The sequence below is a fragment of the Variovorax sp. 05T418 genome (assembly GCF_056396385.1).
This window is the reverse complement of record NZ_JBFTLJ010000003.1, coordinates 55,278-278,062: the sequence shown is the minus strand read 5'-3', so window position 1 is coordinate 278,062 and position 222,785 is coordinate 55,278. Positions and strand designations below refer to the sequence as shown.

213 protein-coding genes, 1 pseudogene and 1 riboswitch (2 of these 215 cut by a window edge) are annotated in these 222,785 nt (G+C 68.2%); of the genes and pseudogenes, 134 read left to right on the top strand and 80 right to left on the bottom strand.

Annotation, left to right across the window (positions count from 1 at the left end):
- The 3 genes in view from ttcA to AC1DMS_RS07295 are tightly spaced (at most 57 nt apart) and all read right to left on the bottom strand, a layout consistent with a single transcriptional unit that may run on beyond the window.
- On the bottom strand, positions 1-865 hold the 5' portion of the coding sequence (gene ttcA / locus AC1DMS_RS07305) for a tRNA 2-thiocytidine(32) synthetase TtcA (protein ID WP_018903621.1). 65 nt of this gene lie to the left of the window's left edge; 865 of the gene's 930 nt are visible here — the first part of the coding sequence; its start codon is at positions 863-865; its stop codon lies off the left edge, out of view.
- Positions 866-922: 57 nt separating this feature from the next.
- Positions 923-1,297 carry a dihydroneopterin aldolase gene (locus AC1DMS_RS07300; RefSeq protein WP_012746124.1) on the bottom strand — a complete coding sequence of 125 codons (375 nt, stop codon included), beginning with the start codon at positions 1,295-1,297 and terminating at the stop codon, positions 923-925.
- Positions 1,298-1,305: 8 nt separating this feature from the next.
- The gene (locus AC1DMS_RS07295; RefSeq protein WP_436299558.1) at positions 1,306-2,094 is read right to left on the bottom strand and encodes an SDR family oxidoreductase; all 789 of its coding nucleotides are present in this window, start codon (positions 2,092-2,094) and stop codon (positions 1,306-1,308) included.
- Positions 2,095-2,153: 59 nt separating this feature from the next.
- Here AC1DMS_RS07295 and AC1DMS_RS07290 point away from each other — a divergent pair, with 59 nt between their 5' ends.
- A complete protein-coding gene (locus AC1DMS_RS07290) occupies positions 2,154-3,236 on the top strand; it encodes a class I SAM-dependent methyltransferase (RefSeq protein ID WP_018903618.1) in 1,083 nt (360 codons plus the stop codon).
- A gap of 59 nt (positions 3,237-3,295) precedes the next feature.
- Positions 3,296-4,159: a TauD/TfdA dioxygenase family protein gene (locus AC1DMS_RS07285; RefSeq protein WP_062363122.1), complete on the top strand. Its 864-nt coding sequence runs from the start codon at positions 3,296-3,298 to the stop codon at positions 4,157-4,159.
- A 30-nt stretch (positions 4,160-4,189) separates the two neighbouring features.
- Here AC1DMS_RS07285 and AC1DMS_RS07280 read toward each other — a convergent pair whose 3' ends face one another.
- Entirely contained in the window at positions 4,190-4,591 is a 402-nt protein-coding gene (locus AC1DMS_RS07280; protein ID WP_278877404.1) for a DUF5329 family protein, read from the bottom strand.
- A 105-nt stretch (positions 4,592-4,696) separates the two neighbouring features.
- Here AC1DMS_RS07280 and hisN point away from each other — a divergent pair, with 105 nt between their 5' ends.
- Genes hisN through AC1DMS_RS07265 form a run of 3 tightly spaced genes read left to right on the top strand, consistent with a single transcriptional unit; the run spans position 4,697 to position 6,653 of the window.
- Positions 4,697-5,473, top strand: coding sequence for a histidinol-phosphatase (gene hisN / locus AC1DMS_RS07275; RefSeq protein ID WP_436299559.1), 777 nt, complete (start codon positions 4,697-4,699; stop codon positions 5,471-5,473).
- A gap of 9 nt (positions 5,474-5,482) precedes the next feature.
- Complete coding sequence (locus tag AC1DMS_RS07270) at positions 5,483-5,677, top strand: DUF2905 domain-containing protein (RefSeq protein ID WP_281147626.1); 195 nt, start codon at positions 5,483-5,485, stop codon at positions 5,675-5,677.
- A gap of 49 nt (positions 5,678-5,726) precedes the next feature.
- Positions 5,727-6,653, top strand: a complete 927-nt coding sequence (locus AC1DMS_RS07265; RefSeq protein ID WP_012746131.1) for an ROK family protein — start codon at positions 5,727-5,729, stop codon at positions 6,651-6,653.
- On the opposite strand, the gene AC1DMS_RS07260 is transcribed toward AC1DMS_RS07265, so the two are convergent.
- A complete protein-coding gene (locus AC1DMS_RS07260) occupies positions 6,626-8,179 on the bottom strand; it encodes an aminotransferase-like domain-containing protein (protein ID WP_436299560.1) in 1,554 nt (517 codons plus the stop codon). The genes AC1DMS_RS07265 and AC1DMS_RS07260 overlap by 28 nt on opposite strands.
- 173 nt (positions 8,180-8,352) lie before the next feature.
- On the opposite strand from AC1DMS_RS07260, the gene AC1DMS_RS07255 reads away from it, so the two are divergent.
- A complete protein-coding gene (locus tag AC1DMS_RS07255; protein ID WP_436299561.1) occupies positions 8,353-8,694 on the top strand; it encodes a hypothetical protein in 342 nt (113 codons plus the stop codon).
- A 12-nt stretch (positions 8,695-8,706) separates the two neighbouring features.
- Here the strand turns inward: AC1DMS_RS07255 and otsA are convergent, their stop codons facing one another.
- The 4 genes from otsA to AC1DMS_RS07235 form a co-directional block, all read right to left on the bottom strand.
- Complete coding sequence (otsA, locus tag AC1DMS_RS07250) at positions 8,707-10,092, bottom strand: alpha,alpha-trehalose-phosphate synthase (UDP-forming) (RefSeq protein ID WP_018903612.1); 1,386 nt, start codon at positions 10,090-10,092, stop codon at positions 8,707-8,709.
- Between the two features lie 73 nt (positions 10,093-10,165).
- Complete coding sequence (locus AC1DMS_RS07245) at positions 10,166-12,088, bottom strand: glycoside hydrolase family 15 protein (RefSeq protein WP_012746135.1); 1,923 nt, start codon at positions 12,086-12,088, stop codon at positions 10,166-10,168.
- Complete coding sequence (gene otsB, locus AC1DMS_RS07240) at positions 12,085-12,867, bottom strand: trehalose-phosphatase (protein ID WP_230537738.1); 783 nt, start codon at positions 12,865-12,867, stop codon at positions 12,085-12,087. The genes AC1DMS_RS07245 and otsB overlap by 4 nt, the downstream gene beginning before the upstream one ends.
- Positions 12,868-12,938: 71 nt before the next feature.
- Positions 12,939-14,198 carry a multifunctional CCA addition/repair protein gene (locus tag AC1DMS_RS07235; protein ID WP_278880901.1) on the bottom strand — a complete coding sequence of 420 codons (1,260 nt, stop codon included), beginning with the start codon at positions 14,196-14,198 and terminating at the stop codon, positions 12,939-12,941.
- A gap of 161 nt (positions 14,199-14,359) precedes the next feature.
- Between AC1DMS_RS07235 and AC1DMS_RS07230 the strand changes: the two genes are divergently transcribed.
- The gene (locus AC1DMS_RS07230; RefSeq protein ID WP_012746138.1) at positions 14,360-15,085 is read left to right on the top strand and encodes an OmpW/AlkL family protein; all 726 of its coding nucleotides are present in this window, start codon (positions 14,360-14,362) and stop codon (positions 15,083-15,085) included.
- Positions 15,086-15,109: 24 nt separating this feature from the next.
- Here the strand turns inward: AC1DMS_RS07230 and AC1DMS_RS07225 are convergent, their stop codons facing one another.
- From AC1DMS_RS07225 to AC1DMS_RS07215, 3 genes are all read right to left on the bottom strand, one after another.
- Entirely contained in the window at positions 15,110-15,793 is a 684-nt protein-coding gene (locus tag AC1DMS_RS07225; RefSeq protein WP_478180837.1) for a glutathione S-transferase family protein, read from the bottom strand.
- 95 nt (positions 15,794-15,888) lie between these two features.
- A complete protein-coding gene (locus AC1DMS_RS07220) occupies positions 15,889-16,458 on the bottom strand; it encodes an MgtC/SapB family protein (protein WP_012746140.1) in 570 nt (189 codons plus the stop codon).
- A 1-nt stretch (position 16,459) separates the two neighbouring features.
- A complete protein-coding gene (locus AC1DMS_RS07215) occupies positions 16,460-18,463 on the bottom strand; it encodes a lytic transglycosylase domain-containing protein (RefSeq protein WP_167313221.1) in 2,004 nt (667 codons plus the stop codon).
- A 36-nt stretch (positions 18,464-18,499) separates the two neighbouring features.
- Here AC1DMS_RS07215 and AC1DMS_RS07210 point away from each other — a divergent pair, with 36 nt between their 5' ends.
- Positions 18,500-19,117 (top strand): 5-formyltetrahydrofolate cyclo-ligase, encoded by a 618-nt coding sequence (locus AC1DMS_RS07210; RefSeq protein WP_012746142.1) that lies wholly within the window; start codon positions 18,500-18,502, stop codon positions 19,115-19,117.
- Positions 19,118-19,123: 6 nt separating this feature from the next.
- On the opposite strand, the gene AC1DMS_RS07205 is transcribed toward AC1DMS_RS07210, so the two are convergent.
- Complete coding sequence (locus AC1DMS_RS07205; protein ID WP_012746143.1) at positions 19,124-20,107, bottom strand: LysR substrate-binding domain-containing protein; 984 nt, start codon at positions 20,105-20,107, stop codon at positions 19,124-19,126.
- Between the two features lie 165 nt (positions 20,108-20,272).
- On the opposite strand from AC1DMS_RS07205, the gene AC1DMS_RS07200 reads away from it, so the two are divergent.
- A complete protein-coding gene (locus AC1DMS_RS07200; protein WP_012746144.1) occupies positions 20,273-20,593 on the top strand; it encodes a DUF2917 domain-containing protein in 321 nt (106 codons plus the stop codon).
- Positions 20,594-20,649: 56 nt separating this feature from the next.
- Here AC1DMS_RS07200 and AC1DMS_RS07195 read toward each other — a convergent pair whose 3' ends face one another.
- Positions 20,650-21,054: a BLUF domain-containing protein gene (locus AC1DMS_RS07195; RefSeq protein WP_012746145.1), complete on the bottom strand. Its 405-nt coding sequence runs from the start codon at positions 21,052-21,054 to the stop codon at positions 20,650-20,652.
- A gap of 168 nt (positions 21,055-21,222) precedes the next feature.
- Between AC1DMS_RS07195 and AC1DMS_RS07190 the strand changes: the two genes are divergently transcribed.
- Positions 21,223-21,915, top strand: coding sequence for a Crp/Fnr family transcriptional regulator (locus AC1DMS_RS07190; protein WP_012746146.1), 693 nt, complete (start codon positions 21,223-21,225; stop codon positions 21,913-21,915).
- 19 nt (positions 21,916-21,934) lie between these two features.
- On the opposite strand, the gene AC1DMS_RS07185 is transcribed toward AC1DMS_RS07190, so the two are convergent.
- Complete coding sequence (locus AC1DMS_RS07185) at positions 21,935-22,789, bottom strand: DUF6279 family lipoprotein (protein ID WP_230537737.1); 855 nt, start codon at positions 22,787-22,789, stop codon at positions 21,935-21,937.
- A 31-nt stretch (positions 22,790-22,820) separates the two neighbouring features.
- Here AC1DMS_RS07185 and glmU point away from each other — a divergent pair, with 31 nt between their 5' ends.
- Positions 22,821-24,251: a bifunctional UDP-N-acetylglucosamine diphosphorylase/glucosamine-1-phosphate N-acetyltransferase GlmU gene (gene glmU, locus AC1DMS_RS07180; protein ID WP_418146806.1), complete on the top strand. Its 1,431-nt coding sequence runs from the start codon at positions 22,821-22,823 to the stop codon at positions 24,249-24,251.
- Positions 24,252-24,275: 24 nt separating this feature from the next.
- Here glmU and AC1DMS_RS07175 read toward each other — a convergent pair whose 3' ends face one another.
- Positions 24,276-24,761 carry an Lrp/AsnC family transcriptional regulator gene (locus tag AC1DMS_RS07175; protein ID WP_012746149.1) on the bottom strand — a complete coding sequence of 162 codons (486 nt, stop codon included), beginning with the start codon at positions 24,759-24,761 and terminating at the stop codon, positions 24,276-24,278.
- Between the two features lie 139 nt (positions 24,762-24,900).
- Here AC1DMS_RS07175 and glmS point away from each other — a divergent pair, with 139 nt between their 5' ends.
- The 7 genes from glmS (at position 24,901) to AC1DMS_RS07140 (ending at position 30,964) form a co-directional block, all read left to right on the top strand.
- Positions 24,901-26,781, top strand: a complete 1,881-nt coding sequence (gene glmS / locus AC1DMS_RS07170; RefSeq protein ID WP_018903607.1) for a glutamine--fructose-6-phosphate transaminase (isomerizing) — start codon at positions 24,901-24,903, stop codon at positions 26,779-26,781.
- Between the two features lie 115 nt (positions 26,782-26,896).
- Entirely contained in the window at positions 26,897-28,492 is a 1,596-nt protein-coding gene (locus AC1DMS_RS07165; RefSeq protein WP_062363116.1) for a Fic family protein, read from the top strand.
- Positions 28,493-28,548: 56 nt separating this feature from the next.
- Positions 28,549-29,673, top strand: a complete 1,125-nt coding sequence (locus AC1DMS_RS07160; RefSeq protein WP_012746152.1) for a 3-deoxy-7-phosphoheptulonate synthase — start codon at positions 28,549-28,551, stop codon at positions 29,671-29,673.
- An 8-nt stretch (positions 29,674-29,681) separates the two neighbouring features.
- Positions 29,682-30,038 carry a DUF2200 domain-containing protein gene (locus tag AC1DMS_RS07155; RefSeq protein WP_062363113.1) on the top strand — a complete coding sequence of 119 codons (357 nt, stop codon included), beginning with the start codon at positions 29,682-29,684 and terminating at the stop codon, positions 30,036-30,038.
- 126 nt (positions 30,039-30,164) lie between these two features.
- Positions 30,165-30,413 (top strand): GFA family protein, encoded by a 249-nt coding sequence (locus AC1DMS_RS07150; protein ID WP_478180845.1) that lies wholly within the window; start codon positions 30,165-30,167, stop codon positions 30,411-30,413.
- A gap of 10 nt (positions 30,414-30,423) precedes the next feature.
- Positions 30,424-30,585 (top strand): hypothetical protein, encoded by a 162-nt coding sequence (locus tag AC1DMS_RS07145; protein ID WP_478180836.1) that lies wholly within the window; start codon positions 30,424-30,426, stop codon positions 30,583-30,585.
- A gap of 58 nt (positions 30,586-30,643) precedes the next feature.
- Entirely contained in the window at positions 30,644-30,964 is a 321-nt protein-coding gene (locus AC1DMS_RS07140; protein ID WP_012746155.1) for a DUF2845 domain-containing protein, read from the top strand.
- 47 nt (positions 30,965-31,011) lie between these two features.
- Here AC1DMS_RS07140 and AC1DMS_RS07135 read toward each other — a convergent pair whose 3' ends face one another.
- Positions 31,012-31,302, bottom strand: a complete 291-nt coding sequence (locus tag AC1DMS_RS07135; RefSeq protein ID WP_012746156.1) for a DUF1330 domain-containing protein — start codon at positions 31,300-31,302, stop codon at positions 31,012-31,014.
- Between the two features lie 56 nt (positions 31,303-31,358).
- A complete protein-coding gene (locus AC1DMS_RS07130) occupies positions 31,359-31,670 on the bottom strand; it encodes a hypothetical protein (RefSeq protein ID WP_012746157.1) in 312 nt (103 codons plus the stop codon).
- Between the two features lie 156 nt (positions 31,671-31,826).
- Here AC1DMS_RS07130 and AC1DMS_RS07125 point away from each other — a divergent pair, with 156 nt between their 5' ends.
- The 4 genes from AC1DMS_RS07125 to AC1DMS_RS07110 all read left to right on the top strand — a co-directional run bounded on the left by AC1DMS_RS07125 (position 31,827) and on the right by AC1DMS_RS07110 (position 35,705).
- Positions 31,827-32,105 (top strand): GIY-YIG nuclease family protein, encoded by a 279-nt coding sequence (locus tag AC1DMS_RS07125; RefSeq protein ID WP_012746158.1) that lies wholly within the window; start codon positions 31,827-31,829, stop codon positions 32,103-32,105.
- A gap of 101 nt (positions 32,106-32,206) precedes the next feature.
- Positions 32,207-33,448, top strand: a complete 1,242-nt coding sequence (locus tag AC1DMS_RS07120; RefSeq protein ID WP_012746159.1) for a 3-methyl-2-oxobutanoate dehydrogenase (2-methylpropanoyl-transferring) subunit alpha — start codon at positions 32,207-32,209, stop codon at positions 33,446-33,448.
- 4 nt (positions 33,449-33,452) lie between these two features.
- Complete coding sequence (locus tag AC1DMS_RS07115; RefSeq protein WP_012746160.1) at positions 33,453-34,466, top strand: alpha-ketoacid dehydrogenase subunit beta; 1,014 nt, start codon at positions 33,453-33,455, stop codon at positions 34,464-34,466.
- Positions 34,467-35,705 carry a dihydrolipoamide acetyltransferase family protein gene (locus AC1DMS_RS07110; RefSeq protein ID WP_436299678.1) on the top strand — a complete coding sequence of 413 codons (1,239 nt, stop codon included), beginning with the start codon at positions 34,467-34,469 and terminating at the stop codon, positions 35,703-35,705.
- Positions 35,706-35,726: 21 nt separating this feature from the next.
- On the opposite strand, the gene AC1DMS_RS07105 is transcribed toward AC1DMS_RS07110, so the two are convergent.
- The 15 genes from AC1DMS_RS07105 to AC1DMS_RS07035 form a co-directional block, all read right to left on the bottom strand.
- On the bottom strand, positions 35,727-36,083 hold the full coding sequence (locus tag AC1DMS_RS07105; protein ID WP_018903602.1) for a (2Fe-2S) ferredoxin domain-containing protein: 357 nt from the start codon (positions 36,081-36,083) through the stop codon (positions 35,727-35,729).
- Positions 36,080-37,063, bottom strand: a complete 984-nt coding sequence (gene cobJ, locus AC1DMS_RS07100; protein WP_012746163.1) for a precorrin-3B C(17)-methyltransferase — start codon at positions 37,061-37,063, stop codon at positions 36,080-36,082. The genes AC1DMS_RS07105 and cobJ overlap by 4 nt, the downstream gene beginning before the upstream one ends.
- Complete coding sequence (locus AC1DMS_RS07095) at positions 37,060-37,851, bottom strand: CbtA family protein (RefSeq protein WP_012746164.1); 792 nt, start codon at positions 37,849-37,851, stop codon at positions 37,060-37,062. Before AC1DMS_RS07095 ends, cobJ begins: the two co-directional genes overlap by 4 nt.
- Positions 37,852-37,865: 14 nt before the next feature.
- On the bottom strand, positions 37,866-38,066 hold the full coding sequence (locus tag AC1DMS_RS07090) for a CbtB domain-containing protein (RefSeq protein ID WP_012746165.1): 201 nt from the start codon (positions 38,064-38,066) through the stop codon (positions 37,866-37,868).
- Between the two features lie 37 nt (positions 38,067-38,103).
- Positions 38,104-38,508, bottom strand: coding sequence for a cobalamin biosynthesis protein (locus AC1DMS_RS07085; protein WP_012746166.1), 405 nt, complete (start codon positions 38,506-38,508; stop codon positions 38,104-38,106).
- Positions 38,505-39,242: a cobalamin biosynthesis central domain-containing protein gene (locus tag AC1DMS_RS07080; protein WP_436299679.1), complete on the bottom strand. Its 738-nt coding sequence runs from the start codon at positions 39,240-39,242 to the stop codon at positions 38,505-38,507. The genes AC1DMS_RS07085 and AC1DMS_RS07080 overlap by 4 nt, the downstream gene beginning before the upstream one ends.
- Positions 39,232-40,029, bottom strand: coding sequence for a precorrin-2 C(20)-methyltransferase (gene cobI / locus AC1DMS_RS07075; protein WP_012746168.1), 798 nt, complete (start codon positions 40,027-40,029; stop codon positions 39,232-39,234). The genes AC1DMS_RS07080 and cobI overlap by 11 nt, the downstream gene beginning before the upstream one ends.
- Positions 40,026-41,312, bottom strand: coding sequence for a precorrin-6y C5,15-methyltransferase (decarboxylating) subunit CbiE (cbiE, locus tag AC1DMS_RS07070; RefSeq protein ID WP_196230432.1), 1,287 nt, complete (start codon positions 41,310-41,312; stop codon positions 40,026-40,028). Before cbiE ends, cobI begins: the two co-directional genes overlap by 4 nt.
- A 20-nt stretch (positions 41,313-41,332) precedes the next feature.
- On the bottom strand, positions 41,333-42,430 hold the full coding sequence (locus AC1DMS_RS07065) for a cobalt-precorrin-5B (C(1))-methyltransferase (RefSeq protein ID WP_012746170.1): 1,098 nt from the start codon (positions 42,428-42,430) through the stop codon (positions 41,333-41,335).
- Entirely contained in the window at positions 42,427-43,116 is a 690-nt protein-coding gene (locus tag AC1DMS_RS07060; RefSeq protein ID WP_012746171.1) for a precorrin-8X methylmutase, read from the bottom strand. Before AC1DMS_RS07060 ends, AC1DMS_RS07065 begins: the two co-directional genes overlap by 4 nt.
- Positions 43,113-44,054: a sirohydrochlorin chelatase gene (locus AC1DMS_RS07055; protein ID WP_028254132.1), complete on the bottom strand. Its 942-nt coding sequence runs from the start codon at positions 44,052-44,054 to the stop codon at positions 43,113-43,115. Before AC1DMS_RS07055 ends, AC1DMS_RS07060 begins: the two co-directional genes overlap by 4 nt.
- Complete coding sequence (cobM, locus tag AC1DMS_RS07050) at positions 44,051-44,896, bottom strand: precorrin-4 C(11)-methyltransferase (RefSeq protein WP_012746173.1); 846 nt, start codon at positions 44,894-44,896, stop codon at positions 44,051-44,053. The genes AC1DMS_RS07055 and cobM overlap by 4 nt, the downstream gene beginning before the upstream one ends.
- A 159-nt stretch (positions 44,897-45,055) precedes the next feature.
- Positions 45,056-45,319, bottom strand: a riboswitch (cobalamin riboswitch).
- Positions 45,320-45,478: 159 nt separating this feature from the next.
- On the bottom strand, positions 45,479-45,778 hold the full coding sequence (locus AC1DMS_RS07045) for a hypothetical protein (RefSeq protein ID WP_278877626.1): 300 nt from the start codon (positions 45,776-45,778) through the stop codon (positions 45,479-45,481).
- 96 nt (positions 45,779-45,874) lie between these two features.
- Entirely contained in the window at positions 45,875-46,876 is a 1,002-nt protein-coding gene (locus AC1DMS_RS07040) for a tripartite tricarboxylate transporter substrate binding protein (protein ID WP_012746175.1), read from the bottom strand.
- Positions 46,877-46,921: 45 nt separating this feature from the next.
- Complete coding sequence (locus tag AC1DMS_RS07035) at positions 46,922-47,986, bottom strand: tartrate dehydrogenase (RefSeq protein ID WP_436288910.1); 1,065 nt, start codon at positions 47,984-47,986, stop codon at positions 46,922-46,924.
- A 111-nt stretch (positions 47,987-48,097) separates the two neighbouring features.
- Between AC1DMS_RS07035 and AC1DMS_RS07030 the strand changes: the two genes are divergently transcribed.
- On the top strand, positions 48,098-49,027 hold the full coding sequence (locus AC1DMS_RS07030; RefSeq protein ID WP_012746177.1) for a LysR substrate-binding domain-containing protein: 930 nt from the start codon (positions 48,098-48,100) through the stop codon (positions 49,025-49,027).
- A 29-nt stretch (positions 49,028-49,056) separates the two neighbouring features.
- Here AC1DMS_RS07030 and AC1DMS_RS07025 read toward each other — a convergent pair whose 3' ends face one another.
- Entirely contained in the window at positions 49,057-49,386 is a 330-nt protein-coding gene (locus tag AC1DMS_RS07025) for a four-helix bundle copper-binding protein (RefSeq protein ID WP_436288911.1), read from the bottom strand.
- A 146-nt stretch (positions 49,387-49,532) separates the two neighbouring features.
- Here AC1DMS_RS07025 and AC1DMS_RS07020 point away from each other — a divergent pair, with 146 nt between their 5' ends.
- From AC1DMS_RS07020 to AC1DMS_RS07000, 5 genes are all read left to right on the top strand, one after another.
- Positions 49,533-50,849 (top strand): lytic murein transglycosylase, encoded by a 1,317-nt coding sequence (locus tag AC1DMS_RS07020; protein ID WP_012746179.1) that lies wholly within the window; start codon positions 49,533-49,535, stop codon positions 50,847-50,849.
- A 115-nt stretch (positions 50,850-50,964) separates the two neighbouring features.
- Positions 50,965-52,224, top strand: a complete 1,260-nt coding sequence (locus AC1DMS_RS07015) for a putative Na+/H+ antiporter (RefSeq protein WP_436288913.1) — start codon at positions 50,965-50,967, stop codon at positions 52,222-52,224.
- A 42-nt stretch (positions 52,225-52,266) separates the two neighbouring features.
- On the top strand, positions 52,267-53,940 hold the full coding sequence (locus tag AC1DMS_RS07010) for an alpha/beta fold hydrolase (protein WP_012746181.1): 1,674 nt from the start codon (positions 52,267-52,269) through the stop codon (positions 53,938-53,940).
- 46 nt (positions 53,941-53,986) lie between these two features.
- Positions 53,987-54,574, top strand: coding sequence for a helix-turn-helix domain-containing protein (locus AC1DMS_RS07005; RefSeq protein ID WP_278877636.1), 588 nt, complete (start codon positions 53,987-53,989; stop codon positions 54,572-54,574).
- A 1-nt stretch (position 54,575) separates the two neighbouring features.
- The gene (locus AC1DMS_RS07000; RefSeq protein ID WP_012746183.1) at positions 54,576-55,127 is read left to right on the top strand and encodes a GNAT family N-acetyltransferase; all 552 of its coding nucleotides are present in this window, start codon (positions 54,576-54,578) and stop codon (positions 55,125-55,127) included.
- Here AC1DMS_RS07000 and AC1DMS_RS06995 read toward each other — a convergent pair.
- Positions 55,097-56,080 (bottom strand): DMT family transporter, encoded by a 984-nt coding sequence (locus AC1DMS_RS06995; protein WP_012746184.1) that lies wholly within the window; start codon positions 56,078-56,080, stop codon positions 55,097-55,099. The genes AC1DMS_RS07000 and AC1DMS_RS06995 overlap by 31 nt on opposite strands.
- 138 nt (positions 56,081-56,218) lie before the next feature.
- Here AC1DMS_RS06995 and AC1DMS_RS06990 point away from each other — a divergent pair, with 138 nt between their 5' ends.
- The 4 genes from AC1DMS_RS06990 (at position 56,219) to AC1DMS_RS06975 (ending at position 63,961) form a co-directional block, all read left to right on the top strand.
- Positions 56,219-57,094 carry a LysR family transcriptional regulator gene (locus tag AC1DMS_RS06990; protein WP_012746185.1) on the top strand — a complete coding sequence of 292 codons (876 nt, stop codon included), beginning with the start codon at positions 56,219-56,221 and terminating at the stop codon, positions 57,092-57,094.
- A gap of 89 nt (positions 57,095-57,183) precedes the next feature.
- Positions 57,184-61,938, top strand: a complete 4,755-nt coding sequence (locus tag AC1DMS_RS06985) for a CapA family protein (RefSeq protein ID WP_436288915.1) — start codon at positions 57,184-57,186, stop codon at positions 61,936-61,938.
- A 5-nt stretch (positions 61,939-61,943) separates the two neighbouring features.
- Entirely contained in the window at positions 61,944-62,891 is a 948-nt protein-coding gene (locus tag AC1DMS_RS06980; protein ID WP_012746187.1) for an alpha/beta hydrolase family protein, read from the top strand.
- Entirely contained in the window at positions 62,888-63,961 is a 1,074-nt protein-coding gene (locus AC1DMS_RS06975) for an aldose epimerase family protein (protein WP_018903596.1), read from the top strand. Before AC1DMS_RS06980 ends, AC1DMS_RS06975 begins: the two co-directional genes overlap by 4 nt.
- On the opposite strand, the gene AC1DMS_RS06970 is transcribed toward AC1DMS_RS06975, so the two are convergent.
- Positions 63,958-64,896, bottom strand: coding sequence for an SMP-30/gluconolactonase/LRE family protein (locus AC1DMS_RS06970; RefSeq protein WP_012746189.1), 939 nt, complete (start codon positions 64,894-64,896; stop codon positions 63,958-63,960). The genes AC1DMS_RS06975 and AC1DMS_RS06970 overlap by 4 nt on opposite strands.
- A gap of 137 nt (positions 64,897-65,033) precedes the next feature.
- On the opposite strand from AC1DMS_RS06970, the gene AC1DMS_RS06965 reads away from it, so the two are divergent.
- A complete protein-coding gene (locus tag AC1DMS_RS06965; protein WP_018903595.1) occupies positions 65,034-65,810 on the top strand; it encodes an SDR family NAD(P)-dependent oxidoreductase in 777 nt (258 codons plus the stop codon).
- On the opposite strand, the gene AC1DMS_RS06960 is transcribed toward AC1DMS_RS06965, so the two are convergent.
- Positions 65,811-66,770 (bottom strand): LysR family transcriptional regulator, encoded by a 960-nt coding sequence (locus tag AC1DMS_RS06960; RefSeq protein WP_012746191.1) that lies wholly within the window; start codon positions 66,768-66,770, stop codon positions 65,811-65,813.
- A gap of 156 nt (positions 66,771-66,926) precedes the next feature.
- Here AC1DMS_RS06960 and AC1DMS_RS06955 point away from each other — a divergent pair, with 156 nt between their 5' ends.
- The 10 genes from AC1DMS_RS06955 to AC1DMS_RS06910 all read left to right on the top strand — a co-directional run bounded on the left by AC1DMS_RS06955 (position 66,927) and on the right by AC1DMS_RS06910 (position 79,707).
- The gene (locus AC1DMS_RS06955; protein ID WP_012746192.1) at positions 66,927-68,378 is read left to right on the top strand and encodes an aldehyde dehydrogenase family protein; all 1,452 of its coding nucleotides are present in this window, start codon (positions 66,927-66,929) and stop codon (positions 68,376-68,378) included.
- 61 nt (positions 68,379-68,439) lie between these two features.
- Positions 68,440-69,405 (top strand): ABC transporter substrate-binding protein, encoded by a 966-nt coding sequence (locus AC1DMS_RS06950; RefSeq protein WP_028254012.1) that lies wholly within the window; start codon positions 68,440-68,442, stop codon positions 69,403-69,405.
- 10 nt (positions 69,406-69,415) lie between these two features.
- Complete coding sequence (gene chvE / locus AC1DMS_RS06945) at positions 69,416-70,486, top strand: multiple monosaccharide ABC transporter substrate-binding protein (protein ID WP_436288916.1); 1,071 nt, start codon at positions 69,416-69,418, stop codon at positions 70,484-70,486.
- Positions 70,487-70,494: 8 nt separating this feature from the next.
- Positions 70,495-72,060 (top strand): multiple monosaccharide ABC transporter ATP-binding protein, encoded by a 1,566-nt coding sequence (mmsA, locus tag AC1DMS_RS06940; protein WP_278877651.1) that lies wholly within the window; start codon positions 70,495-70,497, stop codon positions 72,058-72,060.
- On the top strand, positions 72,047-73,261 hold the full coding sequence (mmsB, locus tag AC1DMS_RS06935; RefSeq protein ID WP_018903592.1) for a multiple monosaccharide ABC transporter permease: 1,215 nt from the start codon (positions 72,047-72,049) through the stop codon (positions 73,259-73,261). The genes mmsA and mmsB overlap by 14 nt, the downstream gene beginning before the upstream one ends.
- Before the next feature lie 4 nt (positions 73,262-73,265).
- Positions 73,266-74,786, top strand: coding sequence for a sugar ABC transporter ATP-binding protein (locus tag AC1DMS_RS06930; RefSeq protein ID WP_278877654.1), 1,521 nt, complete (start codon positions 73,266-73,268; stop codon positions 74,784-74,786).
- A 145-nt stretch (positions 74,787-74,931) separates the two neighbouring features.
- On the top strand, positions 74,932-75,966 hold the full coding sequence (locus AC1DMS_RS06925) for an ABC transporter permease (RefSeq protein ID WP_436288917.1): 1,035 nt from the start codon (positions 74,932-74,934) through the stop codon (positions 75,964-75,966).
- Complete coding sequence (gene yjfF, locus AC1DMS_RS06920; protein WP_436288918.1) at positions 75,963-76,991, top strand: galactofuranose ABC transporter, permease protein YjfF; 1,029 nt, start codon at positions 75,963-75,965, stop codon at positions 76,989-76,991. The genes AC1DMS_RS06925 and yjfF overlap by 4 nt, the downstream gene beginning before the upstream one ends.
- Before the next feature lie 40 nt (positions 76,992-77,031).
- Positions 77,032-78,783 (top strand): IlvD/Edd family dehydratase, encoded by a 1,752-nt coding sequence (locus AC1DMS_RS06915; protein WP_436288919.1) that lies wholly within the window; start codon positions 77,032-77,034, stop codon positions 78,781-78,783.
- A gap of 6 nt (positions 78,784-78,789) precedes the next feature.
- Positions 78,790-79,707 carry a dihydrodipicolinate synthase family protein gene (locus tag AC1DMS_RS06910; RefSeq protein ID WP_436288920.1) on the top strand — a complete coding sequence of 306 codons (918 nt, stop codon included), beginning with the start codon at positions 78,790-78,792 and terminating at the stop codon, positions 79,705-79,707.
- A gap of 52 nt (positions 79,708-79,759) precedes the next feature.
- Here the strand turns inward: AC1DMS_RS06910 and AC1DMS_RS06905 are convergent.
- Positions 79,760-80,626, bottom strand: a pseudogene (locus tag AC1DMS_RS06905) (LysR family transcriptional regulator); the annotation flags it as partial.
- 120 nt (positions 80,627-80,746) lie between these two features.
- Between AC1DMS_RS06905 and AC1DMS_RS06900 the strand changes: the two are divergent.
- Entirely contained in the window at positions 80,747-81,526 is a 780-nt protein-coding gene (locus AC1DMS_RS06900; protein WP_436288921.1) for an SDR family NAD(P)-dependent oxidoreductase, read from the top strand.
- A gap of 25 nt (positions 81,527-81,551) precedes the next feature.
- Here AC1DMS_RS06900 and AC1DMS_RS06895 read toward each other — a convergent pair whose 3' ends face one another.
- From AC1DMS_RS06895 to AC1DMS_RS06875, 5 genes are all read right to left on the bottom strand, one after another.
- On the bottom strand, positions 81,552-81,806 hold the full coding sequence (locus AC1DMS_RS06895; RefSeq protein WP_018903584.1) for a hypothetical protein: 255 nt from the start codon (positions 81,804-81,806) through the stop codon (positions 81,552-81,554).
- Between the two features lie 172 nt (positions 81,807-81,978).
- Positions 81,979-82,509, bottom strand: a complete 531-nt coding sequence (locus AC1DMS_RS06890) for a hypothetical protein (RefSeq protein WP_012746205.1) — start codon at positions 82,507-82,509, stop codon at positions 81,979-81,981.
- Positions 82,510-82,589: 80 nt separating this feature from the next.
- Positions 82,590-83,012, bottom strand: a complete 423-nt coding sequence (locus tag AC1DMS_RS06885; RefSeq protein ID WP_307593728.1) for a hypothetical protein — start codon at positions 83,010-83,012, stop codon at positions 82,590-82,592.
- A gap of 170 nt (positions 83,013-83,182) precedes the next feature.
- Positions 83,183-85,750, bottom strand: coding sequence for a cyanophycin synthetase (gene cphA, locus AC1DMS_RS06880; protein WP_012746207.1), 2,568 nt, complete (start codon positions 85,748-85,750; stop codon positions 83,183-83,185).
- A 16-nt stretch (positions 85,751-85,766) separates the two neighbouring features.
- On the bottom strand, positions 85,767-88,013 hold the full coding sequence (locus AC1DMS_RS06875) for a cyanophycin synthetase (RefSeq protein WP_478180835.1): 2,247 nt from the start codon (positions 88,011-88,013) through the stop codon (positions 85,767-85,769).
- Positions 88,014-88,152: 139 nt separating this feature from the next.
- Between AC1DMS_RS06875 and AC1DMS_RS06870 the strand changes: the two genes are divergently transcribed.
- Positions 88,153-90,435 (top strand): cyanophycin metabolism-associated ABC transporter, encoded by a 2,283-nt coding sequence (locus AC1DMS_RS06870; RefSeq protein ID WP_018903579.1) that lies wholly within the window; start codon positions 88,153-88,155, stop codon positions 90,433-90,435.
- The gene (locus AC1DMS_RS06865; protein WP_018903578.1) at positions 90,435-90,911 is read left to right on the top strand and encodes a cyanophycin metabolism-associated DUF1854 family protein; all 477 of its coding nucleotides are present in this window, start codon (positions 90,435-90,437) and stop codon (positions 90,909-90,911) included. The genes AC1DMS_RS06870 and AC1DMS_RS06865 overlap by 1 nt, the downstream gene beginning before the upstream one ends.
- A 12-nt stretch (positions 90,912-90,923) precedes the next feature.
- Here AC1DMS_RS06865 and AC1DMS_RS06860 read toward each other — a convergent pair whose 3' ends face one another.
- Entirely contained in the window at positions 90,924-92,030 is a 1,107-nt protein-coding gene (locus AC1DMS_RS06860; RefSeq protein ID WP_018903577.1) for an acyltransferase family protein, read from the bottom strand.
- A 150-nt stretch (positions 92,031-92,180) separates the two neighbouring features.
- Here AC1DMS_RS06860 and queC point away from each other — a divergent pair, with 150 nt between their 5' ends.
- Positions 92,181-92,894 (top strand): 7-cyano-7-deazaguanine synthase QueC, encoded by a 714-nt coding sequence (gene queC / locus AC1DMS_RS06855; RefSeq protein WP_018903576.1) that lies wholly within the window; start codon positions 92,181-92,183, stop codon positions 92,892-92,894.
- On the opposite strand, the gene AC1DMS_RS06850 is transcribed toward queC, so the two are convergent.
- Positions 92,891-94,672 (bottom strand): ABC transporter ATP-binding protein/permease, encoded by a 1,782-nt coding sequence (locus AC1DMS_RS06850; RefSeq protein WP_018903575.1) that lies wholly within the window; start codon positions 94,670-94,672, stop codon positions 92,891-92,893. The genes queC and AC1DMS_RS06850 overlap by 4 nt on opposite strands.
- A 105-nt stretch (positions 94,673-94,777) precedes the next feature.
- Positions 94,778-95,338: a phosphonate degradation HD-domain oxygenase gene (locus AC1DMS_RS06845; RefSeq protein WP_018903574.1), complete on the bottom strand. Its 561-nt coding sequence runs from the start codon at positions 95,336-95,338 to the stop codon at positions 94,778-94,780.
- 158 nt (positions 95,339-95,496) lie between these two features.
- On the opposite strand from AC1DMS_RS06845, the gene AC1DMS_RS06840 reads away from it, so the two are divergent.
- Both AC1DMS_RS06840 and AC1DMS_RS06835 read left to right on the top strand, forming a co-directional pair.
- The gene (locus AC1DMS_RS06840; protein WP_012746215.1) at positions 95,497-95,631 is read left to right on the top strand and encodes a hypothetical protein; all 135 of its coding nucleotides are present in this window, start codon (positions 95,497-95,499) and stop codon (positions 95,629-95,631) included.
- A 104-nt stretch (positions 95,632-95,735) separates the two neighbouring features.
- Complete coding sequence (locus AC1DMS_RS06835; RefSeq protein ID WP_012746216.1) at positions 95,736-96,989, top strand: MFS transporter; 1,254 nt, start codon at positions 95,736-95,738, stop codon at positions 96,987-96,989.
- Positions 96,990-97,002: 13 nt separating this feature from the next.
- Here AC1DMS_RS06835 and AC1DMS_RS06830 read toward each other — a convergent pair whose 3' ends face one another.
- The 14 genes from AC1DMS_RS06830 to gspG form a co-directional block, all read right to left on the bottom strand.
- Positions 97,003-99,207, bottom strand: a complete 2,205-nt coding sequence (locus AC1DMS_RS06830) for a phosphocholine-specific phospholipase C (protein WP_018903573.1) — start codon at positions 99,205-99,207, stop codon at positions 97,003-97,005.
- Positions 99,208-99,233: 26 nt separating this feature from the next.
- Positions 99,234-99,431 carry a hypothetical protein gene (locus AC1DMS_RS06825; protein WP_012746218.1) on the bottom strand — a complete coding sequence of 66 codons (198 nt, stop codon included), beginning with the start codon at positions 99,429-99,431 and terminating at the stop codon, positions 99,234-99,236.
- A gap of 202 nt (positions 99,432-99,633) precedes the next feature.
- Positions 99,634-100,533: a 5'-nucleotidase gene (locus AC1DMS_RS06820; RefSeq protein ID WP_412510431.1), complete on the bottom strand. Its 900-nt coding sequence runs from the start codon at positions 100,531-100,533 to the stop codon at positions 99,634-99,636.
- 24 nt (positions 100,534-100,557) lie between these two features.
- Positions 100,558-101,793 carry a type II secretion system inner membrane protein GspF gene (gene gspF / locus AC1DMS_RS06815; RefSeq protein ID WP_369664233.1) on the bottom strand — a complete coding sequence of 412 codons (1,236 nt, stop codon included), beginning with the start codon at positions 101,791-101,793 and terminating at the stop codon, positions 100,558-100,560.
- 16 nt (positions 101,794-101,809) lie between these two features.
- Positions 101,810-103,201, bottom strand: coding sequence for a GspE/PulE family protein (locus tag AC1DMS_RS06810; RefSeq protein WP_319429979.1), 1,392 nt, complete (start codon positions 103,199-103,201; stop codon positions 101,810-101,812).
- A gap of 5 nt (positions 103,202-103,206) precedes the next feature.
- Entirely contained in the window at positions 103,207-105,534 is a 2,328-nt protein-coding gene (gene gspD, locus AC1DMS_RS06805; protein ID WP_369664234.1) for a type II secretion system secretin GspD, read from the bottom strand.
- Between the two features lie 2 nt (positions 105,535-105,536).
- A complete protein-coding gene (gspN, locus tag AC1DMS_RS06800) occupies positions 105,537-106,337 on the bottom strand; it encodes a type II secretion system protein N (RefSeq protein WP_369664235.1) in 801 nt (266 codons plus the stop codon).
- Between the two features lie 10 nt (positions 106,338-106,347).
- Positions 106,348-106,881, bottom strand: coding sequence for a type II secretion system protein GspM (gspM, locus tag AC1DMS_RS06795; RefSeq protein ID WP_412510433.1), 534 nt, complete (start codon positions 106,879-106,881; stop codon positions 106,348-106,350).
- Complete coding sequence (gene gspL / locus AC1DMS_RS06790; RefSeq protein ID WP_478180834.1) at positions 106,878-108,089, bottom strand: type II secretion system protein GspL; 1,212 nt, start codon at positions 108,087-108,089, stop codon at positions 106,878-106,880. Before gspL ends, gspM begins: the two co-directional genes overlap by 4 nt.
- A gap of 136 nt (positions 108,090-108,225) precedes the next feature.
- Positions 108,226-109,230, bottom strand: a complete 1,005-nt coding sequence (gspK, locus tag AC1DMS_RS06785) for a type II secretion system minor pseudopilin GspK (RefSeq protein WP_478180833.1) — start codon at positions 109,228-109,230, stop codon at positions 108,226-108,228.
- A complete protein-coding gene (locus tag AC1DMS_RS06780) occupies positions 109,227-109,910 on the bottom strand; it encodes a PulJ/GspJ family protein (RefSeq protein ID WP_412510436.1) in 684 nt (227 codons plus the stop codon). Before AC1DMS_RS06780 ends, gspK begins: the two co-directional genes overlap by 4 nt.
- A complete protein-coding gene (gene gspI / locus AC1DMS_RS06775; protein ID WP_412510437.1) occupies positions 109,910-110,287 on the bottom strand; it encodes a type II secretion system minor pseudopilin GspI in 378 nt (125 codons plus the stop codon). Before gspI ends, AC1DMS_RS06780 begins: the two co-directional genes overlap by 1 nt.
- Positions 110,284-110,748, bottom strand: coding sequence for a GspH/FimT family pseudopilin (locus tag AC1DMS_RS06770; RefSeq protein WP_412510438.1), 465 nt, complete (start codon positions 110,746-110,748; stop codon positions 110,284-110,286). Before AC1DMS_RS06770 ends, gspI begins: the two co-directional genes overlap by 4 nt.
- Positions 110,723-111,163, bottom strand: coding sequence for a type II secretion system major pseudopilin GspG (gspG, locus tag AC1DMS_RS06765; RefSeq protein WP_412510439.1), 441 nt, complete (start codon positions 111,161-111,163; stop codon positions 110,723-110,725). Before gspG ends, AC1DMS_RS06770 begins: the two co-directional genes overlap by 26 nt.
- 49 nt (positions 111,164-111,212) lie before the next feature.
- Here gspG and AC1DMS_RS06760 point away from each other — a divergent pair, with 49 nt between their 5' ends.
- Entirely contained in the window at positions 111,213-111,857 is a 645-nt protein-coding gene (locus AC1DMS_RS06760; protein ID WP_412510440.1) for a type II secretion system protein N, read from the top strand.
- Positions 111,858-111,872: 15 nt separating this feature from the next.
- On the opposite strand, the gene ilvA is transcribed toward AC1DMS_RS06760, so the two are convergent.
- Entirely contained in the window at positions 111,873-113,486 is a 1,614-nt protein-coding gene (gene ilvA / locus AC1DMS_RS06755) for a threonine ammonia-lyase, biosynthetic (RefSeq protein WP_412510441.1), read from the bottom strand.
- 50 nt (positions 113,487-113,536) lie between these two features.
- Here ilvA and AC1DMS_RS06750 point away from each other — a divergent pair, with 50 nt between their 5' ends.
- The gene (locus tag AC1DMS_RS06750) at positions 113,537-114,667 is read left to right on the top strand and encodes a hypothetical protein (RefSeq protein WP_412510442.1); all 1,131 of its coding nucleotides are present in this window, start codon (positions 113,537-113,539) and stop codon (positions 114,665-114,667) included.
- A 92-nt stretch (positions 114,668-114,759) separates the two neighbouring features.
- On the opposite strand, the gene AC1DMS_RS06745 is transcribed toward AC1DMS_RS06750, so the two are convergent.
- Positions 114,760-115,965, bottom strand: a complete 1,206-nt coding sequence (locus AC1DMS_RS06745; RefSeq protein WP_412512121.1) for a porin — start codon at positions 115,963-115,965, stop codon at positions 114,760-114,762.
- Between the two features lie 262 nt (positions 115,966-116,227).
- On the opposite strand from AC1DMS_RS06745, the gene AC1DMS_RS06740 reads away from it, so the two are divergent.
- Entirely contained in the window at positions 116,228-116,677 is a 450-nt protein-coding gene (locus tag AC1DMS_RS06740; RefSeq protein WP_012746235.1) for an OsmC family protein, read from the top strand.
- A 12-nt stretch (positions 116,678-116,689) separates the two neighbouring features.
- Here the strand turns inward: AC1DMS_RS06740 and coq7 are convergent, their stop codons facing one another.
- Positions 116,690-117,319 (bottom strand): 2-polyprenyl-3-methyl-6-methoxy-1,4-benzoquinone monooxygenase, encoded by a 630-nt coding sequence (gene coq7 / locus AC1DMS_RS06735; protein WP_412510443.1) that lies wholly within the window; start codon positions 117,317-117,319, stop codon positions 116,690-116,692.
- A gap of 282 nt (positions 117,320-117,601) precedes the next feature.
- On the opposite strand from coq7, the gene AC1DMS_RS06730 reads away from it, so the two are divergent.
- The 8 genes from AC1DMS_RS06730 (at position 117,602) to ygiD (ending at position 126,995) form a co-directional block, all read left to right on the top strand.
- Entirely contained in the window at positions 117,602-118,846 is a 1,245-nt protein-coding gene (locus AC1DMS_RS06730; RefSeq protein WP_012746237.1) for a porin, read from the top strand.
- A 198-nt stretch (positions 118,847-119,044) separates the two neighbouring features.
- The gene (locus tag AC1DMS_RS06725; protein WP_012746238.1) at positions 119,045-120,025 is read left to right on the top strand and encodes an ABC transporter permease; all 981 of its coding nucleotides are present in this window, start codon (positions 119,045-119,047) and stop codon (positions 120,023-120,025) included.
- A gap of 1 nt (position 120,026) precedes the next feature.
- On the top strand, positions 120,027-121,301 hold the full coding sequence (locus tag AC1DMS_RS06720; protein WP_278874701.1) for a M20 aminoacylase family protein: 1,275 nt from the start codon (positions 120,027-120,029) through the stop codon (positions 121,299-121,301).
- Between the two features lie 33 nt (positions 121,302-121,334).
- A complete protein-coding gene (locus AC1DMS_RS06715) occupies positions 121,335-122,921 on the top strand; it encodes an ABC transporter substrate-binding protein (RefSeq protein WP_012746240.1) in 1,587 nt (528 codons plus the stop codon).
- Between the two features lie 83 nt (positions 122,922-123,004).
- Positions 123,005-123,916: an ABC transporter permease gene (locus AC1DMS_RS06710; RefSeq protein WP_012746241.1), complete on the top strand. Its 912-nt coding sequence runs from the start codon at positions 123,005-123,007 to the stop codon at positions 123,914-123,916.
- A gap of 24 nt (positions 123,917-123,940) precedes the next feature.
- Entirely contained in the window at positions 123,941-125,011 is a 1,071-nt protein-coding gene (locus AC1DMS_RS06705; RefSeq protein ID WP_369664239.1) for an ABC transporter ATP-binding protein, read from the top strand.
- Positions 125,008-126,006, top strand: a complete 999-nt coding sequence (locus AC1DMS_RS06700) for an ABC transporter ATP-binding protein (protein ID WP_369664240.1) — start codon at positions 125,008-125,010, stop codon at positions 126,004-126,006. Before AC1DMS_RS06705 ends, AC1DMS_RS06700 begins: the two co-directional genes overlap by 4 nt.
- Before the next feature lie 8 nt (positions 126,007-126,014).
- The gene (gene ygiD / locus AC1DMS_RS06695) at positions 126,015-126,995 is read left to right on the top strand and encodes a 4,5-DOPA-extradiol-dioxygenase (protein ID WP_478180832.1); all 981 of its coding nucleotides are present in this window, start codon (positions 126,015-126,017) and stop codon (positions 126,993-126,995) included.
- Positions 126,996-127,005: 10 nt separating this feature from the next.
- Here ygiD and zwf read toward each other — a convergent pair whose 3' ends face one another.
- Complete coding sequence (zwf, locus tag AC1DMS_RS06690) at positions 127,006-128,472, bottom strand: glucose-6-phosphate dehydrogenase (protein WP_012746245.1); 1,467 nt, start codon at positions 128,470-128,472, stop codon at positions 127,006-127,008.
- Positions 128,473-128,616: 144 nt separating this feature from the next.
- On the opposite strand from zwf, the gene AC1DMS_RS06685 reads away from it, so the two are divergent.
- From AC1DMS_RS06685 to AC1DMS_RS06670, 4 genes are read left to right on the top strand one after another with little or no spacing between them, the layout of a single operon-like run.
- Positions 128,617-129,630, top strand: a complete 1,014-nt coding sequence (locus AC1DMS_RS06685) for an ABC transporter substrate-binding protein (RefSeq protein WP_012746246.1) — start codon at positions 128,617-128,619, stop codon at positions 129,628-129,630.
- Positions 129,631-131,907 (top strand): ABC transporter permease, encoded by a 2,277-nt coding sequence (locus AC1DMS_RS06680; protein WP_436301370.1) that lies wholly within the window; start codon positions 129,631-129,633, stop codon positions 131,905-131,907.
- Entirely contained in the window at positions 131,904-132,953 is a 1,050-nt protein-coding gene (locus tag AC1DMS_RS06675) for an ABC transporter ATP-binding protein (RefSeq protein WP_478180831.1), read from the top strand. Before AC1DMS_RS06680 ends, AC1DMS_RS06675 begins: the two co-directional genes overlap by 4 nt.
- A gap of 12 nt (positions 132,954-132,965) precedes the next feature.
- Positions 132,966-133,616, top strand: coding sequence for an HAD family hydrolase (locus AC1DMS_RS06670; protein ID WP_436301372.1), 651 nt, complete (start codon positions 132,966-132,968; stop codon positions 133,614-133,616).
- Here AC1DMS_RS06670 and AC1DMS_RS06665 read toward each other — a convergent pair.
- Positions 133,603-134,283, bottom strand: a complete 681-nt coding sequence (locus AC1DMS_RS06665; protein ID WP_012746250.1) for a lipocalin family protein — start codon at positions 134,281-134,283, stop codon at positions 133,603-133,605. The genes AC1DMS_RS06670 and AC1DMS_RS06665 overlap by 14 nt on opposite strands.
- A 250-nt stretch (positions 134,284-134,533) precedes the next feature.
- On the opposite strand from AC1DMS_RS06665, the gene tal reads away from it, so the two are divergent.
- The 3 genes from tal to AC1DMS_RS06650 all read left to right on the top strand — a co-directional run bounded on the left by tal (position 134,534) and on the right by AC1DMS_RS06650 (position 137,543).
- On the top strand, positions 134,534-135,490 hold the full coding sequence (tal, locus tag AC1DMS_RS06660) for a transaldolase (protein ID WP_018903545.1): 957 nt from the start codon (positions 134,534-134,536) through the stop codon (positions 135,488-135,490).
- Positions 135,491-135,492: 2 nt separating this feature from the next.
- Positions 135,493-137,055, top strand: a complete 1,563-nt coding sequence (pgi, locus tag AC1DMS_RS06655; protein WP_478180830.1) for a glucose-6-phosphate isomerase — start codon at positions 135,493-135,495, stop codon at positions 137,053-137,055.
- 158 nt (positions 137,056-137,213) lie between these two features.
- Positions 137,214-137,543 carry a DUF805 domain-containing protein gene (locus AC1DMS_RS06650; protein WP_012746253.1) on the top strand — a complete coding sequence of 110 codons (330 nt, stop codon included), beginning with the start codon at positions 137,214-137,216 and terminating at the stop codon, positions 137,541-137,543.
- An 8-nt stretch (positions 137,544-137,551) separates the two neighbouring features.
- Here the strand turns inward: AC1DMS_RS06650 and AC1DMS_RS06645 are convergent, their stop codons facing one another.
- Complete coding sequence (locus tag AC1DMS_RS06645; RefSeq protein ID WP_436042630.1) at positions 137,552-138,616, bottom strand: 4-hydroxythreonine-4-phosphate dehydrogenase PdxA; 1,065 nt, start codon at positions 138,614-138,616, stop codon at positions 137,552-137,554.
- A 40-nt stretch (positions 138,617-138,656) separates the two neighbouring features.
- Complete coding sequence (locus AC1DMS_RS06640) at positions 138,657-139,637, bottom strand: Bug family tripartite tricarboxylate transporter substrate binding protein (protein ID WP_012746255.1); 981 nt, start codon at positions 139,635-139,637, stop codon at positions 138,657-138,659.
- A 90-nt stretch (positions 139,638-139,727) separates the two neighbouring features.
- On the opposite strand from AC1DMS_RS06640, the gene AC1DMS_RS06635 reads away from it, so the two are divergent.
- From AC1DMS_RS06635 to xylB, 11 genes are all read left to right on the top strand, one after another.
- On the top strand, positions 139,728-140,663 hold the full coding sequence (locus tag AC1DMS_RS06635; RefSeq protein WP_230537734.1) for a LysR family transcriptional regulator: 936 nt from the start codon (positions 139,728-139,730) through the stop codon (positions 140,661-140,663).
- A 177-nt stretch (positions 140,664-140,840) separates the two neighbouring features.
- Complete coding sequence (locus tag AC1DMS_RS06630) at positions 140,841-142,151, top strand: ABC transporter substrate-binding protein (RefSeq protein ID WP_012746257.1); 1,311 nt, start codon at positions 140,841-140,843, stop codon at positions 142,149-142,151.
- Between the two features lie 154 nt (positions 142,152-142,305).
- Positions 142,306-143,163, top strand: a complete 858-nt coding sequence (locus AC1DMS_RS06625; RefSeq protein ID WP_012746258.1) for a carbohydrate ABC transporter permease — start codon at positions 142,306-142,308, stop codon at positions 143,161-143,163.
- A gap of 10 nt (positions 143,164-143,173) precedes the next feature.
- Entirely contained in the window at positions 143,174-143,998 is an 825-nt protein-coding gene (locus AC1DMS_RS06620; protein ID WP_012746259.1) for a carbohydrate ABC transporter permease, read from the top strand.
- Positions 143,999-144,015: 17 nt separating this feature from the next.
- Positions 144,016-145,053: an ABC transporter ATP-binding protein gene (locus AC1DMS_RS06615; protein WP_012746260.1), complete on the top strand. Its 1,038-nt coding sequence runs from the start codon at positions 144,016-144,018 to the stop codon at positions 145,051-145,053.
- Between the two features lie 82 nt (positions 145,054-145,135).
- Positions 145,136-146,527 carry a D-arabinitol 4-dehydrogenase gene (gene dalD, locus AC1DMS_RS06610; RefSeq protein WP_478180829.1) on the top strand — a complete coding sequence of 464 codons (1,392 nt, stop codon included), beginning with the start codon at positions 145,136-145,138 and terminating at the stop codon, positions 146,525-146,527.
- Positions 146,524-147,312 (top strand): L-iditol 2-dehydrogenase, encoded by a 789-nt coding sequence (locus AC1DMS_RS06605; protein WP_018903539.1) that lies wholly within the window; start codon positions 146,524-146,526, stop codon positions 147,310-147,312. The genes dalD and AC1DMS_RS06605 overlap by 4 nt, the downstream gene beginning before the upstream one ends.
- A 333-nt stretch (positions 147,313-147,645) precedes the next feature.
- Positions 147,646-148,317 carry a transaldolase family protein gene (locus tag AC1DMS_RS06600; RefSeq protein ID WP_436042632.1) on the top strand — a complete coding sequence of 224 codons (672 nt, stop codon included), beginning with the start codon at positions 147,646-147,648 and terminating at the stop codon, positions 148,315-148,317.
- 20 nt (positions 148,318-148,337) lie between these two features.
- Positions 148,338-149,306, top strand: coding sequence for a carbohydrate kinase family protein (locus AC1DMS_RS06595; protein ID WP_436042633.1), 969 nt, complete (start codon positions 148,338-148,340; stop codon positions 149,304-149,306).
- Positions 149,307-149,319: 13 nt separating this feature from the next.
- Complete coding sequence (locus AC1DMS_RS06590; RefSeq protein WP_026284346.1) at positions 149,320-150,258, top strand: AraC family transcriptional regulator; 939 nt, start codon at positions 149,320-149,322, stop codon at positions 150,256-150,258.
- Between the two features lie 45 nt (positions 150,259-150,303).
- A complete protein-coding gene (xylB, locus tag AC1DMS_RS06585) occupies positions 150,304-151,779 on the top strand; it encodes a xylulokinase (protein WP_478180828.1) in 1,476 nt (491 codons plus the stop codon).
- A gap of 74 nt (positions 151,780-151,853) precedes the next feature.
- Here xylB and groL read toward each other — a convergent pair whose 3' ends face one another.
- From groL to AC1DMS_RS06565, 4 genes are all read right to left on the bottom strand, one after another.
- On the bottom strand, positions 151,854-153,506 hold the full coding sequence (groL, locus tag AC1DMS_RS06580; RefSeq protein WP_012746267.1) for a chaperonin GroEL: 1,653 nt from the start codon (positions 153,504-153,506) through the stop codon (positions 151,854-151,856).
- 30 nt (positions 153,507-153,536) lie between these two features.
- A complete protein-coding gene (locus AC1DMS_RS06575; RefSeq protein WP_012746268.1) occupies positions 153,537-153,827 on the bottom strand; it encodes a co-chaperone GroES in 291 nt (96 codons plus the stop codon).
- A gap of 191 nt (positions 153,828-154,018) precedes the next feature.
- On the bottom strand, positions 154,019-156,124 hold the full coding sequence (locus AC1DMS_RS06570; RefSeq protein WP_012746269.1) for a TonB-dependent siderophore receptor: 2,106 nt from the start codon (positions 156,122-156,124) through the stop codon (positions 154,019-154,021).
- Between the two features lie 66 nt (positions 156,125-156,190).
- A complete protein-coding gene (locus AC1DMS_RS06565) occupies positions 156,191-157,798 on the bottom strand; it encodes a phospholipase D family protein (RefSeq protein ID WP_012746270.1) in 1,608 nt (535 codons plus the stop codon).
- Between the two features lie 181 nt (positions 157,799-157,979).
- On the opposite strand from AC1DMS_RS06565, the gene AC1DMS_RS06560 reads away from it, so the two are divergent.
- From AC1DMS_RS06560 to AC1DMS_RS06545, 4 genes are all read left to right on the top strand, one after another.
- Positions 157,980-160,085: a TonB-dependent siderophore receptor gene (locus tag AC1DMS_RS06560; protein WP_012746271.1), complete on the top strand. Its 2,106-nt coding sequence runs from the start codon at positions 157,980-157,982 to the stop codon at positions 160,083-160,085.
- A 30-nt stretch (positions 160,086-160,115) separates the two neighbouring features.
- Positions 160,116-161,306 (top strand): PepSY-associated TM helix domain-containing protein, encoded by a 1,191-nt coding sequence (locus AC1DMS_RS06555; protein ID WP_062363070.1) that lies wholly within the window; start codon positions 160,116-160,118, stop codon positions 161,304-161,306.
- Positions 161,303-161,485 (top strand): hypothetical protein, encoded by a 183-nt coding sequence (locus AC1DMS_RS06550; protein ID WP_028254298.1) that lies wholly within the window; start codon positions 161,303-161,305, stop codon positions 161,483-161,485. The genes AC1DMS_RS06555 and AC1DMS_RS06550 overlap by 4 nt, the downstream gene beginning before the upstream one ends.
- A 63-nt stretch (positions 161,486-161,548) precedes the next feature.
- A complete protein-coding gene (locus tag AC1DMS_RS06545; protein WP_028254299.1) occupies positions 161,549-163,678 on the top strand; it encodes a TonB-dependent receptor in 2,130 nt (709 codons plus the stop codon).
- Between the two features lie 29 nt (positions 163,679-163,707).
- On the opposite strand, the gene metK is transcribed toward AC1DMS_RS06545, so the two are convergent.
- Positions 163,708-164,889: a methionine adenosyltransferase gene (gene metK / locus AC1DMS_RS06540; protein WP_012746275.1), complete on the bottom strand. Its 1,182-nt coding sequence runs from the start codon at positions 164,887-164,889 to the stop codon at positions 163,708-163,710.
- A gap of 216 nt (positions 164,890-165,105) precedes the next feature.
- Between metK and AC1DMS_RS06535 the strand changes: the two genes are divergently transcribed.
- Together AC1DMS_RS06535 and AC1DMS_RS06530 are read left to right on the top strand one after the other, a co-directional pair.
- Positions 165,106-166,002, top strand: a complete 897-nt coding sequence (locus AC1DMS_RS06535; protein WP_012746276.1) for a lysophospholipid acyltransferase family protein — start codon at positions 165,106-165,108, stop codon at positions 166,000-166,002.
- Positions 165,999-166,883, top strand: coding sequence for an LpxL/LpxP family acyltransferase (locus AC1DMS_RS06530; protein ID WP_028254300.1), 885 nt, complete (start codon positions 165,999-166,001; stop codon positions 166,881-166,883). Before AC1DMS_RS06535 ends, AC1DMS_RS06530 begins: the two co-directional genes overlap by 4 nt.
- A gap of 21 nt (positions 166,884-166,904) precedes the next feature.
- Here AC1DMS_RS06530 and AC1DMS_RS06525 read toward each other — a convergent pair whose 3' ends face one another.
- On the bottom strand, positions 166,905-167,816 hold the full coding sequence (locus AC1DMS_RS06525; RefSeq protein WP_478180827.1) for an alpha/beta fold hydrolase: 912 nt from the start codon (positions 167,814-167,816) through the stop codon (positions 166,905-166,907).
- A 78-nt stretch (positions 167,817-167,894) separates the two neighbouring features.
- Positions 167,895-168,629 carry a ribosome biogenesis GTP-binding protein YihA/YsxC gene (gene yihA / locus AC1DMS_RS06520; RefSeq protein WP_027730058.1) on the bottom strand — a complete coding sequence of 245 codons (735 nt, stop codon included), beginning with the start codon at positions 168,627-168,629 and terminating at the stop codon, positions 167,895-167,897.
- A 70-nt stretch (positions 168,630-168,699) separates the two neighbouring features.
- Between yihA and AC1DMS_RS06515 the strand changes: the two genes are divergently transcribed.
- The 5 genes from AC1DMS_RS06515 to AC1DMS_RS06495 all read left to right on the top strand — a co-directional run bounded on the left by AC1DMS_RS06515 (position 168,700) and on the right by AC1DMS_RS06495 (position 174,789).
- Positions 168,700-169,368: a c-type cytochrome gene (locus tag AC1DMS_RS06515; protein WP_012746280.1), complete on the top strand. Its 669-nt coding sequence runs from the start codon at positions 168,700-168,702 to the stop codon at positions 169,366-169,368.
- Between the two features lie 116 nt (positions 169,369-169,484).
- Positions 169,485-171,653 carry a cytochrome c biogenesis protein ResB gene (locus AC1DMS_RS06510; RefSeq protein ID WP_027730059.1) on the top strand — a complete coding sequence of 723 codons (2,169 nt, stop codon included), beginning with the start codon at positions 169,485-169,487 and terminating at the stop codon, positions 171,651-171,653.
- On the top strand, positions 171,650-172,966 hold the full coding sequence (gene ccsB, locus AC1DMS_RS06505) for a c-type cytochrome biogenesis protein CcsB (protein ID WP_018907492.1): 1,317 nt from the start codon (positions 171,650-171,652) through the stop codon (positions 172,964-172,966). The genes AC1DMS_RS06510 and ccsB overlap by 4 nt, the downstream gene beginning before the upstream one ends.
- A 115-nt stretch (positions 172,967-173,081) precedes the next feature.
- Complete coding sequence (msrP, locus tag AC1DMS_RS06500) at positions 173,082-174,092, top strand: protein-methionine-sulfoxide reductase catalytic subunit MsrP (RefSeq protein ID WP_018907493.1); 1,011 nt, start codon at positions 173,082-173,084, stop codon at positions 174,090-174,092.
- A 28-nt stretch (positions 174,093-174,120) separates the two neighbouring features.
- Positions 174,121-174,789: a protein-methionine-sulfoxide reductase heme-binding subunit MsrQ gene (locus AC1DMS_RS06495; protein ID WP_478180826.1), complete on the top strand. Its 669-nt coding sequence runs from the start codon at positions 174,121-174,123 to the stop codon at positions 174,787-174,789.
- 30 nt (positions 174,790-174,819) lie between these two features.
- Here AC1DMS_RS06495 and lysA read toward each other — a convergent pair whose 3' ends face one another.
- Positions 174,820-176,103, bottom strand: a complete 1,284-nt coding sequence (lysA, locus tag AC1DMS_RS06490; RefSeq protein ID WP_478180825.1) for a diaminopimelate decarboxylase — start codon at positions 176,101-176,103, stop codon at positions 174,820-174,822.
- Entirely contained in the window at positions 176,100-176,321 is a 222-nt protein-coding gene (gene lptM, locus AC1DMS_RS06485; RefSeq protein WP_155736560.1) for an LPS translocon maturation chaperone LptM, read from the bottom strand. The genes lysA and lptM overlap by 4 nt, the downstream gene beginning before the upstream one ends.
- 63 nt (positions 176,322-176,384) lie before the next feature.
- Between lptM and cyaY the strand changes: the two genes are divergently transcribed.
- Positions 176,385-176,717, top strand: coding sequence for an iron donor protein CyaY (cyaY, locus tag AC1DMS_RS06480; RefSeq protein WP_012746287.1), 333 nt, complete (start codon positions 176,385-176,387; stop codon positions 176,715-176,717).
- A gap of 19 nt (positions 176,718-176,736) precedes the next feature.
- Here the strand turns inward: cyaY and AC1DMS_RS06475 are convergent, their stop codons facing one another.
- Positions 176,737-179,145 (bottom strand): penicillin-binding protein 1A, encoded by a 2,409-nt coding sequence (locus tag AC1DMS_RS06475; RefSeq protein ID WP_026284348.1) that lies wholly within the window; start codon positions 179,143-179,145, stop codon positions 176,737-176,739.
- A 238-nt stretch (positions 179,146-179,383) separates the two neighbouring features.
- On the opposite strand from AC1DMS_RS06475, the gene AC1DMS_RS06470 reads away from it, so the two are divergent.
- The 32 genes from AC1DMS_RS06470 to AC1DMS_RS06315 all read left to right on the top strand — a co-directional run bounded on the left by AC1DMS_RS06470 (position 179,384) and on the right by AC1DMS_RS06315 (position 211,694).
- Complete coding sequence (locus AC1DMS_RS06470) at positions 179,384-180,463, top strand: pilus assembly protein PilM (protein ID WP_012746289.1); 1,080 nt, start codon at positions 179,384-179,386, stop codon at positions 180,461-180,463.
- Positions 180,460-181,080 carry a PilN domain-containing protein gene (locus AC1DMS_RS06465; protein ID WP_012746290.1) on the top strand — a complete coding sequence of 207 codons (621 nt, stop codon included), beginning with the start codon at positions 180,460-180,462 and terminating at the stop codon, positions 181,078-181,080. The genes AC1DMS_RS06470 and AC1DMS_RS06465 overlap by 4 nt, the downstream gene beginning before the upstream one ends.
- Positions 181,081-181,087: 7 nt before the next feature.
- Positions 181,088-181,771 carry a type IV pilus inner membrane component PilO gene (locus tag AC1DMS_RS06460; RefSeq protein WP_012746291.1) on the top strand — a complete coding sequence of 228 codons (684 nt, stop codon included), beginning with the start codon at positions 181,088-181,090 and terminating at the stop codon, positions 181,769-181,771.
- Positions 181,768-182,310 (top strand): pilus assembly protein PilP, encoded by a 543-nt coding sequence (locus AC1DMS_RS06455; protein WP_012746292.1) that lies wholly within the window; start codon positions 181,768-181,770, stop codon positions 182,308-182,310. Before AC1DMS_RS06460 ends, AC1DMS_RS06455 begins: the two co-directional genes overlap by 4 nt.
- Positions 182,307-184,451 (top strand): type IV pilus secretin PilQ, encoded by a 2,145-nt coding sequence (locus AC1DMS_RS06450; protein ID WP_012746293.1) that lies wholly within the window; start codon positions 182,307-182,309, stop codon positions 184,449-184,451. The genes AC1DMS_RS06455 and AC1DMS_RS06450 overlap by 4 nt, the downstream gene beginning before the upstream one ends.
- 23 nt (positions 184,452-184,474) lie before the next feature.
- Positions 184,475-185,023, top strand: a complete 549-nt coding sequence (locus tag AC1DMS_RS06445) for a shikimate kinase (RefSeq protein ID WP_012746294.1) — start codon at positions 184,475-184,477, stop codon at positions 185,021-185,023.
- A 32-nt stretch (positions 185,024-185,055) separates the two neighbouring features.
- A complete protein-coding gene (gene aroB / locus AC1DMS_RS06440; protein WP_478180824.1) occupies positions 185,056-186,168 on the top strand; it encodes a 3-dehydroquinate synthase in 1,113 nt (370 codons plus the stop codon).
- A 22-nt stretch (positions 186,169-186,190) separates the two neighbouring features.
- Positions 186,191-187,321 carry a deoxyguanosinetriphosphate triphosphohydrolase gene (locus AC1DMS_RS06435; RefSeq protein ID WP_062363058.1) on the top strand — a complete coding sequence of 377 codons (1,131 nt, stop codon included), beginning with the start codon at positions 186,191-186,193 and terminating at the stop codon, positions 187,319-187,321.
- Between the two features lie 62 nt (positions 187,322-187,383).
- Entirely contained in the window at positions 187,384-188,646 is a 1,263-nt protein-coding gene (locus AC1DMS_RS06430; protein ID WP_062363055.1) for an MFS transporter, read from the top strand.
- Positions 188,643-189,218, top strand: a complete 576-nt coding sequence (locus tag AC1DMS_RS06425; protein ID WP_062363052.1) for a DUF1415 domain-containing protein — start codon at positions 188,643-188,645, stop codon at positions 189,216-189,218. The genes AC1DMS_RS06430 and AC1DMS_RS06425 overlap by 4 nt, the downstream gene beginning before the upstream one ends.
- On the top strand, positions 189,215-190,099 hold the full coding sequence (locus AC1DMS_RS06420; protein ID WP_018906528.1) for a class I SAM-dependent methyltransferase: 885 nt from the start codon (positions 189,215-189,217) through the stop codon (positions 190,097-190,099). Before AC1DMS_RS06425 ends, AC1DMS_RS06420 begins: the two co-directional genes overlap by 4 nt.
- A gap of 38 nt (positions 190,100-190,137) precedes the next feature.
- Positions 190,138-190,833 carry a transposase gene (locus AC1DMS_RS06415; RefSeq protein WP_062363049.1) on the top strand — a complete coding sequence of 232 codons (696 nt, stop codon included), beginning with the start codon at positions 190,138-190,140 and terminating at the stop codon, positions 190,831-190,833.
- A gap of 183 nt (positions 190,834-191,016) precedes the next feature.
- Complete coding sequence (locus AC1DMS_RS06410) at positions 191,017-195,771, top strand: glutamate synthase-related protein (protein ID WP_062363047.1); 4,755 nt, start codon at positions 191,017-191,019, stop codon at positions 195,769-195,771.
- Positions 195,772-195,805: 34 nt separating this feature from the next.
- Positions 195,806-197,284 (top strand): glutamate synthase subunit beta, encoded by a 1,479-nt coding sequence (locus AC1DMS_RS06405; RefSeq protein ID WP_062363044.1) that lies wholly within the window; start codon positions 195,806-195,808, stop codon positions 197,282-197,284.
- 65 nt (positions 197,285-197,349) lie between these two features.
- Positions 197,350-198,210 (top strand): ABC transporter ATP-binding protein, encoded by an 861-nt coding sequence (locus tag AC1DMS_RS06400; protein ID WP_012746303.1) that lies wholly within the window; start codon positions 197,350-197,352, stop codon positions 198,208-198,210.
- An 82-nt stretch (positions 198,211-198,292) separates the two neighbouring features.
- Positions 198,293-199,075: a lipid asymmetry maintenance ABC transporter permease subunit MlaE gene (gene mlaE, locus AC1DMS_RS06395; RefSeq protein ID WP_018906525.1), complete on the top strand. Its 783-nt coding sequence runs from the start codon at positions 198,293-198,295 to the stop codon at positions 199,073-199,075.
- Positions 199,076-199,113: 38 nt separating this feature from the next.
- Positions 199,114-199,605 (top strand): outer membrane lipid asymmetry maintenance protein MlaD, encoded by a 492-nt coding sequence (gene mlaD, locus AC1DMS_RS06390; protein WP_012746305.1) that lies wholly within the window; start codon positions 199,114-199,116, stop codon positions 199,603-199,605.
- Positions 199,602-200,348: an MlaA family lipoprotein gene (locus AC1DMS_RS06385; protein ID WP_062363040.1), complete on the top strand. Its 747-nt coding sequence runs from the start codon at positions 199,602-199,604 to the stop codon at positions 200,346-200,348. The genes mlaD and AC1DMS_RS06385 overlap by 4 nt, the downstream gene beginning before the upstream one ends.
- A gap of 183 nt (positions 200,349-200,531) precedes the next feature.
- Positions 200,532-201,191, top strand: coding sequence for an MlaC/ttg2D family ABC transporter substrate-binding protein (locus tag AC1DMS_RS06380; RefSeq protein WP_012746307.1), 660 nt, complete (start codon positions 200,532-200,534; stop codon positions 201,189-201,191).
- 4 nt (positions 201,192-201,195) lie between these two features.
- On the top strand, positions 201,196-201,468 hold the full coding sequence (locus tag AC1DMS_RS06375; protein WP_012746308.1) for an STAS domain-containing protein: 273 nt from the start codon (positions 201,196-201,198) through the stop codon (positions 201,466-201,468).
- A gap of 87 nt (positions 201,469-201,555) precedes the next feature.
- Positions 201,556-202,503, top strand: a complete 948-nt coding sequence (locus AC1DMS_RS06370) for an ABC transporter ATP-binding protein (RefSeq protein WP_012746309.1) — start codon at positions 201,556-201,558, stop codon at positions 202,501-202,503.
- 82 nt (positions 202,504-202,585) lie between these two features.
- On the top strand, positions 202,586-203,350 hold the full coding sequence (locus AC1DMS_RS06365) for an ABC transporter permease (RefSeq protein WP_012746310.1): 765 nt from the start codon (positions 202,586-202,588) through the stop codon (positions 203,348-203,350).
- Between the two features lie 19 nt (positions 203,351-203,369).
- Positions 203,370-203,612 carry a BolA family protein gene (locus AC1DMS_RS06360; protein ID WP_012746311.1) on the top strand — a complete coding sequence of 81 codons (243 nt, stop codon included), beginning with the start codon at positions 203,370-203,372 and terminating at the stop codon, positions 203,610-203,612.
- Positions 203,613-203,649: 37 nt separating this feature from the next.
- On the top strand, positions 203,650-204,939 hold the full coding sequence (gene murA / locus AC1DMS_RS06355; RefSeq protein WP_062363038.1) for a UDP-N-acetylglucosamine 1-carboxyvinyltransferase: 1,290 nt from the start codon (positions 203,650-203,652) through the stop codon (positions 204,937-204,939).
- Entirely contained in the window at positions 204,936-205,577 is a 642-nt protein-coding gene (gene hisG, locus AC1DMS_RS06350) for an ATP phosphoribosyltransferase (protein ID WP_012746313.1), read from the top strand. Before murA ends, hisG begins: the two co-directional genes overlap by 4 nt.
- An 11-nt stretch (positions 205,578-205,588) precedes the next feature.
- Positions 205,589-206,911 carry a histidinol dehydrogenase gene (gene hisD, locus AC1DMS_RS06345; RefSeq protein ID WP_012746314.1) on the top strand — a complete coding sequence of 441 codons (1,323 nt, stop codon included), beginning with the start codon at positions 205,589-205,591 and terminating at the stop codon, positions 206,909-206,911.
- Positions 206,912-206,943: 32 nt separating this feature from the next.
- Complete coding sequence (locus tag AC1DMS_RS06340; protein ID WP_062363035.1) at positions 206,944-207,315, top strand: hypothetical protein; 372 nt, start codon at positions 206,944-206,946, stop codon at positions 207,313-207,315.
- Complete coding sequence (gene hisC, locus AC1DMS_RS06335; protein WP_018906518.1) at positions 207,312-208,403, top strand: histidinol-phosphate transaminase; 1,092 nt, start codon at positions 207,312-207,314, stop codon at positions 208,401-208,403. Before AC1DMS_RS06340 ends, hisC begins: the two co-directional genes overlap by 4 nt.
- Positions 208,400-209,008 carry an imidazoleglycerol-phosphate dehydratase HisB gene (hisB, locus tag AC1DMS_RS06330; protein ID WP_018906517.1) on the top strand — a complete coding sequence of 203 codons (609 nt, stop codon included), beginning with the start codon at positions 208,400-208,402 and terminating at the stop codon, positions 209,006-209,008. The genes hisC and hisB overlap by 4 nt, the downstream gene beginning before the upstream one ends.
- Positions 209,009-209,027: 19 nt before the next feature.
- Positions 209,028-209,684 (top strand): imidazole glycerol phosphate synthase subunit HisH, encoded by a 657-nt coding sequence (gene hisH, locus AC1DMS_RS06325; RefSeq protein WP_018906516.1) that lies wholly within the window; start codon positions 209,028-209,030, stop codon positions 209,682-209,684.
- Between the two features lie 63 nt (positions 209,685-209,747).
- Complete coding sequence (hisA, locus tag AC1DMS_RS06320) at positions 209,748-210,491, top strand: 1-(5-phosphoribosyl)-5-[(5-phosphoribosylamino)methylideneamino]imidazole-4-carboxamide isomerase (RefSeq protein ID WP_012746319.1); 744 nt, start codon at positions 209,748-209,750, stop codon at positions 210,489-210,491.
- 30 nt (positions 210,492-210,521) lie between these two features.
- Complete coding sequence (locus AC1DMS_RS06315) at positions 210,522-211,694, top strand: AAA family ATPase (protein WP_018906515.1); 1,173 nt, start codon at positions 210,522-210,524, stop codon at positions 211,692-211,694.
- Between the two features lie 9 nt (positions 211,695-211,703).
- Here AC1DMS_RS06315 and AC1DMS_RS06310 read toward each other — a convergent pair whose 3' ends face one another.
- Both AC1DMS_RS06310 and AC1DMS_RS06305 read right to left on the bottom strand, forming a co-directional pair.
- A complete protein-coding gene (locus AC1DMS_RS06310; protein WP_012746321.1) occupies positions 211,704-212,624 on the bottom strand; it encodes an amino acid ABC transporter substrate-binding protein in 921 nt (306 codons plus the stop codon).
- 8 nt (positions 212,625-212,632) lie between these two features.
- A complete protein-coding gene (locus AC1DMS_RS06305) occupies positions 212,633-213,940 on the bottom strand; it encodes a dicarboxylate/amino acid:cation symporter (RefSeq protein ID WP_012746322.1) in 1,308 nt (435 codons plus the stop codon).
- A 187-nt stretch (positions 213,941-214,127) separates the two neighbouring features.
- Between AC1DMS_RS06305 and AC1DMS_RS06300 the strand changes: the two genes are divergently transcribed.
- The 9 genes from AC1DMS_RS06300 (at position 214,128) to tatC (ending at position 219,005) form a co-directional block, all read left to right on the top strand.
- On the top strand, positions 214,128-214,964 hold the full coding sequence (locus tag AC1DMS_RS06300; RefSeq protein WP_012746323.1) for a D-hexose-6-phosphate mutarotase: 837 nt from the start codon (positions 214,128-214,130) through the stop codon (positions 214,962-214,964).
- Positions 214,965-214,986: 22 nt separating this feature from the next.
- Positions 214,987-215,766, top strand: coding sequence for an imidazole glycerol phosphate synthase subunit HisF (gene hisF, locus AC1DMS_RS06295; protein WP_012746324.1), 780 nt, complete (start codon positions 214,987-214,989; stop codon positions 215,764-215,766).
- Between the two features lie 30 nt (positions 215,767-215,796).
- Positions 215,797-216,195 carry a phosphoribosyl-AMP cyclohydrolase gene (gene hisI / locus AC1DMS_RS06290; RefSeq protein WP_174545073.1) on the top strand — a complete coding sequence of 133 codons (399 nt, stop codon included), beginning with the start codon at positions 215,797-215,799 and terminating at the stop codon, positions 216,193-216,195.
- Entirely contained in the window at positions 216,192-216,572 is a 381-nt protein-coding gene (locus tag AC1DMS_RS06285) for a phosphoribosyl-ATP diphosphatase (protein ID WP_012746326.1), read from the top strand. The genes hisI and AC1DMS_RS06285 overlap by 4 nt, the downstream gene beginning before the upstream one ends.
- A gap of 11 nt (positions 216,573-216,583) precedes the next feature.
- Positions 216,584-216,973: a DUF4870 family protein gene (locus AC1DMS_RS06280; protein WP_012746327.1), complete on the top strand. Its 390-nt coding sequence runs from the start codon at positions 216,584-216,586 to the stop codon at positions 216,971-216,973.
- A complete protein-coding gene (locus AC1DMS_RS06275) occupies positions 216,963-217,322 on the top strand; it encodes a histidine triad nucleotide-binding protein (RefSeq protein ID WP_012746328.1) in 360 nt (119 codons plus the stop codon). Before AC1DMS_RS06280 ends, AC1DMS_RS06275 begins: the two co-directional genes overlap by 11 nt.
- 65 nt (positions 217,323-217,387) lie before the next feature.
- Positions 217,388-217,636, top strand: a complete 249-nt coding sequence (tatA, locus tag AC1DMS_RS06270; protein ID WP_018906514.1) for a Sec-independent protein translocase subunit TatA — start codon at positions 217,388-217,390, stop codon at positions 217,634-217,636.
- Positions 217,637-217,649: 13 nt separating this feature from the next.
- Complete coding sequence (tatB, locus tag AC1DMS_RS06265) at positions 217,650-218,108, top strand: Sec-independent protein translocase protein TatB (RefSeq protein WP_012746330.1); 459 nt, start codon at positions 217,650-217,652, stop codon at positions 218,106-218,108.
- Positions 218,109-218,186: 78 nt separating this feature from the next.
- Positions 218,187-219,005, top strand: a complete 819-nt coding sequence (tatC, locus tag AC1DMS_RS06260; protein ID WP_012746331.1) for a twin-arginine translocase subunit TatC — start codon at positions 218,187-218,189, stop codon at positions 219,003-219,005.
- Positions 219,006-219,009: 4 nt separating this feature from the next.
- On the opposite strand, the gene AC1DMS_RS06255 is transcribed toward tatC, so the two are convergent.
- Positions 219,010-220,170 (bottom strand): S1C family serine protease, encoded by a 1,161-nt coding sequence (locus tag AC1DMS_RS06255; RefSeq protein ID WP_012746332.1) that lies wholly within the window; start codon positions 220,168-220,170, stop codon positions 219,010-219,012.
- A 289-nt stretch (positions 220,171-220,459) separates the two neighbouring features.
- On the opposite strand from AC1DMS_RS06255, the gene AC1DMS_RS06250 reads away from it, so the two are divergent.
- The 3 genes from AC1DMS_RS06250 to pdxA all read left to right on the top strand — a co-directional run.
- Positions 220,460-221,803, top strand: a complete 1,344-nt coding sequence (locus tag AC1DMS_RS06250; RefSeq protein ID WP_478180823.1) for an MFS transporter — start codon at positions 220,460-220,462, stop codon at positions 221,801-221,803.
- Complete coding sequence (locus AC1DMS_RS06245) at positions 221,800-222,573, top strand: Nif3-like dinuclear metal center hexameric protein (protein WP_018906512.1); 774 nt, start codon at positions 221,800-221,802, stop codon at positions 222,571-222,573. Before AC1DMS_RS06250 ends, AC1DMS_RS06245 begins: the two co-directional genes overlap by 4 nt.
- 62 nt (positions 222,574-222,635) lie before the next feature.
- Positions 222,636-222,785, top strand: partial view of a 4-hydroxythreonine-4-phosphate dehydrogenase PdxA gene (gene pdxA / locus AC1DMS_RS06240; protein WP_307593847.1) — the 5' portion only. Its footprint extends 900 nt past the window's final position; 150 of the gene's 1,050 nt are visible here — the first part of the coding sequence; the start codon lies at positions 222,636-222,638; its stop codon lies beyond the right edge, outside the window.

Sequence of the window (222,785 nt, the reverse complement as noted above, 5' to 3'; positions counted from 1 at the left end):
AGGCCTTGTCGCCGTCTTCGTCGGCCACGCCGGTCGCCTTCAGACCCTTGAAGTCGTGCTGCGTTCCGTCGAGCAGGTGCGAGGGCACCACGTTCTGCAGCGCGGTGAACATGTTCTCCACGCGGCCGGGGTGCTTCCTGTCCCACTCGCGCAGCATTTCGCCGACCTGCTTGCGCTGCAGGTTTTCCTGGCTGCCGCAGAGCGTGCACGGAATGATCGGGAATTCGCGGTGCTGGGCCCAGCGCACCAGGTCTTTCTCGGCCACGTAGGCGAGCGGGCGGATCACGATGTGCTTGCCGTCGTCGCTCACCAGCTTGGGCGGCATGCTCTTGAGCTTGCCCGCGAAGAACATGTTGAGGAAGAAGGTCTGCAGCATGTCGTCGCGGTGGTGGCCGAGCGCGACCTTGGTGGCGCCCAGTTCGTCCGCCACGCGGTACAGGATGCCGCGGCGCAGCCGGCTGCACAGGCCGCAGGTGGTCTTGCCCTCGGGGATCACGCGCTTGACGATGCTGTAGGTGTCCTGGTTCTCGATGTGGAAGTCCACGCCGAGCTCGCTCAGGTATCTGGGCAGCACCTCCTCGGGAAAGCCGGGCTGCTTCTGGTCGAGGTTGACCGCGACGATGTCGAAGTGGATCGGTGCGCGGGCCCTGAGCTTGAGCAGGATGTCCAGCATGGCGTAGCTGTCCTTCCCGCCCGAGACGCACACCATGACCTTGTCGCCCTCCTCGATCATGTTGTAGTCGACGATCGCGCGGCCGACTTCGCGGCACAGGCGCTTTTCGAGCTTGTGCGTTTCGCGCTCGATCTTCAGGGAATTGGTGGCGGCGCCGGCGACGGGCGCCTCGTCGATCCAGACGGCGTTCATGGGTGGGCTGCTTCGGTCAGGCAAATCGGGGGGAGGAGGGCCCGATTTTGCCTCGGTTCACCATTCCCCGGCTTCCATGCGGATAGCCACCTCGCAGTCGTCGAAGATCTCGAGCTTGGCGATCTTCACCCGCACGCCGACCACGCCGGGCAGCTGCAGCAGCCGCTGCGCGAGCTTGCCGATGAGCGTTTCGAGCAGGTTCACATGCTCGGCCGTGCACTCGTCGATGATGATGCGGCGCACCTTGCGGTAGTCCAGCACGTGGTAGATGTCGTCGTCCTTCGGCAGCAGCGGCTGCGCGCCCAGGTGCAGCTCGGCATCGACCTGGATCGGCTGCGGGGCTGTCTTTTCCTGGTCGAGGATGCCCAGGTTGGCGTCGAAGCGCAGCCCCTGCAGGGTGAGTGTCTGGCGGCCGATCGGGTTGGAAGGCATGGTGGGGCTCACATCAGCGAGAAGTCGCGGTCGAATTTCATGAGGTGCTGGCCGCCGTCCACCACGAGCGTGGTGCCGGTGATCGAGCTGTTCTCCAGCGCGAACTTCACCGTGGCCGCCACGTCGGCCGGCGTCGAAGAGCGGCCCAGCGGCGAGAGCGTGTGCAGCTTCGAGAACCGGTCTTCGTCGAGCATGTGGCTGGGCAGCGTGAGGCCGGGCGCCACGCCCACCACCCGCACGCGCGGCGCCAGTGCCAGCGCCAGCATGGGCGTGGCGGCCTCGAGCGCGGCCTTGGAGAGCGTGTAGCTCAGGAAGTCGGGGTTCGGGTTCCAGAGCTTCTGGTCGAGCATGTGCACGACGGCGCCCTGCGCGTCGCCGCGCAGCGCCAGGTGGTCGTGCAGCGCCTGCGCCAGCACGATGGCCGCACCGGTGTTGCTGCGCGCATGGCGCTCCATGAGCGCGTAGCTGAAGCTCGCGGCGTCGTCGTGTTCGAAGAGCGCTGCGCTGTGGACCACGGCATCGACGCTGCCGAAGTGCGCCGCCACGCGCGGCAGCAGGGCGCGGGTGGCGCCTTCGTCGAGCAGGTCGGCCTCGAAAGGCGCCGAAGTGCCCGACAGGGCCGCGCAATCGGCCGCGGTTTGCTCGGCCTCCCCGCGCGAGCTGCGGTAGTGCACCGCCACCTGCCAGCCGCCGGCGGCCAGCGCCAGCGCGATCTCGCGCCCCAGCCGGCGGCCGGCACCCGTGACGAGGACGGTGCGGCGGGCTGGCGTAACAAGAGGAAGGGGCGCTGTGCTCATGCGGGCAGAGAAGGGAGAATCGGCGGGTGACGACAAAAACGACGACAAACAGTTTACCCATGGCCCTCGACATCCTGATTGCCCGTTCGGTGGAACGGGCGGGCGGATGGATCGGCTTCGACCGCTTCATGGCGCTGGCCCTGTATGCGCCGGGGCTGGGCTACTACGCCAACAGCTCGGCCAAGTTCGGCCACATGCCGTCGTCGGGCAGCGACTTCGTGACGGCGCCGGAACTCACGCCCATGTTCGGGCAGGCGCTCGCGGCGCAGGTGGCCGAGGCGCTGGAGAAGACCGGCACCGACACGGTCTGGGAATTCGGCGCCGGCACGGGCGCGCTTGCCGTGCAGCTGCTGCATGCGCTCGACGAGATCGGCCGCGGCGACGTGCGCTACCGCATCGTCGACCTGTCCGGCACCTTGCGCGAGCGCCAGCAGCAGGCGCTGGCGCGCTACACGGACCGCGTCGAATGGCTCGGCGAACTGCCCGAGGCGATGCAGGGCGTGGTGGTCGGCAACGAGGTGCTCGACGCGATGCCGGTGCAGCTCTTGGCCCGCGTGGGCGGCCAGTGGTTCGAGCGCGGCGTGGTGCGCAACGTGCGCGCCGACGGCTGGGCCTGGGCCGACCGCGAGACCGCGCTGCGGCCGCCGTTCGAGGTGTCCGGCGAGCACGACTACCTGACCGAAATCCATCCGCAGGCCGAGGCCTTCGTCGCGACCCTGGCGGACCGCCTGAAGAGCGGCGCGGCCTTCTTCATCGACTATGGTTTTCCGGAGCGCGAGTACTACCACCCGCAGCGCCACATGGGCACCGTGATGTGCCACCGCGCGCACCAGGCCGACGGCGATCCGCTGTCGGATGTGGGCTACAAGGACATCACGGCGCACGTCAATTTCACCGGCATCGCGCTCGCGGGGCAGGAGGCCGGGCTCGAGGTGCTGGGCTACACCAGCCAGGCGAGGTTTCTGCTGAACTGCGGGCTGCTCGAGCGGATGGGGCAGGGCAGCACGGCAGAAAGAGGCATGGCGGCTCGGCTCGTTCATGAGCATGAGATGGGGGAGCTGTTCAAGGTGGTGGGGTTTGCGGTGGGGGAGGGGTGGGAGGCGATGGGGTTTGCTGAAGGGGATCGGAGTCATACGCTCTGACATAAGCAACCAACAAAGATTTCGTTGAGAACCCCCTCACTAAAACCTACATTGGCGCAATGACCGCCCCCCAGCACTTCGAAGTGCGCCCCTTCAACGCCCCCGTCGGCGCAGAAATCGTCGGCCTCGACATCTCGAAGCCCATCAACGACGAAGACTTCGCGCGCATCCACCGCGCGCATCTGGACCACCACGTGCTGGTGTTCCGCAACCAGCAGATCACTCCGGCCGAGCACATCGAATTCAGCCGCCGCTTCGGCCCGCTCGAGATCCATGTGCTGCACCAGTTCCATCTGAAGAACCATCCCGAGATCCTGATCGTCTCCAACATCAAGGAGAACGGCGAGCCCATCGGCCTGGGCGATGCGGGCGTCTATTGGCATTCGGACATCTCGTACAAGCCCCAGCCCAGCCTGGGCTCGCTGCTGCATGCGCAGGAGCTGCCGAGCGAGGGCGGCGACACGCTCTTTGCCGACCAGCATCTTGCGTGGGAAACGCTCTCTCCCGAGCTGCAGCAGCGCATCCTGCCGCTCAAGGCCGAGCACAGCTACCTTGCCAAGTACGAGGCGCTGCGCGCAAAGAACCCTTGGCGGCCCAAGCTCTCGCAGGAGCAGATCGACCAGGTCGCGCCCGCCGTGCAGCCGGTGGTGCGCACGCACCCCGAGACCGGCCGCAAGGCGCTGTTCGTCAGCGAGCATTTCACGACGCGCATCGTCGGCCTGCCGCCGCAGGAGAGCGACGCGCTGCTGGCCGAGCTGTTCGCGCACAGCGTGAAGCCGCAGTTCGTGTACCGCCACCAATGGGCGCCGCACGACCTCGTGTTCTGGGACAACCGCTCGCTGATGCACCTGGCGGCCGGCACGCCGGACCATCTGCGGCGCCGCCTCAATCGCACCACCATCGTGGGCGACACGCCCTTCTGATGGCTTCTTCTTTGGCCCGATGCAGCCGGGTCAACCGGCGCCAGGCTTGCCGCTGCCGCCGCCCTGGCGCAGCGTGCGCAATTCGGCGTTGAGGAATTCGTTGGCGTCCCGCATCGAGCCGTTCGGCATCTTGATCTTGTAGGGCTTGCCCGTCATCTCCGAGCGGGAGGCGCAGCGGTCGATGAAGTCTTCCGCCGTGGTGATCTCGTCTTTGAAGTGGTCGAACTTGGCCTGCATGTGCTTGGCGGCATCGGCGGCGTTGTGCTCGTCGCCGTTGCGCATGAAGGTCATCGTCGTCATCTTCGAGACGCGCAGGATCAGCGTGTCGATGAGCTTTTGCTCCGACGCGGAAGGGGTGGCCTGGGCCAGCGCGGCCGCAAGGCCGAGCACCAGCGCCAACAGGGCGCGACGCGGAAGTTGAAATGAAGCCATGTGGTCGATGTGGCAATTTCCGGACCATGCTAGGGCGGTGGCCCCATGCGTGTCAAACCGGGCCCGGCTCGGGTCTAATCGCAGTTTTGGCACGCTTGGTTTCCCATGAGCTCTTCCGCCCCCGATCTGCTGTCGATCGCGCATTTTCTGGCCGATGCCGCCGCCGCGCAGTCGATGCGCTATTTCCGCACGCCGCTGGACATCATCACCAAGGCCGACGAGAGCCCCGTGACGCTGGCGGACCGCGCCGCCGAGACGGCCATGCGCGAGATCCTTGCCGTGCGCGCCGCCGCGGACGGCATCTTCGGCGAGGAGCACGGCCTCGAGCGGCTCGACGCCGAGCGCGTCTGGGTGCTCGACCCGATCGACGGCACGCGCAGCTTCATCACCGGATCGCCGCTGTGGGGCACGCTGATCGGCGTGCTGCAGGGCTCGCGCGTGGTGCTGGGCATGATCGACATGCCGGTGCTCAAGGAGCGCTGGGTCGGCCAGGCCGGCCAGGGCGCGACGCGCGACGGCCAGCCGGTGCACGCGAGCAGCTGCACCGAGGTGGCCAAGGCGCGCATCGTCACCACCTCGCCCGACATCTTTGCGCCGGCCGACTGGCAGGCCTTCGACCGGCTGAGCCGGCAGTGCGCGATGCGGCGCTTCGGCGGCGACTGCTACGGCTATGCGCAGCTCGCGGGCGGCACCATCGACCTCGTGGTGGAAACCGGCCTGCAGCCCTACGACTACCTGGGCCCGGCGGGCGTGATCGAGGCCGCGGGCGGCGTCATCACCGACTGGCAGGGCCAGCCGCTGGGGCTGGAGTCCGATGGCCGGGTGATTGCGGCCGCAACGCCCGAACTTCACCGACAAGCCATGGCCATCCTTGCGGCCTAGACTGTTCCCATGATCCGCTGGCTGATCGTCGTCGTCCTTGCCCTGGTGCTCATGAGCGGCCTCACGGCCTGGCTGCGCCGGTTCGGCTTCGGGCGGCTGCCCGGCGATTTCGAATTCCGCGCCTTCGGCCGCGAATGGCAGCTGCCGATCTCGAGCACCCTGGTGCTCAGCATGATCGCGGCGCTGGTGGCGCGCTTCATCTAGCGCCGTTGTTGATGAACCCGTCCAGAGACCCAGAGAGAAGAACCACGCGATGAGAGCCTGCGTTGACATCGGCGGCACCAAGGTGGCCGTGAGCCTTTCCCCTTCGAGCGATGCGCCGCTGGCCGGCCGCCGCAGCGAGCCGACGGCCAAGACCGGCGACAACGACGCCGTGGCGGTGCAGATCATGCGCATGATCGACGAGGTCTGCGCCGAGCAGGGCATCGCGCCGGCCGACATCGACCGCGTGGGCGTCTCGTCCACCGGCCCCTTCGAGCTGCGCGACGGCATGGTGGAGCTGGCCACGCCCAACATCTGCGGCGGCATTGCGGGGCCGGCGCGCGGCCTGCCCAACAACTGGATGACGGCAATCATCGAAGCCCCGCTGGCCCGGCGCTTCGGCCGTGTGCGGGTCGAGAACGACGCCGTGGCCGCGCTCGAGGCCGAGCGCCACTGGGGCGCGCTGCAGGGCCTGGACCACTGCGCCTACGTCACCTGGAGCACCGGCGTGGGCGTGGGCCTGTGCGTGGACGGCCGTGCGCTGCGCGGCAAGAACGGCAATGCCGGCCATGCGGGCCACAGCTTCGTGGTGGACGACGCCAGCGGTGCGCTCTGCGGCTGCGGCAACCTCGGCGACGTGGAGGCGCTGGTGGCGGGCAACTCCATCGCGCGCCGCTTCGGGCAGCCCGCGCCCGACCTGTTCGCGGCCGCCTCGGACGGCGAGCCGCATGCCGTCGAGATCGTCGATGCGCTGTGCCGCGTGATGGGCCGCATGATCTACAACCTCATTGCCACGCTCGACCTCCAGCGCATCAGCCTGGGCGGCAGCGTGTTCTGGCACCACCGCGACTTCCTGCTGCCGCGGCTGCAGGCGCAGGTCGACGGCAAGCTCAAGCCGCTCACGCGCGGCGTGCTGCTGGTGCCCGCGGGGCTCGGCGAAAAGGTCGGCGACTACGCGGCCCTGGCACTGCTCGACTGAAGCTGGCGCCCCTGGGGCGACTGGATGGGAACCGGGGGCGATGCCGGCCGCATGGGCAGTGGCGCCGCAGCCGTGCCGGCATCACCGCGGCTCATCAGCGTCTCGATGATCTGGCCCAGGCGGCGCAGGCCCGTGTCGACCGCCTCGCCATACGGCCAGCCGCAGTTGATGCGCAGGTAGTGGTCGAAGCGCGAGGAGTTGGAGAACAGCGTGCCGGGCGCCACCACGATCCGCTCCGCGAGCGCCGCATCGAAGACCCGCGATGACGACAGGCGCTCGGGCAGCTCGACCCACAGCTGCAGCCCGCCGGGCGGCAGGTTGATGCGCGTGCCCGCCGGAAAGTAGCCGGCGATCGCATCGGCGGTCTGCTCGCGCTGCGTCTTCAGGCAGCTGCGCAGATGGCGCAGGTGGCGGTCGTAGGCGCCGGTGGCCATGAACAGGCCGGCGCCGCTTTGCGAGAGCCCTTCGTTGTTGCGGGTCTGCGCGTACTTGAGCATCTCCACCCGCGCATGCCAGCGGCCGGCCGTGATCCAGCCCAGGCGCAGGCCGGGCGCGAGGATCTTGTGCAGCGAGGCGCAGTGGATCACGTTGCCGCCGGTGTCCCAGGACTTGAGCGCGCGCGGCGGCGTCGGGGCGTCGACCAGCTCGCTGTAGGTGTCGTCCTCGATCAGCGGAATCGCGTGCCGCTCGCACAGCTGCGCGAGCCGCGCCTTGTGGGCGTCGGGCATCACGCTGCCCAGCGGGTTCTGCAGGTGCGGCACCACCACCACGGCCTTGATGTTGTCGTAGGTGCGGATCGCGAGCTCCAGCGCTTCGATCGAGAGGCCGGTCTGCGGGCTGGTCGGAATTTCCAGCGCGCGCATGCCCAGGCTCTCGAGCACCTGCAGCAGGCCGTAGAAGGTGGGCGACTCCACCGCCACCGTGTCGCCCGGCTGCGCCACCGCACGCAGCGCGAGGTTGAGCGCCTCGATGCAGCCGTTGGTGACCAGGATGTCTTCCGGCGAGATCGCCATGCCCACGCGCAGGCTGCGCTGCGCGAGCACCTCGCGGAACTGGCGGTGGCCCTTGAGCGGCGCCGCAATCGTCAGCATGTCGGGCTGCTGGCGCAGCATGCGCGTCATCGCATTGCGCAGCGCCTCGGCCGGATACAGCTCGGGCGCGCCGCGCGCGATGGAAAAGTTGAGCTTCTCGGGAAGCTGCCGGCGGCGCGCCACGAAGTCCGACACCTTGGCGTGGATGCCCACGTACTGCGCCGGGTCGGGCGGCACGCCGGCCGGGGGCTCCTCCATCGGCGCAATGGCAAGGCGCCGCGGCCGGCGCACGAAGTAGCCCGAACGGTCGCGCGCCTCGACCCAGCCGTCGCTTTCCATCGTGCGGCACAACTGCAGCGCGGTCGACAGGCTGATGCCGTGCAGGCGCATGAGGCTGCGCAGCGAGGGCAGCTTGTCGCCCTGCTTGAGCGAGCCGGTGTGGATCGCGTCCACGTAGTGCGCTGAGAGCTGGCGGTAGAGCGGTAGCGAATCCATGGCCTCGATGCTCCCCCTGTCGCGCATCCAAAAACAGATGCAGTTGCGAAGGAAAACGACCATAACAGATGCGCCGCAGCCACCGCTGTTCCGGTGCGAATCGCCTGGGCGTGTGCCTGTTTTATGGGCGCCCGAATTCCTACGATGGGCGCATCCACTCCAGAAGGCGCGCCATGTTCCCCACCACCCTCGACCGACTGCCCGATACCGTCGTCCTGCAACCGGGCGAGGCCCTGCGCGCCGCGCTCGACCCCGCCACCTGGCTCGAAATGCTGGAGGGCCGCGCGCTGCTCGTGTCGCCGCCCTCTTGGTTCGGCGACACCGTGTTCACCGCGAAGACCGTGCTGAACGAGGGCGACGTGCACCGGCTGGAACGCGGCGGCTGGATCGAGCTGTCGGCGCTGGCGCCGGTGCGGCTGCGCGTGCATGCGCAGGCACAGCAGCAGACAGCGGCGGTTCGGCCCACGGAGCCCCGGCCGGTGATGCGGCTGGTGCGGCTTCTGACCGGAAGCTGAGCGGGCGGCTTCCTAGCGCTGGCTTGCGGCGTGGCGCAGCGCCTCCAGGAAGCTGCGCCGCCACCAGTGGATGTCCTGCTCGCGGATGCGCGACAGCAGCTTCTGGTGCCGCTCGCGCCGCTCCTCGAGCGGCATCTGCAGCGCCTGCTGCACCGTTTCGGCCGTGCCGTGCGTGTCGTAGGGGTTCACCAGCAGTGCTTCCTTCAGCTGCTCGGCCGCGCCGGCAAAGCGCGACAGCACCAGCACGCCCGGGTCGGCCGGGTCCTGCGCCGCGATGTACTCCTTGGCGACCAGGTTCATGCCGTCGCGCAGCGGCGTCACCAGCCCGACCGCGGCCGCGCGGCACAGCCCCGGCACGCGCTTGCGCGCCACCATGCGGTGGATGTAGCGCACCGGCATCCAGTCGAGCTCGCCGTAGTCGCCGTTGATGGCACCGCACAGCGCTTCGAGCTCGCGCCGGATGTCGCCATAGGCATCGACCGTCTCGCGCGTGGGCGAGGCGATCTGGATCAGCGTGGCGCTGCGGCGGTTCTCGGGGTAGTTGGCGAGCAGCTCGCGGAAGGCGCGCACGCGCTGGGGAATGCCCTTGGAATAGTCGAGCCGGTCGATGCCTAGCAGCAGCCGGCGCTGCGAATATTCGCGCTTCATGGTCTCGAACATGTCGCGCGATTCCTTCGCGTGCGTGAGCGCCGCGAATTCGTCGACGTCGATGCCGATCGGGAAGGCGCTGCAGCGCACCGTCTGGCCGTAGGCGCGGTACATCTCGTCGCCCAGGTATTCGCCATGCGCCTCGTTGCGCACGTAGTGCTCGAAATGCTGCACGTCCTGCTGCGCCTGGAAGCCGATCAGGTCGTAGGCGAACAGCGAGCGCATGAGCCACTCGTGCTGCGGAACCGCCGCGATGATGATCTGCGGCGGCAGCGGAATGTGCAGGAAGAAGCCGATGCGCTGCCTGCAGCCCATGCCGCGCAGCTCGGCCGCCAGCGGCATCAGGTGGTAGTCGTGGATCCAGATGATGTCGTCATCCTTCAGCAGCGGCTTGAGCTTGCGCGCGAACAGCTGGTTCACGCGCCGGTAGCCGCCGATGAAGCCGGCTTCGAAGTGGGCGAGGTCGAGGCGGTTGTGGAACACCGGCCACAGCACGTCGTTGCTGTAGCCCAGGTAGTAGCTGTCGTGGTCCTCGCGGCCGAGGTCGATGGTGGCCAGCGTGACCTTGCCGGCCTGCAGCATGTGCAGCTCGCCTTCGCCCGTGGGGCCGTTCTCGACGATCTGGCCGCTCCAGCCGAACCACATGCCGCCGCTTTGCTGCAGGCTCTCGCCGAGCGCCACGGCCAGGCCGCCCGCGGCAGGCTTGCGCGGGTCGGCCACGCGGTTGGAGACGACAACGAGGCGGCTCATTGGTGCACCCCTGGCGCTGCGCGCCTCCCCGCCAAGCGGGGGCGAGCTTGCTTGGGGCGGCCCGGCGCGGCGCTCATATGCACGAGTCCCACGGCGCCGACAGCCGCACGGCCGCATTGATGATGCCGACCATCGAGTAGGTCTGCGGAAAGTTGCCCCACATCTCGCCCGTGACCGGGTGCGTGTCTTCCGACAGCAGGCCGAGCGGGTTGCGCGCCGCCAGCATGGTCTCGAAGATCTGGCGCGCCTCGGCCTTGCGGCCGATCTTGGCGAGCGCGTCGATGCGCCAGAAGGTGCAGATGTTGAAGGCGGTCTCGGGCTTGCCGAAGTCGTCGGCCGCCTCGTAGCGGCGCATGTAGGGCCCGTCGCAGAGCGACTTTTCCATGGCGTCGACAGTCGAGATGAAGCGCGGGTCGCGCGCGTCGATCAGCCCCACCTCCACCATCAGCAGGATGCTGGCGTCCAGTTCATGGCCGCCGAAGCTTTCGGCAAAGGCCTGGCGCTCCTCGCACCACGACTTGGCGAGGATTTCTTCTTTCATGCGCGCGGCGTGGCCGTGCCAGTAGGCGGCGCGTTCGGGCAGCGCCAGCGCGCGCGCGATCTTGGCGAGCCGGTCGCAGGCGGCCCAGCTCATGAGCGCGGAGCTGGTGTGCACGCGGGCGCGGGTGCGCAGCTCCCACATGCCGGCATCGGGCGTGCCGTAGACGCGGATCGCCTGCTCGCCCACGGCCTCGAGGTGCGGAAACTCGGCCCGGCCCGCGCGCGCGAGCAGCCGGTGGTCGTGGAAGGCCTGCGCCGCGCCGAGCACGATGTTGCCGTAGACGTCGTGCTGGAAGTGCTCCTGCGCCTGGTTGCCCACGCGCACCGGCCCCATGCCGCGGTAGCCCGCGAGGTTCTCGACCATCGACTCGGGCAGCTCGCGCTCCAGACCGATGCCGTACAGCGGCTGGATGTGCTCGCCGTGCGAGCCGATCACCACGTTGCCGAGCCAGCGCAGGTAGTCTTCCATGGTGCCCACCTCGCTCAGCGAATTGAGCGCGCGCACCACGAAGAAGGCATCGCGCAGCCAGCAGTAGCGGTAGTCCCAGTTGCGCTGGCTGCCCGGCGCCTCGGGAATGCTGGTGGTCATGGCGGCGACGATGGCGCCGGTGTCCTCGTAGAGCGAGAGCTTGAGCGTGATGGCCGCGCGGATCACCGCGTCCTGGTATTCGAACGGAATCGCGAGCCGCTTGCTCCAGGTGCGCCAGTAGGCGATGGTCTCCTGCTCGAAGCTGCGCGCGGTGTCGGCAATGCCGTCGAGCAGGGTTTCGTCGACGCCGAACATGAAGTTGTATTCGCGCGAGATCACGAAGGGCTGGCGCGAAAGGATGTGCGAGATCGATGCGTCGGTGTTGAGCCGCAGTGTCACGTCGGGCCCCACGTAGCGGATGTGGTTGCTGCCGCGCGTGACCTCCAGCGGCCCCGAGGCGCCCCACTGGAAGCGCGGATCGAGCGCCACGCGGATGCGCGGCGCGCCGGCAATCGGCCGCACGCGGCGCACCATCATCAGCGGCCGGAAGTAGCGCGAGCGGCTGTAGAAGCGCGGCGCGAAGTCGGTGATCTCGATGCCCTGGCCGGCGCTGTCGAACAGCTGCGTGCGCAGCACCGCGGTATTGGGTTCGTACCACTGCTTGCTCGAGGCGAAGTCCTCGATCTCGATGGCCCAGGCGCCGGCCTCCTCGCCCGGGTGCAGCAGCGCGTTGAAGACCGGGTCGCCGTCGAAGCGCGGCAGGCAGCACCACACGGCGCGCCCGCGTGCATCGATGAGCGCGCTGTAGGCGCAGTTGCCGATCACGCCCACGTTGAGCGAGGGTTCGGCCGGCGGCCCGAAGCCGCGCGGCGCACCGGAAGCCGCAACGCGCGGGTCGACCGGCGCCTGGTCGGCGGGCCCGGCTGCCCCGGAAATGGACAGGCCCGCGCGGTCCTCGGGTGCTTTCGACAATTGCAGCTCGCTCATCCATCGCTCCTCGGGGATTCGTTTTTCTTGTGGGCCGGCGCGGCCAGCTGGTCGCGCAGCTGCACCAGCCATTCGAACACCGCGCGCGGCGATTCGAGCCGGTGCAGCGCCAGGCTCGGGCCCGAGCCGACCTTGATGCCAACGCCGCCGCGCGGCTGCACCACCGCGAAGCCGCTCTCGTCGGTGGTGTCGTCGCCGGCAAAGACCGGCAGGCGCCCGGCGAACGGCGCCTCCGTCATGAAGGCCTCGATGGCGATGCCCTTGTTGACCCCGGTGGGCTTGACCTCGAACACGAACTTGCCGTGCAGCAGCTCGAGCAGCGGCCGGCCCGCAATGGCGCGCGACATGGCGTCGCGGCACACGGCCTCCAGCTGCGGTGCGAGCCGGTAGTGCAGCGCAATGGCTGCGTGCTTGCGCTCGACCAGCAGGCCTTCATGCACGCGGGCCAGCTCGTTGGCGATGTCCAGGATGGGCGCGAGATCGGGCGCGTGCTGCTCCTGCATGCGGCCCTGCGCGTCGCGCCGCTGCACGCCGTGCTCGCCCGCGGCGGGCAGGCGCAGCGGCGCGAGGAAGCGGTCGATGGCATCGATCTGGCGGCCCGACACCACGGCCAGCGCGCCGCCGAGCTGGTCGCGCAGGTCTTCGAGCAGGCCCGCCAGGGCGGGAGGAATCTCGATCGCCTCGGGGGTGGGTGCGAGCGCGACCAGCGTGCCGTCGAAGTCGAGAAAGAGGGCGGTATCTCGGCCCAACGGAGGCGGCGACTGGGAGGACATTGGCATTGGTGAAAACCATAGCACGGACCCGGCCATTCCCGTGTCGGCCAAAGTCGGACGTATGCGGCGGCGGAGCTTCAGCCCGGCAAGGCGGCCACCGCCTCCACGCGTGCGCGGTGGATCGCCTCGCCGATCTGCGGCCCGGCGGCGCCGGATTGCTGCGCCGCGCGCGCCACGGCCTCGGTGGGCACGCCCGCGGCGGTGGCGAGCACGGCAAGCAGCCGCTCGCGCTGCGGATAGGGCCGGTCCTCGAAGCCGAGCCGGCCGCGCGCATCGCATTCGCAGGCCAGCAGCACGTCGGCAAAGCGCGCCGGCTTGCGAAACGCATCGCAGCGCTCCAGCAGGCGCACCAGCGCCGCGGCCGCGAGTTCGCCGCTGCGGTGGATGTTGCCGTGTTCGCGCGCCACCACCTCGGCGAGCTCGCGGATCTCGACCGGCACGCGCCAGCGGTCGCACACCGCGTGCAGCAGTTCGGCGCTGCGCTTCTCGTGGCCGATGTGGCGCGGCAGCAGCCCAGGCTCGGTCGTGCCCTTGCCGAGGTCATGCATCAGGCAGGCGAAGCGCACCGGCAGCGAGGCCTGCAGCTTCGCGCTGGTGTCGATGACCATCATCAGGTGCACGCCGCAGTCGACTTCGGGGTGGTGGGCCTCGGGCTGCGGCACGCCCCAGAGCCGGTCGACCTCCGGCAGCAGCACCGCCAGCGCGCCGCAGGCACGCAGCACCTCGAACATGCGCGACGGGCGGGTTTCCATCAGCCCGCGCGAGAGCTCCTGCCAGACGCGCTCGGGCACCAGCGCATCGGCTTCGCCGGCTTGGACCATCTCGCGCATCAGCGCCATGGTCTCGGGCGCCACCGAGAAATCGTCGAAGCGGGCCGCAAAGCGCGCCACCCGCAGGATGCGCACCGGGTCTTCGCGAAAGGCGTCCGTGACGTGCCGCAGCAGCTTTTGCTCGAGGTCGCGCCGGCCATGGAAGGGGTCGGCGAGCTTGCCGGCGTCGGGCTCGAAGCGGCCGTCGGTGCCCACGAATTCGGCAGGCAGCGCGATCGCGTTGACCGTGAGGTCGCGCCGCGCCAGGTCCTGCTCGAGCGTGACGTCGGGCGAGGCGTGCACGGTGAAGCCGCGATAGCCGGGCGCGCTCTTACGCTCGGTGCGGGCCAGCGCGTATTCCTCGCGGGTCTGCGGATGCAGGAACACCGGAAAGTCGCGCCCCACGGGCAGGTAGCCGCGCGCCGCCATTTCCTCGGGCGTGGCGCCCACCACCAGCCAGTCGTGGTCCGACACCGGCCGCCCCAGCAGCCGGTCGCGCAGCGCGCCGCCGACGAGATAGGTTTTCATGCGCCCAGTGTAGGGATTACTCCAGTTGGAAAAAATAGAACGACCGTTCGATAATTTTCAGGCGAATCGCAGGATCGTTCGCCGATTTGCCTGAAAGGTAGCCGCTGTCGCAGTGGAGGCCGCGCGCTGCAGATTTTTAAACCAAAAGGAGTAATCACGTCATGAAGAAAACAATGCTTGCGCTGACCGCAGTGGGCGCGCTGGCGTCCGGAAGCGCGTGGGCGCAGAACGCTGGAGACTGGGTGGTCGGCGCGGGTTGGCTTCATTTTGCGCCGCAGGACTCGAGCAAGCCGCTCACGCTGACGGCGCCGGTGCGCAGCGTGCTGGCGGGGTCGGGCGCATCGATCAGCGATTCGGACACGCTGGGCTTGAGCGCGGTCTATTTCGTCGACAGCCACTGGGCTGTCGAGGGCGTGTTCGGCATTCCGCCGAAGTTCAAGCTCAACGGCACCGGCACGCTGGGCCGCGTGGGCGAGCTGGGCCAAGCGCGCCAGTGGAGCCCCACCATTCTTGGCAAGTACTACTTCAACGAGGGCAACGCGGCCCTCCGCCCGTTCGTGGGCCTGGGCGCGACTTATGTCTGGTACAGCGACATCGAGCTGACGCCGGGGCTGCAGGGCGCGCTGGGCAGCCAGCTGCGCCAGCGGCCGCTCTCCACCTCGACCACCGCCAAGCTCGACAGCTCGTTCGCGCCCGTGCTCAACGCCGGCGTGGCCTACCAGATCGACAAGCACTGGGGCGTGTCGTTCTCGGTCTCCTACATTCCGCTGAAGACCAAGGCCAAGCTCACGACCACCACGATCACTGGCCTGCCGATCGCCACCAGCGAGGCCAGGCTCAAGCTGAACCCGATCGTGACCTACCTCTCGGCGACCTACCGCTTCTGAGGCGGCGGGATTCTTCGAGGAGCCTCAGCGCGCCGTGCGGTAGGGCTCGTTGAACGCCACGAAGTCCTTCTCGGCCAGGGCATCGTCGATCCATGCCTTGACGCCGGGGAGCGCCTGCACGCGCTCGATGTAGGCGCTGATGGCCGGCGGCACCGGCAGGCCGTAGGTCTTGATGCGCGTGCCCACCGGCGCGAAGTAGCTGTCGGCAATGCTGAAGCCGCCGAACAGCAGCGGGCCGCCGTGGGCCTCGAGCAGGCCGCTCCACATCTGCACGATGCGGTCGAGGTCGGCCTGCAGGGCGGGGTTGTCCTTCAGGAGCCGTGCGCCGACCTCGGCGAGCGAGGCCTCGATGTTCATGGGACAGAGGCTGCGCAGCTTGCCGAAGCCCGCATGCATCTCGGCGCAGATGCTGCGCGCGCGGGCCCGCTCGGCCGCGGCGCGGGGCCACAGCTGCTTCTCGGGAAAGGTCTCGGCCAGGTATTCGGCAATGGCGAGCGTGTCCCACACCACCAGCTCGCCGTCCACCAGCGCCGGCACCTCGGCCACCGGGTTGATCGCGCCCATGGTCTTCTTGAAGTGCGAGTCGGGCGCGAAGGAGTCGAAGCGGACCTTCACCTCTTCGAACGGGATGCCGGCCTGCTTCATGAGCACCCAGGGCCGCATGGACCAGGACGAGTAGTTCTTGTTGCCGATGTAGAGCTTGCGCATGGTGCGATCCTGCGGTTGGGATGAGAGAGAAAAACCTTCGATGCTAGCCGGGCCGCATCCGCCAATTGATGCCGAAATGCGGCCGGATTGATGCGCTACCGCGGCTGCTCGTCTTCAGGCGAGGCGATCACGCGCGGCGCCGCGCCGGCCTGGTCTTTTTCTTCGCCGTGCGGCGGCCCGACCATGCGCTCGACCAGGTCCACCAGCCGCGGCACCAGCGCGAGCACGGCCAGCGCCAGCAATGCGCTCAGGATGGCGGTGACTTCGCGGCCGAGGCCGCAGGCCATGCCGATGGCGGCCGTCATCCACAGCCCGGCGGCGGTGGTGAGGCCCTGCACATGGTGCTCGTCCTTGCCGCGCTTGAGGATGGTGCCGGCGCAGAGAAAGCCCACGCCCGCCACCAGGCCCTGGATCACCCGGCTCATGTCGGCCGGCTCGATGCCCGTCTGCTGCGGAATCAGCACGAACAGCGCCGAGCCGATGGCCACCAGCATGTGGGTGCGCACGCCCGCCGCCTTGCCCTGCTGCTCGCGCTCGAAGCCGAGCATGAACCCGATCACGGCCGCGAGCATCAGCCGAACGACGATGCGCGTGAGCTGCGCGGCGTCGCCCACGTCCGAGAATTCGGCCGCTACGGTGTCGAGCACCTGGCCGCCCCAGCTCATGTCAGGGGAGATCCTTGTTGGGTTCGGGTTCTGCCGCGTCGCGCGGGCCCACGCGGCCCAGGCGCTCCTTCAGCGACTGCGGCCGCCCGCTGATCAGCGCGGCGTAGTTGGTGGTGTTGGCCAGCACCTTCTTCACGTAGTCGCGCGTTTCGCCGAAGGGCACGTTCTCGGCCCAGATCGCGGCTTCCATCACCGGGCCGTTGCGCCAGCTGCGCGGCCGTCCCGGGCCGGCGTTGTAGGCGGCCGCGGCCAGCGCCATGGAGCCGTCGAAGTCGTCGAGCGCGAGCTTCAGGTAGTTGGTGCCGATGGTGATGTTGGTTTCATGGTCGTTGATCTGCCCGGGCGTGAAGCCGGCCAGGCCGATCTTGCGTGCGGTCCAGCGCGCGGTGGCGGGCATGACCTGCATCAGGCCCGAGGCGCCGACGCCCGAGCGCGCGTCCATGATGAAGCGGCTTTCCTGGCGGATCAGGCCGTAGACGTAGGCCGGGTCCAGGCCGATGTCCTGGCTCTTGCGCAGCACCGTGTCGTGGAAGGGCATGGGGAAGCGCTGCTCGACATCGATCACGCCCTTGGTGCGCTCGCTGGTGTTGATGCAGCGGTCCCAGACCTCGCGCTGGCAGGCGAAGTCGGCCGCGGCCAGCAGCGCGCGGTCGTCCATGCCGCCCTTGTCGTGCAGGTTGGTGGCGTAGTTCCATTCGCGCGTGCCCTCGGAGCGCAGGCCGATCGCAATGGCGTAGAGCGCGCGGTTGAGCGCGATGTTGCTGCGCGCGGCGTTCTTTTCTTCGGGCGTGAGCGGCGCCGGGCGCGTGGGCACCACGGTGCGCTGGCCGAGTTCCTCCAGCGCCAGCATCTCGTAGAAGCCGCGCGTGCCCGCAATGCTCTGGTAGAGCTCGCGTGCCTGCGCGCGGCGGTCGTCGCCGCCCGCCGCGCTGAGTGCGCGCGCCTTCCAGTAGACCCAGGTCGGCTCCAGCTGCGCCGTTTCGCTCATGGCGTTGATGGCGGGCGCCACCTCTTTCCATTGGCCGTTGCGCAGCGCGGCGCGCACGCGCCAGCCGAGCATGTCGTCGGTCAGGTCGCCGTTCTTCGTGACGTTGGCAAAGTAGCTGCCGGCCAGCGGCGAGAGCTTGCTCGCGGCCTGGCGGCCGATGGTGCCCCAGAGCCAGTTGCGCTCCTCGGCCGAAAGCATCGGGCCCCATTTGCTGTCGAGCTGGGTGGCGGCCTGCTCCGGGTCGGCCATGGCGATCTTGATGAGCGCCAGCACCACCAGCTCCTTGCGCGACTTGGCGGCCACGAAGGCGCGGCCGGCCAGGAACTTGGCCGCGCTGGCGTTGAGCTCCTCGAACAGCGGCAGCGCATCGGGCGCGGCAATGGTCACGGCGCCGCGCGCGGCCTGCGGGCGGTTGGTCTCCATGGCCAGGCGCGCCTTCGTCCAGGCATCGTTGGGCGACAGCAGGCGGGCCGCGACCAGGCGGTCGGCCGCGGTGAGGCAGCCGTCGTCCGCCTCTTTCTGCGCGAACCAGTTGCGGCGCACCTCGTTGGCCTGGGCCTGCGTGGCGCTGCCCGATTGCAGGGCCTCGACCAGGATCGCGTAGCAGCGCACCTGCGGATCGTCGCCCATGCGAAAGCCCGCCAGCGCGGCGGAAAAGCCGTCCCAGTCGCGGCGCTGGCCCAGCAGCAGCAGCCAGTCGTTGCGCAGCCGGTCTTCCTGGTAGGTGCCGGGGTAGCGGGCGAAGAAGTCCTGCACTTCGTTCGGCGCGGCTTCCTGCAGGCGGGCCTTGAGTTCCCAGTAGGCGGCCCAGGGTTCGAGCGCATGGCCGCGCGCCTGCGGCAGCAGGGCCGCGAGCCGGCCCTTGTCGCCGCGCTGGAAGGCCTGCTTCATCTGGACCAGGACGTCGTCGTTGCTGTTGGCCTGGGCGGCGGCGGGCTGCTGCGAAAGCAGTGCGGCGGCAGCCAGGACGGCGGAAAAAACCAGCGCGGACGCTGTATTGCGCGGGCGATGCCGCATGGGTGCCAAAATGCTTGGGAACTGCATCGGGGGATTATGGACAAGTCAAAGGATGCCGACACCTCGGCGACCACGAGTTTTCTCAAGGATCAGGTGAGAAAAGCACTGATCGAGCAGCGCCTGGCGATGCCCGACCGGCTCGCCAAGGCCGACCTGCTGCAGCGCGTGATGCGGATCTGGCTGGTGGGCCGGCCCGACACCGTGATCGGCGCCTACTGGCCGATCAAGGGCGAGTTCGATCCGCTGCCCGCGCTGCACCGCTGGAAGGAAGACGGCGAGCTGATCGACGAGCCGCAGCGCCGCCGCATCGGCTTGCCGGTGATGAACAAGGTCCACAAGACGCTGACCTTCCATGCCTGGTACCCGGGCTGCCAGATGGAAGAAGACGCCTACGGCATTCCCAAGCCCAAGGACACCGAGCTGATCGTGCCCACGCTGCTGTTCGTGCCCTGCGTGGGCTACAGCGCCGGCGGCTACCGGCTGGGCTACGGCGGCGGCTTCTACGACCGCACGCTGGCGGCGCTGGAGCCGCGCCCGTTCACGGTGGGGCTGGGCTTCACCAACGGTTTCCTCGAAGACTTCGAGCCCGAGGCGCACGATTTGCCGCTGGACGCGATCCTCAACGACAACGGCGTGGTCTGGCCAACCAGCTGAAGGGGCTCAGTCGATGTTGTCGACGGTGTCCGGATCGGGCACCTCGCCGATGGTCTCGCGCGTGGTGATGGCCTGCACCTGCAGCCAGTCCCAGAAGGCCTTGATCTCGGGCCGCAGCGCATTGCGCGGCCCGGCAATGAGCCAGTAGCCCATCGGCGAATCCATGCGGTGCTGCGGCAGCACCTCCACCAGGTCGCCGTTGGCCAGGCTTTCGGCGATGAGCGAGCTGCGCGCCAGCGTCACGCCCTGGCCGGTGAGCGCGGCCTGCACCATCTGGTAGGCGTAGTTGAAATAGAGCCAGCGCCTGGGCTGCGCGCGTTCCAGGCCGTTGACCTCGAACCAGCGCCGCCAGGTCAGCCATTCGAGGTGCGTGCGGTGCGCGTCGCCGGCCTCGATCAGCGTGAAGCCGGTGATGTCGGCGGGCGTCTTGATGGGCGGGCTGCTCTTGAGCAGCCAGGGGCTCGCCACGGGCGTGAGCGTTTCGCCGAACAGGCGCACGGCGTTGGGCGGCATGACCTCGCGCGTGCCGTAGCGCAGCGCGATGTCGACGTCCGCCACCTCCAGGTCGACCGCCACGTCGCTGGCGTCGATGCGGATGTCGATCTCGGGGTTGTCGCGCTGGAAGGCCTCGAGCCGCGGGATCAGCCACATCGATGCGAAAGACGCAAAGGTGGTGAGCGACACGCTCTTGCGCCCCGCGCTCTGGCGGATCTGGCGCACGGCCGTGTCGATGCGCGGCAGCGACTGCTGCACCGCAAGCAGCAGCTGCGCCCCCGCGCTCGTGAGCTCCACCGCCCGCGTGTGGCGCAGGAACAGCGCCACGCCCACTTCTTCCTCGAGCGACTGGATCTGGCGGCTCACGGCGGACTGGGTGAGCGCCATTTCTTCGGCGGCGGCGCGGAAGTTGAGATGGCGCGCCACCGCCTCGAAGGCGCGCAGGTGCCCCGCGGAAATGGGGCGGGAGCGCAGATGGGTTTGCGAATGCTGCATGGATGGGGGTGTGGGCGGCATCGGAGCATTGATGCGGATTCGGAATCAGTAGGCTACCTCGTTTTCATTGGACTGCCAACGCCATGGAAACGATCATTCATTCCCGAACTGCGCTATTGCCTCTGTCTTGTCATCGCAATTCGGCAACGCCCAAGGAGTTTCATCATGTCCACCGCCGTCTGCACCACCCAATCGCTTGCTTCCCTGCCGTCTTCCACCCGCACCGCTTCGGCCGTTCCGCCGGCCGTGCGCCGCGGCGCCTGGCAGATCGCGCCCGGCGAGGCGATGAGCCTGAAGGCGCGGTCGGCCAGCGTGCTGCGGGTCAAGCAGGGCCGGGTCTGGGTCACGCCGGACGCCACGTCCGCCAGCGCCAGCGAAGACCTGGTGCTGGCCCCGGGCGAATCGCTGAACGTGGCCGCGGGCCAGCGCATCGTCATGGAAGCATGGGACGGCTACGGTGCCACTTACTCGTGGGACCAAGCCTGAGCGCTGCTCGACCTCCCATGGACGCAAAGGGCGGCTTCGGCCGCCTTTTTCTTTTTTCAGCCGTTGATGTCGAAGCTGGGGCGCAGGGCCAGGAAGTGCGCCAACGCGGCTTCGCCGTCCAGCGCACGGATGCCGGCCATGAGGTCGGGCCCTTCGCTTTCGGCCAGGCCCATGCCAAAGCCGCTGTAGCGGCGTGACGCAAGCGGGCCGCGGCGGAAAATCTTGATGTCGGTGTGCCGGCGGTCCTGTTCGATGCGGCGCATCAGCGTCTCCACCGCCCCATGCGGGCCTTCGAGGTGCTGGCAGAAGCGCATGCCGTCGAAGACGAGCAGGCCGGTGATGCCGTACTGGGCATTGCGTGCGCGGGCCAGGGTCACGATCGAGCCCACGGTGGCCGGCGGCAGGTCCGGCGTGAGCATGCTGCAATAGAAGACTTCGTGGAGAGCTTGCTTTTCTGTCATGCGTTCGGAAGCGGAAGGCGTGCGAAGTGTATGAATCTCCCGGGCCCCGCGAAATGTCAAAAGACACAGGTCCGAAGCCTATAGTGGCGCGTGAAATTCGAGGACCATGCACCCCCCGCCTCGCCCCCTGCGGGCCCCCACCCCTGCGAGCGCTGCGCGCTGCGAAAGATGGAAGCCTTCCTGCCGGTGGCGCCGCAACAGCTCGAAGCCATCGCATCCTTCAGGGCCGGCTCCCGCCGCGTCGCCGCCGGCGCCACCATCATCGACGAGCACCGGCCGAGCGCCGAGCTGTTCACGCTCTATGCCGGATGGGCCTTTCGCTACAAGACGCTGAGCGACGGCCGGCGCCAGATACTGAGCTTTCTGCTGCCCGGCGACTTCATCGGCCTGCAGGACGAGTTTGCCGACGGCCACACGCACGGCGTGGAGGCCGCGAGCGAGGCCACGCTCTGCGTGTTTCCGCGCGGCCGGCTCTGGGAGCTGTTCCATGCCCAGCCGAAGCTCGGTTACGACATCACCTGGCTGGCCGCGCGCGAGGAAAAGCTGGTCGACGACAACCTGGTCACCACGGGCCGCCGCAACGCGGCCGAGCGCGTGGCCATGCTGCTGATGCACCTGTACCGCCGGGCCCAGCGCGTGGGCATGGTGCGCGACGGCTGGGTCGAGTTTCCGTTCAGCCAGCAGCACCTGGCCGATGCACTGGGGCTGTCGCTGGTGCATACCAACAAGACGCTGCGCCGGCTGCAGAGCCTGGGGCTCTACAAGCTCGACGCCGGCTGGCTGCGCATCCTGGAGCCTCGCGCGCTCGAGGCGCTGGGAGACTACTTCGAGCGCCCGATGCGGCCGACGCCGCTGATCTAGCAGCTGCCCGGCGACCGTGCTAGCGCGCGGCCACCAGCTGCCGCAGGTCGTCGTGGTAGGCCTGCAGCCGGCGCACCGCCTGCTCCCGCTGGGCGGCGCTGGCGGTGTTGTGCAGCGCGGCCAGGTTGCGGCAGCCTTCCTGCAGCAGGGCCTGCTGGTGATCGTGCCAGGGGCCGGGCGGCGGCTCGGCGATGCGCATCACGTAGGCATGGATGGCCGCGCGCGCCTCGGCCGCGGAGGGTTTGGCGGCATTGAAGCCGCGCAAGAGCTGCAGCGCCTCCTGCTGGCGCTGGCGGCGCTCGGCATCGGCCAGCCGCGGATCGAACACCGATTGCGCCACCTGCCGCCGCAGCAGCTCGCGCTGCTCCGGGCTCAGCCGGCCATAGAAATCCTCCAGCCGGTCGAGGAAGCGGTCGTAGCGCTTCTCCTGCACATCGGCGGCGCTGCGTTCGAGCCATTCCTTGCGATAGTCGGCATTGTTCTTCGCGTACTTGCGCTCGAGCTGCTGCAGCTGCGCCGCGGTCAGGCTCAATGCCAGCTCGGTGCCCGCCGGCTCGGCGCGCTCGGCGACCGCCAGCAGGCGCTCGCGGATCTGGTCCGCCATGCGGCAGGCCTGGGCCGCGGTCACGTCGTGCGGCGCCAGGGCCTGGGCTTCCTGCAGCAGGCTGGCAATGCGCGGCAGCTCGTTCTGGCGGTGCCAGGTCAGCAGCTGTGCGAGCTCGTCGCGCACCTTGGGCGTCTGCGCGCCGTCGAAATCGAGGTAGGTGTCGAGCCACCAGTAGCTCACCTCGGGCAGGTTGTTGTAGGCCAGCCTGACCGTGCTGCAGCCCGCGAGCGCGGCCGCCGCCAGCAGCGCGCCGATAATCCGCGCCAACTTGGCGCAACGCATTCGGGTAGAAAGAAGCATGAATCAGATTCCGCAAGACAACCAGGGACCGGTCGACGTCGTCATCATGGCGGCCGGCAAGGGCACGCGCATGAAAAGCAGGCTGCCCAAAGTGTTGCACCGTTTGGCCGGACGCGCGCTGCTCGGGCACGTGACCGATACCGCCGCGCGCATCGGCGCGCGCCACGTGGTGGTGGTGACCGGCCACGGCGCGGCCGAGGTCGAGGCCGCCATGGCCGGCAACGCCATCGGCGCCGCCTTGCAGTTTGCGCGGCAGGAGCCGCAGCTGGGCACCGGCCACGCGGTGCAGCAGGCGGCGCCGCTCCTGCCCGACGACGGCACGGTGCTGGTGCTGTCGGGCGACGTGCCGCTGATCGGCGAGGACACGCTGCGCGCGCTGATCGCCGCCAGCGGCGGCCGGCGGCTCGCGCTGCTGACCATCGAGTTCGACGATCCCACCGGCTACGGGCGCATCGTGCGTGCCGAAGGGCAGGCGGGCGGCGAGGTCAAGGCCATCGTCGAGCAGAAGGACGCGACCGAGGCGCAGCGCGGCATCCGCGAGATCTACAGCGGTGTGATGGCCGTGCCCGCCGCGCTGCTCAAGGGCTGGCTCTCGCGGCTGGACAACCGCAACGCCCAGGGCGAGTACTACCTCACCGACATCGTCAAGCTGGCCGCGGCCGACGGCGTGCCCGTGGTCGCGCATGTCATCGACGATGCGCTCCAGGTCGCCGGCATCAACAGCCCCGCGCAGCTGGCGGCGCTGGAGCGCGCCTGGCAGCTGCGGCAGGCCGAAGCGCTGATGGCGCAAGGCGTGCGGCTGGCCGATCCCGCGCGCTTCGACCTGCGCGGCGCGCTGGCCTGCGAGGCCGACGTCGAGATCGACGTCAACTGCGTGTTCGAAGGTTCGGTGTTCCTGGGCGAGGGCGTGCGCGTCGGCGCCAATTGCGTGATTGCCAATGCGCGCATCGAGGCCGGTGCGGTGATCCATCCCTTCACCCACATCGACGGCGAGAAGGCCGGCGTGACCGTGGGCGAAAGGGCGCTGGTCGGCCCCTTCGCGCGGCTGCGGCCGGGCGCGCAGCTGGGCGCCGAGGTGCACATCGGCAACTTCGTCGAGGTCAAGAACTCGACCCTGGCCGAGGGCGCCAAGGCCAATCACCTGGCCTACCTGGGCGATGCCAGCGTGGGCCGGCGCGTCAATTACGGCGCGGGCAGCATCACGGCCAACTACGACGGCGCCAACAAGCACCGCACCGTCATCGAGGACGACGTGCACGTGGGCAGCAACTGCGTGCTGGTGGCGCCGGTCACCATTGGCGCGGGCGGCACCATCGGCGGCGGCTCGACGGTGAACAAGTCGACCGAGCCCGGCGCGCTCACGGTGGCGCGCGGCAAGCAGGTCAGTTTTGCGAACTGGAAGCGGCCGCAGAAGCAGCCGAAGGCCTGATCGAAGGGCGCCTGCCGTGGCGCCTCAGGGCGTGAGCGGCACCCTGGGATCGAACTTCGCGCGCTTCAGGCTGAAGAAGGCCTTGACGTTGCGCACATTGCCGTCGGCCGTGAACAGGCGCTGCGCCAGGGCGCTGTAGTCCGGCATGTCGCGCGCCGCCACCACCAGCACGAAGTCCGGCCCCGGCGAGACGCGCCAGCATTGCTGCACGGCGTCGTCGGCGATCACGCGGGCCTCGAAGGCATCGAGGGCCGCGGCGTCCTGCCGGTCCAGCGAAATCTCGACCACCGCCTGCAGGCCGTGGCCCAGCACCGCCGCAAGCCGGTCGGGCGAGAGCAGTGCGACCTGGCGCTCGATCAGCCGCTCCTGCCGCAGGCGTTGCACGCGGCGCAGGCAGGTGGGCGGCGAGATGCCGACCTCGGCGGCCAGCCGCTGGTTGGTCTGCGAGGCATCGCGCTGGAGCGCGTCGAGCAGGCGGAGGTCTATTGCATCGGGGGAAAATGGTTCCATATTCAATGGGATTATGGAATAAAAATCCAACTACCTGAGTCGATGAAAGAAAAGTTCGAAATCCATCGAATTTCGACCGCATATTTTTTCATCCGCTTCCTACCATCGAGCCTCTTCTCCAGATTAAAGGCAGCTCACCATGTGCGGCATCGTCGGCGCAGCGTCCCATCGCAACATCGTTCCGGTCCTGGTCCAGGGCCTGCAAAGGCTCGAATACCGCGGCTACGACTCCTGCGGCGTGGCGGTCCATGCGGGCGGCCTCACGCGGGCGCGCACCACCTCGCGCGTGGCGGACCTCGTCACGCAGGTGCGCGAAGACCATGTCGAAGGCCTGACCGGCATCGCCCACACGCGCTGGGCCACGCACGGCGCGCCTGCCGTGCACAACGCCCATCCGCACTTCAGCCACGGCCCGGGCGCCGACGCGCAGGGCGCGCGGCCAGGCCGCATCGCGCTGGTGCACAACGGCATCATCGAAAACCACGAAACCCTGCGCGCGGCGCTCGAGGCCAAGGGCTACGTGTTCGAGAGCCAGACCGACACCGAGGTCATCGCCCACCTCGTCGACAGCCTCTACGACGGCGACCTGTTCGAGGCCGTGAAGGCCGCGGTGCTGCAGCTGCACGGCGCCTATGCCATTGCCGTGATGTGCCGCGACGAGCCGCAGCGCGTGGTGGGTGCGCGCGCCGGCTCGCCGCTGATCCTGGGCGCGGGCAAGGAGGGCGGCGAGAACTTCCTCGCGAGCGACGCCATGGCGCTGGCCGGCGTGACCGACCAGATCGTCTATCTCGAGGAAGGCGACGTGGTCGACCTGCAGCCCGGCAAGTACTGGATCGTCGACCGCCACCACAAGCCCGTGCAGCGCCAGGTGCGCACCGTGCAGGCGCACAGCGGCGCGGCCGAGCTCGGCCCGTACCGCCACTACATGCAGAAGGAGATCTTCGAGCAGCCGCGCGCCATCGGCGACACGCTCGAGGGCGTGGCCGGCATCGTGCCCGAGCTGTTCGACGGCGTCGGGCAGGACGGCGCCACCGGTGCCAGCGCGCACCGCGTGTTCAAGGACATCGACAAGATCCTCATCCTGGCCTGCGGCACCAGCTACTACAGCGGCTGCACCGCCAAGTACTGGCTCGAGAGCATCGCGAAGATCTCGACGCAGGTCGAGATCGCGAGCGAATACCGCTACCGCGATTCGGTGCCCGATCCGAAGACGCTGGTGGTCACCATCAGCCAATCGGGCGAAACGGCCGACACGCTGGCCGCCTTGAAGCATGCGCGCTCGCTTGGCATGGAACAGACGCTGACCATCTGCAACGTGGCCACCAGCGCCATGGTGCGCGAATGCAAGCTGGCCTACATCACGCGCGCCGGGGTGGAAATTGGCGTGGCCTCGACCAAGGCCTTCACCACGCAGCTGGCCGGCCTGTTCCTGCTGACGCTCGCCATCGCGCAGACCAAGGGGCGCCTGAGCGAAGCCGACGAGGCGCGCTACCTGAAGGAGATGCGGCACCTGCCCGTCGCGCTGCAATCGGTGCTCGCGCTCGAGCCGCAGATCATCGGCTGGGCCGAAGACTTCGCGCGCAAGGACAACGCGCTGTTCCTCGGCCGCGGCCTGCACTATCCGATCGCGCTCGAAGGCGCGCTCAAGCTCAAGGAAGTGACCTACATCCACGCCGAGGCGTACGCCGCCGGCGAACTCAAGCACGGCCCGCTCGCGCTGGTGACCAGCGAGATGCCCGTGGTGGCCGTGGCGCCCAACGACACCCTGCTCGAAAAGCTCAAGAGCAACCTGCAGGAAGTGCGCGCGCGCGGCGGCGTGCTCTACGTGCTGGCCGACGGCGACACCAGGATCAAGGGCAGCGAAGGCCTGCACGTGATCCGCATGCCCGAGCACTACGGCGCGCTCTCGCCGCTGCTGCACGTGGTGCCGCTGCAGTTGCTGGCCTACCACACGGCCTGCGCGCGCGGCACCGATGTCGACAAGCCGCGCAACCTGGCAAAGAGCGTGACGGTGGAGTGAGTGTGGGCTTTGCAAGATAGTCTAGCAATGAATTTGCAATAAAATCTAGCAATCAACTGGCAAAAGAACCTGGCAATCGACTACCAGCTGCCGCCAGCAAAGCGAGACCCTGCACATGGCAACTCCCGTCGCCGTTCGTACAGCCACCCCGGCGCAGCGGCGGCTCGCCACCGCCCTGGAAGCACTGCGGACCTTGCAGGAGCAAGGCCGGAGTGTCTTCAATACGGGCGAGTTCTCTCGCGCGGATCGCGAAGCGTTGGTGGGCGCGGGGTTTCTCCAGCCGGTGATCCAGGGTTGGTACATGTCCGCCAGCCCTTCCGCCAAGGCTGGTGACACGACGCCGTGGATCGCGGGGATGAAGGACTTCATTGCCGCCTACTGCAACGCCCGATTCGGCTCCGACTGGTGCGTGTCGGCGGAATATTCGCTGAAACTGCACGCCGGGACGACCTTGCTGCCCAAGCAGGTCGTCGTGCATGCGCCACTGGGCAAGAACGGCGTGCTCGACTTGCCGAACGGGTTCTCGCTCATGGACTACCAGGCGAGGGATTTTCCAGCGGCCGACCGGCGCGACAGCGTCGGCAATCTCCGTACGATGACACTGGCCCAGGCGCTCCTGAAAGTGCCGGAGAACTTCTTCAGGGCCTCCGCCGAGGACGCGCAAGTCGCGCTGCTGTCCATCAGCGACGCGTCCGAGCTGAGCCGCGTGCTTGCGGAAGGCAACCACGGCACGGTTGCCGGCCGCCTCGCCGGTGCGTTCCGCGCGGTGGGCCGGGACGCGATCGCGGATGACATCGTCGGTTTCATGCGGGCCTTGGGCAATCAGGTCACCGAGGCCAATCCATTCGAAACCCCTCTGCGAATTGTTCCGGGCGACCGCATCGAGTCCCCCTATGTTTCCAGATTGCGGCTCATGTGGGCCTCGATGCGCGACGATGCGGCGAGCGCCTTCCCGCTGAAGGAGCCGGGCCGGCCTGACGACGTTGCCGCATACATGCGCGCGGTCGAAGACGCCTATGTCACCGATGCCTATCACTCGCTGTCCATCGAAGGCTACAGAGTCACGCCGGAACTGATTCGCCGCGTCGCGAACGGAGACTGGAACGAGGACATCCACGAGCAGGACCACCAATCCCGGGATGCGATGGCGGCGCACGGCTATTGGCTTGCGCACAACGAGGTCAAGGCGTCCATCCAGAGTATCTTCGCGGGCGCGAACGCCGGGAACGTTCTCAAGGGCGACCACGGTGCCTGGTTCCGGGCGATGTTCTCGCCCAGCGTGACCGCAGGCCTCCTCGCGGCATCGGATCTCGCGGGCTACCGGGGCCATCAGGTCTACATCCGCAACGCGCAGCACGTGCCGCCCCCGCGCGAAGCGGTGCGCGAGATGATGCCGGTCCTGTTCGAGTTGCTGCGCGACGAGCCCTCGGCCGCCGTGCGCGCGGTGCTGGGCCATTTCATGTTCGTCTTCATTCATCCATACATGGACGGCAATGGGCGGCTCGGGCGCTTCCTCATGAACGCCATGCTGGCCTCGGGCGGGTTCCCCTGGACGGTGTTGCGCCTCGAAGATCGCGATCGCTATATGGCCGCGCTGAACTCAGCAAGCGGCCAGGGCGACATCAAGCCCTTTGCGGCATTCATTGCACAGAGCCTGGGTGCGGCCAGCGGGGCGCAGGCCCGTTCGCCGCGAAGCGACCCGCGCGGTTAAGGTACTTGTGGAAGAGGACAATCCGCCAAGCTCCGTTCGAAACCACAGCCACCACCATGCCCCGCCTCGACGACCCTCTCCACGATGCCGAGATCGGCTCTCGCGACAGCACGCTCGACACCACCCGCATCGACGACGTGCGCATCGGCGCGGTCCGTCCGCTCATCACCCCTGCCTTGCTGCAGGAGCGCGTGCCCGTGCGCGACAACACGCTGGCGCTGGTCGAAGGCAGCCGCGCGGCCATCGCCGACGTGCTGCACGGCCGCGACGACCGGCTGGTCGTGGTGGTTGGGCCATGCTCCATCCATGACCACGACCAGGCCATCGAATACGCGCAGCGCCTGAAGACCGTCGCCGACTCGCTGCAGGACGACCTCCTGATCGTGATGCGTGCCTATTTCGAGAAGCCGCGCACCACCGTGGGCTGGAAGGGCTACATCAACGACCCGCACCTGGACGGCAGCTTCGCGATCAACGAAGGGCTGGAGCGCGCGCGGCGCCTGCTGCTCGAGCTGACCACGCTGGGCCTGCCGACCGGCACCGAGTTCCTCGACCTGCTGAGCCCGCAGTTCATTGCCGACCTGATCGCCTGGGGTGCCATCGGCGCCCGCACCACCGAGAGCCAGAGCCATCGGCAGCTGGCGTCGGGCCTGAGCTGCCCGGTGGGCTTCAAGAACGGCACCGACGGCAGCGTGAAGGTTGCGGCCGACGCGATCCTCGCAGCGCGTGCGCCGCATGCCTTCATGGGCATGACCAAGATGGGCATGGCGGCGATCTTCGAGACGCGCGGCAACGACGACTGCCATGTGATCCTGCGCGGCGGCAAGGCGCCCAACTATTCGGCCGCGGATGTGGCTTCGAGCTGCGAGGCGCTGCTGGCGAACGGCCTGCGGCCGCAGGTGATGATCGACGTGTCGCACGGCAACAGCAGCAAGCAGCACCAGCGGCAGATCGTGGTCGCCGAAGACGTGGCGGCGCAGATCGCGGCCGGCGAGCGGCGCATCACGGGCCTCATGATCGAGAGCCATCTCGAGGAAGGCCGGCAGGACCTGAAGCCCGGCGCGGCGCTGAAGCACGGCGTCTCGATCACCGATGCCTGCATCGGCTTTGCCCAGACGGTGCCGGTGCTCGAGGGCCTGGCGTCGGCGGTCAAGGCAAGGCGGCGCCTGCCGAAGGCTTGAGAGCGGCCATGCCTCAGCATCGAATTTTCGCGATGGCGTTTGCGAAGGTCTATCCGATGTACGTCCAGAAGGCCGAACGCAAGAACCGGACGAAGGAAGAAGTGGATCAGATCATTCGCTGGCTGACCGGCTATGACCAGGCGGGCCTCGCGCGGCAGATCGAACAGGGGAAGGATTTCGAGGCCTTCTTTGCGGAGGCTCCGGCCATGAATCCGAACAGCGCATTGATCAAGGGCGTGGTCTGCGGCGTCCGCGTCGAGGAAGTCGACGATCCGCTGATGCAGAAGATCCGCTACCTGGACAAGCTGGTCGACGAGCTCGCGAAGGGCAGGAAGATGGAGAAGATCCTCCGGCAGCAGGACTGACTGCCAGGCATTGCATCCCATGGCACCTTATCCGCGGCATTGGCACAGGAGGCGATCGGCGTGACGACTCGACGTGATGGAGGGTGCCTGTGCGGGGCCGTGCGCTTCGTCGCCCTGGGCGAGCCCATGCGCACCTTGCAATGCCACTGCAGGTTCTGCCAGCGGGTGACGGGTTCGACCTCATACGCGGAGTCGATGTATCCGGTGGACGCGGTCCAGTTCTCGGGCGAGCCGATGGCAAGGTACTCGCACAAATCGGAAAGCAGTTCGAGGCAGGTGCATGTCCACTTCTGCCCCCGATGCGGCACCACGCTCACGCTCACGTTCGAGCGCTGGCCCGAGTACCGCGGGATCTCTCGCGGGGGCGTTCGATGACCCGAATTCCGTGTCGATCAGCTCGCACATCTGGACCAGCTCGGCGCAGACGGGCGTCGTGCTTCCTGCCGGGATCGACTGCTTCCAGTTTGCCCGCGCGGACCTGGCCGGCTTGCCGCAGGCGCCTGCGCGCTTCGATGCACCGCGCATGGCGCGCACGGACAATGCCTGAGCTTCTCTCAAAAAGTTCTCACCCCCACCACTGGAGCCTTTGGCTCGCGGCGGCGTTCATGGCCATCCTTGTTCCGTCCGCCGAAGCTTCCCAGTCGATGGGCTGCAACGGTTCGCTCGTGGGCAAGGGCGATTCGCCCGTGTCGCTGCTTCAGAAATGCGGCGAGCCGATCTATCGCCAGAGCGTCTGCGTGCCGATGCTGCAGCTCGGCTGGATCGTGACGCCCTACCGCGCGGGCAGTCCCCAGGCGATTCTTGCGAACCAGTGCGTTCCCATGGAGGAATGGACATACGACCGCGGTCGCGGTGCATTCCTTGGCGTCGTGCGCATCTACAACGGCGCAATCGAATCCGTGCGCGACGGCGAGCGCAGCCGGTGAAAGCCAGGGCACCGGACATGCCCTGAGAGCCCGATCCCCTGGATGTCTCAGACCCCTTCGATGATCCGCAGGTCCCGTTCCGCGCCGTCGCCCAGCGCGTCAAGCGCGGCCTGGTAGTCGGGGCTGTCGTGCACGGCCCTGGCCTGCTCGACGCTGTCGAACTCGATCAGCACGGTGCGTTGGGACAGGCCGAACTCGTAGACCTCGGCGGGCAGGCCGCGCGCAAGAAAGCGGCCGCCGCCGGCGGTGATGGCCGGGCCGGCCAGTTTTGCGTAGGCCGCGAGTTTGTCGGCGTCGTTGACGGCACGGTACGCGCTGACCCAGTAGGCTTTTGCCATGGTGATTTCTTCTCTGTCTGTTGCTGAGCGCGCAATATAGCTCGCCCGCTGCGCCCTCAGTCCCACGCAGGAAGTTCGTGCAGCGCATCGTTGGGGTGGCCCACGACGTCGACGCCGGTGATGCCGGCGCCGCCCGGCAGGAGCTGGACATCGCAAACCACCTCCCAGGCATGGCTTTCGGTGCGCCGTGCAAGGCACACTTCCTCGCCGGCGGCGAGGAGCTCCACGCATTCGCCGATGCCGATGCGCCGTGCCGCGCCAAGCGCGAATTCGGTCGAGCCGAACTCCTGCTCCACCACCGGGTGAATCGCGACGAGATCGATCTTTCCGTCGCTGAAGTGAACAGCGGTAATTGCATGCTGGGCCATGTTCAACCTCCATTCGTGGAGAGCCCGACAGCGTTCCGGCAACCGCCGTGGGCGTGGGCTCGGCCACCCACTGTACGCCCGCAAATGCGCGTTCCCCTCGCCGCTTTGCCAAAGCCGACTCCAGCGAAGGGCGGCTGCGGCTGCACAATCCGCGCCATGCCCCGATCCCTGCCCGACCCCGATCCCGTGCCCTACTGGCTCTATCTCCTGGAGTGCGAAGGCGGCGTGTACTACGCAGGGATCGCGCTCGACGTGGAGCAGCGCTTCTTCCAGCATGTGTTCGGACTCGGCGCCAAGTTCACGCGCGCGCGTCCTCCGCTGCGCGTGCTTGCAGCGCGCGCCTATCCCGACAAGGGCGCCGCGCTGCGGGCGGAGATCAGGGTCAAGGCATTGCCCCGTGCGCGCAAGCTCGCTTTCTTCGACGCCGAGGACTGACGCGCCCGCAAGAAAAAATACGCGCTTGACCGGCTGCGCTCCCGCCTGAAATTCGCTAGGCTTTGCTGGCGAGCGATTCCATCGAGCGCGGAGACAACGCGATGAGCCAGGGCGTATCTCTTCGTCTGCATGTGCCGGAGCCCACCGGGCGGCCGGGGCATGAGACGGACTTTTCCTATCTCCACCTGTCGCGCGCCGGCGAGGTGCGAAAACCCCCGGTCGACGCGTCGCCGGCCGACACCAGCGACCTGGCCTACACACTGGTGCGCGTGCTCGACGACGAGGGCCGCGCAGTCGGCCCGTGGGCGCCCGAGGCCGACCCCGAGCTGCTGCGCCGCGGCCTGCGCGCGATGATGAAGACACGCGCCTTCGACGCCCGCATGCTGATCGCGCAGCGGCAGAAAAAAATATCGTTCTACATCCAGTGCCTTGGCGAAGAGGCCATTGCCACCGGCCACGCGCTGGTGCTGCAGCAGGGCGACATGTGCTTTCCCACCTACCGCCAGCAGGGCCTGCTGCTGGCGCGCGACGACGTGACGCTGCTCGAGCTGATCTGCGAGCTGATGTCCAACGAGCGCGATCCGCTCAAGGGACGGCAGCTGCCGGTGTGCTATTCGATGAAGCGGGCCGGCTTCTTCTCGATCTCGGGCAACCTGGCCACGCAGTTCATCCAGGCGGTGGGCTGGGGCATGGCCTCGGCGATCAAGGGCGACACGCGCATTGCCTCGGGATGGATCGGCGACGGCGCCACCGCCGAGTCGGACTTCCACACGGCGCTGACCTTCGCGCACGTGTACCGCGCGCCGGTGATCCTCAACGTGGTCAACAACCAGTGGGCGATCTCGACCTTCCAGGCGATTGCCGGCGGCGAGGCCACCACCTTCGCGGCGCGGGGCGTGGGCTGCGGCATCGCATCGCTGCGCGTCGACGGCAACGACTTTCTCGCGGTGCTGGCGGCCTCGCGCTGGGCCGCCGAGCGCGCCCGCAGCAACCTCGGGCCGACGCTGATCGAATGGGTGACCTATCGCGCCGGCGCGCACTCGACCTCGGACGATCCCTCGCGCTACCGTCCGGCCGACGACTGGGCGCATTTTCCGCTGGGCGATCCGATCCCGCGCCTGGCGCAGCACCTGAGGTCCATCGGCGCCTGGTCGCAGCAGGAGCACGAGCAGACGCAGGCCGACCTGGAGGCGCAGGTGAACACCGCGCTGAAGGAGGCCGAGCGCTTCGGCTCCATGGCCGACGGCCACGTCGCCGGCGCCGCGACCATGTTCGAGGACGTCTACAAGGAAATGCCCGAGCACCTGAAGCGGCAGCGCGAGCAGCTCGCGTCCGAGGGCTGACGCCATGGCCTCGATGACCATGATCCAGGCCCTGCGCTCCGCCATGGACGTGATGCTCGAGCGCGACGACAACGTGATCATCTATGGCCAGGACGTGGGCTACTTCGGCGGCGTGTTCCGCTGCACCGAAGGCCTGCAGGCCAAGTACGGCCGTTCGCGCGTGTTCGATGCGCCGATCAACGAGGGCGGCATCGTCGGCTCGGCCATCGGCATGGGCGCCTACGGCCTGCGCCCGGTGGTGGAAGTGCAGTTTGCCGACTACGTCTATCCGGCCTACGACCAGATCGTGTCCGAGGCGGCGCGCCTGCGCTACCGCTCGGCCGGCGACTTCACCGCGCCGATCACCATCCGCATGCCCTGCGGCGGCGGCATCTACGGCGGCCAGACGCACAGCCAGAGTCCCGAGGCGCTGTTCACGCACGTCTGCGGGCTGCGCACGGTGATGCCTTCCAATCCGCGCGATGCCAAGGGCCTCCTGATTGCCTCGATCGAGAACGACGACCCCGTCATCTTCCTGGAGCCCAAGCGGCTGTACAACGGCCCCTTCGACGGCCACCACGAGCGGCCGCTGGTGTCGTGGTCGGCGCATCCGCTCGGCGAGGTGCCCGAGGGCTACTACACGGTGCCGCTGGAGTCGGCCACCGTGTTCCGCCCCGGCGCCGACCTGACGGTGATCAGCTACGGCACCATGGTGTTCGTCTCGGAAGCGGCCGCACGCGAGACCGGCATCGATGCCGAGATCATCGACCTGCGCAGCCTGTGGCCGCTGGACCTGGAGACGCTGGTCGCCTCGGTGAAGAAGACCGGCCGCTGCGTGATCGTGCACGAGGCCACGCGCACCAACGGCTTCGGCGCCGAGCTGGTGGCGCTGGTGCAGGAGCATTGCTTCCACCACCTGGAGGCGCCGATCGAGCGCGTGGCCGGCTGGGACACGCCCTATCCGCATGCGCAGGAGTGGGCCTACTTTCCGGGGCCGGCGCGCGTCGGCGCGGCGATGCGCCGCGTCATGGAGAACTGAATGGCCACGCATGCAATCAAGGTGCCGGACCTTGGCGAAGGCATTGCCGAGGTGGAGCTGGTGGCGTGGCGCGTGCAGCCCGGCGACACGGTGGCGGAAGACCAGGTGCTGGCCGACGTGATGACCGACAAGGCCACCGTCGAGATTCCCTCGCCGGTCGCGGGTCGGGTGCTCGCGCTCGGCGGCGAAGTGGGGCAGCAGCTCGCGGTGGGCGCGGAGCTGATACGGATCGACGTGGAGGCGCAGGGTGAGGCGGTGCAGGTGCCGGCCGCGCACGCACGCGCGTCCGCGCCCGTGCCGGCACCTGCACCGGGGGTAGCAGCTGCGGCGACATCCGCTCCGGCCGTGCGCATATCCTCATCGGCCGGCAAGCCGCTCGCCGCACCCGCGGTGCGCCATCGCGCCGCGGTGCTCGGCATCGATCTGCAGCAGGTGCCGGGCAGCGCCGCGGACGGCCGCATCCTGCACGAGGACCTCGACGCCTGGCTGCTCCGCAGGCAGGGCGCGCAGGCGCCGGGCCCGCCGCGTTACGCGGAGCGCCACGACGAGGAGGCCGTGCCCGTGACCGGCGTGCGCCGCCGCATCGCGCAGCGCATGCAGGATGCGATGCGCCGCATCCCGCACTTCACCTACGTCGAGGAAGTCGACGTGACCGAGCTGGAGCTGCTGCGCGCGCGGCTCAACGAACGCTGGGGCAGCGAGCGGGCGCACCTGACGCTGCTGCCGCTGCTGGTGCGCGCCATCGTGCTGGCGGTGCCGCGCTTTCCGCAGGTCAATGCCCGCTTCGACGACGAGACCGGCGTGCTCACGCGCCACGGCGCAGTGCATGCCGGCATCGCGACCCAGACCGCCGTGGGCCTCATGGTGCCGGTACTGCGCCACGCCGAAGCGCGCGACCCCTGGTCCAGCGCAACCGAGATCGCGCGCCTGGCCGAGGCCGCGCGCGCGGGCCGCGCCACGCGCGACGAGCTGAGCGGCTCGACCATTACCGTCACCAGCCTCGGCGCGCTGGGCGGCATCGCGTCCACGCCGATCATCAATGCGCCCGAGGCGGCGATCGTCGGCGTCAACCGCATCGTGCAGCGCCCGGTGATGAAGGATGGCGCCGTGGTCGCGCGCCGCATGATGAACCTGTCATCCTCCTTCGACCACCGCGTGGTCGACGGCCAGCTGGCGGCCGAGTTCGTGCAGGCCGTGCGCGCCTCGCTCGAATGCCCGGCGCTGCTCTTTGTCGAATAGCCGGCGTGCGACTGCAGCGCCTCAGGCGTCCGTGTCTGGCGCGAGGCCCGGTCCCTGGTGGAACACCAGGTCTTCCACCACCACGCCGCCCACCAGGTGCTGCGACAGGATGCGGTCCATGTTCTCCGGCGTGACGTTGTAGTACCAGGTGCCGTCGGGCTGCACGCACATCACCGGCCCGCCCTTGCAGGCCGCGAAGCAGCCGACGCGGCTGCGCTTGACGCGCAGTGCACCCTCGTTCAGGCCCGCGGCCTTGAACTTGTCGCCCAGGCTGTCGAACAGGTCCTGCGAGGCGCCGTCGGGGCTGCAGCGCGGTCCCGTGCAGACCAGCAGGTGGCGCTTGTAGCCGCCGATCTTGGGCTTGACCACCTCGCTCATTCCTGCGTCTCCTCGAGCGGCGCGGCCGCGGGGCTTTCTTCTTCCTCGGCCGGTGCGGCCAGCACGGCCTCGATGTAATCGACGGGCAGGCGGTGCTGCGCCGCCAGCGCGGCGGCGCTCGCGCCTTCGGCATGGTCGGCGCGCAGGTTGGCCATCCAGCCCAGCAGGCCGGTCGACAGCGAGCGGCCTGGCTTCTCGCCGCTGCGCGTGTTGCCGCCATCGTCCAGGTCGTACTTGTTGGCATAGCCGCGCGGCGTGACCATGAGGCCGTGCTGCACGAAGGTGTGGCTGTTGCCGATGAGCACCGTCGTCAGCATGCCGATGTCGCACTCGCTCATGTGGGCGAGCGTGGTGAACTCGATGCGCTCGCGCCGGCGGTAGGCCGACTTGACCACCGCCACCGGCGTGTCCGGCCGCCGGTGCCGCAGGAAGAGCTGCTGCGCCTGCACGATCTGCTGGGTGCGCCGCCCGCTCTTCGGGTTGTAGAGAGCCACCACGAAGTCGGCCGCCGCCACCGCGTCGAGCCGCCGCGCGATCACGGGCCAGGGCGTGAGCAGGTCGCTCAGCGAGATCGAGCAGAAGTCGTGCGTGAGCGGCGCGCCCACCAGCGCCGCGCAGGCGTTGATGGCCGACGCGCCGGGCACCACCTCGACGGCGATGTCGGAGTCCGGCGTCCAGCCGGCCTGGAACAGCACCTCGTAGGTCGGGCCGGCCATGCCGTAGACGCCGGCATCGCCGCTGGAGATCAGCGCCACCTTCTTGCCCTCGCGGGCACATTCGAGCGCATTGACCGCGCGGTCGAGCTCCTCGGTCATGCCCTTGCGGATCACTTCCTTGCCCTCGAGCAGGTCGGCCACCAGCTTGATGTAGGTGCTGTAGCCGACCACCACGTCGGCTTCGGCGATCGCGGCCAGCGCGCGGCCCGTCATGTGGTCGTGGTGGCCGGGCCCGATGCCGACCAATGAAATCTTGCCGCTCATGGATTCACCTCCAGTGCCGGCGCGGTGCGCGAATTGCCGAACGCAGCGGCCAGCACCGGCCGCAGCCAGCGCTCGAAGGCCAGGCCGCAGGCCACGCCCGTCGAGGCCCAGAAGCTCAGCGAGATCCAGGTGGTCACCCAGATGAAGCGCGCATCGAGCGTCCGCAGCGCGGCCTGTGCCTCGGGCCCGAAGCCCGCGAAAGGATCGCCTGCGGCCTGCGGCGCACCCACCACGAAAGGCAGCGCGAGCCAGGCCGCAGCCGCGGGCCAGCGCAAGGCACTGCGCAGGCCCGCGAGCGAGATGCAGGCCAGCGCCGCGCCGGCTGCGGCCAGCACCCACCAGCCCTGGCGCGAACCCAGCCGGGCCGCATCCATGCCGGGGATCTCGGCCGGCAGCCCGAGCGACGGCCAGAAGTGAAAGCTCAGCCAGCCGGCGGCAGACACCAGCAGCGCCAGCGGCAGCGAGCGCATGCGCGTGCCGCGCCAGAGGCAGACGCCCATTGCCGCAAGCACCAGCAGCGCCATACTGAAGGCATGCAGCATGTTGGCGACCCAGCTCCAGAAGCTGCGCTCGGCGCCGTCCTCGGGCTGCCATTGAACTTCATCCGCGGCAGCGCCGTGGGCATGCGCCGCGTCATGGCCGTGGCCTGCAGGCGCGGCCTTCTGCGATTCGTAGCTTTCGGCCGCCTGGATGATCGGCGTGGCCTGCCACTGCTGCACGCCGGTCTGCACGCTGCCCACCAGCACGGCCGCCGCCAGCGCGGACCAGATCAGTCGTTGGAAGATCATGGGACGCTCCGCGCTCAGTGGCAGGGCTTGACCGTGACGTGGCGCACGTCGTGCGCGGCGTTGTGCGCGAGCGGGCTTTCGGCAAAGGCGACGCCGTACAGGACGAACAGGCCCAGCGCTGCGGCGCCGGCCAATTGCAGCAGCAGGCTGCGCGCCGTGCCGGCATGGGCGAAGCCGCCGGTGTGGGAAGTGGTGTGCGTGGAGGAGGCGTTCATTGCGGGTTCCATTCGAGAGAGTGAGGGTTGGAGTTCATCAGGACATGCGCGCGATCGAGACCGTCGCGTGGCGCCCGTCGGCGCCGCGGTGCTTGTGCTTGGGGACGACCAGCGCCGCCATCGGCAGGCCGCCGCCGGCCAGCAGCGCGGCCGCCTCGCTGACCGAAGGCGTGCCGGTGTGGCGGCGCACCGTTTCCGACGGATGCGGCACGGGCACTTCTGCCAGCTGCGCGGCAGAGTAGAAGCGCAACGCCCAGCCGTGGGCCGCGGCCAGTGCCAGCAGGCCCGGTTCGTCGGCCTTCAGGTCGATGCTGGCTGCCGCCGCCACCTGCGCGAGCTGCGTGCCGATGCCGGCCAGCGCTTCGTCGATCGCCTGCTGCAGCGTGGCCTGCGGCGTGCCGCGGTCGCAGCCCAGGCCGATGGCGTAGCGCACGGTGCTCATAGCGGCGGCCGATAGACGACGAGCCGCTCGGCCAGCGCGCTCCAGCGTTCGGCGCTGACTTCGGCCTGCGTGATCCACAGCACGGCCTTGAAGCGCGCGAGGTCGACCTCGTCGAAGCGCGCGAAGCGGTGGATGTTGGCGGGCAGGGGCGTGGGGCGGGTCCACCAGCCGGCGCTGCCCGCTTCCTGCACCACCGCAATCGGCTCGCCGTTCACCACATGGGCCGAGACGCGCGTGATGTTGATCTTGGGTGCCTCCACCTTCCAGCCGAGCTCGCGGCCGAGGATGTCGACCGGAATCGTCTTGCCCACGTCCGACGCGGTGGTCAGCATCGGCGTGGCGCCCAGCAGCGAAGCGACCTGCTCGGCCATCGCGTTGGCGCCACCCACGTGGCCCGAGAGCACCGGAATCACGAACTGCGCGGCGTCGTCCACCACCAGCACGCCCGGGTCCTCGTCCTTGCTCTTGAGGTGCGGCGCGATCAGCCGCACCACGGCACCGAGCGAGACGAAGAACACGACCTGGTCGAAGTCCGCGAACAGCGCTGCGATCTCGTTGCGGAAGGCGCCCGCGTAGGCGCGCACCGGGTTGGGCAAGCCGGCCATGAGCGGCGCGAACTTGTCCGCCACGCACACGCTGGCCTCCGGCAGCTGGCGGGCCAGGCCGGCGGCCTGCTGCGCGCCATGTTTGGTGATGGCCACAAGCACCACACGGGGTGCGGCTTCATTCGTCATTCGGGTTGTCCTCTTCGATTTCGGTGCTGGTCTTCTTGCGGCAGCCGCGCACCAGTTCGCCGCGTTCGCGGCCGGGGTTCTTCACCAGCAGCAGCGACAAGTAGTTGACCTTGCTGCCCTTCAGGCTGGCCACGTCGTGCACGATGCGTTCGACCGGCGAGCCGGCCTTTTCGATGAAGCGGCTGTGCGCGAGCAGGCCGCGCCGCGCCAGCAGGTCGATCAGGTCGTCGAGCAGCGGCTTGACCTTCATGAGCACCAGCGTGTCGAAGTCGTCCAGCATCTTCTCGACCGCCGCAATGCCGTAGGCCGCCGGCACGATGGCCACGGTGTCGTCCTGCTCCGAGAGCGGCAGCTGCAGGCGTGCGCAGGCCGCGTTGAACGAGGTGACGCCGGGCACCACGTCGATGCGCGCGGCCGGGTCGAGCTCGCGCAGCACGCGCGCCAGGTAGCAGAAGCTCGCGTAGGTGGAGGCATCGCCCTCGACCAGGAACAGCACGTCCTGCCCGGTGGCCAGCAGCGCCTGCACGGTCTCCGCGGCCTTCAGCCAGTGGCGCGCGAGCTTCTCGGCGTCGTGGGTCATCGGGAACAGCAGCGCCTGGTGCTGCGCGGGCGCCGACAGGCCGGCGCGCAGCGCGATGTCGAGCGCGTAGCTTTCCTTGCGCAGGCTGCGCACCGGGTAGGTCCAGACCGCATCGGCGCGCGTCAGCAGGGACCAGGCGCGGCGCGTGATCAGGTCCGGATCGCCCGGGCCGAGCGATACGCCGTGGAGCATGCCGGGTGCCGTCATGCCACACCGCCTGCTTGCGCACAGACCAGCCACACCGGGTTCTCGGCCGCGAGCCGGTGCATGTGCAGGATCGGCTTGCTGCGCGAGGCCTGCAGCTGCAGCACGTCCCAGGCCGCGCCCTGCGCCTTGAGAGCCTCGACCGCAGCCGCGAGGTTCTCGATGGTCACGAAGTTCATCACCAGCCAGCCGCCCGGCCGCAGGCGCCGCAGCACCAGCGCGATGAGCTCTGCCAGCTCGCCGCCGGAGCCGCCGATGAAGACCGCATCCGGATCGGCCCAGGCCGCCAGGCCCTCGGGCGCCTTGCCGTGCACCAGGCTGTGGTTGCTGATGCCCATGGCCTGGCGGTTGCGCGCGACGATGGCGCTGTCGTCCGCGTTCTTCTCGATCGCGTAGACATGGCCGCGCCAGCACAGCCGCGCGGCCTCCAGCCCGACCGAGCCGGAGCCCGCGCCGATGTCCCACACCACGCTGTCGGCGCGCAGCTGCATGCGCGCGAGCGAGACGGCGCGCACCTCGTTCTTGGTGATCAGGCCCTTCTCGGGATGGCGCTGCTCGAAGCTCGCATCCGGCAAGCCGAACAGCACCTGCGGCGCGCGCAGCCGCGTGCGCCAGAGCAGCACCACGTTCGGATCGGCAAACCGCATCTGCGCCGCGGCCGTGATGCGCATGCCGCTGACCACGCGCTCCTCGGGCTGGCACAGGCGCTCGGCCACGGCCATCTCGAAATCGTCGGCCAGGCCTTCGGCCACCAGCATGCGCGCGATGCGGTCGGGCGTGTTGTCGGGGCTGGTGAGCACGGCCAGCCGGTCGTGCTGGCGGATGTCGCGCAGCAGCGCATAGAGGCCGTGCGCGGGCGGCGAGCCGGGGAGCCAGTCGCCCGCATCCTTCGCATGCACGGAGGCAAACTTCATCTCCTGCCACGGCAGGCCGAGCCGCGCGCAGGCCAGCTGCAGCGTCGATACGTTCGGAATGACCTCGATCGCCTCGATGCACAGGCGCGCGGCCAGGAAGGCCGCAATGCCATGGCACAGCGGATCGCCGGTGGCCAGCACGACCACGCGGCGCTCTTCGGCCTGCGCGGCGCGGATCCATTCGGGCACCTGCGACAGCGCGCCCGTGAGATCGCGCTGCACCGCGCCGGGCGCGATGTGCGGCGCGAACAGCGCCAGCGTGCGCGCGGCGCCGATCACCAGTTGCGCCTTTTGCAGGTGGGCCATCGCGCCGCGCCCGAGGCTCGCATCGCCGTCGTCCAGCACGCCGAGGATGCGGCATTTGTTGGTCATGTTGTTGTTCTCGCTGTCGTTCACGGGGCCTCCGCGATCTTTCGGCCTTCGAAGTCGCAGACCAGCACCTTCAGTTCGAACTGGTCGGGGTAGCGCGTGCGCAGCGTCTGGATGACGCGCTGCGCGAGCGCCGTGTGAAAGGCGGTGCCGAGCCCGAGCGCGTCCATGCGCTCGCCGGCATAGCGCGCGGTCTCGTTGCCGCGGATCGCATCGCACACATCGGGCGGCGCGCCGAGTCCGGCGGCCAGGTCGGCCAGCAGGCCGGTGTCGACCTCGGCCCGGCCGGCGTGGGTGATGGTCTCGCCCTGCGCGATCTTGGTGAGCTTGCCGACCATGCCGCCGATCACCACCTTCCGGATTCCGGCCTTGACCGCGGCGCCCATCGCGTAGCGCAGGAAGTCGCCCATCTGCACGAAGGCCGGCTCGGGCAGCTCCGGCATTTCGGCCATCACGAATTTCTCGGTGCGCCCGCCGGTCGTGAGCACGACCACGCCATGGCCCAGCGTGCCCGCCACCTGCACGCCCTGCACCACGCTCGCGCGGTAGGCGGCGGTGGAATACGGCTTGACGATGCCGGTGGTGCCGAGGATCGAAATGCCGCCGAGGATGCCCAGGCGCGCATTGAGCGTCTTCTTGGCCATCTCCTCGCCCTGCGGCACGGAGATCGCGACTTCGAGGCCGACCTCGTCGAGCAGCGCCGCGCCCACCGCGCGCACGTTCGCCTCGATGTTGCGGCGCGGCACCGGGTTGATGGCCGGCCCGCCCACGGCGAGCCCGAGGCCCGGCATGGTGACGGTGCCCACGCCGGTGCCGCCGGCCAGCACCACCTGGCCCGCCAGATCGGGCAGCAGGCGCACGTCGGCCGTGAGATGGGCCTTGTCGGTGCAGTCGGGGTCGTCGCCGGCGTCCTTGATGACCATGGCGTGCGCGCTCGCGCTGTCGACGCGGCCATCGTGTACCGCGAAGCGCACGAGATCACCGTTGGGCAGCAGGCACTCGACGTGGTCGGGCACCTGGCCCGTGACCAGGCCGATCACCGCCGCGCGCGCCGCCGCGGCCGAACACGCACCGGTCGTGAAACCGGTGCGGGTGCCGCGGGGCGCGCCCTTGTCCATCATGCGGCGTGTTCGCGCGCCTCGGCCAGGCCCAGCAGCGCGTGGATCGCGGCCACCACCAGCGTGGAGCCGCCCTTGCGCCCGCGGATCACGATCCAGGGCACCTCGTCTTCGAGCGCGGCCAGGTCCTTCGATTCGGCCGCCGACACGAAGCCCACCGGCATGCCCACCACCAGCGCGGGGCGCGCGCCCTCTTCGCGGATCAGCCGCACGATCTCGATCAGCGCGGTCGGTGCATTGCCGATGCCGACGATCGCGCCGTCGACCAGCCCGAGCCGGTGCGCCTTGCGCATGGCCTGCACCGCGCGCGTGGTGCCTTCGGCCATCGCCTGCGAGATCACGTCCGGGTCGCTGATGAACTGGTGAGTGCCCATGCCGAAGTGCGCGAGGCGCGGCGCCGAGAGGCCGACGCAGATCATCTCGACATCGGCCAGCACGCGGCTGGCGCGCGAGCGGATGGCGGCAATGGCGGCGTCGACTGCCTCCGGGTGGAAGTCGGTCAGGCCGTTGAAGTCGAAGTCGGCGTTCGCATGGATCATGCGGCGCACCACGGGCCACTGGTCGGCTGTGTAGGCATGCGAGGCCACCTCGCGGTCGATCACCGCGAAGGAGTCGTGCTCGATGGCGCGGCCCGCCGCGGTGAGCTGCTCGGTGACGACGTTGGCCGCCGGGGCGTGCGTCGGCTTCATCGCAGCGCCGGCACCGCGTCGTGCGCATGGACGTGGCCATGCGCGTGGTCGTGATCGTGGTCGTGATCGTGGTCGTGGTCGTGGCCGTGCGCCGCCGCATCGCCATGGTGGTGGCCGCCCAGCCCGTGCTCCACCGCAAAGTCGCGGAACTTGCAGCCGTCGCAAGGCATGAGCGCGGCCGGCGCGCCGCGCCGCAGGTCGTCCACGCGCTGTTCGAGCAGCGCGAAGATCTCGGGCTCGAAGCCGAAGTAGCGCGTGGAAACGAAACGGATCGTCGGGTACTGCGCCTTCAGGTGCTCGACCTGGCGCGCGATGCGTTCGACCAGCGTGCCGTTGAACAGGTAGTAGGGCAGCACCACCACCTGCTTCATGCCCAGCAGGCCCTGGCGCTGCACGGCCTTCTCCAGGCGCGGGTAGGTGATGCCGGTGAAGGCAAGGTCGACCAGCTCGTGGTCGGTCTCCTCCATCAGCCAGCGCGCCATCTTGGCCATGTCGCCATTGGCCTGGCGGTCCGACGAACCCCGGCCCAGGATCACCACGCCGGTGGTGGTCGGGTCGGGCATGTCGAGCGCCTGCATCGCGTCCTTGAGGCGGCGCTTGAGGATCGCGAGGATCGGATCGCAGGCCGTGAGGTGCGGCGCGTAGAGGAACTGCACCATCGGGTACTTGAGCCGGGCGCCGTCGATGGCCTGCGGCACGTCCATCTTCACGTGGCCCGCGGCATTGAGGATGAGCGGCACCACGATCACGCGCCGCGCGCTCTCGGCCGCGCGGCGCAGGCCCTCGCTCATCGTGATCTCGGAGAACTCGATGAAGCAGACCTCGATGCGCCAGCCCGGCTGCCGCTCGCGCCATTGCGCGGCAAAGGCCTCGATCTCGTCGTTGCCGGATTTTTCGCGCGAGCCGTGGCCCACCAGCAGAATGGTTTCGGAGTTCATGGGAGTTCCTGGCGCAGGGTTTGGACGGGAACGCTCGCGCGCCGGAAGCGGTGCGTGAAGCTCGCGTCGTAGAGCTTGGATTTGGCGAGCGTGGTCCACTGCCGCGCGCCCAGCGTGGGGCTGGCGATGATCATCGACTGGCTCGCGATGCGGGCCTCGCGGCACAGCGCCTGGATGGTCGCGACCGTGCCGCGCACGATCTTCTCTTCGCCCGGCCAGCTTGCCTTGTGAACCACCACCACGGGCGCATCGGGCGACCAGCCGGCGGCCGTGAGCGCGGCCGTGACCTTGCCCATCAGGGTGATGCTCAGGAAGATGCACAGCGTGCTGTGGTGCGCGGCGAGCGCCTCGAGCGACTCGCCCTCGGGCATGGGCGTGCGGCCTTCGACGCGCGTGAAGATCACGGTCTGCGTGACCTCGGGCAGCGTGAGGCTTTCCACCGCCGCCGCCGCCGAGGCCATGGCGGAGGACACGCCCGGCACCACGCCGATCGGCACGCCCGCCGCATCCAGCGGCTGCACCAGCTCGATCAGTGCGCCGTACAGGCCCGGGTCGCCGGTCTGCAGGCGCACCACGGTCTCGCAGCGCGCGGCCTGCGCGATCAGCCAGGCCGACATCTGCTCGAGCGTCATGTCCTTGCTGTCGGCAATGGCGCAGTCCGGCCGCGCCCAGCGCATGGCGGTTTCGCTCACGAGCGAGCCCGCGAACAGGATCGCCCCGGCGCGCTCGACGAGGCCGCGGCCCTTGACGGTGATGAGTTCCGGATCGCCCGGGCCCGCACCGACGAACCACACGGTTCCCGGCGTCGGCGCACTGCCTGGAGCGATGGCTCGCTCGTTCATGATGATGATTCCTCCGCGCCCGCCGCGCGATAGATGGTCGGTACGACCGGGCGGGGGGAGAGAAATCGGAGGGGCGCCAGTGGATGCGGTTCCGGCGGATGCACACCTGCATCGAGCCGGACGCCATGCGCCGCCCGCCGATCCTCGCCCACCGCAAGGTCATGCGCTGGTCGTCAGGCCGGTCTCCGGGCTCACGAGCGCAGAGCCATCGGCTCTGCAGCAAGACCACCTTCCCATGCCGTTCGCGGCACAGTGGCGCGGGACCGAATCCCGGGGTCTTGCTTCTTGACTCGTTTACCGTTGCGGGGGCAGCGTCGGCATTGCGCGGTGTTCTCTCCACCGCCGCGCACCGACTTCCCGTTTCACCCTGGCCACCCCGCCGTTTACACGGGGCGCCAGGACACCTGACAACGCGCGCAAAGTGTATCAGCCGCTTGCGGCGGGGCGGCGGGCGATCACCTGTCCAGGCCGAGACGCCCGCGCAGTTCCTTGCGGGCCGCGGCGAAATCGCCCTGGTACGCGGGGTTGTTCTGGATCAGAACAGCCGCGCGTCGGCATGGCTCCCGGGTCTGTGTGGGCAGATCAGCGGGCCGGCCGCAGCCGCAGGCCAACCAGGAGTTCGTTGTAGGACGCGGTCACTGCGGCGTTGCCAGGCAGGTAGCGTTCGAGCGCGGCGCCCAGCTCGTCCTGCTCCGAATGGTTCAGCTCGCTCGCCACGCGCCTGAACTCGGCGTGGTAGCAGGGCAGCATCAACGCCGCCGTGAGCGCGTGGACGTCGTTGCCGCGCGCAAGGCGCTCGTTGCACGCCGCGATGCTTCGATAGATGCCGAGCGCCTGCGCGACGCGGTCGTTCTTGCTGCTGTTCCTGCTGTTGCTGCTCATCGCCGGCTCCTTGTGGCGCGCCGTGGTTGGCGCCGCAAGGCAACTCTAGGGACTGGCGAGCGCAGCGGAGAGTAACAAGATCGTCGTGAATCCGGCCTACTCGACCGCGACCTTCCCCTCCTTGACCAGCCTCGCGAACTTCGCCGTCTCCTCGCGGATGCGGGCCGCCATCTCGGCGGAGCTGTCGCCGATCGGGTCGGCGCCGATCGCGCGCATCCGCTCGGCGAACTCCGGCGACTTGATGATCCTGGCCATCTCGATGTGGAGCTTTGCGGTGATGTCCTTCGGCGTTCCGGCCGGCGCGAGCACGCCGAACCAGGTGCCGATGTCGAAGCCCTTGAGCCCGGCCTCCTCGAGCGTCGGCACCTCGGGCAGTACGGCGGAACGCTTGGCGGTGGTGACGGCCAGCGCGCGCAGCTTGCCGCCCTTGATGTGCTGCAGCACGGGCGTGATGGTGTCGAAGGACATGTCCACCTGCCCGCCCAGCAGGTCGGTGGTGAGCGGACCGCTGCCCTTGTACGGCACGTGCAGCAGCTTGACGCCGGTGCTGGCCTGGAACTGGGTGCCGATCAGGTGTTGCGCCGTGCCGTTGCCGTTGGAGCCGTAGGCCAGCTCCTTCGGCGACGCCTTGGCAAGCGCGACCAGCTCGGCCACCGACTTGGCCGGCGTGAGCGAGGCATTGACCACCAGCACGTTCGGCACCATCGCCACCGTGGTGATCGGCGCGAAGTCTTTCTGGAAGTCGTAGGGCAGCTTCTTGTAGACGCTGGTCGCGATGGTGTGGTGCACCGCGCCCATCAGCAGCGTGTAGCCATCGGGCCTGGCCTTGGCGACGTAGTCGGCGCCGAGCGTGGCGCCGGCGCCCGGCTTGCTTTCCACGATCACGGGCTGGCCCAGGGCCTTGGACAGCGCATCGGCGAGCGCGCGGGCCAGCACGTCGGTGGTGCCGCCGGAAGGAAAGGGCACGACCAGGCTGATCGGCTTGGCCGGCCACGGCTCCTGGGCAGTGGCCCAGGGCGCGATGCAAAGGCCGAGGGCCGCCAGGGCGGTTCCCGCGAGGGCGCGGCGGCGCCCGATGGCGAATGGTTGCTTCAACATGTCTTTGTCTCCTGGCTGACGGTCTGCGCCGTGTGTTTGATTGGGTTACGCGAGCCGTGCGCACACGGCCTGCGTGACCTGCGCGGTGGTGGCGCGGCCGCCGAGATCGCGCGTGTGCAGCGCGGGGTCGGCCGTCACGGCTTCGACCGCCTGCATGACGCGCCGGGCGGCCTCGGCCTCGCCCAGGTGCTCCAGCATCATCACGACCGACCAGAAGGTGCCGACCGGATTGGCCAGGCCCTTGCCCATGATGTCGAAGGCGGAGCCGTGGATCGGTTCGAACATCGACGGGTAGCGCCGCTCGGGGTCGATGTTGCCGGTGGGTGCGATGCCCAGGCTGCCCGCGAGCGCGGCGGCCAGGTCGCTCAGGATGTCGGCATGCAGGTTGGTGGCGACGATGGTGTCGAGCGAGGCCGGCCGGTTGATCATGCGTGCGGTCGATGCGTCGACCAGTTCCTTGTCCCAGGTGACCTCCGGGAACTCCTTCGAGACCTGCAGCGCGATCTCGTCCCACATCACCATCGCGTGGCGCTGGGCGTTGCTCTTGGTGACGACCGTGAGCAGCTTGCGGGGCCGCGACTGCGCCAGTTTGAAGGCGAAGCGCATGATGCGTTCGACGCCGGCGCGCGTCATCATGGACACGTCGGTGGCGGCCTCGATCGGATGGCCCTGGTGCACGCGGCCGCCGACGCCGGCGTACTCGCCCTCGGAGTTCTCGCGCACGATGACCCAGTTCAGATCATGGGGGCCGCAGCGCTTGAGCGGGCCGTCGATGCCGGGCAGGATGCGCGTCGGGCGCACGTTGGCGTACTGGTCGAAGCCCTGGCAGATCTTCAGGCGCAGGCCCCAGAGCGTGATGTGGTCGGGAATATGCGGATCGCCCGCCGAGCCGAACAGGATCGCGTCCTTGCTGCGCAGCGCATCGAGGCCGTCGGCCGGCATCATCGCGCCGTGTTCGCGGTAGTGGTCGCCGCCCCAGCCGAAATTCTCGAACTCGAACGTGAAGCTGCTGCCGGCCGAAGCCAGCGCTTCGAGCACCTGCTGGCCCGCGGGCACGACTTCCTTGCCGATGCCGTCTCCGGGAATGGTTGCGATCTTGTACGTCTTCATGGCGATGCCTGCGGGAGGTTGAAAAAGAGCTTCCACTGTAAGAAGCAGCAGCCCGCGGAATCGGCGCTAAAGTGAAGCCATTGTTAACCTGAGTTCAACAGTGGGGCCACGATGAGCAGCGCCATCCTTCCGGCCGATCTCGGCTTCTTTTCCACCCTGGCCAGCGCCGGCAGCCTGAGCGCCGCCGCGCGGGAGCTGGGCATCACCACACCCGCGGTCAGCAAGCACCTGGCGCTGATGGAATCGCGCGCGGGCGTGCTGCTGGTCAACCGCTCCACGCGCCGCATGAGCCTCACGCCCGAGGGCGAGCTGTACCTGGAGCATGCGCGCCGCATCCTCGGCGAGATCGACGGCATGGAGGAGCTGCTGGGCGTGTCGCGCGCCACGCCGCGCGGCCAGCTGCGCGTGAACGCAACGTTGGGCTTCGGGCGCAGCCATGTGGCGCCGCTGATCTCGCGCTTCGTGCGCAAGCATCCGGCCGTGGAGGTGCAGCTGCAGCTGTCGGTCAATCCACCGGCGCCGAGCGAAGACCTGTTCGATGTCTGCGTGCGCTTTGGCGCGCCGCCGGACAGCCGCGTGGTGGCAAGGCACATCGCATCGAACCGCCGGCTGCTGTGCGCATCGCCCGCCTACCTGGCGGCGCGCGGCATGCCCAAGGTTCCGAACGACCTGGCCAGGCATAACTGCATCGGCATTCGCCAGGGCGAGGAAGCCTACGGCGTCTGGCGCCTGACGAGCGGCCGAGGCCGCCATGCGCGCACCGAATCGATCAAGACGCGCGGCAGCCTCGCGACCAACGACGGCGAGATCGCCGTGAACTGGGCGCTCGAAGGCCACGGCATCCTGATGCGGGCGGAGTGGGACATCAACCGCTACCTGCGCAACGGCCGCCTGGTGCAGGTGCTGCCGCAGTACTTCACGCCCGATGCCGACATCTACGCGGTGTATCCGCAGCGGCACCAGCTGGCCGCGCGCGTGCGGGCCTTTGTCGATTTCCTGGCGCTTTCATTCACGCAGCAGGTGGCGTCCGGCAAGGCATAGCCGGACGCGCGCGAGCCGGTCGCGGCAGCTCAGCGTGCCATCGCGCGGCACGCGGCTGCGCAATCGCGGCAGGCCTTGGCGCAGGCCTGGCAGTGCTCGTGCTTGTGCCTGGGGCATTCCTCGCCGCAGGCTTCGCAGATGCCGGCGCACAGCGCGCAGATGGCTTTCGCATGTTCGCTGCCGCGCGCCATGGCGGCCGCGGCAAACTGGCAGGCGGCCGCGCAATCCATGTCGAGCGCGATGCACCGGGCCATCATCTGGACGTCGGGCTCCTTCAGGCAGGACGCGGCGCAGTGATGGCATGCGGTGGCGCAGCCGTTGCACGCCTCGATGCATGCGGCGTAGGTTTGATGTGGCATCACTGTCCCCTTCGAGATTCGAGCCGCGGGAGTTCGCTGCTGCTGACGGCCCATGCTCGCTGGCCCGCCCACCGCAGCTGTAGGAAAGGGGCGCGTCGGTGCGTGAGAACGGCTTGCCGCCGTGCAGCACGGGTGAGAATCCGCGGATGCATCCAACCAGCAGCACCTCATTCCTGCAGTCCACCATCCGGCCCGCCCTTGTGGCCGCAGCCACCGCGGCGCTTGTCGCGGGCTGCGCTTCCGCACCGCCCGGGCCGGCGTCGCAGCCGCCGGGCTCCACGGCGAGTCAGCGGCCCGCAACTGCGCCCGCGCCCGCAGCCCCTGACGCTGCCGCGCTCGAGCAGCAGCGCTTCGCCAAATGGGTGGCAGACTTCCGCGCCACCGCACGCGCATCCGGCATCCGCGAAGCCACCTTGCAAAGCGCCTTCGACCAGGTGCAGTTTCTTCCGCGCGTGATCGAGCTGGACCGCGCCCAGCCCGAGTTCACACGCACGGTCTGGGACTATCTCGACAACACCGTCTCGCCCCAGCGCATTGCCACGGGCCAGGACAAGCTGCAGCAGGTGCGCGCCGAAGCCGATGCGGCCGCCGCGCGCTATGGCGTGCCGGCCACCGTCGTCGTCGCCATCTGGGGCATGGAAAGCAACTACGGCGGCAACTACGGCAGCACCCCGGTCATCGACGCGCTGGCCACGCTCGGCTTCGAGGGCCGGCGCGAAGACTGGGCGCGCCGCGAGCTGCTCGCGGCACTGAAGATCCTCGACAGCGGCGACATCGCGCGCGACCGCATGATCGGCTCCTGGGCGGGCGCCATGGGCCAGACGCAATTCCTGCCGTCGAACTTCCTGGCCTACGCGGTGGATGCCGACGGCGACGGGCGCCGCGACATCTGGGGCAGCATGCCCGACGTGGTGGCCTCGACGGCCAACTTTCTCTCGCGCTCGGGCTGGCAGGCCGGCATGCCGTGGGGCGTGGAGATCAAGTTGCCCGCGGGCTTCGACTACGGCCGCGCCGACATGGCCGTGCGCCAGCCGAGCGCGCAGTGGGCGGCCGAGGGAATCACGAGCATGGACGGCCAGCCGCTGCCGGAATTTGCCGATGGCTCGGTGCTGCTGCCCGCGGGCGCGCAGGGGCCGGCCTTCCTGGTCGGGCCGAACTTTCGCGCCGTGCTGCGCTACAACAACTCGACCAACTACGCGCTCGCCGTGGGCCTGCTCGCGCAGCGCCTGGGCGGCGGCCCCGACGTGCAGGCGCCATGGCCGAGGAACCTGACGGCGCTCTCGCGCAGCCAGATCGCCGAACTGCAGGCCGCGCTCACCCGGCGCGGCTTTGCCACTGGCGCGGCCGACGGCGTCATGGGCCCCGCCACGCGCGAAGGGCTGCGCCGCTACCAGCGCAGCGTGGGCCTGCCCGCGGACGGCTACCCGAGCGCGGAGCTGCTGCAGCGCCTGCAGCAGCCCTAGCCGGCGGGCCCCGTTAAACTGGGGCTGGGTGCGGGGCCGCTTGCTTCTTGTTGGCGGCGCCGCAGGTTCATGCGATGGTCGGGCCGCCACGCGGATCAACCACGCCATCCGTCCCATGCAAGAGCCCACCATCCAGTACCTTGCCGCAGCGATCTTCGCCGTCGCGCTCGTCCACACCTTCGCCGCCAAGCAGTTCGAGCGGCTGTCGCACCGCTTTCCCCGCCATGCCGGCCTCTTTCACCTGCTGGGCGAGGTGGAAGTCGTCTTCGGCTTCTGGGCCATCGTGCTTGTGCTTGCGATGGCCCTGGTCGTTGGCGGCGGGCCGGCACTCGGCTATGCGGAGTCGCGCAACTACACCGAGCCCCTGTTCGTCTTCGTCGTGATGGTGGTGGCCGCCTCGCGGCCCGTGCTGCGCACCGTCATGTCGGGCGTGAGCCTTGTCGCGCGGGTGCTGCCGCTGCCCACGCCCGTTGCGGCGGCATGGCTCGGCCTGGCGGCCGTTCCGCTGCTGGGCTCGCTCGTCACCGAGCCCGCGGCCATGACCATTGCGGCGCTGATGCTCGCGCCGCAGATCTTCAGGCCGCAGGTGCCCGAAGCCGTGAAGTACCTCGCGCTGGGCGTGCTGTTCGTCAACGTGTCGATCGGCGGCACGCTCACGTCGTACGCCGCGCCGCCGGTGCTGATGGTGGCCTCGACCTGGCAATGGGACAGCGCCTTCATGCTTGCCACCTTCGGCTGGAAGGCCGCCGTGGCCGTGCTCGTCAACGCCACCGTGGCCACTTTCGTATTGCGCAAGCACCTGCCCGCGGCTTCGAGCGCGGACGCGGCGCTCTCCGAAGCGCCCGTGCCGCCCGCCGTGGCGCTGGTGCACCTCGTGCTGCTGGCCGGTATCGTGCTGTTCGCACATCATCCGGTGGCGTTCCTCGGGCTCTTCCTGATGTTTCTCGGCTACACGCAAGCCTACGAGCGCCACCAGAGTCCGCTCATCATCAAGGAGGCACTGCTCGTCGGCTTCTTCCTGGCGGGGCTGGTGGTGCTCGGCGGCATGCAGCAGTGGTGGCTGGAGCCGGTCGTATCGAGCCTGCAGCCGCTCGCCTTGTTCTTCGGCGCACTGGGCCTCACGGCCATCACCGACAACGCGGCGCTCACCTACCTGGGTTCGCTGATCACCAACATCTCGGACGAATCGAAGTACATGCTCGTGGCCGGCGCGGTGGCCGGCGGCGGCCTGACGGTGATTGCCAACGCGCCCAATCCCGCGGGCGTCGCGCTGCTCAAGCGCGGCTTCTCCGACGAGACCATCGGCGCCGGCGGACTGCTGCTGGGTGCGCTCGGGCCCACGCTGGTGGCCGCCGCGGCTTTCATGCTGTTGTAGCGATGAAACCGCGCATGGCGCGGATCGAAAGGAGACGAAAACATGCGCACGTTCTTTCGCATCGGCTCGGCCGCAGCTGCGGTGCTCGCGGCGGCCCTGGCCATCGGCGGCTGCTCTTCGCATGGCGGTGCTGTTTCATCCAGGAGCGCAAGGGCGGCACCGCCGCCCACCGATTGCCGCGCCTGGGTCGGCGTCGACCGCAACCACGAACTGCCCGGCTACCGGCTGCCGCAGTCCGATGGCCGCACCGCCTGCGTGCCGTTCGGCGTCAATGCCTACCGCCCGCCAGCGGGCTATGCGGACAGCGACTACTACGTCGACGAATTCACAGATGCGCGGCTGAAGGAGCGCTGGCGCGCCTGCAAGGCCGATGCCGCCTGCTTTGCGCGCATCGATGCGCAGATGCAGCGCTGGCTGCCGCCGAACAAGGCGCGCGCGACGCGCTCGACCGGCGTGGTCGATCCTTCCGGCAGGATCGATCCGGAAGGGCCCGTCGACCTGCGGCAGATCCGGCGTCCGGCCTTCTTCGCCAAGGCGCCCTATGCCGAGGCGATTGCGCGCGCCGATGCCGGCACCTTCGTGGTCGAGTTCACCGTGCCGCGCGACAGCTTCGAGCGCATCGACCTGCAGATGGCCGATCCGGTCAAGCTGCGCGGCTGGTACATCGAAGGCCGCGGCGTCGACGATGGCAAGGGCGGCAGGATGCGCGCGCTGGTCGTCATGGCGCCGGGCGGCGGCGGGCAGCTCACCGCGATCCAGCACCCCGACGAAAAGCCCTACCGCATCGACCCGGCCACGGGCCGCGCGGTCGACGTCAAGTTCCCGAACGCCACCACCGAGACCATGGGCCAGCGCTGGTGGCGCGAGAACCTCGATGCGCTCAACCAGGCGGGCTTCGACGTGCTGGCCTACGACCGGCGCGGCGAGGGCATCTCCGGCGGATTCAGCGACACCCACACGCTGGAGCAGGGCGAGGACGTGTTTCGCGTGCTCGCGCAGTTCGACAGCGGCGACGGCCTGCGGCTGCTCACGCCCGACGGCCGCGTGCTCGAAGGCAAGGAGGCGGCCGGCAAGCTGCTGGGCGGCATGAAGTCGACGCGCATTCCGATCCTGCTTGGCGGCTATTCGCGCGGCTCGATGTCGACCGCATGGGCCATGGCCAAGAACTTTTCGGGCGCGTGCAGCTACGACATGCCGGTGCCCGAATGCCAGCCGCCCAAGGGGCTTTCGAACATCAAGGGCGCCATTCTGTTGTCTTCCTTTGCGAGCGGCGCGGGCTACCTGCCCGCATCGCCCGACCTGGCCGATCGCAACCTGTTCCTTGGCGGCATGGCGGCGGACCACCACATCCTTTTCTATCCGAACTCGGCGCCGCTCGCGGGCATGCACAAGTGGCCGGCCGCCTTCTTCGGCAAGGGCCTGTGGGACCGCGCCGAAACACTCGAAGGCACCATCGCCGCCTACGACCGCATTCGCGGTGCGCGCGAAATCGTGGTGGCCCGCGCGCCCCATTCCATCGAGACCTGGCCCGAGAGCGACAGGCAATACCTGCGCGAGCGGATGGTCGCCTTCGCGAAGGTGGCGATCACGGGCGGCACCACCGTGCCGGGCGCAAAGCCCTGGTCCAACCTCAAGGAGCTGGTCGCGACCACGCCTGATTCTTGGGAGCCGTCGTCGAGGCCGAAGGACGGGCAGGACGCTCCCGCCGGTCGATAACTCGCCTTGACTTCTATTCCATGATGTTGGATATTCATCCGGCATCATGGAAACTCAGCCGCCCAGCCTCAACGACCGCATCGCGCAGCGCGTGCGGGACCTGCGCGCCGACCGCGGCCTTTCGCTCGAGGCGCTGGCGGCGCATTGCGGCGTCAGCCGCTCGATGATCTCGCTCATCGAACGCGGCGAAAGCAGCCCGACGGCGGTGCTGCTCGAGAAACTTGCAACCGGCCTCGGCGTTCCGCTGGCGTCGCTGTTCGAGGCGCCGGTGCCTGCGTCGGGGCCGGTGTCCCGGCTGGCCGACCAGCTGCAATGGCGCGATCCGCATTCGGGCTATGTGCGCCGCAACGTGTCGCCCGGCGGCTCCGCATCGCCGATCCACATCGTCGAGATCCTTTTTCCGCCCAAGGCGCGCGTGGCCTACGAAACCGGCGCGCGGGAACCGCAGGTCCACCAGCAGGTGTGGGTGCTCGAAGGAAGCATCGAAGTCACGCTCGGCGACGAGCGCCACCGGCTCGGCACGGGCGACTGCCTGGCGCTGTTGCTCGACCGTCCCACCAGCTACTACAACCCCACGCGGCAGATCGCGCGCTATGCCGTCGTGATCGCCACCTCGCCCTCTTCCTGGAGATGACATGACCCAACCTGCGGCAACAGACTCCGCGCCACGCATCCGCCTTCTCTCCAGCGTCGGCGACGCGCATGTCCGGCAGCTGGCCGACCTGCTCGTCGACTGCGTCGAAGGCGGTGCCTCGGTCAGCTTCATGCTGCCGCTCACGCCCGAGCGCGCCCAGGCCTTCTGGCAGCGCGTGGCCGAAGGCGTGGCAAGCGGCGAGCGCGCGCTGCTGGTGGCCGAAGACGCGCAAGGCATCGTCGGCACCGTGCAGCTGGTGCTCGGGCAGCCCGAGAACCAGCCGCACCGCGCCGAGGTTTCGAAGATGCTCGTGCACCGGCGCGCCCGGCGCCAGGGCATCGGCGCACTGCTGATGCAGGCCGCCGAACAGCTCGCGCTCGAACACCGAAAGACCCTGCTCGTGCTCGACACCTCCAGCGCCGAGGCCGAGCGGCTCTATGCCCGGCTCGGCTGGACGCGCGTCGGCGTGATTCCGGGCTATGCGCTGCTGCCGGGCGGCGCGCCCTGCGACACCACCTACTTCTATCGCGCGCTGGCGCCGCAGGCGCGGTAGCCCGCGGTGCTGTTGCCGCCCGCGGCGCGCGCTGCGGGTGCGGCTGCCGCCCTGCGGCTCGCGGCCGTATGCAGCAGCAGTCCGCCGACCACCATCGCCATGCCGGCCAGCTCGTGAGCCGATGGCAGCTTGCCCAGCGCGACGCCCATCAGCAAGGCCGACACCGGAACGAAATTCAGGAAGGCCGTGCCGGTGACGGCGCCCAGCGTGCGAACGCCATAGTTGAAGGCCAGCACGGAGATGGCGGAGGGCACCAGGCCCACGAACAGCAGCGCGTGCCACGACAGGCGCAGGCCCTCGGCGCTGGGTGCGTGGCTCGCGCCGAAGGCGGTGGCGAGCAGCGCGCCCGCCAGCAGCAGCGGCCACGAAGCCAGCACCGTGAGCGCCGAATACTCGACCACGTCGAGCGCCGGAAAGCGCGCCGCGCCGCGCGTGTACCAGATCCAGCCCAGCGTGCCGGCAAAGGCCACCGCGTCGCCGAAGAGCGTCGAGCCGGCCGACGAGGCGCCGCCAAAGAGCAGGCCCGACACCATGGCAACGCCCGCGAGCGCCAGCGCCGTTGCCAGCAGCGCCAGCCGCGCGGGCCGCACGCCATCGAAGGCCCAGCGCACCAGCTGCGTAGTCATGGGCGTGGTGGCCACGATCACCGCGCCGTGCGAAGGCACCGAGTGCGCGAGCCCGACGAACAGCATCACGCTGAAGACGCCGAAGCCCGCGGCGCCCCGCAATGCCAGCGGCACCGCATGCAGGCGGAGCTTGCGCCAGGGCACCGCGCCGCGCGGCAGCAGCAGCGCGGCGAACAGCAGGGCCGACATGCTGTAGCGGATCAGCGTGAGCCACATGGGTTCGACGTGGTGCAGGACGTCCTTGCCGACAAGGAACATGGCACCCCATCCGGAGGTGGCGAGCAGCAGCGCGGCAATGCCGAGCGGGCGTGGGTTGGCGGTGGACATGGTGTGCGGGCCTCGTTGCATTGAATCGATGGCACCAAGCTTGGGCTTTTCCGCGCCGCGCGGCCATTCGCTTCTTTGGACCAGGGCCTCCGAAAAAACGAAGGGACGCGGGCCGCGCCAGCGCTCACAATTTGCGCCATGGAGCTCTACCAATTGAAGACCTTCGTCGCCATTGCGAAGGAGGGCAGTCTCACCCGCGCGGCCGAGCGCGTGTTCACCAGCGCGCCGGCTGTCAGCGCCCAGCTCAAGGCGCTGGAGGACGAACTGGGCGTGAAGCTGTTCGAGCGCACGCCGCGCGGCATGGTGCCCACGCAGGCCGGCCGCAGCCTGCTCGAGGAGGCCGAGCGCACGCTGGCCTCGGCCATGCGCATGCGCTCGGCCGCCGAGCAGCTGCGCGGCGCGGCGCAGGGCGTGGTGCGCTTCGGCACCGTGGTCGACCCGGTGGCGCTCAGGCTCGGCGAGGTGCTGGTGAAGCTTGCCGAGCGCCACCCGCAGGTCACGCTGCAGCTGCGGCAAGGCCTGTCCTTCGAGACGCTGGCGGCGGTGCAGCGCGGCGAGCTCGACTGCGCCTACGCGCTCAGCGACAGCGAGCAGGTCGAAGGCATGGAGCTGCTGCGCCTCGTGCCGGTCGAGCTGGTCGTGACGCTGCCGCTGCCGGTTTCCGAGGCCCACCCCGGCCTCACGCTCGACGAGCTCACCCGCCTGCCGTGGGTGGGAACGCCGCCCTCGTGCATCCTGCGCACGCACCTCGAGAAGCTCTTCGCGGGCGCCGGCCGCGACTACCGGCAAGGGCGCACGGCCGACAGCGAGAGCGCGGTGCGCAGCATGGTCGCGAGTGGCATGGGCGCCGGCCTGCTGCGGCTCGACCAGGCCGAGCAGGGCCAGCGCAACGGCGAGCTCGCGATCTGGAACGGCTGGCGCTCGCGCACCTGGCTTTGCTGGCTCGCGGCCGAAGGCCGGCATGCGAGCGCCGTCGAGGCGGTGCGCAGCGCGGTGCTCGAAACCTGGACCTGAGCGGCGCGCGGGGAGGCCGCCGAATTTGCAGCGGGCGCGCGCGGCCTGTCATCATTCGCGCCTGCATGACCCAAGAACCGACTCTTTCCATGGATCTGTTGAACCGCGCCAGGCAGATACTGGCCGCCCCGGACGGCACGCTGCCCGGCGCCGCCGCCACGCCCGAGGCCGGCTGCGTGGTACTGATTGCCATGGGCGACGGCACGAGCCGCGCGCGCGTGGTTGCCGGGCGCGCCGAAAGCGCCGAGCAGGCCTGGCAACAGGCCAGCGATGCAGCAGTTGCGCTCGCACAGCGCATCGGCATGCAGCCGCGCCATGTGCGCGTGGAACTGGTCGACCAGGTCGAGCCCATGAGCTGGGGCGCGCTGAAGGCCCGCCTGGCGGGCACCAGGCGCAACTACTTCAACCATGGCGTGTCCTTCGACGCGAAGTTCGAGGTGGCGCTGCTCGCGCCGGAGATCAACGGCAGCGCCGTCTTCTACAACGGCACCGTGGACCATGCCGAGCCCAATCCGGGCAACCTGCGCCTTCATGCGAAGCGGCGCTTCGGTGCCGAACTCGATTTTCCGCAGGATGACGCGGCGCCGGTGTGGTGCTTCACCACGCGCGCGGCCTATGCCGATACCGAAGGCGCGTGGCCGATCACTCCCACGGGCCAGTCGGCGGGCTACCGCACGCTGCCCGAGTGGGGCGCCGGCCAGGTGCGCAGCCTCGTGGACAGCGCGAGCGACTATCTTGCGGCGCAGGTCAAGCCCACGGGCGAGTTCCACTACGGATGGTTCCCCTGCTTCGACCGCGCGATTCCCACCTACAACACGCTGCGCCACGCGAGCTCGACCTATGCGTTGCTCGAGGCCTGGGAGCTGACCCGCAGCGACAGCCAGAAGGCGGCCATCGACCGCTCGCTGTCGCTGCTGACGAAGCGGCTGATCCGCCAGGCCGAGCTGCCGGGCGGCACGCGCGCGGCCTACCTGCTGGACGTCGGCGACGAGATCAAGCTCGGCGGCAACGCGGTGTGCCTGCTGGCGCTCGTCAAGTACACGGAGCTCACGGGCGATCCGCAGTACCTGCCGCTGATGGAGCAGCTCGCGCTCGGCATCCAGGCCATGCAGGACCCGGCCAGCGGGCGCTTCGTGCACGTGCTCAACTACCCCTCGCTCGAAGTGAAGGACGCCTTCCGCGTCATCTACTACGACGGCGAAGCCGCCTTCGGCCTGATGCGCCTGTACGGCCTCACGCGCGACGAGCGCTGGCTCGCGGTGGTCGAGAAGGCCTTCGAGCATTTCATTGCCGCGGAGCACTGGCGCGCGCACGACCACTGGCTGAGCTACTGCGTCAACGAGCTCACGCGTGTTCGGCCCGAGACGCGCTACTACCAGTTCGGGTTGCGCAACGTGGCCGACTACCTGGACTTCGTGCTGGAGCGCATCACCACCTTTCCGACCCTGCTCGAGCTCATGATGGCCGCGCGCGAGATGGTGGAGCGCCTGGCCGCCGACCCCGCGCTGCGCCCGCTGCTCGAAGGCTTCGACCGCGCCAAGTTCGACCGCGCGCTCGAGCACCGCGCGCGCTACCTGGCCAACGGCTACTTCTGGCCCGAGCTCGCGATGTTCTTCCGCAACCCGGACCGCATCACCGGTTCGTTCTTCATCAAGCACCACAGCTTCCGCGTGCGCATCGACGACGTGGAGCACTATCTCTCGGGCTACGTGGCTTACCACCGGCTGTTGAAGCACCGCGAAGCATCGGGACTCCCGGCTGCGTGCGGAATTCCCCAAGCCACTTCTGCGCCAGCGCCGGCGGACAGTGGCCGCGCGCCCGTCGCGGTCTGGGGCGGCGACGTGAACCTCGGCCGCCGGCTGCACTACCGCCTGGCAGAGCTCGGCGGCCCGCAGGAGATGCTTGGCGGCATCGCTGCACTTCGCGAGGCGGACCTGCGCATCGCCAACCTCGAATGCGTGGTCGCCACCACCGGCGAACAGGGCGTCGAGAAGGATGAGAGCAGCCCCTACTACTACCGCGCCCGGCCCGAGATGCTCGCGGTGCTGGCCGAAGCGGGCATCGGCATGGTCGCCACCGCCAACAACCACAGCGGCGACTACGGAGCCGCCGCGCTGATGGAGCAGCAGGCGCTGCTGGATGCCGCCGGCATTGCGCACGCGGGCACCGGGCGCAACCTGGATGAGGCGCTGCGGCCGGCCATCGGCCGGGCCGGCGGCGTGCGCGTGGCGCTGTTCTCGCTCGACGCCACGCAGCCGCGCTTCGCGGCAACGGCCGATGCTCCGGGTGCCGCCTGGCTGCCGCTCGGCGATCCCGCCGCCTGGACTGCCACGCTTGCGCCGCGCATTGCCGCCGCGCGTGCCGAGGCCGATGTGGTGCTGGTGGCCGTGCACTGGGGCGCAAACCTCGAAACCGCGCCTTCGCAGGCCGAAATCGATGTCGGCCATGCCATCGTCGATGCCGGTGCCGACGCAATTCTCGGCAGCTCGGCCCATGTGCTGCAGGGCATCGAGATCTACCGCGGCCGGCCGATCCTGCACGATGCGGGCGACCTGTTGTTCGAATCCGTCCGCAACGACCTCGGGGATTCCGGTGTGTTCTCGCTGGCGCTGAGTGTGCGCGGTGTCGAAGAGGTGGTGTTCACGCCCATTGGCGTGGGTTTCGGTTTCTCGCGGCAGCACACGGGCGCGCCGGCCGAGGCCGCGAGTGCGCGCTTCGCCGAGCAATGCCGCGCACTGGGGACCGAAATGGTGCCGGTGGCGGGAGGCCGGTGCGCGGTGAGGCTGTCGCCACCCGAGCGGCGGCCCGCCCTCGCCGCCGCAGCGCCCGCCGCGCGCGCGCCTCGCGCCATCAGGCCGCTCCTCGCGCCCCGGCCCGAATGGATGGCCGATGCGGTGCCGCCCGACGCATGGGTGCCGCCTCTCCAGGCCGGGCCGCTGCGCCTGGTGGGCGTGCGTTGCGCGCCGCGCCAGCTCGTCGGGCGGCGCATGCTGTGGGTGGAGTCTTTCTGGACCGCCGACGCGCCCGTAACGGCCGACCTGCGCATCCAGTTCCGCGCGGTCCCGCTGCGCAGCACCCGCATGCCCGCGTGGGGCGAAGGCATGGACCACGAGCCCTGCGACTGGATGTGGCCGACCAGCCGATGGGAGCCGGGCCGCATCTATCGCGACCGCTACGGGCTGCGCGCGCCTCGCGCCGGCCTGCTGGAGAGCGATGTGCTGCAGCTCGAGCTGCGCGTACGCGGCGCGCTGGCTGGGCTGCCGCCCGCGCGCCGGCTGTCCATCTGGTGCGGCCTGCGCGTGCCCGGTGCGCCGGTGCCATTGCCCGCGCGGCCCGCGCCCGTGCCCGCGGCCCTGCATCCCGGTGCCAGCCCGACCCCGGCGCCGGTCTGGACCGCCGAGCATCTGCAGCGCATCACGGGCGGCCGATGGCTGGTCGAGCCTCCGCCAGGCTGGTTCGTGAACTCGGTGGTGCGCGGGCCGCGCCATCTGCCGCTGCTGCCGCCGCCTGTGCTTTTCGTCGCGGCCGACTACGACACGCTGGCCGCGCACGAGAACTACAGCAAGCGCCTGCCCGGCAATCCGGACCGCCACGCCGACCTGCCGTCGCTCGAAAAAAAGCTGGCAGGCGCGGTGGTCGCGCATGCGGTGGAAGGACTGGCTCCCGACTTTCCGCTGCTGCAGCTGGACGATCCGATCCGCGGAATGATCGCGCTCGGCGAGGCGGCGCGCGCGCGTTTCAAGGGCTTGGTGGTGGGGGTGACCGGCACGGTCGGCAAGTCGTCCACCATTGCCATGCTGCGCGACCTGCTGCCCGAAGCCGCGCGCGTGCACACCACCGTGGACAACTACAACTCGCGCGTCGGCGTGCCGGCCATGCTGGCCAATCTCGGGCCCGATGCGGACGTGTGCATTCTCGAAATGGCGCAGAGCGGCCTGTGGATGGACCGGGGGCCGATCTCGCTGATGGCGCGGCCGCACGTGGCCATCATCACCGAGGTCGGGCTGTCGCAGACCCGCCAGGCCTCGACCCTCGAACAGACGGCGGCCTTCAAGTCGCGCATCTTCCTGGGGCTGGAGCCTGGCGGCGTCGCGATCGTGCCCGACCACATTCCCTGCCTCGCGCAGGTGGTGCGCGCCGCCGCACTCACGGCGGGCGCCATCTGGGTGGTGGGGCCCGGGCCGGACGCCAACATCCGCGTGCTCGACACGCACCCCGAGCCCGGCGGCGGCTGCCGCGTGCGCATTGCGACGGAGGGCCGCAGCTTCGAGTACCTGTTTCCCATCGCGAGTGCCGGGCTGGTGCGCAACTCGGCCCTGGCGTTTGCCGCGCTGCTGGCGATGGGCTTCGATGCGGATGCCGCCTGCGCGCGCATGCCCGGGGTGCGGCTTCCCGCGTCGGTGATGCAGGTGCGCACGCTGCGCACCCGGGCCGGCATCGAGGCCACGCTGATCGACGACAGCTGGAACGCCGAGGTCATGTCGATGCGCAACGCGATGGAGTTCGTGCGCACCTACCGGCGTGCGGACGATGCGCCGGTGCAGCGCAAGATCGGCGTGCTCGGGCGCATCGTGAACCTCGGGCGCGATTCGCAAGCCCTGCACCGCGGCCTTGCCGAACCGCTGCTGGCCTCCGGCATCGAGCACCTGGTGACGCACGGCGCAGAGATGCGCTGGCTGCGCGAGGATGTACCGGCCGGGCTGCTCGGACCGCACTTCGACGATGCCGAGAAACTCGCGGACTACCTCGGCACCTTCCTGCGCGACGGCGACCTGGTGCTGCTGAAGGGCGACCGCGTCGGTTCCGACTTCGGCACCATCCCCCAAAGGCTGCAGCAGCTGTGACACCCATGGGCGCATGGCGACGGTGCACCCGCTTCGCGTGGCTCCTGCTGGCGCTCGCGCAAGCGGCGTGCGCACAACGCGCAGGCCCCGATCCGCGCGTGCCGGCCGCCTCCAAAGACCAGGCGCTGCAATGGAACCAGCCTGCCGTACGCGCGAACTGCCCCGACCGGCGCGGCTACCTCTGGGTGCAGCCGGCCGAAGGGCCGGCCTGCATCCGCTACTTCGCAAGCGACGAGATCGATGGCGCGCGCGTGGCCATCGTGCAGTTCTCCGGCGACCGCGACGGCGTGATGGACCAGCCGCCCGCGCGCATCCCCGGCAACACCGCGGCGCTGCGCACGCTCGACGCGCAGCGCAGCCGCAACCGCTCCGGCGTGCCGTGGATCTTCATGGCACGGCCCGGCACCTACGGCTCGTCGGGGGACCATCGCAAGCGGCGCGAGCCCGTGGAATTCCATGCCCTCGACGCCGCGCTCGATGCGCTCATGCAGCGCCACCAATTGCAGCGCATCGTGATCCTGGGCCACAGCGGCGGTGCCACGGCCGGCGCGGCGCTCCTCACCATGGGCCGCACGCGCGTGGCCTGCGCGGTGCTGACTTCGGGCGCCTATGGCCTGCTCGAACGCGCGCGCATGCTGGGCATGTCGAGGGGCGGCCGGACCGACACCACCGGCAGTGCGCAGTTCTACGATCCGCTCGAGCATGTGGGCGGCATCGTGCGCGACCCGTCGCGGCGCATCGTGCTGATCGGCAACCGCGACGACCGGAACACGCCCTTCGCCCTGCAGCAGCGCTTTGCCGATGCGGTGGCGCAGGCGGGCCACCGCATCGAGCTGCAGACCCACGCGGCCGAGCCGCCCACCCACCACGACCTCACGGACGGCATCGGCCTGCAAACCGCATCGCTGTGCGCGCGCGAGGCGCTTTTTCCACCAACTCCAGCAACCGAATGAGCAGCAACATCACCACCCGCGAATTCGGCCGCATGCCCGACGGCCGCATCGTGACCGAATACACCCTGGACAACGGCCTGGGCCTGCGCCTGGGTGCCATCAACCATGGCGGCATCGTCACCGCATTGCACGTGCCCGACCGGCATGGGCACAGCGGCAACATCGTGCTCGGCCTGCCGAGCCTTGCGGACTACCTGGGCCCGCATCCGCACCTGGGCACCATCGTCGGGCGCTATGCGAACCGGATCGCGGGTGGGCGCTTCACGCTCGATGGCGCCCAGCACCAGCTCCCGCTGAACAACGGCGCCAACTCGCTGCACGGCGGGCACCGGGGCTTCGGCACGCGCTTCTGGCAGATCGAGCCGGTGCCGGCGGACGGCGCGGCGGGCGAGGAAATCGCCATCGAGCTTCGCTACACCAGCGCCGATGGCGAAGAAGGCTTTCCGGGCGAAGTGCAACTGACGGTGCGCTACGCGCTCAGCACCCGCGAGAACACCTGGCGCATCGACTACCGCGCCGTGACCGACCGGCCCACGGTGCTGAACCTGAGCCACCACGACTACTTCAACCTGGCGGGCGAGGGCGCGGTGCTGGACCATCGGCTCATCATTCCCGCGAGCCGCTACTGCCCCGTGGATGCAGGCCTGATTCCGCTCGGCCTTGCGCCGGTGGCCGGAACGCCATTCGACTTCCGCGCGGCCACGCCGGTCGGCGAGCGCATCGATGCGCCGCACGAGCAATTGCGCGTCGCCGGCGGCTACGACCACAACTGGGTGCTCGACCGCGAGCCCGCCGGCCTGGCGCTGGCGGCGCGGCTCGAGCACCCGCCGTCAGGGCGCGTGATGGAGGTGCACACGACCGAGCCGGCGGTGCAGTTCTATTCGGGCAACTTCCTCGACGGCAGCCTGCGCGGCGCCGATGGCGAGAGCTTGCGGCGCGGCGCCGGGTTGTGCCTGGAAACGCAGCACTATCCCGATTCGCCGAACCAGCCGGACTTTCCTTCGACGGTGCTGCGGCCGGGCGAAGTGTTCAGCAGCAGCACGCTGCACCGCTTCGGCACACTGGCCTAGCCCCCGAACTCGGCCGCAAGCAGGCCGGGGCTGCCGATGCGCACCGCGAACAACCCGCCGGCCAGCGGCTCGGCCTCGAGCTGTTCGGCCGTGAGCCCGCTGCGCGCGGTGCTGATGTAGAGCGTGCACAGGTCCTCGCCGCCGAAGGCGCAGTCCGTGACGTTGCTTGCGGGCAGTTCGATGCGGCACAGCTCGGCGCCGCTCAGCGGGTCGTGGCAGCTCACGCAGTGGCCGCCCCAGCGCGCGATCCAGAGGCGGCCGGCCGCGTCGGTCGTCATGCCGTCGGGCAGGCCATCGCCCTCGGCAAAGCGAAGCCACACCCGCTTGTTGCCCACCGTGCCGGCTGCGCTGTCGAAGTCGTAGGCATAGACGCAGCCTTCCACCGTGGCATTGAAGTACATCGTGCGTTCGTCGAGCGACCAGGTCGGCCCGTTGGTCACGGCAAAGCCGTCGTCGTGGCGCGTGCAGCGGCCGTCGGCGTCGAAGCGGTAGAGCGCGCCGGTCGGTGCCACGCAGTCGAAGTCCATGGTGCCGCCCCAGAAGCGGCCCTGGCGGTCGCACTTGCCGTCGTTGAAGCGGTTGCCGGGCCGGTCGGGCTCGGGCTGGTGCAGGTAGCGCGGCGCCGCATCCACCGCGGGATCGAACAAGGCGAAGCCGCGGCGCATGGTGACGATCAGCCCCGGCGCGTTGGCGCGCTCGGCCAGCGCGGTGATCTCCTCGTCGAACTGCCAGCTGCGCCGCGCGCCGCTGGCCGGGTCGAGCCGGTACAGGCGGCTTTCGAGGATGTCGATCCAGTAGAGCGCCCGTTCGCGCGGCGACCACAGCGTGCCCTCGCCGAGCGTGGCGCCCGCGGGCCACAGGCACTCGGGCTGGCCGAGGATCGATGGCACGCCAAGGGGCGTGGGAGTGGATGCGGTGCGGCCGGTCTGGGTCATTTGTTTTGCGCCTTTGTTGTCTCTGTCCTTGACGCGGCGGATCGTATCAAGGCATATTGATAATAGAAACCAAACTATTTGGCATCAAGTGATATTGATTTTGCAATGTCACCGCCAGCTCTCTGGAGACACGCATCTTGAAGGATTCCCCGCAGCTTTCGATCCATCCCAGCCTGAAGGGCCGCACGGTGTTCGTCACCGGCGGCGGCAGCGGCATTGGCGCGGCCATGGTGGCCGCGTTCGCCGCGCAGGGCGCACGCGTGGCCTTCGTCGACATTGCCGAAGGCGCCAGCGCCGCGCTCGCCCAGCGCATCGTGCAAGAAGGCCATGCCGCGCCGTGGTGGCGCGCCTGCGACGTGCGCGACATCGGCGCGCTGCAAAAAGCCATTGCCGACGCGGCCGCCGAACTCGGCGACTTTGCGGTGCTGGTCAACAACGTGGCAAGCGACGACCGCCACACGCTCGAATCGGTCACGCCCGACTACTACGACAACCGCATGGCCATCAACGAGCGGCCCGCGCTGTTCGCGATCCAGTCGGTGGTGCCGGGCATGCGGCGGCTGGGCTTCGGCTCGGTGATCAACCTGGGCTCCACGGGCTGGCAGACCAAGGGCTCGGGCTACCCCTGCTATGCGATTGCCAAGTCGTCGGTCAACGGCCTCACGCGCGGCCTTGCGGTGGAACTGGGCCGTGACCGCATCCGCATCAACACCGTGTCGCCGGGCTGGGTGATGACCGAGCGGCAGGTGCAGCTCTGGCTCGACGACGAGGGCGAGCAATCGCTCAAGCGCAACCAGTGCCTGCCCGACAAGCTGATGCCCGAGGACATCGCGCGCATGGTGCTGTTCCTCGCGTCGGACGACGCCAGGATGTGCACCGCGCAGGAGTTCACCGTGGACGCGGGCTGGACCTGATCAGTCCATCTCGAGTTTGCGGCCGTAGACGCTGAGGCTCGCGGTCTTCAGCGCCTTCATCATCACCTTGGCGGCCGGCGACAGCAGCCGGTCGGTGCGCGTGATGATGCCGAAGGCGTCCATGTGGCAGGGCATGTCCAGCGGCAGCAGCGACACGATGCCGTGCGCGGCGTAGTAGCGCGCCACGTCGGTCGCGAGCACGGCCACCATGTCGCTCTGCTGCAGCATGCGCGTGATGAAGAGCAGGGCCGAGCTCTCGATGATGTTGTTCGGCGGCACCAGGCCTTCCTCCTGGAACATCAGCTCGAAGCGGTGGCGCAGCACGCTGCCCGCGGGCGGCACGATCCAGCCGGCGCCCACCACGTCGCGCAGCGTGAGGCCGCTCACACCCAGGAGCGGATGGCCCGGGCGCACCAGCGCGCACACCGGCTCCTCGGCCAGCGCTTCGTAGCGCAGCTGCGACTTGTCGTGCTCGGCGAAGAGCCGCGCCACCAGGATGTCGAGCTTGCCCTGCTCGAGCCGCTCGATCAGCACCGCGCTGGTCTCGATCTCGAGCGACACGCGCAAATCGGGCTGCTCGCGCTTCACCATCGCCACCGCGGGCGGCATCAGCGTGAGGCCGGGCGCGGTGATGGCGCCCACGCCCACTTGGCCGAAGCGGCCGGCCTTGAGCGCGGTGAGTTCGTCGTGCGCCTGGTTCAGGCTGGCCAGCGCCACGCGGGCATGGCGGATCATGGTTTCGCCGTACCAGGTGGGCCGCATGCCGCGCGGCAGCCGGTCGAACAGCGGCACCTCCAGCACGTCTTCCAGGTCCTTCAGCAGCTTGGAGGCCGCGGGCTGGGTCATGTTGAGCACCTGGGCCGCGCGGTGGATGTTGCCTTCCTCCGCCAGCGCCACCAGCAGGAGCAGCTGCCGCGTCTTGAGGCGGGCGCGGATGAACCAATGGTTGTAGTTGGTCATGTCTCGTGGGTTGTTGTTTGTTAAAGCTTTGTGATCAGAGGGTTTTCCAGAATCCAGCGATTGATATGCATTTTGTCGAAAAAATGATTGGATTGATATCAATTCTGTTCATAGACTCGCCCCACTTCCAAAACGAGAGACAAGGTTGGCGCGCAGGTGATTCACGGCGAGATCCATCAGAACGTGCGGCAATACATCAACGGCCGCTGGGAAACCAGCGCGACCACCGGTGTGAGCGCCAATCCTTCGGACACCAGCGAAGTGGTGGCCGAATACGCACGGGCCGATCGCCGCCAGGTGGAGTCCGCGATCCGCGCGGCCGCCGATGCCTTTTCCCACTGGAGCCACAGCACGCCGCAGCGCCGGGCCGACGTGCTCGACCGCATCGGCACCGAACTTCTGGCGCGCAAGGACGAGCTGGGCCTGCTGCTGGCGCGCGAAGTCGGCAAGACCCTGCCCGAGGCCGTGGCCGAGGCGGCGCGCGCGGGGCAGGTGTTCAAGTTCTTCGCGGGCGAGGCGCTGCGCGGCGGCGGCGAGAACATGGCCTCGCTGCGTGCGGGCGTGCAGGTCGACGTCACGCGCGAACCGGTGGGCGTGGCCGGGCTCATCACGCCGTGGAATTCGCCGCTGGCGGTGCCGGCCACCAAGATTGCACCGGCGCTCGCGCATGGCAACTGCGTGGTGTTCAAGCCGGCCGAGCTGGTGCCGGCCTGCGGCTGGACGCTGGCCGAGATCATCAGCCGCGCGGCACTGCCCGCAGGCGTGTTCAACCTCGTGATGGGCAGCGGCCGCGAAGCCGGCCAGGCGCTGGTCGACAGCCCGCTGGTCGATGCCCTGAGCTTCACCGGCTCGGCGCGCAACGGCGAACGCATCCTGCAGGCAGCTGCCGCGCGGCGCGCCAAGGTGCAGCTCGAGATGGGCGGCAAGAACGCGCTCGTGGTGCTGGCCGATGCCGACATCGACCACGCGGTCGACTGCGCGGTGCAGGGCGCCTATTTTTCCAACGGCCAGCGCTGCACGGCGTCGAGCCGGCTGATCGTCGAGGCCGCGGTGCACGATGCCTTCGTCTCGCGGCTTCGCGAGCGCCTCAAGGCGCTGAAGATCGGCCATGCGCTGGAGCGCGGCGTCGACGTCGGCCCGCTGGTCGATGAAGAGCGCCTCGCGCGCAGCCTGGCCTGGGTCGGCATTGCGCGCGAAGAGGGCGCCGAGCATGTGTGGGGCGGCGAGCCGCTCCAGCGCGCCACGGCCGGCCACTACATGAGCCCCGCGCTGTTTTTGGCCCAGCCCGGGCACCGCATCGCGCGCGAGGAAATCTTCGGCCCGCTGGCCTGCGTGCTGCGCGCGGCCGACTACGACGAAGCGCTGGCGCTGTGCAACGACACGCCTTCGGGCCTGAGCGCGGGCATCTGCACCAATTCGCTCAAGCACGCGATGCATTTCAGGCGCCATGCCGAAGTCGGCATGACGATGGTCAACCTGCCGACGGCGGGCGTGGACTTCCACGCGCCCTTCGGCGGGCGCAAGGGGTCGGGCTACGGGCCGCGCGAACAAGGGCGCCACGCCGCGGAGTTCTACACGACGGTCAAGACCGGCTACATGCTGGCCTGACCACCACGGACGGTTTTCATCAGCAAGCAAACATAGCACTCAGAAAGAAGGAGACATTCCAATGAAACTCAATCGCCGCACCCTCAATATCGCACTCGCCGCCGCCTCGCTCGGCGGGCTCCTGCCCGCCACCGCGCTGGCGCAGAAGAAGATCGTGCTCGGCTTCAGCCAGGTGGGCGCCGAGAGCGAATGGCGCACCGCCAACACCGAGTCGATCAAGGCCTCGGCCAAGGAAGCCGGCATCGAGCTCAAGTTCTCCGACGCGCAGCAGAAGCAGGAAAACCAGATCAAGGCGATCCGCTCGTTCATCGCGCAGAAGGTGGACGTGATCGCCTTCTCGCCGGTGGTCGAATCGGGCTGGGAGACCGTGCTGCGCGAAGCCAAGGCCGCCAAGATCCCGGTGGTGCTGACCGACCGCTCGGTGAACACCAAGGACGACTCGCTCTACGTGACCTTCATGGGCTCCGACTTCGTCGAGGAAGGCCGCAAGGCGGGCCGCTGGCTGGTCGAGAAGATGAAGGACCAGAAGGGCGAGGTGAACATCGTCGAGCTGCAGGGCACCGTGGGCTCGGCGCCGGCCATCGACCGCAAGAAGGGCTTCGAGGAAATCATCAAGGCCGACCCCAAGTTCAAGATCCTGCGCTCGCAGACCGGCGACTTCACGCGCGCCAAGGGCAAGGAAGTGATGGAAGCCTTCCTGAAGGCCGATGGCAAGAAGATCAACGTGCTGTACGCGCACAACGACGACATGGCCATTGGCGCCATCCAGGCCATCGAGGAAGCGGGCCTGAAGCCGGCCAAGGACATCACGATCATCTCGATCGATGCCGTCAAGGGCGCCTTCGAAGCCATGATCGCCGGCAAGCTCAACGTGTCGGTCGAATGCAGCCCGCTGCTCGGCCCCCAGCTGATGAGCGCCGTGAAGGACATCAAGGCCGGCAAGCAGCTGCCCAAGCGCATCGTGACCGAAGAGACGATCTTCCCGATGGAAGTCGCCGCCAAGGAATTCCCCAATCGCAAGTACTGAGAGCCACACCATGAAACGCAACTTCCTCAAGGCCTCGCTCGCAGGCATCGCACTGGCCATCGCCAGCATCGCGCCGCTCGCGCATGCGCAGGACAAGGGCCCGATCGCCATCTCGATGCCGACCAAGTCGTCGGCGCGCTGGATCGCCGATGGCGCCAACATGGTCAAGTACTTCAAGGAGAAGGGCTACAAGACCGACCTGCAGTACGCCGACGACGACATCCCCAACCAGCTCGCGCAGATCGAGAACATGGTCACCAAGGGCTCCAAGGTGCTGGTCATCGCGGCCATCGACGGCACCACGCTGTCCGACGTGCTGCAGAAGGCCGCCGACAAGGGTGTGAAGGTCATTGCCTACGACCGGCTCATCAAGGGCTCGAAGAACGTCGACTACTACGCCACCTTCGACAACTTCCAGGTCGGCGTGCTGCAGGCGCAGTCGATCGAGTCGGCGCTCGGCCTGAAGAGCGGCAAGGGACCGTTCAACATCGAGCTGTTCGGCGGCTCGCCCGACGACAACAACGCCTTCTTCTTCTACAACGGCGCGATGTCGGTGCTGGAGCCGTACATCAAGAGCGGCAAGCTCGTGGTGCGCAGCAAGCAGATGGGCATGGACAAGGTCGGCACGCTGCGCTGGGACGGCGCGGTGGCGCAGGCGCGCATGGACAACCTGCTGTCGGCCTACTACAGCAAGGACCGCGTCGATGCGGTGCTGTCGCCGTACGACGGGCTGTCGATCGGCATTCTCTCGTCGCTCAAGGGCGTGGGCTACGGCTCGGCATCGCAGCCGATGCCCGTCGTCTCGGGCCAGGACGCGGAGATTCCGTCGGTCAAGTCGATCCTGCGCAAGGAGCAGACCTCGACCGTGTTCAAGGACACGCGCGAGCTGGCCAAGGTCACGGTGGCCATGGTCGACGCCATGCTGTCGGGCAAGACGCCCGAGGTCAACGACACCAAGACCTACAACAACGGCATCAAGGTGGTGCCCTCGTACCTGCTCAAGCCGGTGAGCGTGGACGGCGGCAACTGGAAGCAGGTGCTGGTCGACAGCGGCTACTACAAGGAAAGCCAGGTCAAGTGAGCGTTGGAATGGCAGCAGCAGCAGCGGACGGCCGCAACATCCTCGAGATGCGCGGCATCACCAAGACATTTCCGGGCGTGAAGGCGCTCAGCGATGTCAACCTGGCGGTGCGCGCGGGCGAGATCCACGCGGTGGTCGGCGAGAACGGCGCGGGCAAGTCGACGCTCATGAAGGTGCTGAGCGGCGTCTACCCGTGCGACTCGTACACCGGGGAGATCCACTTCGAGGGCGAGCTGCGCCGCTTCAAGGGCATTGCCGACAGCGAGAAGCTCGGCATCATCATCATCCACCAGGAGCTGGCGCTGGTGCCGCTGCTGTCCATTGCCGAGAACATCTTCCTTGGCAACGAAATTGCGCGCGGCGGCGTGATCGACTGGTTCGCCGCCTATGCGAAGACGCGCGAGCTGCTTGCCAAGGTGGGTCTCAAGGAGCCGCCCACCACGCTCGTGACCGACCTGGGCGTGGGCAAGCAGCAGCTCGTGGAGATTGCGAAAGCACTGGCCAAGGAGGTCAAGCTGCTGATCCTCGACGAGCCCACGGCCAGCCTCAACGAGAACGACAGCGACGCGCTGCTGATGCTGCTGCTGGAACTCAAGCGCCAGGGCATCGCATCGATCCTGATCTCGCACAAGCTCAACGAGATTGCCAAGGTGGCCGACTCCATCACCGTGCTGCGCGACGGTGCCACGGTGGAGACCATGGACTGCCGCGGCCAGCCGATCAGCGAGGACCGCATCATCCGCGGCATGGTCGGGCGCGACATGGCGCACCGCTATCCGCAGCGCGATCCGAAGATCGGCGAGACGGTGTTCGAGGTGCGCGACTGGCGCGTGCACCATGCGCTGCATGCCGACCGCGAACAGATCAAGGGCGTGGACCTGCATGTGCGCAAGGGCGAGATCGTCGGCATTGCGGGCCTCATGGGCGCGGGCCGCACCGAGCTCGCAATGAGCGTGTTCGGCAAGTCCTACGGCCAGCGCATCAGCGGCACGGTGCTGATGCACGGCCAGCCGGTGGACGTGGGCACGGTGCGCAAGGCCATCGACCATGGCATTGCCTACGTCACCGAAGACCGCAAGGGCCTCGGGCTGGTGCTGGAGGAAAACATCCAGAAGAACGTGAGCCTGGCCAACCTGGAGGCGGTCTCCAGTTCGATGGTGATCGACGACGCGCGCGAATTCAAGGTGGCGAGCGACTACCGCCGTGCACTCAACATCCGTTCATCGGGCGTGGAGCAGCTGGTGGTGAACCTGTCGGGCGGCAACCAGCAGAAGGTGGTGCTCAGCAAATGGCTCTTCACCAAACCCGAACTCCTGATTCTCGACGAACCCACGCGCGGCATCGACGTGGGCGCCAAGTACGAGATCTACACCATCATCGACCAGCTCGCGAGCGAGGGCAAAGGTATTCTCATGATTTCTTCCGAACTGCCGGAACTGCTCGGCATGTGCGACCGCATCTACGTGATGAACGAGGGCCGCTTCGTGGCCGAATTTCCGGCCGCCGAGGCTTCGCAGGAGCGCATCATGCACGCCATCGTGAGCGCGGGGAGTTCCGTCCATGTCGCAGCCTGACGCCAACGCGGTGAACGCCGCCGTCCCCATCGCAGAGGCCGCCCCGAAGCTGCACGCCGGCTTCCTGAAGAACAACCTGCGCGAATACGGCATGCTGATCTCGCTGGTCGCGATCATGGTGCTGTTCCAGGTGCTGACCGACGGCACGCTGCTGCGGCCGCTGAACCTCACCAACCTGCTGCTGCAGAACAGCTACGTCGTCATTATGGCGCTGGGCATGCTGCTGGTGATCGTGGCGGGGCACATCGACCTGTCGGTGGGCTCGGTCTGCGGCTTCATCGGCGCGCTGGCGGCGGTGCTGATGGTGGAGTACGAATGGCACTTCGTGCCGACGGCGATCGTCAGCATTGCGGCGGGCGCGCTCATCGGCGCCGCGCAGGGCTGGTTCGTCGCGTTCCGCAAGATCCCGTCATTCATCGTCACGCTCGCGGGCATGCTGGTGTTCAAGGGGCTCACGCTGGCGCTGCTGGCGGGGCAGTCCGTGGGACCGTTCCCGGTCGAGTTCCAGCGGCTGAGCTCGGGCTTCATTCCCGATCCGCTGGGTGGCGACACGCTGCGCACCACCTCGCTGGTGGTCGGCGCGCTGGCCGCGGCGGCGCTGGTGTTCTTCAAGCTGCGCGGGCGCGCCAAGCTCGCGGCGCACGGCATGGAGACGGAACCGTACGTGTTCTTCCTCGTGAAGAACCTGTTCTTCGCGGCCATCATCCTGTTCTTCAGCTACCTGCTCTCGACCTACAAGGGCCTGCCCAATGTGCTGATCGTGATGGCGGTGCTGATCGTGGTGTACGACTTCGTCACCAACCGCACCACCATCGGCCGGCGCATCTATGCGCTGGGCGGCAACGAGAAGGCAGCGCGGCTGTCGGGCGTGAAGACGCAGCGGCTCGCCTTCCTGACCTTCGTCAACATGGGCGCGCTGGCCGCGCTCGCGGGCCTGGTGTTCGCGGCGCGGCTCAACACGGCCACGCCCAAGGCAGGCCTGGGCTTCGAGCTCGACGTGATTGCGGCCTGCTTCATCGGCGGGGCCTCGGCCTCGGGCGGCGTGGGCCGCGTGATGGGCGCGGTGATCGGCGCCTTCATCATGGGCGTGATGAACAACGGCATGTCGATCCTGGGCATCGGCATCGACTACCAGCAGGTCATCAAGGGCCTGGTGCTTCTGGCGGCCGTGTTCATCGACGTCTACAACAAGAACAAGTAGGCGCATGAGCCAGAGCAGCACCAGCCCCGTGCTCGAACTGCGGGGCATCCACAAGCAGTTCGGCGGCATCCCGGTGCTGCGCGACGTGCAGCTCAGGCTGTATCCCGGCGAGATCCATGCGCTCATGGGGCAGAACGGCGCGGGCAAGTCGACGCTCATCAAGGTGCTCACGGGGGTTCTTCCGTCGAGCGGCGGCGAGATGCACCTGGACGGACAACCCATCCATCCCGCCTCGCCGCTGGAGGCGCAGAAGCTCGGCATCAGCACGGTCTACCAGGAGGTCAACCTGTGCCCGAACCTCTCGGTGGCCGAGAACGTGTTCGCGGGCCGCTATCCGCGCTGCGGCGCGGCGCAGGGTTTTCGCATCGACTGGGCGGCGGTGAACCGGCGCGCCGAAGAGCTGCTGGCGCGCATCGGCCTGGACATCGACGTGAGCCGGCTGCTGTCGAGCTATTCGGTCGCGGTGCAGCAGATGGTGGCCATTGCGCGCTCGCTGGGCGTGTCGTCGAAGGTGCTGATCCTGGACGAGCCGACCTCGAGCCTGGACGACGACGAGGTCGAGAAGCTGTTCGAGGTGCTGCGGCGCCTGCGCAGCGAAGGTCTCGCGATCGTCTTCGTGACGCACTTCTTCAACCAGATGTATGCGGTGTCGGACCGCATCACGGTGCTGCGCAACGGCAACTGGGTGGGCGAGTGGCGCGCCGCGGACCTCGGCCCGCAGGCACTGATTGCCGCGATGCTGGGGCGCGAACTGGCGGCGCAGTCGGCCCGGCCGGCGGCGCTGCCGGCCTTCGATGAAGCGGCGCCCGCCCTGCTGCAGGCCGAGGGCCTGGGCCAGGCAGGACAGCTGCAGGCCACCGACCTGCGCGTGCGTGCCGGCGAGGTGGTCGGCATTGCGGGCCTCTTGGGCGCCGGCCGCACCGAGCTGGCGCGCCTCCTGTTCGGGCTCGAAGCGCCCGACCGCGGGGTGCTGAGCATCGATGGCCGCTCCGTCAGCTTCTCGAACCCGGCGGACGCCATCCGCGAAGGGCTCGCACTGTGCCCAGAAGAGCGCAAGACCGACGGCATCGTGGCCGAGCTCTCGGTGCGCGAGAACATCGCGCTTGCGCTGCAGGCGCGCCTGGGCGTGCGGCGCTTCCTGTCGCGCGCCGAGCAGACGGCGATCGCGGAGCGCTTTGTCGCGTCGCTGGGCATCAAGACCGCGAGCGTGGAAACCCCCATCGGGCTGCTCTCGGGCGGCAACCAGCAAAAAGCCATGATCGCGCGCTGGCTCGCGACCGAGCCGCGCCTGTTGATCCTCGACGAACCCACGCGCGGCATCGACGTGGCGGCCAAGCAGGAGATCATGGAAGAGATCCTGCGGCTCGCGAAGGCGGGCATGGCGGTGATCTTCATCTCGTCGGAGATGAGCGAGGTGGTGCGCGTCGCGCATCGCATCGTGGTGCTGCGCGACCGGCAGAAGGTGGGCGAACTCCCAGGTGGTTCGACCGAGGACGAGGTCTACGAAATGATTGCCGCAGCATGACGCCTTCTTTGTTTTTCTCCCTCCCCTCCCGGGGGAGGGCAGGGGTGGGGGCACGGCGGCCTTCCGTTGAGCGCTGCCGCATTGCTGGCGCCGCCTGCCCCCATCCCAGCCTTCCCCCGGAAGGGGAAGGAGCAAGGCGGAACACATGACACGCCTCTCCTCCTTCATGAGCCATCGCCTCGCCTGGCCCCTCGTCACGCTGCTTCTGCTGCTCGCGGTCAACACCGCGTTCAATGCCAGCTTCCTGCACCTCGAGTGGCGCGACGGCCATCTGTACGGCAGCCTGGTCGACATCCTCAACCGCGCGGCGCCGCTGGTGCTGGTGTCGCTGGGCATGACGCTGGTGATCGCCACGCGCGGCATCGACATCTCGGTGGGCGCGGTGGTGGCCATTGCGGCGGCCGTCGCGGCCTGGATGATCGGCGGCTCGGTGGCGAGCGACGTGAGCCGGTTCCCGATGCCGCTCGCGATCCTCGCGGCCCTGGGCGTTGCACTGCTCTGCGGCCTCTGGAACGGAATGCTGGTGGCCAAGGTCGGCATGCAGCCGATCATCGCCACGCTGATCCTCATGGTGGCGGGCCGCGGCGTCGCGCAGCTCATCGCCGACGGGCAGATCATCACCATCTACTACAAGCCCTTCTTCTTCCTCGGCAGCGGCTACCTGCTGGGCCTGCCGTTCTCGCTGTTCATCGTGGCCGCGGTGTTCGTGCTGCTCTACCTGGCCATCACGCGCACGGCGCTCGGGCTTTTCATCCAGGCGGTGGGCATCAACCCGACGGCCGCGCGCGTGGCCGGCGTGCAGGCGCGCAGGCTCGTCGTGGGCGCCTATGCGTTCTGCGGCCTGTGCGCGGGCGTGGCGGGCCTTTTGATCAGCTCCAACGTCAAGAGCGCGGACGGCAACAACGCCGGCCAGCTGCTGGAGCTCGATGCGATCCTGGCCGTGACCCTGGGCGGCACCGCGCTCACGGGCGGCCGCTTCAGCCTCATGGGCAGCGTGATCGGTGCGCTCATCATCCAGACGCTGACCTATGCGATCTATTCGCTGGGCGTGCCGCCCGAGATCAACCTCGTGGTGAAGGCGGTGGTGGTGTTCGCGGTGATGCTGCTGCAGTCGCCGGAGTTCAGGGCGGAGATCCGGGCGCTGGTGCAGCGGCCGGTGCATGAAGGGGGACAGGCATGAGCGCGGTGATTGAAACTGCACCCTCACCCCAACCCTCTCCCGCGCGCGGGAGAGGGGGCAGGGCAGGGTTCAATCCCAAGTACCTGCCGCTGGCCGCGACCATCTCGCTGTTCGTGCTGGTGGCCACGCTGGGTTCGGTGTTCTACGACGGCTTCTTCTCGGCGCAGGTGTTCCTCAACCTGCTGATCGACAACGCCTTCCTGATCGTCGTGGCCGTGGGCATGACCTTCGTGATTCTTTCGGGCGGCATCGACCTGTCGGTGGGCTCGGTGATCGCGCTCACCACGATGGTGTCGGCCTCGCTGGTCGAGAAGCACGGCTGGAGTCCCGCCGTGGTGATTCCGCTGGTGCTGGCCATGGGCACCGCCTTCGGCGCATTCATGGGCCTGCTCATCGAGCGCTTCCGGCTGCAGCCCTTCATCGTCACGCTCGCGGGCATGTTCCTGGCGCGCGGGCTCTGCTACCTGATCAGCATCGACTCCATCAGCATCACCAACGCCTTCTATGCCGAGATCTCGCAGATCCGGATTCCGGTCTGGGGCGAGGCCTCGCTCTCGATCAGCGCGGTGATCGCCATCGGCGTGCTGCTGGCGGCGGTGTTCATTGCGCACTGCACGCCCTTCGGCCGCGCGGTGTACGCCATTGGCGGCAGCGAGCAATCGGCCCTGCTGATGGGCCTGCCGGTGCGCTCCACGATCGTCGGCGTCTACACGCTCTCGGGCTTCTGCTCGGCGCTGGCGGGCGTGATCTTCACCTTCTACATGCTCTCGGGCTACGGCCTGCATGCGCTGGGGCTGGAGCTCGATGCGATTGCGGCGGTGGTGATCGGCGGCACGCTGCTCACGGGCGGCGTGGGCTACGTGGCGGGCACGCTGTTCGGCGTGCTGATGCTCGGGATCATCCAGACGCTGATCTCCTTCGACGGCACGCTGAGCTCGTGGTGGACGCGCATCGTGGTCGGTGCACTGCTCTTCGTGTTCTGCCTGCTGCAGCGCTTCTTCACTTCGCGTGCGCCACGGCGCTGACGCGTTCTTCCTTTTTTCTCTCGCTTTCAGGAACCTCCGCATGCCGGACCAAACCCCCAAGAAGAAGCTGCGCTCGACCGAATGGTTCGGCTCGGCCGACAAGAACGGCTTCATGTACCGCAGCTGGATGAAGAACCAGGGCATACCGGACCATGAGTTCGACGGCCGGCCAATCATCGGCATCTGCAACACCTGGTCGGAGCTCACGCCCTGCAATGCGCACTTCCGCAAGATCGCCGAGCATGTGAAGCGCGGCATCTCGGAGGCGGGCGGCTTTCCGGTCGAGTTTCCGGTTTTCTCCAACGGCGAATCGAACCTGCGGCCCACCGCCATGCTCACGCGCAACCTTGCGAGCATGGACGTCGAAGAGGCGATCCGCGGCAACCCGGTCGATGCGGTGGTGCTGCTCACGGGCTGCGACAAGACCACGCCCGCATTGCTGATGGGCGCCGCGAGCTGCGACATCCCGGCCATCGTGGTCACGGGCGGGCCCATGCTCAACGGCAAGCTCGACGGCAAGGACATCGGCTCGGGCACGGCCGTGTGGCAGCTGCACGAGTCGCTCAAGGCCGGCGAGATCAACCTGCACCAGTTCCTCTCGGCCGAAGGCGGCATGTCGCGTTCGGCCGGCACCTGCAACACCATGGGCACGGCCTCGACCATGGCCTGCATGGCCGAGGCGCTGGGCACCTCGCTGCCGCACAACGCGGCCATTCCCGCGGTCGATGCGCGGCGCTACGTGCTCGCGCAGATGTCGGGCATGCGCGCGGTCGAGATGGCGAAGGAGGGGCTCACGCTGTCGAAGATCCTCACGCGCGAGGCCTTCGAGAATGCCATTCGCGTCAATGCCGCCATCGGCGGGTCGACCAATGCGGTGATCCACCTGAAGGCCATTGCGGGGCGCATCGGCGTCGGCCTGGAACTCGAGGACTGGACGCGCATCGGCAGCAACACGCCGACCATCGTCGACCTGCTGCCTTCGGGCCGCTTCCTGATGGAGGAGTTCTACTACGCGGGCGGCCTGCCCGCGGTGCTGCGGCGCCTGGGCGAGAACGGTCTCTTGCCGCACCCCGGCGCGCTCACCGTCAACGGCCAGTCGATCTGGGACAACGTGCGCGAGGCGCCGAGCCTCAACGACGAGGTGATCCGCCCGCTCGACAAGCCGCTGATCGCCGACGGCGGCATCCGCATCCTGCGCGGCAATTTGTCGCCGCGCGGCGCGGTGCTCAAGCCCTCGGCCGCATCGCCCGAACTGCTCAAGCACCGCGGCCGCGCGGTGGTGTTCGAGAACCTGGAGCACTACAAGGAGCGCATCGTCGATGAAAACCTCGAGATCGACGCCAGCTCGGTGATGGTGATGAAGAACTGCGGCCCCAAGGGCTACCCCGGCATGGCCGAGGTCGGCAACATGGGCCTGCCGCCCAAGCTGCTGCGGCAGGGCGTGAAGGACATGGTGCGCATCTCGGATGCACGCATGAGCGGCACGGCCTACGGCACGGTGGTGCTGCACGTCGCGCCCGAGGCGGCCGACGGCGGACCGCTCGCGGCGGTGCGCGACGGCGACTGGATCGAGCTCGACTGCGATGCGGGCCGCCTGCACCTGGACATCAGCGACGAAGAGCTGGCCGCGCGCCTGGCGTCGCTCACCAGCACCGACGCGCAGCCCATGAGCACGCGCGGCGGCGGCTACCAGAAGCTCTACGTCAACCACGTGCTGCAGGCCGACGAAGGCTGCGACTTCGATTTTCTGGTGGGCTGCAGAGGCTCCGCCGTTCCCCGCCATTCACACTGATCCATCATGACCCCCAGATACCGCGGCATCTTCCCGGTGGTGCCGACCACCTTCACCGAACAGGGCGCGCTCGACCTCGAGAGCCAGAAGCGCTGCGTCGACTTCATGATCGACGCGGGCTCGGACGGCCTGTGCATCCTGGCCAACTTCTCCGAGCAGTTCGTGCTGTCCGACGACGAGCGCGAGGTGCTCACGCGCACGGTGCTCGAGCACGTGGCGGGCCGCGTGCCGGTGATCGTCACCACCACCCACTACAGCACCCGCATCTGCGCCGAACGCAGCCGGCGCGCGCAGGACATGGGCGCCGCCATGCTGATGGTGATGCCGCCCTACCATGGCGCCACCTTCCGCGTGCCGGAGCCGCAGATCTTCGAGTTCTACGCCGGCCTCTCCGATGCGGTGAACATCCCGATCATGATCCAGGACGCGCCCGCGAGCGGCACGCTGCTGTCGGCGCCGTTCCTCGCGCGCATGGCCAGGGAGATCGAGCACGTCGCGTACTTCAAGATCGAAACGGCCGGTGCCGCGTCGAAGCTGCGCGAGCTGATCCGCCTGGGCGGCGATGCCGTCGAAGGCCCGTGGGACGGCGAAGAGGCGATCACGCTGATGCCCGACCTCGATGCCGGCGCCACCGGCTCGATGACCGGCGGCGGCTATCCCGACGGCATCCGCCCGATCATCGAGGCGCACCGCGCGGGCGACCGCGACAAGGCCTTCGCCCTCTACCAGCAGTGGCTGCCGCTCATCAACTACGAGAACCGCCAGGCGGGCCTTTTGGCCTGCAAGTCGCTCATGAAGGAGGGCGGCGTGATCGCTTGCGAGGCGCCGCGCCATCCGCTGCCGGCGATGCACCCCGAGACGCGCGCCGGCCTGATCGAGACGGCGAAGCGGCTCGACCCGATGGTGCTGCGCTGGGGGCGTTGACAGTGGCGCCGCGCCCCTTGACGAAGTAGGGCGCGACGATCTCGGTCAGCCAGTCCATCACGGCCAGCACGCGCGGTGCGAGCTGGCGCCGGTTGGCATAGAGCAGCGAAACCGGCATCGGGCGCGCGCTGAACTCCGGCATCACCTGCACCAGCGCGCCCGCGGCCAGGCTCGCTTCCAGGCCCGCGAACGGCGCCTGGACCAGGCCGAGGCCGGCCCGCGCGGCCGCCTGGTAGGCGTCGGTGCCGTTCACCGTGACGGTCGCAGGCACGGGCCATGTCCTGTACACGCCATCGGCGGGGTCGAGGTACTCCCAGCCTGCATCGCTGGAGGAGAGCGTCTGTGCGAAATGAACGACCCGGTGCTGCGCCAGGTCGTCGAGCGTGCGGGGCGTGCCGTGCGCGCGCAGATAGCCGGGGCTCGCCGCATTGGCCATGCGCAGCGCACCGAGCGGCCGCGCGACGAGTTCCGAATCTCCGAGCATGCCGACGCGCAGCACGCAGTCGAAGCCTTCGTGCACCAGGTCGACACGGCGGTCCGAGGTGCTGATGCCCACTTCGAGCGCGGGATGCCGCGCGAGGAATTCGGGCAGGCGCGGAATGACGAGGTCGCGCGCAATGGCGTTCGGCAGGTCGACGCGCAGCCGACCCGTGAGGCCGCCGGCGTGCAAACGGAACATGGTGGCCAGCTGCTCGCCCTCGGCCAGGTAGTCCTTGCAGCGGTCGAGGAAGCGCGCCCCGTCCTCGGTGAGCCGCACGCTGCGCGTGGTGCGCTGCAGCAGCCGCGTGCCCAGCCGCTCCTCGAGCTGCTGCACGGCCACCGAGACGCGCGCGCGGGTCAGCCCGAGCTGGTCCGCGGCACGGCTGAAGCTCGCGAGCTCGGCCACCCTCGAGAAGATGCGCAATTCATCGGTGTTCATGGTCGAGGATTGTTTCCATTTTGGTTGACAGTGTGCGCAGTTTCCCGGAATTTATCTTTCTGACGGTAATTTTTAAAGTCCATCCATCGACTCATCGATCAACCCACCAAGGACTTTGAAATGACAGCCTCCACAACCGCCAACCCGTCCCGCATCGCACTCGTCACCGGCGGCAGCCGCGGCCTCGGCCGCAGCGCCGCGCTGGCGCTCGCCGCCGATGGCGTCGACGTGATCCTCACCTACGTGTCGGACGACGCCAGCGCGCAGGCGGTGGTGGCGCAGATCGAGGCGAAGGGGCGCCGCGCCGTCGCCCTCCGGCTCGACGTCGGGGACAGCACGACCTTCGCCGCATTCGCGGATTCGGTGAAGGCGGCGCTGGCTGCCACCTGGCAGCGCGAGCGCTTCGACTTCCTGGTGAACAACGCCGGCGTGGGCCTGCACGCGAACTTCGAGGACACGACGGAAGCCCAGTTCGACATGCTCTTCAACGTGCACTTGAAGGGCCCGTACTTCCTCACGCAGAAGCTGCTGCCGCTCATCAACGACGGCGGACGCATCGTCAACGTGTCGTCGGGGCTCACGCGGTTCTCGATCGCCGGTGCATCCGCCTATGCCGCGATGAAGGGCGGCGTGGAAACGCTCACACGCTACCTCGCGAAGGAACTCGGCGCGCGCGGCATTGCGGCCAACACGATCGCGCCGGGTGCGATCGAAACCGACTTCAGTGGAGGCATGGTGCGCGACAACCCGCAGGTGAACGCGATGGTGGCCGGTTTCACCGCGCTCGGACGCGCGGGCCAGCCCGACGATATCGGCGGAGTGATCGCGCTCTTGCTGGGGGAGGGCAGCCGCTGGGTGAATGCCCAGCGCATCGAAGCTTCCGGAGGGATGCTGGTCTGAGCGCGCAGCCCCGGCCGCTTGGGGCTCAGCTCTTCTCGAGCTCGCTCACTTGCAGGGACAGGTCGAACAGCTTCGACTTGCTCGCGTAGTAGCGGTCGAGCCGCCATTCCTTCAGGATGTCCATGGCGAGCTCGAAGCTCTTGTAGTCGAGGCTGTAGAGCGTGACCAGCTCGAAGCTGCGTTCGGATTCGAGCGCCAACACGAGCTGCGCCAGGATCTTGGACGACTCGTTGGCCGGGTCCGTTTCTATGAATCGGCGAGCGACCTTGATGGCATTCATGGGATAGTGTTCCTCGGTAGGCAGAGACCGAGAACTATAGCTAGCACGCCCTCGTGCTTTATGACAGTCGTGTGACATGCGAAGGTCATTGCCCTTGACGGGCATGGTGCGCGCATCCACCGCCGCCCGGTCCGGGCGGCGGGGACGCCGCTGCATCGCGTGCTTCAGCGCTTCAGCGCATCGGTGCCGGCATGGGCGCCGGCATCGGCACCGGTTCCATCGGCGCGATGGGCGCAATGGCCGGTGGCGGGACCCGCGAAGGCGCGGGCATCGGCGCCGGCATCGCGGCGGCAGGTGCCGGCATCGCGGCAGCGGGTGCCGGCATGACGACGGTGGTGACCGACTCGCGGATCACGCCGCCGCCCATCACGCTGCCATCCACATTGCCGCGGGTATTGCCGCTGCCGCCCATCACGCGGGCTTCGCAGTCGGCGCGGTCGGCCGGTGGCTGGAGCCCGCAGCGCGCGAGGGCGTTGCGCTGGTAGTCGGGCGCGCTGGTCAGGCCGCCGCGTGCGGCTTCCTGGCGTGCGGCGCCGGCCTCGCGGATGCAGGCCGCGCGGTCCTGCTGGTTGTGGCCGCAGACCGCGAGTTCCTGCTGGTAGGTGGAATCGCCGCGGCGCGGCTGGGCCGAGGCCGAGGTGGCGGCGGCCAGGCCGCCCACGGCAATCAGGGCGGCAATCATCGAACGGGTGGTGCTGTTCATGGGGTGCTCCTTGGAGTGACCTGAAACATGAAACTGTTGGACAAGTCGGGCCGCGCCGGGTTCCTTGCGGCCCTTGCCGGTCAGCGCGCGGGTGCGGCCGGCTGTACCGGCTGTGCCGGCAGCGGTGTCACTGTTTCGCGGATGACGCCGCCGCCCATCACGCTGCCTTCGGTGCTGGTGCGTGCGCCGCCCTGCAGGCGCGCCTCGCAGTCGGCGCGGTCGGCCGCGGGCTGTTCGCGGCAGCGCGCCATGGCATTGGCGTCGTAGCCGCTGGGGCTCGCGCTCGTGAGGCCGTTGCGGCCCGCTTCCTGGCGCGCGGCGCCGGCTTCGCGCAGGCAGGCCGCGCGGTCCTGCTGCACGCCGTCGCAGGTGGCGCGCTCCTGCTGCGCACGTGCGGCCGTGCCGGGCGCCTGCGCTTGCGCTTGTGATGCGCCGGAAAAAAGCAGACCGCTGGCTGCAAGAAGCGCGGCAGCACAAAGGGTGGAACGAACTGTTGTTGTCATCGGGTGCTCCTGGTTGAGGCGCGCCCTCCGAAAGCGCGACCGGACACGCAGTGTGGTCCGGTGCAGGCCGTGCGGGGTGTGGGACGGCACAGACAGCAGCCCCGGCCGGACTCGCCCTTGCGTGTGGGACGTGTCCGGCATGGGCCGGCGCGCGGCCGGCCCGGTGCGGGTCAGCCCGCCGCGATGCGCTGCGCCAGGTGCGCGAGCGCTTCCTCGACCTGGTCGACCAGGATCAGCGACAGGTCGCCCGGCTGCAGCCGCGCAAGCGCGGTGTCGATGGCGACGAACTCGCCGCGGATCTCGTCGATGTAGCGCGTGCGCGCCGCGCCCTGCAGGCCCTGGCGCAGCAGCGCCATCACCTCGCCGTCGGCGCGGCCGCGCTGGGCCGCGTCCTGGTAGAGGATCACGTCGTCGAAGGCCTGGCCGAGGATGGCGGTCTGGTCGCGGATGTCGGAATCGCGCCGGTCGCCCGCGCCGCTGATCACCACCGAGCGCTTGTTGGCCGGCATGGTGTCCACGGCCGAGACCAGCGCGCGCATGGCATCGGTGTTGTGGCCGTAGTCGGCGATCACGGTGGCGCCGCGGTAGTCCATGACGTTGAAGCGTCCCGGCACACCGGCCGCGTCGTTCAGGAAGCTCGCGAGGCCGCTGCGGATGGTGTCCCAGTCCAGGCCCACGGCCCATGCGGCGGCCACGGCCGCCATCACGTTGTCGACCTGGAAGCCGATGGTGCCGCCGCGCGTGATGGGCACGTCGCGCAGCGCGATGCGCTCGCGCCAGGAGCCTTCGGCCGCGACCAGCGTGTCCTGGTCGACGTAGACGGTGCGCTTGCCCTGCGCGCGGTGCGTGGCCATCACGGGGTGCTGGCGGTCGGCGGTGAAGAAGATCACGTGGCCCGGGCAGCCGGCGGCCATGGCGGCGACGTTGACGTCGGCGGCATTGAGCACCGCGTAGCCGTCGGGCGCGACGTTGCGCACGATCACTCGCTTGAGCACCGCGAGGTCTTCGACGGTGGTGATGTAGTTCAGGCCCAGGTGGTCGCCGCTGCCGATGTTGGTGACCACGGCCACCTGGCAGCGGTCGAAGCCGAGGCCCTCGCGCAGCACGCCGCCGCGCGCCACTTCGAACACGGCCGCATCCACGTCGGGGTGCATGAGCACGTTGCGTGCGCTCTTGGGGCCGCTGCAGTCGCCGCTGTCGGTCTGGCGGCCGTCGACGTACACGCCGTCGGTGTTGGTCATGCCGGTGCGCAGGCCGCTCGACGCGAGCAGGTGGTTGATGAGGCGCGCCGTGGTGGTCTTGCCGTTGGTGCCGGTCACGGCCACCACCGGAATGCGGCCGTCGTCGCCATGCGCGAACAGCGTGTCCATGACGGCTTCGCCCACCGCGCGGCCGCGGCCGAACGAGGGCGAGATGTGCATGCGCAGGCCGGGCGCGGCATTGACCTCGACCACGCCGCCGTGCTGTTCCTCGAGCGGGCGCAGCACGTTCTCGCAGACCATGTCGACGCCGCAGATGTGCAGGCCCACCATCTGCGCCGCATCGACCGCGCGCGCGGCCACTTCGGGGTGCACGGTGTCGGTCACGTCGGTGGCGGTGCCGCCGGTGGACAGGTTGGCGTTGTTGCGCAGCACCACGCGCTGGCCGCGCGCGGGCACGCTGTCGGGCGTGAGGCCCTGGGCCTCGAGGCGGCCGATGGCGATGTCGTCCAGGCGGATCTTGGTGAGCGAGGTGGCATGGCCTTCGCCGCGCCGCGGGTCGAGGTTCACGGCGTCGATCAGCTGGCGCACGGTGGCGCTGCCGTCGCCGATCACGTGCGGCGGATCGCGCCGCGCGGCGGCCACCAGGCGGTCGCCCACCACCAGCAGGCGGAAGTCGAAGCCCGGCAGGAATTTCTCGACCATGACCTCGCCATAGGCGGCGGCCGAATCGTAGGCGGCGGTGAGCTGCTCCTGGGTCGTGATGTTGACCGTGACGCCCTTGCCCTGGTTGCCGTCCTGCGGCTTCACCACCACGGGCAGGCCGATCTCCATGGCCGCGGCCCAGCCGTCCTGCGCATCCGAAACCGGCCGGCCCAGCGGCACCGGCACGCCGGCCGCATTGAGCAGCTGCTTGGTGAGCTCCTTGTCCTGCGCGATCGATTCGGCCACGCCGCTGGTGCTGTCGACCTCGGCCGCCTGGATGCGGCGCTGCTTGGAACCCCAGCCGAACTGCACCAGGCTGCCGCTGGTGAGGCGGCGGTAGGGAATGCCGCGCGCCACGGCGGCATCGACGATGGAGCCGGTGCTCGGGCCCAGGCGCTCGGACTCGTCGAGGTCGCGCAGCTCGGTGATGGCGGCGGCGGCGTCGAAGGCGGTGTCGGCCTGCGCGGCCGCGATCAGCTGTTCGGCCAGTTCGATGGCGCGCCGGCCCACGGCCTCTTCGCTGTACTGGAACACGACCTGGTAGACGCCTTCTTCCACCGTGGGCGAGGTGTGGCCGAAGTTGACCGCGCAGCCGGCCTGGGCCTGCAGCGCCACGGCGGCGTTCTCGAGCACGTGCGCCAGGGCCATCGGCTGGCCCAGCACCATCGGATGCAGCTCGCCGATGTGGGGGAACAGCGCACGCAGGCGTGCTTCGAAGCCCGGCAGGCGGCTGATGGCGTTCTCGTCGCCTTCGCAGGCAACCACCGCTTCGATGGCGGTGTGGCGGCTCCAGAGGTTGGGGCCGCGCAAGGCGCGGATACGGGTGACTTTCATGGGGCGGCGGTGCGCTTCAGGCGAGTTGCAGTTGGGGGGACGAGAGCGGCTGCGTCTGCGAAAGCTGCAGCGAAGCCAGCGCCGCCTGCAGGTCGGCCTCGAAGGCCTCGACGCCGGCGCCGATGAGGTTCAGCGGAATGCCCAGCGCCCAGGCCGCGGCCACCGCGGCCAGCACGCTCTCCAGGCTCACGCCCGCATGCGTGGCGCGCCAGACGGTCAGCCGGCCGAGGCCGGGCAGGAAGGATTCGCTGCTGCCGTTGGCCAGCACCACGCGGTCCTGCCGCACCAGCACGGCCTTGCCGCCGGCGGCCTGGTGCGCGGTGAGCGCGGCAGCCTGCGGGTCGGCCGCATAGAGAATGACGGCGCCGTCGCACAGCGGCGCCAGGCCCGCCACGCGCGGATCGCCCGCGTTGAGCACCGCGGTGCCTTCGCCCAGCACCACGTCGACCTGCGTGCGCAGCACCTTGACCATCTGGTCGCTCTCGGTGATGTCGTAGTCGGCCAGCGCCTCGGCGCCTTCGAGGTCGGTCACGATGCCGAGTTCGCAGCGGTCGTAGGCCAGGCCGTCGCGCAGGATGGTCTCGGCGCCGTTCTCGATCACCACGGCTTCCACCGCGCGGTTCACCAGCAGGCGGCGGCCGGCTTCCCAGTTGGCGCTGTCGCGCGCATCGACGCGGCGGCGCTCCAGGAACAGGCCGTCGCGGCAGGCCAGGCCCGTGTGGCGCCCGCCCAGGTTGATGAGCCAGGCGACCAGGCGCGCGAGCACCGCGGTGTCGCGCGAGCCGGCCACGCCGATCACGGGGATGCGGCCCGGCGCATCGCCCGGGAACAGGTGGTCGCAGATCGCGCGGCCCACCGGGCGCGGCGAGCCGACGGCCGGCTTCAGGTGCATCAAGAGGCCGGGGCCGGCATTCACTTCGACGATGGCGCCGCGCTGCGGGCCGAGCGGCTTGCCGATGTCCAGTGCCACCAGGTCGATGCCCGCGATGTCCAGGCCCACCACGCGTGCGGCCAGCACGGCGGCATGCGCGACTTCAGGATGGACCTGGTCGGTGCAGTCGTTGGCCATGTTGCCGTTGCGCTGGATCGTGACCACGCGGCCGGCGGCCGGCACCGAGGCGCCGTCGAGCTCCTGGCGCTTGAGTTCGAGCTGCAGCTTGGCGTCGGTGTCCAGCACGATCAGGTCGAGCGGGTATTCCTCTTCGGCGCCGCGGCGCGGATCACTGTTGAGCTGCTTGTCGATCAGCTCGGCCACGCTGCTCTTGCCGTCGCCGGTCACGGTGATGATCTCGCCGCGCGCGGCCGCCACCACCTCGCCGCCCACCACCAGCAGGCGGTGTTCGTGGCCGCGGATGAAGCGCTCGACCATCACGTCGCTGCCTTCGGGCTCGGCCACCGCGAAGGCGGCCATGACTTCGTCGCGCGTGGTCAGCTCGAGCGACACGCCGCGGCCGTGGTTGGCATCCGACGGCTTCACGACCACCGGCAGGCCGATGTCCTCGGCCGCTTCCCAGGCTTCCTCGGCGCTGGCCACCACCTGGCCTTCGGGCACCGGCACGCCGCAGCTCGCGAGCAGCGACTTGGTCAGCTCCTTGTCGCTCGCGATCGATTCGCCGATGGCGCTGGTGTAGTCGGTCTCGGCGGTCCAGATGCGCTGCTGGTTGGCGCCGTAGCCCAGCTGCACCAGGTTGCCGCTGTTGAGCCGGATGTGCGGAATGCCGCGGTCGGTGGCGGCGGACACGATGGCCGCGGTGCTCGGGCCCAGGTAGCAGTCCTCGACCTTGGCCTTGACCGCATCGACCGCCTTCTGCACGTCATCGGCGGTGAAGGGGTCGTTGTTGATCGCCGCCATCAGCAGGCGGTGGCCCTGGGCCAGCGCCACGCGGGCCACCTGCTCGTCGCGCGCGCGGAACACCATGCGGTAGACGCCGTGCTCCGAGGTGCTGCGGGTCTGCCCGAAGCCGGTCGGCATGCCGGCCAGGTTCAGCAGCTCGATCACCACGTGCTCCAGCACGTGGCCCGACCAGGTGCCTTCGGTCAGCCGCTGGATGAAGCCGCCGCGTTCGCCCACGCCGCAGTGGTGCTCGATGAGCGCCGGCAGCAGCGCCGTGAGCCGGTCGGTGAAGCCGTCGATCTTGTTGGAGGGGTAGTCCTCCAGCTTGCCCAGGTCGAGCCAGACTTCCAGCACGGGCCGGTAGGTCCAGAGGTTCGGACCGCGCAAATAGTTGATGCGCAGCAGGCGGATGTCGTCGAAACGGGTCATGCAAACGTTCGATGTGCTTTGGCCGAGCACCGCGGCGCCTTCAAGCGCGCCCATGGCAATCGGTCAGAATCGGCGCCCGACAAAGGACGCCATGGCGCGGTCCCTGCGGCCCGCGACGGGCAAGAGTCAAAGAAACACAATGCAACATCACGATCCAGTCGGCACCCGGGAGGGCGAAATCGAGGCGGCCTCAGACGCGCTGAAAAGCCGGCTCGCAGCCGCGGAAAACGTTCTGGTCACACTGCCGGTTGACCTTGACGATGAACTTCTGTTTACCTTTGGGCTCGTGGCCCTCACCGACCGGCGGCTGCTGGCGCTGCAACCGGATGGCCAGTGGTGTGAGTGGACACTATCAGATTCAGCCCTCCGTTTGCATTTGAGCGACCATTCCGGCGTTGGAATGCTCGATCTGGTGGGTGCCGAAGGGCGCCTTGCGCGCTGGCGCTACACGCTGGCGAGCCAGCCGGCCGCGCTGCGGCTGCTCAAGCTCTTCGGCCAGCGCGAGAACGGCACTGTCGCCGAGGCGACAGCCGAACCCGATGGCGACGACCTGGCCCTGCCCGACGCCGAGCTCCAGGCGCCGCCCTCCACCTGGGTGCTGCTGCGCCTGGGCCGCTTCGCCAGGCCCTACCGCAAGCAGCTGATCGCGGGCTTCCTGCTGACGCTGGTCTCCACGGCCGCGACGCTGGTGCCGCCCTACCTGACCATCCCGCTGATGGACGACATCCTGATTCCGTTCCAGAACGGGCAGAAGATCGACCCGGCGCGCGTCGGGCTCTACCTGAGCGGGCTGCTGGGCGCGGCGCTGGTCGGCTGGGGCCTGGGCTGGGCGCGCACCTACCTGCTGGCGCTGGTGTCGGAGCGCATCGGCGCCGACCTGCGCACCACCACCTACGAGCACCTGCTCACGCTGCCGCTCGACTATTTCGGCGGCAAGCGCACCGGTGACCTGATGGCGCGCATCGGCTCGGAAACCGACCGCATCAACGTGTTCCTCTCGCTGCACGCGCTCGACTTTGCGAACGACGTGCTGATGATCGTGATGACCGCGGTCATCCTGGTTTCCATCAACCCGCTGCTGGCCGTGGTCACGCTGGTGCCGCTGCCCTTCATCGCCTGGATGATCCACGTGGTGCGCGACCGGCTGCGCACCGGCTTCGAGAAGATCGACCGCGTGTGGTCCGAGGTCACCAACGTGCTGGCCGACACCATCCCGGGCATCCGCGTGGTCAAGGCCTTTGCGCAGGAGCGCCGCGAAGCCGAGCGCTTCCGCGTGGCCAACGCCTACAACCTGCAGGTCAACGACAAGCTCAACCGCACCTGGTCGCTGTTCACGCCCACCGTCTCGCTCTTGACCGAGATCGGCCTGCTCGTGGTCTGGGGCTTCGGCATCTGGCAGGTGGCGCGCGGCAGCATCACGGTGGGCGTGCTCACGGCCTTCATTGCCTACATCGGCCGCTTCTACACGCGGCTCGACTCGATGAGCCGCATCGTCTCGGTCACGCAGAAGGCGGCGGCCGGCGCCAAGCGCATCTTCGACATCCTGGACCACGTGAGCAACGTGCCCGAGCCCGCCAACCCGGTGAAGATCGAGCGCGTGCAGGGCCGCATCGAGATGAGCGGGCTGGGCTTTCGCTACGGCTCGCGCGCCGTGATCCACGACCTCGACCTGACCATCGAGCCCGGCGAGATGATCGGCCTGGTGGGCCACAGCGGCTCGGGCAAGAGCACGCTGGTCAACCTGATCTGCCGCTTCTACGACGTGACCGACGGCGCCATCAAGGTCGACGGCACCGACATCCGCCGCTTTGCCGTGGCCGACTACCGGCGCCACGTCGGGCTGGTGCTGCAGGAGCCGTTCCTGTTCTTCGGCACCATCGCGCAGAACATCGCCTACGGCAAGCCCGACGCCACGCGCGCCGAAGTGGTGGCCGCCGCGCGCGCCGCGCATGCGCACGACTTCATCCTGCGCCTGCCGCACGGCTACGACTCGCTGGTGGGCGAGCGCGGCCAGGGCCTGTCGGGCGGCGAGCGGCAGCGCATCAGCATTGCGCGCGCGCTGCTCATCGACCCGCGCATCCTGATCCTCGACGAGGCCACCTCGGCCGTCGACACCGAGACCGAGAAGGAGATCCAGAAGGCACTCGACAACCTCGTGCAGGGCCGCACCACCATCGCCATTGCGCACCGGCTGTCGACGCTGCGCAAGGCCGACCGGCTGGTGGTCATGGACCGCGGCGAGGTGGTCGAGGTCGGTCCGCACGACGCTTTGATGGAGAAGCAGGGCGCCTACTGGCGGCTCTACCAGGCGCAGCTGCGCCAGGCCGACGAGGAGGCGAGCGAAGGCGCCGTCGACGAACGCGCCGGCGCGCAGCTGCCCTTGGTCATGAGCCATGCGGCCCATCCCGCCGGAGACGCATGATGAACGACACCATTCCCACTTTCGATCTCGAGCGCGATGCCTTCGGCCGCCTGGTGCTGACCGATGCAGAGGGCGAGCGCCACGAGGGCGTGACGCCCGTGCGCGCCTTTCCGCTCAGCGCGCCCGGCGAGGGCGTGTCGCTGGTCGGCAGCGAGGGCCGCGAGCTGGTCTGGATCGACCGCCTCGAGGCCCTGCCGGCGGCGACGCGCGCGCTGCTCGAACAGGAGCTCGCGGTGCGCGACTTCGCACCCACGCTGCTGAAGCTGCATGGCGTGTCGAGCTTCGGCGTGCCCAGCACCTGGACCGTGAGCACCGACCGCGGTGACACCAGCTTCGTGCTCAAGGCCGAGGAAGACATCCGCCGGCTCGAAGGCGGCGCACTGCTGATTGCCAGCGCGCACGGCGTGCAGTTCCGCATTCCCGACGTGAAGGCGCTCGACCGCGCCTCGCGCAAGCTGCTGGAGCGCTTTCTCTAGACCGCCGCGCGTTCAGGCCGACGCGGCGCCGCCCGATGCGGCCGGCAAGGCGGGGGCCGGCTGGGTGGCCGCCCGGGCCTGCCGGTGGCCCCAGTCGGTGATCGGCTTCTCGAACCGGCGGTAGAGAAAGTCGGAGACAAGCAGTGCCACGCCGAAGGACGCGAACAGCAGCGTCGCCCCCGCCACCGTGGTGGGCGAGATGCCGATCACGGCCTGCGCCGCCAGGTACTGCACCAGGTACATCGCGTACGAGCGGCGCCCCACGAACAGCATGAAGCGCGACGAAAGAAGCCTGCGCAGCCAGCTGTCCGCCGCAACCAGCGAAGGCAGCCACAGGCCCACCAGCACCACGTACAACGCAATGAGCTGCGGCTCGCCGAAGCGGGCGCTGATCGTGAGCGACTTGCGGTGCACCAGGAACAGGGCGAGCGCGATCGCGATGGCGGCCGTCTGCGTCATGAGGCCGCGCATCCATGCGAAGGTCCGGCGCGTGTGCATCGCGATCGCCACCATCGAGCCCACCAGCATGCCAAGGTAGTGCCAGGGCGAGAATCCGGCCGGGTGGGCACCGGTCATCCAGACGGCAACCAGCAGCGCGAGGCTGCATGCGGCGGTCCCGAAGCGCGAGGCGGCGGTGGAACCGAACAGCGTGAACAGCGCCGGCCACACCAGGTAGTACTTCCACTCGACGCCCAGCGTCCAGGTCATCTGCAGCGGCGCGAAGCCGGCAAACTCGTTCAGCAGCGTGAGGTAATAGGGCGTGGCCGTCTTCATCTGCTCCCAGGCCGCGCCCTGGGCGAGGTAGCTCAGCGCGAGCACCAGCAGGTAGACCAGAAAATAGAGCGGCAGGATCCGGGCCGCGCGCCGGATGTAGAAGGCCTTGAGCGACACCGTGCCGGTGGCATCGCGCTCGCGCAGCAGCAGCGTGGTGATCAGGAAGCCGGAGAGCACGAAGAAGGCATGCACGCCGAGCCAGCCCGAGAACTTGTCCCAGCGCGGACCGCCGAAGTGGAACCCGAAGACAAGAAAGACGGCCACCGCCCGCAGCCCATCGAGCGCTGCGAAATTGCGGGTCTCCAGGTAATCGCCGAGGCCGTGGATCGACCCTTGTTCGCGCATGTTGTGCGTTGCCTCTCCTTCGAATCGCGCGGATTCTGCCCGAGATAGCACTTTGGTGGTGCATCGGCAGGGCCGGATGGCCGCGGCTGTTGGTGCGGCGCCACGTTGCGCCGCCAAGGCTGCGAAAATCGCGGTTTTGAAGAGACGGACATGCCCCTGCACACCACCGCCCTCGTCCTGTTCTCCGGCGGCCAGGATTCGACCACATGCCTCGCGGAGGCGCTGTCCAAGTACCAGCGCGTCGAGACGCTGGGCTTCGACTATGGCCAGCGGCACCGCGTCGAGCTCGACGTGCGCGGCACCATCCTTGCCAGGATGCGCGAGCGCTTCCCCGACTGGGCGCCGCGCCTGGGCGAGGACCACGTGCTCACGCTGGCCGCGCTGGCCCAGCTCGGCGGCTCCTCGCTCACCGAGGAAGTGGCCTTTGAAATGCAGGCCGACGGCCTGCCCAACACCTTCGTGCCGGGGCGCAACCTGCTGTTCCTCACGCTGGCCGGTGCGCTGGCCTACCGGCGCGGGCTGCAGGTGATCGTCACCGGCGTCTGCGAGACCGACTTCTCGGGCTACCCCGACTGCCGCGACGACACCATGAAGGCCATGCAGCTCGCGCTCTCGCTCGGGTTGGAGCGCCGCCTGGTGATCGAGACGCCGCTGATGTGGATCGACAAGGCCGAGACCTGGCAGATGGCGCATCGCCTGGGCGGCGAGCCGCTGGTCGAGCTGATCGTGGAAGAAACCCACACCTGCTACCTCGGCGACCGCGAACATCGCCAGGCCTGGGGCTACGGCTGCGGCGAGTGCCCGGCCTGCGAGTTGCGCAAGAAGGGCTGGGAGCGCTACGCCTCGCGCCCCCAGCAGCTCTAGGTGGCCGCAGTCTCCAGCCGGTAGCGCGCGCCGCCCGCCGGTGCGCCTTCGGGCTGGGGCACCAGCGTCCAGCGCTGGTTGTGGAAGTCGCCGACCGCCGCGCGGTGCGCGATCGACACCATGGCGCCGCCCGCGGCCTTCACCCGGTCGGAGAGCCGTTTGTAGAGCACGCCCTCGGCCTCGGCATCGAGCGCGCTGGTGATCTCGTCGGCAAAGAGCCACGACGGCTTCTTCAGCAGCACGCGCGCGATCGACAGCCGCTGCTGCTCGCCGCCCGAAAGCTTCTGGCTCCAGGCATCGCTGTCGTCGAGGCGGTCCACGAGGTTGGGCAGCAGTGCATCGGCCAGCGCCTGGCGCAGCTCGGCATCGCTGTAGTTCTCGGCCGGATTCGGATAGGTCAGCGCATTGCGCAGGGTGCCGTCCGGCACGTAGGGCCGCTGCGGCATGAACACCGCGCCCTCGGGCACCTTCACATGGCCGCGTGCGAACGGCCAGATGCCGGCAAAAGTGCGGAACAGGGTCGACTTGCCGCTGCCCGAAGGCCCCTGCAGCAGCACGCTGTCGCCCGGCTGGACCGCGAGCGCCGCGCCGGCGAGCAGCGAAGTGCCGTTGGGCAGCGCCACCGTCAGGTCGCCGGTCTGCAGCGCAGGTGCGGTACCGTCGCGCTCGAGCAACTGGCTGCGCGCCGCATGTGCGCGCATCGCATCGTCGAAGCTGGTGAGGCGGTCGGTGGTTGCGCGCCAGACGGCCACGCGGTCGTAGTTGTCGACGAACCAGCTGAGCGAATCCTGCACCTTGCCGAAGGCCGACGAGATCTGCATCAGCTGGCCGAGCTGGATGGCGCCGCTGAAGAAGCGCGGCGCGGCCACCAGGAACGGGAAGATCACGGCCGCCTGCCCGAAGAACGAGGTGAAGGTGATCAGGTTCTTCTGCTGCTTGATGAGCACCAGGTAGTTGCGCAGCACGCTGCCAAAGCGCAGGTCGAGCTGGCCGTGCTCGACCTTCTCGCCCTTGTCCAGCGCAATGGCCTCGCTGTATTCGCGCACCCGCACCAGGTGGTGCCGGAAGTCGGCCTCGAAGCGCTGCTGCCGGAAGTTGGTGCCGATCAGCGGGCGGCCGATGAAGTGCGTGATGGCCGTGCCCACCACGCAGTAGGCCACCGCCAGCCAGACCATCGCCCCCGCGATCTGGTAGGTGCTGCCGCCCATCGAGAACGCGAAGCTGCCCGACAGCCCCCAGAGAATGCCCACGAAGCTCACCAGCGTGACCACGGCGTTCAGGAGGCCCATCGACAGCGTCATCGTGTAGTCGGTGAACATCTGCATGTCCTCTTGGATCCGCTGGTCGGGGTTGTCGGGCGCCTGGCCGTCGCTGTTGGCATAGCGCGCGAGCTCGAGGTGATAGAAGGTGCGGTCGGCCATCCAGCGCGACAGGTAGTCGCGCGTCATCCAGGTGCGCCAGCGCAGCTGCAGCAGCTGCGTCACATAGAACTTGAGCACCTGCACCGCAATGTTGAAGAAGGCGATCCAGCCGAAGACGCCCACCTCGCGCCAGAAGACCGCCGAGTCCTTGTTCTGCAGCCCGTCGTAGAAGCGCCCGTACCACTGGTTGCCCAGCACGGCCACGTACACGTAGAACAGGTTCAGCGCGACGATGCCCAGCAGCATCGCGCGGGCGCGCCATTTTTCCTCGGAACGGAAGTAGGGCGCCGCAAGCGTGAAGACGCGCTTCACTACCTGGGCGAACGTGGCGGCGCGCGCCGTGACGGATAAAGACATGCAGGTTTCCTCGCTGGGCGCGGGTGCGCCGGACTTCGTGAAGAAACGATGGTAGTCAAATGTTCCTTAAGCGGGACTGAACCGGCCCGGCGCCCCGCAAAGTGCTCAGCGCAGCATGACCCGTGCCGCTGTTTCCAGGAAGTGCTTGAGCGGCGGCGTCTCGCGCCCTTGCACCTTCGCTTCCTCGTCCCACAGCCGCAGCCGCACCGCATCGCCGGCCCAGCGCTGCTCGGCGAAGCGCTGCGCCGCGGCCTCGTCCATCCCGCCTCCCTGCAGCGCGAGACTGCGCACCGAATCCGCCGAGAGCCGCGAGAAGTAGCCGGGCCGTGTCGCGCAAAGGTAGCGCTTGGCATCCACGTGCAGCCGGATCGGCTCGCGCACCTCGGCGCCGAAGACGCCGCGCAGGAGCGGCATGGCGATGTACTGGTGGCGGTCGTCGATGCCCAGCTCGGTGGGCGAGCGCGGCAGCGTCTGGTGCTCGGCGATCAGCAGGTGGCCGAGATCGTGCAGCAGCGAGGCCGTGACCAGTGCATCGCCCGCGCCGGCCTGCTCTGCCAGCCATGCGCACTGCAGCGCATGCTCGAGCTGCGACACCGGCTCGCCCGCATACGCAACCCCGCCGCGCTCGGCGAACAGGCGGGCGATTTCGGCGAGGTCGAGTGTCATGGAACTGGAGCTAAAGCGGAAAGCGCAGGCGAGGGCACGCAGCTTCGCGCAATCCGATGACGGGGGCATGACGAAGCCCGCGGCACTGCACCGGCGCATCGCGCAGTCGGCATGGCGTCCGACTTGACTTGCCAGGCCGCGGGCATAGCATCCGCCGCATGAGAAGCACAGCCCTTGTTCTTCTGCTCTGCATCGGCCTGGTGGCGGCCGGCTGCAACGACAAGCCCAAGCCCGGCGTGCCGGTGCCGAAGGCTTCGGCCGATGTCGTGATGCCGGTCCCGTTCGCGGGCTGATTCGCCCCTCTCGGGCGCGCGGGCGGCCATGCGCCGCCGGGCATTGCGCGCGCTTGCCTTCGCATGTCCGCGCCCGGCGGTATCCTCGGCGCGGAGCAAAAACAATGAAGACATTCGAGACAAGCGCCCACGCGGCGGATTCGCGCTACGCCATGCTGCGGCTCGGCCTCACGCTGCTGGTCATGACGGTCGGCAGCAGCGGCATGTACGTGGTCTCGGTGATGCTGCCGGCCGTGCAGGCCGAGTTCGGCATCGCGCGCGCCGATGCCTCGCTGCCCTACACGCTGCTGATGCTCGGCTTCGGCGTGGGCGGCGTGCTGATGGGGCGGCTGGCCGATCGCTTCGGCGTGATGTGGCCCCTGCTGATCGGTGCGCTGAGCCTTGGCGTGGGTTATGTCGCCTGCGGCATGGCCGATGGCATCGTGTCTTTCACCCTCGCGCAGGCGGTGCTGGTCGGCCTGCTCGGCAGCGCCGCGGCCTTTGCGCCGCTGGTGGCGGACACCTCGCTCTGGTTCGTCAAGCGGCGCGGCATCGCGGTGGCGGTGTGCGCGAGCGGCAACTACGTGGCAGGCGCCATCTGGCCGCCGATTGCGCAGCACTTCATCGAGACGGTGGGCTGGCGCCAGACCTACATCGGCATGGGCCTCTTTTGCGGCCTGGCAATGGCGGCGCTCGCGCTCTTCTTCCGCGCGCGGCCGCCGGCAGTGGCCGCGGCGCCGGCCAGCCATGCGGGCCATGCCGGGCGGCGGCGCGACATGACGCGGCCCTTCGGCTTCAGCATGGGCACCGCACAGGGCCTGCTGTGCGTGGCGGGCGTGGCCTGCTGCGTGGCCATGGCGATGCCGCAGGTGCACATCGTGGCCTACTGCGGCGACCTCGGCTACGGCCCGGCCCAGGGCGCGCAGATGCTGTCGCTGATGCTGGGCTTCGGCGTGGTGAGCCGGCTGGTGTCGGGCGCGATCTGCGACCGCATCGGCGGGCTGCGCACGCTGCTGCTGGGCGGCGCGCTGCAGGGCGTGGCGCTGCTGCTGTTCCTGCCGTTCGACGGGCTGGTGTCGCTCTATGTGATCTCGGCGCTGTTCGGGCTGTTCCAGGGCGGCATCGTGCCGTCCTACGCGATCATCGTGCGCGAGCACTTCCCGCCCGAGGAAGCCGGCGCGCGCGTGGGCACGGTGCTGATGTTCACGCTGTTCGGCATGGCGTTGGGCGGCTGGATGTCGGGCAAGGTGTTCGACCTGACCGGCAGCTACCACGCGGCGTTCCTCAACGGCATCGGCTGGAACCTGCTGAACGTCAGCATCGCGGCGATGCTGCTGTTCAGGGTCCGGCATCTGCGGCTTCGCACCGCCGCGGCGTAGCTCTCTCGCGCCGTCAGAGATCGGCCAGGCCCATTGCCGGATCGCTCACCGAATGCCGGCCGGTCTCGACGCGGCCGGCAAAGCGGCGCACGAAGCTCGTGTCCGCATCGCATCGCACGGCAAAGTCGTACCACGCGCCGCTCGCTGCCAGGTCCCAGTGCAGCTCGGCCTTGGCGCCGCCTTCCACCGTCGCGGTCCACGGACCGTCGTTGCGGTAGGCCTTGGCACGCACGGTGAACTTGCGGGCGCTCTTGCCGTCGTTGCGCATCTCCAGGTACACGTTGCCGTTGGCGATGTCGTAGCACACGCGCACTTCGGGCACGGCCGCATCGCTGGCGCGAAGCGCGTTCAGGTCGCCCTTGAAGTGGCGGTGAAAGCCGTTGGGCCCGAGCACCCACAGGTCGTAGAAGCCGCTGTCGTCGCGCATCGCGTTCCACGTGTCGTCGAGCGTCTTGCCGGGCTCGACCATGTAGCGGCGCGGCAGGCGGTCGAGGTTGAGCTTGTCGTAGACGTGGAACACCGCGCTGGCGGTGCCGGTGTTCGCAAACAGCAGCTGGATCTTTCCGCCGATGGCATCGGCACGGGCGCTCGTGTGCAGCTCGTAGGGCAGCGCGCGCGAGGGCCGCGTGCCGGTGGCCTGGCGCGGCAGCGGCGGGTCGAGCGGCAGTGCCACTTGCGCCAGGGCCTGCTGGTCGGCACGCAGCTTGTCGGCGTCCGCTTTGGTCGTGCGCCCCGCCAGCGCGGGCAGCGCTTCCGTATTGGGCGTGGCGAAGTTGAAGGCACTCGTGAGGTCGCCGCACACCGCGCGGCGGAAATCGCTGATGTTGGATTCCTTCACGCCAAAGCGCGTCTCGATGAAGCGCAGCACCGAGGTGTGGTCGAAGGCCTGCGAGTTGACCCAGCCGCCGCGGCTCCAGGGCGACACTACATACATCGGCACGCGCACGCCGGGGCCGTAGACGCGGCCGTCGGGCGGCGGCTGGTCGGTGGTGCCGGGCGGATTCGGATGGTTGAAGTATTCGGGCGCGAGCGCTTGCACTGGCAGCGTGGTCTTGCCTGCGGGCGTGCCGCCGGCGTCGATCGAAGGCGCGGCCGGCGAAGGAACGTGGTCGAAGTAGCCGTCGTTCTCGTCGAAGTTGATGAACAGCACGGTCTTGCTCCACACCTCGGGCACGGCAGTGAGCGCATCGAGCGTTTCCTGGATGTACCAGGCGCCCTGCACGGGGCTCGACGGGCCGGGGTGCTCCGAATAGGTCGCGGGCGCGACGATCCACGACACCTGGGGCAGCTTGCCGTTCCTGATGTCCTGGCGGAACTGCTCGAGAAAGCCGCCGTCGGGCATGGTGTTGGCAATGCCCTTGTAGAGCGGATTGCCGGCGTCGTCGCTGGCCGGATCGTAGGCGGGCGAGGCCACGTCGTTGCTCACGGGCTTGCCCGAAGCCTCGTTGGCGAGCCGGTATTGCTTGAAGCCGGCCAGCGAGTTGTCGCCGAAATTCTCGGGCATGTTCTGGTAGACGATCCAGCTGACCTTGGCTTCCTGCAGCCGCTCGGGGTAGGTCTTCCAACTGTAGCCGTTGGCCGAGCTGTCGATCGAATCCCATTCGTTGTTGACCGTGGCCACGTTCGCGCCGGTGGGGCCGTTGGTGCCGGTCCAGAGGAACATGCGGTTCGAATTGGTGCCGGTGTGCATGCTGCAGTGGTAGGCATCGCAGAGTGTGAAGGCGTTGGCCAGCGCGAACTGGAAGGGCAGTTCCGCCTCTTCGAGGTAGCCCATCGACTGCGTGAAAGGCGCCGTCTTCGTTTTCTTGTAGCGCACCCATTCGTACATGCGCCCGCCGGCCCACGCAGCCTGGCCGTCGCTCCAGCTGTGCGGCGTGCCGGCCACGCGCTGCGCGTTGCCCTTGGAGCCGTCCAGGTGGTAGGGCAGCACTTCCTTGCCAGTGTCGTCGAGCTGCTGCCAGACGCTGCGGCCCTGCGGCAGCGGAATGGTAAAGCGGTCGCCGAAGCCGCGCACGCCCATGAGCGTGCCGAAGTAGTGGTCGAACGAGCGGTTCTCCTGCATCAGGATGACGATGTGCTCCACGTCCTTGATGGTGCCGGTCTTGTTGTTGGCGGGAATGGCGAGCGCGCGGCGGATGCTCGGCGGAAAGGCCGAGAGCGCGAGCGCGGCGGCGCCGGTGGTGGCGGTGGCTGTGAGGAAGCTGCGGCGTGAGGTCATGGTGTCGTTCGGGTATGGGATGTTGTTCAGGGCGCGCAGCGCATCTCGGGCTTTGTCCCGGTGTCGGGCGGCGGTGTGGTGGGCGTGGTCGGCGCCGGCGTGCCCACGCCAGGCAGGCCGCCGAAGAAGCCGCCACCGCCGTTGCTGCCGCCGCCGCAGGCGGAAAGGACGCAGGCCAGGAGCAGCGCGGGAACGAGCCGCGCAGGCAGGGATGAAAGTCGCATGGGTGGATTCCTTGGGAGTCGCGTTGCGGGGGCGCCCGGAAGAGAGCGCACCGAAAAAGGCCGCGCGGGCTCGAAGGCGCAACGCCGAAAAGGCATCGCGAAGCACCGCGCGGTGGGCAGGCCGCAAGACTAGGGAGATCGCGTTACATCGCCATGAACGGGCGATGACAAGGCTGCGGCGCAGGGCACGCCGCGCAAGCGCTCAGCGCTCGTTGCTGATGCCGCTGGAGACGTGGCCCGCGGGCACGTGGCGCGCCGCGGCATCGACGTGGCCGGTCTGGTCGTCGAAGAAAAAGTCGGGTTCGAACTCGCGCAGGAATTCGCCCTTGGGCAGGCCGCCGAGGAACATCGCCTCGTCGACGCGGATGTTCCACTTCATGAGCGTGCGGATCGCGCGCTCGTGCGCCGGGGCGCTGCGCGCGGTGACCAGCGCGGTGCGGATGCGCATCTGCGCGTTGCCCGCCATCTGCAGGCGATGCAGCGCCGTCAGCAGCGGCTTGAAGGGCCCTTCGGGCAGCGGCAGGTCGGCCTTGCTGAGTTCGTGCGCCTGGAAGGCATCGAGGCCTTGGGCCTGGAACACGCGCTCGGCCTCGTCGCTGAAGAGCACCGCATCGCCATCGAAGGCAATCCGCACTTCGTTCGGCCAGGCATCGCTGGCCTTCACCGATTCGACCAGCACCCGCGCGGCCGGAAAGCCCGCGCCCAGCGCTTCGCGCACGTCCTGCGCGTTGACCGACAGGAACAGGTGCGCACGCAGCGGCCGCAGGTAGCCGAAGGGCGGGCGTCCCTGCGTGAACACGCCGCGCTGCAGCTTGATGTCGGCCGCCGCGCTCGAGCGGAAGATGCGCATGCCCGAGACCGGATCGTTGCGCGAAAGAATGACCACCTCGACGCGCTGCACGCCGTCGTCGTTGAAGCGCAGCAGCTTGCGGATCAGCGAGTACGCGATGCCCGGCGCGGCCGGCACGTCGATGCGGTCGAGCTGCAGCTTCATGTAGCCCTCGTTGTCGCCGGCCTCGAAGATCCTGTTTTCTTCTTCGAGGTTGAACAGCGCGCGCGACGAGATCGCGACCACGAGCTTGTCTTCGAGCGTGACGGGCATGGCGTGCAGTGCTTCCTGGCGGACTTACTTGACGAACTGGTTGAGCTGGATGATAGGCAGCATCACGGCCAGCACAATGAGCATCACCACGCCGCCCATGGCCACGATCAGCAGCGGCTCCAGGATGGTGGCCAGGTGCATGGCGCGGCGCTGCACTTCGGCGCCCAGCTGGTTGGCCGCGCGCTGCAGCATCAGGGGCAGCGTGCCGGTCTGCTCGCCCAGCCGCGCGAACATCGAGACCAGCCCGGGAAAGCGTTTTTTCTGCGCCAGCGCCGAGGCCAGCGGCGCGCCTTCGCGCACCAGCACCAGCGCGTCGAGCGCATCGGCGCGCATGGCGCGGTTGCCCAGCGTTTCGGAGGCGGCTTGCAGCGCGCGCAGGATCGGCACGCCGGCGGTGGCCAGCATGGCCAGCGTGCTGGCAAAGCGCGCCGCGTTGTAGCCGCGCGCAAGCTTGCCCACGAGCGGCAGCCGCAGCCAGGCGGCGTCGAACTTCAGGCGCAAGGCTTCCTGCGCCAGCGCCAATCGCGCGGCGATGGCGGCCAGCACCACGCCGCCCAGCATCCACCAGCCGTAGCTGCGCACCGCCGCGCTCAGCGACAGCATGACGGTGGTGAGGAAAGGCAGCGAACGCTTGGTGCCCGCGAACACCTGCGCCACCTGCGGCACCACGTAGCTCACGAGGAAGATCACGATCACGATCGCCACCAGCGTGACGATGGCCGGATAGAGCGCCGCGCCGATGAGTTTCTGCTGCAGCGCCTGCCGCTCCTCGAGGTCGTCGGCGAGCCGGTCGAGCACGAGGCCGAGGTTGCCGCTTTGCTCGCCCGCGCCGATCACGGCGGTGTAGATGGGCGAGAACTCGCGCGGATGGGCCGCGAGCGCGCGCGCGAAGGGCGAGCCCGCGTTGACCTCGGCACGCAGCGAAGCGACCAGGTTGCGCTGCGGTTCGGTCTCGGCTTCGTCGGTGAGCGCGGTCAGCGCGCGTTCGAGCGGCAGGCCGGAAGAGACCAGGCCCGCGAGCTGCCGCGTCCAGACCGAAAGGCCGGTGGAGCTGAAGACCCTGGCGCCACCGCCCAGCCAGCGGCGCAGGCCGCCGTTGCCGGTGCCGTTGACGTGGCTGCTGCCCACCGGCGTGACCGACAGCGGAATGAGCGCCTGCGCGCGCAGCAGGCTGCGTGCGCTGCGCGCGGTGTCGGCCTCGAGCACGCCTTCGCGCGACTGGCCGCTGGCATCGATGGCTTCGAAGGAATAGGCGGGCATGGCGGTGCCGGGCGGATCAGTCGCGCGTGACGCGAAGCAGTTCTGCGCGCGAGGTGATGCCGGCCTGCACCAGCCGTTCGCCATCTTCGCGCATCAGGCGCAGGCCGCCGCGCGCGCCGGCCTGGAGCAGTTCGCTCTCGGCCGCCTTGCTGTGGATCAGGCCCTGCACGGTCTCGTCGGCCACCAGCAGTTCGAAGATGCCGGTGCGCCCCTGGTAGCCGGTCTGCCCGCATGCCTCGCAGCCGGCGCCGCCGCAGGCCGTGCAGACCTTGCGCACCAGCCGCTGCGCGAGCACGCCCAAGAGCGACGAGCTCAAGAGGAAAGGCTCCACGCCCATGTCGGTCAGGCGCGTGACGGCGCTGACCGAGTCGTTGGTGTGCAGCGTGGCAAGCACCAGGTGGCCGGTGAGCGAGGCCTGGATGGCGATCTGCGCGGTCTCGAAGTCGCGGATCTCGCCGATCATGATCACGTCCGGGTCCTGCCGCAGGATGGCGCGCAGCGCCTTCGCGAAGGTGAGCTCGATCTTGGCGTTGATCTGCGTCTGGCCCACGCCCGGCAGTTCGTATTCGATGGGGTCTTCCACCGTCATGATGTTGCTGCGGCTCGCATCCAGCCGGGCCAGCGCGGCGTACAGCGTTGTGGTCTTGCCCGAGCCCGTGGGGCCGGTCACCAGGATGATGCCGTGCGGCTGCGCGATGAGGCGCTCGAAGCGCGCGAGCGTGTCGCCCTGCATGCCGACCGATTCGAGCGTGAGCTTCGATTCGGTCTTGTCCAGCAGGCGCAGCACCGCGCGTTCGCCGTGCGCGCTGGGCAGCGTGGAGACGCGCACGTCGACCGCGCGCGTGCCGATGCGAAGGCTGATGCGCCCGTCCTGCGGCAGCCGCTTCTCGGAGATGTCGAGGTCGGCCATGATCTTCAGGCGCGAGATCAGCGCGGCGTGCAGCGCGCGGTTGGGCTGCACCACCTCGCGCAGCGTGCCGTCGATGCGAAAGCGCACGGACGAGGTGCGCTCGTAGGGCTCGATGTGGATGTCGCTCGCGCCGTCGCGCGCGGCCTGCGTGAGCAGCGCGTTGAGCATGCGGATGATGGGCGCGTCGCCGGCGCTTTCCAGCAGGTCCTCGACCGCCGGCAGCTCCTGCATCATGCGCGAGAGGTCGGCGTCGCTCTGCACCTCGCTCACCACCGCGGCGGCGCTCGATTCGCCCTGCGCATAGGCCGCGCTGATGCGCTGCGCGAGCGGGCCGTCGGCCAGCACCTCGAAGGCCTGCACGCCGTACTTGCGCGTGACCTCGCCGACCGCGCTGCGCGAGGGATGGCTCGACATCCACAGCGTGTGGCTGCCGTCGTCGGCTTCTTCGAGCAGCAGCTGCTGACTGCGTGCGAACGCGTAGGGCAGGGGGTGGCGCATGGGCTTCAGGGCAGTTCGCGCGAGCTGGTGGGGTCGGCCGTGGGCGGCAGTGCGCCGCGCAGCGGGCTCGGCCGCAGGGTGCGGGTGTCCCCGGCTGGGCGCGGCGGCGGGATCAGCTGCGTGCCTTGGATGCGGTCGCTGCCGTTGCCGTTGCTGCTGGTGTCGCGGGCACCCGAGCGCGGCAGCGGGGCTTCCGGCAGCACGGGGGCGGCATCCACGCCGCGCAGCATGATGTTGTCGGTGTTCGGCTGGGTGCGCTGCTGCATGCCGCGGATCTCGTCGTAGCGGTCGTAGGCAAAGGCTTCGGTGGAGGCGCCGTCGCGCATGACCGCGGGGCGCAGGAACATCATCAGGTTGCTCTTGTTGCGCGTGCGGATCTCGTTCTTGAACAGGTTGCCGAGCACCGGGATGTCGCCGGCCACCGGCACCTTCTCGATCGTGTTGCCGTAGTCGTCCGACAGCAGCCCGCCGAGCATGACCAGGCCGCCGTCTTCCACCAGCACGCTCGATTCGATCGAGCGCTTGTTGGTGGTCGGGCCATTGGGGTTGTTGATGGTGTTGCCGTCGACGGTCGAGGTCTCCTGGAAGATGGTCATCTTCACGGTGCCGTTCTCGTTGATGGTCGGGCGCACGCGCAGCGTGAGGCCCACGTCCTTGCGCTCCACCGTGGTGAACGGGTTGATGCCCACCGAGCCCGAGGTGCTGGCGTACTGGCCCGTGACGAAGGGCACGTTCTGGCCGATGACGATCTTGGCCTCTTCGTTGTCCAGCGTCAGCAGGTTGGGCGTGGAGAGCACGTTGGCGTCGCCGTCGCTGTTGAAGAAGTTCGCAATGGCGCCCAGGATGTACTGGCCGCCGATCTTGCCGGCAATGCCCAGGTTCAGCCCCGACGACGGCCGCACGTTGGCCACGTCGCGGGTGGCCAGCGCCTGCGTCAGCGCCAGGATGTTGGCGCTGGCCAGGCTCGAATTGGTGCCGATGACCGCGTTGTTGCCCAGCGCGCTCTGCCACTGCACGCCGAAGTTGGCGGCCTTCTTGGCGCTGACCTCGACGATCAGCGCCTCGATCATGACCTGCGCGCGCCGGCCGTCGAGCTTGTCGATCACGGCGCGCATCTGGCGGTACTGCGGCTCGGGCGCCGTGATGATCAGCGAGTTGGTCGACGGGTCGGCCTGGATCTGTCCGCCGGTCGACGGCTGGTTGGCATTGTTGAGCGGCGCGTTGGCGGCCGCCGAGCCGCCGCCTTGGCCGCTGAGGCTCGTCTGCTGCATGGCCTGCGGAATGTTGGCTTGCTGCTGTTGCGGCGCGCCGCCGCCTCCGGCCGCGCCCGGGGCACCCGGCGTGCCGGGCAGCTGGTTGGCCGCCATGGCGGCGCGCAGCGTGGCCGCCAGCCGCACCGCATCGGCGTTCTTCAGGTAGACCACGTAGATGTTGCCGGCCGCGCCGTTGCTGCTTTCGGCGGGCGCGCGGTCGAGCTTCTGGACCAGCGTGCGCACCAGCGCCGCGCGCGCCGGATTGGCCGCGCGCAGGATCAGCGCATTGCTGCGCGGGTCGGCCAGCAGGGTGGTGCGGAACGACGCATCGGCCACACCCGGCGCGGGGGCGCCCGGCGTGGCGCCCGAGCCGCTGCCGTCGACCAGCCGGGTGATCAGCGGCAGCATGTCGGTGGCGATCGAATGCTTGAGCGGGATCACCTCGATGTCCGACGCATTGGGCACGTCGAGCGCCGCGATGATGCGCGCCAGCCGGCGCATGTTGTCCGCGTAGTCGGTGATCACGAGCGAGTTGTTGCCCGGGTTCACGTTGATGGTGTTGTTGGGCGGAATGAGCGGGCGCAGCACCGGCAGCAGGCTGTTCGGCGACTCGTAGTTGAGCCTGAAGATCTGCGTGACGATCTGGTTGCCGGCCACCGAGCCGGCGCTGGGCGTGGCGGTGTTGACGGTCTGGGTCTGGAGCTTGGCGTCGGCCTCGGGCACCACCTTGTAGAGCCCTTCGGCCTCCACCACCGCAAAGCCCTGCAGGCGCAGGGCGGAAGCGAACTGGTTGAATGCCGCAGCCGGCGCGATGGCGCGGTCGGTGACGAGGTTCATCGTGCCCTTCACGCGCGGGTCGACCACCACGTCGCGGCCGGTGACCACCGCCATGGTGCGCGCCACGGCCTCGATGTCGGCGTTGGCGAAGTTGAGCGTGATGGGTTCGCCCCGGCGCGGCGCATCGCCGGATTGTGCGAACACCGGCGGCGCGGCCTGCAGCAAGGTGGCGGCAACCAGCACCTGCGCTGCGAGTGCAACGGCGGCGAGGCGGCTGCCGGGCGAAGTCAGTGGCTTCATCATGATCAACCCAGGGTGATGATCGAACGCGCGTTGTCGCGCCGTCCGATGATGTTCAACAAATTGGAAAGCGCGTCTTCGCGGCCGGCCGCGGCACTGGCTTCGCCGTTGAAGCGAAAGGCGGTGCCGTTCCAGCTGCCGCTGCCGTTCAGCTGCAGGCTGCCTTCGCGCGTGCTCAGCAGCAGGCTCGGGCGGCTGCCGCCTTCGAGCGTGAGGCGGTAGCTGCCCATCGGCTTGAGCGTCGAGAGGCTGGACGACACGTCGGTGGCGTCGAGCGTGGCCTGGCCCGCGATGCGCAGTACGGGGCCGTCCCACTGCATCGAGAGGCCCCGGGTGGAGAGGTCGAGCGTGCCCTCGAGCCTGAGCGTGTTCCAGGGCGCGCCCAGGCCGGTCAGCAAGGTGGCGGGCCAGCGCGAACTGCCGTCGCCCCACTGCAGCTGCATGCCGTCCGTGCGCGGGCTGGCCTTGAGCTGGAGCGGCCGCGCCGCGCAGCAGGGCAGGTCGAGCACGGCGAACATGCCGCTCCAGGCCGGGCGCATGCGCCAGTTGAGCGCGCCGGGCAGCGACACCGCCTCGGCGCCGCCGGCGCCGCTGGCAAGCACCACGGCCGCGGTGCCGTTCCAGACCGTGCCGCGCGGGTTGACGAGCAGCAGCCGGCCCTGGCTCCAGTTTGAGAGCGCCGTCGCCAGCCAGCGCGCGGGCGCGAACAGCACCAGCGCCAGCAGCGCCCCCAGCACGATGCCGAGCAGGGCCCAGCGCCAGCCGCGGCGCGGCGCGGGTTCGGCAAGGGAGGAGCGCGTCACCATGCGGCCAGGCTCAACGGGCTGCGGGCAGCGCCATCACGAGCGTGCCCTCCCAGCGCACCTTCGCGGGCTGCGGGTCCTTGCTGCCGGCGGCCGGCGGCGCGGCGGCCGCACGGGTCAGGTGGGCCTCGCGCGGCACCGCGTGCGCATTGCCGCGCGCCTGCGCCAGCCACTGGGCCACGGCCTCGGCCGGCGTGCCGCGCATCGTGATGGTGGCGGCGCCATCGCCGCTGGCTGTCATGAGCTGGGCATTGGTGCCGAGGCTCTCGCGTACCGAGGTTTCGAGGGCGCGCAGCGCGTCGTCGCGGTTCAGCCGGGGCTGCGCCTGCAGCGCCTTGGCGCGGTTCTGCAGCAGGGCCATCTGCTGCAGCTGCGCGTCGAGCTGCGCATGGTCGGCCGGCGCCGCGGCCAGCGTGCGCAGCGCGGGAGCGAGCGCAACCCACCACAGCAGTGCAAGCGCCACGAGCGCAGCCGCGATGGCGACCATGCGCCGCTCGCGCAGTTCGAGGGCGGCCCAGCGGGCCCGGAGTTGTTCGCTGAAGTTCATCGCGCAGCCTCGGCCTGCACCAGCAGCAGGTCGCCTTCGGCGCGCACGCTGTAGCCGCGCGGACCCATCGCGCCCGAGAGCCGCGTGAGCTCCGAAGGCTGCAGGCCCAGGCCGCGCAGGCGCAGCTGGCCGGCGCTGTAGTCGATGGCGCTGGGTGTATTGCCCGGCGGAAGATTGGGGGCGAGCGCGCCGATCATCGGTTCGAGGTCGCTGCCCGCGACATCGCCCACGGCCTGCTGCAGCGCCGCGACCTCGCGCGCCATCTGCACCGGCGCGTCGACCACGAGTTTCACGGAGGGGAAGGTCTGGGTCAGCATGTTCTTGACGGCCTGGCGCTTGGCCTCGAGTGCATTGCGCTCCTTCCAGGCCCAGGCATTGAGGCCGATCAGTTGGGTCAGCAGCAGGGCGACGATGCCCCAGCGCGCGGCGCGCCACTCGGGCGCATAGCGCAGCGTCTGCACCACCGACGCAAATTTCTTGCCGGCGCGGGCACGCCCCGTCACGGCGAGGTCGAACTGTGCGAGCTCCCAGGGCGAACGCGCCGCCTGCAGCCAGCGCTGCGGCGCCTGCACGATGGGCACGCGGCGCTCGAGCAGGTGCTCGGCGGCCTGCGCGACGGCGGGCTCGGCGCTGATCACGGCGGTGTCCAGCGGCAGGCCGGCGGCGAGCGCCAGCCCGGCACCCGCGAGCGGCAGCGAGACCACGCCGTCGGCATCGCACACCGTGAGCTGCGGCGCCTCGGCTTCGCCGGTGACCTGCAGCAGCGGCGGACCATCCGCGGGCTGCGGCGCGAATTCGGGAACGATGCGCACCACGCGCCGCCCGGCCGATTCCAGCCCCTGCACCAGCGTGCGCAGCCAGATGCGGTTGCAGGCCGCCACCCAGACCGGCGCGCCGGCCTTGGCTGCGGGTTCGAGTGCGAAGTGCAGGGCCTCGGGATCGTCGAGCAGATGCTCTTCGAGCAGGCCGTCGAGCACGGCGCGCAGCTTCGACGCGCTGCTCGTGCTGCCCTTGGGCAGCGTGACGCAGTGCCAGGACAGCGCCGCGGCCGGAATGCCGAGCGTGACTTCCGCGCTGGCCGGCAGCAGCGCGAGCAGCGCGCGGCCATGGTTGCGCAGGGCGATGCCGTCGTCGCCCGCCTGGGCCCAGTCGTACTCGCCCGCGGCGTCGGCCGGGGGGAGGGGAGCGATGAGCAGCAGCGGGGTCATTTCGTTTTCAGGAGGGCGGGTGATTGTAGGGGTGCACCGATGGTGCCATTGCTACTCTATTTGTAGCGTTTGACGTAGATGCGACGGGCTCTGGACGATGTATTGATGCAACAGAAATGAAGAAAATCAGCCGCACTCAGGGTTTAGCCGGAGTGGCCGTGGCAAGGCCGGCGCCGCGGTTGCGCCAGATCGTCTTCACCGTGACGCCGTCGCGCTGCAGCAGCGAGCGTTCCTCGACCCAGGTGCGGTCGAGCCGCAGCCGGCCGTAGACCTCGAAGAACTGGGTGCCCACGCTGTGCTGGCCGGCGTTGAACTGCGTGCCGCCGTTCGGCAGCGCGGCGTTGGCGTCGGCAATCTGCTTGAAGTACGAGCGCGTGCGCTTTTCCACCAGCTGGCGCGCGTCGCTGATGCTCAGCGAGGGCAGGCTGGCGCTGATGGCTTCGGCGCTCGCGGTATTGATGTTGAGCGGCGTGCGTATCGGGAGAATCGTCACGTAGGGCTCGAGCGCGGCCGCGGTCGAAGGCGAAAGGCCGAGCCACACCAGCTGCGAAACCTCCTGCGGCATCAGCGGCGCCGCGCCGGCATCGCCGGCATCGCCGGCGGCATCGGTGCCGGTGGCCAGCGCGCGCGCGAGCGAGGACGTCATCGCGCTGAGCTCCGAGGCCGGCAGGCCCAGGATGTTGAACAGCTTGGTGAAGGTGGCGATGCTGGCCGGCACCGGCTTGTTGCCGTCGACCAGCGACAGCACGTTGAGCTTGGATTGCGCATCGACGATGCGGCCCGAGAGGAAGGCATCGGGCAGTCCTTCGAGGTTGTCGCTGGCCACGTTCCTCTCGGCCGACAGAAAGCTCGTGAGCCGGGCCTCCGCGAGCGGCACGGCCCAGGGCTCGGCCAGGTGGTCGGGCCCGCCGGTGAGGGCGTCCTCGCGCAGGATCAGGCGCGACCAGTCGAGCGCGCCGATCAGCACCCACGCCGCCTGCACGCGTCCGCGCTCGGCCGCCTCGACTTCGGACGCGCGCCATTGCTGCCACAGCGCCGCGGCGGAGAAGGTGGCGACCAGCATCACGGTCAGCATGGCCGCGAGCAGCGCGGCGCCGCGCTGGCGTTGCCCGGTTGTTCTGCAAACCGTGGATGCGGTCATGAGCGCGGCGCCCCCACCGTGGGCTTGACCCAGTCGCGCGTGAGCGTGCCCGCGAGCCCCTCGCCCGGGGACAGGGTCAGCACCAGCCGAACGCCGTCCGGCATGTTCACGAGCGCGCCGATGGGATTGGCCGGGTTCGCCGGATTGGGCGCGCTGGCCGGCAGCTCGCCCGCGGGCGTCCAGGCGTTCTCGCGGAAGTAGTAGAGCTGCCAGCTCGTGGCCGGCATCAGCGCGACGTCGCCGCCGCCGCCTTCCTGTGCCCACGAGGCGGCCAGGTTCCACGCCTGCTGCCATTCGCCGCGCGTGGTGAAGGGCGGCGACTGCCAGCGCCGCCAGCGGGTGCCGTCGGCACCGGTGCGCAGCGTCCACGCCACCACCAGCATGGCGGGGGCGCCCGCATCGCTGCCGCGGCGCGTGAGCCGCAGCACGCGGCCGTCCCAGTCGATCGGGCGGGTCTGCGCGATCGGGGTCACGGCGTCGAGGTCGGCGCCCCATTGCGAGAGCGTGGTCTGCAGCGCCAGCACCGCGTCGGCGCGCTGCTGGTTCAGCGTGGTGGCGCGCGACATGCTGTCCAGCCCGCGCCAGCTCACGAGCGCGAGCAGCGCCATCACCGAAATGGCCACCAGCAGCTCGATCAGCGTGAAGCCGCCGCGGGCTCCCTGGCTTGCGAAGCGGCGCATCAGAAGCGGCCCACCACGGTCGAGATGCGCAGCACCGGCGCATTGGCCTCGTCGCGCACCTGCACGTCGACGCGCCGGAAATTGGGATTGAGCGTGGCGATGGTGGAGGTGGTCACGTTGAACGAGACGCCGGCCTGCACGCAGATCGAGCCCGAATCGCCCACCGCGGGCATCTGCCTGGCGAGCCGCGCCTTGGCAAGCTCGTTTTCCGCGCACAGGTCGGCCAGCAGAAGGTCGGACTGGCGCTGCGCATTGCGCGTGAGCGACATCGTGGCCTGGGAGCCCGCCGCGAGCGCCAGCGCGACGATGCCGAGCGCAATCAGCACCTCGATCAGCGTGAATCCGCCGCATGCCGACTGGCGCCGGAACGACCTCATGGCGTGCTCACGGTGAAGGGCCTGAGGCCGTCGGTGGCAATGCGCAGCGAACGCGCGGGCGGGCCTTCGGAATAGAGCGTGATCTGCTGCGCGGCAATGATCGGGTCGGGGCCCAGTTGCACCGCCGCCACCGGCGCGCCGCCGGCCAGCGAAGCCGTGGCGCTGATGCCGCTCGTAGCCCAGCCGCTGGGCAAGGCATCGGGCGGCAGGCCGTCGAACACGAAGCTGCCGCCTTCCACGAGGCGCCACCGCACCGCAACGCCGCTCGCGCGCGACTGGGCGCGCGCCGACTCGAGCAGCGCGGCCAGCCGGTCGGCCTCGCGGTCGAGCCGGGCCGCGTTGGTGTCGCGCAGCGCGAAGCTCACGCCGGCCGTTGCGATCGCGATGATCGCGATCACCACGATCAGCTCGAGCAGCGTGAAGCCGCCCGTGCGCCTACTGCCAGCTGCCGATGTCGGCATTCTTGCCCTCGCCGCCGGCCTGGCCATCGGCGCCGAGCGAGAGCACGTCGATTTCGCCCTTGATACCCGGATTCATGTATTGGTACGGATGGCCCCACGGATCGTTCGGCAGCTTCTCGACGTAGGGCTTCCAGTTGGGCGCGGCCGGCCCCGCGGTCGGGCGCACCAGCAGCGCCTGCAGGCCCTGCTCGGCCGTCGGGTAGCGCTGGTTGTCCAGGCGGTAGAGCTTGAGCGCCTGCATCAGGTTGTTGATGTCGGTCCTGGCGGCGGTCACGCGGGCGTCGTCGGCGCGCTCGATCACGTTCGGCACGATCAGCGCGGCCAGCACGCCGATGATGACCAGCACCACCATCAGCTCGATCAGCGTGAAGCCGCGCTGGGCAGCGCGGGTGGCGTCGCGTAGGATTTTTTTCATAGCTTGGATGACATGGTTCGGAAGGCGCGCTGCATGATAATCCGCGGCCATGACAAGTCCCTATTCCGCCGCGCACTGGCATGCCCCCGTTGCAACCACGGGCCTGTGGGCGCTGGCCGCGGCAGCGGCGGTGTTCTGGGGGCTGCGGCTCGCGGCGCCGCCCGAGCCCGTGGCCGCGGCGGCCACCATGCCCCGTGCGGCGGTCTCGGCCGACGCGGATGCGGTTGCGCGGCTGCTCGGCGTGGTTTCGGGCGCCGACGCGGCGCCCGCCGCACCCGAGGCGGCCAGCCGCTTTGCGCTGTCGGGCGTGGTGGCGGATCCGTTCAACCAAGGCGCCGCCCTGATCTCCATCGACGGCAAGCCGCCGCGTCCGTTCCGCGTCGGTTCGCGCGTGGGCGACAACTATGTGCTGCAGTCGGTCGGGGTGCGCGCGGCAACGCTCGGCACCAGCGCGCAGGGGCCGGCAGCTTTCACGCTGCAGCTGCCGGTGCGCGCGCCGATCAGCATTGGCAGCTCGGTCCCGCCGGGTTTGCCGGCCTCGCCAACGCCATCGGCCAGGCCGAGCGGGCTTTTCCCGGCCACGGTGCCTCCCGTGATGGCGCCGCCTGCCGGCGGAGCTGCACCGTCGCAGGCGTCGCAAGCGCCGCCGTCGGATTCTGCGCAGCAGCCGCCCGCGCAGCCTGCGCAGCAATAAAAGCCGGACGGCCTTTCAGGCCTGCAGGAACAGCCTGTACGCCGGATTCGCCGTTTCCTCGACGTAGGGATAGCCCAGCGTTTCGAGGAAGTCGTCGAAGGCCGCCGCGTCGCCGGCCGGCACCTGCAAGCCCACCAGGATGCGGCCGTAGTCGGCGCCCTGGTTGCGGTAGTGGAAGAGGCTGATGTTCCAGTTCGGCCGCATCAGGCTCAGGAACTTGAGCAGCGCGCCCGGGCGCTCCGGAAACACGAAGCGCAGCAGCCGCTCGTCATGCGCGAGGCCCGTGCGCCCGCCCACCAGGTGCCGCAGATGCTCCTTGGCGAGCTCGTCGTGCGTGAGGTCGAGTGCATCGAAGCCGTGCGCAATGAAGGTCTTGGCGATGGTCGTCGATTCGCCGCGCGTCGAGGTGGTCAGGCCCACGAACACATGCGCCTTGGCCGCGTCGCTGATGCGGTAGTTGAACTCCGTCACGTTGCGCAGCGCGCCGCCGGCCGAGCCCGTTTCCTGCGGCTCGCTGGCCGGCATCTCGCCCACCAGCTCGCAGAAGCGGCGGAAGCTGCCGCGCTCTTCGGGAATGGTCACCGCGAACAGCGCCTCGCGCTCCTCGCCGACTTCGGCGCGCTCGGCCACGAAGCGCAGCCGGTCGAAGTTCATGTTGGCGCCGCACAGGATGGCCGCGTAGGTTTCGCCGTGGCGGCCGTGCCCGGCCACATACTGCTTGATGGCGGCCACCGCCAGCGCGCCCGCCGGCTCCACGATGCTGCGGGTGTCGACGAACACGTCCTTGATGGCCGCGCAGACCGCATCGGTGTCGACCGCGATGTATTCGTCGACCAGGTTGCTGGCGATGCGGAAGGTCTCCTCGCCCACCAGCTTGACGGCCGTGCCGTCCGAAAACAGTCCCACGTCGGGCAGGCTCACGCGCTGGCGCGCCGCCACCGACTGCATCATGGCGTCCGAGTCGTTCATCTGAACGCCGATCACCTTGATCTCCGGGCGCACCGCCTTGATGTAGTTGGCCACGCCCGAGATGAGCCCGCCGCCGCCGATCGCCACGAAGACTGCGTCGAGCCGGCCCTGGTGCTGGCGCAGGATTTCCATGGCGATGGTGCCCTGGCCCGCGATCACGTCGGGATCGTCGAAGGGGTGCACGAAGGTCAGGCCCTGCTGCGCCTGCAATTCGAGCGCATGCAGGTAGGCATCGGAATAGCTGTCGCCATGCAGCACCACCTCGCCGCCGAAGCCGCGCACCGCATCGATCTTGAGCCGCGGCGTGGTCACCGGCATGACCACCACCGCGCGCGCGCCCAGCTTGCGCGCGCCCAGCGCCACGCCCTGCGCGTGATTGCCGGCCGATGCGCAGATGACGCCACTCGCGAGCTGCTCCGCCGAGAGGTGCGCCATCTTGTTGTAGGCGCCGCGCAGCTTGAAGCTGAACACCGGCTGCTGGTCTTCGCGCTTGAGCAGCACGGTATTGCCGAGCCGCTCGCTGAGTGCATTGGCTTTCTCGAGCGCGGATTCGACCGCCACGTCGTAAACGCGGGCGTTCAAAATTTTTCTGAGATAGTCGGCGGGCGTCAGTGCCGGCACAGGTACGTCGCGCACGGTTTTGTCCAAGGGAGTTTTCAATTGATAAATGACGATGATAAGAGGCATCGGGATTGCGTACGGGATATGGCATGGACACAAATGTCATAAACCTCATCCAGAGAGCCCCGGCCGCGAACGATTCGGGTTTTTTTGCGCGCAGCTATCCCGCGAGCGAGGCGCCCGCCAGTCATTTAACAAATGAGCAAAATCTGTTAACCCTTTTTGTCAGCGACCTTTCCAAAGGGTTGATGCAGGCAGAAGCGGCGCGTGTGCAGCGCGGTGAAATCGGACGGCCGACCTGGCAGGTGATGGGCAACAGATTGCGCGCACACATCATTCCTTTGCTGGGTGCTGTGCCGGCGCAGGCATTCGCTACTTCCGATGCGCAGCGCCTGATCGATCACCTTGGAGCGCAGGGCTTCACCAGCACGACGATCGCGCAGTACCTGGTGCTGCTGCGAAAGGTGTTGATGCACGGTGTGAACATCGGCGTGCTTCGCGATGTACCTGCCTTCCCGAAGGTCAAGGTGCGCAGCCAGCCGCGCGGGAGCTTCAGCGTTGCGGAGTACCGGGCGGTGGTGGCGGCTGCGCGCCGGCTGCGCGGACAGCCGCATCCGGTGCTCGATGAACTGGCCTCCGGCGAGCGCTTCTGGATCGCTCGCGAGCTGCTCGTCATGCCGCAGGAGCTGCCATGGCTGATCCGCTGGATGGTCAACACCTTCGTGCGTCCGAGCGACATCAAGCTCATGAAGCACAGGCACATCGACGTCGTGCGCGGCAAGCACGTCTACCTGCGGATGAACCTGCCCGAAACCAAGCGGCACAGCCAGCCCATCGTGAGCCTGCGCCCGGCCGTGCGGGTTTATGAATGCCTGCTCGCGCATCGCCGCGAGCAGGGCTTTGGCGGCGCGGACGACTACATCTTCATGCCGCAATTGAAGAACCGCGAGCACGCGCTGGCCGTGCTCAACTTTCTTTTCCACTGGGCGCTGGAAGCGACGTCGCTCCAGAAAGGGCCGCAGGGCCAGTCGAGGACGCTTTATTGCCTGCGCCATACCGCCATCACCTTGCGGCTCTTGTACGGGCAGGGCATCGACATGCTGACCTTGGCGCGCAATGCGCGCACGAGCGTCAACATGGTCGAACGTTTCTACGCTTCGGTTCTGAGCGGAGAAATGAATGTGGGATTGCTGCAAAGCGGGCGTGGCCGCCCGAATTGAGCAAAGCCAAAAAGCCGCCCGGCTTGCGCTGGGCGGCTTGATACGGGATTCATCCGAACTGGCTGAAGCCAGCATTGGGAATCAGGCTTCGATCAGAAGGCGTGGCGGATGCCGAAGTCGTAGCCGGTCGAGGTCTTCGGGGTGAAGATGTCGTTGCTGATGAACTTCGGGCTGAAATCGGGGCTGACCCTCAGGTCTGCACCGTTCTTGTTGCTGATGCGGGCAACCGTTGCGTACAGGGCCGTGCGCTTCGACAGGTTGTGCACGTAGCCCAGTGCCAGCTTGTTGGCCTTCGGATTCGGTTCGTTGAAGAACGGGTTGTTGTCGCCCGACTTGTACTTCACGGCCGAGTACGACGCGCGGATCAGGCCGGCACCGACCGGAACCGTCACGCCCAGCAGCCAGCCATTGAGCTTGTTCGATGCCACGGAAGCCGGGCGGGCGAAGAAGTCGCCGTCGATATCGGTCTTTTCGCGGGCGTGGGACAGTTCGCCGAAGAGCTTTGCAGGACCGAAGTCATACGAAGCGCCGAGGTTGAAGGTGTTGACCTTGGTGGTCGTGCCGGCGTAGTAGTCGTCGCCCACGGTGTTGCTGCCGTAAGCCGCTGCAACGTCGAGCGGACCGTTGGCGTAGCCGAAGCGGCCGCCGATGTAGCGGCCGGTGCGCGAGTTGTCGGCCGCGTGAGGCGTGGCCAGGCCCGGGCTGTACTTGGTCTTCTCGTGGAAGCCGTACATCAGCTGGCCGTAGAAGCCGCCGAGGTTCGGCGGCAGGAAGTAGCTGACCGAGTTGCTGGCGCGCGTGGGATTGCCAAATGCGCTGGTGGCCGTCTGGATCAGGTTGGTGCCAACGCCGTTGGTGCCGAAGGGATCGAAGGTGGAGTTGTTGTGGAACGAGGGGGTCAGGTCGCGGCCGAGGCGGATTTCACCGAAACCACCCGACAGGCTCACCGTGGAACGGCGGGAGAAATTGGCCACGCCTTGGCTGCCGTCGTCGTTGGCGACCGGCGCTTCGAGCCAGAAGCTGGCTGCCAGGCCGCCACCAAGGTCTTCAGTGCCGCGGAAGCCCAGGCGGCTGGAGTTGTAGCCCGAATGGGTCATGCCAACGCTGCTGGTCCGGACGCTGCCTTGATTGACGTAGAACGGGTTATAGGCAACGGGGAAGCCGAAGGCGTTGTACGTCACGCCATGGTTCAGGTCGCGCGAGCTGTTCGAATAGCCGCTGATCGAAGCGTCGACCACGCCGAACAGCGTGACGGACGACTGAGCCGAGGCAACACCGGCAACAGCCAGGGCAGCCAGAGCAACTGCCCTTCAGGTCCAAAAACTAGAGTGGGCCCGCAACGCCGGGGACCCAAAGAAAAAAGCCCCGAGCCTTGCAGCTCGGGGCTAAATCCACCAATTGGAAGGGTGGAGGAGACAACCGGTGCGCACGGGTTCGTGCGCCATGAAATAAAGTATATCGGTTGTTTGTTGCGTTGCAACAAGCAAGTGACGATTTCCCCACACACCAATGGATGTCGGTGTGATTTTTTGCCGAACATCTTGAATGGATCTGACACAGATGGAATGCACAGTAAGTTGGACCGGCGACGCCGGCACACGCTCGGCCATGGGTTTCGTGGCCGAGACCGGCAGCGGCCATGTCCTGATGATGGACGGCGCGCCCGATGCCGCCAAACCCGAAAACGGCGGCCAGAACCTGGCGGCCAGGCCCATGGAAACCGTGCTCGCGGGCACGGGAGGCTGCACCGCCTACGACGTGGTGCTGATCCTGAAGCGGGGCCGCCACCGCGTCGAGCGCTGCAGCGTCAAGCTGACCAGCGAGCGCGCGGAAAAGGATCCCAAGGTCTTCACCAAGATCCACATGCATTTCACGGTGGCGGGCAAGGGCATTCCTGCCGCGGCCGTCGAACGCGCGATTGCCCTGAGCCACGAAACCTACTGCTCGGCCAGCATCATGCTCGCGAAGACCGCCGAGATCACCACCAGCTTCGACCTGATCGAAACCTGAGTCCGCGAGGCCTCAGATCCGGTGCGCCACCGTGGTCATCACGCGGGAGGCGAGCCGCATCAGGGCCTTGGCCGGGGCCGGCAGTTCCGCCGCGCCGGCATCGATGGCTTGCGCGGCGTGCTGCGCTTCGTCGATCTTCATCTGCTCGACCACGGCCCTGGAGGCACTGTCGGCGGCCGGCAGGCGGCCGAGATGGCTCTCCAGGTGGGCTTCCACCTGGCGTTCGGTTTCTGCAACGAACCCGAGGCTCAGCGGATCCCCCAGGCGCCCCGCCACCAGGCCCAGGCCGAAAGCGCCCGCATACCAGAGCGGATTCAGCACGGAAGGCCGGGCGCCGAGTTCGTCCAGCCGCTGGCGCGTCCAGGCCAGGTGGTCGGTTTCTTCGTGCGAGGCTTCGAGCAGGCGGGCCCGCAGGACCGGGTCGCGCGCCACCGCGGCCTGCGCGGTGTAGAGCGCCTGGGCGCACACCTCGCCCACGTGGTTCACCCGCATCAATGCCCCGGCCTCGCGCCGCTCCGAATCGGTCATCTCGCCCGGCGTCTGGGCGGGCGCGGGCGCGGCCCTTGTTGCATGGGGTCGGGCAAAAAGAGTGCGCAATGCCGCATCAGCCGCAGTCAGGACGGGGTCGAGCGTGGAAGTCATGCCCGTATTTGAACGTATGCGGAAAGAGCGGCGCGAAACAGTTGCTTCATTTCATATGGTGGTTTGTGAGCGCGCCAAAGTCCTTTGTTGCAGGACTGCAACGAAACGCGTGGGCCGCTGGAGATTTCGGGCGATTTGTTTTGCCCTGCCGCAGCGGCTCTGGTGCAATAGCATCAACTTCCCAAAAGGAGGTTGGCCCGGGGTCCGGTGGGAGCACAAAAGTGCCAGTCACGGTGAGCCCTTCGCACCGGAGCCCTATGTTTAACCTTGGAGAAACTTGCAATGAAAAAATCTCTAGTTGCTCTGGCTGCCCTGGCTGTTGCCGGTGTTGCCTCGGCTCAGTCGTCCGTCACGCTGTTCGGCGTGGTCGACGCGTCGATCAGCGGCTATTCGAGCACCTCGCGTGACCTGAACGGTGCCACGTTCCTGAACCCGTTCTACCTGAACCAAGGCAGCGTCAAGGTCAGCCGTCGTACACTGGCTAACTCGGGCTACAACTCCAGCCGTATCGGCTTCCGTGGTACGGAAGACCTCGGTGGCGGCCTGGCTGCCAGCTTCTGGCTCGAAGCCCCGATCTCCAACGACGACGGCCAGCAAGGTATTGCTACCTTCGCTCGTCGCTCGACCGTGAGCCTGTCGGGTGGTTTCGGTGAAGTCCGCCTCGGCCGTGACTACACCCCGACCTTCTGGAACGACACCGTGTTCGATCCGTTCGGCACCAACGGCGTTGGCTCCAACCTGATCAACACCGCTAACGACGCCTTCGGCACCTTCGGCACCCCCGCAGCTGCAACGGCTCCGTTCACCAACGTTGGCAGCAGCAACTACGTTCGCGCCAGCAACAGCATCGGCTACTTCCTGCCGCCGAACCTGGGTGGTTTCTACGGCCAAGTGCAGTACGCTTTCAGCGAGAAGAACAAGTACAGCCCGGGCACCGCTACGCCGGCTACGCTGAACGCTTCGCGCCAAGGCCGTTACGTTGGTGGCCGCTTCGGCTACGCCAACGGTCCTCTGGACGTTGCGATTGCTTACGGCAGCAGCACCGTGGGCGACAACTACTACGTTGGCACGACCACCAAGGTCAACACGCTGAACCTCGGCGCTTCGTATGACTTCGGTCCCGTGAAGCTCTTCGGTGAACTGTCGAAGGCCAAGAACAAGATCGACTACGAAGTCGAACCGTTCCTCGGCGGCCGTCCTGACGTCGACCTCACCGGCTACCTGCTCGGCGTGACCGTGCCGGTCGGTGCTGGCCTGATCCGCGCTTCGTACTCGCACGTCAAGTATGACTTCAACGCTCCTGCAGTGTTGTTCGCTCCTGCCGTCGAAGATCCGAAGGCCAACAAGCTGGCTCTGGGCTACGTGCACAACCTGTCGAAGCGCACGGCTCTGTACGCAACGATCGCTCGCGTGAGCAACAAGAACGGTGCAGCCCTGACCGTCGGCGGCCCGGCTTTCATCGCCAACGGCGTCTTCACCCCGAAGACCTCGACCGGCTACGACTTCGGTATCCGTCACGCTTTCTAATTCGAGGCTGGCTTAAGCCAGCTTTGAATCGAAAGACTCAAAAGCCACTCGACGAAAGTCGAGTGGCTTTTTTCATTGGGGGCTTCGCCGATGTTGCATGGGTGCATCCGAAGCGCACCATCCGCGTGCACCCCCGGGGAACCACCGTGCGGGCACGCACCTTGCACTGCTAGCATGCCTGTTCACTCTGCTTGCTGAATGATTGCCTTCGTCCTGCGCCGCCTGATCCAGGCCGTGATCGTCATGATCGCGGTCGCGTTCATCGCCTTTCTTCTCTTCCAATATGTGGGCGACCCCGTCGTCTTTCTGCTGGGCCAGGATGCCAAGCCCGAGCAGATCCGCGAGCTGCGCGCCGCATTGGGGCTCGACCAGCCCTTCTTCGTGCAGTTCTGGCACTTTCTCGTCAACGCGGCCCAGGGCGAGTTCGGCCTGAGCCTGCGCCAGGGCGCGAAGGTCTCGCGCCTCATCGGCGAGCGTTTTCCGGCCACGCTCGAACTCGCGCTGGTGGCGGCCGTGCTGGCGCTGTTCATCGGCATTCCGATGGGCGTGTACACCGCGCTGCGCCGCGGCACTTTCCTGAGCCAGGTGTTCATGACCGTGTCGCTGCTCGGCGTGTCCCTGCCCACCTTCCTGATCGGCATCCTGCTGATCCTGGTGTTTGCGGTGATGCTGGGCTGGTTCCCGAGCTTCGGGCGCGGCGAGACCGTGCAGTTCGGCTGGTGGAGCAGCGGCCTGTTCCGGGCCGACGGATGGCATCACATCATCCTGCCGGCGGTCACGCTCGCGATCTTCCAGCTGACCCTGATCATGCGGCTGGTGCGTGCCGAGATGCTCGAGGTCCTGCGCACCGACTACATCAAGTTTGCGCGCGCCCGGGGCCTCACGAACCGCGCCATTCATTTCGGCCATGCGCTCAAGAACACGCTGGTGCCGGTGATGACCATCACGGGCCTGCAGCTCGGCGGCCTCATCGCCTTTGCCATCATCACCGAGTCGGTGTTCCAGTGGCCCGGCATGGGGCTCCTGTTCATCCAGGCCGTGACCTTTGCCGACGTGCCGGTGATGGCGGCCTACCTGTGCCTCATTGCCTTGATCTTCGTGGTGATCAACCTGGTGGTCGACCTGCTGTACTTCGTGGTCGATCCGCGGCTGCGCGTGGGCAAGGCGGGAGGACATTGAAATGACGGTTGTCGCAGCAGCTGCAGCACCGCGACTGCAGGCCTCGGGCAGGGCGTTTGCGCACATCGCGAGCTTCTATCCGGAGATCACGGCCTTTCGCCGCGACCTGCACGCCCACCCCGAGCTCGGCTTCGAAGAGGTCTACACGGCCGGCCGCGTGCGGGAAGCCCTGCGTGCCTGCGGCGTGGACGAGATCCACGAGGGCATCGGCAAGACCGGCGTGGTGGGCGTCATCCGCGGCCGCTCCACCGCGAGCGGCCGGATGATCGGCCTGCGCGCCGACATGGATGCGCTGCCCATGCGCGAGGACAACGACTTCGGCTGGCGCTCCGCCAACGACGGCCTGATGCACGGCTGCGGGCACGACGGCCACACGGCCATGCTGGTCGGCGCGGCGCGCTACCTGGCCGAGACCCGCAGCTTCGACGGCACCGCGGTGCTGATCTTCCAGCCCGGCGAAGAAGGCTTTGCCGGCGCGCGCGTGATGATCGAGGACGGCCTGTTCGACCGCTTTCCGGTCGACGCGGTCTATGCCATGCACAACTGGCCCGCCATGCCCGCGGGCACGGTGGGTATCAACCGCGGCGCCATGATGGCCGCGGCCGACCGCGTCACGATCGAGATCAAGGGCAAGGGCGGTCACGGCGCCCACGCCTACCAGACCATCGACCCCGTGGTGGTCGCCGCGCACATCATCACGGCCGCGCAGACCATCGTGTCGCGCAGCGTGCGGCCGATCGATGCGGCGGTGGTCAGCATCTGCGCGGTGCAGGCGGGCGACCTGGGCGCGATGAGCGTGATCCCGGGCGAGGCCACGCTGGTGGGCACCGTGCGCACCTTCAGCGCGCGCGTGCAGGCGCAGGTCGAGCAGCGCCTGACCGAGCTCTGCACGGCCGTGGCCGCGGGCTTCGGCGCCACCGCCACCATCAGGTACGAGCGCATCTACCCGGCCACCATCAACACCGCGCCCGAGGCCATGTTCGCGGCCGACGTGGCCGAGTCGCTGGTGGGCGCTTCCAACGTCGAGCGCAGCATGGAGCCCAGCATGGGCGCCGAGGACTTCTCCTTCATGCTGCAGAAAAAGGCCGGAGCCTACCTGCGCATCGGCCAGGACGCCAAATGCGGCGCCTTCCTGCACAACAGCCGCTACGACTTCAACGACGAGATCCTGCCGCTCGGCGCCGCATTGCATGCGGGGCTGATCGAGCAGGGCATGCCGCTGGCTGCCACCCGCAGCCAGCAGCCCGTGAAAGACGCCGCTACCGCGACGCCTTGATGTACTTCAGATTCCAACCCGAGGAGTGTTTCCATGAGTTTTCAGAAGAAGGCGGCCGCGGTCGCAGTTTTGTGCGTGCTGGGCACCGCCAGCCTGGTGGCCGGCGCGCAGACCATCCGCGTGGCGAACCAGGGGGACGCGCTGTCGCTCGATCCGCACTCGCTCAATGAGTCGCTGCAGCTGAGCACCACCGCCAACGTCTATGAAACGCTGGTCGGGCGCAACAAGGACCTGAGCGTTGCGCCGCTGCTGGCGACCAGCTGGAAACAGACCTCGCCCACCGTGTGGCGCTTCGAACTGCGCAAGAACGTCCAGTTCCACGACGGCACGCCCTTCACGGCCGACGACGTGCTCTTCAGCTTCGCGCGCGCCTCGGGCGACGGCTCGGACATGAAGTCCAACACCACCGACATCAAGGAAGTGCGCAAGGTCGACGCGCACACCATCGAGATCGAAACCAAGGGTCCGTTCCCCATTCTTCCCGACGTCATCACGCAGCTCATGATCATGAGCAAGAAGTGGTGCGAGGAGAACAAGGCCGTCACGCCGGTCGACCGGCGCAAGGGCATCGAGAACACCGCCTCGTTCAAGGCCAACGGCACCGGCCCGTTCCGCGTGCGCGAGCGCCAGCCGAACGTGCGCACCGTCTTCACGCGCAACCCGACCTACTGGGGCAAGATCGAAGGCAACGCGCAGGAGATCATCTTCACGCCGATCGCCAACCCGGCCACGCGCGTCGCCGCGCTGATCTCAGGCGAGGTCGACGTCATGGAGCCGGTGCCCGTGCAGGACATCGCGCGCGTCAACGCCAGCCCGACGGCACGCGTCATCTCCGGCCCCGAGCTGCGCACCATCTTCCTGGGCATGGACCAGAAGCGCGACGAGCTGCTGTACTCCAGCGTCAAGGGCAAGAACCCGTTCAAGGACAAGCGCGTGCGCCAGGCCTTCTACCAGGCCATCGACATCGCCGGCATCCAGCGCACGGTGATGCGCGGCGCCTCGCGCCCCACCGCGCTGATGGTCGGCCCCGGCATCAACGGCTGGAACGAAGCGCAGGACAAGCGCCTGCCCTACGACGTCGAGGCCGCCAAGAAGCTGCTGGCCGAAGCCGGCTACCCGAACGGCTTCGAAGTGACGATGAACTGCCCGAACGACCGCTACGTGAACGACGGCCAGATCTGCCAGAGCGTGGCCTCCAACCTGGCGAAGATCGGCGTCAAGATCAACCTCGCGGCCGAGACCAAGGGCACCTACTTCCCGAAGGTGCTGCGCCGCGACACCAGCTTCTACATGCTGGGCTGGACGCCCACCACCTACGACTCGCACAACGCGCTCACGGCACTGATGGCCTGCCCCGATGACAAGACCGGCGCCGGCCAGTTCAACCTGGGCGCCTACTGCAATCCCAAGGTCGACGAGCTGACCAAGAAGATCCAGTCGGAAACCGACAAGCCCAAGCGCGACGCGATGATCAAGGAAGCCTTCGACCTGCACACCGCCGACGTCGGCCACCTGCCGCTGCACCAGCAGACGCTGGCCTGGGGCGTGAGCAAGAAGGTGGCGCTCACGCAGATGGCCGACAACTACATGCCCTTCAAGTGGATGAGCATCAAGCCGTAATTCTGCGGGCCGCCCGCCGGCGGGCGGCCTGAGCGGCTCGATCCTGGGCCCGCTTCTTGCGGGCCCATCCTTTTTGCCTCACGATGAAAAAAACATTCGCCCGCTGGCTCGACAGCGACGTCGGCTACAGCTTTCGCACTTCGCCCGTGGCCATGGCGGCGGCGCTCATTGCACTGGCCTGCGTGTTCTGCGCGGTCTTTGCCGGATGGGTCTCGCCGCACAACCCCTTCGACCTGGCGACGCTCGAGCTCGGCGATGCGCGCCTGCCGCCCGCATGGAGCGCCGAAGGCTCTTCCAAGTACCTGCTGGGCACCGACGACCAGGGCCGCGACATCCTCTCGGCCGTGATCTACGGCGCACGCATCTCGCTGATCGTCGGCGTGGTGTCGGTGGCGCTGTCGATCACCGTGGGCGTGGTGCTCGGCCTCCTGGCCGGCTTCCTCGGCGGCTGGCTCGATTCGTTCCTCATGCGCCTGTGCGACGTGATGCTGTCGTTTCCGCCGATCCTCGTGGCGCTGCTGATTGCGGGCGTCGGCCGCGCGCTGTTTCCCAATGCACATGAGTCGCTGGCCTTTGGCGTGCTCATCATTTCCATATCGCTGACCGGCTGGGTGCAGTACGCGCGCACGGTGCGCGGCTCCACGCTGGTGGAGCGCAACAAGGAATACGTGCAGGCCGCGCGCGTGACCGGCGTGGCGCCGCTGCGCATCATGCTGCGCCACGTGCTGCCCAACGTGATGGGGCCGGTGATGGTGCTGGCCACCATCCAGGTCGCCACTGCGATCATCACCGAGGCGACCTTGTCGTTCCTCGGCGTCGGCGTGCCGCCGACTTCTCCTTCGCTGGGCACGCTGATCAGCATCGGCAACCAGTACCTGTTCTCGGGCGAGTGGTGGATCACCGTGTTCCCGGGCCTGATGCTGGTGCTGATTGCGCTCAGCGTGAACCTGCTGGGCGACTGGCTGCGCGACGCGCTGAACCCGCGCCTGCGCTGAGATAAAAAAAAGGACAACGCCGCCATGACGCTGCTCCAGGTCAAGAACCTTGTGGTCGAGTTCCCGCACCGGCGCGGCACGCTGCGCGCGCTCGACGGAATTTCATTCGACATCGCGCCCGGCGAAATCCTGGGCGTGGTGGGCGAGTCGGGCGCCGGCAAGTCGCTCACGGGCGCGGCCATCATCGGGCTGCTCGAGCCGCCGGGCCGCGTGGCCAGCGGGGAAATCCTGCTCGAAGGCCAGCGCATCGACAACCTCGGCTTCGATGCGATGCGGCCCATCCGCGGGCGCAAGATCGGTGCGATCTTCCAGGACCCGCTGACTTCGCTGAACCCGCTCTACACCGTCGGCCGGCAGCTGGTGGAAACCATCCGCGCCCACCTGCCGGTGACCGAGGCCGAGGCGCGCCGCCGCGCCATCGGCCTGCTGCAGGACACCGGCATTCCGGCCGCCGAGCAGCGCATCGACCATTTCCCGCACCAGTTCTCGGGCGGCATGCGCCAGCGCGTGGTGATTGCCCTGGCGCTGGCGGCCGAGCCCAAGCTCATCGTGGCCGACGAGCCGACCACGGCGCTCGACGTGTCGATCCAGGCGCAGATCATCCAGCTGCTCAAGCGCATCTGCAAGGACCGCGGCGCCGCCGTGATGCTGATCACGCACGACATGGGCGTGATCGCCGAAACCTGCGACCGCGTGGCCGTGATGTACGCGGGCCGCATCGCGGAGATCGGCCCGGTGCATGAAGTGATCCACCAGCCGGCGCATCCCTACACCTCGGGCCTGATGGCCTCGATTCCCGACATGGCGAGCGACCGCGAACGGCTCAACCAGATCGACGGCGCGATGCCGCGGCTCAATGCCATTCCCGAGGGCTGCGCCTATAACCCGCGCTGTCCGCGCACCTTTGCGCGCTGCCTCACGGAGCGGCCCGAGCTCATGCACGCCGGCGCCACGCGCGCCGCATGCTGGCTGCACGATGCCACCGATCCGCACAGGGGCCAGGCCGAGCTGGCGGCCCGGCACCACGATGCGCAGCTGGCCGGCGAGCGCGCCGTGCCCGATGCGGCCGCACCGCTTGCGGAGGTGAGCCGATGAGCACCGCACCGCTGGTGGTGGCGCACGACCTCGCGCGCACCTTCGACGTCTCGCCGCCATGGCTCAACCGCGTGCTCGAACGCAAGCCGCGCGTGCTGCTGCATGCGGTGGACGGCGTGAGCTTTTCGATCGAGCGTGGCAAGACGCTGGCGCTGGTGGGCGAATCGGGCTGCGGCAAGAGCACCGTGGCGCGCCTCTTGGTCGGCCTTTACGCCCCCACGCGCGGCGGCCTGCAGTTCGACGGGCAGGACGCGCATGCCGCGTTCAAGACCCCCGAAGGCCGCAAGCTGCGCCGGCGCATCCAGATGATCTTCCAGGACCCGTACGCGAGCCTGAACCCGCGCTGGATCGTCGAAGACATCGTCGGCGAGCCGCTGCGCGAGCACGGCATCCTCCGCGGCAAGGCCGAGCTGCGCGAGCGCGTGGGCGAACTGCTCAAGTCGGTCGGCCTCTCGCCGCTGGACATGAGCAAGTACCCGCACCAGTTCTCGGGCGGCCAGCGCCAGCGCATTTCCATTGCACGCGCGCTCGCCACCGAGCCCGAGTTCCTGGTGTGCGACGAGCCCACCTCGGCGCTCGACGTCAGCGTGCAGGCGCAGGTGCTCAACATCATGAAGGACCTGCAGCGCCAGCAGGGCCTGACCTACCTCTTCATCTCGCACAACCTGGCGGTGGTGCGGCACGTGGCCGACCAGGTCGGCGTGATGTACCTGGGTCGGCTGGTCGAGGTGGCGGACAAGCAGAAGCTCTTCGCCGAACCGCAGCACCCCTACACGCGCATGCTGCTCGACGCGATTCCGCAGATGAAGCACACCGGCCGCGCGCGCACGCCGGTGCAGGGCGAGGTGCCGAACCCGCTGAACCCGCCGACCGGCTGCGCGTTCCATCCGCGCTGCCCGCATGCGAATGCGCGCTGCTCGGCCGAGCGGCCGAAGCTGCTGAACATCCGGGGCGTGCAGGTGGCCTGCCACGCGGCCGAAGAAGGCCGCATCTAGCTGGAAGCGTGCGTAAACGCACCGACATGCGCGCCAAGGCGGCGCAGAGTGCGGCCATGACCATGAAGAAGAACCCAGGCACCGGCGGCAGCCCGGCGATCCCGTCGGCGCCGGGCCGCCGCGGCTTTCTCATGGGTTCGGCGCTGGCGGCGACCTCGACGCTGGCTACGCTTTGTTCGCTGTCGCACGCCGCGGGCGCGGCCGCGTCGCAGCGGATGCCGGTCATCTTCATCGGCCACGGCTCGCCGATGAATGCGCTGGCCGACAACGCCTTCACGCGCCGGCTGGCCGCCTGGGGCGGGGAGCTGCCGCGGCCCTCGGCCATCCTGAGCGTTTCGGCCCACTGGCTGAGCCGCGGCGCCATCGGCGTCGGAATGCAGGAGCGGCCGAAGACGATCCACGACTTCGGCGGTTTTCCGCAGGCGCTGTTCGACATCGAGTACCCGGCGCCAGGCCATCCCGCGCTCGCGCGCGAAGCCATCGGCGCGGTGAAGCAGGCCGCGGTGGTCGGCACCCAGCAGTGGGGCCTGGACCACGGAACGTGGACGGTGCTGAAGCACCTCTATCCGAAGGCCGACATCCCGGTCTTCCAGCTCAGCATCGACTACGACCAGCCGGCCGCCTTCCACTACGCGGTCGGCCGCGACCTGGCGGCGCTGCGGAGCATGGGCGTGCTCGTGATGGGAAGCGGCAACGTGGTGCACAACCTGCGGGCCACCGACCGCGGCACGCCCGACGGGCCCGTGGCGAGCCGGCCCTGGGCGCAATCGTTCGACGATGCGGTGAAGGCCGCGCTCGCGGGGCGGGACGACCGCGCGCTGGTCGGCTATGAAAAGCTGGCGGGCGCCTCGACCGCGGTGGCCACGCCGGACCACTACTTTCCGTTTCTCTACGCGCTCGGCGCCGCGGGAACGGGCGAGCGCGCGAAAACGGTCTACGAGGGATTCCAGTCGGGCACGCTGAGCATGCGCTGCATCCAGTTCGGCTGAGCGCGCCGGCCTACTGTTCCTCGCTCCACGAGAAGCCGTCGCGCGCAATCATCGCGCTCGAGGCGCTCGGCCCCCAGGTGCCCGCGGCGTAGGGGCGCGGCCCGCCGTCCGATGCCCAGCTGTCGATCAGCGGTTCGACCCAGCGCCATGCTTCTTCCTGCTCGTCGCTGCGCACGAACAGGTTCAGGCGGCCGTCGATCACGTCGAGCAGCAGCCGTTCGTAGGCGCCCACGCGCTCGGCGCCAAAGCGCTTGTCGAAGTCGAGGTCCAGCTGCACGGGCGCGAGCTGCGCGGCGCTCTGGTGGCCGTTGCTGCGGCGGTTGTCCTGCGCCTGCGCGAGCATGTGCAGCTCCAGGCCGTCGCGGGGCTGGAGGTTGATCACCAGCTTGTTGACGGCGCCGGCCGGTGCGCGGTAGATCGCATGCGGCGTGGGCCTGAAGTTGACCTCGATGCGCGCGTCGCGCGAGGCCAGCCGCTTGCCGGTGCGGATGTACAGCGGCACGCCGGCCCAGCGCCAGTTGGCGATTTCCGTGCGCAGCGCCACGAAGGTCTCGGTGCGGCTTTCGGGGTCGACGCCGGGCTCGTCCTTGTAGCCCGGCACGCGTTCGCCGTACGCCGTGCCGGCGGTGTACTGGCCGCGAATCGCGTGCAGCCCCAGAGTCTCGGGCGTCCAGGGCTTGAGCGCGCGCAGCACCTTGAGCTTCTCGTCGCGGATGGCGTCGGCATGCGAGTTGATCGGCGGCTCCATGCCGATCGCGCAGACCAGCTGCAGCGCATGGTTCTGCACCATGTCGCGCAGCGCGCCGGTCTGGTCGTAGAAGGCGCCGCGCTTTTCGACGCCCAGGTCCTCGGCGATGGTGATCTGGATGTTGGCAATGTGCTCGCGGCGCCAGATGGGCTCGAACAGCGCATTGCCGAAGCGCATGGCGAACAGGTTCTGCACCGAGGGCTTGCCCAGGTAGTGGTCGATGCGGAAGACCTGCTTCTCGTCGAGCACCTTGCACACCGCGGCATTGATCGCGCGGTTGGATGCCAGGTCATGGCCCAGCGGCTTCTCGAGCACCACCCGGGTCGACGGGCCGTTCAGGCCGGCTGCGGCGATCTGCTCGACCACCTGGGTGAAGAGCGCGGGCGCCGTGGCCACGTACATCACCACCGTGTCGGCATTGCGCTGCTTGAGCAGGTCGGAAAGCCGCGCGTAGTCGGCCGGCTTGGACAGGTCCATGCGCAGGTAGTGCAGCAGCGAGGCGAACTTCTCGAACTCCTCGGCCGAAGGGCGCTTGGCGCCTTCGACGGCATTGAAGCGCGACTGGATCAGTTCGCGGTACTGGTCGTCCGAGAGGTCGTCGCGGGCCACGCCGACGATGCGTCCGTCTTTCGGGAGGCTGCCATGCCTGAAGGCCTGGAACAGCGCGGGCATCAGCTTGCGCCATGCGAGATCGCCAGTGCCGCCGAACAGAACGAGATCGAAGCTCATGAGTCGAAATTCCTTTTGTCTTGGTGCCGAGTGGGCTCTCCGGTTCAACCGAATGGTACTTGTACCAATTCATGAAACCTGTACGAAAGCTACGCTCAACCCCGGCCGGGAGGCCTATTTTTGTTTTGGAGGCGAGGTTTTCACATGAAGAAGCTTTTTACTGCAGCGGCCTTGGTGGGTTTGTCGGCCGCCGCGTCGGCGCAGGGCACGGTCAACGTGATCTGCTCGGTCCAGGCCGAATGGTGCAACGTGATCGCCACCGTGTATGCGCGCACCACGGGTACCCGCATCAACATGTCGCTCAAGGGCTCGGGCGAGGCGCTGGCCCAGCTCATCGCCGAGAAGGACAACCCCAAGACCGACATCTGGTTCGGCGGCACCGGAGACCCGCACCTGCAGGCGGCCGAGCAGGGCCTGACGCTCGAATACAAGTCGCCCACGCTGGCGCATCTGCACCCCTGGGCCCAGCAGCAGGCCAGGCAGTCGGGCTACAGGACCGTGGGCATCTACTCCGGCCCGCTGGGCTTCGGCTACAACCCCGAGCTGCTCGCCAAGAAGAAGCTGCCGGTGCCCAAGACCTGGGCCGACCTGCTCAAGCCCGAATACAAGGGCGACATCCAGGTGGCCAACCCCGCATCGAGCGGCACGGCCTACACCATGATCGCCACGCTGGTGCAGCTGATGGGCGAGGACAAGGCCTTCGACTACCTGAAAGCGCTGCACCGGAACGTGGGCCAGTACACCCGCTCGGGCACGGGCCCGATCAAGGCGGTGGCGCGCGGCGAAACGGCCGTGTCGATCAGCTTCGTGCACGACGGCCCGGGCGAGAAGATGCAGGGCTTCCCGGTCGAGACCATCACGCCCAGCGACGGCACCGGCGCCGAGATCGGCTCCATGAGCATCATCAAGGGTGCGCGCAACCTCGAGGCCGCGAAGAAGTTCTACGAATGGGCGCTCACGCCCGGCGCGCAGGAGCTCGGCGCCGCCAACAAGCAGTTCCAGCTGCCGAGCAACGCGAATGCCAAGCTCGACCCGCGCATCCCCGACTTCAAGAAGATCAGGTTCATCAACTACGACTACGCAAAGTACGGCGCCAGCGCCGAGCGCCGGCGCCTGATCGCGCGCTGGGAAAAAGACGTCAATTCGCTGCCGCGCTAAGTGCAAGCCCCTTCCATCGGCAGCGCGCCGGCCAATCCGGCGTCGGTGGCCGCCGCCCGGCGGGCGCAGCGCTGGGTCCGGGCCTGGGTGGCGCTGGGCCTTGCGGCCTACCTGCTGCTGCCCTGGTACGCGATCCAGGACGCCACCTGGTACGAAGCCGTTCCGCAGGTCTTCGGCCGGGCCGAGGGCGCCAACGGCCTGATGCAGGCGCTCACGCAGGGGCGCAGCTGGCTCTTCATCGGGCTTGGCGGCTTGGCGATGTGCGCCATCGGCGCCTGGCGGCCGGCCGGCCGCGCGCAGGGGCGCTGGCTGCTGGCGGGCGGCGCCATCGGTGCCTTGGGCCTGGCGATCGCCGGCTTCGCCATCGGCGCGCGCGGCTGGAGCTTCGAAGCGCTCAACACGCATTTCGGCGAGCTCGCGATCAACCAGTTCGGCATCGGCGCGGGCGGCGCCGTGGCGCTCGCGGCGCTCACGATGCTGGCGGCCTTCGGCATTGCGCGGCTCGGGCTCTTCAAGGGCGACCTGTTCGTGGCGGCCGCGGTCATCGGCTGCGGGGTGCTGATGGCGCTGTTCATCGCCTACCCGGTGAGCAAGGCGCTCGCGGGTGCCTTCCTCGACGAAGACGGCCGCTGGTCGATCACGGCCTTTGCCGCACGCGTGTTCGCCGAACGAATCTGGGGCGTGGGCTGCCTGGCGGGCGGGGTGCGCTGCGGCGTGGCCTGGAACACGCTCGTGCTGGCGCTGCTGACGGCCGCCGGCACCACCTTCCTCGGCACCCTGATGGCCTTGATGGCCGAGCGCGGCAGCAAGCGCGGCCAGGGCGCGCTGCGGGTGCTCGCGCTGCTGCCGATCATCACACCGCCCTTCGTGGTGGGGCTCGGGCTCATTCTGCTGTTCGGCCGCGCGGGCATCGTCAACCAGCTGCTCGAGAGCGCATTCGGCATCGAGCCGACGCGCTGGTTCTACGGCATGCCGGGCGTGCTGGTGGCGCAGCTGTTCGCCTTCACGCCCATCGCCTTCATGATCATGCGCGGGGTGGTGCAGGGCATTGCGCCCAGCCTGGAAGAGGCGGCGCAGATGCTGCGCGCCGACCGCCGCCGCACCTTCTTCACCATCACGCTGCCGCTTTTGAAGCCCGGGCTGGCCAATGCCTTCCTGGTCGGCTTCATCGAGAGCATTGCGGACTTCGGCAACCCGGTGGTGGTGGGCGGGCAGTTCTCGGTGCTGTCGACCGACATCTTCTTTGCCATCGTCGGTGCGCAGTACGACCAGGGACGCGCGGCCTCACTGGCGTGGGTGCTCACGGTCTTTGCGCTCGGCGTGTTCGCGCTGCAGCGCGGCGTGCTCGGCCGGCAGAACTACACCACCGTGAGCGGCAAGGGCGATGCGGGCATTGCGATGGCGCTGCCGGACGGCGTGCGGCGCACCATCCAGTGCATCGCGCTGCCGTGGATCGCGTTCACCGCGGTGGTCTACCTGTTCGCCTTTGCGGGCGGCTTCGTGCAGACCTGGGGGCGCGACTACAGCTTCACGCTCGATCATTTCAAGAACGCGTTCGCGCTCGAATGGGGCCAGTTCGGCCTGGTGTGGGCCGGCACCGCGTGGAATTCGCTGCTCACCACGCTCAAGCTCGCGGGCATCTCCGCGCCCATCACGGCCGCGCTGGGCCTGCTGATTGCCTGGCTGCTCGCGCGCAACGAGTTCAAGGGGCAGGGCGTCTTCGAGTTTGGCGCGCTGCTGGCCTTTGCCATTCCGGGCACGGTGCTCGGCGTGAGCTACATCCTGGCCTTCAACGTGCCGCCGTTCGAGCTCACGGGCACCGGGCTCATCATCGTGCTGTGCTTCATGTTCCGGAACCTGCCGGTGGGCGTGCGGGCCGGCACGGCGGCCTTCAAGCAGCTGGACCGGTCGCTCGACGAAGCCTCCCTGATGCTGCGCGCCTCTACGGCCCAGACGCTCTTCAAGGTGGTGCTGCCGCTGCTGAAACCCGCGCTGGTGGCTGCGCTGGTCTACAGCTTCGTGCGCGCCATGACGACGGTGAGCGCGGTGATCTTCCTGGTCACGGCCGAGAACGAACTGGCCACCACCTACATCATCGGCCGCGTGGGCAACGGCGACTACGGCATTGCGCTGGCCTACTGCACGGTGCTGATGGTGCTGATGTCGCTGGCAATTGCGCTGGTGCAGTTCGTGGTGGGCGAGCGCAGGCTGGGGCGGCGCGGCACTGCGCCTCCGCATCAAGGACATCACAAAATGGAAAGCCTGGCGACACCATGAACGGCATCGAATTGCGCAACGTCACCAAGCGCTACGGCACCGACAGGAACGGGCCGCTGGCGGTCAAGGGCATCAGCTTCGAGGTGCCGGCGGGCACGCTCACCACCATCCTCGGGCCTTCGGGCTGCGGCAAGACGACCACGCTGCGCATGATCGCGGGGCTCGAATCGGCCAGCTCCGGCTCCATCTTCATGGGCGGGCGCGACGTGACCACGCTGGGCCCGGCCGAGCGCAACGTGAGCATGATGTTCCAGAGCTACGCGCTGTTCCCGCACATGAACGTGATCGAGAACGTGGGCTACGGCCTGCGCATGAGCGGCGTGAAGAAGGACGAGGCCGCCTCGCGGGCGCGCGGCGCGCTCAAGGGCGTGGGGCTGGTCGGCTTCGACGAGCGGCTGCCGAGCGAACTCTCTGGCGGCCAGCAGCAGCGCGTGGCACTGGCGCGCGCGCTGGTGCTGGAGCCCGCGGTGCTGCTGTTCGACGAGCCGCTGTCCAACCTCGACGCCCGGCTGCGGCGCGAAATGCGCGAGGAGATCCGCGCGCTGCAGCAGCGCCTGAAGCTCACGGTGGCCTACGTCACGCACGACCAGAGCGAGGCCCTGGCCGTGAGCGACCAGATCATCGTGATGGACCACGGCGTGATTGCCCAGCGCGGCACGCCCGAGCAGCTCTATGCCCGGCCAGAGAGCGAGTTCGTCGCCGGCTTCATGGGCGAGGCGATGGTGTTCCCGGCCGTGGCGCAGGCCGACGGCAGTGTCGCGCTCGGCCCGCTGCGGCTGCAGCCGCGCCATGCGGTGGCGCCCGGCGCGGTGAAGGTGGCGGTGCGGCCCGAGGCCTGGGAGATCGGTGCCGCCGGCGCGGCCGCGCGCCTGCCCGCCACGCTGCGCAAGGCGGCCTACCTCGGCAGCTTCTACGAATATGGCTTCGACACGCCGCTGGGGCCGGTCTTCGTGGTGTCGACCGATCTGTCGAGGCCCCTGGCCGCGGGCGCCGAGGCCACGCTGTCGCTGGCGGCGCATGGCGTGAGCGTGGTGCCGGGCGCGTGAAACAATGGCGCCATGAACGTGGTTTTCGATCTTGGCGCCGTGCTGCTGGCATGGGAGCCCACCCGGCTGGTGCAGACCCATCTTCCCGAGCATGCCCCCACCGAAGCCGCCGCGGCGGCGCTGGGCCGGGCGCTTTTCCACCATGACGACTGGATGAGCTTCGACTGCGGCATGCGCTCGCTGGACGAGGCCATCGCGCGCATGGCCCGGCGGCTGTCGCTGCCGGCGGCCCGGCTGGACGCCATGCTCGGCACGCTCGGGGAGCGCCTGGAGCCCATTGCCGTCACCGTGGAACTGCTCGAGGGCCTGTTCGCCCGGCGCGAGGCCGGCGAGGCGCTGCGCCTGTACTACCTCTCGAACATGCCGGCGCCCTACGCGCGCGCGGTCGAGCGCCGGCACGGCTTCATGCGGCGCTTCGACGGCGGCGTGTTCTCGGGCGATGTGAAGTTCATCAAGCCGGATCGCGAAATCTACGAACTGCTGGCGGTGCGCCATGCGCTCGAGCCCGCCGAGACGGTGTTCATCGACGACTCGGCCGCCAATGTGGAGGCCGCGCGGGCCTTCGGCTGGCAGGCCATCCACTGCACGCACCCCGCGGCGCTGGCGGCGCAGCTGGCGCGCCATCTGCCGGCTGTGCCGGCTGCGCCGGCTATCGGCCGGTGAGCACCACCTTGGAGGTGTCGAAGCCCAGGCTGGCGGCGTAGTCCAGCTCGGCCTGCAGCGCGTCGTCCTCCAGGCGCGGCGCGCGCGAAAGCACCCAGAGGTACTGGCGGTCGGGCGTGCCGACCAGCGCCACCTGGTAGTCGCGGTCGAGCTTCAGGATCCAGTAGTCGCCCCAGACCATCGGCAGCCAGCTGAGCCACGAGGGCGCAAAGCGCACTTCGAGCCGGCCCGCACCGGGCTGGCCCGCCACCGGCACCACGCGCGCCGTTCCCACCGCCTCGTCGAAATTGCCATCGGGCCGCACGCAGCGGTTGAGCACCTGCATGGTGCCATCGGGCTGGAGCGTGTACTCGGCGCTCACGGGGCCGGCGCACTGCTTCTGGAAGCGGTTGGGCAGGCGGGCCTGCTCGTGCCAGATGCCGGCGTAGCGCTGCAGGTCGACCGGCGCCACCACCTGCAGCGGCGCGCGCATGAGCGGTGCGCCATCGGGCGGCCCGGGCAGCTGGGCTCGCCCGGTGCGTCCCGCGCCCATGGCGATCCAGGTGGCGACACCGCCCACCACGAAGGCCGTGGCCAGGGTGCCGATGGCGTGGCTGGTGCGGCGGTCATCGAAGGACGGAGCGCGGCTGGCGGCGGCAGCCGCGGCGGAGCGATGGCGAAGGGGCATGGGCGTGGCACTCCTGTGGTCGGAAGCATCGATCGGAAACGGCCAGCCTAGTCCCGGGCCGGGGCGGCGCGCCGTCAGCGGCGGACCACAGCCGCTGTAGGGCAGCGCGGCCGGCCGGCCACTTACAACCCTGTCGGCGGCAGGCTGATCCAGGGCGGTGAAAACCCGTGCTACGGTGCGCATGAAAACATCGGCCCCGGCGCAACAGCGTGCAGGACTTGTCATCACCCGCACTGGATAATCTTTCTCCATGAATCAACTCGATGCTCTCCGCCAATGGACCACCGTGGTCGCCGACACCGGCGACTTCAAGCAACTTGCCATCTCCAGGCCGCAGGACGCGACCACCAATCCGTCGCTCATCCTGAAGGCGGTGCAGAAGCCCGAGTACCGGCCGCTGCTCGACGAAGCCGTGAGCAAGCATGCGGGCAAGCCGCTCGACGAGGTCATCGACCGGCTGCTGGTGCGCTTCGGCACTGAAATCCTCTCGATCATTCCGGGCCGCGTGTCCACCGAAGTCGATGCGCGCCTCTCGTTCGACACGGCCGCCACCGTGGCGCGCGGCGAGCGCATCGTGGCGCTCTACAAGGCCGAGGGCATCGACACCGAGAAGCGCCTGCTGATCAAGGTGGCCTCCACCTGGGAGGGCATCGAGGCGGCGCGCACCCTGGAGCAAAAGGGCATCCGCACCAACCTCACGCTGCTGTTCTCGTTCGCGCAGGCGGTGGCCTGCGGCGCGGCCGGCGTGCAGCTCATCTCACCCTTCGTGGGCCGCATCTACGACTGGTACAAGAAGTCGGCCGGCGCCCAGTGGAACGAGGCCGCCAACGCGGGCGCGAACGACCCCGGCGTCAAGTCGGTGCGCCAGATCTTCGAGTACTACAAGCAGCACGGCATCAAGACCGAGGTGATGGGCGCGAGCTTCCGCAATGTGGGACAGATCCGGGCCCTGGCCGGCTGCGACCTGCTGACCATCAGCCCCGAGCTGCTGGCCGAGCTGGCCGCGAGCAACGAGCCGCTCGCGCATGCGCTCGATGCCAAGGCGGCAACCGGCGGCGATGTCGCCAAGGTCAGCTACGACGAGGCCGGCTTCCGCTTCGCGCTCAACGAAGACGCCATGGCCACCGAGAAGCTGGCCGAGGGCATCCGCGCCTTCGCGGCCGACGCCGTCAAGCTCGAGAAACTCATGCAGGAAAGCGGCAAGTAAGCATGGCCATGACCCAACGCTGCGACCGCGCGCCCGCCTGGGCGCAACTGCAGGCTGCCTTCGAGACCGCGGGCCGCCAGTTCGACGTGCGCCATGCCTTCGTCGACGACGCCGGCCGTTTCGAACGCTTCAGCCAGGAGGCGCCGTACCTGTTTGCCGACCTGTCGAAAAACCTGATCGATGCGCGCACGGAAGAACTGCTCTTCGCGCTGGCCCGCGAGTGCGGCCTCGAGGCGCACCGCGACGCCATGTTCGCGGGCGAGCACATCAACAACACCGAAGACCGCGCCGTGCTGCACACGCTGCTGCGCGCCCCCGCCGATGCCAAGGTGGGCAAGACGGCCGACAAGCTGCGCGAGGTGCACGAAACGCTCGATGCGATGCTGGCCTATGCCGAGAAGGTGCGCGCCGACCACACGATCACCGACGTGGTCAACATCGGCATCGGCGGCTCCGACCTCGGGCCGCAGATGGCGGTGCTGGCGCTGGCCGAGTTCGCCGCGCCCGGCAAGCGCTTTCACTTCGTCTCCAACGTCGACGGCCACGAGCTGGCCGGCGTGCTGCAGGGCCTGGCGCCCGAGCACACGCTGTTCCTCATTGCGTCCAAGACCTTCACCACGGCCGAGACCATGGCCAACGCGCTTTCGGCCAGGCGCTGGTACGAGCAGTCGGGCGGCACCGACATTGCCGGCCACTTTGCCGCGCTCACCACCAACGTCGAGGCTGCGAAGCAATTCGGCATCGACACCACCTTCGGTTTCTGGGACTGGGTGGGCGGGCGCTATTCGCTGTGGTCGGCCATCGGACTGCCGATTGCGCTGGCCATCGGCGCCGACGGCTTCCGCCGGCTGCTGGCGGGCGCGCACGCGATGGACGAGCACTTCCGCAGCGCGCCGCTCGAGCAGAACCTGCCGGTGCGGCTCGGCCTGCTCGATGTCTGGTACCGCAACTTCCACAAGTTCACGAGCCGCGGCATCGCGCCCTACCACAGCGCCCTGAAGCGCCTGCCGGCCTACCTGCAGCAGCTCGAGATGGAAAGCAACGGCAAGCAGGTCGATGCGAGCGGCGCGCCGCTGCCCGCGGGCCTTGGCACCTCGCCCGTGCTCTGGGGTGAGCCCGGCACCAACGGCCAGCATGCCTACTTCCAGATGCTGCACCAGGGCACCGATGTGATCCCGCTCGAATTCGTGGCGGTGCGCGATGCGGCGCACGACCTCGACGGCCACCACCCCAAGCTGCTGGCCAATGCGCTCGCGCAGGCGCAGGCGCTGATGGTCGGCAAGCTCGATGCGGGCGGCCACAAGAACTTCCCGGGCAACCGGCCGAGCAGCTTCTTCGTGTTCGAGAAGCTCACGCCCGAAGCGCTGGGCGCCTTCCTCGCGCTGTACGAGCACCGCGTGTTCACCAGCGGCGCGCTGTGGGGCATCAACAGCTTCGACCAGTGGGGCGTGGAACTCGGCAAGGTGCTCGCGAAGGACATCGAGCCGCGCCTTGCCTCGGGCGACATCATGGGCCTCGACGCCTCGACCGCCGGCCTCCTGAAACGCCTGGGCACGCAGGCCTGATCCGCTGAAAGGCCGGGGCAGCCGGCCCGGATAGGCCCGGACAGGCCGATCCATAGGCCATTTGTTTGCGAACTGATGGCCGAATTTGCCGTTGAATGATGCGTCGATATGATCGGCCCGGGGAATTTCCCTGGGATTCAATCAAGAGGAGTCGATCAATGGACTTTCAAACAGCGGTCAAGACCTGTTTCAGCAAATACGCCGATTTCAACGGGCGCGCATCGCGTTCCGAGTACTGGTGGTTCGTGCTGGCCGAGGTCATCGTTCTCATCGTGGCAAGCCTGATCCATCAGTATGTGTACTTCATCGCGGCGCTGGGCTTCCTGTTGCCCGCGCTGGCCGTGGGCGCACGCCGCCTGCACGACATCGGCAAGAGCGGCTGGCTCCAGCTGTTGATGATCATCCCGATCGTCAACCTGGTGCTGATCTATTTCTACGTGCAGCCCTCGCAGCCCGAAACCAACCCGCACGGCGCGCCCGCCGCCTGAGCCTCGCGTCAGGCTGCAGTTTCCGCGCTGGAAAGCGTGCGCACCGGCCCACCGCTGGCCATGCGCACGCACAGGTCGAAGGCCTGCTGCAGGCCTTCGATCTGCGCGATGCCCTTGCCCGCGATGTCGAAGGCGCTGCCGCTGGCCGAGGTGGCCACCGGCACGGGCAGGCCGCCATGCAGGGTCACGCCCTGCTCGAAGCCCATGAGCTTCATCGCGATCTGGCCCTGGTCGTGGTACATCGACACCACCGCATCCACGTCGCCGCGGCGCGCGCCGATGAACACCGTGTCGGGCGAGAACGGGCCGCGCGCGTCGTAGCCGTCGGCGCGCAGCCGCTCGATGGCCGGCGCGATGATCTCGATCTCTTCCATGCCGATGGAGCCGCCGTCGCCCGCATGCGGGTTGAGCCCCGTCACTGCGATGCGCGGCTGTGCCACGCCCGCACGGCGCAGCGCCGATGCAATGATCTTCACCGCATCGCCCACGCCCTCCACCGTGATGTGGCTCGCCACATCCTTCAGCGGAATGTGCGAGGTCACGCGCGAGGTCCACAGCGAACCCGTGAGGTTGAATTCGCAGACGAAGCCCGTCACCGCGAAGCGCTCCTGCATGTAGCGCAGCTCGTCCTCGTGCACGAGGCCGCCCAGGCGCAGCGAATGCTTGTTGAGCGGCGCGAAGACAATGCCCTCGGCCTGGCCGCGCCGCACGGCCGCGGTGGCCAGTTCCAGCGCCTCGAAGGAGGCGCGGCCCGAGGCCTCGTTCGACTCGCCGAGCACCGGCTCCCGGCCCTGCATCCAGTCGCGCTGCAGCAGGGTGGGGCGGCCGTCCTCGAAGCGCAGGTCGTCGAGTCCGCCGATCCGCAGCGGGTCCAGCTTCATGCCCGCCACGCGCTCGCCCGCGGCCAGCACCACCGGGTCGGCGATCAGCATCACGCGCGCGGCGTCCAGGTTGCGCTGGCGCGCGAGCAGCTTCACGGCCATCTCGGGGCCGATGCCGCCGGGGTCGCCGAGCAGCACGGCGATGCGGGGCCTGGCGGGGATCAGGTTCGGGGTCTTCGGTGGGGTGGGCATGAAGTCGGGAATGAAGTGGAGGAATGGAAGGGAGCAGGCCTCACTCGGCCTTGATGTTGGCGTCGCGCACGAGCTGGCCGTAGTGGTCGAACTCCTGCCTGTTCATCGCCGCGAAGGCTTCGCCGGTCAGCGAACCGGGCTCGCCGCCCAGGGCCTTGATGCGCGTTTGCACATCGGAAAGCTTCAGCGTGCGCACGAGCTCGGCGTTCAGCCGCTCGACCGCGGGCCGCGGCGTGCCGGCGGTCACGTAGAGGCCGTACCAGGTGGACACATCGGCGCCCTTGATGCCCTGCTCGGCCAGCGTGGGCACGTCGGGCAGCTCGGGCGAGCGCTGCGGCGCGCTCACGGCCAGCGCGCGGAACTTGCCGGCCTTGATCTGGCCCATGGCGGAGGAGGTGCTGTCGAACATCATGTCGACCTCGCCGCCGATGATGTCCACGTGGGCCTGCGAGCTGCCCTTGTAGGGCACGTGGATCGACTTCATGCCGGTCGCCAGGTTGAAGGCCTCGCCGCCCACGTGCTGCGTGCTGCCGATGCCCGACGATGCGTACTTGAAGCCGCCGGGCTTGGCCGCCATGGCCGCCAGCAGGTCCTTCACCGACTTGTAGGGCGAGCTGGCCGAGACCACCAGCACGTTGGGCATCACGGCCACCAGGCCGATCGGCTGCAGGTCTTTCAGCGGGTCGTACTTGAGCTTGAGGATGTGGGGCGCCACCGCCTGCGCGGTGTTGGTGGCCAGCAGCAGCGTGCTGCCGTCGGCCGCGGCGCGCGCCGTGAGCTCGCCGGCAATGGTGTTGGAGGCGCCGGGCCGGTTCTCCACCGTCACGGGCTGCTTGAGCACCGGCGCGAACTTGTCGGCCAGCACGCGCGCCAGGATGTCGGTGCCGCCGCCCGGCGAGGCGCCGACCAAGATGCGCAGCGGCTTGTCGGGATAGGCCGGCTGCTGTGCGCCGGCGGTGGCGGCCATCAGCGCCAGCGCAGCCGCGCCCGCGGCGCGGGCCAGAAGAAAGGATTGCTTCATCGGATGTCTCCTGCTTGTTTGGCGCGAGCTTAGGCAGCTTCGTGCGGCCGATCCAATCGAAAAAGCCCGAAGCTCCATATACTTTTGTGCATGACTTCCGGTCCTGGCCCTGCCGACACATCGCTGATGCTCCATGTGCGGCCGCGCCAGCTGCTGCTCCTGGCGCGGCTCGACACCCACCGCCACCTGGGCCGCGCGGCCGAGGCCATGAACATCAGCCAGCCGGCCGCCACCAAGCTGCTGCAGCAGCTGGAGGATTCGCTCGGCGAAAGGCTCTTCGAGCGCTTGGCGCGCGGCATGGAGCCCACGCCCTACGGCGAGATCCTGATCCGCTACGCCCGCCGCGTGCTCAGCGACTTCGGCAGCGCCCGAGAGGAAATGCTCGCGCTGCGCTCGGGCCTGAGCGGTTCGCTGCGCGTGGGCAGCGTGCCGGGCGCGGTGCCCGAGCTGCTGGCGCCGGCGCTGGTCGAATACCACCGCCGCCATCCGCAGGTGGCCGTGTCGGTGGTGGTGGAGACCAGCGATGTGATGCAGGCGCAGCTGGAGCAGGGCGATGTCGACCTGGTGCTGGGCCGGCTCACCGACAGCCACGACGAGGCCAAGTACGCGAGCGTGCCGCTGCTGGGCGAATCGCAGGTGGTGGTGGTGCGCGCCGCGCACCCGGTGTTCGAGCGCGCCACCGTCACGCTGGCCGAGATGGCGAACTGGTCCTGGGTGCTGCAGCCGCCGGGCTCGCCGCAGCGCGGGCGCTTCGAGGCGGCGATGCGCGAGGCGGGCATCCAGGCGCGGCTCGACATCATCGAAACGGCATCGCCGATCGCCATTACCGCCTTGCTGGAAAACTCCGACATGGCCGCCGTGATGCCGGCTTCGCAGGCCAGCCACTACGCCCGCCTGGGCGTGCTGCGCACGGTGCCGGTGGAGTTGCCGGTGCGCGTGCCGCCGATCTGCCTCGTCACCCGGCAGGACCGCGCGCTCTCGCCGGCCGCGGCGCAGTTCCGGCGCCAGCTGCTGGGCGGCGGCTGAAGCCTTTGGATTGAGTCTTTCCATGCTGTATTGCACCAACTAGGGAATCTCCTAGCCAACTGGTGCATGAAAGTACCAAGGCAAGCAGCCGAAGTACCAAACCCGCAAGCGCGTTTCTCCAGAATCCCGCCACGGCGACCCAAACAGAGCGGGCGTCGCTCACCTCTAGGAGACAACATGAAGCGTTTTCTGAAAGCGGGCCTCGTCCTCGCACTCGCCGGCACGGGGCTCGCCTCCCATGCCGCCACCGAACTCGTGATCGCGACCGTCAACAACGGCCACATGATCGAGATGCAGAAGCTCACGCCCTTCTTCGAAAAGGCCAACCCCGACATCAAGCTCAAGTGGGTCACGCTGGAAGAAGGCACGCTGCGCCAGCGCGTGACCACCGACATCGCCACCAAGGGCGGCCAGTTCGACGTGATGACCATCGGCCTGTACGAAACCCCGATCTGGTCGAAGAAGGGCTGGCTCAAGCCCATCGCCACCGACGCCGCCTACGACGTGGACGACCTGCTGCCCGCCATCCGCAACGGCCTGTCGACCGATGGCAAGCTCTACGCCGCCCCGTTCTACGGCGAGAGCTCGATGCTCATGTACCGCAAGGACCTGGCCGACAAGCTGGGCGTGAAGTTCTCCGACCAGCCGACCTGGGCGCAGGTGAAGGAGTTCGCCGACAAGGCCAACGACCCGAAGGCCGGCGTGTACGGCATGTGCCTGCGCGGCAAGCCGGGCTGGGGCGACAACATGGCCTTCCTGACCACGCTGGTCAATACGCATGGCGGCCAGTGGTTCGACATGCAGTGGAAGCCGCAGATCGACACCAAGCCCTGGAAGGATGCGATCACCTTCTACGTCGACCTGATGAAGAAGGACGGCCCGCCGGGCGCCTCGGCCAACAGCTTCAACGAGAACCTCGCGCTCTTCAACGAAGGCAAGTGCGCGGCCTGGGTCGACGCGACCATCGCGGCCTCGTTCATCAGCGACCCGAAGCAGTCGAAGGTGGCCGACAAGGTGGCGTTCGCGCAGGCACCGACCGCCGCCACGCCCAAGGGCGCCAACTGGCTGTGGTCGTGGAACCTCGCCATTCCGGCCAGTTCGTCCAAGGACGAGGCCGCGCAGAAGTTCATCAAGTGGGCCACGTCCAAGGACTACGTCAACCTGGTGGCCAAGGAAACCGGCTGGGCTTCGGTGCCGACCGGCACGCGCAAGTCGACCTATGCGAACCCCGAGTTCCAGAAGGTCGCCAAATTCGCCGAAGCCGAGAAGAAGGCCATCGATACGGCCAACCTCAGCGACAGCACGCTGCCCAAGTCGCCGTACGTGGGCGTGCAGTACGCGGCCATCCCCGAGTTCCAGGCCATCGGCGTGGCGGTGGGCCAGCAGATGAGTGCGGCGCTGTCGGGCAAGGTCACGGTGGACCAGGCGCTCAAGACCTCGCAGACGGCGGCGGAGCGCGAGATGAAGAAGGCTGGCTACTACAAGTAAGCGGGGCTTACTTTCTTGCTCCCTCCCCTTCCGGGGGAGGGCAGGGGTGGGGGCACGCGGCGCACCAATCACCGCAGCGCCTGATCCAGGAGCCCCCATCCCAGCCTTCCCCCGGCGGGGGAAGGAGCCAGAGACAACGAGAAGGAACTTCCTCATGAAACGACTCCTGCCCCGCGCCCTCATGGCGCCCGCCGTGCTCACGCTCCTTTTGTGGATGATCGTGCCGCTCGCGATGACGTTGTACTTCTCGTTCGTGAACTACAACCTCATGCAGCCCGGCGAACGCACCTTCGCGGGCATCGAGAACTTTCACTACTTCGTCACCGATCCGGACTTCTGGCCCGCCACCTGGAACACGCTGGTGCTGATCGGCAGCGTGATCGTCATCACCGTGGTGCTCGGCGTGCTGCTCGCGCTCCTGGTGAACGAACCGTTTCCGGGCCGCGGCATCGTGCGGGTGCTGCTGATCTCGCCGTTCTTCGTCATGCCCGCGGTCAATGCGCTGCTGTGGAAGCACATGATGATGAACCCCATCTACGGCATCCTGGCCGACGTGTGGCGCTTCTTCGGCGCGACGCCGGTCGACTGGCTCACCGACGTGCCGCTGTTCTCGGTGATCGTCATGGTGGCCTGGCAGTGGCTGCCGTTCGCCTGCCTGATCTTCATCACCTCGCTGCAGTCGCTCGACCGCGAGCAGATGGAAGCCGCGCGCATGGACGGCGCGAGCGCATTCCAGCGCTTCTTCTACCTGACCATCCCGCACCTCGGCCGGCCGATGGCGGTGGTGATCATGATCGAGATGATCTTCCTGCTCAGCGTGTTCGCCGAGATCGCCATCACCACCAACGGCGGCCCGGGCAACGAGAGCACCAACATGACCTACCTGATCTTCAAGCAGTCGCTGATGAACTTCGACGTGGGCGTGGCCTCGGCCGGTGCGCTGTTCGCGGTGGTGCTGGCCAACATCGTGGCCGTGTTCCTGATCCGCATCATCGGCAAGAACCTCGACTGAAGGAACGACCATGCAACCCAGCAACTTCCTTCCGCAACTGCTGCGCACCGCGGGTGCCTGGGCCGTGGCGCTGCTGCTGTTCTTTCCGCTCGGCTGGCTGTTCCTCACGGCCTTCAAGACGGAGCTGCAGGCGATCCACGTGCCGCCGCTCTTCATCTTCGAGCCCACGCTCGGCAACTTCAGCGAAGTGCAGCGCCGCAGCGACTACCTGCTGTATGCGCGCAACTCGCTCATCACCAGCCTGGGCTCGACCGTCATCGGCCTGTTGATCGCGGCGCCCGCGGCGTACTCGATGGCCTTCTTCCGCACGAAGAAGACGCGCGACATCCTCATGTGGATGCTCTCCACCAAGATGATGCCGGCCGTCGGTGCGCTGGTGCCGATCTACGTGCTCGCGCAGACCGCGGGCCTGCTGGACTCGCTCACCGCGCTCACGATCGTGTTCACGCTGTCGAACCTGCCGATCATGGTGTGGATGCTCTACAGCGCCTACAAGGACATTCCGAACGAGATCCTCGAAGCCGCGCGCATGGACGGCGCGAGCCTGTGGACCGAGTTCCGCCACGTCGTGCTGCCGCTGTCGGTGGGCGGGCTCGCATCGACCGGCCTCCTGTGCCTGGTGCTGAGCTGGAACGAGGCCTTCTGGGCGCTCAACCTCAGTTCGGCCAAGGCCGGCACGCTGGCCACGCTGATCGCCTCGTACTCCAGCCCCGAAGGCCTGTTCTGGGCCAAGCTGTCTGCCGCCTCGCTGATGGCCATCGCGCCCATCGTCGTGTTCGGCTGGTTCAGCCAGAAGCAGCTCGTCCAGGGCCTGACCTTCGGCGCCGTCAAGTAAAGAAAGGGAGACACCCCATGGCCTACCTGCAACTCAAAGACATCAAGAAGAGCTTCGGCGACGTCGACATCATCAAGGGCGTCGACCTCGAGATCCAGAAGGGCGAGTTCATCGTCTTCGTCGGTCCTTCGGGCTGCGGCAAGTCGACGCTGCTGCGCCTCATTGCGGGGCTCGAGCCGATCACCAGCGGCAAGTTGCTGCTCGACGGCAAGGACATCACCTGGGCGCCTTCGGGCAAGCGCGACCTGGCGATGGTGTTCCAGAGCTATGCGCTCTATCCGCACATGAGCGTGTACGACAACATGTCCTTCGCGCTCAAGCTCGCGGGCGTGCCCAAGGACGAGATCAAGACCAAGGTGGAGTACGCGGCGAAGACGCTCAACCTCACGCAGTACCTCGACCGCACGCCTAAGGACCTGTCGGGCGGCCAGCGCCAGCGCGTGGCCATCGGCCGCGCGATCGTTCGCGCGCCCAAGGTGTTCCTGTTCGACGAGCCGCTGTCCAACCTGGATGCGGCGCTGCGCGGCAACACGCGCGTCGAGATCCACAAGCTGCACCGCTCGCTCGGCGCCACCACCATCTACGTGACGCACGACCAGGTCGAGGCCATGACGCTGGCCGACCGCGTGGTGGTGCTCAGGGACGGGCTCATCGAGCAGGTGGGCACGCCGCTCGAGCTGTACGACCACCCGGCCAACCAGTTCGTCGCGCAGTTCATCGGCATGCCGTCGATGAACATGGTGGCGGCAAGCGCCATTCCGAGTTTTTCCGCCGCCACCGGCGGTCGGCTGCCGAGCGACGGCTTCCTGGGCGTGCGGCCCGAAGGCCTGCGCGTGCATCCGAAGCAGGCTGCGCCCGCGGGCGTGCCGGGGCGCGTGGAGCTGATCGAGGCGCTGGGCGCCGACACGCTGATCCACGTCGACGTGGGCGGCGTGCCGCTGATCGCGCGCCAGAACGAACGCACGCCGCTGCATGCAGGCGACGACGTGGCGGTCGAGCTCGATCCGTCGGTGCTTCATTTGTTCAACCGCGAAGGCCGCTCGGTCTCCGCCTGATTTCTTCCGGAACATTCCCGTGACCCTCGCAGCAGCGCCTCTCGGTGCGCCAACCTCACCCCCGGCTCCTTCGGAGTTCGTGGTGCTTCACCTCGGACTCGGCTCGTTCCATCGGGCCCACCAGGCCGTCTACCTGCAGCGGCTGATCGATGCGGGCGACACCCGCTGGTCGCTCTCGGGCGCCAACATCCGGCCCGACATGGCCGATGTGGTGGCCGCGCTGCAGGCGCAGGGCGGGCGCTACACGCTCGAAACCGTGTCGCCGGCCGGCGAGTTGCGCTACGAACAGATCGAGGCCATCCGCGAAGTGCTGCCGTGGGAGCCCTCGCTGGCCGCGGTGATCGCACGCGGCGCCGCGCCGTCCACGCGCATCGTTTCGTTCACCGTGACCGAGGCCGGCTACTACCTCGACACCAAGGGCCGGCTGGACCTGTCGTTCGGCGATCTGGCGGCCGACATCGAGCGCGCGCGGCGCGGCGATGCTCCCGGCGAAGGCGTGACCATCTACGGCGCCGTCTGCGCGATCCTGCGTGCACGCAAGGCTGCGCAGGCCGGTGCGGTGACGCTGCTCAACTGCGACAACCTGCGCCACAACGGCGATCGCTTCCGCGCCGGGCTGCTCGAATTCATCGAACGCGCGGGCGACGCCGATCTGCTGGCATGGGTGCGGGCGAACACCGCCTGCCCCAATGCGATGGTCGACCGCATCACGCCGCGCCCGCCGCCCGAGCTGCGCGCACGCGTGCAGGCCGCAACGGGCCGCGACGATGCGGCCGCGATCAGCGGCGAGAGCTTCATCCAGTGGGTGATCGAAGACAACTTTGCGGCCGGCCGGCCCGACTGGGGCCGCGTGGGCGTGGAGCTGGTCGAATCGGTGCAGCCCTATGAAGAGGCCAAGATCCGCATCCTCAACGCCACGCACAGCTGCATCGCCTGGGCCGGCACGCTGGCGGGGCTGAACTTCATCCACGAAGGCACGCACGACGCGGCCATCCGCAAGATGGCCTTCGACTACGTCAGCGACGACGTGATCCCGTGCCTCAGCCCGAGCCCGATCGACCTTGCGGCCTACCGCGACGTGGTGCTCGACCGCTTCGGCAACCCCGCGATCCGCGACACCAACCAGCGCGTGGCGGCCGATGGTTTTTCCAAGATCCCGGGCTTCATCGCGCCCACGGTGCGCGAGCGGCTGGCCGCGGGGCAGCCGATCGACAGCGTCGCGATGCTGCCCGCGCTGTTCCTGGCCTTCCTGCAGCGCTGGCATCGCGGGGCGCTGCCCTATGCCTACCAGGACCAGGGCATGGACGAGGCCGTGGCGCACGCGATCTGCGATGCCGCCGATCCGGTGCTCGCGCTGTGCGCCGACCCGGCACTGTGGGGCGCCGCCGCGGGCGATGCGCGGCTGGTGGGCGCGGTGCGCGCAGCGAGCGCGCGCGTGGCAAATTTCCTGAAGAACCCTGGAGCAACGAAATGAGCGAACGTTTGAAGAACCGCCACGTGCTGCTGACCGGCGCCGGTGGCGGCATCGGCCTGGCCGTGGCCGAGGCCTGCATTGCCGAGGGCGCGCGCTGCAGCGTGATCGATCGTGCGGCGGCGGCGCCCGAGGCCGTGCGCGCGCTGCAGCAGCAGCACCCCGACAAGCTCGCCTACATCGCGGCCGACGTGACGGACACGCAGGCCATCGCGCACATGCTGGCCGAGGCGCAGGTCGCCTTCGGTCCGATCCACACGCTGTTCAACAACGCCGCGGTGTTCGACCTGGCGCCGCTGCTCGACAGCGACGAAGCCTCGTTCGACCGGCTCTTTGCCGTCAACGTGAAGGGCATGTTCTTCGTGATGCAGGCCGTGCTGCGCCACATGGTGGAGGCCGGTACGCAGGGTGCGTCGGTCATCAACATGGCCTCGCAGGCGGGGCGGCGCGGCGAGGCGCTGGTGTCGCACTATTGCGCGACCAAGGCCGCGGTCATCAGCTACACCCAGAGCGCCGCGCTGGCCATGGCGCCGCACGGCATCCGTGTCAACGGCATTGCACCCGGTGTGGTCGACACGCCGATGTGGGACCATGTCGACAGCCTGTTCGCCAAGGCCGAGGGGCTGCCGCCCGGCGAGAAGAAGCGCCGCGTGGGCCTGGAGGTGCCGCTCGGCCGCATGGGCGTGCCGGCCGACATCGCCGGCGCGGCCGTGTTTCTTGCCAGCGACGAGGCGCGCTACATCACGGCGCAGACGCTCAATGTCGATGGCGGTAATGTCATGAGCTGAGATGAAGCCTTGTTTTTCTTATCGCGGCGAGGGTCATTCAGGGCGCGCTCCCGCCGACGGGGTACCTTGCTCCGCGAATGTCCTCCGGCCTTCGGCCTCCCCCTTGATTTCGCTGCGCAAGGCACCCCATCGACGGGAGCGTTACGCGGAGCAGTCGTTGATCAGCGATACACCACGAACGTGCCCTGGTGCACAGAGCATCGGGTGCTCCCCGCAGCGAAATCAAGGAGGAGGCCGCAGGCCGGGGGACATTCGCGGAGGGGAGTACCCGGTGATCTGTGCACACGCCCTGAACAAGAGAGCAAAGAACAAGAGAGCCAAGAACGCACAGTCATGACCGAAGACTTCCATCTATACCTGGACAGCGCCGACCTGTCTGAACTGAAGACTTGCCTGCCGCACCCGGTGGTGCATGGCGTGACGACCAACCCCACGCTGCTCAAGCGCGCCGGCATCGGCCGCGGCGAAGTGCCCGGTCTGCTCAAGCGCTGCATCGAACTGGGTGCACGCCAGGTGCAAGCCCAGGTGTATTCCAGTGACGTCGACGGCATGCTCGAAGACGCAGCCGCCTTGCTCCCGCACTTCGACCGGGGCCAGCTGGTCGTGAAGATTCCCGCCACGCGCCAGGGCCTGGATGCCGGCGCGCGGCTCATCGCGCAGGGCGTGCCCATCACCTGGACCGCCGTGTATGCGCCCGAGCAGGCCCACTTTGCCGCGCAGTTGGGCGCGGCCTACGCGGCACCGTACCTCGGCCGGCTCGACGACGCTGGTGTCAATGGACTGGCGCTGATCGCGCAGATGCAGGCGCTGGTGGCGCTGCGGCCTTCGTCGGGCACGCGCCTGCTGGTCGCCAGCATCCGCTCGCGCGAGGCCTATCTTGCGTTGCTGGCGCTCGGCGTGGGCGCCATCACGATTCCGCCGCGCCTCTTTGCCGAGCTGCTCGACCATCCTGCCACGCTGGCCGCGGAGCGCGGCTTCCTGGCCGATGCGCGCGCCTTGCCCTGACAGAAGAGAATCCGAGAACCATGCGCATTGCACTCACGGGCGAAGCCCTCATCGATTTCACCGCCAGCGAGGCCGGCGCGCTCGCGTTCCTCGGCCACGAGGGCGGTTCGCCGCTCAACACCGCAGTGGCCTGCGCGCGCCTGGGCCAGCCCACCGGCTTTCTCACGCAGCTGTCGACCGACCTGTTCGGCGAACGGCTGATGCGTTTTCTCGAACGCAACGGCGTCGATACCAGCTTCATCCTGCGCAGCAATGCGCCGTCGACGCTGGCCTTCGTCGAGCGCACGCCCGAGACCAACCGCTACGCCTTCTACACGCGCGGCAGCGCCGATGCCACCTGGGCGCCCGAGCCGCCGCCGCAGCTGCCGGCGGAGTGCCGCTTCCTTCATTTCGGCTCGATCTCGCTGCTGCAGGAGCCGGCGGCCACGCGCATTGCCGAGCTGGTCACGGCCAACGCCGGGCGCCGCGTGATCGTGTTCGATCCGAACGTGCGGCCCAGCCTGATTCCCGACATGGCCGCCTACCGCGAGCGCGTGACGGGCTGGCTGGCCATGGCCGACCTGGTCAAGCTCAGCGACGAGGACGCCGAACTGCTCGCCCCCGGCCAGCCGGTCGATGCGCTGGCCGCGGAGTGCCTCCAGGCCGGCGCGCATGCGGTGATCGTCACGCGCGGCGGCGCCGGCGCCACGCTCTGGCGCACGGGGCATGCGCCGCTTGCCGTGGCGGCGCCGCGGGTCAAGGTGGTCGACACCATCGGCGCGGGCGACACCTTCACGGCCGGGCTCTCGGTCGCGCTGCTCGCGCATGGCGTCGAGCACCCGGCCCGGCTCGGCGAGCTGAGCGACGGCGCCTGGCGCGAGGTGATGCGCTTCGCCGCCACCGCCGCCGCCCTCAACTGCACCCGCGAAGGCGCCGATCCACCCACGCTCGACGCGGTTCACGCCGCGCTGGCGCAGGAAGACAATGAGGCCGTCGCGTCCCGGCCTTGACCCCCGTGCTGCCATGACAACGTCCACACGCAAACGCTCGATTCCCCGTCAGCGCCAACCCGAGCTGGAGCGCGACATCGCGCGCTCCCCGTCGCTGGGCTACGAGGCCCCCGAAACCGGCCTGGTGCGCTGCCTCGCGCACGGCTTTCCGAGCCCGCTGGTGCGGTGGCACTTCCATGAAGACTACGAGCTGCACCTGATCACCGAAACCTCGGGCAAGGCCTTCATCGGCGACTGGATCGGGCCGTTCCAGCCCGGGCACCTTGTGCTCTGCGGGCCGCGGCTGCCGCACAACTGGATCTCGCTGGACGTGCCCGAAGGCGGCGCCGCGGGCCGCGACCGGGTGATCCAGTTCCGCCACGAGCCCATCGAGCGCGCCGCGGCCGAGATTCCGGAGCTGCGCGATGTGATGCAGCTGTTCGAGCGCGCGCGGCACGGCATCGAGTTCTTCGGCATGTCGCAGCAGGCGCAGGCGCACTGGGACAACATCAAGGCCGCGCGCGGCGTGCGCCGGCTCGGGCTGTTCCTCGAGTTCATGGCCGACCTCGCGCAATGCACCGACTACCGGCTGCTCTCCAGCGTGCAGATGCAGGGCGCGCACGGCGTCGAAGGCGATGCGCAGGTCGACCAGATCAACGACATCGTCAACCGCATCACCAGCAACATGGCGGAGCCGATCTCCATGTCGGACGTGGCGGCCGAGCTCGGCATGAGCGAAAGCCGCTTCAGCCGCTTCTTCCGGCGCTCCACCGGCAACAGCTTCACCGACTTCGTCAATCGCGTGCGCATCAACAGCGCCTGCCACCTGCTGATGCAGACCGACCACTACGTGACCGACATCTGCTACCAGGTCGGCTTCAACAACGTGGCCAACTTCAACCGGCGCTTCCTCGAGATCAAGGGCATGACCCCGAGCGAGTTCAGGCGCCAGGCCGACACGCGGTTCGGCTGACGCCCACACCAAGCGCTTTCAAGGCACCAATCAGGGAGCACCATCTTGTATCTGGGACTCGATCTCGGCACGTCCGAGCTCAAGGCGCTGCTGCTCGCCGGCGACCACCGCATCGTCGGCGTGGCGCGTGCGCCGCTCACGGTCGAGAGGCCAGAGCCGCTCTGGTCGGAGCAGGCGCCTAGCCAATGGTGGCAGGCGCTGGAGCAGGTGATGGCGGAGCTTCGCGGCGCGCATGCTGAAGCGCTCTCGGCCGTGCGCGCCATCGGCCTGTCGGGCCAGATGCACGGCGCCACGCTGCTCGACGCCGCGGGCGAGGTGCTGCGGCCCGCCATCCTCTGGAACGACGGACGCAGCGGCCCGCAGTGCGAGGCGCTTGCGCGCGCCGTGCCGCGCCTGGGCGAGATCGCGGGCAACCTTGCGATGCCCGGCTTCACCGCACCCAAGCTGCTGTGGGTGCGCGAGCACGAGCCTGAAATCTTCAACCGCACGGCGCGCGTGCTGCTGCCCAAGGACTGGCTGCGCTTCATGCTGAGCGGCGAGGCCGTCAGCGAAATGTCCGATGCGGCCGGCACGCTGTGGCTCGACGTGGGCGCGCGCGACTGGTCCGACGAACTGCTCGCGGCCACCGGCCTCACGCGCGGGCACATGCCGCGGCTGGTGGAGGGCAGCGAAGTGTCGGCGCAGCTCAAGCCCGAGCTGGCCGCGCGCTGGGGCGTGGGCAATGGCGCCGCTGCCGTGCTCATCGCCGGTGGCGCGGGCGACAACGCCGCCAGCGCCGTGGGCATGGGGCTGGTGGAACCGGGGCAGGGCTTCGTGTCGCTCGGCACCTCGGGCGTGGTGTTCGTCTCGACCGACCGCTTTTTGCCGAACCCCGCGCAGGCGATGCATGCCTTCTGCCATGCGCTGCCCGGCCGCTGGCACCAGATGTCGGTGATGCTCTCGGCCGCGAGCGCCGTGAGCTGGGCCGCCAAGGCCTTCCGGTTCGCCGACGAGGCCGCGCTGCTCGAAGCGGCAGCGTCGGTCGCGCCCGCGCAGCGCGCGCGCTGCCCGCTGTTCCTGCCATACCTTTCGGGCGAGCGTTCCCCGCACAACAATCCCAACGCGCAGGGCGTGCTGTTCGGGCTCACGCATGCGCACGGCCCGGCGGAGATCGCCTATGCCGTGGTCGAGGGCGTGAGCTTCGGCCTGCGCGACGGCTTCGACACCCTGCGCCTGCCGGCCGGCATGCCGCTGCGCGAAGTGGCGCTGGTGGGCGGTGGCGCGCGCAGTGTCTGGTGGGGCCAGCTGCTGGCCGATATCTTCGAGCTGCCGCTCACGCTGTACGCGGGCAGCGAGACGGGTGGGGCGCTGGGCGCGGCCCGCCTTGCCTGGCTGGCTGACGGCGGCACCGTGGCCGAGGTGTGCACGCTGCCGCCGGTGAAGCAACAGCTGGTGCCTTCGCTTGAAGGTGCCGATGGGCACAAGGCGCGTCATGCGCGCTTCCGGGCGCTCTATACGGCGCTGCGCGACCAGTTCCGTTAATTCGTACGCGCAATGAAAAAGGGCCGCTTTCGCGGCCCTTTCGTTTTGGTGAGCAATAGAGCTCAGCCGGGAAATTACATTCCCATGCCGCCCATACCACCCATGCCGCCCATGTCGGGCATGCCGCCGCCGGCACCGGCTTCTTCCTTCGGTGCGTCGGCGACCATGGCTTCGGTCGTCAGCAGCAGCGAAGCCACCGATGCTGCGTTCTGCAGCGCGGTGCGGGTCACCTTGGTCGGATCCAGGATGCCCAGCTCGAGCATGTCGCCGTACGTGTCGTTGGCGGCATTGAAGCCGTAGTTGCCCTTGCCGGCCAACACGGCGTTCACCACCACCGAGGCTTCGCCGCCGGCGTTGTTCACGATTTCGCGCAGGGGCGCTTCGATGGCCTTGAGCACCAGCTTGATGCCGGCGTCCTGGTCGGCGTTGTCGCCCTTGACCTTGTCGCCCACGGCTTGCTTGGCACGCAGCAGAGCCACGCCGCCGCCGGCCACAACGCCTTCTTCCACTGCAGCGCGGGTGGCGTGCAGGGCGTCTTCGACGCGTGCCTTCTTTTCCTTCATCTCGACTTCGGTGGCAGCGCCGACCTTGATCACTGCAACGCCGCCGGCCAGCTTGGCCACGCGCTCTTGCAGCTTTTCACGGTCGTAGTCGCTCGTGGCTTCCTCGATCTGCACGCGCACTTGCTTCACGCGGGCTTCGATGTCGGCCGCAGCGCCCGAACCGTCGATGATGATGGTGTTTTCCTTGCCCACTTCGATGCGCTTGGCTTGGCCCAGGTCGGCCAGCGTCACCTTTTCGAGCGTCAGGCCCACTTCTTCAGCGATGACCTTGCCGCCCGTCAGGATGGCGATGTCTTCCAGCATGGCCTTGCGGCGGTCGCCGAAGCCAGGTGCCTTCACGGCCACGACCTTCAGGATGCCGCGGATCGTGTTCACCACCAGCGTAGCCAGGGCTTCGCCTTCGACTTCTTCGGCAATGATCAGGAGCGGACGGCCAGCCTTGGCGACTTGTTCCAGCGTGGGGAGCAGGTCGCGGATGTTGCTGATCTTCTTGTCGAACAGCAGCACGAAGGGGTTGTCGAGCAGCGCCGATTGCTTCTCGGGGTTGTTGATGAAGTAGGGCGACAGGTAGCCGCGGTCGAACTGCATGCCTTCGACGACGTCGAGTTCGCTGTCCAGCGACTTGCCGTCTTCCACGGTGATCACGCCTTCCTTGCCGACCTTGTCCATCGCGTCAGCGATGAGCTTGCCGATGGTTTCGTCGCTGTTGGCCGAGATCGAGCCGACTTGAGCGATTTCCTTCGACGTGGTGGTGGGCTTGGAAGCCTTCTTCAGCTCTTCGACCAGGGCCGTCACGGCCTTGTCGATGCCGCGCTTCAGGTCCATCGGGTTGATGCCGGCGGCCACGTACTTGAAGCCTTCGCGAACGATGGCCTGGGCCAGCACCGTGGCGGTGGTGGTGCCGTCACCGGCGTTGTCGCTGGTCTTGGAGGCCACTTCCTTCACGAGCTGGGCGCCCATGTTCTGGAGCTTGTCCTTGAGTTCGATTTCCTTGGCGACCGACACACCGTCCTTGGTGACGGTGGGGGCGCCGAACGAGCGCTCGAGCACCACGTTGCGGCCCTTGGGGCCCAGGGTCACCTTGACGGCGTTGGCGAGGATGTTGACACCCTCGACCATGCGTGCGCGGGCTTCACCGCCGAAGACTACGTCTTTTGCTGCCATGTTTTATTACTCCGAATAGGGATGAATTGATTACTTCTCGACCACGGCAAAGAGGTCGTCTTCCTTCATGACCAGCAGTTCGTCGCCATCGACCTTGACGGTCTGGCCGCTGTACTTGCCGAACAGGACGCGGTCGCCGACCTTGACGGTCAGTGCGGTCAGGTCGCCCTTTTCGGTGCGCTTGCCGGGGCCGACGGCCAGGACTTCACCCTGATCGGGCTTTTCGGCGGCTGCGTCGGGGATGACGATGCCAGAGGCGGTCTTGGTTTCGCTGTCAACACGCTTGACGATCACGCGATCGGCCAAAGGACGAAGTTTCATTGCATCTCCTGGATAAGAAACGGGGTTGTGGTCGGGCGCCGGCGGAAAAGGCCGGCGGCCCATCGACTGGAAGCGAGGCCTTGTTAGCACTCGTCAGCAGCGAGTGCTAATCATAAGGGCAATCGGCGGACTTTCAAGGCCGGGGCGGCCCGCCGGGCTGTAACTGCGCTCGGTTTTTGGTCGCGAGGGCTTCAGAGGTCCAGCTTCAGGCTGGCCACGACGCTGCGCCTGGCGCCCGGAATCACGTACAGGTTGCCCCACGAGGCGGTGTAGAAGTTCCGGTTGAAGAGGTTGTGCACGTCGATCGACACGCGGGCGGTCTTGTTGATCTGCCAGAAGCTCACCAGCTTGACGGTGGTGTAGGCCGGCAGCGAGTAGGTGTCGGCGCTGTTGCCCGAACGGTTGCCCACGTAGTTGATGCCGGCACCCACGCCATAGCGGCTGCCGTCGGCCAGCGCATCCTCGCGGATGGCGAACAGGCCGGCGCTCGTCCTCGGGATGTTCACGATGCGCGTGCCGGGCGCCAGCGTTGCGTCCTTCGAGATGCGGGCGTCGACATAGGCGAAATTTCCGCTCACCCGCCAGTTCCTGTCGATCTGGCCGTAGACGTCTGCCTCGAAGCCGCTGCTCTTGACCTCGCCGGCCGCCACGGAGAAGCCGGGCGTGTCGCTGGCCGTCAGCACGTTGGTCTTCTTGATGTCGAACACGGCCAGGTTGGCGCCCAGGCGCTGGTCCGGCGTCTGCAGCTTCAGGCCGGCCTCCAGCGCGGTGGAACGCTGCGGATCGAAGGCCTGGCCGTTCTTGTCGGTGCCGCTGTTGCCGCGAAACGACTTGCCGGCCGAGACGTACCAGGAGCTCCAGTCGTTCGGCAGGTAGGTGAGGCCGGCGCGCGGCGAAACAGCATCATGCTTCTGGGCGCTGTTGCGGTTCACGCGGTCCTCGATGCGCTGCCTGAAATGGTCGTAGCGGGCGCCCACCAGCAGCTTCCACTGCGGCGAAAGGCTGATCTGGTCCTGCAGGAAAACCGCGCTCGCGCGCTGGTGCTCGTCCGAGCTGGAGGTGAGCGAGGTGAGCGGCGGCCGGGGCTTGCCATAGACAGGCTGGTAGATGTCGATCGGGTAGTTGCCCGAGCGGAGGATTTCGGTGTTCATCCACAGCCTGGACGCTTCCACGCCGACCAGCAGCGTGTGGGCCAGGGCGCCGGTCGCGAACTTGCCTTCCAGCTCCGCCTGGAAGGACGTGTCGCGCGACGGCAGCTGGCGCCAGGTGGCGCGGCGGTTGAGCGTCCGGTTGTCGCTGGCGAGCGAAGTCGCTTCGGTGTAGTTGCCGGAGAAGGTGCTTTCCTTGTAGCTCGCACCGATGCGCGCGCGCCAGTTTTCCGACAGCTGGCGGTCCAGCGTGAGCTGGTGCGTATTGCTGGTGAGCGTCATGTTGCCGTCGTCGGGCTCATTGAGCACACGGTCGCGCGGCAAGGTTCCGAGCAGGCCGCGAACATTGATCAGCCCGCGGTCCAGCGGCGTTTTCGAACGCAGGAATTCGGACTCGTAGTTGAGCACTGTCTTGTCGTCGATGACCCAGGTCAGCGCGGGTGCCACCAGGGTGCGCCTGTTGCTCAGCAGGTCGCTTCGGCTGTCGCCTTCCTCCACCGCCAGGTTCAGCCGGTAGGCCACGTTCCGGCTCAGCGCGCCGGTGCTGTCCAGCGTGCTGCGGCGCAGGCCCTGGCTGCCGATGCTGAAGTCGGCCGTGTTGCGGCGCGTGAACTCCGGCTTCTTCGTGACGATGTTGATGGTGCCGCCCGGCTCGCTGCTGCCGTAGATGGCCGACGCCGGCCCCTTGAGGAATTCGAAGCGCTCGACCGTGGCGGTGTCGCGCGGCGGGTTGTAGCCGCGCGATCCGGGGAAACCGTTGACCAGGAATCCCATGTCGGTACTGCTGAACCCGCGGATGCCGAAGTTGTCCCAGGTGCCGCCGAAGTCGTTGAGGCGCGTGATCCCGCTCACAAGATCCACCGTGTCGGCCAGTCGCGTTGCACCCATGTCCTCGATCAGCTGGCTGGAGACGATGCGCACCGACTGCGGCACCTCTCGCAGCAGCGTGCTGGTGCGCGTGGCACCGCTGCTGGTCGTGGGGTTGTAGCCGCCGGATTCGGGCTCGGCGACCACATGCACTTCGGGCAGCGATGTGCTCGCCGGGTCCGGCTGTCCGTTGCCGGTGCCTTGTGCCATGGAGAGCGGGGAAATGGAAGCGAGGGGGAGCAAGGCAAAGGCGATGCGTGACGACCGGATGCGGAATCTCATTGCAATTTGTTGACGTTTTATTTACAGTTAATGAGAATAACTCTCATTACCTATTGTAGACGTCCGCTACAACTGGTCGGTCGGCACGAACCAGGAGAACAGCAGCAGCTGCAGCCGCGTGAGCAGGCTCGAATCGGGCTCGCTGTCCAGCACCTCGTTGTCCACGTCGCCGGTGCCTATCCATTGCACGTTCTCGCCGTCGGGCATCAGCACGACGCGGTAGACGCCCTCGATGTCGTCCAGCTGGTAGGCATACAGAAGTGCCTGGGTCAGCTCGAAACTCCGCACGCGAACGCCGAATTCGGTGTTCAGCCGCGCCGAGCGCGGGTCGAGGTTCATCGAGCCGAGCAGCACCCACTCGCGGTCGACCAGCGCGAGCTTGGCATGCAGGCGGCCGCGCGCCTTCTTGAGCAGGCTGCGCAGCTGGCGGTTGCGCTTGAGCTGCTGGGTGCTGACCTCGTACAGGTTCACGCCCAGCTTCAGCATGTCGACGCGGTAGCGGTTGTAGTTGATGTTGACCAGCGGCTCGTCGCTGTCGGCCAGCGAATTGGTGATGACGCTGATGCGCACGCCGCGCGCCCGGCCCTCGCGGATGCGGGCCATGCCTTCGTCGCCGGGAATGAAGTAGGGCGAGATCACCACCACGTCCGAGCGCGCCGTGGCGGTCATCTCATGGAAGCGCGCAGCGAGCGATTCGGCGGGCGATGCGAGGATGCCCAGCGCCTTGTTGGGGCTGTCGGCCGCGGCATGGGCGTCGGCGCGCATCCACTTCATGCGGCCGATGTCGGCCAGCTGGACGCCGAGCGGCGGGTCGCCCATCACGTCGGTGCCCTGAAGCGCGGCCGGCGCAGGGGCGTGGACCGCCGAGGTGGCGGCTTCGAATTCCGACTTCAGGGCCTCCGGCGTGCCGCTGGCGCCGGCAACCCGCTGGAGCGGGTAGACCACCTCGCTGTTCCAGTAGGTGTCGAAGATGCGGGCGGCTTCCGGAACCACGGGGCCCGCCATGAGGAGCTCGAAGTCGATGAAGTTGGCATCCTCGCTGCGCAGGAAGTATTCGTCGGCCAGGTTGCGCCCGCCCGCGATGGCCATGGCGCCATCGGCCACGAAGAGCTTGTTGTGCATGCGGTGGTTGAGCCGGCGGAAATCGCCGAAGAACTCGAGCCAGCGCGTGGCCGAGTGGTCGCGGGCGTTGACGAAGGGGTTGAACAGCCGGACCTCGGCATTGGGCTCCGCGGCCAGGCCGAGCAGCAGGCGGTCCATGCCGGTCGTGTAGAAGTCGTCGAGCAGCAGGCGCACCCGCACGCCGCGGCGCGCAGCATTTCGCAGTTCGCGCAGCAGCAGGCGGCCGGTCTTGTCGTTGCCGAGCTGGTAGGTCTGCACGTCCAGCGAGGCCTGCGCGCGCCGCATCAGCTCGAAGCGTGCATCGAGCGCAAAGGAAGCCTCCACCAGCGGCCGGATGCTCGACAGCCCATCGTGCGCGGCGGTGTCCAGGCTGGCCGCGGCGCGGCCGAGCGCGGTGGAGGGCGAGGCGGCGATCGAGAGCGTTGGCGGCTCGGGCGTGCGCGGAGGCAGGCCGGCGCAGCCTGCGAGCACCCCGGCGATGCCAGCGGCCACCAGCCAAAGCGCCAGGCCGCGCAGCGCGGGGAACAAAGAGGCGAGGAACTTGTGGAGCATGGGGCCCGCGAACGCACACGACGTGCGGCCGGATCGTAGCCGCTTTGCCTTGCGCCGCGCCTGCGCCGCGGATGCATGCGGTGGCCGAACGTCCCCTTGCCGAGGCGGGGAAATCGGAACAAATGGGGCTTTATAAATAGAATGCGAATCGTTCTTAATAATGTTTCGGAGTGGAGCGGGAATGGCAAGGTTATTGGCGGGGCGCAGGGTCGCATCGGTTCTGGCAGGCTGCATGGCGGTCTACGTGCATCACCAGGTCCTGGCCCAGACCGCGACGGCGCCCGGCGCCTTGCCGGAGGTGAAGGTCGATGCGAGCGCCGAGGCCGAAACCGCAACCTCGCCGGTGATCGGCTACCGCGCCCGGAACGCCGCCACCGCCACCAAGACCGACACGCCGCTGGCCGAAACGCCCCAATCGATCACCGTGGTCACGCGCGACCAGATGGTGGACCAGGGCGCGGGCAATGTTCAGGACGCGCTCAACTATGCGGCCGGTGTGCGCTCCGATGCCTATGGCCAGGATTCGCGGACCGACTCGGTGCGCATCCGCGGCGCCACGCCCGACGTCTACCTGGACGGCCTGCGCCAGTCCTATGGCTACTACACCAGCACCACGCGCACCGAGCCCTACACGCTGGAGCGGCTCGAAGTGCTGCGCGGCCCGGCGGGCATGCTGTTCGGCGCGGGCACCGCGGCGGGCGTGGTCAACATGGTCAGCAAGCGTCCGCTGCAGGAAACCCAGCGCGAAGTGGGCGTGCAGTTCGGCAGCTTCGGCCGCAAGCAGGTCCAGGCCGACCTCACGGGGCCGCTGAATGCCGACGGCAGCCTGTCGTACCGGCTGATCGCGTTGCAGCGCAAGTCGGACTCGCAGGTCGACCATGTGCCCGACGACCGCAGCGTCATTGCGCCTTCGCTGACCTGGCGGCCCAGCGCGGCGACCTCGCTCACCTTGCAGGGGCTGTGGCAAAAGGACAAGAGCGGCAGCAGCTCGCAGTTCCTTCCGTGGGAGGGCACCTTGCTGCCGAACCCGAACGGACGCATTCCCGCCAGCCGCTTCATCGGCGAGCCGGGCTTCGACTACTACGACAGCGAACGCAAGACCTTCGGCTGGCAGTTCGAGCACAAGTTCAACGAGAACTGGCGCGTGCGGCAGAACTTCCGCTACGCGAAAAACGAGAACGACAACCGCTACCACTACGGCGCTGCCTTCAGCGGGGCCGAAAGCTGGGACGCCACCGATCCGATCTTCAAGCGCGTGCTCGGCCGCTACTACGACAGCTATCTCACGCGCAACCGCACGCAGACGCTCGACAACCATGTCGAGGGCCATTTCGAGACCGGCGCCGTGAAGCACACGCTGCTGGTCGGCGCGGATTTCTCCAGGCAGCGCGAGAACGTCTGGGGCGCGACGACCTTCGACACCATCGACGTCTACGCGCCGGTGTACGGCCACGTCGACCTGCCCGAGCGCGTGGCGCTGCCGCGCACCCGCCAGCGCCAGACCGGCGTCTACCTGCAGGACCAGGTCAAGCTCGACAACTGGATCTTCGTGGCGGGCCTGCGGCACGACAGGGCGGTGTCCAGCGCGGCAGGCAGCGACGAGCAGAAGAGCAGCGCAACCACCAAGCGCTTCGGCCTGATGTACGCCATGCCCTCGGGCTGGTCGCCGTATCTGAGCTACACCGAATCGTTCACGCCGCAGTCGCCGCGCAACGGACAGATCTTCACGCCCTTGCGCGGTGAGCAATGGGAAGCCGGTGTGAAGTACGAGCCGAAGGACCGCGCGCTGGCGTTCAGCGCGGCGGTCTACGATCTGCGGGAGAAGAACCAGATCACCTCGCCGTCGCCGAATGTGTACACGCAAGCCGGCAAGACCAAGACCCGGGGCGTCGAGCTCGAGGCCAAGGGCTCCATCGGCCCCGACCTCGACCTCGTCGCGCACTACAACTACACCGATGCCGACGAGCAGATCGAGGGCCTGCCCAAGCACCAGGCGAGCGTCTGGGCCAAGTACCGCTTCTCGATCGGCGGCGTCAGCGGCTTCTCGGCCGGCGCCGGCGTGCGCGTGATGAGCTCGTTCCGCGACCTGCAATTCGGCGTGGGACCGCGCGTGCCGGGCGTTGCGCTGGCCGACCTCGTGTTTGCCTACGACACGGCGCAGTGGCGCTATGCGCTCAACATCAACAACGTGACGGACAAGGCGTACTTCAGCACCTGCCTGTCGCGCGGCGACTGCTGGTACGGCTCGCGCCGCAACGTCGTGGCCAGCGCGACCTACCGCTTCTAACCGCTCACTTTCGACGAGGGCAGCAACGACATGAACAGCCGAAAGATCAAGACCTGGGCCTGGGTGCACAAGTGGAGCAGCCTCGTATGCACCGTGTTCATGCTGCTCCTGTGCATCACGGGCTTGCCGCTGATCTTCCATCACGAGATCGGCCACCTGCTGGGCACCGAGGTCGAGTCGCCCAGGATGCCCGCGAACACGCCGCGCGTGAGCCTGGACCGCGTGCTCGAAACCGCGCGTGCGAAGCACCCCGACCGCGTGGTGCAGTTCGTTTCGCAGCCCGAGGACGACGATGGCCTCTGGTTCGTCACGCTCACGCCAACGCCCGCACCCACGGACGACTTCAAGTCGGTGGCGGTGGACGCGCGCACCGGCGCCGTGCTTGCGCAGCCCAAGCTCGACGAGGGCTTCATGTACGTGATGTTCAAGCTGCACGTCGACCTGTTCGCCGGCCTCGCGGGCAAGCTGTTCCTGGGTTTCATGGGCTTGCTGCTGCTGGTGGCCATCGTCTCCGGCGTGGTGCTCTATGCGCCCTTCATGCGCAAGCTCGACTTCGGCACCGTGCGGCGCGAGAAGCGCCCGCGCCTGAAGTGGCTCGACCTGCACAACCTGCTGGGCATCGTCACGCTGGTGTGGCTGTTCGTGGTGGGCTCCACCGGCATGATCAACACCTGGGCCGACCTGGTCATCAAGTACTGGCAGTACGACCAGCTCAGCGCGCTTCTCGCGCCCTACAAGGACGAGCCGACGGTGCCCGTGGCCCAGCGCGCATCGGTGCAGCGCTCGATGGAGGTCGCGCTCCAGCAGACGCCCGGCATGAAGCTGTCCTTCGTCGCCTTCCCCGGCACGGCGTTCTCGAGCCCGCACCACACCACCTTCTTCATGCGCGGCAACGAGCCCTTCACGTCGAAGCTGCTGCAGCCGGTGCTGGTCGACGCCAAGACGGCCCAGGTGACCGCCGCGCCGAAGATGCCCTGGTACCTGACGGCGCTGCTGGTGTCGCAGCCGCTGCACTTCGGCGACTACGGCGGCATGCCGATGCAGATCATCTGGGCGCTGCTCGACATCGCGACCATCATCGTGCTGGGCAGCGGGCTGTACCTGTGGCTCAAGCGCGGCAACAGCGTGCCTGCTGCGGCCTCGCCGGCGGGACAGCGGCCGCCGCATGGCGGACCACATCAGCAGCCTGATCCGGCGCCCGCCATGAAGGTGCAGGCATGAAGCAGCGCCATAGCTTCTGGCCCATGTGGGGCTGGCCGATCGTGCTGGGCGTGCTCACCACCTTCGGGCTGATCTCGGCGCTGTTCAGCGACGGCGGCCTGGGTGACATGCTGGCCTGGTTCGCGCTGGGCATTCCCGTTGCCGTGTGCGGCTGGTACGGCTGGCGCAGAAAAGGCTGAATCCGGCCCGATCGGGTTCCTGCTAGTACGGGCAGGGGCGCGCGCCGAAGCAGAATCGGCGCAATGAAGCCTGCACTTTCCGCTGCCGCCACTGCCGCCGTCCGCCTGCTCCTGCTGGGAGCTCCGCTCGCCGCAGCGGCGCAGCAGGCCGACCGCGGCAGCCTGCCCGAAGTCACCGTCTCCACGCCGCGCGGCGAGGTCGCTCCGTTCAACGTGCCGGGCTCGGTGGACCGGGTCGACGGCGCCGAGATGCGCGACAGCCGGCTGCAGGTCAATCTTTCCGAAAGCCTGGGCAGCGTTCCGGGCCTGCAGGTGCAGAACCGCCTGAACTACGCGCAGGACCTGCAGCTGTCGATCCGTGGCTTCGGCGCGCGTTCCACCTTCGGCGTGCGCGGCGTGCGGCTGTATGTCGACGGCATTCCCGCGACGCTGCCCGATGGCCAGGGCCAGACTTCCAACATCGACATCGGCTCGCTCGACCGCATCGAGATATTGCGCGGGCCCTTCTCGGCGCTCTACGGCAATTCGTCGGGCGGCGTGCTGCAGGCCTTCACCGCGTCGGGCGAGGGCGCGCCGCGGCTTTCGTACTCGGCGGCCGGAGGCAGCTTCGGCACCTGGCGCCAGTCGCTCCAGGCCAGCGGATCGCAGGGCGCGGTCGACTACCTGCTGAACGCCAGCCGCTTCCGGACCGACGGCTGGCGCGAACACAGCGCGGCACGGCGCGACATTGCGAACGGCAAGCTCGGCATCGCGCTGGACAACGGCGACAAGCTCACGCTGGTGCTCAACAGCGTGCGCATCAGCGCGCAGGATCCGCTGGGCCTCACGGCCGACCAGTACGCGCTCGCGCCGCGCAGCGCACCGCTCGCCACGCAGTACGACACCCGCAAGACCGTGGAGCAGACCCAGGCCGGCCTGCTCTATGAGCGGCGCATCGATGCCGCGCAGTCGCTGCGGCTCATGGTCTACGGCGGCGAGCGCAAGACCGTGCAGTACCAGTCGATCCCGCCGTCGGCGCAGCAGAACCCGCTGCATGCGGGCGGCGTGATCGACCTCAAGCGCCAGTACGGCGGAGCCGACCTGCGCTGGACCGCCGCGCTGCAACTGGCCGACCGGCCGCTCGAACTGGTGGCGGGGCTGGGCTACGACAGCCTGCGCGAACAGCGCCGCGGCTACGAGAACTACCTCGGCCGCGTGGCCGCACCCGTGCTGGGCGTGCAGGGGCGCCTGCGGCGCAGCGAGCGCAACGAGGTCTGGAACCTCGACCCCTACGCGCAGGCCACCTGGCGCCTTGCGGAGCAATGGACGCTCGAGGCCGGCGTGCGCCGCAGCAGCGTGCACTTCGATTCGCAGGACCGCTACATCGTGGGCGCCAACCGCGACGACAGCGGCAGCGCGCGCTACAGCAAGACGCTGCCCGTGGCTTCGCTGCGCTACCAGGCCACGCCCGATCTCGCGCTGTACGGCTCGATCGGCCGGGGCTTCGAGACGCCGACGCTCAACGAGCTGTCGTACCGCGCAGGCGGTGCCAGCGGGCTCAACTTCGCGCTGCGGCCCTCGGTCAACGACAGCGTCGAACTGGGTGCGAAGGCGAGGCTGGGCGGAGGGCTGCTGACGGCGGCGCTGTTCCAGACCCGCACCCGCGACGAGATCGTGACCGACACCAACACCGGCGGCCGCGCCACGTTCCAGAATGCGGGCCGCACGCGGCGCAACGGCTTCGAGCTGGCCTGGCAGCACGAGACGGCCAGCCACTGGCGCACCCAGCTGGCCTACACCTGGCTCGACGCGCGCTACCGCGATGCCTTCTGCTCGCCGTCGCCCTGCGCGGCATCCAACACGGTGGCGGCGGGCAACCGCATTCCGGGCATTGCGCGGCAGTCGCTCTTCGCATCGCTGGGCTGGGTGCCGCCCGAAGGCTGGCGCGCCGGCGTCGAGATGCGCGCGCTCGGGCGCATGCAGGCCAACGACGCCAACACCGCCAGCGCGCCGGGTTATGCCGTCGCCGCGCTGTACGCCGGCTACCTGAAGAAATGGGAGCGCTGGGAGTTCAACGCCTTTGCGCGCGTCGACAACCTGTTCGACCGCCGCTACGTGGGCTCGCTGATCGTCAACGAGGGCAATGCGCGCTACTACGAGCCCGCGCCGGGCCGCAACTGGACGGTGGGCCTGAGCGGCGCCTACCGCTTCTGAGGCCCAGGCGCCGCCGTCCGCAAGGGTTTTTACAGGCCGGCCGCGGCGCGCAGCGCAGCCGCCTGCGTGGTCGCTTCCCAGGTGAACTCGGGTTCTTCGCGGCCGAAGTGGCCGTAGGCGGCGGTCTTCTGGTAGATCGGGCGCAGCAGGTCGAGCATCTGGATGATGCCCTTGGGACGCAGGTCGAAGAACTCGCGCACGAGCTCGGCGATCTTGGCGTCGGGGATCACGCCGGTGCCTTCGGTGTAGACCGTGATGTTCATCGGCTGGGCCACGCCGATGGCGTAGGCCACCTGGATCTGGCACTGGCGCGCGAGGCCGGCGGCCACGATGTTCTTGGCCACATAGCGCGCAGCGTAGGCGGCCGAGCGGTCGACCTTGGACGGGTCCTTGCCCGAGAACGCGCCGCCGCCGTGCGGGCAGGCGCCGCCGTAGGTGTCGACGATGATCTTGCGGCCCGTGAGGCCGCAGTCGCCCTGCGGGCCGCCGATGACGAAGCGCCCGGTCGGGTTGATCAGGTAGCGCGTGTCCTTGAGCCATTCCTTCGGCAGCACGGGCTTGATGATCTCCTCGATGATGGCTTCATTGAACGAGGCCTTCATCTTGGTGGGCGTTTCGCTCTGGTCGGGGTGGTGCTGCGTGGAGAGCACCACGGTGTCGATGCTGTGGGGCTTGCCGTCGACATAGCGCATGGTCACCTGGCTCTTGGCGTCGGGCCGCAGGAAGGGCAGGCGGCCGTCCTTGCGCAACTGGGCCTGGCGCTCCACGAGGCGGTGCGCGTAGTAGATGGGTGCGGGCATGAGCTCGGGCGTCTCGTCGCAGGCGTAGCCGAACATCAGGCCCTGGTCGCCGGCGCCGGTGTTCAGGTGGTCGTCGCTCGCGTGGTCCACGCCCTGGGCGATGTCGTTGGACTGCTTGTCGTAGCAGACCATCACGGCGCAGCCCTTGTAGTCGATGCCGTAGTCGGTGTTGTCGTAGCCGATGCGCTTGATGGTGTCGCGCGCCACCTGGATGTAGTCGACGTGCGCGTTGGTCGTGATTTCGCCCGCGAGCACCACCAGGCCGGTGTTGGTCAGCGTCTCGGCGGCCACGCGGCTGCGCGGGTCCTGCTCGAAGATCGCGTCCAGGATGGCGTCCGAGATCTGGTCGGCGACCTTGTCGGGGTGGCCTTCGGAAACCGATTCGGAGGTGAAGAGGAAGTCGTTCGCCATTTTGTTCAAAGCTCCTTGAAGTGATTTGGCGCGTTGCCAACTCTGCGGAGCCCTGGCGAACGCTTTAGCAGATGCCGATGAATCGGCGGGGCACAATCGCTTCTGCGCTTGTGTTTGTCGCCCTGCAAGTTGTTCCGTAACTCGGCGACAATTTGCATTCTATTCGAGCCGCGCCAAATCGTGCGCGCGCGTCCTGGTTTTCACTCCCTGTTGCTCATGGTCACCCTGTTCCGCCTGCTTGCCCGCGTACCGATGCCCGTGATGCATCGGCTCGGCGCGCTCTTGGGCTGGATCGTCTGGTATTGCGCGCCGGACTACCGCCGCCGCTTCAAGGCCAATGCCGAGAGTGCCGGATTCACCCCCGGGCAGTACCGCCCCGCCATCGCGGCCGCCGGCCAGATGGCTGCCGAGCTGCCCTGGCTGTGGCTGCGCCCGCAGGGCGAGAGCGTGCTGCGGCGCGTGGTGCGCTGGGAAGGCGTGGAGGCCTTCGAGGCCGCCATGCGGGAGAAGAAGGGCGTGATCCTGGTGGCGCCGCACCTGGGCAGCTGGGAGATGTGCGGCCAGGCGATCGGCGAGCGCTTTCTCGAGACCTTCGGGCCGATCACCGCGCTGTTCCGCCCCGCGCGCAAGAAATGGATGGCCGAGCTCATCGCCGCCGGCTCGCGCGACCGGCCCGGCCTGCAGACGCTGCCCACCAACAACACCGGCGTGCGCGGCCTCATCCGCACGCTGCGCAGCGGCGGCTACACCGGCATCCTGCCCGACCAGGTGCCGCCGCTCGGGCAGGGCGTGTGGGCGCCCTTCCTCGGCCGGCCGGCCTACACCATGACGCTGCTGCCGCGGCTCGCGCAGCAGACCGGCGCCGCCTGTTTCCTGAGCGTGTGCGAAAGGCTGCCGCGCGGCGCGGGCTACGTGATCCGCTTCGAGCCGATCGTGGGCACGCCGCTCACCGATCCGGCCGCGCCCATCGAGGCCGCGGCGGCCGCCATGAACGACGCCATCGGGCGCCTGATCCACAGCCTGCCGGGGCAGTACGTGTGGGACTACGCGCGCTACAAGGAGCCGCGCGGCGAAACCGCGGTGGCGGCCCAGCCCGGGGAGCAGGCACGATGAGTCTCGGTTCCCGGCTCGGCATCGCTTTCATGCGCGCGATCGCGCCGCTGCCGCTGCCGCTGGTGCGCGGTTTCGGCGCGCTGCTCGGCCGCGTGCTGCACACCATCGCCTTGCCGCGGCGGCGCGTGGTCGACACCAACCTGGCGGTGTGCTTTCCCGGCAAATCCGAAGCCGAGCGCCGCCGCATCGCGCGCGAGACCTTCGTGTACGTGGCGCAGTCCTGGCTCGACCGCAGCTGGCTCTGGCATGCACCCGAAAAGGTGGTGGCCAGCCGGCTCAAGGTGGTGGGCGCGGCGGCGGAGATCCGCGAGATTGCCGATGGCGACGAGCCGATGATCCTGTTCGCGCCGCATTTCTACGGCCTCGATGCCGCAGCCACGGCGCTGACCATGCACACGGCAAGGCCCTCGGCCACCATCTACACGACCCAGCGCGATCCGATGGTCGACGCATGGATCCGCGAAGGCCGCACGCGCTTCGGCAACGTGGCGGCGCTCAACCGCGTCGACGGCATCAAGCCGGTGCTCGCGGGCCTGCGCAAGGGCGGCCTCCTGTACCTGCTGCCCGACATGGACTTCGGCCGCGACCAGACGATCTTCGTGCCGTTCTACGGCGTGCAGGCGGCCACGGTGCCCTCGCTCTCGCGCTTTGCGCGGCTGGGCAAGGCGAAGGTGGTGCCGGTGGTCGCGAAGCTCACGCCGGGTGGCTACGAGATCGAAGTGCGGCCGGCCTGGCAGAACTTCCCGACCGACGACGTCGAGGCCGACACGGCGCTCATGAACCAGCGTCTGCAGGGCTACATCGACACGATGCCTTCGCAGTACTACTGGGTGCACCGCCGCTTCAAGACGCGGCCCGAAGGCGCGCCGCCGATCTATTGATGGCTACCCGGCGGCGGCGCTTCAACTGCGCTGCAGGAAGGCCTCGATCTCGCGCGCGACCAGCTGCGGCTGCTCGTGCACGATCCAGTGGGTGGCGTTGGGCACCTTCTTCACCTCGATCTTCGGCACGTAGTCCTCCAGGCCTTCGAGCAGGCCCGGCAGCAGCGCGGCGTCGTCGAGTGCCCAGAAGACGAAGGTCGGCACGTCGATGGTGAGCCGCTCGCGCGGCAGCACCGGAATGCCGTCGATGGGTTGGCCCGGCAGCGGCGGCTTCATCGGCGTGACGCGATACAGGTTGCAGGCGCCCGTGAGGCCGGCGTTCCACACCTCGCGGTAGCGCTGCTTCACGTCCTCGGTCAGCCAGCCGAAGCCGTCGGATCCGGCCTTCATCAAGGTGAAGAAGGGCCACATGCGCTTGAAGTCGTCGGCCGAGAGCAGGGCCTCGGCATCGGGCCTGGCGAGAAAGTTCATGTAGGCGCTGGCCTGCTGTTGCGCCGGGTTGTGGCGCAGCTCGCGCGTGAAGGTGCCGGGGTGCGGCGAATTGATGATGACCAGCTTGCCGACCTGCTGCGGAAAGGCATTGGCATAGCCCCAGCCGAAAGCGCCGCCCCAGTCGTGCGCGACCAAGGCGGCCATGGTGCCGTCCGCGCTCTCGGTGGCCGCCAGCTGCTGGATGTCCTGGATCAGCAGATGGGCCTTGTATGCGGCCACCTCGGTGGGTGCGCTCGACTTCTCGAAGCCGCGCAGGTTGGGCGCGATGCAGCGGTAGCCGCCGTGTTCAGGCTGGGCGAAGTGCTCGAGCAGTTCGTCCCAGATGAACGCGGCTTCGGGAAAACCATGAAGGAACACCATCAAGGGGCGCCCGGGCGTGCCGGTTGCGCGGCAGCTCAGCGTGGTTCCGTTGGGCAGGCTGCGCTGGAACGTCTCGATCATGCTTTGTCTCCTTCAACTTCCGTTGCTATTGTTTTCATAGTGGATCACGCAGATGAAACGGCCCGCGCCGGTTTTCGCCTAGGTGTCTTGCGGCGCGGCCGCCTCCGGCTTTTCTTCTCCGGGCGGATGCGCCCAGCGCCACAGCAGCTCGGCGGCTTCGCCCACGCCCTGTTTCTTGAGGGCGGAGAACAGTTTGACCTCGCCGCCGCCGGCCTGCAGTCGCGTAATGGACAGCACCTTGGCGCCCTCGCTGCGCGTGAGCTTGTCGGCCTTGGTCAGCAGCACGAGGAACTTGAGCCCCTGCTCCACGCGCGGACGGATCACGTCGAGCAGGATCTCGTCGAGCTCGGTCATGCCGTGGCGCGGGTCGCACATCAGCACCACGCCGCGCAGGTTCTCGCGCGTCATCAGGTAGTTGCCCATGACGCGCTGCCAGCGCAGCTTGGCTTCCTTGGGAACCGCCGCATAGCCGTAGCCGGGCAGGTCGGCCAGCACGGCGTCGTCGGCCTTCTGCTTGCCGACGCCGAACAGGTTGATGTGCTGCGTACGGCCCGGCGTCTTGGAAGCGAAGGCCAGGCGCGTCTGCTGCGTGAGCGTGTTGATTGCGGTCGATTTGCCCGCGTTCGAGCGGCCGACGAAGGCGATTTCGGGCAGGTCGAGCGGGGGCAGATGCTCCAGCTGCGGGGCGCTGGTGAGGAAGTGCGCCGTGTGCAGCCAGCCGAGCGCGATGCGCTCGCGCTCGGCGACAAGGGGGTCCACGGCAGGGGTCGCGCGGGAAGGGGGAGCGGCGTGCTTGCGCGACGGGGTGATCATCAATGAGCTTTCGGAACGGGCTGCCATTGTAGAATCGCGGGGTTTTGCGCCAATAAATCGAGCCCCCGATATGAAGTTGTTTGCCAATTTTCTGCTTGCAGCCCTCATGGGCGTCGCAGCCAGCGCTAGCCTTGCGGCCGACGAGCACGCCGCCGCGCCAGCTGACGGACCCGTCGCGGCCAAGCCGGCCAAGCCCGATCCCGCCAAGGGCGACGCGGTGTTCAATTCCGCCGCCCAGGCCTGTGCTTCCTGCCACAACGCGGACGGCAACTCGGCCATTGCGGCCAACCCCAAGCTGGCGCAGCAGCACCCCGAATACATCCTCAAGCAGCTGCAGGACTTCAAGTCCGGCAAGCGCAAGAGCCCGATCATGCAGCCCATGGCCGCGAAGCTGTCCGACGAGGACATGCGCAACATCGCCTGGTTCGTGGGCTCCAAGAAGATCAAGACCGGCTTCTCCAAGGAGAAGGACCTGGTCGCGCTGGGCGAGAAGATCTACCGCGGCGGCATTGCCGATCGCCAGATCCCGGCCTGCGCCGGCTGCCACAGCCCCAACGGCGCCGGCATGCCCGCGCAGTACCCGCGCCTGGGCGGCCAGCATGCCGACTACACGGTGGCACAGCTTGTTGCTTTCCGGGACAACGTGCGCCAGAACAGCGCTCCCATGACCGGCGTGGCCGCAAAGCTCAACGACCGCGAAATCAAGGCTGTTGCAGATTACATCGCCGGCCTGCGCTGACACCACGCGCTTCAGCGTGAACTAACCGCCGATAAAAAACCCAAACAGAGGGCGGGCCGATCCAGCTGGATGGCCCGCCCTTTGCTTTTTCCCTGTTCCTTTTCTCCCATCGACCGATGTCTGTCTCCACCCACGGCCTTCGCGTTCATCGCGGCCCGCAAGTGCTACGCGCTGCGGTGGAACTGTTTTCGTCGATGCGCTTCGCGATTGCGCTGCTCACCGTCATCTGCATCGCATCGATCATCGGCACGGTGCTCAAGCAGCACGAGTCGATCAACAACTACGTCAACCAGTTCGGGCCGTTCTGGGCCGAGCTGTTCCGCGCGGCCAGGCTCGACTCGGTCTACAGCGCCTGGTGGTTCCTGCTGATCCTGCTGTTCCTGGTGATCAGCACGACGCTGTGCATCGCGCGCAATACGCCGCGCATCTTCATCGACCTCAAGACCTTCAAGGAAGGCATCCGTGCGCAGAGCCTGAAGGCCTTCGGCCAGCGCGCCGAGAGCCGGCTCGACGAGGCGCCCGCCGCGGCGGCCAACCGCATCGGCCAGCTGCTGGTGAGCGGCGGATGGAAGGTCAAGCTCCAGCAGCGCGAAGCCGCGGGCGGCCATGCCGAAGCCGGCTGGATGGTGGCCGCACGCGCGGGCGGCGCCCACAAGCTGGGCTACATCGCCGCCCACAGCGCGATCGTTCTGGTGTGCATCGGCGGCCTGCTCGACGGCGACCTGGTGGTGCGGGCCCAGACCTGGTTCAACGGCAAGAGCGTGTTCACCGGCGGCGGCATGATTGCCGACGTGCCGGCGCAGCACCGGCTGTCGCCGCGCAACCCGACCTTCCGCGGCAACATCCTGGTGCCCGAGGGCGCGCAGGGCAGCGTGGCCATCCTGCAGCAGTCCGACGGCGTGCTGCTGCAGGAGCTGCCGTTCTCGATCGAGCTCAAGAAATTCATCGTCGACTACTACTCGACCGGCATGCCCAAGCTGTTCGCAAGCGAGGTGGTGCTGCACGACCGCGAGACCGGCGAGCAGGTGCCCGCGCGCATCGAGGTCAACCATCCGGCCAGCTACAAGGGCGTGGAAATCTACCAGTCGAGCTTCGACGACGGCGGCTCCAAGGTGAAGCTCAAGGCGGTGCCGATGGCGGCTGCGGCCAAGCCCTTCGATGTCGAGGGCGTGATCGGCGGGCCCAGCACTGAAATTACCAACGGCCGCGAGAAGCTCACGCTCGAATACGCCGCGCTGCGCGTCATCAACGTCGAGAACTTTGCCGACGGCGGCGCCATGGGCAGCGGCGCCGACGTGCGCAAGGTCGACCTGCGGCACGACATCGAATCGCGCCTGGGCGCCGCCAACAAGACCAGCAAGCCGAAGGTGCTGCGCAACATCGGCCCGAGCATCGGCTACAAGCTGCGCGATGCCGCGGGACAGGCGCGCGAGTACCAGAACTACATGGTGCCGGTCGATACCGGCGACGGCCAGCCGGTGTTCCTGCTCGGCATGCGCGAAAAACCCGAGGAGCCGTTCCGCTACCTGCGCGTGCCGGCCGACGAGCAAGGCTCCATGGACAGCTTCGTGCGCATGCGCACCGCGCTGGCCGATGCCGACACCCGCAACCGCGCGGTGGAGCGCTACATCGCCAAGGCCGTCGATCCCAAGCGGCCCGAGATGGCCGAGCAGCTGCGCGTTTCGGCGGCGCGTGCGCTCGCCCTGTTTGCCGGCAGCGAGCGCGCCAAGGCCGATGCCGCCACGCTGGGCGGCTGGCAGGCGATTGCCGAATTCATGGAAGCCAACGTGCCCGAAGCCGAGCGCGAACGTGCCGGCGCGGTGCTGGTGCGCATCCTCAACGACGTGCTGTTCGAGGTGCTCAATCTGAGCCGCGAGAGCGCGGGGCTCGCGGCACTGCCAAGCGACGAGAAGTCGCAGGCCTTTCTCACCCAGGCGGTGCTGGCGATCAGCGACGCGTACTTCTATCCGGCGCCGGTCGCCATGATGATGACCGACTTCACCCAGGTACAGGCCAGCGTGTTCCAGGTGGCGCGCGCGCCCGGCAAGAACGTGGTCTATCTGGGCTGCCTGTTGCTGATCATCGGGATTTTTGCCATGCTGTACGTGCGCGAGCGCCGGCTCTGGGTGTGGCTCACCCCCGATGGCGCGGGCTCCGGAGACAACACCACGGCCGCCACGATGGCCTTCTCGGTCAACCGCAAGACCATCGACAGCGATCGCGAGTTCGAGCACCTCAAGCACAAGCTGCTTGCCTTGAAGAAAGAAGGACCGGCGTCACCATGAACACCACCACCCTCACGCTGCACGAAAGCTGGTTTTCGCGGCGCAACTTTTTCGACTGGGTGTTTGCGGCGCTGGTGCTGGCAGGCGGCCTTTTTGCGTTCGCCCGGTACGCGGGCTCGATGGATTCCTACGAGAAGCCCATCCTCGGCGCGGCGATGATCTCGGTCATTGCGATCGGCTGGTTCTGGCGCCCGCTGCGGGTGCTGGCCATCGTGGTGGCCGCGGCCTCGCTGCTGGCCATCAGTTCCTACCAGGGCGACCTGGCGCGCGCGGACACGGTGTTCTGGCTCAAGTACTTCCTGTCGAGCCAGTCGGCCATCCTCTGGATGAGCGTGCTGTTCTTCATGAGCACGCTGTTCTACTGGCTCGGTTTCTTCGGCGGCAAGCAGGGCGACACCTTCGACCTGATCGGCTCGCGGCTGGCCTGGGCCGCCATTGCCATGGCGCTCATCGGCACCATGGTGCGCTGGTACGAGAGCCATCTGCTCGGGCCGGACATCGGCCACATTCCCGTCAGCAACCTGTACGAAGTGTTCGTGCTCTTTTGCTGGCTCACGACGGCCTTCTATCTCTACTTCGAATCGCGCTACGGCACGCGCACGCTCGGCGCCTTCGTGATGCTGGTGGTGAGCGCGGCGGTCGGCTTTTTGCTCTGGTACACGCTGGTGCGCAATGCGCACGAGATCCAGCCGCTGGTGCCCGCGCTGCAGAGCTGGTGGATGAAGCTGCACGTGCCGGCCAACTTCATCGGCTATGGCACCTTCTCGCTCGCGGCCATGGTGGCCTTCGCCTATCTCATCAAGGAGCAGGCCGAGGAAACGCGCTGGTACAAGCTCACGCCGATCTGGCTGCTGGGCGTGGCGCTGTGCTTCGTGCCGGTGGCCTTCCGCCAGCGCGTGCAGGAGGCCGGCGGCAGCTACTGGGTGATCTATGCGGGCATCTCCGCGCTGATTGCCGCGGGCATTCTGCTCGGCCGCCGGCGCATTGCCGCTCGGCTGCCGGCCAACGAGGTGCTCGACGACGTGATGTACAAGTCGATCACGGTCGGCTTTGCCTTCTTCACCATTGCCACCGTGCTCGGCGCGCTGTGGGCGGCCGACGCCTGGGGCGGCTACTGGAGCTGGGACCCGAAGGAAACCTGGGCCCTGATCGTCTGGCTCAACTACGCGGCCTGGCTGCACATGCGGCTGGTCAAGGGCCTGCGCGGCACCGTGGCCGCCTGGTGGGCGCTGGGCGGCCTCGCGGTGACCACCTTCGCCTTTCTTGGCGTGAACATGTTCCTGAGCGGACTGCACAGCTACGGCACGCTGTAGGCAGGGTTGCGGCTTTTCGCGAAGAATTGAAGCCACGCGCAGCGATTGCGCGTAACCGGACCAGGGAATTGCACGAACTACCCTGAGCACAACGATTCACGCGAAAGGCCGTCACATGTCGTTCCATTTCCGTCCGCAGGGTCGCAGCAGCGGCTTCATCCACCCGCTTTCGAGCGAGATCACGCCGCGCGCCGTCTACGAGGGCCGGCGAGACCTGCTCAAGCTGATGGCCGGCGGCGCAGCCGGTGCCGCGCTCGCGAGCTTTGCGGGGCGCGAGGCCTTCGCGCAAGCCACGGGACCGCACAAGCTGGCGCTGCTGCCGGGTGCCAAGTCCGCCGTGCCGGGCGCGCAAACGATGGAAAAGCTCACCGAGTACAAGGACGCGACGAGCTACAACAACTTCTACGAGTTCGGCACCGACAAGGGCGACCCGGTCAAGAACGCCGGCACCCTGAAGACCCGCCCCTGGACCGTGGAGGTCGAGGGCCTGGTCAAGAAGCCCGGCAAGTACGGCATCGAAGACCTGCTCAAGCTCAGTGCGCAGGAAGAGCGCATCTACCGCCTGCGCTGCGTCGAGGGGTGGTCGATGGTCATTCCCTGGGTGGGCTACTCGCTGGCGGAGCTCATCAAGAAGGTCGAGCCGCAGGGCAATGCGAAGTACGTCGAATTCGTGACCCTGGCCGATCCCAAGACCATGCCCTTCGTGGGCTCGCGCGTGCTCGACTGGCCCTACACCGAAGGCCTGCGCATGGACGAGGCCATGCATCCGCTCACCCTGCTGGCTTTCGGCATGTACGGCGAGGTGCTGCCCAACCAGAACGGCGCGCCGGTGCGCATCGTGGTGCCGTGGAAGTACGGCTTCAAGTCGGCCAAGTCGATCGTCAAGATCCGCTTCGTCGAGAAGGAGCCGGGCACGGCCTGGAACAAGGCGGCGGCGCAGGAATACGGCTTCTATTCGAACGTCAATCCGAACGTCGACCATCCGCGCTGGAGCCAGGCCACCGAGCGCCGCATCGGCGACGGCGGCGGACTCTTCGCCAAGCGCACCAAGACGCTGATCTTCAACGGCTACGAAGCCCAGGTCGGCCAGCTCTATGCGGGCATGGACCTGAAGAAGAACTACTGAGCCGGCACCGCCACGCGGCCCTTGCCCCATGAACAAGCTGCTCATGCATCCGGCGGCCAAGCCGGTCATCTTCCTGCTGTGCCTGCTGCCGTTCGCGCGGCTGGCCTATGGCGCATTCACCGACGGGCTGGGCGCGAATCCGGCCGAGTTCCTGATCCGCGCCACCGGCGACTGGACCCTGCGCTTCATCTGCATCGTGCTGGCGGTGACGCCGCTGCGCGTGATGGCCAAGGCCAATGCGCTGGCGCGCTTTCGCCGCATGCTGGGGCTGTTCGCGTATTTCTATGTGGTGCTGCACCTGCTGTGCTACAGCTGGTTCGACATGGGCTTCGAGTGGGCCGACATCGCCAAGGACATTGCCAAGCGGCCGTTCATCCTGGTGGGTTTCTCGGCCTTCGTGCTGCTGACGCCGCTTGCGGCCACCTCGTTCAACCGCGCCATCAAGGCCATGGGCGCCAGGCGCTGGCAGATGCTGCACAAGCTGGTCTACCTGATCGCCGGCCTGGGCCTGCTGCACTTCTTCTGGATGCGTGCGGGCAAGAACAACTTTGCCGAAGTGTTCGTCTATGCCGCGATCATCGCAGTGCTGCTCGGATGGCGCGTTTGGAACTACGCGAGCAAGCGCAGGCCGAAGCCGTCGGCCGGCGTGTGTGGCGGCAGCGGCAGCGAGAAGGCACTGCGCAGCAGCACCGGCTGACCGGCGCGAACCACCCCGGTCGCGCGCGGATCAGTCCTCGATCCGCTCGCTGCGCAGCTGGTCTTCCATCGTCTCGCGGCGGCGGATCAGCGTGGCGCTCCGGCCGCTCACCAGCACTTCGGCGGCACGGCCGCGCGTGTTGTAGTTGCTGGCCATGCTCATGCAGTACGCACCGGCGGACAGCACCGCCAGCAGGTCGCCGGACACCACGTTGAGCGCGCGGTCGCGGCCGATCCAGTCGCCGCTTTCGCAGACCGGGCCGACCACGTCGTAGGTGGGCGCATCGCCGGCGCGGATGCGCAGCGGCACGATCTTCTGGAACGCCTGGTACATCGCGGGGCGGGGCAGGTCGTTCATGGCCGCGTCGACGATGCAGAAATTCTTGTCTTCGCCCGGCTTGGTGTAGAGCACCTCGGTCAGGCACACGCCCGCATTGCCGACCAGCGAACGGCCGGGCTCGATGACGAGCTTGCGCTGGCCGAAGCCGCGCGCATCGAGCCGCGCGAGCAGCTGCTGCCACAGCGCATCGGCCTTGGGCGGCACTTCGCCGTTGTAGTCGATGCCCAGGCCGCCGCCGAAGTCGAGGTGGTGAATGGGCACGCCGGCCGCCTCGATGGCCTCGACCAGGTCGAGCACCCGGTCGCAGGCGTCCAGGTAGGGCGAGGCCTCGGTGATCTGCGAGCCGATGTGGCAGTCGATACCCACCACCTCGAGCCCCGGCAGCTTGGCGGCATGGCGATAGGCCTCGACCGCGCGGTCGTGGGCGATGCCGAACTTGTTGCCCTTGAGACCGGTGGAAATGTAGGGATGCGTCTTTGGATCGACGTTCGGGTTGATGCGGATGCTGATGGGCGCGCGGCGCCCCTCGGCCAGTGCCACTTCGTTGAGCACGTCGAGCTCGGCTTCGCTCTCGACGTTGAAGCAGGCGATGCCGGCGGCCAGCGCCTGCCGCATTTCGGCGCGGGTCTTGCCCACGCCCGAGAAGATGATCTTGGCCGGGTCGGCGCCCACCGCCAGCACGCGCGCCAGCTCTCCGCCCGAGACGATGTCGAAGCCGCAGCCGGCTTCGGCGAACACGCGCAGCACGCCGAGCGACGAATTCGCCTTCATCGCATAGCAGATCAGGGCGCTGCGGCCCTCGAAGCCGCGCTGGTAGGCGGCCAGCGCGTCGAGCATCCATTGCTTCGAATAGACGAACAGCGGCGTGCCATGCTCGCGCGCCAGCGCTTCCAGGCCGAGGCCTTCGACGTGGAGCGCGCCGTCGCGGTGCGCGATGTGGGGGTGGCCCGGGAGGGGCAGGGAAGCGTTCGTCACTTTTGGGTTCCGGTGCTGGGGGTGGCCGGAGCCGGGGCGCTGCTGGCCGCAGCGGGCTTGGGCGCGGCCTCGGTTTCGGAGGCGGGGCGCGGGCCGCCGGGGGTCAGCAGCTGAGGCAGGGTGGCGCGCTGCGCCGCCGCCGGATCGGTCGGCAGGAACAGCGGTCCGCGCTGGCCGCAAGCAGACAAACCGGCCGCCGCCACGGCAAGACTGACCATGAGCACAGCGCGGGCGGGGGCGCTCACTAGAATTTGACGAACATTCAACATAACGAAATTGTAATGACCGACTCCGAATACATGGACCGCGCCGAAGCCGCGCTCGCCGCCATCGAGCAGGGCTGCGACCGCATCAACGACGCAACCGACGCCGACATCGACAACCAGCGCGTGGGCGGCATGATCACGATTTCATTCAAGAACGGCAGCCAGCTGATCGTGAACCTGCAGAAGCCCCTGCAGGAGATCTGGCTTGCCGCGCGCTCTGGCGGCTATCACTACCGCTACGACGGCAAGGCCTGGGTCGACACCAAGACGGGCGAGGAATTCTTCGGAAATCTTTCGCGTGAGGCGAGCCTTCAGGCCGGGCAGCCGCTGGAGTTTGCGGCCGCCTGAGCCGTCAGCGGCGTCTTCTTCAGTTCCTGAAAAGGTCGAGGATGCGGTTGCGCTCCTCGGGCGGCGGGGGCGGGCTCACCGGAACGCCGCTCAGGGACTCGGCCGGCGGGGATGAAGCGGTGTCCACGCCGAGGCTGGGCACACCGCGGCCCGGCGCGTAGTCGTCGTAGTACCACTCGCCGCCCACACTCACGACGCCCGACGGCGGCGTGGCGGAAAGATCGGTCACGGGCACGCCCTTGATCGCCGTTTCCATGTAGTTGATCCAGATCGGCAGGCTCAGGCCGCCGCCGGTTTCGCGGTCGCCCAGGTTGCGCGGCGTGTCGTAGCCGATCCAGGAGATGGCGGTCATCGTGGGCTGGAAGCCGGCGAACCAGGCGTCGAGCGAATCGTTGGTGGTGCCGGTCTTGCCGTAGAGGTCGGGCCGCTTGAGCATGGCCTGGGCCTTGGCCGCGGTGCCGGCGCGCGCCACCGATTGCAGCAGCGTGTCCATGATGAACGCGTTGCGCTGGGGAATGGCGCGGATCGTCTCGTTGAGCAGCGGCGGCTGCTTGTCGACCAGCACCTTGTCCTTGTGGTCGGTGATGCGGGTCACCAGGTAGGGATTGACGCGGTAGCCGCCATTGGCGAACACCGAGTAGGCGGTGGCCATCTGCATCGGCGTGACCGCGCCGGCGCCCAGCGCCATCGGCAGGTAGGCCGGATGCTTGTCCTTGTCGAAGCCGAAATTGGTGATCCATTCCTGGGCGTAGCGCGTGCCGATCGATTGCAGGATGCGGATCGAGACCAGGTTCTTCGACTTCATGAGCGCGGTGCGCATCGACATCGGGCCGTCGTAGCCCCCGCCGTAGTTCTTGGGCTCCCAGGGCTGCCCGCCGGTGGTGCCGGCATCGAAGAACAGGGGTCCGTCATTGATGACCGTGGCCGGCGTGAAGCCCTTCTCGAGCGCGGCCGAGTAGATGAAGGGCTTGAAGCTCGAGCCCGGCTGGCGCCAGGCCTGCGTCACGTGGTTGAACTTGTTCTTGCCGAAGTCGAATCCGCCCACCAGCGCCTTGATGGCGCCATCGCGCGGGTCCATGGCGACGAAGGCGCCTTCCACTTCGGGCAGCTGGGTGATTTCCCAGGTGTTCTTGGGCGTCTTCACCACGCGGATCACCGCGCCGCGCCGGATCTTGATGTTGGGCGGCGCCTTGTCGGCAAGGCCGGACTGCGCGGGCTTGAGGCCCTCGCCCGTGATCTGCACCGGGTCGCCGTTGCCGCGCACGGCCGAGATTTCCTTGGCGTTGGCCTTGAGCACCACGGCCGCCATCACGTCGCCGTTGTCGGGATGGTCGGTCAGCGCGTCGTCGACCGCGTCGTCGAGTTCCTTCGGGTCGTTGGGCAGCTCGACGAATTTCTCGGGGCCGCGGTAGATCTGGCGCCGCTCGTAGTCCATGATGCCCTTGCGCAGGGCCTTGTATGCCGCAGCCTGGTCGGCGGCGACCAGCGAGGTGTAGACCTTGAGTCCGCGCGTGTAGGTGCTGTCGCCGTACTGCGCATACATCAGCTGGCGCACGGTTTCGGCCACGTATTCGGCGTGCAGGCGGTTCGGGTCGGCCGCATCGCGCAGGTGCAGTTCCTCTTTCTTGGCTTCGGCGGCCTGCTCGGCGGTGATGAAGCCTGCGTCCTGCATGCGGTCGATCACATAGAACTGGCGGCCGCGCGCGCGCTGCGGATTGTTGACAGGGTTGTTCGCGCCCGGCGCCTTCGGCAGGCCCGCCAGCATGGCCGCCTGCGCAATGGAGAGCTCCTGCAGCGGCTTGCCGAAATACGCTTCCGACGCGGCCGCGAAGCCGTAGGCGCGGTTGCCCAGGTAGATCTGGTTCAGGTAGATCTCGAAGATCTGGTCCTTGGTGAGCAGGTGCTCCAGCTTGAAGGTGAGCAGCACCTCGTAGATCTTGCGGGTCAGCGTTTTCTCGGAGCTCAGGTAGACGTTGCGCGCCACCTGCATGGTGATGGTCGAGGCGCCCTGGCTCTTCACGCGGTTCATGTTGGCCAGGCCGGCGCGCACCATGCCCTTGTAGTCGACGCCGCCGTGGTCGTAGAAGCGGGTGTCTTCGGCAGCCAACACCGCCTCCTTCACGAGCTTGGGGATTGCCGCGATCGGGGTTAGATTGCGCCGCTCCTCGCCGAATTCGCCAATCAGGATGCCCTCCGCGGAAAAGACCCGCAGCGGCAGTTTCGGCCGGTAGTCCGACAGCTCGGAGATGTCGGGAAGGTTGGGGTAGGCCACAGCCAGGGCGACGGCGATCACGCACAGCAGCGCCAGAACACCGGCCGCGGCGATGCCGAACCCCCAGACCATGAAGCGCAGCAGCCATTTCAGCCAGGCTGGTCGTGTGGAAGGAGGGGTCTTGGCTGGCCCTTTGGGGCGTGAAGTTTCTTGCATGTGGGCCCGGGGAGTCACCGCACATTATAAAAAGCCGCCCCCTTGCCACGGGCCGAACTTGTGTGCATCGTTGCGGGCTAAACCAAAAGTTACTAAATGTGGCTTCAGCGTCAGCTTTTGACAACGGTCCGCCATTTTGCCGGCGCGGGTTGTTTGGCCGCCGCTACGTCTGCTGCTAGCATGCAACCGAACGCAAATTTTTCCATTGGTTACAAATGCAGGGGTAAAGGGACCTAACTTGGCTGCTTTCGGATCATTGTTTCGCCGTCAGAACGCCCCCATGCTCGGCCTGGATGTCAGCTCTTCCAGCGTGAAGCTGGTCGAGCTCGGCCGTGAAGCCAGTGGCAAGCTGGTTCTCGAGCGCTGCGCGATCGAACCCCTGGAACGGGGCTGGATCACCGACGGCAACGTCGAGAAGTTCGACGAAGTGGCCGAAGCCGTCCGCCGGGTCGTGCGCAAGAGCGGCACCCGCACGCGCAACGTCGCGCTGGCGCTGCCTCCCTCGGCAGTCATCACCAAGAAGATCATTCTTCCGGGCGGCATGAGCGAGCAGGAGCTCGAAATCCAGGTCGAGTCCGAAGCCAACCAGTACATCCCGTTCTCGCTCGACGAGGTCAGCCTCGATTTCTGCGTGACCGGGCAGAGCACCGCCTCTGCCGGCGACGTCGAGGTGCTGATTGCCGCGTCCCGCAAGGAAAAGGTGCAGGACCGCGAAGGCCTGGCCGAAGCGGCCGGGCTGAAGGCGGTGATCCTCGACGTCGAGTCCTACGCCTCCCGACTCGCGACCGCCCGCCTGATCGAACAGTTGCCCGGCAAGGGCCTCGATGCCGTGGTGGCGCTTTTCGAAGTGGGTGCCTTCACCACCAGCATGCAGGTGCTGCGCAACCAGGAAGTGCTGTATGACCGCGACCAGGCCTTCGGCGGCGCGCAGCTGACCCAGCTGATCGTGCGCCAGTACGGTTTCTCGGCCGAAGAGGCCGAAGCCAAGAAGCGCAGCGGCGACCTGCCCGACGACTACGGCTCGGGCGTCCTGAAGCCCTTCGTGGAAAGCATCGCGCAGGAAATTGCCCGTGCGCTGCAGTTCTTCTTCACCAGCACGCCCCACAACCGCGTGGACTACGTGCTGCTTGCCGGCGGCTCGGCCTCGCTGCCCAGCCTGACCAGCGCCGTGACGCGCCAGACCTCGTTCGCCTGTTCGCTCGTGAACCCGTTCGACGGCATGGAACTGGGCCCGAACATCCGCGAGAAGAAGGTCCGGCGCGAAGCGCCCTCCTACCTGACCTCTTGCGGCCTGGCCATGCGGAGGTTCGTGCAGTGATCCTCATCAACCTGCTTCCGCACCGCGAAGCCGCACGCAAGCGGCGCCGCGAAGCGTTCTACGGCACCCTGGGCGCGGCCGCCGTGCTGGGCGTGCTGATCGCCGGCCTGGGCTATCTCTGGTTCGAGGCGCAGATCTCGGCCCAGCAGGCCAAGAACAATTTCCTCAAGACCGAGATCACCAAGCTCGAAGTCGAGATCAAGGAAATCTCGACCCTGCAGGAAGAAATTGCCGCGCTGCGCGCGCGCCAGCAGGCGGTCGAAGACCTCCAGGGCGACCGCAACCTGCCGGTGCACCTGCTCAACGAACTGGTTCGCCAGCTGCCCGACGGCGTCTACCTGACCAGCATGAAGCAGGACAACCAGACCGTCACGCTGCAGGGCATGGCGCAGTCGAACGAGCGCGTCTCGGAGCTGCTGCGCAACCTGGGCAACAACAGCCCGTGGCTGGTCAAGCCCGAGCTGGTCGAAATCACTTCCGCAACGGTGAGCCTGAGTCAGCGCGACCAGCGCCGCGTGGCGAACTTCACCATGCGCATCGGCCTCAAGCGGCCGACCGACGCGCAAAAGGCCGCGGCCGACAAGGCCCTGGCCGCAGCGGCGCCAGCCAAGGGGTAGACGGATCATGGCAAGCAATCGCCCCTCTCAAAAACTGGACGTCGGCGCGGCGCTGCGCGGCTTCGGCGACCAGTTCCGCAACCTGAACCCGAACGACCCGTCCGCATGGCCGGCGGTGCCCCGCTACGCCCTGTGCCTGGCGGTCACGGCCCTGGTGCTGGCCGGCCTGTGGTTCGTGTGGCTGACCAACTCCAACGACGAGCTCGAGAGCGAGCGCGCCAAGGAAGTCACGCTGCGCGCCGACTACCAGAAGAAGGTGGCGCTGGCCGCCAATCTCGACCTGCTGAAGAAGCAGCGCGAGCAGGTGCAGCAATACGTGACGCTGCTCGAGAAGCAGCTGCCCAGCAAGGCGGAAATGGACGCATTGCTGTCCGACATCAACCAGGCCGGGCTCGGGCGCAGCCTGCAGTTCGAACTGTTCCGCCCGGGACAGGTTTCGGTGAAGGACTACTACGCGGAGCTGCCGATCGCCGTGCGCGTGACCGGCCGCTACCACGACATCGGCTCCTTCGCCGCCGACGTCGCGAGCCTCTCGCGCATCGTGACGCTGAACAACCTCACGATCACCCCGCAGCAAAAAGACAAGGACGGCACCCTCACGATGGATGCCACGGCACGCACCTACCGCTATCTCGATGACGAAGAGCGCGCGGCCCAGAAACGCGCCGCGGCGCCGAAGGCGAAGAAATGAGGACCACCGCCAACCTCCTGTGGCTGGTCGCGGCCGCCCTGGGCCTGAGCGCCTGCGCCGATTCGGAGCAGGAAGACCTGCGCCGCTGGATGGTCGAGCAGCGCGCCCAGGTCAAGCCCACGGTGCCGCCGATCACGGAACCCAAGAAATTCACCCCCCAGGCCTACACCGAGGGCGCGGCGTTCGAGCCGTTCAACCTGCTGAAGCTGACCCAGGCGCTGCGCCGGGAATCGAACCAGCCCAGCACGTCGGAACTGATCGCGCCCGAGCTGGTGCGCCGCAAGGAAGCGCTCGAAGCCTTCCCGCTCGACTCCATGGCCATGGTGGGCAGCATGAACCGCAACGGCCAGCCGGTGGCGCTGGTTCGTGTCGACAAGCTGCTCTACAAGGTGCGGGTCGGCGAATACCTGGGCCTCAACTACGGGCGCATTACCCGTATCAACGAAACCGAAATCGCCCTGCGTGAAATCGTGCAGGACGCCGCCGGTGAATGGATCGAACGCGTGGCGACATTGCAGCTGCAAGAGAGTGCGAAATGAATCATAAAAAATCAACGATGGCACAGCGGCTGCGAGCTGCGGGGCTGGGTCTGCTGGCACTTGGCGCTTTCGCTTTGGCCCATGCGCAAAACGCCATCGAGGCGGTGACCAGTTCGACGCAGTCCGGCGCGGAAGTGATCCGCATCGACCTTGCCCAGCCGCTCGCGGCCTTGCCGACCGGCTTTGTCGTGCAGACGCCGGCGCGCATCGCGCTCGATTTTCCGGGCGTCACCAACGCCATCGGCCGCTCTGCCATTGAGGTGAACCAGGGCAACCTGCGTTCCGTCAATGTGGTCCAGGCCGGCGAGCGCAGCCGGGTGGTGCTGAACCTCAAGCAGGCAACCGCATACAAGACCGAGATCCAGGGCAAGTCGCTGCTGGTGATTCTCGAACCCGCGGCCGGCGCCGCGCTGGCGTCGTCCACGCCCACCGTCTTTGCCGAGAACCGCAACCGCGACACCCTGCCGCTGCGCGACGTCGACTTCCGCCTGGGTGCGGACAACACCGGCCGCGTGATCGTCGACCTGCCGAACAACCAGGTCGGCGTGGATGTCAAGCAGCAGGGCAAGAGCCTCGTGGTGGAGTTCACCAAGTCGACGCTGCCCGAGGGCTTGCGCCGCCGCCTCGACGTGGCCGACTTCAATACGCCGGTCCAGCTGATCACCTCGCAACAGTCGGGTGACCGCGTGCGCATGACGATCGAGGCCAAGGGCGACTGGGAGCACAGCGCCTACCAGAGCGAGAACCAGTTCGTGGTGGAGGTCCGCGCCCGCAAGGTGGACCCGGCCAAGCTGACGCAGGGCGTGGGCTACAACGGCGAGAAGCTGTCGCTGAACTTCCAGAACATCGAGATCCGCTCGCTGCTGCAGGTGATTGCCGACTTCACCAACTTCAACATCGTGACCTCCGACTCGGTCACCGGCGCGCTGACGCTGCGGCTGAAGGACGTGCCCTGGGACCAGGCCCTGGACATCATCATGCAGGCCAAGAACCTGGGCATGCGCAAGAACGGCAGCGTGCTGTGGATCGCGCCCAAGGACGAGATCAACGCCAAGGAAAAGCTCGAATTCGAAGCCAAGGCCGCAATCGAGAACCTGGAGCCGCTGCGCACCCAGTCGTTCCAGCTCAACTACACCAAGGCGATCGCCATTGCGCAGGGCCTGACCGGCACCGGCGCCTCGGCCGGCGGCGGTGGCGGCTCCGGCACCACCACGCGCATCCTGAGCCCGCGCGGCAGCGTGATCGCGGAGTCGCGCACCAACCAGCTGTTCGTGTCGGACATTCCCTCGCGCCTGGCGCAAGTGGCCGACCTGATCCAGAAGCTCGACATCCCGGTTCGGCAGGTGCTGATCGAAGCGCGCATCGTGGAAGCCTCCGACACCTTCGGCAAGTCGCTCGGTGTGCGGCTGGGCGGCGGTATCTCCCGCGAACGCGTCGCGTCGGCCAACGGCAATCCGGCATACGGCACCTTCGGCGTCATGCCCGTCACCACCGCCGCCGGCGGCGTGGGCGGCGCAACAGCCACCTGGACCAACTCCAACTTCATCAACCTGCCCGCAGGCGATGCCGGCGGCACCGGCAATGCGCCCGGTACCTTCGCGATCTCGCTGTTCAACTCGAGCTTGTCGCGCATGCTGAACCTCGAGATCTCGGCGCTCGAGGCCGACGGCAAGGGCAAGCTGGTGTCCAGCCCGCGCGTCATCACGGCCGACCAGACCAAGGCGCTGATCGAGCAGGGCGAGGAAATTCCCTACCAGCAGGCCACGTCCAGCGGCGCCACCTCCATCTCGTTCCGCAAGGCGGTGCTGAAGCTCGAGGTCACGCCGCAGATCACACCCGAAGGCAACATCATCCTCACGCTCGACGTGAGCAAGGATGCCCGCGGCGTCAACACCTCGGCCGGCCCGGCCATCAACACCAAGCACGTGCAGACCGAGGTGCTGGTCGAGAACGGCGGCACGGTCGTCATCGGTGGTATCTTCGAACTCACCGAAACCAATGACGAATCGCGCGTGCCGGTGCTGGGTGAAGTGCCCTACCTGGGTGCACTGTTCCGCAAGCGCGAACGCGTTGCCAACAAGACCGAAATGCTCGTCTTTATCACTCCGAAGATGATTACCGACCGCAACGCCGCGCGCTGACGCGCGGGCGTAGCAGCCACCGCGTGGCGATCGCACTCGTCGGGTTGCCCGGCGCCGGAAAGTCCGCAGTGGGCCGGCGCCTGGGCGCACGCCTGGACCTTCCCTTCGTCGATACCGACCACGTGATCGAGCAGCGCATCGGCTGCTCGATCCGCGATTACTTCGAGCGGGAGGGCGAAATCGCCTTCCGCGACCTCGAGCAGGCCGCCATCGCCGACCTGGCCGCCCAGCCCCACGGCGTGCTGGCCACGGGCGGCGGCGCCGTGCTGCGGGAAGCCAACCGCCAGCAGCTGCGGGACCACTTCCATGTGATCTACCTGCGCTCCTCGCCCGAAGACCTGTTCCGGCGCCTGCGCCACGACGTCAAGCGGCCCCTGCTGCAGGTGGCCGATCCGCTGGGCCGGCTGCGCGAACTGCACGATGCGCGCGATCCGCTCTATCGCGAGACAGCCCACGAGGTGGTCGACACCGGGCGCCCCTCGATCGCCATGCTGGTCAACATCATCGTGATGCAGCTGGAGCTTGCCGGCATCGTGGCCGCGGGCACGCCGCCCGAAGAGCCCTCCGACTGAAGCGCCGGCGCGCAGCGCCTAAACTCGCTGCCATGCCATTGCCCCCACCTTCCGCACCGCCAGAACGCGTCGACATCCAGCTCGGCGAACGCAGCTACCCGATCCTGATCGGCGCCGGCCTGCTGGACAACCCCCAGAGCTTCGCCGCCGTGCCCGCGGCCGCCAGCGCGCTGGTCGTCAGCAACACCACCGTGGCGCCGCTCTACGCCAAGGCCCTGCGCCAGGCGCTGGCCGGGCGCTTTCGCACGGTCCACCTGCTCGAGCTGCCCGACGGCGAGGTGCACAAGAACCTCGAGACCCTGAACCTGATCTTCGATGCCCTGCTCGGCCACGCCAGCGATCGCAAGACCGTGCTGTTTGCGCTGGGCGGCGGCGTGGTGGGCGACATGACCGGCTTTGCCGCCGCGAGCTACATGCGCGGCGTGCCCTTTGTGCAGGTGCCGACCACGCTGCTGGCGCAGGTCGATTCGTCGGTCGGCGGCAAGACCGCCATCAACCATCCGCTCGGCAAGAACATGATCGGCGCCTTCTACCAGCCGCAGCTCGTGGTGTGCGACCTGGCTACGCTGCAGACGCTGCCGCCGCGCGAACTCAGCGCGGGCCTGGCCGAGGTCATCAAGTACGGCCCGATCCACGACATGGCCTTCTTCGACTGGATCGAGGCGAATGTCGACGCCCTCGTGGCACGCGAGCCCGCCGCATTGGCCCATGCGGTCAAGCGCAGCTGCGAGATCAAGGCGCTGGTCGTCGGCCAGGACGAGCGCGAGACCGGCCTGCGGGCCATCCTCAATTTCGGCCACACCTTCGGCCATGCGATCGAGTCGGGCCTGGGCTACGGCGAGTGGCTGCATGGCGAAGCGGTCGGCTGCGGCATGGTGATGGCGGCGCACCTGTCGCAGCGGCTCGGCGGCGTCGATGCAGCGTTCGTCGAACGGCTCACGCGGCTGATCGAGCGTGCCGGCCTGCCGACCACCGGCCCCGCGCTGGGCGCCGACCGGTACCTCGAACTGATGCGGGTCGACAAGAAATCCGAGGCGGGCGAGATCCGTTTCGTGGTGATCGACAAGCCGGGCTCCGCCGCCGTCAGCAGCGCGCCCGATGCGCTGGTGCGCGAAGTGCTCGCGCGCTGCTGCCAGGCCGAATGAGCGCAGCGCCGAGGGTGCACCGATGAGCCTCGCGGCCTATGCCTGCCACCCCGCGCGCTCGCGCGGAAGGCGCCATGCCGAGCCGCCGGCGCCCACGCGCGACGCCTTCCAGCGCGACCGCGACCGCATCGTGCATTCCACCGCGTTCCGGCGGCTGGTCTACAAGACGCAGGTCTTCCTGAACCACGAAGGCGACCTGTTCCGGACCCGGCTCACGCATTCGCTCGAAGTCGCGCAGCTGGGCCGCTCCATCGCGCGGGCCCTGCGCATCAACGAAGACCTGGTCGAAGCGATTGCCCTTGCGCACGACCTCGGCCACACGCCGTTCGGCCATGCGGGGCAGGACGCGCTCAACGCCTGCATGGAAGGCCACGGCGGCTTCGAGCACAACCTGCAGAGCCTGCGCGTGGTCGACGCCCTGGAGCACCGCTATCCGCAGTACGACGGCCTGAATCTCAGCTTCGAGACCCGCGAAGGCATCCTCAAGCACTGCTCGCGCGCCAATGCCGAGCGCCTGGAGGCGGGTGAACCCCACGGCGTGGCGCGCCGCTTCCTGGACCGCACGCAGCCGGGCCTCGAGGCGCAGCTTTGCAACCTGGCCGACGCCATCGCCTACAACGCGCACGACATCGACGACGGCGTGCGCTCCGGACTCATCAACGTCGAGCAGCTCGGCGAGGTGGAGCTGTTCGAGCGCTACCGCCGCGAAGCGCTGGCCGAATACCCGCAGCTGGAAGGGCGGCGCGTGCTCTACGAAACCATCCGGCGCATGCTGAGCGCGCAGGTCTACGACGTGATCGACGCCACGCGTGCGGCACTCGAAACAGCGAAGCCGGCCGATGCCGATGGCGTGCGCAAGGCGCCGCCGCTCGTTGCGTTCAGCGAAACCATGCAGGCGCAATCGAACGAGCTCAAGGCCTTCCTGTTCCGCAACCTCTATCGCCATCCGCAAGTGAGGCAGACCACCGACCAGGCGCAGCAGGTGGTGCGGGAACTGTTCGAGGCCTATCTGGCGCGCGGCGCCGAGATGCCTGTTTCCTACGCAGACCGGCGCGACCAGCATCGCGCCGTGGCCGACTACATCGCCGGCATGACCGACCGCTTCGCCATGCGCGAGCATGAACGGCTGACCGGCCGGCGGGGGATTGCATGAGCGCAGCGCCGGGCCGCCCCAAGCAAGCGCGCACCGCAGCCCGTCAGGGCGAAGGTGGTCCCATGAGTCCTGCAGCCGTTGCTTCCGCGCGCGTGCCTGCCGCCGCCTTTGCGGTGGTGCTGGGCGGCGTCAGCGCCGCGCTGCACCTGGGCAAGCTGCCGCCCGCGGTGCCGGCGCTGCAGGCGTCGCTCGGCATCGACCTGGTCGAGGCCGGATTCCTGCTGTCGCTGGTGCAGGTGGCGAGCATGAGCCTGGGGCTGATCGCGGGGCTCGCGGCCGACACCATCGGCCTGCGCCGCAGCATGCTGACCGGCCTTTTGGTGCTGACGGTGGCGAGCCTGCTGGGCGGCGCGGTCGGCGCGGGCTTGTTGGGCGGTGCCTTTGCGGTGCAATGGCTGCTCGGCCTGCGCGCGCTCGAAGGCATCGGCTTTCTGCTGGCGGTCATGCCGGGGCCGGGGCTGATCCGGGCCCTGACGCCGGCGGGCGCGGACAAGGCGGCGCTCGGCATCTGGGGCGCCTACATGCCGCTGGGCGTTGCGCTTGCGCTGCTCTTCGGGCCGGCGCTGATCGCCTGGGGCGGATGGGCCGACTGGTGGTGGACGCTGTCGGCCGTGTCGGCGGCCGCGGCGCTCTGGCTGTGGCTGGCGGTGCCCGCGGATGCGTTGCGCACGGGGGCGGCGCGCGGCATGGCCGGCGGCTGGCCGTCGCGCCTGCGCGCCACGGTCGGCGCACGCGCACCCTGGATGATCGCGCTGACCTTCGCCGTGTATTCGGCGCAGTGGATGGCGGTGATCGGCTTTCTTCCGGCCATCTATGCCGGCGCCGGCGTGCCGGCCGGCTGGGGCGCGGTGCTCACCGCGGTGGCGGCCGCGATGAACATCGTCGGCAACGTCGCGGGCGGCCGTTGGCTCCAGCGCGGCGTCGCGCCCGAGCGCCTGCTGCAGGCGGGTTTCCTGGCGATGGCGTTGGGTGGCCTTGCCGCCTTCGCGCAGCTGGGGCAGGGCGAAGGCGCGCTCGGCCTGCCGCCGGTGCTTCGCTATGCCGCGGTCTGCGTCTTTTCGCTGGGCGGCGGCATGGTGCCGGCGACGCTGTTCCTGCTCGGGGTCCGGCTGGCGCCCGGTCCGTCCACGGTTTCCACCACCGTCGGACTCATGCAGCAGGCGTCCTCTCTGGGGCAGTTCCTGGCGCCGCCGGCGGTGGCCTGGGTGGCCCTGCGGGCCGGCGGCTGGCACTGGACGTGGACCGCCACGCTCGCATGCTCGCTCGCGGGCATGGCTCTGGCGCGGCGCCTCGGCAAAATTCGCCCTGCGGCGGAGGTGGCATGACCAGCCCGGCGACAATCGATGCCATCCAGGCCGAAGCCGACATGCGGCGCTGGCTCGAACGCGCGGTGATCGGGCTCAACCTGTGCCCGTTCGCGAAGGCGGTGTACGTCAAGGCGCAGATCCGCTATGCCGTGTACCTGCCCACCGATGAAGCCGCGCTGATCGACATGCTCCTGGCCGAGGCCGATGAACTCGCCGCGCTCGATGCCTCCGTGCGCGACACCACCTTGCTGATAGCACCCAACACCTTGGCCGATTTCCTGGATTTCAACGACTTCACGGCACGCGCCGAACGCCGGCTCGCACGCGCGGGCTTCGACGGCGTGTTCCAGCTCGCGAGCTTCCATCCGCGCTTCCAGTTCGCGGGCACCGACGCCGACGACATCGGCAACGCCACCAACCGCGCGCCGTACCCCACGCTGCACCTGCTGCGCGAGGACAGCGTGAGCCGCGCGGTCGAGGCCTTTCCCGAAGCCGAAGCCATCTTCGAGCGCAACATCGAGACGCTCGAAGCGCTGGGGCCGGACGGCTGGGCCGCGCTGGACGTGGGCCCGGGGAGCGCCCGGCCATGAGCGCGCCGGCAGCAACCAAGGCCGTGAAGACGGCCAAGACCGCCAAGGCCGAAGCCGAGCTGGCGGAGGTCCTGCGGCCGGGCCAGTCGATCGAGCTTCTGAAGGAACTGCACATCCTCACGCGCGAAGGCCGGCTTAACCAGGATTCGCGGCGCAAGCTCAAGCAGGTCTACCACCTGTTCCAGTTCATCGAGCAGCTGCTGCGCGAACTGCCGGGCGGCGGCGCGGAAGCCACGCTGGCCGACCATGGCGCGGGCAAGTCGTACCTGGGCTTCATCATCTACGACCTGTTCTTCCGCTCGCGCGAAGGCGGCCATGTCTACGGCATCGAGACGCGCAGCGAGCTGGTCGAGAAATCGCGGGCATTGGCGCGCCAGCTCGGCTTCGACCGCATGTCCTTCCTGAACCTCACCGTGGCCGAGTCGGCCCAGGCGAGCGAACTGCCCGAGCGCATCGACGTGGTCACCGCGCTGCACGCCTGCGACACCGCCACCGACGACGCGATCGCCTTCGGGCTCGCGAAGAAAGCGCGCTGCATGGTGCTGGTGCCCTGCTGCCAGGCCGAGGTGGCGGCCTGCCTGCGCGAAACCAAGGCGCTGGCCTTGTCGCGCACGCCATTGGCCGAGCTCTGGCGCCATCCGCTGCACACCCGCGAAATCGGCAGCCAGCTCACCAACGTGCTGCGCTGCCTGTACCTCGAGGCCAATGGCTACAGCGTCACGGTCACCGAACTGGTGGGCTGGGAGCACAGCATGAAGAACGAGCTGATCCTGGCGCGCCACACCGGCCAGCGCAAGGCCGGTGCGGCGGCGCGGCTCGGCGAGCTGCTGTCGCAGTTCGGGCTCGACACGCTGGGCGAGACGCGGTTTCGCCTGCCCTGAACTCCCGCCGAAGCGCACAGCGCCGCGCTCGTCACGCCATGGCCCGTCTGCCCCGCCTCACGCTTCCCGGCCTGCCGCACCACGTGATCCAGCGCGGCAACAACCGCCAGGCCATCTTCATCGACCGCGCCGACCACGAGCGGCTGCTCGGCCTGATGGCGGACGCGGCCCCGCGCTTCGGCGTGGCGCTGCATGCCTACGTGCTGATGGACAACCACTTCCATCTGCTGGCCACGCCCGACACGACCACCGGGCTGCCGCAGTTCATGCAGGCGGTGGGGCGCAGCTACGTGCGCTATTTCAACGACCGCCACGGCCGCAGCGGCACCCTGTGGGAAGGGCGCTACAGGTCGACGCTGATCCAGACCGACCGCTATCTGCTGACCTGCATGGCGTACATCGACCTGAATCCCGTGCGGGCCGGCCTGGTGTCGGACGCGCGCGACTTTCCATGGTCCAGCCACGGGCACTACGCGGGCCTGCGGCACGACAGGCTGCTGACGCCGCATCCCCTGTATTGGGAGCTGGGCAACACGCCGTTTGCCCGCGAGGCGGCGTACGTCGAACTGGTGCGCGGCGGCGTGCGCGCGGCCGACCAGGGCACGCTGACCGAGGCCACCTTGCGCGGCTGGGCGGCCGGCGATGCCGATTTTTTGGCGTCGCTTCAGAAAGCGACCGAACGCCGCGTCGCCAAAGCCAAGGCCGGGCGTCCGCCGGCGGCTTCCGATTCCTGAGCCAAAGCTTCCCGCCGCGGGACTCCGAGCGGAGTTTTTGCTCTCTTCATTTATGTGTCCCCAATTTTATTCTGACCATAAGAGTCGGGATTTAATTGGAATCTGACCCCATTTAAAATGTTTGGCATTCTTTGTGCATCGCAATATCCTTCTCTTCCCTGCGAAAAACTGAAGGAGTGCGCCATGACGACGGCTGCCGAGATCGAACATCTCCAACAACACGGTCTGTATTCCGGTGCCGACGAGCACGATGCCTGCGGCGTCGGCTTCGTCGCGCACATCAAGGGCGAAAAGAGCCATGCCATCGTGCTGCAGGGCCTGAAGATCCTCGAGAACCTCGACCATCGCGGCGCAGTGGGCGCTGACAAGCTGATGGGCGATGGCGCCGGCATCCTGATCCAGCTGCCCGACCGCCTCTACCGCGAAGAAATGGCCAAGCAGGGCGTGGCGCTGCCCCCGCCGGGCGAATACGGCGTCGGCATGATCTTCCTGCCCAAGGAACATGCCTCGCGCGAAGCCTGCGAGCAGGAAATGGAACGCGCCATCAAGGCCGAAGGCCAGGTGCTGCTGGGCTGGCGCGACGTGCCGGTGAACCGCGACATGCCGATGTCGCCCACCGTGCGCGCCAAGGAACCGCTGCTGCGCCAGGTGTTCATCGGCCGCGGCAACGACGTGATCGTGCAGGACGCGCTGGAACGCAAGCTCTACGTGATCCGCAAGACCGCCAGCGCCAACATCCAGCGCCTGAAGCTCAAGCACAGCAAGGAATACTACGTTCCCAGCATGTCGAGCCGCACCGTGGTCTACAAGGGCCTGCTGCTCGCCGACCAGGTCGGCACCTACTACCTGGACCTGCAGGACAAGCGCTGCGTCTCGGCCCTGGGCCTGGTGCACCAGCGCTTCTCGACCAACACCTTCCCCGAGTGGCCGCTGGCCCACCCGTACCGCTACGTCGCCCACAACGGCGAAATCAACACGGTCAAGGGCAACTACAACTGGATGAAGGCGCGCGAAGGCGTCATGTCCTCGCCCGTGCTGGGCGCCGACCTGCAGAAGCTCTACCCCATCAGCTTTGCCGGCCAGTCCGACACCGCCACCTTCGACAACTGCCTCGAGCTGCTGACGATGGCCGGCTACCCCATCAGCCAGGCCGTGATGATGATGATTCCCGAGCCCTGGGAACAGCACGCCACCATGGACCCGCGCCGCCGCGCGTTCTACGAATACCACGCCGCGATGCTGGAGCCGTGGGACGGCCCGGCCTCCATCGTGTTCACCGACGGCCGCCAGATCGGCGCCACGCTCGACCGCAACGGCCTGCGGCCTTCCCGCTACTGCGTGACCGACGACGACCTGGTCATCATGGCCTCGGAGTCGGGCGTGCTGCCCGTGCCCGAGCAGAAGATCGTGCGCAAGTGGCGCCTGCAGCCCGGCAAGATGTTCCTGATCGACCTGGAGCAGGGCCGCATGATCGACGACGAGGAGGTCAAGGCCACCCTCGCCAACAGCAAGCCCTACAAGCAGTGGATCGAGAACCTGCGCATCAAGCTGGACAGCGTCGAGGCCGAGCCGGTGCCCGCGCCGCTCTCGCAGGTCGCGCTGCTCGACCGCCAGCAGGCCTTCGGCTACACCCAGGAAGACATCAAGTTCCTGATGAGCCCGATGGCGCAGGCCGGTGAAGAAGGCATCGGCTCCATGGGCAACGACAGCCCGCTGGCCGTGCTCTCCAGCAAGAACAAGCCGCTCTACAACTACTTCAAGCAGCTGTTCGCGCAAGTGACCAACCCGCCGATCGACCCGATCCGCGAGGCCATCGTGATGTCGCTGGTGTCCTTCATCGGCCCCAAGCCCAACCTGCTGGACATCAACCAGGTCAACCCGCCGATGCGGCTCGAGGTGAGCCAGCCGATCCTCGACTTCGCCGACATGGCCAAGCTGCGCGACATCGGCACCTACACGCAGGGCAAGTTCAAGAGCTACGTGCTCGACATCACCTACCCGCTCGCCTGGGGCTACGAGGGCGTCGAAGCCAAGCTCGCGTCGCTGTGCGCCGAAGCGGTGGATGCCATCAAGGGCGGCCACAACATCCTGATCGTGAGCGACCGCGGCGTGAGCCCGACGCAGGTGGCGATTCCCGCCGTGCTGGCGCTGTCCGCCGTCCACCAGTACCTGGTCCGTGAAGGCCTGCGCACCACCGCCGGCCTGGTGGTGGAAACCGGTTCGGCGCGCGAAGTGCATCACTTCGGCGTGCTGGCAGGCTACGGCGCCGAAGCCGTGCACCCCTACCTCGCGATGGAAACGCTGGCCGCCATGCACGCCGACCTGCCGGGCGACATGAGCGCGGAGAAGGCGGTCTACAACTACGTCAAGGCGATCGGCAAGGGCCTGTCCAAGATCATGTCGAAGATGGGTGTCAGCACCTACATGAGCTACTGCGGCGCGCAGCTCTTCGAAGCCATCGGCCTCAACACCGAGACGGTCAACAAATACTTCACCGGCACCGCGAGCCGCGTCGAGGGCATCGGCGTGTTCGAGATCGCCGAGGAAGCCATCCGCATGCACAAGGCCGCGTTCGGCGACGACCCGGTGCTCTCCAACATGCTCGACGCCGGCGGCGAATACGCCTGGCGCACGCGCGGCGAAGAGCACATGTGGACGCCCGACGCCATCGCCAAGCTGCAGCACAGCACGCGCGCCAACAACTGGAACACCTACAAGGAATACGCGCAGCTCATCAACGACCAGAACCGCCGCCATCTCACGCTGCGCGGCCTGTTCGAATTCAAGCTGGATCCGGCCAAGGCTATTCCGGTGGACGAGGTCGAGCCCGCCAGCGAGATCGTCAAGCGCTTTGCCACGGGCGCGATGTCGCTCGGCTCGATCAGCACCGAGGCGCACTCCACGCTCGCCATTGCCATGAACCGCATCGGCGGCAAGAGCAACACGGGCGAGGGCGGCGAAGACCCGGCGCGCTACCGCAACGAGCTCAAGGGCATCCCGATCAAGCAGGGCGACACGCTCAAGAGCGTGATCGGCGCGGCCAACGTCGAGGTCGACCTGCCCCTGAAGGACGGCGACTCGCTGCGTTCGCGCATCAAGCAGGTGGCGTCGGGGCGCTTCGGCGTCACGGCCGAGTACCTGCATTCGGCTGACCAGATCCAGATCAAGATGGCGCAGGGCGCCAAGCCGGGCGAAGGCGGCCAGCTGCCGGGCGGCAAGGTCACCGAGTACATCGGCAAGCAGCGCTACGCGGTGCCGGGCGTGGGCCTGATCTCGCCGCCGCCGCACCACGACATCTACTCGATCGAAGACCTCGCGCAGCTGATCCACGACCTGAAGAACGCCGCGCCGCACGCGAGCATCAGCGTCAAGCTGGTGAGCGAGATCGGCGTGGGCACCATCGCGGCCGGCGTGGCCAAGTGCAAGAGCGACCACGTGGTGATCGCGGGCCATGACGGCGGCACGGGCGCATCGCCCTGGTCGTCGATCAAGCACGCGGGCAGCCCGTGGGAAATTGGCCTGGCAGAAACCCAGCAGACGCTGGTGCTCAACCGCCTGCGCAGCCGCATCCGCGTGCAGGCCGACGGCCAGATGAAGACCGGCCGCGACGTCGCCATCGGCGCGCTGCTGGGTGCCGACGAGTTCGGCTTTGCCACGGCCCCGCTGGTGGTCGAGGGCTGCATCATGATGCGCAAGTGCCACCTGAACACCTGCCCGGTGGGCGTGGCCACGCAAGACCCGGTGCTGCGCAAGAAGTTCTCGGGCAAGCCCGAGCACGTCGTCAACTACTTCTTCTTCGTGGCCGAGGAAGTGCGCCAGATCATGGCCCAGCTGGGCATCCGCAAGTTCGACGACCTGATCGGCCGCGCCGACCTGCTCGACATGCGCAAGGGCATCGAGCACTGGAAGGCTTCGGGCCTGGACTTCAGCCGCCTGTTCGCGCTGCCGATCGTGCCGGCCGAGGTGCCGCGCTTCCACGTCGAGAACCAGGACCACGGCCTGGAGCGTGCGCTCGACGTCAAGCTCATCGAGAAGTCGCGCCCGGCCATCGAGCGCGGCGAGAAGGTGCAGTTCATCGAGGTGGCGCGCAACGTCAACCGCTCGGTGGGCGCCATGCTGTCGGGTGCGCTGACCAAGGCGCATCCGCAGGGCCTGCCCGACGACTCGATCCGCATCCAGCTCGAAGGCACGGGCGGCCAGTCGTTCGGCGCGTTCCTGGCGCGCGGCATCACGCTCTACCTGATCGGCGATGCCAACGACTACACCGGCAAGGGCCTGTCGGGCGGCCGCGTGGTGGTGCGCCCGAGCCTCGACTTCCGCGGCGAAGCGGTGCGCAACACCATCGTGGGCAACACCGCGCTCTACGGCGCGACCACCGGCGAAGCCTACCTCTGCGGCGTGGCCGGCGAGCGCTTTGCCGTGCGCCTCTCGGGTGCCACGGCCGTGGTCGAAGGCACGGGCGACCATGGCTGCGAATACATGACGGGCGGCACGGTCGCGGTGCTCGGCAAGACGGGCCGCAACTTCGCGGCCGGCATGAGCGGCGGCGTGGCCTTCGTCTACGACGAGGACGGCCAGTTCGCCACGCGCTGCAACCTTTCGATGGTGTCGCTCGACAAGGTGCTGACCTCGGCCGAGCAGACCGCGAGCATGCACCGCAAGGTCTGGCACGGCGGCGAGACCGACGAGGCCCAGCTCAAGAAGCTGCTCGAGGAGCACCACCGCTGGACCGGCAGCAAGCGCGCGCGCGAACTGCTCGACAACTGGGCCGTGTCGCGCACCAAGTTCGTCAAGGTGTTCCCGAACGAGTACAAGCGCGCGCTGGCCGAGCTGCACGACCGCAAGGTCGAACTCACGAGCAGTGGCAACAACGCGCACATGGGCCTGGAGCCGCACGCGCTGGCTGCCGCGCCGCAGGCCACCCCGGCTGCGGCCTGAGCGGCAACGAAAACGAAGAACAGAGGAAAGCACGATGGGAAAGATCACCGGCTTCATGGAGCATGAGCGCATCGAAGAGGGCTACAAGCCTGCCTCCGAGCGCGTCAAGCACTACAAGGAATTCGTCGTCGGCCTGGATGCCGAGCAAGCCAAGGTCCAGGGCGCGCGCTGCATGGACTGCGGCACGCCGTTCTGCAACAGCGGCTGCCCGGTCAACAACATCATTCCGGACTTCAACGACCTCGTGTACCGCAACGACTGGCAGAACGCCTTCGCGGTGCTCGACTCGACCAACAACTTCCCGGAATTCACCGGCCGCATCTGCCCCGCGCCCTGCGAGGCGGCCTGCGTGCTCAACGTGAACGACGACCCGGTCGGCATCAAGTCGCTGGAGCACGCGATCATCGACCGCGCCTGGGACGAAGGCTGGGTGGCGCCGCGCGTCGCCAAGCACAAGACCGGCAAGAAGGTGGCCGTGGTGGGTTCGGGCCCGGCCGGCATGGCGGCGGCGCAGCAGCTCGCGCGCGCCGGCCACGATGTGACGCTGTTCGAGAAGAACGACCGCATCGGCGGCCTGCTGCGCTACGGCATCCCCGACTTCAAGATGGAGAAGACCCACATCGACCGCCGCGTCGAGCAGATGAAGGCCGAGGGCGTGAGCTTCCGCACCGGCGTGATGGTCGGCGCCGCGAAGGATCCGCTCGGCAAGGGCTCCAAGGTCACCAATCTGGCCAAGGAAACCGTCACGCCCGAGCAGCTGCAGAAAGACTTCGACGCCGTGGTGCTCACGGGCGGCGCCGAGCAGTCGCGCGACCTGCCGGTGCCGGGCCGCGACCTCGACGGCATTCATTTTGCGATGGAGTTCCTGCCGCAGCAGAACCGCGTCAACGCGGGCGACAAGGTCAAGGGCCAGCTGCGCGCCGACGGCAAGCACGTGATCGTGATCGGCGGCGGCGACACCGGCTCCGACTGCGTGGGCACCAGCAACCGCCATGGCGCGGCCAGCGTCACGCAGTTCGAACTGATGCCGCAGCCGCCCGAGGAAGAAAACCGCCCGCTGACCTGGCCCTACTGGCCGATCAAGCTGCGCACCAGCTCCAGCCATGAAGAGGGCTGCGAGCGCGAGTTCGCCATCTCCACCAAGGAATTCATCGGCGAAAAAGGCAAGGTCACGGGCCTGAAGACCGTGCGCGTCGAGTGGAAAGACGGCCGCATGCAGGAAGTGGCCGGCAGCGAGCAGATCCTCAAGGCCGACCTCGTGCTGCTGGCGATGGGCTTCGTGAGCCCCGTGGCCACCGTGCTGGACGCCTTCGGTGTCGAAAAGGACGCACGCGGCAATGCCAAGGCGACGGTCGATTTCATCGGCGGCTATGCCACCAACGTGCCGAAGGTGTTTGCGGCGGGCGACATCCGCCGCGGCCAGTCGCTGGTGGTCTGGGCCATTCGCGAAGGGCGCCAGGCTGCGCGCTCGGTGGATGAATTCCTGATGGGATTCAGCGACTTGCCGCGCTGATTTTTGTTTCAGTTTTGCGGGGCCGGCCACGGCCCCGCTATCATTCGCGGAAACCGCATGCCGGGATGCCTGAGAAGGTGCCCGGCTTTTTTATTGAGATGGAATCAGCCGCACCCCTGCCACACCCCTTTGTAGAGTTCCGCGACGTTGCGTTCGGCTATGGTGCGCGCGCGATCCTCGGCGGTGTGTCGTTTGCCGTGCCGCGCGGCAAGGTGACGGCGCTGATGGGCGCCTCGGGCGGCGGCAAGACCACCGTGCTGCGGCTCATCGGCGGCCAGCAGCGGGCGCAGCGCGGCGAGGTGCTTTTCGACGGCCAGGACGTCGGCAAGCTCGATGCCGCCGGGCTGTACAAGGCGCGGCGGCGCATGGGCATGCTGTTCCAGTTCGGTGCGCTGTTCACCGACATGAGCGTGTTCGACAACGTCGCGTTTCCGCTGCGCGAGCACACGCAGCTCTCGGAAGCGCTGGTGCGCGACATCGTGCTCATGAAGCTCGACGCAGTCGGCCTGCGCGGTGCGCGCGACCTGATGCCGAGCGAAGTGTCCGGCGGCATGGCGCGGCGCGTGGCTCTTGCGCGCGCCATTGCGCTCGACCCCGACCTCGTGATGTACGACGAACCCTTTGCCGGCCTCGACCCGATTTCCCTCGGCACGGCCGCGCGGCTGATCCGCCAGCTCAACGACACGCTGGGGCTGACCAGCATCGTCGTGTCGCATGACCTCGAGGAAACCTTCCGCATTGCCGACCACGTGATCATCCTGGCCAACGGCGGCATCGCCGCGCAAGGCACGCCTGAAGAAGTGCGGGGGAGCGCCGATCCCCTGGTGCACCAGTTCGTCAATGCACTGCCCGACGGGCCGGTGCATTTTCACTATCCCGTGGCCGGCATCGAGGAAGATTTCGGCAATGAAGGGGGACGGGCATGAGCGCAGCGCTGGGCCGCCCCGAGCAAGCGAAGGCCCCCTCGGGGGGCAGCGAGGACACGAAGTGCCGAGCGAGGGGGCAGGCATGAGCTGGTGGAAGCCCGCCGACATCGGCTTTGCGGTTCGCAGCAAGCTGGCCGACCTGGGCTACGGCGCCAAGCTGTTCCTGCGCCTGCTGGTGCAGGGGGCACGAAGCTTGCAGCGCTTCGGCCTGGTGCGCGACCAGATCCATTTTCTCGGCAACTATTCGCTGGCCATCATTGCGGTGTCGGGGCTTTTCGTCGGCTTCGTGCTGGGCCTGCAGATGTACTACGCGCTGCAGCGCTACGGTTCTTCCGAGGCGCTCGGCCTGCTGGTGGCGCTGAGCCTGGTGCGCGAGCTCGGGCCGGTGGTGGCGGCCCTGCTGTTCACGGGGCGCGCCGGTACTTCGCTCACCGCGGAGATCGGCCTCATGAAGGCCGGCGAGCAGCTCAGCGCCATGGAGATGATGGCGGTCGACCCGGTGCAGCGCATTCTTGCGCCGCGCTTCTGGGCCGGCGTGATCACGATGCCGCTGCTGGCGGCCGTGTTCAGCGCGGTCGGCATCATGGGCGGCTATGTGGTGGGCGTGCTGATGCTGGGTGTGGACCCGGGCGCGTTCTGGGGCCAGATGCAGGGCGGCGTCGACGTCTGGCGCGACGTGGGCAACGGCGTGATCAAGAGCATCGTGTTCGGCTTCACCGTGACCTTCATCGCACTGCTGCAGGGCTACGAGGCCCAGCCCACGCCCGAAGGCGTGTCGCGCGCGACCACGCGCACCGTGGTGATGGCGTCGCTTTCGGTGCTCGGGCTCGACTTCCTGCTCACCGCCATGATGTTCAGTATTTGAAGGAGCCCCGGCTCCAATCGTTCTAGAGAGTGCAAACCATGCAACGTTCCAACAACGACATCTGGGTCGGCCTGTTCGTGCTGATCGGCGGCGCGGCGCTGCTGTTCCTCGCGCTGCAGTCGGCCAACCTGCTGAGCCTGAATTTCCAGAAGACCTACAACGTCACCGCGCGTTTCGACAACATCGGCGGGCTCAAGCCGCAAACGGCGGTCAAGAGCGCGGGCGTGGTGGTCGGCCGCGTGGAGTCCATCTCGTTCGACGACAAGTCTTTTCAGGCCAGCGTCACACTGGCATTGCAAAACCGTTACAGTTTTCCCAAGGACAGTTCGCTCAAGATCCTGACCAGTGGCCTGCTCGGCGAGCAGTACATCGGGATCGAGGCGGGCGCCGAGGAGAAGAACCTGCAAGCCGGCGACACCGTCACCTCGACCCAATCGGCCGTGGTGCTGGAAAACCTGATCAGCCAGTTCCTCTACAGCAAGGCGGCCGAAGGAAATACTTCGACGCCGGGAACAGCCAACAAGAAATGAAAACAGCCCTTTCCCCGTCTTTTGCTATCAGTAAGATAGCAAACCATGCCCGCTGGGCCAGTGTTGCCGTCGCCCTTGCGCTCATTGCAGGCTGCGCGAGCGGGCCCCACGCCAATCCGGCCGACCCTTTCGAGCCGTTCAACCGGGGCGTCACGCGCTTCAACGACACGGTCGACGAGGCCGTGCTCGTGCCCGTGGCCACCGCCTACCAGCGTGTGCTGCCCTCGATGGTGCGCACCGGGGTGGGCAATTTCTTCGGCAACCTGGGCGATGTCTGGAGCTTCGTCAACAGCGTGGCCCAGCTCAAGCTGCAGAACAGCGCCGAGACCTTCATGCGGGTCAACGTCAACACCTTCTTCGGCCTGGGCGGCTTGCTGGACATTGCCACCGAGGCGGGCATCGACCGCCACGAGGAAGACTTCGGCCAGACGCTCGGCCGCTGGGGCGTGGGCGCCGGTCCGTACGTGGTGCTGCCGGTGTTCGGCCCGTCGACCCTGCGCGACACGGCCGCCTTGCCGGTCGACCGTGCCGGCAGCGTGCTCGGCAACATGAACGACGTGGCCTGGCGCAATTCGCTGTCGTTCGTGGAAGCCGTCGATACGCGGGCGAAGTACCTGCGCGCCGGCCGCCTGCTCGACGATGCGGCACTCGACAAGTACACCTTCACGCGCGACGCCTTCCTGCAGCACCGCCGCAACGACGTCTACGACGGCAACCCCCCTGACGACGAGGGCGGGAAATAAAGCACAAAAAGGTGCGGATAGAGGCTTTTCGCGGACGGACGGGCGGTTTTCCTGCTTGCATCCGGTTTCAAGGCTTCACCTGCGCTTCAGGAACCCGGTCGGCCGGGGGCCTGTCGAACACGTTCTTTCCGGCAGGCGCAGCTTCCATTGCGCCTTCTGGATTTTCAACTTGAGGGAATTGCCATGAACAACAAGATCTTGCAACGACGCGGCTTCGGCCGCCTGGTGCTGGCCAGTGCCTTGCTTTTCGGTGCCGCGACGGCTTTCGTGCGCCCGGCCCATGCCGCCGACGAGGCGCCCGATGCGCTCGTCAAGCGCCTGTCGACCGATGTGCTCGAGACCATCAAGGCCGACACCTCCATCAAGGCTGGCGACATCAACAAGATCATGGTGCTGGTCGACAGCAAGATCATGCCCAACGTCAACTTCCAGCGCATGACGGCTTCCGCCGTCGGCCCGGCATGGCGCCAGGCCACGCCCGAGCAGCAGAAGAAGCTGCAGGAAGAATTCAAGACCCTGCTGGTGCGCACCTATGCCGGCGCGCTCGACCAGGTGAGCGACCAGACGGTCACGGTGCGCCCGTTCCGCGGCTCGCCTGAAGACACCGACGTGCTGGTGCGTACCGAGGTCAAGGGCCGCGGCGATCCGGTGCAGCTCGACTACCGGCTCGAGAAAACGCCCGGCCAGGGCGGCGGCTGGAAGGTCTACAACCTCAATGTGCTGGGCGTCTGGCTGGTCGACACCTACCGCACCCAGTTCGCGCAGGAAATCAACGCGCGCGGCATCGACGGCCTGATTGCGGCGCTGGCGGCGCGCAACAAGGGCAACAACGGCAAGAGCTGAGGCCATGCTGGTCCTGCCCTCCAAGCTCACCCACGACGAAGCCCCGGCCTGCATGCGCATGCTGCAGCAGGGGCTGGCGGGGCAGGCCGACACATCCACGGTGGTGGACGCCAGCGCGCTCGCGCATTTCGATTCCTCGGCCTTGGCGGTGCTCCTGGAGTGCCGCCGCGAATCGAGCGCGCTCGGCCGGGGCTTCGCGGTCAAGGGGCTTTCGCCGCGGCTACGCGAACTGGCAGCGCTCTACGGCATTGCGGGGCTGCTGCCGGCGGCGCCCTGACCGCCGGCGGCCCGGCAGCGGCCGCGTCAGGGCATCCGGCCGCCGCCAAGCGGCCTGCGGGGCGGGCCCGTAAAATCGCCGGCTCCCATGCCCGCGATCTCATTCCAATCGGTCTCCAAGACCTACCCTCCCTCCAGACAGCAGCGGGCCCAAGGCAAGCAGGGGCTGCGCGCCGTCGACGAGGTCAGCTTCCAGATCGAGCCGGGCGAGTTCTTCGGCCTGCTCGGGCCCAACGGCGCGGGCAAGACCACGCTCATCAGCATGCTGGCCGGCCTGTCCCGCCCCACGGCCGGCGCCATCAGCGTCCATGGCTTCGACGTGCAGCGCGACTATGCCGAGGCCCGGCGCCAGCTCGGCATCGTGCCTCAGGAGCTGGTGTTCGACCCGTTCTTCAACGTGCGCGAATCGCTGCGCATCCAGTCGGGCTACTTCGGCATCAAGAACAACGAGGCCTGGATCGACGAGCTGCTGCAAAGCCTGGGCCTGGCCGACAAGGCCACGGCCAACATGCGCCAGCTCTCGGGCGGCATGAAGCGCCGGGTGCTGGTGGCGCAGGCGCTGGTGCACAAGCCGCCGGTCATCGTGCTGGACGAGCCCACCGCCGGGGTCGACGTCGAGTTGCGCCAGACGCTCTGGCAGTTCGTCGCCAGGCTCAACAAGGAGGGCAGCACCGTGCTGCTCACCACCCACTACCTCGAAGAGGCCGAGGCGCTGTGCAGCCGCATCGCGATGCTCAAGCTCGGCAAGGTGATCGCCCTGGACCGCACCAGCGAGCTCCTGAAGTCGGCCGCCAGCAACGTGCTGCGCTTCAAGACCGACGCCATGCTGCCCTGGGCCATCGCGCAGCATGCGCGCATCACAGGGCGCATCGTGCAGCTGCCGGCGCAGAACGCCCATGAAGTCGAACAACTGCTGGCCGCGATCCGCGAAGCCGGCGTCGCGGTGGAAGACGTGGAAATGCGCAAGGCCGACCTGGAAGACGTGTTCATCGACCTGATGGCAGGCGAGCAGACGCCGCTGGAGGTGGCGAGATGAGCGCTGCGCCGGGCCGACACAAGCAAGCGAAGCTCCCCCTCGGGGGGACGCGAGGACACGCAGTGCCGAGCAAGGGGGCCCTATGATGGCCGTCACGGGGTGGCGTGCGCTGCTTTACAAGGAAACGCTGCGCTTCTGGAAGGTTGGCTTCCAGACCGTCGGCGCGCCGGTGCTCACCGCGCTGCTCTACCTGATGGTGTTCGGCCACGTGCTCGAAGACCACGTGAAGGTCTACGGCTCGGTCGGCTACACCGCCTTCCTGGTGCCGGGCCTCGTGATGATGAGCGTGCTGCAGAACGCCTTCGCCAACAGCTCGTCGTCGATCATCCAGAGCAAGATCATGGGCAACCTGGTGTTCGTGCTGCTCACGCCGCTGTCGCACTGGGGCTGGTTCTTCGCCTACGTGGGCTCGTCGGTGATCCGCGGGCTGGCCGTGGGGCTCGGCGTGTTCCTGGTCACCATGTTCTTCGCGATGCCGAGCTTCGTTGCGCCGCTCTGGATTCTCGTGTTTGCGCTGCTGGGCTCCGCCATGCTCGGCACCCTGGGGCTCATTGCCGGGCTCTGGGCCGAGAAGTTCGACCAGATGGCGGTGTTCCAGAACTTCCTGATCATGCCCATGACCTTTCTGTCGGGCGTTTTCTATTCGATCGGTTCGCTGCCGCCGTTCTGGCAGGGCGTGAGCCACCTGAACCCGTTCTTCTACATGATCGACGGCTTCCGCTACGGCTTCTTCGGCGTGAGCGACGCCTCGCCCTGGCTCAGCCTGGGCATCGTCGGCGCCGCCTGGCTGGTGGTGAGCGCCATCGCCGTCCACCTGCTGCGCATCGGCTACAAAATCAGAGGCTGAAAAGCCCTTTCCAATTCCCATGACCGCCGAACAACTCCAGGCCCTGATCCAGTCCCACCTTCCCTGCGAGCACATCACGCTCGAAGGCGACGGCCGGCATTGGTATGCCACCATCGTCTCGGCCGAATTCGAGGGCAAGCGCGCGATTCAGCGCCATCAGCGGGTCTACGCGACCCTGGGTGCGAAAATGCATACCGACGAGGTGCATGCGCTCTCAATGAAGACCTACACGCCGGCCGAATGGGCGGCGTTGGAAAAATAACTCTCCGGCCCCCGGGCCCTGATTCGCTGGAAATTCGATGGACAAACTTCTGATTCGCGGCGGGCGCCAGCTCCGCGGCGAGGTACTCATTTCCGGCGCCAAGAACGCAGCCCTGCCGGAACTGTGCGCCGCACTGCTGACCGACCAGCCCGTGACGCTGCACAACGTGCCGCGCCTGCAGGACGTGTCGACCATGCTCAAGCTGGTGCGCAACATGGGCGTTGCGGCCGAGCGCGACGACAACGGCACGGTGCGGCTCGATGCGGGCGACCTCAGCAACCCCGAGGCACCCTACGAACTGGTGAAGACCATGCGTGCCTCCGTGCTGGCGCTGGGCCCGCTGCTCGCGCGCTTCGGCCATGCCAAGGTGTCGCTGCCGGGCGGCTGCGCCATCGGCTCGCGGCCGGTCGACCAGCACATCAAGGGCCTGCAGGCCATGGGCGCCGAGATCGTGGTCGAGCACGGCTACATGATCGCCAGCCTGCCGGCCGGGCGCACCCGCCTGAAGGGCGCGCGCATCCTGACCGACATGGTTACCGTCACGGGCACCGAGAACTTCCTCATGGCCGCCGCGCTGGCCGAGGGCGAGACGCTGCTCGAGAACGCCGCGCAGGAGCCCGAGATCGTCGACCTGGCCGAAATGCTGATCCGCATGGGCGCGAAGATCGAAGGCCACGGCACCAGCCACATCCGCATCCAGGGCGTCGAGAAGCTGCACGGCTGCGAGCACGCCGTGGTGGCCGACCGCATCGAGGCCGGCACCTTCCTGTGCGCCGTTGCGGCCACCGGCGGCGACGTGTTCCTGCGCCACGCGCGGGCCGACCACATGGACGCGGTGATCGACAAGCTGCGCGACGCCGGCTGCACCGTCGCGGCACAGGAGGGCGGCGTGCGCATCAGCTCCAGCGCCCCGGCCTGCGAGCACCTCAAGGCGCAGAGCTTCAGCACCACCGAATACCCCGGTTTCCCGACCGACATGCAGGCCCAGTTCATGGCCCTGAACGTGATCGCGCGCGGCGCCTCGATGGTCACCGAAACCATCTTCGAGAACCGCTTCATGCACGTGAACGAGATGGTGCGCCTGGGCGCCACGATCCACGTCGAGGGCAAGGTGGCGATGGTCGAGGGCGTGCAGCAGCTGTCGGGCGCCACAGTGATGGCGACCGACCTGCGCGCCTCGGCCAGCCTGGTGATCGCCGGCCTCGTGGCCGACGGCGAGACGCTGGTCGACCGCATCTACCACCTGGACCGCGGCTACGACCGCATGGAAGCCAAGCTGCGCGGCCTGGGCGCGGACATCGAACGCATCTCGGGAGCCGCCGCATGATCACCCTCGCGCTCTCGAAGGGCCGCATCTTCGAAGAGACGATGCCGCTGCTGGCCGCCGCCGGCATCGAGGTCACCGAAGACCCCGAAAAATCGCGCAAGCTGATCCTGGCCACCACCCGGCCCGACGTGCGCGTGGTGCTGGTGCGCGCCTCCGATGTGCCCACCTACGTGCAGTACGGCGGCGCCGACCTTGGCGTGACCGGCCTGGACGTGCTGCTGGAAAACGGCAACCAGGGCATGTACCAGCCGCTGGACCTGCGCATCGCGGCCTGCCGACTCAGCGTGGCGGTGCGCGCCGACTACGACTACGCCTCGGCCGTGAAGCAGGGCTCGCGCCTGAGGGTCGCCACCAAGTATGTGGGCCTTGCACGCGAGTTTTTCGCGAGCAAGGGCGTGCACGTCGACCTGATCAAGCTCTACGGCAGCATGGAGCTCGCGCCGCTCACCGGCCTGGCCGACGCCATCGTCGACCTGGTCTCGACCGGCAACACGCTCAAGGCCAATCACCTGGTCGAGGTCGAACGCATCATGGACATCAGCGCGCGCCTCGTGGTCAACCAGGCCGCGCTCAAGCTCAAGCGCGAGCCGATCCGCCGCATCATCGACGCCTTCGCGTCGGCCATTCCCACTGCCTGAACTTCACGCACATGACTCCGAAAGCAGCCCCCGTCCGCCTCTCCACGGCTTCAGCCGGCTTCGACGCTGAATTCAAGGCGCGGCTGCATTGGTCCGCGGATGCCGATGCGGCCATCGAGAAGGTGGTGGCGGACATCCTGGCCGACGTGCAGAGGCGCGGGGACGAGGCGGTGCTGGAGTACACCAATCGCTTCGACAAGCTCGATGCGAAGACGCTGTCCGAGCTGGAGCTAACGCAGGCCGAACTCAAGGCCGCCTTCGAATCATTGCCGGCCACGCAGCGCGATGCGCTCGAAGCCGCCGCTCGCCGCGTGCGCAGCTATCACGAGGCGCAGAAGAAGGCCAGCGGCGAGAGCTGGAGCTATCGCGATGCCGACGGCACGCTGCTCGGCCAGAAGGTTACGCCGCTTGATCGCGTCGGCATCTACGTGCCGGGCGGCAAGGCGGCCTATCCGTCGAGCGTGCTGATGAATGCCATTCCGGCTCACGTGGCCGGCGTGGCCGAAATCATCATGGTGGTTCCGACGCCGGGCGGCGAAAAGAACCAGCTGGTGCTCGCCGCCGCCTACGTGGCAGGCGTCACGCGCGCCTTCACCATCGGCGGCGCGCAGGCCGTGGCCGCGCTGGCCTACGGCACCGCCACCATCCCCGCGGTCGACAAGATCACCGGCCCCGGCAACGCCTACGTGGCCGCCGCCAAGCGCCGCGTGTTCGGCACCGTGGGCATCGACATGATCGCGGGCCCGAGCGAAATCCTCGTCTTGGCCGACGGCAGCACGCCGCCTGACTGGGTGGCGATGGACCTGTTCAGCCAGGCCGAGCACGACGAGCTCGCGCAAAGCATCCTGCTGTGCCCCGACGCCGCGTACATCGACCGCGTGCAGGCCGAGATCGACCGCCTGCTGCCCGGCATGCCGCGCGCCGAGATCATCGCGGCTTCGCTCAACGGCCGCGGCGCTCTCATCCACACCAAGAGCATGGAAGAGGCCTGCGAGATCAGCAACCGCATCGCGCCGGAGCACCTGGAAGTCAGCAGCAGCGAGCCGCAGCGCTGGGAGCCGCTGCTGCGCCATGCCGGCGCGATCTTCCTGGGCGCCTTCACCAGCGAGAGCCTGGGCGACTACTGCGCGGGCCCCAACCACGTGCTGCCCACGAGCGGCACGGCGCGCTTCTCGAGCCCGCTGGGCGTGTACGACTTCCAGAAGCGCTCCAGCCTCATCGAAGTGAGCGAAGCCGGCGCGCAGGTGCTCGGGCCCATTGCCGTCACGCTGGCCGAAGGCGAAGGCCTGCAGGCGCACGCCGAAGCGGCGCGCATGCGGCTGCGCAGGGCCTGAAGCCCGCCCGCCGCCGGCAGGAGCAAAGCAAGATGGCTCGACGCCGTTCTTTTCATCGTTCGCGCGCGACGGCATGGCTGCTGGCGCTCGCGGCTGCGGGCTCGGCGCAGGCCATGAGCATCCGCGAGCTGCGCACGCTGGAAGCGAGCGAAAAGGACGGCAAGGCCTACGCGAGCTACTACCTCGTCGGCGTGCTCGAAGGCCTGCGCGAAGGCGTGGAGGCCTCGCAGCGCAACGGCCAGAAGCCGATCTTCTGCGTCGAGGGCCGGCGCCTGGAGCCTTCGATGGCACGCTCCCTCTATCAAACCGAGCTGACCCGCAACGCCGACAGCTACGAAGCCGACATGCCCGTTCAGCTGGTCATGGCCGGCGCCCTCAGAAACAGCTACCGCTGCACCCGATGACATCTTCTTCGCCCGCCGCCCGCCCGATCGACCGCATCCGCTCCGACGTGCAGTCCATGCATGCCTATGCGGTGCAGGACGCACGCGGCTTCGTCAAGCTCGACGCCATGGAAAACCCCTTCGGCCTGCCGGCCGCGCTGCAGGCCGAGCTTGGCGCGCGGCTCGGTGCGTTGGCGCTCAACCGCTATCCGGGCGAGCGCGGCGCCGACCTGCAGCGCGCGCTGGCCGCGCATGCGCAGATGCCCGAGGGCTTTTCGCTGATGCTGGGCAACGGCTCCGACGAACTGATCTCGCTGCTCGCCATTGCCTGCGACGTGCCCGGGGCCGCGGTGCTCGCGCCCGTGCCCGGCTTCGTGATGTATGCGATGAGCGCGAAACTGCAGGGCCTGCGCTTCGTCGGCGTGCCGCTCACGGCCGATTTCGAACTCGACGAGGCCGCCATGCTTTCGGCCATCGCACGCGAGAAGCCGGCCATCGTGTACCTGGCCTATCCGAACAACCCCACCGCCAACCTCTGGGACGATGCCGCCATCGAGAAGATCGTGCAGGCCCAGGGCGAGCAGGGCGGGCTGGTGGTGATCGACGAGGCCTACCAGCCCTTTGCCGCCAGGAGCTACATCGACCGCATCGCGCGGCATGGCCATGTGCTGCTGATGCGCACGCTCAGCAAGTTCGGCCTGGCCGGCATCCGCCTGGGCTACCTCATGGGCCCGGCCGCGCTGGTCGCGCAGATCGACAAGGTGCGCCCGCCCTACAACATCAGCGTGCTCAATTGCGAGTGCGCACTGTTCGCGCTCGAGCATGCCGAGGTGTTCGAGGCCCAGGCGCGGCAGATCCGCGACGAGCGCCACCGCCTCATGATGGGGCTGGGCCGCCTGGCGGGCGTGAAGGCCTGGCCGAGCGATGCCAACATGATCCTCGTGCGCGTGCCCGATGCCGCCAAGGCCTTCGAAGGCATGAAGGCGCGCGGGATTCTTGTGAAGAACGTTTCTAAAATGCACGAACTGCTCGCAAACTGCCTGCGCCTCACCGTCGGAACGGCCGACGAGAATGCGCGGATGCTCGCGGCACTCGAAGCCTCACTATGACCACCCCCCAGACTGCCGATCGCACTGCATCGGTCACCCGCAACACCGCCGAGACCAGGATCACCGTCAGCGTCAACCTGGACGGCACGGGCAAGGCCAGGCTCTCCACCGGCATCGGCTTCTTCGACCACATGCTCGACCAGATCGCCCGCCACGGCCTGATCGACCTCGAGATCGATTGCCAGGGCGACCTGCACATCGACGGCCACCACACGGTGGAAGACGTGGGCATCACGCTGGGCCAGGCGGTGGCCAAGGCCGTGGGCGACAAGAAGGGCATCCGCCGCTACGGCCATGCCTACGTGCCGCTGGACGAGGCGCTGAGCCGCGTCGTCATCGACTTCTCGGGCCGGCCCGGCCTGGTGATGCACGTGCCGTTCACGAGCGGCATGATCGGCACCTTCGACAGCCAGCTCACCTACGAATTCTTCCAGGGCTTCGTCAACCACGCCTTCGTCACGCTGCACATCGACAACCTCAAGGGCGTCAATGCGCACCACCAGTGCGAGACCGTGTTCAAGGCCTTTGCGCGCGCGCTGCGCGGCGCGCTCGAACTCGATCCACGCTCCGTGGGCGTCATTCCATCGACCAAGGGTTCGCTCTGAACGTCCTCGCCGCCAAGCTATGAAATCTGTAGCAAATACCGTCGCCGTGGTCGACTACGGCATGGGCAACCTGCGCTCCGTCTCGCAGGCCGTGCAGCATGCGGCCGACCAGGTGGGCGTGCAGGTCTTCGTCACCTCCGACCCCGAGGTGGTGCGCAAGGCCACGCGCGTGGTGCTGCCGGGGCAGGGCGCGATGCCCGACTGCATGCGCGAACTGCGCGACTCCGGCCTGCAGGAGTCGGTGCTCGAGGCCGCGGCGAGCAAGCCGCTCTTCGGCGTGTGCGTGGGCATGCAGATGCTGCTGTCGCGCAGCGACGAGGGCCCGACCGACGGGCTCGGGCTGATTCCGGGCGAGGTCGTCAAGTTCGACCTGGCGGGCCGGCTGCAGCCCGACGGCAGCCGCTTCAAGGTGCCGCAGATGGGCTGGAACCAGGTGCGCCAGGCCCAGCCGCACCCCGTGTGGGCGGGTGTGCCGGACATGAGCTACTTCTATTTCGTGCACAGCTTCTATGCCCGGCCGGCCGACATCCGGCACAGCGTGGGCGAGGCCGATTACGGCGCGTGCTTTACCGCCGCCGTCGCACGCGATAACATTTTTGCCACCCAGTTCCACCCGGAGAAGAGTGCGGACCATGGGTTGCAGCTCTACCGAAATTTCCTCCACTGGAATCCCTGACCTTATATTCCCGCCCGGGCCGAAGCTTCCTCAGCCCGGATTCCGCACACTCGCGTCACTTCCATGCTCCTCATTCCCGCCATTGATCTCAAAGACGGCCACTGCGTTCGCCTCAAGCAGGGCGACATGGACCAGTCCACCATCTTCAGCGAAGACCCCGCCGCCATGGCCCGCAAGTGGGTCGAGGCCGGCGCGCGGCGGCTGCACCTGGTCGACCTGAATGGCGCCTTCGCCGGCAAGCCGCAGAACCACGCGGCCATCAAGGCGATCCTGCGCGAGGTGGGCGACGACATCCCGGTGCAACTGGGCGGCGGCATCCGCGACCTGGACACCATCGAGCGCTACATCGACGACGGCCTGCGCTACGTGATCATCGGCACCGCGGCGGTCAAGAACCCCGGCTTCCTGAAGGATGCCTGCGTGGCCTTCGGCGGCCACATCATCGTGGGGCTCGACGCCAAGGACGGCAAGGTGGCCACCGACGGCTGGAGCAAGCTCACGGGCCACGAGGTGGCCGACCTGGGCAAGAAGTTCGAGGACTACGGCGTCGAATCGATCATCTACACCGACATCGGCCGCGACGGCATGCTCTCGGGCATCAACATCGATGCCACCGTCAAGCTTGCGCAGGCGCTGACCATTCCGGTCATCGCCTCGGGCGGGCTGTCGAACATGGCCGACATCGACCAGCTCTGCGCGGTCGAGTCCGAGGGCGTCGAAGGCGTGATCTGCGGCCGGGCCATCTATTCGGGCGACCTCGACTTCGCCGCCGCGCAGGCCCGCGCGGACGAGCTCGCCGGCGCCTGAGGCCGGCGCCTTCCTCTTCTGTAGCGCGGCGTGCTTTCCGCGCTTGCCATTGCCAACTACCGCTCGCTGCGCCAGCTGACGGTGCCGCTCGGACGGCTCACGGTGGTGACCGGGCCCAACGGCAGCGGCAAGTCCAGCGTCTACCGCGCGATGCGGCTCCTGGCCGAGATTGCCAACGGCGGCGCGATCCGCTCGCTGGTGCGCGAGGGCGGGCTTTCCTCCACCCTGTGGGCCGGTCCCGAGCGCTTCTCGGCCGCCATGCTGCGCGGCGATGCGCCGGTGCAGGGCACCACCCGCAGCGAGCCGGTCGCGTTGAAGCTGGGCTTCGCCGGCACCGAGGCCGATGAGTTCGGCTACGCCATCGACATCGGCCTGCCGCCGCCGATCCCGGCGACGGCCTTCTCGCGCGACCCCGAGATCAAGCACGAAACCATCTGGCACGGCCCCTTGCTGCGCCCCGCGGCGCAGCTGGTCGACCGCAGGGGCGCGGCACTGCGCCTGCGCGAGGGCAAGGGCTGGCAGGCCATCGGCCGGCCGATTCCCGCCTTCGCCAGCATGATGACCGAGTACGCCGATCCCCACGCCGCACCCGAGATGCTCGCGCTGCGCGAGCAGATGCGCTCCTGGCGCTTCTACGACCACTTCCGCTCCGACGCCGATGCGCCCGCGCGCCAGCCGCAGCTCGGCACCCGCACACCGGTGCTCGCCAACGATGGTGCCGACCTGGCCGCCGCGCTGCAGACCATCCGTGAGATCGGCGACGGCGAGGCGCTCGACCGCGCCGTGGACGACGCATTTCCGGGCGCCCGCATCCAGGTGCGGGTGAACGAAGACCGCTTCGAAACGCTGATGCACCAGCACGGCCTGCTGCGGCCGCTGACGGCGGCGGAGCTTTCGGACGGCACCCTGCGCTATCTGCTCTGGATTGCCGCGCTGCTGACGCCCCGGCCGCCGGCGCTCTTGGTGCTCAACGAGCCGGAGACCAGCCTGCATCCCGACTTGCTGCCGGCGCTCGGCCGCCTCGTCGCGCAGGCCGCGCGCGAGTCGCAGGTGATCGTGGTGTCGCATGCCGCGCGGCTGATTGCCGCGCTCGAAGACAGCGGCGAGCTGCAGTCGGTGGTGCTCGAGAAGCGCTTCGGCGAAACCCGCATCGCCAACCTCGACATGAGCGAGATCCCGCGCTGGGAGTGGCCCGTGCGCTGAGGCTGCGGGCTACTCGGCCTTCACCGACATCGTCTGGATGATGGCTTCCAGCTGCGCGCTCATCGGCAGGTCGATGCTTTCCCCGGTGGGCAGCTTGCGCAGGAACCAGCGCTTGTACTGGCGCTCGATTTCGCCGTCCTGCGCCAGCACCTGGAAGGTGTCGTTGATCACCTTGGCCAATTGCGCGTCGCCCTTGCGGTACATGATGCCGTAGGGGTCGTAGGAGAGGTAGTCGCCGACCACCTCGTACTGGGCCTTGGCGGCGTCGCGCGCGATCAGGCCGTAGAGCAGCACGTCGTCGGTGGCAAAGGCGTCGGCCTGGCCGCTTTTCACCAGCCCGAAGGAATCGGCGTGGTCGCGCGCCACCCGCAGGTCGATGCCGAGCCTGAACTTCTGCGACAGCTCGCGCAGCGTCTTCTCGTTGGTGGTGCCCGCGGTGACGGCCACCCGCTTGCCCGCCAGGTCGCGGAACGACTTGATCGGCGAGCCCTTCTTCACCAGCACCTTGGTGCCCGAGACGAAGATGGTGGGCGAGAAGCTCACGCGCTTTTGCCGCTCGAGGTTGCTGGTGGTCGAGCCGCATTCGAGATCGACCGTGCCGCGCTCGACCGCATCGATGCGCGAATCGGAGGTCACCGGCACCCACTTGATCGCGAGGCTCTTGTTCACCGCCTCTTCAATGGCCGTGACCAGTTCCCGGCAGAGCTCGATCGAATAGCCGACAGGCTCCTGGCGTGCATTGAGAAAGGAAAACGGCACCGACGACTCGCGGTAGCCGATGGCGATGGTGCCGCTCTCGCGCACCTTGGCGAGCGTGCCCGTCAAGGTCTCCGGGGCCTGCGGCTGCGCCCTGGCCGGGGTCGCCGCGACCAGCGCAGCGGCCGCCAGCAGGCCGGCAAGAAGAAACGACAGCGCGGCCTTGGCCTTCATGGCGAGCCTCACGCGTGGGCCGGATGGGCGAGGGTGGCCGAGGCTTCGGCGTCGAGCGTCCTCGCATTGGCCGCCGCGTCGCTCTCGGAGAGCAGCTCGCCCTCCCACTTGGCGACCACGGCCGTCGCGATGGAGTTGCCCACCGCGTTGGTGGCCGAGCGCCCCATGTCCAGGAAGGTGTCGACGCCCAGGATCAGCAGCAGGCCGGCTTCCGGAATGTCGAAGTGGTTGAGCGTGGCCGCAATCACCACCAGCGAAGCGCGCGGCACGCCAGCCATGCCCTTGGAGGTGAGCATCAGGATCAGCAGCATGGTGATCTGCGTGCTGATCGGCATGTGGATGTTGTAGGCCTGCGCGATGAACAGCACGGCGAAGGTGCAGTACATCATCGAGCCGTCCAGGTTGAACGAATAGCCCATCGGCATCACGAAGCTCGAGATCTTGCGCTTCACGCCGAAACGGTCGAGCGCCTGCAGGATCTTCGGGTAGGCCGCTTCCGAGCTGGCCGTGGCGAACGACAGCAGGAAGGCTTCCTTGATGAGTGCCAGCAGCTTGAACACGCGCGGGCCCAGGAACGAAAAGCCCGCGAACACCAGCACGCCCCACAGCACGAACAGGCCCAGGTAGAAGTCGCCCATGAAGACCGCGAACTTGAGCAGGATGCCCAGGCCGTTCGTCGCAACCGTGGCGGCCATGGCGGCCATCACCGCGAGCGGCGCCAGCTTCATCACGTAGCCGGTGATCTTGAGCATGGCGTGCGAGAGTTCGTCGATGGCGGCCACCAGCGTCCTGGCCTTGTCGCCGAGCGAGGCGAGCGCCACGCCGAAGAACATCGAGAACACCACGATCTGCAGGATCTCGTTGTTGGCCATGGCCTCGGCAAAGGACTTCGGCACCATGTGGCTCACGAAGTCCTTGAGCGTGAACTTCGCGGTCGCCAGGTTGGCCGAAGCGCCGATGTCCGGCAGCGGAAGGCCCAGGTTCTCGCCGGGCTTCAGCACATTGGCCATGACCAGGCCGATGACCAGCGAGATCAGCGAAGCAGTGAGGAACCAGCCCAGCGACTTGCCGAACACCCGGCCCACCGACTTGGCGTCGCCCATGTGCGCGATGCCCACCACCAGCGTGGAGAACACCAGCGGGCCGATCAGCATCTTGATGAGGCGCAGAAACACGTCCGACACAATCGACACGTAGCCTGCGATCTGCGCCGCGGCCTTCTTGTCGGGAAAGCTCGTGAAGATCATGTAGCCGACAAGGATGCCGAGCACCATGGCGATCAGGATCCAGGCGGCGGCCGGCAGTTTTCTCTTCATAGGTGTCCCTTCGGGGTGTGTGTGGTTCTGGGGCGGGCGCACATCGGCCGGCGCCCTGTTCTTGCGCGGCAGCGAAGGGTATCCAAGAAGGTCCCCTGTACGCAACCGGCGCCGGCGCGGCGGCAATGAAGCCTTAAGTGTCCAATGCCAATTCCGTGCCCGGAACTTCGCTGCCTACAATTCTCCAATGGATATCAGCCCGATCGAGTTCCGCGGCCAGCCCGCGCTTCGTGCCGCCGGCGCCGACGGCGGTGCCTTCACCGTGGCGCTGCACGGGGCGCAGCTGCTTTCCTGGACCACCGCCGATGGGACGGAAAGGCTCTACCTGAGCCCCTCTGCGGTGTTCGACGGACAGGCGGCGATCCGCGGCGGCGTGCCCATCTGCTGCCCCCAGTTCAACCAGCGCGGCATGTTGCCCAAGCATGGATTCATGCGCAATCTGCCTTGGGAAAACCGGGGGATCGACGCCACATCGGGCGAACTGACCCTGCGGCTGCGCGACAGCGAGGCCACGCGCAGGCTCTGGCCGCACGCTTTCGAGGCGCGGCTGCAGATCGGCATGGCTGCGGGCCGGCTGCGCACCGCGCTGACGCTGCTCAATACCGGCCATGGCCCGTTCAGCTTCGCAGCCGCCCTGCACACCTACCTGCGCGTCGACGACATCGCGCAGGTGCGCCTCGAAGGCCTGCAGGGTGCCAACCGCTGGGATTCGCTGCGCGACGACCGCCACGTGGAAACGGCCCCGGCGCTGCATTTCAGTGCCGAGTTCGACAGCGTCTATGCCGCGCCCGCGAAGCCGCTGCGCCTGGTGCAGCCGAGCGGCACGCTCGAGATCGCGCAAAGCGCCAGCTGCAGCGAAACCGTGGTCTGGAACCCCGGCGCCGTGCTCGGTGCGAAACTCGCCGACATGCCCGAAGATGGCTACAGGCACATGCTCTGCGTGGAGGCCGCGCGCATCGACGAGCAGGTGCTGCTCGCGCCCGGCGCCCAATGGCAGGGCTGGCAGCAGCTTCGCGTTTCCTGATTTTTTCCCTTTACGACCGACCATGCTCGCAAAACGCATCATTCCCTGTCTCGACGTCACCGGCGGCCGCGTGGTCAAGGGCGTCAACTTTCTCGAGCTGCGCGACGCCGGCGATCCGGTCGAGATTGCGGCGCGCTACAACGCGCAGGGGGCCGACGAGCTCACTTTCCTGGACATCACGGCCACCAGCGACGGGCGCGACCTGATCCTGCCGATCATCGAGGCGGTGGCCTCGCAGGTCTTCATTCCATTGACCGTGGGCGGCGGCGTGCGCACCGTGGCCGACGTGCGCCGGCTGCTCAACGCGGGCGCCGACAAGACCAGCTTCAATTCGGCGGCCATTGCCGATCCGCAGGTGATCAACGACGCCTCGCAGAAGTACGGCTCGCAATGCATCGTCGTGGCCATCGACGCCAAGCGCCGCAGCCCCGAAGAAGCCGCCACGCGCGGCGCGGGCTGGGACGTGTACAGCCATGGCGGCCGCAAGAACACCGGCCTGGACGCCGTCGAATGGGCAACCGAGATGGTGCGCCGCGGCGCCGGCGAGATCCTGCTCACGAGCATGGACCGGGACGGCACCAAGAGCGGCTTCGACCTTGCGCTCACCCGCGCGGTCAGCGACGCCGTCAACGTGCCGGTCATTGCCTCGGGCGGCGTGGGCAGCCTCGACGACCTGGCCGACGGCATCCAGACCGGCGGCGCCGACGCGGTGCTGGCCGCCAGCATCTTCCACTACGGCGAGCACACGGTCGGCGAGGCGAAAGCCCGCATGGCCGCGCGGGGCATTCCGGTCCGGACCTGATCCGCTTCAGGGCCGCCCGGCGGTGGGACAATACCCGCCATGAATTGGCTTGACGAAGTGAAATGGGACGCGAACGGGCTGGTGCCCGTGATCGCGCAGGAACAGGGCAGCAACGACGTGCTGATGTTCGCCTGGATGAACCGCGAGGCGCTCGAAAAGACCGCCGAGCTCGGGCGCGCCGTGTATTTCAGCCGCTCGCGCAACAAGCTCTGGTTCAAGGGCGAGGAATCGGGCCACGTGCAGACCGTGCACGAGATCCGCCTCGACTGCGACAACGACGTCGTGCTGCTCAAGGTCACCCAGCTCGGCCACGAGCCCGGCATCGCCTGCCACACCGGACGCCACAGCTGCTTCTTCAGCAAATACGAGAAGGGCCAATGGCACGCGGTCGAGCCGGTCTTGAAAGACCCGGAGTCGATCTACAAATGACCGCCACAGTGAACACCTCGGACGCCCTCGCACGCCTGGCTGCGGTCATCGAAAGCCGCCTGCCCGCGCGCGGCGGCGACCCCGACAAGAGCTACGTGGCGCGCCTGCTGCACAAGGGCCCCGATGCCTTCCTCAAGAAGATCGGCGAGGAAGCCACCGAGGTGGTCATGGCCGCCAAGGATGCCGACCATGGCGGCGACCGCACGAAAATAGTGAACGAAGTGGCCGACCTGTGGTTCCACACCATGGTGGCGCTGGCGCACTACGGTTTCTCGCCCGGCGAGGTGATCGCGGAGCTGGAGCGCCGCGAGGGCACCAGCGGCATCGAGGAAAAAGCCCTGCGCAAGGCGCAGGCCCGCGAGGCATCCAACGATTGAAAGGACGTCCCATGGCCAACGACATCGTGAACGTGGAACCCGACGACTCGCTCAAGACCTGGGGCTGGATCAGCTACATCCTGCACCTGATCGTGGCCATTGGCGCCGTCCTGCCGGGGGCGCAGGCCTCGGTGGCGCTGCTGCTGCTGGCGCTCTTGATCGACTTCATCAAGCGCGACGACGCGGCCGGCACCTGGCAGGCCACGCATTTCAGCTGGCGCATCCGCTCGGTGCTGTGGGCGGGCCTGCTGTACATCCTGACCTCGTGGCTCTGGCTGCTCTTTCTCGTGCCGGGCTGGATCGCCTGGAGCCTCATTTCGCTGTGGTTTCTCTACCGGATCGTGAAGGGCATGATCCGCATGAACGGCAGCCGTCCCATGGAACCCAAAGATGTCATCTGATCCGAACTGCGTCTTCTGCAAAATCATCGAAGGCAAGATTCCTTCGCGCAAGGTCTACGAGGACGACGAACTGTTCGGCTTTCACGACATCGCCCCCTGGGCGCCGGTGCACTTCATGCTGGTGCCCAAGCGGCACATCGCCTCGATGGCGCAGCTCACCCCCGACGACGCCGCGCTGATGGGCCGGATCATGACGCTGGCACCCCGGCTCGCGCTGGAACAGGGCTGCAGGCCCTATCCGGAGGGCGGCTACCGGGTCGTCGTGAACACCGGCGCCGAGGGCGGGCAGGAGGTCCACCATCTCCATGTGCACGTCATGGGCGGCCCCCGCCCGTGGCTGCGCGGCTGAATCCCATTAATCCGAACTGTCACATTCAGCCCGACTAAAATCGGACACATTCTTAGGAGTCTTCCATGGGTTCTTTTTCTATCTGGCACTGGCTGATCGTGCTGCTCGTCGTGGTCATGATCTTCGGCACCAAGAAGCTGCGGAACATGGGTTCCGACCTTGGTGGCGCCGTCAAGGGCTTCAAGGACGGCATGAAGGACGGCAGCACCACCGATGCACCCGCCGCTTCGTCGGCTCCTGCAGCGCAGGTGACCGGCCAGCCGGCCAGCAGCGACAAGTCCACCATCGACGTCGAAGCGCGTCAGAAGTCCTGAGCGCGGGTCATAAGTGCTCGACCTCGGCATTGAGAAGCTGGCGCTCATCGGCGTCGTGGCTCTGATCGTCATCGGGCCGGAAAAACTGCCCCGGGTGGCGCGCACCGTCGGCACCCTGCTGGGCAAGGCGCAGCGCTACGTGAACGACGTCAAGGCTGAAGTCAACCGCTCGATGGAGCTGGACGAACTGCGCAAGATGAAGGGCACGGTGGAAGAGGCCGCGCGGGACGTCGAGCAGAGCATCCACAGCGGCGCCAGCGAACTCGAGAAGCAGTTCTCCGGCTCGGGCGAAACGCTTTCGGCGCTGGCCGAACCCGAGCCCGCGGTGCCCGAATACAGGCACCCGCGCAAGAACTGGCGCCTGAAGCAGGGCGCCACGCCGCAGTGGTACAAGGCGCGCAACGGCGTGCGCACCAAGGCGCTCTCGGGTGCCGCGCGCGTCGCCCGCTTCCGTCCCCACAAGATCAACTAGCGGCTTTCCCACCAGCGCGTCCCTCGTGCGCCGCACGCCGGCCGAAGCCACGCTTTTCTCCTGCTTTTTCTCTTTCCAATGGCCGATTCCGACAACAAGAACAAAGACGCAGAAGACGAGCTGGCGGGCACCGAGCAACCGTTCGTGCAACATCTGGTCGAGCTGCGCGACCGGCTGCTCTACTGCGTCTACGGCCTGGCGGTCGCGGGCATCCTGCTGGCCATCTGGCCCGGCCCGGGCGGGCTGATCGACCTGATCGCAATGCCGATCCGCGCACACATGCCGCCGGACGCCAAGCTCATCGCCATTGGCGTGTTCTCGCCGTTCTTCGTGCCGCTCAAGGTGCTCATGATGACGGCGGTGCTGCTGGCGCTGCCCTGGCTCATGTACCAGGCCTGGATGTTCATTGCGCCGGGGCTCTACAGCCATGAAAAGCGCTTTGCGCTGCCGCTGATCTTCTTCGGCAGCCTGCTGGCCTATGCGGGCATCGCCTTCGTGCAGTTCTTCGTGCTGGACAAGATGTTCAGCTTCATCCAGAAGTTCACGCCGGCCGCGGTGGCGGCCACGCCCGACATCTCCTCGTACGTCGAGGCCATCCTCTCGCTCTACATCGCGTTCGGCGTGGCCTTCCAGGTGCCGATCGTCGTGATGCTGCTGGTGCGCTTCGAGATGGTCACCATCGAGAAGCTCAAGTCCTTCCGCGGCTACTTCATCGTGGTGGCTTTCGTGGTGGCCGCGGTGCTCACGCCGCCGGACGTGGTGTCGCAGCTTGCGCTGGCGGTGCCGATGTGCCTGCTCTACGAGGTCGGCATCATCGGCGCGCGCTATTTCGCAAATACCACCAAGAAATCCGAAGAGGAAGAAAAAGAAAGCGCCGATTCGTCGGCGTCTTCCTGAGCGCTCACTCGGGCTGGTTCGGCACCTGCCGCATCGGGCTCTTGGGCCGCAGGCCCGGCGTCACGTCCAGTTCCATCTTGTCGGTGCCGCGCTGCAGTGCGAAGCGCGTGGTGCTGCCGGGCTTGAGGCCGGCCACGGCGGTCAGCAGGGCCTGCACGTTGTCGGTCTTCTTTTCGCCGACCGAAGTGATCACGTCGCCCGGCCGGATGCCGGCCTTGGCTGCCGGCCCGTTCTGCAGCACGCCGGTGATGATGACGCCGGCATCGGCCTTCACGCCGAAGGTCTCGGCCAGCTCGGGCGAGAGTTCGTTCGGCTCGACGCCGATCCAGCCGCGGCGCACCTGGCCGTCCTTCACGATGCCCTCGAGCACGATCTTTGCCATGGAAACGGGAATCGCGAAGCCGATGCCCATGCTGCCGCCCGAGCGTGAATAGATGGCGGTGTTGACGCCCTGCAGGTTGCCGTTGACGTCGATCAGCGCGCCGCCCGAATTGCCGGGATTGATGGCCGCGTCGGTCTGGATGAAGTTCTCGAAGTTGTTGATGCCGAGCTGGTTGCGCCCGAGCGCCGAGACGATGCCGCTGGTGACGGTCTGGCCCACGCCGAAGGGATTGCCAATGGCCAGCACCTGGTCGCCCACCTGGAGCTCGTCGGAATTGCCCAGCACGATCGCGGGCAGCTTGTCCATCTCGATCTTGAGCACGGCAAGGTCGGTGTCCGGGTCGGTGCCGATCACCTTGGCGCGCGTGTGGCGGCTGTCGTTGAGGGTGACCTCGATCTCGTCCGCGCCTTCGACCACGTGGTTGTTGGTGAGGATGTAGCCCTCGGCGCTCACGATCACGCCGCTGCCCAGGCCGACCTGGGGCTGGTCGCCCTGGTCGCCGAAGAAAAAGCGGAACCACGGATCGTTGCTGCGGGGATGGCGCTGCGCCGCCTTGCTGGTGTTGATGCTCACGACGGCCGGCGAGGCTTTCTTTGCGGCCGCGCTCAGGCTGCCGGCCGCCGGCACCGCGGGGGCGCCCGCCGGCGCCTCGACGATCGAGACCACGCCGCCCAGCGAGGTGGCGCGGCGGTTGATCCACTCGGGCTTGAGCGTGGCAACAACGAAGTAGGCCGCCAAAAGGACGGTCACGGCTTGGGCAAAGAGCAGCCAGGTGCGTTTCATGAAGCTTGAGATAAAACGGGGGAACGCGCCGTCCACGCGGCGCCGACGGGTCCATTGTCCCTCAACCCCCAGCCGCCAGAAACCGCGCGCTGCGGTCGAGAATGACAAAGGCCTCGTGCGCCAATAAGGGATAACCCTTAGCATCGCGCAGCGAGCCCACACGGCTCCGAGCTCCGGCCTTCCGCGCCGCCCATCCGGCGGACGCGGCCAGGCGTTTCGCCGGCGCGCCGATTTTCCGCTTCCCATCCCTCGGCGGCCCCGGCGCGCGGCAACGACCTCCCTGCCCGCCATGACTTCTCACGCAATCTCCCCGGACGGCACGCAGCCGGTGCCGGCGCGCACGCTCGACGCGCGCGACTACAAGACCCTGGCCCTGTCCGCGCTCGGCGGCACGCTGGAGTTCTACGACTTCGTCATCTACGTGTTCTTCGCCACCGTGCTGGGTGCGCTTTTCTTCCCCGCCGACATGCCCGACTGGCTGCGGCAGCTCCAGACTTTCGGCATCTTCGCGGCCGGCTACCTGGCCCGCCCGGTGGGCGGCATCGTCATTGCGCATTTCGGCGACCTGCTCGGCCGCAAGCGCATGTTCACGCTGTCGATCTTCCTGATGGCGGCGCCCACGCTGGTCATCGGCCTCTTGCCCACCTACGCGAGCATCGGCATCGCCGCACCCTTGCTGCTGCTCGCGATGCGCGTGCTGCAGGGCGCGGCCATCGGCGGCGAGATGCCGGGCGCCTGGGTCTTCATCGGCGAGCACGTGCCGGCGCAGCGCTACGGCTTCGGCATCGGCGCGCTGACTTCGGGCATCACGGGCGGCATCCTGCTGGGCTCGCTGGTGGCCGTGGCCATCAACCGCCACTATTCGCCGGCGGAGGTGAGCGGCTTCGCCTGGCGCATTCCCTTCGTGCTGGGCGGGGTGTTCGGCCTCGTCTCGGTGTACCTGCGCCGCTTCCTGCACGAGACGCCGGTCTTCAAGGAACTGGCAGGCCGCAGGACGGTGGCCCGCGAGCTGCCGCTGCGCACCGTGCTGCGCGAGCACCGCGCGGCCAGCGTCTACGTGGCGCTCTTGACCTGGGTGCTGTCGGCCGCCATCGTGGTGGTGGTGCTTTACACGCCCACCTACCTGCAGAAGGTGCACCACATTCCGGCAGCGCTGGCGCTGGAAGCCAACGCCCTGGCCACGCTGACGCTGACCATCGGCTGCGTGCTGGCAGGCTGGGCCAGCGACCGCATCGGCACGCGTGCCGTGATGCTCATCGGATGGGGCGGGTTGTTCGCAACGGCCTATCTTTTCTACACGGGACTGCCCGGCACGCCGGCCACGCTGTTCTGGCACTACGGCCTGGTGGGATTGTTCGTGGGCACCATCGCCACCGTGCCGATCGCCGGCGTGCGCGCGTTTCCGGCGCCGGTGCGCTTCACGGGGCTTTCGTTTGCCTACAACATGTCGTATGCGGTGTTCGGCGGCCTCACGCCGGTGATCCTCACGCTCTGGCTGCAGTACGACACCATGGCACCGGCGCACTACGTCGCCGTGCTGGCCGGGCTGGGCTTCGTGCTGGCCCTGTGGCCATTGGCGGCGCGCGGCCATGCGATGCGCGACGGCATCGGGAGCGCGACAATGGCGCGATGAGCACCACTCGCCATGAATTGCTGCATGCCTTCGACCTGCTCCTTGCGCCGTCGCGCTTCAAGGACTACGGACCCAATGGCCTGCAGGTCGAGGGCCGCACCGTGGTGCGGAAGATCGTCTCCGGCGTCACGGCGAGCCGCGCGCTGATCGAGGCCGCCATCCATGCCGAGGCCGACGCGATCTTCGTGCACCACGGCCTGTTCTGGCGCGGCCAGGACGGCTGCGTCACCGGCTGGATGAAGCAGCGCCTGGGGCTGCTGCTGGGCGACGACGTCAACCTTTTTGCCTATCACCTGCCGCTCGATGCGCATCCGGAGCTGGGCAACAACGCACAGCTCGGCCTGCAGCTCGGCCTGCTCGCCCATGCGGGCTCGACCGGGCGCTTCGGCGAGCAGGAGCTGGGCTTCCTGGGCGCGCGCGACAACGGGGAAGCCTTTGCCAGCGCCAAGGAACTGGCCGCGCACGCGGAAAAGGTGCTGAAGCGGCCCGTCACCCTGGTGGATACGGCGCACCGCCCGATCAAGAACGTCGCGTGGTGCACGGGCGGCGCCCAGGGCTACTTCGAGGCGGCCATTGCGGCCGGGGCCGACGCCTTCATCACCGGCGAGATCTCCGAACCCCAGGCCCACTACGCCCGCGAGATGGGCGTCGCCTTCCTGGCCTGCGGCCACCATGCCACCGAGCGCTACGGCGCGCAGGCGGTGGCCGGGCACGTGGCGGCCCAGCTCGGGCTGAAGCACGAGTTCATCGACATCGACAATCCGGCATGAACGCAGCGCCGGGCCGCCCCAAGCAAGCTCGCACCGCAGCCCGCCAGGGCGAAGGTATTCCGATGAACGGCCACGCTCCCCTTGCCATCACGCTGGGCGATCCCGCGGGCATCGGCCCGGAAATCATCGCCAAGGCCTTCCGCCAGGCACCCGACGCCGCGCGCGGCGCGTTCGTGGCCGGCGACGTGGCCGCGATGCGCCGGGCATCGCAG

Excerpts from the sequence above, each read along its gene's own strand:
- AC1DMS_RS07300 (WP_012746124.1), bottom strand. The coding sequence starts at position 1,297 with ATGCCTTCCAACCCGATCGGCCGCCAGACACTCACCCTGCAGGGGCTG.
- AC1DMS_RS07295 (WP_436299558.1), bottom strand. The coding sequence starts at position 2,094 with ATGAGCACAGCGCCCCTTCCTCTTGTTACGCCAGCCCGCCGCACCGTC.
- AC1DMS_RS07290 (WP_018903618.1), top strand. The coding sequence starts at position 2,154 with ATGGCCCTCGACATCCTGATTGCCCGTTCGGTGGAACGGGCGGGCGGA.
- AC1DMS_RS07285 (WP_062363122.1), top strand. The coding sequence starts at position 3,296 with ATGACCGCCCCCCAGCACTTCGAAGTGCGCCCCTTCAACGCCCCCGTC.
- AC1DMS_RS07280 (WP_278877404.1), bottom strand. The coding sequence starts at position 4,591 with ATGGCTTCATTTCAACTTCCGCGTCGCGCCCTGTTGGCGCTGGTGCTC.
- hisN (WP_436299559.1), top strand. The coding sequence starts at position 4,697 with ATGAGCTCTTCCGCCCCCGATCTGCTGTCGATCGCGCATTTTCTGGCC.
- AC1DMS_RS07270 (WP_281147626.1), top strand. The coding sequence starts at position 5,483 with ATGATCCGCTGGCTGATCGTCGTCGTCCTTGCCCTGGTGCTCATGAGC.
- AC1DMS_RS07265 (WP_012746131.1), top strand. The coding sequence starts at position 5,727 with ATGAGAGCCTGCGTTGACATCGGCGGCACCAAGGTGGCCGTGAGCCTT.
- AC1DMS_RS07260 (WP_436299560.1), bottom strand. The coding sequence starts at position 8,179 with ATGGATTCGCTACCGCTCTACCGCCAGCTCTCAGCGCACTACGTGGAC.
- AC1DMS_RS07255 (WP_436299561.1), top strand. The coding sequence starts at position 8,353 with ATGTTCCCCACCACCCTCGACCGACTGCCCGATACCGTCGTCCTGCAA.
- otsA (WP_018903612.1), bottom strand. The coding sequence starts at position 10,092 with ATGAGCCGCCTCGTTGTCGTCTCCAACCGCGTGGCCGACCCGCGCAAG.
- AC1DMS_RS07245 (WP_012746135.1), bottom strand. The coding sequence starts at position 12,088 with ATGAGCGAGCTGCAATTGTCGAAAGCACCCGAGGACCGCGCGGGCCTG.
- otsB (WP_230537738.1), bottom strand. The coding sequence starts at position 12,867 with ATGCCAATGTCCTCCCAGTCGCCGCCTCCGTTGGGCCGAGATACCGCC.
- AC1DMS_RS07235 (WP_278880901.1), bottom strand. The coding sequence starts at position 14,198 with ATGAAAACCTATCTCGTCGGCGGCGCGCTGCGCGACCGGCTGCTGGGG.
- AC1DMS_RS07230 (WP_012746138.1), top strand. The coding sequence starts at position 14,360 with ATGAAGAAAACAATGCTTGCGCTGACCGCAGTGGGCGCGCTGGCGTCC.
- AC1DMS_RS07225 (WP_478180837.1), bottom strand. The coding sequence starts at position 15,793 with ATGCGCAAGCTCTACATCGGCAACAAGAACTACTCGTCCTGGTCCATG.
- AC1DMS_RS07220 (WP_012746140.1), bottom strand. The coding sequence starts at position 16,458 with ATGAGCTGGGGCGGCCAGGTGCTCGACACCGTAGCGGCCGAATTCTCG.
- AC1DMS_RS07215 (WP_167313221.1), bottom strand. The coding sequence starts at position 18,463 with ATGCGGCATCGCCCGCGCAATACAGCGTCCGCGCTGGTTTTTTCCGCC.
- AC1DMS_RS07210 (WP_012746142.1), top strand. The coding sequence starts at position 18,500 with ATGGACAAGTCAAAGGATGCCGACACCTCGGCGACCACGAGTTTTCTC.
- AC1DMS_RS07205 (WP_012746143.1), bottom strand. The coding sequence starts at position 20,107 with ATGCAGCATTCGCAAACCCATCTGCGCTCCCGCCCCATTTCCGCGGGG.
- AC1DMS_RS07200 (WP_012746144.1), top strand. The coding sequence starts at position 20,273 with ATGTCCACCGCCGTCTGCACCACCCAATCGCTTGCTTCCCTGCCGTCT.
- AC1DMS_RS07195 (WP_012746145.1), bottom strand. The coding sequence starts at position 21,054 with ATGACAGAAAAGCAAGCTCTCCACGAAGTCTTCTATTGCAGCATGCTC.
- AC1DMS_RS07190 (WP_012746146.1), top strand. The coding sequence starts at position 21,223 with ATGGAAGCCTTCCTGCCGGTGGCGCCGCAACAGCTCGAAGCCATCGCA.
- glmU (WP_418146806.1), top strand. The coding sequence starts at position 22,821 with ATGAATCAGATTCCGCAAGACAACCAGGGACCGGTCGACGTCGTCATC.
- AC1DMS_RS07175 (WP_012746149.1), bottom strand. The coding sequence starts at position 24,761 with ATGGAACCATTTTCCCCCGATGCAATAGACCTCCGCCTGCTCGACGCG.
- glmS (WP_018903607.1), top strand. The coding sequence starts at position 24,901 with ATGTGCGGCATCGTCGGCGCAGCGTCCCATCGCAACATCGTTCCGGTC.
- AC1DMS_RS07165 (WP_062363116.1), top strand. The coding sequence starts at position 26,897 with ATGGCAACTCCCGTCGCCGTTCGTACAGCCACCCCGGCGCAGCGGCGG.
- AC1DMS_RS07160 (WP_012746152.1), top strand. The coding sequence starts at position 28,549 with ATGCCCCGCCTCGACGACCCTCTCCACGATGCCGAGATCGGCTCTCGC.
- AC1DMS_RS07155 (WP_062363113.1), top strand. The coding sequence starts at position 29,682 with ATGCCTCAGCATCGAATTTTCGCGATGGCGTTTGCGAAGGTCTATCCG.
- AC1DMS_RS07150 (WP_478180845.1), top strand. The coding sequence starts at position 30,165 with ATGCGCACCTTGCAATGCCACTGCAGGTTCTGCCAGCGGGTGACGGGT.
- AC1DMS_RS07140 (WP_012746155.1), top strand. The coding sequence starts at position 30,644 with ATGGCCATCCTTGTTCCGTCCGCCGAAGCTTCCCAGTCGATGGGCTGC.
- AC1DMS_RS07135 (WP_012746156.1), bottom strand. The coding sequence starts at position 31,302 with ATGGCAAAAGCCTACTGGGTCAGCGCGTACCGTGCCGTCAACGACGCC.
- AC1DMS_RS07130 (WP_012746157.1), bottom strand. The coding sequence starts at position 31,670 with ATGGCCCAGCATGCAATTACCGCTGTTCACTTCAGCGACGGAAAGATC.
- AC1DMS_RS07125 (WP_012746158.1), top strand. The coding sequence starts at position 31,827 with ATGCCCCGATCCCTGCCCGACCCCGATCCCGTGCCCTACTGGCTCTAT.
- AC1DMS_RS07120 (WP_012746159.1), top strand. The coding sequence starts at position 32,207 with ATGAGCCAGGGCGTATCTCTTCGTCTGCATGTGCCGGAGCCCACCGGG.
- AC1DMS_RS07115 (WP_012746160.1), top strand. The coding sequence starts at position 33,453 with ATGGCCTCGATGACCATGATCCAGGCCCTGCGCTCCGCCATGGACGTG.
- AC1DMS_RS07110 (WP_436299678.1), top strand. The coding sequence starts at position 34,467 with ATGGCCACGCATGCAATCAAGGTGCCGGACCTTGGCGAAGGCATTGCC.
- AC1DMS_RS07105 (WP_018903602.1), bottom strand. The coding sequence starts at position 36,083 with ATGAGCGAGGTGGTCAAGCCCAAGATCGGCGGCTACAAGCGCCACCTG.
- cobJ (WP_012746163.1), bottom strand. The coding sequence starts at position 37,063 with ATGAGCGGCAAGATTTCATTGGTCGGCATCGGGCCCGGCCACCACGAC.
- AC1DMS_RS07095 (WP_012746164.1), bottom strand. The coding sequence starts at position 37,851 with ATGATCTTCCAACGACTGATCTGGTCCGCGCTGGCGGCGGCCGTGCTG.
- AC1DMS_RS07090 (WP_012746165.1), bottom strand. The coding sequence starts at position 38,066 with ATGAACGCCTCCTCCACGCACACCACTTCCCACACCGGCGGCTTCGCC.
- AC1DMS_RS07085 (WP_012746166.1), bottom strand. The coding sequence starts at position 38,508 with ATGAGCACCGTGCGCTACGCCATCGGCCTGGGCTGCGACCGCGGCACG.
- AC1DMS_RS07080 (WP_436299679.1), bottom strand. The coding sequence starts at position 39,242 with ATGACGAATGAAGCCGCACCCCGTGTGGTGCTTGTGGCCATCACCAAA.
- cobI (WP_012746168.1), bottom strand. The coding sequence starts at position 40,029 with ATGACGGCACCCGGCATGCTCCACGGCGTATCGCTCGGCCCGGGCGAT.
- cbiE (WP_196230432.1), bottom strand. The coding sequence starts at position 41,312 with ATGACCAACAAATGCCGCATCCTCGGCGTGCTGGACGACGGCGATGCG.
- AC1DMS_RS07065 (WP_012746170.1), bottom strand. The coding sequence starts at position 42,430 with ATGATGGACAAGGGCGCGCCCCGCGGCACCCGCACCGGTTTCACGACC.
- AC1DMS_RS07060 (WP_012746171.1), bottom strand. The coding sequence starts at position 43,116 with ATGAAGCCGACGCACGCCCCGGCGGCCAACGTCGTCACCGAGCAGCTC.
- AC1DMS_RS07055 (WP_028254132.1), bottom strand. The coding sequence starts at position 44,054 with ATGAACTCCGAAACCATTCTGCTGGTGGGCCACGGCTCGCGCGAAAAA.
- cobM (WP_012746173.1), bottom strand. The coding sequence starts at position 44,896 with ATGAACGAGCGAGCCATCGCTCCAGGCAGTGCGCCGACGCCGGGAACC.
- AC1DMS_RS07045 (WP_278877626.1), bottom strand. The coding sequence starts at position 45,778 with ATGAGCAGCAACAGCAGGAACAGCAGCAAGAACGACCGCGTCGCGCAG.
- AC1DMS_RS07040 (WP_012746175.1), bottom strand. The coding sequence starts at position 46,876 with ATGTTGAAGCAACCATTCGCCATCGGGCGCCGCCGCGCCCTCGCGGGA.
- AC1DMS_RS07035 (WP_436288910.1), bottom strand. The coding sequence starts at position 47,986 with ATGAAGACGTACAAGATCGCAACCATTCCCGGAGACGGCATCGGCAAG.
- AC1DMS_RS07030 (WP_012746177.1), top strand. The coding sequence starts at position 48,098 with ATGAGCAGCGCCATCCTTCCGGCCGATCTCGGCTTCTTTTCCACCCTG.
- AC1DMS_RS07025 (WP_436288911.1), bottom strand. The coding sequence starts at position 49,386 with ATGCCACATCAAACCTACGCCGCATGCATCGAGGCGTGCAACGGCTGC.
- AC1DMS_RS07020 (WP_012746179.1), top strand. The coding sequence starts at position 49,533 with ATGCATCCAACCAGCAGCACCTCATTCCTGCAGTCCACCATCCGGCCC.
- AC1DMS_RS07015 (WP_436288913.1), top strand. The coding sequence starts at position 50,965 with ATGCAAGAGCCCACCATCCAGTACCTTGCCGCAGCGATCTTCGCCGTC.
- AC1DMS_RS07010 (WP_012746181.1), top strand. The coding sequence starts at position 52,267 with ATGCGCACGTTCTTTCGCATCGGCTCGGCCGCAGCTGCGGTGCTCGCG.
- AC1DMS_RS07005 (WP_278877636.1), top strand. The coding sequence starts at position 53,987 with ATGGAAACTCAGCCGCCCAGCCTCAACGACCGCATCGCGCAGCGCGTG.
- AC1DMS_RS07000 (WP_012746183.1), top strand. The coding sequence starts at position 54,576 with ATGACCCAACCTGCGGCAACAGACTCCGCGCCACGCATCCGCCTTCTC.
- AC1DMS_RS06995 (WP_012746184.1), bottom strand. The coding sequence starts at position 56,080 with ATGTCCACCGCCAACCCACGCCCGCTCGGCATTGCCGCGCTGCTGCTC.
- AC1DMS_RS06990 (WP_012746185.1), top strand. The coding sequence starts at position 56,219 with ATGGAGCTCTACCAATTGAAGACCTTCGTCGCCATTGCGAAGGAGGGC.
- AC1DMS_RS06985 (WP_436288915.1), top strand. The coding sequence starts at position 57,184 with ATGGATCTGTTGAACCGCGCCAGGCAGATACTGGCCGCCCCGGACGGC.
- AC1DMS_RS06980 (WP_012746187.1), top strand. The coding sequence starts at position 61,944 with ATGGGCGCATGGCGACGGTGCACCCGCTTCGCGTGGCTCCTGCTGGCG.
- AC1DMS_RS06975 (WP_018903596.1), top strand. The coding sequence starts at position 62,888 with ATGAGCAGCAACATCACCACCCGCGAATTCGGCCGCATGCCCGACGGC.
- AC1DMS_RS06970 (WP_012746189.1), bottom strand. The coding sequence starts at position 64,896 with ATGACCCAGACCGGCCGCACCGCATCCACTCCCACGCCCCTTGGCGTG.
- AC1DMS_RS06960 (WP_012746191.1), bottom strand. The coding sequence starts at position 66,770 with ATGACCAACTACAACCATTGGTTCATCCGCGCCCGCCTCAAGACGCGG.
- AC1DMS_RS06950 (WP_028254012.1), top strand. The coding sequence starts at position 68,440 with ATGAAACTCAATCGCCGCACCCTCAATATCGCACTCGCCGCCGCCTCG.
- chvE (WP_436288916.1), top strand. The coding sequence starts at position 69,416 with ATGAAACGCAACTTCCTCAAGGCCTCGCTCGCAGGCATCGCACTGGCC.
- mmsA (WP_278877651.1), top strand. The coding sequence starts at position 70,495 with ATGGCAGCAGCAGCAGCGGACGGCCGCAACATCCTCGAGATGCGCGGC.
- mmsB (WP_018903592.1), top strand. The coding sequence starts at position 72,047 with ATGTCGCAGCCTGACGCCAACGCGGTGAACGCCGCCGTCCCCATCGCA.
- AC1DMS_RS06930 (WP_278877654.1), top strand. The coding sequence starts at position 73,266 with ATGAGCCAGAGCAGCACCAGCCCCGTGCTCGAACTGCGGGGCATCCAC.
- AC1DMS_RS06925 (WP_436288917.1), top strand. The coding sequence starts at position 74,932 with ATGACACGCCTCTCCTCCTTCATGAGCCATCGCCTCGCCTGGCCCCTC.
- yjfF (WP_436288918.1), top strand. The coding sequence starts at position 75,963 with ATGAGCGCGGTGATTGAAACTGCACCCTCACCCCAACCCTCTCCCGCG.
- AC1DMS_RS06915 (WP_436288919.1), top strand. The coding sequence starts at position 77,032 with ATGCCGGACCAAACCCCCAAGAAGAAGCTGCGCTCGACCGAATGGTTC.
- AC1DMS_RS06910 (WP_436288920.1), top strand. The coding sequence starts at position 78,790 with ATGACCCCCAGATACCGCGGCATCTTCCCGGTGGTGCCGACCACCTTC.
- AC1DMS_RS06900 (WP_436288921.1), top strand. The coding sequence starts at position 80,747 with ATGACAGCCTCCACAACCGCCAACCCGTCCCGCATCGCACTCGTCACC.
- AC1DMS_RS06895 (WP_018903584.1), bottom strand. The coding sequence starts at position 81,806 with ATGAATGCCATCAAGGTCGCTCGCCGATTCATAGAAACGGACCCGGCC.
- AC1DMS_RS06890 (WP_012746205.1), bottom strand. The coding sequence starts at position 82,509 with ATGAACAGCACCACCCGTTCGATGATTGCCGCCCTGATTGCCGTGGGC.
- AC1DMS_RS06885 (WP_307593728.1), bottom strand. The coding sequence starts at position 83,012 with ATGACAACAACAGTTCGTTCCACCCTTTGTGCTGCCGCGCTTCTTGCA.
- cphA (WP_012746207.1), bottom strand. The coding sequence starts at position 85,750 with ATGAAAGTCACCCGTATCCGCGCCTTGCGCGGCCCCAACCTCTGGAGC.
- AC1DMS_RS06875 (WP_478180835.1), bottom strand. The coding sequence starts at position 88,013 with ATGACCCGTTTCGACGACATCCGCCTGCTGCGCATCAACTATTTGCGC.
- AC1DMS_RS06870 (WP_018903579.1), top strand. The coding sequence starts at position 88,153 with ATGCAACATCACGATCCAGTCGGCACCCGGGAGGGCGAAATCGAGGCG.
- AC1DMS_RS06865 (WP_018903578.1), top strand. The coding sequence starts at position 90,435 with ATGAACGACACCATTCCCACTTTCGATCTCGAGCGCGATGCCTTCGGC.
- AC1DMS_RS06860 (WP_018903577.1), bottom strand. The coding sequence starts at position 92,030 with ATGCGCGAACAAGGGTCGATCCACGGCCTCGGCGATTACCTGGAGACC.
- queC (WP_018903576.1), top strand. The coding sequence starts at position 92,181 with ATGCCCCTGCACACCACCGCCCTCGTCCTGTTCTCCGGCGGCCAGGAT.
- AC1DMS_RS06850 (WP_018903575.1), bottom strand. The coding sequence starts at position 94,672 with ATGTCTTTATCCGTCACGGCGCGCGCCGCCACGTTCGCCCAGGTAGTG.
- AC1DMS_RS06845 (WP_018903574.1), bottom strand. The coding sequence starts at position 95,338 with ATGACACTCGACCTCGCCGAAATCGCCCGCCTGTTCGCCGAGCGCGGC.
- AC1DMS_RS06840 (WP_012746215.1), top strand. The coding sequence starts at position 95,497 with ATGAGAAGCACAGCCCTTGTTCTTCTGCTCTGCATCGGCCTGGTGGCG.
- AC1DMS_RS06835 (WP_012746216.1), top strand. The coding sequence starts at position 95,736 with ATGAAGACATTCGAGACAAGCGCCCACGCGGCGGATTCGCGCTACGCC.
- AC1DMS_RS06830 (WP_018903573.1), bottom strand. The coding sequence starts at position 99,207 with ATGACCTCACGCCGCAGCTTCCTCACAGCCACCGCCACCACCGGCGCC.
- AC1DMS_RS06825 (WP_012746218.1), bottom strand. The coding sequence starts at position 99,431 with ATGCGACTTTCATCCCTGCCTGCGCGGCTCGTTCCCGCGCTGCTCCTG.
- AC1DMS_RS06820 (WP_412510431.1), bottom strand. The coding sequence starts at position 100,533 with ATGCCCGTCACGCTCGAAGACAAGCTCGTGGTCGCGATCTCGTCGCGC.
- gspF (WP_369664233.1), bottom strand. The coding sequence starts at position 101,793 with ATGCCCGCCTATTCCTTCGAAGCCATCGATGCCAGCGGCCAGTCGCGC.
- AC1DMS_RS06810 (WP_319429979.1), bottom strand. The coding sequence starts at position 103,201 with ATGCGCCACCCCCTGCCCTACGCGTTCGCACGCAGTCAGCAGCTGCTG.
- gspD (WP_369664234.1), bottom strand. The coding sequence starts at position 105,534 with ATGATGAAGCCACTGACTTCGCCCGGCAGCCGCCTCGCCGCCGTTGCA.
- gspN (WP_369664235.1), bottom strand. The coding sequence starts at position 106,337 with ATGGTGACGCGCTCCTCCCTTGCCGAACCCGCGCCGCGCCGCGGCTGG.
- gspM (WP_412510433.1), bottom strand. The coding sequence starts at position 106,881 with ATGAACTTCAGCGAACAACTCCGGGCCCGCTGGGCCGCCCTCGAACTG.
- gspL (WP_478180834.1), bottom strand. The coding sequence starts at position 108,089 with ATGACCCCGCTGCTGCTCATCGCTCCCCTCCCCCCGGCCGACGCCGCG.
- gspK (WP_478180833.1), bottom strand. The coding sequence starts at position 109,230 with ATGACCGCATCCACGGTTTGCAGAACAACCGGGCAACGCCAGCGCGGC.
- AC1DMS_RS06780 (WP_412510436.1), bottom strand. The coding sequence starts at position 109,910 with ATGCGCCGCTTCGCAAGCCAGGGAGCCCGCGGCGGCTTCACGCTGATC.
- gspI (WP_412510437.1), bottom strand. The coding sequence starts at position 110,287 with ATGAGGTCGTTCCGGCGCCAGTCGGCATGCGGCGGATTCACGCTGATC.
- AC1DMS_RS06770 (WP_412510438.1), bottom strand. The coding sequence starts at position 110,748 with ATGCCGACATCGGCAGCTGGCAGTAGGCGCACGGGCGGCTTCACGCTG.
- gspG (WP_412510439.1), bottom strand. The coding sequence starts at position 111,163 with ATGAAAAAAATCCTACGCGACGCCACCCGCGCTGCCCAGCGCGGCTTC.
- AC1DMS_RS06760 (WP_412510440.1), top strand. The coding sequence starts at position 111,213 with ATGACAAGTCCCTATTCCGCCGCGCACTGGCATGCCCCCGTTGCAACC.
- AC1DMS_RS06750 (WP_412510442.1), top strand. The coding sequence starts at position 113,537 with ATGGACACAAATGTCATAAACCTCATCCAGAGAGCCCCGGCCGCGAAC.
- AC1DMS_RS06740 (WP_012746235.1), top strand. The coding sequence starts at position 116,228 with ATGGAATGCACAGTAAGTTGGACCGGCGACGCCGGCACACGCTCGGCC.
- coq7 (WP_412510443.1), bottom strand. The coding sequence starts at position 117,319 with ATGACTTCCACGCTCGACCCCGTCCTGACTGCGGCTGATGCGGCATTG.
- AC1DMS_RS06730 (WP_012746237.1), top strand. The coding sequence starts at position 117,602 with ATGAAAAAATCTCTAGTTGCTCTGGCTGCCCTGGCTGTTGCCGGTGTT.
- AC1DMS_RS06725 (WP_012746238.1), top strand. The coding sequence starts at position 119,045 with ATGATTGCCTTCGTCCTGCGCCGCCTGATCCAGGCCGTGATCGTCATG.
- AC1DMS_RS06720 (WP_278874701.1), top strand. The coding sequence starts at position 120,027 with ATGACGGTTGTCGCAGCAGCTGCAGCACCGCGACTGCAGGCCTCGGGC.
- AC1DMS_RS06715 (WP_012746240.1), top strand. The coding sequence starts at position 121,335 with ATGAGTTTTCAGAAGAAGGCGGCCGCGGTCGCAGTTTTGTGCGTGCTG.
- AC1DMS_RS06710 (WP_012746241.1), top strand. The coding sequence starts at position 123,005 with ATGAAAAAAACATTCGCCCGCTGGCTCGACAGCGACGTCGGCTACAGC.
- AC1DMS_RS06705 (WP_369664239.1), top strand. The coding sequence starts at position 123,941 with ATGACGCTGCTCCAGGTCAAGAACCTTGTGGTCGAGTTCCCGCACCGG.
- AC1DMS_RS06700 (WP_369664240.1), top strand. The coding sequence starts at position 125,008 with ATGAGCACCGCACCGCTGGTGGTGGCGCACGACCTCGCGCGCACCTTC.
- zwf (WP_012746245.1), bottom strand. The coding sequence starts at position 128,472 with ATGAGCTTCGATCTCGTTCTGTTCGGCGGCACTGGCGATCTCGCATGG.
- AC1DMS_RS06685 (WP_012746246.1), top strand. The coding sequence starts at position 128,617 with ATGAAGAAGCTTTTTACTGCAGCGGCCTTGGTGGGTTTGTCGGCCGCC.
- AC1DMS_RS06675 (WP_478180831.1), top strand. The coding sequence starts at position 131,904 with ATGAACGGCATCGAATTGCGCAACGTCACCAAGCGCTACGGCACCGAC.
- AC1DMS_RS06670 (WP_436301372.1), top strand. The coding sequence starts at position 132,966 with ATGAACGTGGTTTTCGATCTTGGCGCCGTGCTGCTGGCATGGGAGCCC.
- AC1DMS_RS06665 (WP_012746250.1), bottom strand. The coding sequence starts at position 134,283 with ATGCCCCTTCGCCATCGCTCCGCCGCGGCTGCCGCCGCCAGCCGCGCT.
- tal (WP_018903545.1), top strand. The coding sequence starts at position 134,534 with ATGAATCAACTCGATGCTCTCCGCCAATGGACCACCGTGGTCGCCGAC.
- pgi (WP_478180830.1), top strand. The coding sequence starts at position 135,493 with ATGGCCATGACCCAACGCTGCGACCGCGCGCCCGCCTGGGCGCAACTG.
- AC1DMS_RS06650 (WP_012746253.1), top strand. The coding sequence starts at position 137,214 with ATGGACTTTCAAACAGCGGTCAAGACCTGTTTCAGCAAATACGCCGAT.
- AC1DMS_RS06645 (WP_436042630.1), bottom strand. The coding sequence starts at position 138,616 with ATGCCCACCCCACCGAAGACCCCGAACCTGATCCCCGCCAGGCCCCGC.
- AC1DMS_RS06640 (WP_012746255.1), bottom strand. The coding sequence starts at position 139,637 with ATGAAGCAATCCTTTCTTCTGGCCCGCGCCGCGGGCGCGGCTGCGCTG.
- AC1DMS_RS06635 (WP_230537734.1), top strand. The coding sequence starts at position 139,728 with ATGACTTCCGGTCCTGGCCCTGCCGACACATCGCTGATGCTCCATGTG.
- AC1DMS_RS06630 (WP_012746257.1), top strand. The coding sequence starts at position 140,841 with ATGAAGCGTTTTCTGAAAGCGGGCCTCGTCCTCGCACTCGCCGGCACG.
- AC1DMS_RS06625 (WP_012746258.1), top strand. The coding sequence starts at position 142,306 with ATGAAACGACTCCTGCCCCGCGCCCTCATGGCGCCCGCCGTGCTCACG.
- AC1DMS_RS06620 (WP_012746259.1), top strand. The coding sequence starts at position 143,174 with ATGCAACCCAGCAACTTCCTTCCGCAACTGCTGCGCACCGCGGGTGCC.
- AC1DMS_RS06615 (WP_012746260.1), top strand. The coding sequence starts at position 144,016 with ATGGCCTACCTGCAACTCAAAGACATCAAGAAGAGCTTCGGCGACGTC.
- AC1DMS_RS06605 (WP_018903539.1), top strand. The coding sequence starts at position 146,524 with ATGAGCGAACGTTTGAAGAACCGCCACGTGCTGCTGACCGGCGCCGGT.
- AC1DMS_RS06600 (WP_436042632.1), top strand. The coding sequence starts at position 147,646 with ATGACCGAAGACTTCCATCTATACCTGGACAGCGCCGACCTGTCTGAA.
- AC1DMS_RS06595 (WP_436042633.1), top strand. The coding sequence starts at position 148,338 with ATGCGCATTGCACTCACGGGCGAAGCCCTCATCGATTTCACCGCCAGC.
- AC1DMS_RS06590 (WP_026284346.1), top strand. The coding sequence starts at position 149,320 with ATGACAACGTCCACACGCAAACGCTCGATTCCCCGTCAGCGCCAACCC.
- groL (WP_012746267.1), bottom strand. The coding sequence starts at position 153,506 with ATGGCAGCAAAAGACGTAGTCTTCGGCGGTGAAGCCCGCGCACGCATG.
- AC1DMS_RS06575 (WP_012746268.1), bottom strand. The coding sequence starts at position 153,827 with ATGAAACTTCGTCCTTTGGCCGATCGCGTGATCGTCAAGCGTGTTGAC.
- AC1DMS_RS06570 (WP_012746269.1), bottom strand. The coding sequence starts at position 156,124 with ATGAGATTCCGCATCCGGTCGTCACGCATCGCCTTTGCCTTGCTCCCC.
- AC1DMS_RS06565 (WP_012746270.1), bottom strand. The coding sequence starts at position 157,798 with ATGCTCCACAAGTTCCTCGCCTCTTTGTTCCCCGCGCTGCGCGGCCTG.
- AC1DMS_RS06560 (WP_012746271.1), top strand. The coding sequence starts at position 157,980 with ATGGCAAGGTTATTGGCGGGGCGCAGGGTCGCATCGGTTCTGGCAGGC.
- AC1DMS_RS06555 (WP_062363070.1), top strand. The coding sequence starts at position 160,116 with ATGAACAGCCGAAAGATCAAGACCTGGGCCTGGGTGCACAAGTGGAGC.
- AC1DMS_RS06550 (WP_028254298.1), top strand. The coding sequence starts at position 161,303 with ATGAAGCAGCGCCATAGCTTCTGGCCCATGTGGGGCTGGCCGATCGTG.
- AC1DMS_RS06545 (WP_028254299.1), top strand. The coding sequence starts at position 161,549 with ATGAAGCCTGCACTTTCCGCTGCCGCCACTGCCGCCGTCCGCCTGCTC.
- metK (WP_012746275.1), bottom strand. The coding sequence starts at position 164,889 with ATGGCGAACGACTTCCTCTTCACCTCCGAATCGGTTTCCGAAGGCCAC.
- AC1DMS_RS06535 (WP_012746276.1), top strand. The coding sequence starts at position 165,106 with ATGGTCACCCTGTTCCGCCTGCTTGCCCGCGTACCGATGCCCGTGATG.
- AC1DMS_RS06530 (WP_028254300.1), top strand. The coding sequence starts at position 165,999 with ATGAGTCTCGGTTCCCGGCTCGGCATCGCTTTCATGCGCGCGATCGCG.
- AC1DMS_RS06525 (WP_478180827.1), bottom strand. The coding sequence starts at position 167,816 with ATGATCGAGACGTTCCAGCGCAGCCTGCCCAACGGAACCACGCTGAGC.
- yihA (WP_027730058.1), bottom strand. The coding sequence starts at position 168,629 with ATGATCACCCCGTCGCGCAAGCACGCCGCTCCCCCTTCCCGCGCGACC.
- AC1DMS_RS06515 (WP_012746280.1), top strand. The coding sequence starts at position 168,700 with ATGAAGTTGTTTGCCAATTTTCTGCTTGCAGCCCTCATGGGCGTCGCA.
- AC1DMS_RS06510 (WP_027730059.1), top strand. The coding sequence starts at position 169,485 with ATGTCTGTCTCCACCCACGGCCTTCGCGTTCATCGCGGCCCGCAAGTG.
- ccsB (WP_018907492.1), top strand. The coding sequence starts at position 171,650 with ATGAACACCACCACCCTCACGCTGCACGAAAGCTGGTTTTCGCGGCGC.
- msrP (WP_018907493.1), top strand. The coding sequence starts at position 173,082 with ATGTCGTTCCATTTCCGTCCGCAGGGTCGCAGCAGCGGCTTCATCCAC.
- AC1DMS_RS06495 (WP_478180826.1), top strand. The coding sequence starts at position 174,121 with ATGAACAAGCTGCTCATGCATCCGGCGGCCAAGCCGGTCATCTTCCTG.
- lptM (WP_155736560.1), bottom strand. The coding sequence starts at position 176,321 with ATGGTCAGTCTTGCCGTGGCGGCGGCCGGTTTGTCTGCTTGCGGCCAG.
- cyaY (WP_012746287.1), top strand. The coding sequence starts at position 176,385 with ATGACCGACTCCGAATACATGGACCGCGCCGAAGCCGCGCTCGCCGCC.
- AC1DMS_RS06475 (WP_026284348.1), bottom strand. The coding sequence starts at position 179,145 with ATGCAAGAAACTTCACGCCCCAAAGGGCCAGCCAAGACCCCTCCTTCC.
- AC1DMS_RS06460 (WP_012746291.1), top strand. The coding sequence starts at position 181,088 with ATGGCAAGCAATCGCCCCTCTCAAAAACTGGACGTCGGCGCGGCGCTG.
- AC1DMS_RS06455 (WP_012746292.1), top strand. The coding sequence starts at position 181,768 with ATGAGGACCACCGCCAACCTCCTGTGGCTGGTCGCGGCCGCCCTGGGC.
- AC1DMS_RS06450 (WP_012746293.1), top strand. The coding sequence starts at position 182,307 with ATGAATCATAAAAAATCAACGATGGCACAGCGGCTGCGAGCTGCGGGG.
- aroB (WP_478180824.1), top strand. The coding sequence starts at position 185,056 with ATGCCATTGCCCCCACCTTCCGCACCGCCAGAACGCGTCGACATCCAG.
- AC1DMS_RS06435 (WP_062363058.1), top strand. The coding sequence starts at position 186,191 with ATGAGCCTCGCGGCCTATGCCTGCCACCCCGCGCGCTCGCGCGGAAGG.
- AC1DMS_RS06430 (WP_062363055.1), top strand. The coding sequence starts at position 187,384 with ATGAGTCCTGCAGCCGTTGCTTCCGCGCGCGTGCCTGCCGCCGCCTTT.
- AC1DMS_RS06425 (WP_062363052.1), top strand. The coding sequence starts at position 188,643 with ATGACCAGCCCGGCGACAATCGATGCCATCCAGGCCGAAGCCGACATG.
- AC1DMS_RS06420 (WP_018906528.1), top strand. The coding sequence starts at position 189,215 with ATGAGCGCGCCGGCAGCAACCAAGGCCGTGAAGACGGCCAAGACCGCC.
- AC1DMS_RS06415 (WP_062363049.1), top strand. The coding sequence starts at position 190,138 with ATGGCCCGTCTGCCCCGCCTCACGCTTCCCGGCCTGCCGCACCACGTG.
- AC1DMS_RS06410 (WP_062363047.1), top strand. The coding sequence starts at position 191,017 with ATGACGACGGCTGCCGAGATCGAACATCTCCAACAACACGGTCTGTAT.
- AC1DMS_RS06405 (WP_062363044.1), top strand. The coding sequence starts at position 195,806 with ATGGGAAAGATCACCGGCTTCATGGAGCATGAGCGCATCGAAGAGGGC.
- AC1DMS_RS06400 (WP_012746303.1), top strand. The coding sequence starts at position 197,350 with ATGCCTGAGAAGGTGCCCGGCTTTTTTATTGAGATGGAATCAGCCGCA.
- mlaE (WP_018906525.1), top strand. The coding sequence starts at position 198,293 with ATGAGCTGGTGGAAGCCCGCCGACATCGGCTTTGCGGTTCGCAGCAAG.
- mlaD (WP_012746305.1), top strand. The coding sequence starts at position 199,114 with ATGCAACGTTCCAACAACGACATCTGGGTCGGCCTGTTCGTGCTGATC.
- AC1DMS_RS06385 (WP_062363040.1), top strand. The coding sequence starts at position 199,602 with ATGAAAACAGCCCTTTCCCCGTCTTTTGCTATCAGTAAGATAGCAAAC.
- AC1DMS_RS06380 (WP_012746307.1), top strand. The coding sequence starts at position 200,532 with ATGAACAACAAGATCTTGCAACGACGCGGCTTCGGCCGCCTGGTGCTG.
- AC1DMS_RS06375 (WP_012746308.1), top strand. The coding sequence starts at position 201,196 with ATGCTGGTCCTGCCCTCCAAGCTCACCCACGACGAAGCCCCGGCCTGC.
- AC1DMS_RS06370 (WP_012746309.1), top strand. The coding sequence starts at position 201,556 with ATGCCCGCGATCTCATTCCAATCGGTCTCCAAGACCTACCCTCCCTCC.
- AC1DMS_RS06365 (WP_012746310.1), top strand. The coding sequence starts at position 202,586 with ATGATGGCCGTCACGGGGTGGCGTGCGCTGCTTTACAAGGAAACGCTG.
- AC1DMS_RS06360 (WP_012746311.1), top strand. The coding sequence starts at position 203,370 with ATGACCGCCGAACAACTCCAGGCCCTGATCCAGTCCCACCTTCCCTGC.
- murA (WP_062363038.1), top strand. The coding sequence starts at position 203,650 with ATGGACAAACTTCTGATTCGCGGCGGGCGCCAGCTCCGCGGCGAGGTA.
- hisG (WP_012746313.1), top strand. The coding sequence starts at position 204,936 with ATGATCACCCTCGCGCTCTCGAAGGGCCGCATCTTCGAAGAGACGATG.
- hisD (WP_012746314.1), top strand. The coding sequence starts at position 205,589 with ATGACTCCGAAAGCAGCCCCCGTCCGCCTCTCCACGGCTTCAGCCGGC.
- AC1DMS_RS06340 (WP_062363035.1), top strand. The coding sequence starts at position 206,944 with ATGGCTCGACGCCGTTCTTTTCATCGTTCGCGCGCGACGGCATGGCTG.
- hisC (WP_018906518.1), top strand. The coding sequence starts at position 207,312 with ATGACATCTTCTTCGCCCGCCGCCCGCCCGATCGACCGCATCCGCTCC.
- hisB (WP_018906517.1), top strand. The coding sequence starts at position 208,400 with ATGACCACCCCCCAGACTGCCGATCGCACTGCATCGGTCACCCGCAAC.
- hisH (WP_018906516.1), top strand. The coding sequence starts at position 209,028 with ATGAAATCTGTAGCAAATACCGTCGCCGTGGTCGACTACGGCATGGGC.
- hisA (WP_012746319.1), top strand. The coding sequence starts at position 209,748 with ATGCTCCTCATTCCCGCCATTGATCTCAAAGACGGCCACTGCGTTCGC.
- AC1DMS_RS06310 (WP_012746321.1), bottom strand. The coding sequence starts at position 212,624 with ATGAAGGCCAAGGCCGCGCTGTCGTTTCTTCTTGCCGGCCTGCTGGCG.
- AC1DMS_RS06305 (WP_012746322.1), bottom strand. The coding sequence starts at position 213,940 with ATGAAGAGAAAACTGCCGGCCGCCGCCTGGATCCTGATCGCCATGGTG.
- AC1DMS_RS06300 (WP_012746323.1), top strand. The coding sequence starts at position 214,128 with ATGGATATCAGCCCGATCGAGTTCCGCGGCCAGCCCGCGCTTCGTGCC.
- hisF (WP_012746324.1), top strand. The coding sequence starts at position 214,987 with ATGCTCGCAAAACGCATCATTCCCTGTCTCGACGTCACCGGCGGCCGC.
- AC1DMS_RS06285 (WP_012746326.1), top strand. The coding sequence starts at position 216,192 with ATGACCGCCACAGTGAACACCTCGGACGCCCTCGCACGCCTGGCTGCG.
- AC1DMS_RS06280 (WP_012746327.1), top strand. The coding sequence starts at position 216,584 with ATGGCCAACGACATCGTGAACGTGGAACCCGACGACTCGCTCAAGACC.
- AC1DMS_RS06275 (WP_012746328.1), top strand. The coding sequence starts at position 216,963 with ATGTCATCTGATCCGAACTGCGTCTTCTGCAAAATCATCGAAGGCAAG.
- tatA (WP_018906514.1), top strand. The coding sequence starts at position 217,388 with ATGGGTTCTTTTTCTATCTGGCACTGGCTGATCGTGCTGCTCGTCGTG.
- tatC (WP_012746331.1), top strand. The coding sequence starts at position 218,187 with ATGGCCGATTCCGACAACAAGAACAAAGACGCAGAAGACGAGCTGGCG.
- AC1DMS_RS06255 (WP_012746332.1), bottom strand. The coding sequence starts at position 220,170 with ATGAAACGCACCTGGCTGCTCTTTGCCCAAGCCGTGACCGTCCTTTTG.
- AC1DMS_RS06250 (WP_478180823.1), top strand. The coding sequence starts at position 220,460 with ATGACTTCTCACGCAATCTCCCCGGACGGCACGCAGCCGGTGCCGGCG.
- AC1DMS_RS06245 (WP_018906512.1), top strand. The coding sequence starts at position 221,800 with ATGAGCACCACTCGCCATGAATTGCTGCATGCCTTCGACCTGCTCCTT.